Origin of the sequence: Enterococcus sp. DIV0660C (assembly GCF_017316125.1) — a bacterium.
Taxonomy (GTDB): Bacteria; Bacillota; Bacilli; order Lactobacillales; family Enterococcaceae; genus Enterococcus_B.
The window spans coordinates 1-187,249 of sequence record NZ_JAFLWA010000012.1; the positions used below are offsets into that span (position 1 = coordinate 1).

Sequence of the window (187,249 nt, forward strand, 5' to 3'; positions counted from 1 at the left end):
TTTGTCACAGTCCCTCTTTTTCTGTTCATGTCGTTAAAGAAATAGAAACAAAAGTCATTGAAATAGCACAAAAAAACATGAAGGACTTACGGATATTTTTCTTTTTTTCTGTGCATTTTTATAACTCACTAAAGTCATGATTGATTGACTCTAAAAATTGAAATTCCTTATCTGAATAAGAAAAGACAAGAATACAACAATTTGAAAATTGAACCTTCTTTACTTCAGGAAAAGAAAGCCATTTTTGAAGAAACAGATACAAAGAGCCACCATGACTAACGGCTAACACTTCTTGATGGTCAGGTTTTTCCATGATTTCAGTCAGTGTATCGACCATCCTTTCTTGTAACTCTTGACTGCTTTCTCCACCAAAAGGGACAAAAAAGTCACCATATGAAGTTTCTCCTAGTTTATGAGGAGGGTTGAGCGACTCGCTTTCGCCTTCAAAGACACCAAAATTCCATTCTTTTAATCCTTTTACTCGCTGATAAGGAAGCGTGGTAACTTGTTCTACCGTATCAATGGCTCTTTCTGAAGTGGAAGTATAAGCATGATCTAAGGTGATTTGATTGTCAGAAAAATAATTACCAGCTATTTTTGCTTGAGCAATACCTTTCGCCGTTAGTGGTGAATCGCTCCAACCTTGGATTCTTTTTAGTTGGTTGAATAACGTTTCTCCGTGTCGCATTAGATATAATTTTTTTGTCATTTTTCATTCCTTCTTTACTTAAAATTTTGTTAATTGCAGCGTTTCTATCTGTCTTTAATTAAATCATACAGGTTTGAGTGCACTCTAAGTCAACTGTTTATTCTAAAAATTCTGACCTTTATCCAATTTTCCGTTATAATAAATTTGATAGTCTGAAAAGTTCATGGATGAATGACTCTATTCAGCTGTCGACTTTTTACTTTTACTTGAATTTAGACTAAAAGGAGTTAAAAAATGAAAAAAATTGCTTATTTAAGCATTGCTATTGGCACACTTGGATTATTGGCAGGGTGCCAAAGTAATGAGAACCAGAATCAGCCCCAAAATCAATCGAACACACAGACAAGCAAAACACAAACGGTGAGAGATAGTAGTGCTTCCTCGAGTACAACAGGAAAATCGATTAAAGGTGATTTACGTGTTTCAGTTGAAGAGGCAATCAAAGCTTATCAAGATACTTATCCTGATAGTGACATTACCTCTCTTGAACTAGATACATCATTCGGTGCTTATTATTACAAGATTGAAGGAGTCAATGATACTACTGAGTTTGAAATCAAAGTGGATGGTGTCACGAAAAAGGTGGAGAAAGAACGAGAAGAACAACTTGATAGGGATGAGCAGAATGGCGTGAAACGAAGAGAAGATAAAATCGACATTCAAAACTTGTTAAGTATCGAAAAAGCTGCTGAGATTGCTGTCCAGCAAGTCGGTGGTGGAACAGCTACAGATTGGGATCTAGATAAAGATCTTGGAATTACTTTTTGGGAAGTTACTGTTGAAAACAATCAGCAAGAAACAACCGTCAAAATGAATGCTCAGACAGGTGAAATTTTAGAAACAGAAGTAGATGACTAAAATGTTTTTTCGAAAAAAACGCTCTCAAAATAATTGAAATTCTTGTCCATAAGATATAGTATATACCGTGAAGTATATACTATATCTTTTTTTGTAAAAATTCAGTCAAAATTAAAGGAGCTTAGACTATTTTTATGGTGGACAAAGAAACCAAAAACAAATTTACGCAAGTCGCTTCAAAAATCGAACAACGAATTGAAGAGGGGATCTATGTCAGTTCACAAAAATTACCTTCAGAATATGATTTAGCCAAAGAATTTCAATGCAGTCGTTTGACCATTCGAAAGGCAATTGATCTGTTAATTCAAAAAAACGTGTTAGTAAAACGACCAGGTAAAGGCAGTTATGTGATGTCTCAGCAAAAAATCCAAAGTGGCCGTGCAGGTCTCCAAGGATTTACTGAAGCAGCTAAATCATATGGAAAGACGAGCAAAACAGAAGTTATTTCTTTTCGAAAATTACTCAAAGACAACGAAAAAATTCGTCACGCCCTACAGTTAACTCCTGACACAACCATTTACGAATTGATTCGAAGACGTTTACTTGACGGGGAACCGATGACTGTCGAAAAAATTTATTTAGCTGAAAGCTTCGTTGCAGATTTTACGATTGAAGACTTTAGTGGTTCGCTATTTGAGCTATTAGAAAAGCAAGTCGAAATCGCTTATTCTCATCAAGAAGTCGAAGCGATTTTAGTGGAGGAGGAAATGGCCGATTTACTAGATGTTTCTGTTGGTAATCCTTTATTAAGAGTGCAGTCTGTCACCTATGCAATTGATGCAGAACCTATTTTTTATGACACTTCATATTATCGAGCAGACCGTTATACATTTAAAAATACATTAACTCGTTATAGCCAATAGGAGGTCATTATGAATATTCACCAGTTAATTGAAGCAAACAAGGAACAGTTTTATCAAGATCTAAATGAAGTAATACAAATCAAAAGTGTGAAGGGCACACCCGAAAAAAATGCACCATTTGGTCGAGGGCCAAAAGAAGCGCTTGAAAAAGCCCTGTCTTTGTCTGAAAGCTATGGTTTCAAAACAATGAATGTCAAAGATGCGGTTGGGTATGCACAATGGGGAAACGATTCTGAGTATATTGGAATTATCGGACATTTGGATGTTGTTCCAGAAGGTGCTGGTTGGTCATTTCCACCCTATCAGTTGACAAAAAAAGCTGGGCGTTTTTATGCACGTGGTATCTTAGATAACAAAGGTCCTATCATCGCATGTCTGTATGGTATGAAGTTATTAAAAGAGGCTGGATTTGTCCCTAAAAAAACGATTCGAATCCTTTTTGGAACAGATGAAGAAAGTGGTAGTTCTGATATTCCTATGTATTTGAGCCAAGAAAAGCCACCGATAGTTGGTTTCACGCCTGATTGTAAATATCCTGTTGTGTATGGAGAACGCGGAATCGTCAACTACCAAATTTTGACCACTTTTGATACGCAGGAATTAAATCAACTAGGAAATTTTGACGGTGACCAAGCAAAAGATCATGTACCTGACCAACTATCTATCACAATCAATCAAGAAAAAATAACGGTAAGCGGAAAACGTGCACCTTCTAATGCACCAGAGTTAGGTGAAAATGCCATTACTTTAATAGCCGAAAAAATTATAAAAGACCAATTAGTAACGGGAGAATTGCAGAATTATTTTTCTTGGATAGCAAATTCTCTTGCAAATCAACACAATGGGGAAGGATTAGCGTTAAATTTTGAAGACGAAGACAGTGGCAAACTGATTTTGACACCCTATGAATTGCTGAAAACAGAAACTGGGTTGATCTTATCAATTGCTATTCGTTATCCTGTTTCTATAACTGAAGAAGAAGTTACCGAAATGCTCCTTAGTCAGTTACCAAAAAATAGTACAATGAAAGTTGTGCGCCGAATCAAAAGTAGTTTGTTTCCTAAAAATGATCCGTTTGTCCAAAAGTTGACTGCGGTTTATGAAGATGTAACGAAAGAAGATGGAGCGCCTGTAACGACCACTGGTGCAACTTACGCCAGATTCATGCCGAATACCGTTGCATTCGGACCTTCATTTCCAGGACAAAAAGGGATTGCGCATAATCAAGATGAGTATATGGATGAAAGTGATTTATTGTTAAATCTGGAAATTTATATGCGGGCAATCATTGCTTTGACCGAATAAGAAGCCAAAAAGAGTCTAGAACAAAAGTTTCCCAAATAGATAAACCGCCTAAAACTCGTTTCTAAAAAACGGTGATTTTAGGCGGTTTTAAAATTGAAAATAGACTAAGGTGACTGGATTTTTAGTTTTTCTCGTCTTTTTTTCAAATAAACAGTGTTTAAGCAGTAGTTCCTTTCAAGTAAGCCTAAATTCCATAAAAATTTGAGAATCTATTTTTAGAAACGTGTCCTTATTGCTTGAAGTTAAGCGCTTGGAGCTGCGACCTCTTTTCTTACAGAAATGAGAGCTTGATTGTTTTTTTATGAGAAAGTCAACTTTTTGATTCTTTCGGTATATACAAAATAGTATATACTAATTATAATGTTTTTATGAAAGCGCATTAGTTGAAACGAAATGGAAAGGGTGAATAGGATGCGAGGTGCGATTGCTACTTGGCGAATGGCACATGATGGTGTCGTTGAAGCACTACGAATTTTAGAAAAAAATGAACGAGCGGGCGATGCGGTAGAAGCACTGATTAAAACCGTGGAGGATTACCCGTATTATAAATCAGTAGGTTATGGTGGGTTACCAAATGCTCAAGGTATTTTAGAAATGGATGCCGCTTTTATGGATGGTGACTCTTTTAAAATCGGTGCTGTCGCTGGAATAACCGATGTTAAAAATCCAATTACGGTGGCTAGACGTTTAAGTGAGGAAAAATTCAACAGTTTTTTAGTTGGAAACGGTGCAACACAATACTCGATGTTACATGATTTTGAGCGAAAAAATATGTTAACACCTCGTGCGCATAAAATTTGGGAAAAGCGGTTAAAAGAAATCCAAGAAAAACAGCTAAATCCTTATGATGGTCATGATACGGTCGGAGCCATCACTTTAGACAACTACGGGTCGATGGCAGCAGGGACTTCCAGCTCGGGTTTATTCATGAAAAAGCCCGGACGTGTCGGAGATTCACCGCTTTCTGGTTCAGGCTTTTATGTAGACAGTACGATTGGTGGAGCAGCTGCAACTGGATTAGGCGAAGATTTGATGAAAGGTTGTTTGTCTTATGAAATTGTTCGATTGATGGGCAGTGGCGTTAGTCCTCAAGATGCCTGTGACCAGGCAGTCTATTCTTTTGAAACAAAACTCAAAGAACGCTATGGAAAAGCTGGTGCATTTTCACTCATTGCAATGAATACAGCAGGAGAGTGGGGGGTCGCCACCAATGTTGAATTTACCTTTAGTGTTGGTACACAAACACAAGCACCGCAAATTTTCCTTGCCAATCCAGGGAAAGATCAGACAACGCTGATTGAACCTATCACGAAGGAATGGCTGGAAGCCTATGAGAAAAGAATCAAAGCACCAATTGATTAAAAATAAAAAATAAGTTAAGGAGTGAATCAAATGAAGAAAAAAATTTATTTGTTTTGTGATGCTGGCATGTCCACAAGTATTATGGTCAATAAAATGATGGAAGTTGTCCAAGCACATCAGATGCCGTTAGAAATTACTGCATTTCCAGTTGCCAGAGCACAAGAAGTCGTTGATCAAGAAAAACCGATTGCGATTTTATTGGGGCCTCAAGTGCGCTTTTTGCTCGAAAAAGTTCGGACACAGTTTTCACCACAAAATATTCCAGTTGCTGCAATCTCTCCCGAAATCTATGGCATGATGGACGGCGAAGGTGCGTTGAAAGAAGCACTTAAATTGATCAAGAAAAATAAACAATAACGTGGAGGACAACTATGCAAAAATTTTTGAATTGGCTGGAAAAAGTATTAACTCCTTTAGCCAAAGTCATTGGTGAAAATAAATATTTAGTTGCTATTCGTGATGGATTCCTATTGTCAACGCCTTTATTGATTGTCGGCTCTGTCTTTCTTTTGATTGCTAATTTTCCTCTGCCCCAGTGGAACGAATGGATGTCTACCTTGCTTGGTGACAACTGGGAGTCAATGATGTCCGTACCTGCCAGCGCGAGTTTCGATGTTATGACCATTTTAGCTGTAGTCGGAATTGCCTACAGTTTAGGGAAACAATTTCATGTTGACGCAATGCAGTCAGGGATTATCGCATTGGTTTCTTTCTTTATTTTAACGCCGTATCAGACATTGTTTACACCCGAAGGAAGCACCACTGTTTACGAAGTAACTAGCTTACCTCTTAAGTGGATGGGTTCTAGCGGTTTATTCCTTGGAATGATTGTCGCGTTGATCTCTACTCGTTTGTTTGTTGCAATGGTGCGCAAAGGTTGGACAATCAAGATGCCTGATGGTGTACCACCTACTGTAGTGAAATCATTTGAAGCACTTATTCCAAGTTTTGTCGTAGTAACGATGATGTTTTTGGTCAACTGGCTCGTTTCGTTGACTTCTTACGGCAATCTACAAGATGTTATCTTCACGTTTTTACAAACGCCATTATTAAGCTTAGGAAATACGTTAGGGGCTATGGTTATCGCATATCTGTTCTTGCATTTCTTTTGGTTTTTTGGAATCAATGGAAGCAGTGTCGTTGGGGCTGTATTCAACCCAGTCCTCCGAGCGTTATCCGTCGAAAATCTTCAAGCATTCAAAGATGGACATGAAATTCCGAATATCATTACTGGACAATTCCAAGATATGTTCGCAACTTTTGGTGGTGCAGGTTCAACTTTGTCATTAATTGTGGTAATGGTTCTTTTCTGTAAAAGTCAACGAATCAAAAAGTTATCGCAGTTATCTTTAATTCCTGGAATTTTTGGAATTAACGAGCCAGTTATTTTTGGATTACCGATCGTTTTGAATCCCATTTTATTAGTTCCTTTCGCTTTAGTTCCAACAATCAATATCATTATTGCCTACTTTTCAATGAATATCGGATTGGTTCCTTATACAAATGGTATTCAGTTGCCATGGACAACTCCACCAATCATTTCTGGATTTTTAGTTAGTGGATGGCAAGGTGCTGTGTTACAAGGAATTTTATTTGTTTTAGGAATGGCAATTTATTATCCGTTTATCAAAGTAATGGATGTCCAATATCTTCGAGAAGAGATGAAAACCAAAGAAGAAGAACTTGATGAAATCAACTTAGATGATTTTGATTTTGATGACATTTAACTTTTTAACTAAAAAGAACCAGCAAGGCAGTGATGATTTTTGTCTTGTTGGTTTTTATTTATTGGAAAAGAAGCGGTACATAAACAGAAAAACAACAAATTTTAAAGAATTTTAAGATAGCAACCTAGGCAATAGTTGGATATAATAGAAGTGTTTTAATGACTGATGAAGTGAATAGAAGTGATGAAACAAAAATTGGAGGATTCAAATGAAAAGAAGCGACCAGAAAAAACGAAAAAGCTTTATTCCATATATTCTAGGTGCCACAGCTGTTGTAGCAATAGCTGGTGGAGGTTTTTTTTATTATCAACATTCTCAAGAAACCAAAACTGTTAACGAAGCGAAAACAACGATTAAACAATTTGTGAAGGCACTTGATAAAGGCGATTACAAAAAAGCAACGACCTTATTAGTACCAACCACGAAAAAATCGGAATGGACGACTCAAGAAATTTTAGAAAAGTATCAAAATATCTATGATGCTGTCGATATAAAAGGATATACTGTATCGGATTTAACTGTCGAAAAAAAGAAAAAGGATACATATACTTTTTCTTATACAGCTAAAATGAGTACAGCTCTGGGCGAACTAAAAGACCTAAATTTTGAAGGAACGCTAATTCGCGAAAAAGATGGACCCAAAATCAATTGGCAACCCAATTTAATTTTTCCTACTATGGAAAATGGGGACAAAGTTAGTTTGAACACTCAAGAGGCAACTCGTGGTGAGATACTAGATCGAAATGGCGAAGGATTAGCAACTAAGGGTCAGTTGAAGCAACTAGGTGTCGTGCCAAGTAAGTTAGGCGAAGGCGAAGAAAAAAATGCCAATATCAAAACCCTTGCTGAGCGAACACAATTGACAGAAGACACAATCAATCAAGCCATCTCACAGAGCTGGGTTCAACCAGATTATTTTGTTCCACTCAAAATAATTGACGGGGAAACCCCAGAATTACCTGCGGGTGCAACAATTCAAGAAGTAACTGGGCGATACTATCCTTTAAGTGAAGCCGCTGCACAATTAATTGGTTATGTAGGAGATATTACTGCCGAAGATATTGAAAAGAATCCAAAATTAAGTAGCGTAGGAAAAATTGGACGTTCTGGTCTGGAAATGGCTTTTGACAAAGAGTTACGTGGAACTAACGGTGGAAAATTAGTTATCACAGACGAAAATGGCAATGAAAAAAATGTACTTCAAGAACAAAAAGTTAAAAATGGTGAATCAATAAAATTGACAATTGATGCAAAAGCTCAAAAGATTGCTTATGATGAATTAGGTGGAGAAGCTGGCTCAACTGTGGCTACTACACCAAAAACAGGTGATTTACTCGTTTTAGCAAGTTCACCAAGTTACGATCCCAACAAAATGACTAATGGCATCTCTGAAAAGGACTACCAAGCATATGCCGATGATAAAAACCAACCATTTATCAGCCGTTTTGCTACTGGCTATGCACCAGGTTCTACATTTAAAATGATCACTGCAGCAATTGGCTTGGACAATGGCACACTAAATCCTGAAGAAAATCTAACTATTGATGGATTAAAATGGCAAAAAGATTCTTCTTGGGGCTCTTACGAAGTTACGCGGGTAAGTGATGTGGCACAAGTTGATTTACGAAACGCGTTGGTTTACTCTGATAATATTTATATGGCACAGCAAACATTGAAAATGGGGGAAAAAGCATTTCGCTCAGGCTTAGACAAGTTCATTTTTGGCGAAGAGTTGGATTTACCTATTAGTATGAATCCTGCACAGATTTCTAATGAAGATAGCTTTAAATCAGAAATTTTGTTAGCAGATACTGGCTATGGCCAAGGAGAATTATTGATTACACCAATCCAACAAGCGACGATGTATTCCGTTTTTGCTAACAATGGAAAGCTTATCTATCCTAAGCTAGTTGTAGATGCGAAAACAAAAACCAAAGATGATGTGATTAGTGACGCTGCTGTTCAAACAATCTTGCCAGACTTAGAAGCTGTTGTAACTGATCCTAATGGGACTGCACATTCTCTGGCTAGCTTAGGTATTCCTATAGCAGCAAAAACAGGTACAGCGGAAATCAAAGAAAAGCAAGATGAAAAAGGACAAGAGAATAGCTTCTTATTTGCTACAAATCCAACTAATCAAGGCTATCTCATGGTAAGTATGTTAGAGGATAAAAAAGAAGATGATTCTGCAACAAAACGAGCACCAGAATTAGTAAACTATCTAAATGCAACTTATCAATAAAGGTTGTAGCGCAAAATACTTAACTCCGACAATATAACAAGCAGTCACTCATGATAGTCCTTCATATTTTGAAGGGAATGCAAGTTCTATCGAGGAGTTATTTTGGGAACAACGAGGGAAAGGTTGTGGCGCAAGACGTTCAGCTTCAAGCAATAAGATTTTCTTTCTAAAAATAGTTCCTCATGTTTTTATCAAAGAAGAGCTTGTTGCTGAAGTAGTTGCTTTGGGAAGACTGCCTATTCAACGAAAGGAGGTATGACAAAAGTCTTGTCATACCTCCTTTTTGTTGGTGAAACCTACGTTGAATCATCTAGTTAAACGTTATTAAACCTTAATCTTAAGCTTACTGAAACGATAAATGGAAATTGATACCTTTTCCGGACATTCAAAAATCATTAAAAACTTGAAAAGTGTCTCAAAGAAAATGCTTTTTACTTAATAATCATTCTCTCAAATCTATCAATCAGCCAATCAAATGATACTTTTCAAGCGTATCAAGACTTTCTAAAATGGTTTCTTCGTTATTGCTAAGTGGTTGCCAACCTAAGAGATCTTTTGCCTTTTGATTACTAACGTTACGATTGATTTCAAGCATTAGCTTGCCTTCTTGCGCGGAAGCATTGAACAGGGCACCTAACTTAACAAAGGTGTTGGGTAAAAGATGATTGAGTTTCATTTTTTTAGCAAGTTCTGGTCGTTTCTTTTTGATAAGCGCAATGATTTCAGCCATTGAGATTTGGCCATCCTCAGTAGCGATAAACCGTTGATTTTTTGCCTGTGGATGTGTCATTGCTCGAACGTGCAAATCAGCGACATCACGGACATTAACAAGGTTTAAAGGAAGGTTGGGCATCGGTGAACCATTGAACAGGCTGTTTAATAATACGAAACTACCAGAAACATGTTCATTAAGAGAAGCACCCATAATTGCAACTGGATTGATGGTAGTTAATTCTAATGACGTGTTTGAATCTTCAATAAATTTCCATGCTGCTTTTTCAGCCAACAACTTGGATTTTTCATAAGCAGACAAGCCTTTTTCATCGGGATTCGTCCAATTTGCTTCCGTTGTGAGTGAGGATCGGTCTTTGTTACTAAAACCTACTGCTCCAAAATTTGCTGTCATGACAACACGTTTTACTTTTGCTCGCGCGGCAGCTTTTAAAATTCGTAGTGTTCCTTCCTCTGATTGCTGGCTAATAGTCAAATCTTTATTTTTGGCATCGAAAAGAGGTGAAGCAACACTCAAGACATAGGTGATACCAGCCATTGCTTCCTCCCAACCTTCATCTTTAGCCAAATCAGCTTGGATAAAACTTAGTTTTTCACTATTTTCCACCTGATTATTCCTTAACGTTTCCCAAACATCTGCTTGTTTAGTGAGGGATCTTAATGTTGCGCGAACTTCATACCCTTGATTCAAAAGAGCTAAAATAATTTGCATACCTAAATAGCCATTTCCACCTGTAACTAATACTTTATCTGTCATTTTTCTATCTCCTATCAGTTGCTTTTTTTTGATTCATTTGTTTATGCTACTTATACTAGACCCTAGAGCATACTCTAGGGCAAGGAAAAAAGAAAAAAGGTGAAAAAATGAGTTACTCAATCAAAGAAGTCTCTCAAAAAGTCGGGCTATCTATTTACACATTACGATTCTACGACAAGCAAGGACTGCTTCCTTTTGTAGCAAGAAATGACGCAGGTTACCGTGAATTTACAGAGGGTGACTTAAAACTGATTCATACAATTTGCTGTCTAAAAGAAACAGGAATGAAAATAAGTGATATTCGACAGTACATTGAATTTGTCATGGCTGGTCCTGAAACGGTTGATTTACGAAAGAAACTTTTGTTGAGTCACCGACAAGAAGTATTAGAAAGGCAGAAAAAAATCGAAGAAAGTTTACAAGAAATCGACTACAAGATTGGTATGTATAGTTCGGAGGATGCGAAAAAACAAGTTGCTTTAGAAGTAAGCTATGCAATTGCTGAAAAAGAAAAGAATGGTTTAATGAATCCTTATGTGGAATGAAACTAAAAAAGTGTAATAAACTTCGTCGTTTGGCGAGGTTTATTTTTTTGCAAAAAAAATTAGTTGGAAAAGAAAATAATTTTGTAAGACAAGCTAGTTGATTTTTACATTAAATAATTAATAAAAAATAGTTGACAAATAGTTCGGTGCCGAACTATAATGAGTGACGAAATAAAGTTCGGTACCGAACTAAAAGAAAGGGATTTTGAAAATGAGTGAATTATCTGAACGTTTGATGAAACAACTACGTTTTATTAGTGAAGCAAGTAATGCTTTTATGAGTCAAAAAAAGCAAAAGTTTACTGGACAGCAACGAGTATTGTCAATTTTACGACTAGAGGATGGATTAGTCCAAAGCTACCTTGCTGAAGTTTTAGATTTACGACCAAGCTCGTTGGCGGAACTAATGAAGAAAATGGAAAAAAGTGGAGATATTACTCGCGAAGAAGATGAAAATGATAAACGAACAAAACGTGTTTATCTAACAGAACAAGGAAGAGAAAAAGCGGAGAAAAATGCGTCCTTCAAGCAAGAAAACCAAAGCGAAATCTTTTTTGCTGGTTTAACAGAAGAAGAACAAACAACTTTCAGTAACTTGTTAGAAAAAATTTCTAGTGGTTGGAGTGGCGAATTTCATCGTCAATCCGAAAAATTTATTGATCCATTAGATCGTTTCCAAGCAATGCAAGAAATGCGTGAAGCTCTATTTGAAGAATACGGTGGAGATTGGCAAAATTTATCACCAGAGGATTTACGAAAAATGCGTCGCGAAATGAAACGAATGATGCGAAAATCGCCATTTGGTGAACGTGGTGGTCGTCCAGATTTCCCACAAGATTTTCCAAACCGATTTGGTCGTGATTTTCGACGTGATTTCTGGCGAAGTGGCCCAAACAGAGGAAAACAACCATTTAACAACGATGATTCTCATAGAAACAATGAGGATGAATGGGAAGATTTTTAAACTATCAAAAATTTTAGAATGAGTTTTAGGTATTAGGAGGAAAAGAAAATGGCACGAGGTGGCGGCGGACAACCCGCAAGATTTGCTGAAGAACTACCAGCATCTACTGGAGCATTTAAATTCAAAGATTTTATGAAATTGATTAACAGTGTAAGCTCAAAGAAAGGTTTATTTTTATTTGGGATCTTACTTAGTTTAGTGACAAGTGGCGCAAGTTTGGTAGTACCTCAGTTAACAAAGGGGCTGGTTGATACCAGTGAATTATCAAAAATTGACGGGAAAATGGTCGCAGTGCTACTTGTTGCATTTGCTGTTTATCTTGGTTTTGGAACGATTGGTGGTTTTTTACTTCGTTATGTTGGTGAAGATTCTGTTAAATCTCTAAGAGAAAAGTTATGGGCACATTTGCTTCACTTACCTGTAAGTTATTATGATGAACATAAATCAGGTGAAAGCAGCTCTCGTTTAGTAAATGACACAACAGTGATCAAAGATTTAGTAACGACGCAATTTCCAAACTTTATTACCGGAGCAATCCAATTAGTTGGCTCAGTTATTATTTTGGTCATTATGGATTGGAAGATGGCAATGTTGATGTTTGTTGCAGTACCAATCGTCATGATTATCATGATTCCAATTGGTAAGATGATGTCTAAAATTGGGCGCCAACTACAAGGAGCAACTGCTGATTTTAATGCGGATGCTACAGAAAAACTTGCTGAAATCCGTTTAATCAAATCAAGTAACGGGGAAGAAGCAGAAAAAAATAGTGGTCGTACGTTTATCGAAAAGATTTTTGTATTAGGTGTCAAAGATGCCAAAATCGAAGCTGTTCTACAACCAATTATGATGACAGCAATGCTTGGATTGTTTGTTGGGATTCTTGGATATGGCGCAGTTCGTGTTCAAGCAGGTACGTTAACAAGTGGTGAACTGGTAGCATTCCTTTTGTATCTATTTAATATCATCACACCTGTGACAAGCTTTGCGATGTTTTTCTCTCAAGCGCAAAAAGCAATGGGGGCAACTGAACGTATCCAACAAATTTTGGAAACGAAGATTGAAAAAAACGGTGAAGTTGCTGTCAATGTTGCAGGAAAAACAATCCAAGCAGAAAATATTTCTTTCAGCTATGAAGAAAATCATCCAATTCTAAAGGATATTTCATTTTATGCAAAACCTAATACAGTGGTCGCTTTTGCTGGACCAAGTGGTGGCGGGAAGTCAACGATTTTCTCATTACTTGAACGTTTTTACCAACCAACAGCAGGTAAAATGACTGTTGGCAATCAAGATATTCAGTCGTTTGATTTGAATGAATGGCGTTCACAAATTGGCTATGTATCACAAGATAGTGCAGTTTTTGCTGGAAGTATCCGAGATAATTTGCAATATGGTTTGGGTAGAACATTAAACGATGACGAGCTTTGGCATGGGTTAAGTTTAGCGTATGCTGATCAGTTTGTTCGTGATTTCCCTGAACAATTGGATACCGAAATTGGAGAACGTGGTGTGAAATTATCGGGTGGTCAAAAACAACGAATTGCGATTGCCCGTGCATTTTTACGAAACCCACAAATTTTGATGTTAGATGAAGCAACTGCAAGCTTGGATTCACAATCAGAAGAAAAAGTCCAACGTGCATTAGATCATTTGATGAAAGGTCGAACAACCTTAGTCATTGCCCATCGTTTATCAACAATTGTCGATGCAGATCAGATTTATTTCATTGAAAAAGGAACGGTTACTGGACATGGGACTCACAGCGAGTTGATTCATTCCCATAGTTTGTATGCTGAGTATGTCAATGAACAGATCGTTAATTAAATTTTGTCATAAATAATAGTAAAGAAACAAGGTAGAACAAAATATATTGTTCTACCTTGTTTGCTTTTAATTTAAATCTAATTGGCTTTAACAGTATAAATCTTTCTCGTAAAATATTTTAAAATCAATGGAGAAACTAAAGTCGTTAGTAAAATGATAATCACTAGTGGGGAATAATATTGTGCTTCAATCAACTTACTTTGTTGCCCAATTTGTAAAATAATCAAAGCCATTTCGCCACGCGAAATCATTCCCGCACCGACCATCAATGAACTATTCCCAGAAAAACCAGCCACTTTTGCACCAAGATAGCCACCGACCAGTTTAGTCAAGATTGCAATAATCGTGAAGGCTAGAATGAAGAACAATTGACTTCCAAAATTAGTAAAATCAACCTCTAAACCAACACTGACAAAGAAAACAGGGATAAAAATAGAATAACCCAGCGCTTCGACATTATGATAGACTTCTTGTTTAACTTTTGTTTGACTGACCGCGATTCCTGCAAAAAATGCGCCAATTACTGAACTAAGACCAACTAAGTCTGCCACAAAAGACATACCTAAACAGATGACTAAGGAAACAATGATCACAGCAGAATTCGCATAAATTTTTCCTGCAAAAGACATCAATAAAGGGGCAATCCATTTAACTAACAAGAAAATAAATACGAAATAAATCACTTGTTCCAATAAAATCAATGGGAGAGGTGTTTGGTTGGATGTATCACCAGTTAAGAATGAAAGACTTAAACTTAGCACTAAGACGACTAAAATATCATCCACTACAGAAGCCCCTAGAATCGTCGATCCTTCTTTGGTGTTGACCACATTTAATTCCTTCAATACCTCAACTGAAATACTTACTGAAGTTGCTGCAAGGATGATTCCAAAAAACAAGGCTTCATTTAACGGAACGTGAAAAGCCTCGCCTGTGAGCCAACCAAAAATTACTGGAAATAGGATTCCCAATAAAGCTACAAACATACCTGGCTTAAAATACTTTTTAAGTAAAGATAAATCACTTTCTAAGCCTGCAAGAAACATTAACAAAATCACACCAATTTCTGAAAAATCATGCACTAAGATGTTGGGATGTACCCAATTTAAACCTGCCTGTCCTAAAATCACGCCGACTAATAACTGTCCAATTACAGCAGGAATCCCAATACGGCGTGAAAGATGTGAACCAAGAGTTGTTGCAATCAAAATCAGACATAGGGTTCCAATAAATTCCATTTGATCATTTCCTTTCATTTGAATAAAAAAAAACAGAACGCCTGCTAGACAAAAAAATCAGGCGAACCATTTCTTTTCAATACGATTAATACTTAGATTAGTTGATCGTTATTTTTTTTAATTTGAAAAAACTGATTGCTTCTGACACGCCCATAATGATCAAAATCACACCAAAAATCTGGAATAACACTAACAAACTAGCAAATGGGTTGAATAGCAGAACGATTCCGCCAATCAATATTAATACACTGTAGATAAGCCACGGTGTTGACTTCATATTCAATCCCATTATCAATTGGAAAACGCCATTACAAATAATGGCCAAGCCTAACAGAACCGGTAAAATCGAAGCAATAGCTGGTGCAAAAAACAACACAACCAATGCCAAAATGAGAAAGACGATTCCACTAAACAGGCCAAAGCCCCAACTTCCGACTTGTTTTTTACGTTTATAATCTTCAAATAAATTAAACAGTCCTAACAAGCAAAAATAAGCAGTAATTAGATAACCAATGAGATTAAAAACAGCTCTTGGATTAATAACAATCAGCACGCCTAAAATGATATAAATAATAGCTCTGACTAAAGCATAAGTTTTAAAATTTCTTTTTAATCCTTCCATCATATGAAAACCTCCTTTTCTTTTATTCTATAACATAAGTCGTTAGTTTGCCAAGAAAACCGATTAGTATTCGCCAAGAAAAAAATAAGATACCTTATTTTAGAAATAACAAAGTGATTAAAAATTTAATAGCGCTAACAATTCATTTTCATTTGAAAATAAGATAGCATCATTTATCAAAACACTTGGAACGTCAGTTTGCGGAATAGGCTGATTGGTAATGATCAAATCAAATACGCTTAAATCATAGTCAACGATTTCTTCCTCTGTGATAGCTAACATATCTGAACGAATTTTGTGTAAAGAAAGCGTTGCATGGATATAATTACCGATATATTGGCTATGATTGATTCCCATATCACTGACGACTAAGATTTTTTTAGATGATGAAATACTTTGATTGATTCCTGGATAACCATTCAATAGCCAAAAAATGTAAGAAGAAGAATGGTTGAGTAAATTGGTTTCCAATAGGGCGGAAAAGAAGTGTAATTCTGCTTGAAGTCTTGCATATAAATGGAGTTGAGTAAAGTGAATATGTCTTGCAAATAAGGTTGCTCGTTGTGTTAATTCCGTCGTATCAAATGGGACTAATTGAGAGAATAAATAAAGACAAGTCAAGAGATGCACAATAAAATCGACGGCATCTTCTGTGAGCTTCTCTGTTTGTGAAAAAGAATTAAATTTTAGATTGATTCGTATTTTTTCGCTGATATCCCTTTTTTCTTCATAAGAAAACTGCTGGAAAGGCCCTTTTTGAAAATAATAAAGAACTTCTTGATACGTAGCAATGTCTAATCCGGAAAAATACTGACATAAATAGTCATGATCTTCATGGTTGATTTTCATATGCTCAGGAGATTGTTGCTCTGGATAAAGTAGAAATCCCTGCTTCTCTCGCTCCAAGCTAACCATGAAATACATAATAAAAAAAGTGTGTTCGTAACTATTGTCACCACTAATGATATTCAGTTGGCAGTGATTACGACGCATTAATTGTTTCATTTCTTGCTTGTCGGCTTGATACGGCAGTGCGTAGTGACCATAATAAATCAAAAAGAAAAAGGTGACGAAAATCCGTAATGATAATTCACTTTCTGTGCTTGTCAATTGATAGCCTTGATCAACGACGATTTTCAGTGAATATTTCTCTAATACTTGATTACACTGTTTTATCTTTCGGGCAAAGGAGGAGCGACTGATACTGATGGCCTCACAATAATATTCAATTGTATTTCCTGGATTTTGAATAAATTCATTCAAAAGTTGGGTATTCGTTGAAGTTTGTGCCATATCCGTTAGCATCTGTAGATAAACCGAGACATTGAATCTCTCCAACCGATAGCCAAGTTTATGGGAGGTTTGAATCGTTAATGCTTTTCCCCAACGCTGTTTTATCTCTTCAACATAACGAATAAACGTAGACTCAGAACTTCCAATATATTTTGCAAGTTCTTTTTTAGTCATCCACTCGTCAGAAATGGATAATATTCTAATAATTTCTTCCATTTTCCTATAATTTTCTTCCAGTAGCCTAATCATACTTTTTCCTCCCCAACCCTTTACTTTAATGAAACAACCATCGAAAGAATGAAGCAATCTCATAAATGAAACCGCTCGGTATAAAAACTGGTGTGATTTAATTACCGGCTTCTTCGTATAATAATTATTAGATTAGAATAATGAAAAATTATGTCGTTAGCTATTCTAATTGAATTACTGACCCACAAAGGAAAGGAGAGAATAGAAATTAAATTATTGAAGAAACTTGGGATTATTGGTGCTGCACTACTACTTGTTTCATCTTATTTAATGCCAATTGCTGTGAATGCAGAAACTGTTGATACTGTTGAAATCACGTCAGCGCAGATAACGACAGATGAGAATAACCAGACCACTTTACAAGTGGATCTGAAGCTTATCAATCAGACAGATACAGCATTAAAAAAGGAAATCAAGTTGACAAATGCCCGCTTGATCGATACAAAAGAACTTCAAAAAGATGGCTACTCTTACCAAGTAGAAGATCATATTCTCAGTTTAGCAATTGCGAGTGGAACAAATCAGCAAATTCAACTTTCGTTAGCTGTTGATTCTCAATCCTTAGATGTTACCCAAACACCTAAGTTATTGTACGAAAAAAATGAATTTGAAGTATCTTTCATGCCTGATAAAACTGTGAGTGAAACAACTCCAAAAGAAACGGAAATAGATAGCACAACAGATAACACTATAGCAGAAGATAATGCTGTTAAGCCAACTGATGAAGAAACCGTTCGTCCTTTCGCCGAAGCAAAAATGGCTGCATCTGCTGATCTTTCTCAAAAAGCGCAAGAGTCGATCATGCCAGAGTACACGACAGACAGCTCGGGAACTTACCCAACAGCTAGTTGGCAACCAACTAGTAATCAGCAAGTTATCAATCACCAAGGAAATAAACAAGGAAGCAGCACCGAATGGGACGGAGTAACTTCGTGGAATGGTGATCCTTTAAACAAAACGAACTCATATATTGAATACGGGGGTACTGGCGACCAAGCCGATTACGCCATTCGTAAATATGCAAAAGAAACTTCGACGCCGGGACTTTTTGACGTCTACTTAAATGTTCGGGGAAACGTTCAAAAGGAGATCACACCGCTAGATTTAGTTTTGGTCGTTGACTGGTCAGGAAGTATGAACGATAACAATCGAATCGGAGAGGTCCAAAAAGGGGTCGATCGTTTCGTCGATACTTTAGCAGATAGCGGAATTACTGACAGTATTAGTATGGGCTACGTTGGATATTCAAGTGATGGCTACAGAAATGGCACAGTTCCGATAGGTTCGTTTGACTCTGTAAAAGACCCAATCAAAAATATCACACCAAGTAGTACAACTGGAGGAACGTTTACACAAAGAGCATTACGTGATGCCGGAGATATGTTAGCAACACCTAATGGACATAAAAAAGTCATTGTTTTATTAACGGACGGTGTACCGACATTTTCATATAAAGTCAGCCGTGTTCAAGCCGAAGCAGATGGTAGCTACTATGGTACGGAATTTACGAATCAACAAGATACACCAAGCAATACTTCCTATATTTCAAATAGCTACAACGCGCGTGATCAAAATAATACGAACCGTCGAATCGACAGTACGTTTGTCGCGACAATTGGCGAAGCACTAGCATTAAAACAACGGGGTATTGAAATTCATGGATTAGGTATTCAATTGCAAAGTGATCCTCGTGCTAATTTATCGAAACAAGAAGTTGAAAATAAAATGCGACAAATGGTTTCTGAAGATGAGAATGGCGATTTGTACTATGAATCTGCTGATTATGCGCCAGATATCTCTGATTACTTAGCAAAGAAAGCCGTTCAAATTGCTGGAACTGTTGTTAACGGTAACGTTACTGATCCAATTGCTGAACCTTTTATTTATGAACCAGATACTTTAAGTATTAAAAGTGTTGGCTCAGTTCAAGTTCCATCTATGCCAAGCATCACAATGGACGGAACAACGGTAAAAAGTGATGGTATTTATTTAGGTAAGCAGCAAGAAATTCAAATTCATTATCAAATTAGGCTACAAACTGAATCAGACTCATTCAAACCAGATTTCTGGTACCAAATGAATGGGCGAACAACTTTTCAACCAGTGGCAACTTCAAATGAACTTGCAGATTTCGGCGTTCCTTCTGGTAAGGCGCCTGGAGTCAAATTGAATTTCAAAAAACTTTGGGAAGAATTTGATCAAGACACAAGCAGTCGACCAGAAAATGTTACTTATGAAGTTACGCGTAAACAAGTAACAAATTCAGCGAATTGGCAGACTGGTTACATCAAAATTTTGAAACCTGAAAATGACACTAGTAACACGTGGGAAAGAACCAATATCACACAGTTATCCAAAACAGCTGATGATTCTTATGATGAAACCCTTAGTCTTCCTCAATACAACAACCAAGGGGAAAATTTCAGCTATCAGATGACCAATGAAGTTGCAGTGCCGGGTTATGACCAAGAAAAAGTAGATGAAACAACTTGGAAAAACACGAAGCAGTTCAAGCCATTAGATTTGAAAGTAATCAAAAACTCTTCAACTGGTGAAAAAAATCTTGAAGGAGCAATTTTTGAATTAACCGGAAATGGCGTGAAAACAAATTTGATTGACAACCAAGATGGTAGTTATTCGTTGCCTAAAGAAATTCGTTTACAAAAGGGGCAGACCTATACACTGACAGAGCTCCAAGCTCCGAAAGGTCATGAATTAGGTGAAAAGACAACTTGGAACATTGAGATCACGAACCAAGGTACAGTGAATGTCGATGGAAAAGAAGTTACTACGAGTAACCAAGTAATTTCATTAGAAATTGAAAATCAATTTTCCGAGTTGCCAGTCAATATCAGAAAATACACGCTGCAAAACGGCGAACAAGTCAATCTAGCAGATGCAACATTTGAATTGCAAAGAAAAGATGAGCAAGGTATCTATCAAAAAGTAGGTACTGAAAAAACAGGCCAATCGGGGATCGCTCATTTTGTGATTGACCAATCGGGAATGTATCGAATGGTCGAAACTTCTGGTCCGCTCGGATATGACACGCTTGCTGGAAATTATGAATTCGAAGTTGATAAATACGGACAGATTCATTATGAAGGTAAGAATGTCGACGAAGAAGCAAAAGAATGGACAATATCTCACGAAAATCATTTAAAAGCTTTTGATTTGACTGTTCACAAAAAAGCAGATGATCAAACAGCACTAAAAGGAGCTAGATTCCGCTTAACTGGTCCAGATACAGATATTGAATTACCAAAAGATGGCAAAGAAACAGATACCTTCCTCTTTGAAAGCTTGCAACCTGGTAAATACACATTGACGGAAACATTTACTCCTGAAGGTTATCAAGGCTTAAAAGAACCTATTCAACTCGTGATTAGTGAAGAAGGGACAGTAACCATTGACGGAAAAGAAATCGATGATGTACTCATTACTGGTGAACAAAACAACCAAATCGACTTAGATGTAACGAACCAAGCAAAAATCCCTCTACCAGAAACTGGTGGGATTGGTCGTGTTTGGCTCTACTTGATTGCTGCAATTAGTTTAGCAACAGTCGGTGGTTATTTATTCATCAAGCAACGACCAGAAGGAGGGGTGTAACGAATGAAAAACACGCGATTATTGAAAGTGTGTGTGTTCGTTCTTGTACTTTTTGGCTTTTCACAACAAGCGTTAGCAGAAAGCAAGCAAGCAAACGTTCAGATTACTTTACACAAATTACTATTTCCTGAAGGTCAATTGCCTACAGAACAAGAAAATTCTGGTGAAGAAGGTACCTTACTACAAAATTATCGTGGGCTCAATGATGTGGATTATCAAGTATTTGACGTAACGGATTCCTTTTATCAGTTACGTAGTGGGGGAGATTCTATTCAATCGGCTCAAACTAAATTAGCTCAAACTGGTGCTTCAGCCGGGGAGCTGGTTGCTGAAGGAACAACAAGCCGTGTGAACGGTGAAGATGGAATTTTATCTTTCACTTTACCAAGTAAAGATGAAAAGCAACGTGATAAAGCTTATCTATTTATTGAAGCTAACGCGCCAGAAGTTGTTAAAGAAAAAGCAAGTAATCTGGTCGTGATTTTACCAGTGCAAGATGCAAACGGCACTGATTTGTCGACAATCCATCTTTATCCTAAAAATGAAGAAAATACGTACGACCTACCACCACTAGAAAAAACTGTGTTGGAGGGAGAATCTGGATTTACTGTAGGTGATGCTATTCATTATCAATTGAAGACAACCATCCCAACAAACATCTTAGATTATCAACAGTTTCGTATTTCAGATACTGCTGATCCAACGCTGACACCTTTACCAAATACACTGAAGGTATCCGTGGATGGACAAGAGTTAACTAATGGCTACACGACGAAGACGAACGCTCATGGATTTACGTTAGATTTTTCAATTCAAGAGCTCCAGAAGTTTGCGAAAAAACAACTAGCAATTTCTTACCAGATGACACTAGGAAAAGATGCGAAACCTGATACAGCTATTCTGAATGAAGGTCGTTTAGACAGCGACAAACATTCCATCACAAAGAAAACAGCTGTGCGAACAGGTGGCAAACGATTTGTTAAAGTCTCTAGTGAAAATCAATCAGAAAAACTGTCTGGGGCAGTCTTTCTCGTAAAAGACCAAGTAGGTAACTACTTACATGAATCAGCTAGTGGGTACACTTGGAACAAAGAGAAGCAAACAGCACAACAATTTTCATCTGATCGTTCTGGAAATTTTACAGTCAAAGGACTAAAAGATGGACGTTATTTCTTAGAAGAAATCAAAGCGCCTGATAATTACGTTTTAAGTCAGGAAACCATTCCATTTACGATTACAGAACATTCTTATTTATCTAATGGGCAAGAGACGATGCCTTTAAAAATCGTCAATAAAAAGATAAAAAATTCAGGATTATTACCAAAAACAAATGACCAACAAACCGTTTGGTGGGGAGTAGTTGGAATAGTATTAATTGGTGTAGTGATTGGTTGGATCTTTTATCAAAAGCGAGGAGCAAAAAAATGAAACAGTTTAAAAAAGTTTGGTATTTATTAAGCACATTGTTACTGACCTTGCCACTTTTTACAGGTCTATTAAGTACAGTTCAAGCTTTCGCAGCAGAAAATAATGACACAGCAAAAGTGATTTTACACAAGAAAAAAATGACTGATTTTCCTGACCCATTGATTCAAAATAGTGGGAAAGAGATGAGTGAGTTCGACCAGTATCAAGGACTAGCTGGCGTCACATTTAGTGTTTACGACGTGACAGCAGAATTTTATGCACAACGCGAAGCAGGTGCAACAGTCGATGCTGCTAAACAAGCTGTTCAAGGGTTAACAACAGGCACACCATTTGCACAAGGTACAACCGATGCGAACGGAAATGTTCGTTTAGATTTGCCAAAGAAACAACAAAGTAAAGACGCAGTTTATACTATCAAAGAAGAAGCAAAAGACGGCGTAACTGCTGCTGCAAATATGGTCGTTGCTTTTCCTGTTTATGAACTAATCAAACAAGCAGATGGTTCTTACAAATACGGAACAGAAGAATTGACAACCATTCATCTTTATCCAAAAAATATTGTAGCCAACGATGGCGCATTACACGTCAAAAAAGTTGGTACTGCTGAAAATGAATCTTTAAATGGCGCAGAATTTGTTATCTCAAAGACAGAAGGAACTCCAAGCGTCGTAAAATATATCCAAGGTGTGAAAGATGGTCTTTACACTTGGACAGCTGATAAAACCCAAGCGAAGCACTTCATCACTGGGAAAGATTATGCAATTGGTGAAAATGATTTTACAGAAACAGATGCTGCAACTGGTGAATTGACAATCAAAAATCTTGAAGTCGGTTCTTATGTACTAGAGGAAGTTAAAGCACCTGATAATGCAGAATTAATTGAAAGTCAAACAAAAACAGATTTTACAATTGAAGCGGATAACCAAACAGCTGTAGAAAAAACAATTAAAAATGACACGTCAAAAGTAGAAAAAACAACACCTAATTTAGATGGAAACGACGTTGCAATCGGCGAAAAAATCCAATATGAGATTTCTGTTAATATTCCTTTAGGTATTGCAGATAAAGAAGGCGATGCAAATAAATATGTTAAATTCAATCTGATTGATACTCATGACGAAGCCTTGACTTTTGACAACATTGCTTCAGGTAACAATGCCTACGCACTTTATGATGGCGATACATTAATCACGCCAGCAAATTATCAAGTAACAGAACAAGAAAATGGCTTCACTGTAGCAGTTGATCCTGCATTTATTCCTTCATTGACGCCAGGCGGTACTTTGAAATTTGTTTATTACATGCACTTAAATGAAAAAGCAGATCCAACTAAAGGATTTAAAAACGAAGCCAACGTCGATAACGGACACACAGATGATAAAACACCGCCAACTGTTGAAGTTGTTACTGGTGGGAAAAGATTTATCAAAGTGGATGGCGATGTCTCATCAACACAAGCATTAGCAGGCGCTTCATTTGTCGTACGTGATCAAGATAGTGACACAGCTAATTACTTGAACATCGATGAAGCAACAAAAGCAGTCACTTGGGTAAAAAACAAAGCAGGTGCAACTACTTTCACAACATCAGCAGATGGACTAGTAGATGTAACTGGGTTAGACTACGGAACGTATTACTTGGAAGAAACAGTTGCTCCTAACGATTACGTTTTATTAACAAATCGAATTGAATTTGAAGTTGATGAACACTCATACGGAACAACTGAAAACTTAGTTGCTCCAGAAAAAGTTCCAAATAAACACAAAGGAACTTTACCTTCAACTGGTGGTAGCGGAATCTACTTGTACATTGGCACAGGTGCTTTATTACTGGTTGTTGTAGGGCTATACTTTGCTAAACGCCGCAAAGAAAATGTATAGAAGCTAAGCTTGCATTAAAAAGTGAAGCAAGACTTTCGATTTGAAAAATAATCGAAGGATTCTATCTACCAAAACAATAAAAGAGCCTGAGACATTGTGCTGTCCTGGGCTCTTTTATTTATTGATCTTCATCTAGGGAGGTATCCATGAAACGTAAAAACAGACGACGAGTGATCGACAGCATAATGATTCTTTTGTTGTTCATTGGCATAGGTGCTTTAGCTTATCCTTTTGTCAGTGATGCTTTGAATAACTACCTCGATCAACAGATCATTTCTCACTATCAAACAAAAGCCAATCAAGAAAATGCGGATGCAATGGCGAAATTACAAGAAAAAATGGAAAAGAGAAATAAACAATTAGCTAAGGAAGGTGGAAATCCAGGATTAGATCCTTTTTCTGAACAAAAAAAGCCAGAAAAAAAACCAGATAAAACTTATTTTGAAAGTCATACGATTGGTGTCCTGACAATCCCAAAAATCAATGTTCGGTTACCTATTTTTGATAAAACAAATGCATTATTATTAGAAAAGGGGAGTTCATTACTAGAAGGTACTTCTTATCCTACAGGCGGAACAAGCACTCATGCAGTAATTTCTGGCCATCGAGGGTTACCACAAGCAAAACTTTTCACCGACTTACCTGAATTAACGGAAGGGGATGAATTTTATTTAGAAGTAAATGGCAAAACTCTTGCTTATCAAGTAGATCAAATCAAGACGGTTGAACCTACGGATACGCAATATCTGCATATCGAAGAAGGAAAAGATTTAGTAACGTTATTAACCTGTACACCTTACATGATCAATAGTCATCGCTTATTAGTGAGAGGGCACCGTATACCTTACACACCAGAAAAAGTTTCGGAAGGAATCAAAAAAGTTACTCAGCGCCACCAACTTTTACTGTGGGGCATTTTTCTAAGTACATTGCTCCTGATTAGTCTGTTATTGCTCCTCTTTTATAGACGACACCAACGAAAAAAAGTGCGTAGGTAATAAACGTAGCGAACGAAATGGCGCTAAATAAAATCATTTGCCCCTAATTTTTTTGGTAGAGGATTCCACTAAGCTTGTGCTTATTCGTTTTTCAGCTATTAGTTGACGATAATTCATTGAATCATTAGAATGTAAAATGAAATGATTCCCAAGATGAAAGCAAGTGAACTTGCAAGATTAGGAGGAAATCCATGATTGTCAACCAAGAACATGCAAAAAAAGCCAGTACAACACCTGAAACTACACATAGAAACAAGGAACTTTTTTTAGATAGCGCTGACCAATTTACCTTTTTCAATCGTCACTTTATCAATCCCAATGAAGTAAGTCTTTCAGGAATTGAAAACAATCGTCACTTAGACACAACAGTCTTTAAAAAATATAAAAAAACTTTTTTTGAAGATTGGATTGTACCCGAACAAGTATAAAGAACTACTAATAAAGAATTTATTTCAGTTTTTTAAAAAATAAAAGAACGGAGTGGAGAATTTCATGAAAGAATTTTATTATTGGCTAGACGAGTGGGGACGTAATGATAAAATGCGGTATATTTTTCTTATTGCATTTCTTTCTGGATACTCGGTCAATAAAGTAGATTCCTTTTTTCACATCCCTGAATTTTTCCACTTCTTATTTATTTGCGGAGCCTTTTTATTAGGTGCGAGTATTCGCGCAACTTTTTATTACAAAAAACACCCGCGTAAAAATTCTCAGCAAAAAAATTGACTATTCACCCTTGCATAAAACACCTGAAACGAATCATTGGTTTCAGGTGTTTTATTCTTCACTGTAATAAATCGTTGTTCGGATGTTTTGTTCATGATTCCCAAAGGTATCTCCAAATAAAGTAACACCTCCTTGATTAACCGCTCCTTCATCCACAGCAATTTTAAACCGATAAAACGGTTGATCTTCGATACCTAGATCAACTAATCGGACCTCTGAAATTTTGATTCCATCAATTCCAGTATCAGAATTAGTGATGCGTAAATGCTTTAAAAGTCCATACTGACTAAAACGATTCTTCCACCAAGCAGGTGTTAATTTCCCCCTGACATCTGAAAAATTTCCAGGACAAGTCCAAGTACCCAGCTTGATTCCATTAATGTAGAAACTAATGTCACTTGGCCAGTTATTATTTGATTCTGGAAATTCTGAGGAGATTTCAAAGGAGATCTCCAATAGTTGGAGCATCGAAGCAATTGGTGCTTTATTAGGAATAATGTATTCTACATACCCGCGAGAAAACCATAAAAGAGCAGCTTCTGATCGATGTTCATCAACAAAAGACTGTGGCTCATCTAACAAACCAATAATCGTTTCCGTATTTGCTAGTCCACAAGTGGGCATGACCATAAAGTCGGAGAATAAGCCTAGTCGAGTTTCGGCAGTTGCTTTTTGAAAAGGTAAAAAAAGTTTTTGAGGAAAAACAATTTCTACTCGGTCAAGCGCCAACGAAAATAAGCGCTTGTGCTGCCCATCATCATTTAGACAAGAATCATCAAGTCGAATCAACTGACAATCTTCTAGTAGACGAACATGTCTTGAGATAATTGCCTTACTTAAATTAAGTTCCTTTGCAAGTTCGGTGACAGTCAAACCTCTTTCTGCTAGTAATTGCAAAATTGCTAACCGCGTTTCTGATGCCAATGCTTTATAAGTTGGTAAAGAATGTTGATCTAAATATAATTCCATCTTAATAATTCCTTTCATAAATAATTTAGTTATGTATGTAAGTAAACTATATCTCCGCTAAAGAATTCAATTACCTAATCGAATTGTTAACTGTAGGGTTAACAGACCCTATAGAAAATAAAATGCACTCGTTAACTTCTCAGTTGAAAGTGGCTCGAACCTTGCTAAACTTATTGACGCCTCCCTTTGTTCAAGCTAATATTTTCACTTGTAAGCGCTTAATACTATCGATAGGAAACCAACTCAAAAGGAGAGTGTCCAAAGTGTACTACAAAAGAATCATCAAATTCGTGGGGATTGCCATTTTAAGTTTTAGTTTGGTTGCTTGTGGCAAAAGTTCAGAAGGTTCAGCCAAAACCGAAGAAATTCGAATCAGCTGGTGGGGTGGTGATGCGCGGAATAAGGTCATGCAAGAAGCCATCACAGATTTTGAAAAAGAAAATCCCACAATCAAAGTCAAGGCAGAGTTTAGTGGGTACGGAGGTTATCAAGAAAAAATGACGACACAACTATCTGGTGGCACAGCACCTGACGTCATTCGTTTAGATTCGATGTGGCTAAATCAATACAAAAACCAACTTGTTGATTTAGAGACTCTCTCAAAAGAGTTAGCCATTTCTACCAATTTTTCTGAAGAGTCCTTGGTTTCACTAAAATATGACAATCATTTGTTAGGGTTACCATTATCAACCAACTATCGTCCTTTGTTGTACAACAAAACAGTCACAGATAAATTCAATATCGAGGCACCTCAGTCTTGGGAAGATTTAATTGCCATGCGGGAAAAATTACCAGATGATTATTATCCGGCTGCGAATTTTTTTGGTGCTAAGTATGGTTCCCCAATTGTTCTCTTTCAACTTGTTGCGCAACAAACTGGATTACCCATTTCAGATGAGAATGGCAAGTTAAATTACACAGAAAAGGATTTCCTTACACTGATCGATTTTTATCATCAACTCGTTGAACAAAGAATCATTCCTTCTAAAAAAGATGTAGACAATGCAGGAACTATTGAAGGCGCGCCAGCACCAGCGTTACTTGAAGGAAAGTGGGTAACCCTCTTTGAATTTATTGCCAACGTGAATACCATCAAGAGTCAGTTGGAAGAACAAGGATTTGAATTAGCACTAGCAGGTTACCCTTCAATGAACAATGAAAAATCAACTGGAGTCTGGACGAAACCATCAATGGTTTATTCTATTCCAACCTCTAGTAAACACCAAAAAGCTGCTGCAAAGCTAATCAATTACTTAATGAATAATTCAGAAGCAAATAAAATTCAAAAATTAGAAAATGGCGTACCTGATAGTGAGAGTGGTAAGCAAGCTTTAGAAGAAAGTGGATTGATTACGCCATTAGCAACAGAAATTTTAGCGGAAGGCGAGAAGAAGGTCGATACGAATCTATCTACCATGTATCGTTGGGATACTGCCAAGTTAAATGATGCCACTTTAGATATCATTACTCGCTTGGATTATGGGAAAATCGACACTAAGCAAGCTGCAAAAGAATTTTACCAAGCATTCAAAGAAGAGGAAGACTCCGTGAACTAAGCGAGCTATGTTTTAAAGCACAGTAAATTATGTATCTGGTTCCTTAACTTTTATAGGAGGAAAAAAATGATCAAAAAAAAATACATTGGTCTTTTATATTTAACACCTTGGATGATCGGGATTCTCTTTTTCGTTGTTTATCCCTTTGCAATGTCGCTTTTTTATAGCTTCACGGATTATTCGATGTTAACTGAGCCAAAATTTATTGGCTTTGACAATTACATCAAAATGTTTACTGATGATCCTATTTTTTGGTCGTCAGTCAAAGCAACAATCAAATTCGTTTTCTTAACTGTTCCTTTCAAGCTGATTTTCGCACTCTTTGTTGCCTATGTGATGAATGCTAAGTTAAAGGGAATTGGCTTTTTCAGAACAGCTTATTATATCCCTTCTATTTTGGGGGCAAATGTCGCAATTGCTGTGTTGTGGCAGTTCTTATTCAAAAACGATGGTTTAGTCAACATGGTGTTAAACAGTATTGGCATTGCAAATGTTGCTTGGTTTTCTAGTGGGACGGGTGCCATGTTGACTATCGTGTTACTACGTGTTTGGCAGTTTGGTTCAGCTATGGTAATTTTCTTAAACGCGTTGACTGAGATGCCTCAAGATTTGTATGAAGCAGCAGCAATTGATGGCGCTTCAAAATTCCGACAATTTTTTTCTGTTACTTTGCCACAGTTGACACCAATTATTTTTTTCAATTTGATTTTGCAATTGGTTCAAGCATTTCAAGAATTTGATGGTCCATTTTTAATCACAGGTGGGGGACCAATGCGTAGTACTTACTTATTACCTATGTATATTTATGACAATGCGTTTAAAATTTTTAATATGGGCTATTCAAGTGCATTGTCGTGGGTATTATTTGTAATGATCATGATCTTTACCGCAATTTTATTTAAGACTTCTAAAAATTGGGTCTTTTATGCCGATGGGAGGGACTAACCATGCAGCAAACATTGCCACACAAAACTGAAACAGAAAAAGTTAATCGACGAGTAAAACGAAAAAAACGATTGGTTTCGTCGGTCAAATATCTTATTTTGATTGCAGGTGCTCTCACCATGCTTTATCCAATTTTATGGTTGTTTGGTGCTTCCTTCAAAACAAATAGTGAAATTTTTCAATCCATTTGGTTTATGCCAAAAACGTTTGATTTTACGCCCTACATTGAAGGTTGGCAAACATCAAGTCAGTACACCTTCGCTACTTATTTTTTGAATTCTTTTCTGATTGTTATACCTAAAGTTCTCTTGACTTTGGTTTCCTGTACCTTGGCAGCATATGGTTTTGCTCGATTTGATTTTCCTTTTAAAAAAATTTTATTTCCAATAATGATTGCTACTTTATTTTTGCCAGGAATCGTTACTCGAATTCCGATGTATATTTTTTGGCGAAATGTAAATTTGCTTGATACGTATCTACCTTTGATTACGAATTCAGCCTTTGCCTGCGATACATTTTTCGTATACATGCTGGTTCAATTTTTCCGAACAGTACCGAAAGAACTAGACGAAGCTGCAACGATTGATGGTTGTAATTCTTTCACAATCTTAATAAGAATACTTGTACCAATTCTTAAACCGTCGTTAATTACGGCTGCTTTATTTCAATTTATCTGGACCTTTACCGACTTTCAAGGCCCGTTAATTTACATCTCTTCTGTAGAAAAATATCCGGTATCGATTGCCTTGCGGATGGCAATGGACACTACCTCAGCAGATTTCAGTTGGAATCGAACAATCGCGATGTCGATTATTGGTTTGATTCCTTCCTTAGTTGTTTATTTCTCTGCCCAAAAACAGTTCATCGGTGGTTCAACTGCTGGTGGTGTGAAAGGATAAAAGGAAAAAAGAAAGGAAGAAAAAAATGACCGTAATAATTAGCGCATTCGCAGATGAAATCAATCCCAGTATGCAACAACAAATTGTTGGGCTACGCGAACAAAAAATTAAACACATTGAGTTGCGAACACTTGATGGCAAAAATGTCAGTGAATTAACTATTGAAGAGGCTCACCGCTATAAACAACAATTAGATACAGCAGGAATCACTGTATCCAGTATTGGTTCACCTATTGGTAAAATCAACATCAATGACTCGTTTTCTGGACACTTAGAACTTTTTAGACACGTGTTACACCTAGCTAAAATTTTTCAGAGTCCCTATGTTCGTATGTTTAGTTTCTTTATTGATCCTGCAGAAAATCCAGATGATTATCAAGAAGAAGTAGTTAGTCGATGGAAAGCCTTTGTGGCTGCTGCAAAAGCATATCCTGAAATCACATTACTTCATGAGAATGAAAAAGAAATCTTTGGTGATACCCCCGAACGATGTGTCTATTTGCTCAATGAATTAAATAGTCCGCAAGTCAAGGCAGTTTTTGACCCAGCAAACTTTGTTCAATGCAACGTGGAAGCTTTTCCTGATGCGTATGAATTATTGAAGCCTTACATTGCTTACATCCACATTAAGGACGCTCGGTTCAGTGATCACGAAGTCAGACCAGCTGGTTTTGGTGACGGAAAACTTGAAGAAATCCTAAAAGATTTAACTAACAACGGTTATACCGGTTTTGTTTCGCTTGAGCCACATCTGACTTTCTTTGAAGGCTTTGAACATCTAGAACCAACTAATCACCAAATAACAAAAAAAGCTGACAATGAAAGAATGTTTATTCTTGCATCAGAATCCTTTAAAAAACTATTAACGAAACTTGATGTGGGGTGGCAATAATGAAACCAATTCGAATCGCGATTATTGGTGTGGGAAATATTGGAACTGCTCACGTAAATAACTTATTAGGTAATGAATTAAAAAATGTCGTATTGACTGGTCTTTGTGATAACCAGCCAGACAAGTTAGCCAAAATCCGTGAAAAACTTGGAGAAAATTATCTGTATTTTACAAGCGCTGCCAGCGTATTTTCTTCTTCTAAAATTGATGCAGTTATTATTGCTACGCCACATTATGATCATCCCATTTTAGCCATTGAAGCCCTAAAAGCGAATAAACATGTCTTAATTGAAAAGCCTGTGGGTGTATATACAAAAAAAGTGCAAGAAATGTTAACTGAAGCAAAAAAACATCCTGAATTAACCCTCGCACTGATGTACAATCAACGGATGAATCCACTTTATCAAAAAGCAAAAGAACTTGTTGGTTCAGGAGAAATCGGCGAGCTTCGACGGACAAATTGGATCATCACTGATTGGTATCGTTCGCAAAGTTATTACGACTCTAGCAATTGGCGTGCGACTTGGAAAGGAGAGGGTGGAGGCGTTTTACTGAATCAAGATCCGCATCAGCTTGATTTATGGCAGTGGATCTGTGGTATGCCTCAGCGAATTTTCGCTTTTACTTATAATGGAAAACGCCGAGAGGTTGAAGTCGAAACAGAAGTTACCGCCTACGTGGAGTATCAAAACGGAGCCACTGGTGTTTTTGTTACAACGACCACTGAAACTCCAGGAACAAATCGTTTTGAAATTGTGGGTTCTAAAGGAAAAATCGTCATCGAAGATCAACAATTAAAATTTTGGCAAACTCGAATGGATGAAACCACTTGGAATCAAACCTATACAAAAGGATTTGGCGAACCAGAAGTTTGGTCTATTACGATTCCTATCACTTTTGATAGTGAATCTGGTCATAAAAAAATCACTCAAAATTTTATTAATCACATCTTATTTCAGGAAGAACTGATTTCTCCTGCAGAAGAGGGAATTAAAGGCCTAAGTATTTCAAACGCCATCCATCTTTCTTCATGGCTTGAAGAATGGGTACCATTACCAATTAATGAAGATTTATTTTTAGAAGAATTAACTAAAAAAATTGAGATATCAACTGAAAAACAACGAGTAGAAGTAATTTTAGACACAGAAAATACGTATTAGAAAGAAGGAAAAATAAAGTGGTCGGTGTCGGAATAATAGGCTGTGGTGCAATTGCCCAAACACATGCTAAAGTAGTTCAAACATTGGATGGCGCCCAGTTAGTCGCTTGCTGTGATATAGACCAGACAAATGGCATCACTTTCGCAGAACGATTCTCTTGTATTTTTCATCAAGATTTTAACCAGCTTTTAGCAATGAAAGAAATCGAATTGGTAATCATTTGTACTCCTCATGATCTACATCAGTCAATGAGTATCGCTGCACTGGAGGCACAAAAACATGTTCTCTGTGAAAAACCAATGGCAATAACGCTTCAAACAATACAAGACTTGATTTCTACCATAGAGAAACAATCCAAGCTTTACCATGTTTGCTATCAAAATCGATTGAACCCAACTTATTTACTACTAAAAAAACAACTAGTAGACAACATCTATGGTAAAATCACTGGCATCAAATGCGAATTGGCTTGGGAAAGAACGCCAGATTACTATCAATCGGATTGGAAGGGAACATGGCAACGAGAAGGGGGAGGTGTGTTGATTAATCAGGCAATTCATATGATTGATGCTGTTACTTGGCTAGTTGGCACACCAGAGAAAATGAAAGGAAAAATCATGACTGCTTGTTTGGATCATGTAATCGAAGTTGAAGATACAGCGATGGCAATTGCCCTATACCATGACGACACGCCTTTAGTGATCCAAGCAACAAATAACTATACAGGCAATCCATCGCCGAAACTTACCTTTGAATGTGAAAAAGGGCAGATTGAACTAACAGCAGAGCAATTGCTGTTCAACCAAGAAGTAATCCTAGAAGATCTACCACAACACTCAACTCGTATTTCAAAAAGATATTGGGGGCGTGGACATCAAGCAGTTCTTTCTGCTTTTATCAATGAAATCAATGGACAAGCGGACGAGCGTATAACAAGTCTTGCCGGAATGGATGCTCTTCAATCACTCAAAATTGTTTTAGGTATCTATGCTTCTAGTCGGGAAAACAACTGGATTTCACTAAATAATTAATTTAAAAGCCCTCAAGTTGTAAAAGTTCAATACAACTTGAGGGCTTTCGTTGTCTGCCTTTATTGTATAGGCTCACTTCTCAAAATCTTTTCCATTTTTTTACCTTTGGCTAACTCATCGATCAATTTATCAAGGTAGCGAATTTCTTTCATTAACGAATCTTCCATTTCTTCCACGCGAATACCACAAATCATCCCAGTCACCAGTGAACGTTTGGGATTCAATAAGGGAGCTTCTTCAAAAAAAGTTTCAAAAGTTGCTTCTTTAGCTAATTGCTGCTCTAATTCATCCTGTGTGTAACCAGTTAACCATGAGATAATTTGATCCACTTCTGCTTTTGTTCGCTCTTTCTTCGTTGCTTTTGTGACATAGTGGGGGTAGACACTGGCAAAACTAGTTGTGTAAATTCGATGTTTGGGCATCTTTTTTCCTCCTGATTGAGACTAACTAATCACACATAATCTTGAACAGTCGTTTTACTTTCTACTGCTTGTGAAAAATCCGTAAAAATTCGTTGTGTGATATCAATCCCCTTACTTCTAGATATAAACCAGCATAACACTTGAAAAGGTAAAATCAAAAGTAAAGGGCATTTGTTTTCATCAGAAATCTCTGGAAGTAGTAAATGACGATGGGGCTCAGCTAAAGTAGGAGTCTGTTTATTTTTAATTGAGATAACAAAAATGTGTGAAGTCACCTTTTCTTCGTATGTACGCAGTAGCTGTGCTTTTTTTTGAATAATAGGTTTAGCTGGCGTATCTAAAAAGAAAAGACGGTAAGTATCATTCATTTCTAAATAGGGTCCGTGCATAAATGCTTCCAAATCAAGTCCTTGTGATGGTACTCGAATCGTCTCTGAAAACTTTGTTTCCATTTCTTTAGCTGTCCCAAGCGCTGGACCGTATGCAATAGACATGAATCGTTGGCTTTCACGCAAACTTTGCTCATTTTTTTCGAAAAATGATTGACTTAATTTAATCGTTAACTCAATTTGCTCAAGCAATTGTTTAAATTCAGCTAACTCTTGTTTCTCTTGTTCTTCACTTACAATTTCTAATCGTACGCCCAAACGAAGTCCTAAAAGCATTAATGCTAAAACTGAAGCAGTGAAGCCGAGAGAAACATATCCCACACGTTCTTTACCCGATAAAATGTCCAAAGTAGTATCAGTTACTTCCGTTATTTCACTATCGGGAATACTTGTCACACCAATTTTAAAAGATTGATTGTTCAAATGATTCAATGCATCAATCGTTGAGGTGCTCTGACCACTTTGAGAAATACCCAAAACCAATTGTGGATGATTATTCTTATGTGCGTAATGTTGAAAATTAAATGGTTCTTGAATCGTAACAGCTTTCTTGGTCATCTTTTCAAGATAGCAACGGGCACTCATTGCTGCATTGATACTGGATCCTGTTCCTAAAATCAAGATATCATCAAAATCCTGTAATTGAAAAAGAGCAGCATCTATATTTTTTGGATATGCTGCTAAAGCTTCAAGTAAAATAGGCTGTTCTTGGTTGATGTAACTCCACATGGTCAGTTCCTTCATGATTATTCTCCTTTAGATTAAAATAGTTTGACAGGAAGTAGCCAATTCCTGATTGTTTGTTTGTCAATGTTTGATGTGTTGCATGTTTTTTCACTTCTTCGGATGCATTAGCCATTGCAACGCTAATGCCAGAAGCTGAAAACATTTCTAAATCGTTTTTACCGTCTCCGAATGAAATGGTTCTTTCTTTTGGAATTTGATAACGTTTTTGTAAATCCTGAATTGCACTGGCTTTACTGATTCCAGACGGCGTAACTTCAATATTATTTTCGTGAGAAGAAGAAAGGGTTAACTGTTCAATTGTAGCAAGCTGCTTTTTCAAAGGTTCTAAGATCGAATAATCGTTTTCTGCAATCACGATTGCGTTGACTAACTCATCTGCAACCTCTATTAGTTCGGTTTTCGAATCGATTCCAAACAATTGAGAATCTTGTCCAGAACTTAGCCTAGCTTGATCTTCTTTTTTAAAATATTCTGGTAGTTGATTCGTATAAAAAGTTTTCCTTTTACCAAAGAAAAAAAGTGCCGCCTGTGAATTATGAGTTAAGTCAACAAGCTGAGCTGCTGCTTGTGGATTGATTTGTTCACAAAATAAACGATCTTCATACTCATAAACACAACCATTAGAAGCCACAACTTGGACATCTGGACTTAGGAATTGAGCAATTTCTTTCGCAGCATAATGTTTTCTTCCAGTAGCAACATAAATAATATGTCCCATAGTGAGTAGCTGATTGATTACACTTTTATTTTTTTCAGAAATTTTTAAATCTGAATCAACTAAAGTACCATCAATATCCATAAATATAAGGTGCTTTTTCATTTTATTCTCCTTTTGTTTGTATACCACATGATTCTCTGATAATTAATTCAGGTGTATGTTTGTGTAAAGTTATAAGTGGTTTGTCATTGATTAAAGCTAATAGTGATTCCATTGCAGAAACTGCTAGTGTCGCATTTTTTTGATCAACGGTTGTCAAACGAGGAACAGTATATTCACCATCTGGGAAAGCATCACAGCTAACAATTTTTAGGTCTTTTGGACAATTCAATCCGTGATCAGTTAATGCTCGGATGGCACCAATAGCAACTTTATCATTAATGGTGATAACAGCACTTGGTTGTTTTTCAGCCGAGAGTAAAGACTCCATACTTTCATAACCATCTTTCGTGTAAAAATCACTTAGATAGACAAAATCTGGATCAAACTCCCCATAGAGGCTCATAGTTTTTTTAAAGGTTGCAAGACGTTCTGAAGTAATTTTGATGCCTGATTCTCCACCAAGAAAACCGATCTTTTTATGACCTAAAGCTAATAGGTGTTGAACTGCAGCTTTTGTTCCAGCAACTAAATCTCGTTCAATAAATGTTAGTGGAAAGGTCGGATCTTTTTGACCAATAACTACAACGGGTATTTGCTGATTTAAATTTGTTAGCGCCTGAATGTAAGTGTCAGAGGGATAATCCTTGTCGATTTCGCCACCAAGAATAAAGACACCATCAATTCGTTTTTCAAGGATAGTATGAAAAACAGATTGTTCTTGTTGCGTAGTGGGTAATGCTTTCTGTTTACCTGCAGCCATGGTGTTGAACAATAAAAGAGAATACCCAGCTTCATAACTTGCTGTCTCCAAATGAGAAACCAACGCAGTGAAATAGGGATTATTGATATCTGGTACAACAACAGCTAAATTTCGAGTTACACTTGATACCATGCCACGAGCGAGCATACTTGGTTGAAATTCTTGCTCATCAATTATTTTTTGAACAAGTTTTCTTTTTTCTTCTTTAACAGAAGGATGGTTGTTAATTACTCGTGAAACAGTTGTCACCGAAACACCTGCTTGTTGAGCAATTTCTTTGATTGTAATTTTCTTCTTCAAGAGAAAACCTCCTTTACAAAACAACTATAAAGGATATACAACTAAAATACAACATTTTTTGATAACGTTACCAATTTGTATTTTTTAGTATTGACAGCGTTTTATAGTTCGGTTAACATAATCGTTGTAAGCGGTTCAATAGTTATTCTTTTTGGTAACGTTATCATTTTTTAGGAGTGTGAAAAATGCAAGAAACAGTATTAGCTGTAGATCTCGGTGGAACAAAACTACTTGTTGGAGAAATCAATCAACAAGGACACATCTTTGCCACAAACTATTATGCCTCAGATGTATCATCTCAACGGGCTGCTATAACACAAATTAAATTTGCTATTCAAGATTTCTTAACTAATACAAAACTAGTTGGTAAGATAATCGGGATTAGTTTAGCTATTGTCGGGCGCGTAGATGAGGATAGTGGTATCTGGTTCGAGCTTTCTCCAGGAAACTCAGATTCAATTGAGTTAGCAAAGGAATTAGAAAATTTTTTTACTTTACCATGCATCATCAACAATGATGTAACTAGTGCAACCTATGCAGAAAGTTATTTGGGGATAGGTAAGCAAACAAAAAACTTTGTGTATTTAAATGTCGGAACAGGAATTGCTGCCAGAATCGTAACAAACGGAAGTCTTATTCATGGTAACAGCTTTAATGCGGGGGAGGTCGGGCATATGGTAGTTGATATGAACATGAAGCGAAAATGTGCCTGTGGTCGAGTAGGTTGTGTCGAAACGTTTGCTTCAGGGCTAGGGATGAGCCATCAAATCGAGGAGTGGTTGCCCGATTTCCCTGAATCTTTATTGGCTAGAGCAGAAATGCCAAAACGTTACTATACCCAAGAGATATTTGAAGCAGCAGAAAAAGGTGATGATTTAGCAGAAAAAGTTCTTAAAAGAGCTGTTCAGGGAATTAGCGAACTTATCATGAATCTCGTGCGCGTTTCTGATACAGAAGCAGTTATTTTAGGTGGTGGAGTGATGAATAATCAGTTTTTTTTCCACCAAATTGTCACTCGTTTAAATAAAAAAACAATTCGTTTTGTAAAAAAAGGAATCCATCAAACCTCTTTGGATATCAATCAAATTACTTTAATTGGTGCTGGAATTCGAGGATTTGATAAACTACAGCAGGAGGAGAAAAAACGTGCAAAATTACGTGCTTAAAAGTCAAATAATCCACCGACCATTATCGCTAGACACACTTGATACTTTTGAAGAGAATCAACAAAAAAAAGTCAAAATAACCAAGCAAATTCCAATTTATGGTACTTGGCACAAATCAGGTAGAGGAATAGTCTCGCAAACTGAGAAAGGTATACGTTTAACAGCTGAACCTAGTTATGATTCTTGGCCCGAGAATTACCCACAAGATGGTGATTACGTGAACTATGGATATACAAGAGCAAGTTTATCAGTCAATGCTGACTGGCAAGATTATTCACAGTTAAAAATGACAATCACTAATAATTGTGAAAATATCAGCAATCCCACACTAACAATCCATTTTGTTAACGATGGAAAGATAAAAATCCCTGATCGTTACGATCGTGAAGGTTACCATGTAATTAACCTCTTCTCTGGAACGAAAGAATATGTTTTAGATTTTAGCAGTTTGCCAAGAGATGTCATTAAAGAGATTTCTTTTACGATTGGTTCCAATGGTTCATATATGAATCTTCCCGGCACATTGGACGTATCAATTGATGAACTCATCTTGGAAAAAAGTAATTACTCTCTCTCAACTAAAGGATGGCATGCCGATAAGGATAAAATTATTTTTTCGCACATCGGTTATCAAACAAATGGTCAAAAGGAAGCAATCATCTCTTCACTATACGCTGGTAAGACTTTTTACTTAGTTGAGGAAAATACGAGCACCGTCGTTTTCAGTCAGACTGTATCACTGATAACTAATGACCAAGGGCAATTTGGGATTCTTGATTTTACAGATTGGCAAGTTCCTGGAACCTATCATTTAAAAGTAGAGCAGCTGAGTACAAAGACCTTCGCAATTAAAAATCAGTTCATTTCATTGTTACAAAACTCGCTTTGGAAAAGTTTGAACTTTATTTTTTGTGAACGGTGTGGATGTCCAATCAGTGGGATACATGGCACATGCCATCAAGATGTACTGGCTACTCATGAAGGCAAAAAAATTATTTTTAATGGTGGCTGGCATGATGCAGGTGACCTCTCTCAACAATTAGTTCAAACGACAGAAGTTACTTTAGCCCTTTTTTTAGCAGCCGCGAGTCAAGATTCACGAGATACTTTGCTAGCAGAACGTCTAAGAGAAGAAGGGGCTTGGGGAATAGATTTTATTTTAAAAACTCGACTCGGCCAAGGATTTCGCGCTACCAGTGCGGGGGTGACACGTTGGACAAATAATCAATTGGGAGACATGGATGACGTAGTTGCGCGAGTACATAACAGCCCTTATGATAATTTTTTAATTGTTGGTTGTTTAGCGAAAATTTTGGTAACGTTACCAAAAGAACATGAATTACATTCTGTTCTTTCTTCTATTCTAGAAGAAGACTATCAGGATGCAAAAATTGGTTTTGAACAAGCGCCGTTTCATCATGAGCCAATTTTTTGGGAACATACGTATAACACCTCAAAAAGTTTATATTTAGCTACGCTAATCTGGACCAATAGTTTGATGTATCAAGCGACCGGTAAATCCTTTTTTATTATTGAGACAGAGAAGCTACTTCCAAAATTACTAATGTGTCAGGAACAAACAGGTATTTCATTGGACGATGGAACACTTTTACAAGGATTTTTCTATCGTGATGAACAAAAAAAAATCATCCAACACTTTAATCATCAAGCAAGAGAGCATCTTTATGCCTACGCTTTCTCAGAGGCAATCAAAGTTGTGAATAAAAATCTACAAAGTGAGATTCGTATAGCCGCTAGACATTACGGTGACTATCTAACCTATTTAGCGAGTGCTACAGCCCCTTATCCAATGATTGCCAGCGGGATTTATAAAATGAGTGAGAAAGACGACGATGCATCATTTCATCGTCAACACCTATTGGTCGATGAAAAGGCGCGCGTCGAATTTAAAGAGCAGCTATTAGCTGGTCAAAAGATTGCACCAGGTCTTTATCTAAAAAAATTTCCTGTGTGGTTTTCCTTCCGTGGAAATAATGCTGTGCTTCTATCAATGGGTGAAAGTGCAACGATAATAGGAAATTTATTAACAGATGATAAGTTAAAGAATATTGGATTCAAACAGCTTCAATGGCTCATTGGAAAAAATCCGTTCGGACAATCAATGATGTATGGAGAAGGGTACAACTATCCGCAGATGTATACTGTTTCTTCAGGTGAAATGATTGGTGAACTACCAGTTGGGATTCAGACTTTTGAAAATCAAGATATTCCCTATTGGCCACAATTTAACAATGCCACATATAAAGAAGTTTGGGTTGGACTTGCAGGAAAGTGGTTGTCCGTCGTTCATGCATTGAGTATATAAAAAAGGAGAATGACTATGTTGAAAAATCCCGGAATAACTAAAGAAACAATCGGCGAAATAATTGCACTTTATGCAAATAAAATTTCAACCAATCGATACATTGCTGCTATTCGAGATGCTTTTGCCAGTACGATTCCAATTACAATTGCCTCCGCATTTTTTGTTTTGATTAATAATGTTTTGCTTGCTGAAGAAACTGGTCTACTACGAGAAATCCCTGGAAGAACGTTCCTTTCAGAGCTCTGTGTCCAAGGTTACAACGGAACGATCGGGATGTTGGGAATTATGGTCACATTCTTGATTGGCTATCGTTTAGCACGTTCTTACGGAAATGACGGAGCGCTTGAAGGAATCATTGCCTTAGCTTGTTATATCACCTTAATTCCCAATACATTGACTATTGTAGGAAACAATGGAGAATCAATTCAAGCCAATGGTATTTTGACACAAACTTATACTAGCGCCTCAACCATGTTGCTAGGTATTTTAGCTGCGTTGTTTGGCATTACTCTTTTATGTAAATTATCTACTAACGAAAAATTGAAAATAAAAATGCCTGATAGTGTGCCCCCTGCAATCGCAAAGTCATTTAATTTACTTATTCCTGCATTATTGACGATCACTGTTTTTGCACTGTTGGAAACAGGTATCAGAACTTTAACTGGAGTAACTGTTCCTGAATTAGTCATTGAAGTGCTACAAGCACCACTAGTTGGCGGATTCCAATCATTGTCTGGTATTTTATTGTATGTTTTTCTTTCAACAGTTGTCTTCATTTTTGGTATTCACGGTTCATTCGTTTTTGGTGCAATTTCAGGTCCTATTTTATTAACTTCTTTGCAACAAAATATTGATGCCATCAATAGTGGAAATGTAGTCCCTAATATTGTTACTCAGTCGTTTCTTGATGCCTATGTGTATATGGGCGGAGGGGGCACAATGATTTGTTTAGTAATCACTGTGTTAATTGCATCTAAACGAAAAGATGAAAGAATGATTGCAAAATTAGGTGGCATTTCTAGTATTTTTAATATTAGCGAACCAATGATGTTTGGTTTACCAATCGTATTTAATCCAATTTATGCTGTCCCATTTTGTCTGACACCAATAGTAGCGACAGTTTCAGCTTATTTAGCAACAAGTTGGGAATGGGTCAAACCAACATATATTTCTATCCCATGGGTAACTCCGCCAATTCTTTCCGGTTACTTAGCAACAGCAGGTGATATCCGTGCTTCGCTTTTACAAGCTGTGATTATTTTATTAGGAATTCTTGTCTATTTACCATTCGTACTTTTATCAAATAAAATGATTAAAGAGGATTTATAATTCAAGAGAATTACCAGCTATCAAGAATATAAAAAGATTTTTAAACAGGTAAGTGTAGACAAAACTATTAGAAAAAGAGCCAATGATTTATAATTTTTTGGCTCTTTTTCCTACTTATGCAAAATATTCTGGATATCTTTCTACAACTGACTCTTGCTCATTCAGCATCATATGCAAATGTAAAATCGTCAAAAAACGAACTTCTTCAGGATTTTTAGCCACCAGTGCATCAAATAATTGCTGGTGCTGGTTCGTGATAGTTTCCCAAGGCAACCCAGAAATCGTTACCCGCAACCAACGAAATCGCTCTAAATGTGTATTATGATTGTCTAACCAATTCCAAACTTCTTTGCGTTCGGCAATATCAAAACAAGTCTCATGGAACAAATTATCCGCATAGAAAAATCCACGTGCATCTTGTTCTTCAATTTTTTTTTGTTGTAAATTTAATATTTCTTGTAATCGTTGTTGTGTTTCAGGCGTTAGTTTTGTACAACATTCAACCATGATTTGCTGTTCGAGTTGCTCGCGGACAAAGCGCGCATTTTGTGCAGAAGACAGATCAATTTTTGAAATATAGGTGCCACTTTGAGGAATCGTATAAACAAGTTCTTGTTGACGTAGCTGTATCAAAGATTCACGAATAGGGGTACGACCAATATCAAGTAAGTCTTCTAAACTTTTTTCAGAAATTTTGCGTCCTGGTTCTAAATCTGAAAAAATAATTCGTTTTCTAATTTCCTGGTATGCTTGATTTTGTAAGCTATCCATCATGTTCATTCCTCCAAATCCACCATCAATATCTGTTTTATTATAGCAGAAAACCATTGAAAAGTATGTTATGTAATCAGTAGCCATTTGCTCTTACTTTTATAGAAAAGACATGTAACATGTTACGCAAAATGTAACATGTTCTTTTTGTTTTCCATTCTTTTCTTAAACTAGAAAAGCCCTTACAACTCATAAGAAAAACTAGTATGCTCAAAATGTCAAAAGAATTACTCGAGTATAAACGACAAACAATAAATAACTGAAGGAGAATGCAAGATGCAAAAACGTGACTTTATCGATACAAATGATTATTCAAGAGAAGAAGTAGAATACTTGATTAAATTGGGATTAAAATTAAAAGAATCAATTGCGAATGGGTACTATCCTCCATTATTGAAAAACAAAACGTTAGGAATGATTTTTGAGCAATCTTCTACACGTACACGTGTATCCTTTGAAACAGCTATGACACAACTAGGCGGGCACGCACAATACCTTGCACCTGGACAAATTCAATTAGGCGGACACGAAAGTCTAGGAGATACGTCTCGTGTTTTATCTCGTTTGGTAGATATTTTGATGGCTCGGGTAGAACGTCATGACTCAGTAGTTGAATTAGCCAAGACAGCAACAATTCCTGTAATCAATGGTATGAGTGATTACAATCATCCAACTCAAGAATTAGGTGACATTATCACTATGACAGAACATCTGCCAGTTGGCAAAAAATTGAGTGACTGTAAAGTTGTTTTTGTCGGAGATGCAACACAGGTTTGTGTTTCTTTAATGTTTATTGCAACAAAAATGGGTATGAACTTTGTTCAATTCGGCCCAAAAGGATTTCAAATCAAACCAGAAACATTGGCTATCGGTGAAGCAAATGCAAAAATATCTGGAGGAAGCGTATTAATTACTGACGATGCTGATCTTGCGATGAAAGATGCGGACTTTGTTTATACGGATGTTTGGTATGGCTTGTATGAAGCGGAATTATCCGAAGAAGAACGAATGAATGTTTTCTATCCAAAATATCAAGTCAATGCAGACTTAATGAAAAAAGCTGCGCCACACGCTAAATTTATGCATTGTCTACCAGCTACTCGTGGTGAAGAGGTAACTGATGAAGTATTGGATGCGCCTTGCTCAGTTGTGCTAGACGAAGCCGAAAACAGATTAACAGCGATGCGGGCTTTATTGGTTTACTTCTTAAATCCGTACTTAAACTATGCGAGTGAAGCAGTAGCAACAACATACGATAGTGAGTTTGAGCGTCTATTACGTCAAACGAAACAATACGAACGCAAAAATTAAAGTTAGAAAGGAGCAAGGATAATGGAAAAAAAGAAGTTCCGATTATTTGACGCTGTACTCATGGCAGTTGTGGTTATCTTGGTAGTAGAGTCTGCTGCCCCCGCCGCAGCAATTGGCTCCTCACAATTTTTTTGGTGGGGGCTACTACTAATTCTATTCTTTTTACCTTATGGATTAATTTCCGCAGAGTTAGGTACCACTTATGAAGGTGATGGTGGAATTTACGATTGGGTAAAAAAAGCTTTCGGTCGCCGATGGGGTGGAAGAGTTGCATGGCTTTATTGGATCAATTTTCCTATTTGGATGGCAAGTCTAGCTGTTCTTTTTCAAGAAGTCTTCTCACAAATTTTTCAAATCCAGCTTAATTTGTTCATAGCTATTGGCATCCAATTGCTCTTCATTTGGATTGTTACTTTTATTAGTTGTTATCCAGTAAGTGACAGTAAATGGATCTTAAATTTTGCTGCTTTTGCGAAAGTTGCCATTATGATTTGTCTAGGCGTTCTAGGGATTTATCATGCAGTAACGAAAGGTGTAGCAAATGATTTTTCAGGAGCAGCCTTACTTCCAAAAATGGATATTAAGAGTCTAAGTTTTCTTTCTGTCATTCTATTTAACTTTTTAGGATTTGAAGTAGTAACCACTATGGCAAGCGACATGGATAATCCGAAAAAGCAGATCCCACAATCAATTATTTACGGCGGAATACTTATTGCATTCTTTTATCTATTCGCAGCTTTTGGTATGGGAGCAGCGGTTCCTGCCGAAGAATTGTCTGCGTCAGGCGGATTAATCGATAGCTTTATCTTATTAGTCGGTGGTTTGAATCCATTTGTAGTGATTATTGGGTTATTATTTATGTATACTTTAGCTGCTAATTTGATTTCGTGGTCTTTAGGAGTAAATTATGTTGCTCTATATGCAGCAAAGAACAAAGATATGCCAGCAATTTTTGCACGTGTAAATCCTAAAAATGAAATGCCTGTCGGTGCTTCTTTACTTAACGGAATCATTGCAACCTTGCTTGTTGTCGTAGCACCAATGATTCCCAACGAAAACATTTTTTGGGCATTCTTTTCATTAAATGTTGTTGCATTATTACTGTCATATATCATGATGTTCCCGTCATTTTTAAAACTACGCAAAATAGATCCCGATACACCACGACCATTCAAGGTGCCTGGTCCAACATGGTTTCTTCGAATCATGACCTATGTTCCATTCACTTTACTAGTCTTAACTTTAATTTTCTCAGTCGTACCACTTGATAATAGTCCCGAAGAGTTTTCCGGAAAAATTCCGGTATTAATAGGTACAATTCTTGTAGCATTGATTGGTGAAATAATGATAAAACACGCAGGAAAAACGTTAGAAAAAGGAGTTCATTCTCATGAAAACAATTGATAGTACCCCGAAACAAGATGGGTTTTGGATGCCTGGCGAATTTGAAAACCATGAAGGCGTTTATATTTTATGGCCCCAACGTTCTGATAATTGGCGCAATGGTGGAAAGCCAGCGCAACAAACATTTGTTGAAGTAGCCAAAGCAATTGCTGCCTTCGAACCTGTAACCGTCGGAGCAAATCCTGACCAATATAATAATGCACGTCATTTACTACCAGAAGAAATTAGGGTAGTTGAAATTGCTAGTGATGATGCTTGGGTGCGCGACTGCGGCCCAACATTCGTCAAAAATAGTAGCGGCGAAGTCCGTGGCGTTGATTGGTCATTCAACGCATGGGGCGGATTAGAAGATGGTCTTTATTTCCCATGGGATAAAGATGATCAAGTTGCTCAAAAAATTTGTGAAATTGAACGTAAAGATCGTTATCGGCTAGATAGCTTCGTCTTGGAAGGTGGGTCAATTCACGTCGATGGGGAGGGTACCTTATTAACAACAGAAGAGTGTCTACTTTCAAACGGGCGCAATCCTCAATTGTCTAAGGAACAAATTGAACATGTTTTAAAAGAGCAATTAGCTGTTGAAAAAATTATTTGGTTGAAACGTGGAATCTATCTAGACGAAACAAATGGTCACGTCGACAATATTGCTAATTTTGTTAAACCAGGTGAAGTGGTTCTTGCTTGGACAGATGATACCACTGATTCACAGTACGAAATTTCTCAAGAATGCTTGAATATTTTAGAAAATGAAACAGATGCAAAAGGGCGGAAGTTGATCGTTCATAAAATGTATGTACCAAAACCTATTACGATTACTAAAGAAGAAAGCTTAGGTGTTGATGCGGTAGCAGGCACTTTGCCGAGAGAAGAGGGTGACCGTTTAGCTGCTAGTTATGTTAATTATTATACAGCTAATGGTGGAATCGTCTTTCCATTGTTTGGTGACTCGATGGATCATGAAGCAGAAAAACTTTTAGAAAAGTTATATCCAGATCGTACAATCAGTGGAGTTCCCGCAAGAGAAATTCTTCTAGGCGGTGGTAATATTCACTGCATCACTCAACAAATACCTAGTAGCCACTGACTAAAAAACGGATAATTAATTAAATGGTTTTCAATCAAAGATTTGAGGGTTCGCGAACATTTTTGTTTCGAATCCTCGTTTTTTGCTATACTAACAGAAGAAGAGGAGTTGTCCAAATGAAAATAGAACACAGTACCCCTAAACAAGATGGCTTTCATTTGCCGGCAGAAACAGTTCCTCATGAGGAATGCTTTATGATCTGGCCAGAAAGAACTGATAATTGGCGGAATGGTGCAAAGCCCGCTCAGCTTACTTATGCAGAAGTTGCACAAACTATTGCAAAATTCGAACCAGTAACAATGCTTGTGTCAAAGAGACAATACAAAAATGCTCGCCACTTACTTAATGAAAATATCCGTGTCTTAGAAATGAGTTCCGATGATGCATGGATCAAAGATACAGGACCAGTCTATGTCATGGATACTTTAAAAAATCTTCGTGGTGTAGACTTTCGATTCAATGCGTGGGGCGGGCTGTTAGATGGTTTGTTTTTTCCATGGGATCAAGATGATTTATTGGCAGAAAAAATATGTAATTGGCAACGATTAGATTATTATTCCCTCGCAAATTTTGTACTAGAAGGTTGCTCCATTCATAGTGACGGAGAAGGAACAATTTTTACTACTGAAGAATGTCTATTATCTGAAGGAAGAAATCCACAATTTACGAAAACACAAATCGAGGAAATTCTTTTGGAATATTGTGGAGCTCAAAAAATCATCTGGCTTCCACATGGCTTCTTTTTAGACGAAACAAATGGCGATATCGATAACTTATTGAATGTCGTTCGTCCCGGCGAGATTGTTCTTAATTGGTGTGACGATCCAGAAGACCCAATGTATGAGATTGTAAGAGAAGCTTTTATGTACTTATCGAAAGCAACAGATGCCAAAGGACGGACATTAAAAATCCATAAAATGCCTTTACCGCAAGCACTGTACATTACTGAAGAGGAAAGTCTAGGAGTTGATCCAGTAAATGGTATGCTTCCACGCTTTCCCGGAGATCGTTTAACAGCTAGCTACGTTAGTTATTACACGGCAAATCAAGGCATAATCTATCCTATATTTAACGACAATAACGATCAAAAAGCTCATAGAATACTGCAGGACTTGTATCCTGGATATGAAGTCATTGGCGTTCCTGCACGAGAGATCCTTTTAGGTGGCGGAAATATCCATTGCATTGCTCAGGCACTACCAAAACATAGAAAGTAGGATGATTATGGATTTCTATGAAATTGTTAATTCCCATCTAGCAGAACTTACGAAAAATGAACGAGTTTTGTTTGATTATGTTATTTCAAACTTAAATGTAATTAAAAATAAAAGCATTAGAGAAGTTTCTGAAGAATGTTTTGTTTCAACCACAACTTTTTTACGTTTTGTTAGAAAAATAGGCTTTAGTGGTTATAGTGAATTTTCAACAGTTATCAAATATACCTTATTAACCAAAAATGACGTTCCTCAACAAACTCCATTTGTAGTTTCTCAAAAAGATTATCGGGAAGAATACTTGAAAAATTTAATTGAATCCGTTCGTGTAATGGATAGTGACAAGATTAAAAAAATTGTTTTGACTATGCAGGAAAAACCAAAGATTTTTTTGTTTGCTAAGGGAATGAGTAAAGAAATTATGGGTTATATCAAATATCTCTATACTACAGCGGGATTTTTTGTCATCTTTCCAGAGGATCAGCAAACAAGAACAATTGCTTTGCAGCAAGCTGAATCAAAAGACCTGGTCTTTGTTTTTAGTTATCGTGGTGAGGACAACGAGTTGATTACTCTGATTAGAAAATTAAAAGAACAGTCACATCCTTTTATCGTATCGATCACTGGTGCCGATAATAACCTGATGCAAAATACAAGTGATATCAATCTCTACTTATTCACGGACGAACTGTACCTGAATCAACTAAATCTTACTTCTCATATCTCAATGATTGCCTTGATGGAACTGTTGCTTTATCAATATATCGAAGGCTGCGACCCACAGGACTATCATCTGGTGTTTCGTTGAATCAACTACCTTTAGAGCTTAGAACAATGTGTTCTTTGTGTCTATAGGTAGTTTCTTTTTTGGCAAAAAGTTTCAGTTTTTTTTGATAAAAAGACCTTTTCTTGGTACAAACTACCAATTTTCAGTCGTTCGCTTACCAAAGAATCATTTTCATGGTTGAATGGAGTCACAACAGTTCAAGGAAAGGGAATTTTAAACAAAAGGGTGAACAATATGAAGTTAGCAATAATTGGTTCAGGAAAAATTGTACAAGACTTTTTAACAATTACAAAAGACTTACCACAAATCGAATTAGAAGCAATCGTCGGAACAACAAGAAGTAAAGAGACATTAGGAGAACTTAAAAAAATATATGGAATCAAGAACTATTTTACCGATTACGAACAATGTTTACGAGAGGATACGATCGATGCCGTTTATATTGCGGTTCCTAATCATTTACATTTCTCTTTTACAAAAAAAGCACTATTAGCTGGCAAGCACGTCATTTGTGAAAAACCATTTACTACTGATTACCAACAATTTTTAGAACTAAAACAGTTGGCAGAAAGCAAACAAAAAATGCTGCTTGAAGCAATTACAAACCAATACTTGGAAAATTACTTGGAAATCAAGAAGAAACTATCTTCATTAGGAGATATCAAGCTAATTGAATGCAATTATTCTCAATATTCTTCACGATATGATGCTTTTAAAAACGGAGAGATTGCTCCAGTTTTTGATGCTCAAAAAGGAGGGGGAGCATTGATGGATCTTAATATTTACAATATCCATTTTGTTGTGGGACTATTAGGAAAGCCACTGGGAGTCCATTACTTCCCTCATATGGAAAACCAAATTGATACTTCTGGAATTTTAGTCTTGCAATATAAGGAATATCAAGCAGTTTGTATTGCAGCTAAGAATTCTGATGCACCTGTCCGCTCAGTTATTCAAGGTGAAACTAGGTCGATCATAGTTGACAGCCCTACAAATGTTCTAACTTCTTTCGGTATCTATCAAAATAACCAACTTTTAGAAACGATCTCTGAGAATAGTCACCCGCACAGAATGTATCAAGAATTTGTTACGTTTGAGCAACTAATTCAAAACAAAGATTTTGTTTCCATGCAAAAAAGATTAAAGCATAGTGAATCTGTGATGTGGATCATTGATCAGGCAAAAACATCAACGCAATCCTAAAATTTGATCATCTAATTAAATTTTTTCACTGCAAATAAAAACTATCCATATCAAAAAGAAAATTTCCGAATGCTAAACTTTTAGTCGTGGCTCTTAATCCTAATACTGAAAGAATCAAAGGGAACTATAAGGAGAAGCTTTCTGTCTGGCTGGATATTTTAAAAGCAAATGCACCTGATCAAGTTCATTATTCCAGGAGAAGTAACAGATTCAATTAACTTAGATAAAACAGAATTTTCCATTTTTGTTGGCAGCGATGTTAAGAAACAAACGCTTTACAATAAAGAAGATGATCTACTTTTAGGGGACATTCTTGTTTCTACAGGTAGTCATTTATTTATGGTAGACATAAAAAAGAGAAAAAAAAACCATCCAAACTTGGATGGTTTTTTTTTACTCTTTTTTGATTACTTCACGCTGTTCTTTTTTTAGATGCAGTGGAATTTCTTTTACTTTTAGAATATCTAAGAAGAAAGTAAATATCGGAATACCGACAATTAATCCCCAGACTCCAAACAGGCGTTCACTTACTAATAATACGATGAAGGTATAAAAAATCGGTAACTCTGTTTTACTAGACATCAATTTAGGATTCAACACATAAGACTCAATCAAGTGGACAATCAAGATCGTGACCAAAATATAAACCACATCTTTGATTCCCCCTTGTGAATAGGCAATAAACGATAATGGAATACAAGAGATGATCACACCTGCTACCGGAATCAAACTCAAAATAAAAATCATGATTGCTAAGCTTGGTAATTGAGTGAATCCAAATGCAGCTAAAGCAATAGTCGTAATGACAGTATTTAAGATAGCAATCACAAATTGCGCCTCTAAAACTAAACCAAACGTATTAACAAATTTATCTGCGAAATAATAAATGTCTTGAAAAAACCAAGCAAATTCACTTTTTAAAAAGAGTCGAGAAAAAAGAACCGTTTTTTTCTTTTCAATCATAAAAAAGAAACTCAAAATAAAGGACATTGCAAATGCTACAGCCAGTTTCCCAACGTCTTGCAGATAGCCAATAGCAATTGATGCACCATTTTGTAATTGTTCAAAAAAATCATTGCGTTCAATATAATTCTGAACATACGTTAATAGTGGATTATCGTCTTTTGGCTGCTGCTCATAGAAGTGAATGACTGAACCAACCATATCAAAAGTCTGATGGATCAAAACAGGAATATACTTCGTTAGTGCCAGATAAATCAGATAAACTACTATTGAATAAATGACTACTGTTAATGCAGCAGTAGGAATCTTAATAAAACGTTGGATAATCTGAACAAGGTGAATCATTAAATAAGTAAAGATAAATGTGAGCAAAACCGTCGTAATCATTGCTCTGGATAAAAAAAGTAGTAAGATAACTGAAAGTAAAACAGTCAACCTACGAATTTTTTCGTTTGCCAAAAACCGTTGGTAAAAAGACAATCACACAACCTCCTAAAAAAAATACTCGTAACAAATTCATTATAGAATGAACAAACTTAAAAAGAAAACTGTTAAAAGTAAGATTAGGTACTTTCTTATCAATTCCTTAGTAACATCCAAAAAAGAAAGGGTTTACATATTTAAGAGTTGTGTCATACTACTAAAGAGATATAAATATATGAATCAGAGGTGCAAATAAAATGGCAAAATTAACAGATTCCTTATCAATTTCTCCAGAAAGAGGAGTATCAATTGATATTGGACGCAAATTTTATTCATCAAGCTTTTTGAAAAACTTACTTAATTACATGTCATCGCTCAAAATGAATGCATTACAGCTTCATTTTTCGGACAACGAAGGATTTCGAATTGAATGTGAAACTGTGCCAGAACTAACTTCAACTCACTTTTTGACAAAAGTAGAAATCAAAGAATTAATTGCTTATGCTAAAAAAATTGGGATTGAAATTATTCCGGAGTTCGATAGCCCCGGACACTTGAAACGTTTACTTAGCATCTATCCAGAATGGCAGATAGAACGTTTAGGGGAAGATTCAGATGTATTTCCTGCAAATCGAGCCATAGATATTACAAACCAACAAGCAATCAACAAAGTCAAAGAAATTATCACAGAATATTTAGAACTATTTCCTGATTCTCGTTATTTCCACTTAGGAGCAGACGAGTATATTAGTTTTGATGAATTGGCCCGTTATCCTCAATTAACAAGAAAAGCAGAAGAAATTTATCAAGATGCCAGCAGAGCTTATGACTTATTTATTGATTATATCAACGATCTAGCTGACTTGATTGAGTCAGCTGGCAAAACTGCCCGTATTTGGAATGATGGTGTTTACAAAAAGAACCAAAGAATGAAGAGCACACTGAAAAAAACGATCCAAATCACTTATTGGACAAATTACAGTGAGCAAATGGCAGATGTCCAAACTTTTTTCAATGAAGGTCATCAAGTATTGAATTTCAATGATAATTATTTTTATTTTGTGTTAGGAGAAGGGGCTGGCTACCGTTATCCTACTGAAGATAAAATAAAAAACGAGTGGAATCCAATGATTTTTTCTGGCAACCAACACATTACACGAGAACAACTAACTAAAGTGACTGGAACTTATTTTGCCATCTGGTGTGACTATCCAAATGCTCTGACGGAAGAAGAGGTTATGGAGAAAATCAAAGAACCTTTGAAGGCTCAACAAGCCGTTCTTGAGAATTACTCTTTGAGGTAATTTATTTGCCATCAAAATAACACAGGACAAACAGATTCTGCAATTCCATTTATAACTTTTTTTTATAGAAACTATAAAAAATATCATCTTAACAAATGTAAAATATCATCATATAATTTTCATGAAAAGAAAATAAAATATGAAAAGGGACGATTATATATGATGAAAACAAGTAGAAAAGTTGTGATTGTAGGTACTGGATTTGTTGGAACAAGTATAGCCTATGCCATGATCAATCAAGGTATCACCAACGAATTAGTGTTGATTGATGTTAACCAAGAAAAAGCTGAAGGAGAAGCGCTTGATTTACTTGATGGTATGGCATGGGGAGAAGAAAATATTGCAGTTAAATCTGGTGACTATACAGAATGTGCAGATGCTAATCTAGTAGTAATCACTGCGGGAATCAACCAAAAACCAGGGCAATCTCGTTTAGATTTAGTTCAAACAAATGCAAGTATCATGCGTGACATTGTGAGACAAATTATGGAGTCTGGATTTGATGGTGTTCTTGTAATTGCTTCAAATCCTGTTGACATTTTGACTTATATTGCTTGGCAAGCCTCAGGATTACCACATAACCGCGTGGTTGGTACTGGAACAACATTAGATACAACACGTTTTAGAAAAGAAATTGCATTAAAATTGGAGATTGATCCAAGAAGTGTTCATGGTTATGTCATGGGAGAACATGGGGATTCAGAAGTTGCTGCTTGGTCACATACAACGGTAGGCGGGAAACCCATTCTTGAAATCGTTGAAGTGGATCACAGATTAACTAAAGATGATCTAACGATTATTGCCGAAAAAGTTAAGAATGCTGCTTATGAAATCATTGATCGCAAAAAAGCGACCTACTATGGAATCGGGATGAGCACTACACGAATTGTAAAAGCAATTTTGAATAATGAACAAGCAGTATTACCAATTTCGGCTTATTTGGCAGGACAATATGGACAAAAAAATATTTTTACTGGAGTACCAGCTATCGTAGATGAAAATGGAGTTCGTGAAATTGTTGAGTTGGCTATCACTGACGAAGAACAACGATTGTTTAATCAGTCTGTATCCGAATTAAAAGAAGTATTAAGTACTGTGGAATAATTGTAAAAAACGGCATGAAGGAAGAGCAATCGCTCTTCCTTTTTTTAATTATGGTATTCTTTCAAGAGCCCTTTTTGTAGAAGCTCTTGTTTATCTTTAAGATTCATTACATTTTTTTGAAAGTCCTGTGCGTACATAACTGAATATAGGGTATTCAATACATAATCAAATGCAATCTGCGAGGAAAAAGTAGCAACCTTTGCAAAATCATATTCATCTTGAGAAACGACTAAACTCATTGAGGCTTTTTTAGCCATTTCAGAATGTTCGTTTCCTGTAATAAGTAAAGAAGGGGTGCCAACATGATTCAAGTAAGTGAGAATCCGTACGTAATGATGAATTCGACCGCTATAGCTGATAAAGATTGCACAATCGTTTTTCATCAGGTTAGCAGCATTCCATGAAGAATCACTGTACTCCTCAGCAAGGATCAAAAATTTATTGAGCTTGACTAACTTATTTTGAAATTTCCTTGCAGTAATCTGTGAGTCACCTTTTGCAAATAAAAAAATTCTATTTGCTTGATTAAGCATTGTAGCTATCCCATCCAATTCTTGTCCCTCGATTTGCAATTGTGCTTTTTTTATCGTTTGAACAGTAAGATCTGCCATTTTCTTCGCAATCAATTGCGCATTATCTTCATGTGAAAATGGAAAATTTGGATCAATCACATGATTGAACTGAGCAACTAATTGATGGACTTCACGTCCTAATTCAAATCGAAATTCTTTAAATCCAGTGTAACCCATTTTTTTACATAAACGAATGATCGCTGAGTGAGATGTATATGTAGCTTTTGCCAATTCCTCAATTGTTAAATAGACAGCCTCTTCAAAATTTAATCGGATATAATCTGCAATCCGTTTTTCTGTAGTAGTAAATGTCTCTTGTTTGGTTAATTTATCTTCAATCAACATGCTTCCAACCTCCTAACGTCTCTATCATCTTACTAACAAACGGCAATGTTGGCTACTGATTATCATAAATTGGTACTTTTTTTCAAAAAAAGGTTAATTTTTAGCTGAAATTAGGACATTTTTACCAAAATGCGTGTGTACTGAGACTTTAAACACAGTTTTCAGTATACTTGGCGTATCAACTATATAGGAGGATTATTTATGTTAACAATTGCTTATCTAGGAAATGGGAAGAGTACAAATCGTTATCATTTACCTTTTTCTAGAAAACTATCAGACAAAATCAGAATCAAAAAAATCTACTCGCCAAGTGAACCCGTTTGGGAAACTTTTGATGATATCGAATACACTGCAGAGCTAGATGAATTATGGAACGATTCTGAGATTCAGTTAGTCGTTATCACTACGCCTAGTCAATTTCATTATGAATATGGAAAACTCGCATTAGAGCATGGAAAAAATGTTTTAGTTGAAAAACCTTTTGCAGAAACTTCAAAAGAGGCAAAAGAGCTCTTTTCTTTGGCTAAAGAAAAAGGTCTATTTATTCAGTGCTATCAGAATAGACGTTTTGATTCAGATTTTTTGACTGTACAAAAGGTAATTGAAAGTGGCAAGTTAGGAGATATTTTAGAAATTGAAATGCATTATGACTATTTCCGACCAGAAATCCCCGAAAACGCTACTACTTTTTCTACAGCAAACAGCTATCTTTATGGGCATGCTTGCCACACGGTCGATCAGGTTCTTTCTTACTTTGGTGAACCCGATGATATTCATTATGATGTTCGCCAACTGTTAGGAAAAGGTCGGATGAATGATTATTTTGATCTGGATTTTTTCTACGGATCAATGAAAATCTCAGTAAAATCAAGTTATTTCAGAATCAAAGAACGTCCCAGCTTTACTGTCTATGGGAAAAAAGGAATGTTTGTCAAACAAACGAAGGATCGTCAAGAAGAACATTTGAAAATGTTCTATATGCCAGACAACGCTGATTTTGGGATAGATTTGCCGGAACATTATGGTGTTTTAACCTACATGGATGACAATAATGTTTATCATGAAGAAAAGGTTATTTCAGAGATAGGCGATTATAGCCGTGTATATGCAGGTATTTACGAGACATTAATCAACGGTGAAGAAAAAATCGTTAAAGATGAAGAAACTATTTTACAAATGCAGATTTTAGAAGAAGGTATCCGTTCTATCCAAGAAAACGAAGAGAAAGTATAACAGCTTTATCCCAAAATCAAAATGAAAGTAATCCTTTTTGACAGTCCTTTTATTCTTAGGTAAGATAAATAAGAAAACATGAGAACTTTCTGGAGGGACAAATCTATGACTAATTATGATGGCGAAAAAGGAAAACGACTAAGAGGTTCAATGGCACCAAAAACAGATGATGAAGTAGCTTTAGCTGGTACTAATTCTGGCGAAACAGAAAATAAACAAGAAGCATTATCTGGCACTAACTCTGGAGAAGAAAAAAACGTTGCGTTATCCGGATCAAATGCTGTTGAAGATGACACAAAAGAGAAACCAAACAAACTCGAAGAAGCAGTTGAAGAGGTCATAGCCGACGTAAAAGAAAAATTTGAAGAATTGACATCCAAAGATAATCATTCTAAATAAACGAAAAAAGACAAGGACTAAAATCGAGCGCCTTGTCTTTTTTCTTCGTTTCTTACGCTAATAATTAAATTTGATTTCTCTCGCGTTTTGCTAAATAGGGCATAACGAACCCTAAACCAATCAAAACAACAATCCCAACAATGTTGATGATTAATTCATGCCAAAAAAGTGATGAACCAAAAGCGGCATCCTGTGGTAAAACACCAAAAAGAGTGGCAATCATGGTGACAGCAAAACACCAGACACCAACAGTAACAGCAAATCGATCATTTTTGATAAACACGTAATCTGATTGGTATTTTTGACTATTTAAACGGATTTTGATAAAGGCAAAGAAAATCCAACAAGTCACACCTGGAGAGATGATTCCGTTCAAATTTAACAACCAATTAAAAATATCATTCATTTCCGGTAAGAAAACACCTAGTAGTAGAATAAAGGCACTTAATGAAGTCGTCAAAATATAGCCATTAATTGGTAGCCCGTCTTCATTTAATTTCGTTAATTTTTTAGGCATGAATTCTTTTCCTGTATCTGAGATAAGCATCCTTGTCATAGCATCAAGCAAAACAGCAAGAAGAGCACACATATAAATGATTTGTGTCACCGCAAAAATATACATCAGACTATTTCCCAAGTGGAAAAATTCACCCAAACGTTGAAAAGCATAATAAGAACCATTCATCTTCAGATTATTAGGTAGGTGGTGCGCATCAAAGAATACACCCAACGAAAAGGAACCGAAAACGGTCAAGAAAATGGTCATAACAGTTAACATAATCATTGCTTTAGGAAATTCTTTCTTCGGTTTACGCATTCGAGTAACAAAAGGTGCAACTAATTCTGCTCCATTAATTGCATAAATCAGTAACCCGATTGTTGTTAAATAATGTAAATCGAATTTTGGTAAAATTGTTTTAATATTCATTGGTTGTGTTTCAATATGTCCATTTGGCATAAAAAGGGAAGTGAAAGTCATAATAACGAATAGAATCGTCATCACGAACATAGCACCACCACCAATTGTACTTAGAACTTCTAAAGATTTCTTAAAATGTCTTTGCAAGAAGATAAATGTCAAAAAAATGACGAATGTCAATAAAGCAAATAACGAATTAGACATCTTGTCTTCCATTGAATCATCTCCGTTGATCAACCAACCAAAACCAACTACCACTGCGTTTGCCGTATCAACAACGTAGGGGATTGAAGCAGCCCAGTAAGTCCATGCTGTAAAATAGCCCAACTTATCACCACTTGTACCACGAACCCATGAACTCAAACCGCCACCTTCATGATTAAAGACAGACCCTAACTGACCAACCATCAATGAATAGGGAACAACGTATAGTGCTAACAAAATAACCCATGAAGTAATAACACCCATGCCTTGATTAGCAAAATTATAAATAATGTCATCAAATCCAATAACCGTAACAAAAGACATCAATGCTAACACGGGCCACGAAATAAAATTTTTCTTTTCTTCCATACAAACATAACCTCCAGCAAGTATTATAATCTTATTTTTCTGAAAATAATATGAAAGACAATCGGTGTTTCACTTAAAATATAGCGAAAGAACACAAAGAGAACTAAAAAAACAATCAATTAGTTTAAAACTAACAAACTCTAGTAACTATTGGTAAGAATAATCTCAAAAATATTTATCAAAAATTTAGATGAAACCAAAAGTTTTTTCAGCATTGAGTAAAGTAACAATATACATAACAAGATTAACCCTATAAAATAAAAAGTAATTCTTTTATAGAAACAAGATTACAATACAAAATTATTTTTAGTAGTTGTGTAAATATCAGAAATAATATAAAAATTCATGCAAAATAATTTTTAAATGTTGCATCTGTAATGAATTGCTAAAATTGATACCAAAACAGCAAATATTTGATTAAGAGAGTGGCTCATATTCTCACAATCTACTTTGTATAATATATATTATGTAAACTAAAATAAATTTAAAAATAAGTTCTCTCTATTGTACCTCTCTTCCTTACCAATTAAGTCATTATTCGTATCGATTGATGTTTTTTATCTTTTTATACGCAAAATACAGCAAAAATTATTTTTTTGTAACAATTATTCATCCGTATTCGCTCTACATAGTTCACAAGTAGCTCATAAATAGATTAAAACGCTTTGTATAATAGTGAATTTATTTATATAGCTGTAAAACACATTTAACATATAAATAATATCTAAATTTGAACCTTTATCAATTTTTTTGAGCAATAAACAATCATTTCAGAGGAATCATAGATCAATGATTCCTCTGAAATGTCTAATAAAATTAAATCTTTTTTTAAAAGTAGCTACCAATTGATGAAAAAGCTGCGTGATTACAGGTAAGAAATAAATTACGCCTGCAGCTCCAAGTACTAAAAATAGCTGTTTTTTGCTTTTTATGTTTCAACATACTTGTTGTTTTATGGAAAAAATATAAGATACTTTTTGCTAACGCTGTGACTGTCGATAAAACCAGAGTTGGTGAATAAGCTGTTTGCTTTTCTGGAGTGACAGTTACACTCATTAGATAGTTTAGTAATGAATGAATTTTCCGCAAAAATGGTACCTCTTATCTTTATTGGTTTATAAATATTTTGTTTTTCGATTTTTTCACTTTTCGGAATAAATAAATTTATTTTGATCGTTATTCTTCTTCTGTCCTTACTTTGTTCATCCATGGAAATTCGAATCCGATTGTTAAGTCCTCCTTCAGCACCAGAACTGCATCAAACTTACCTTTTTTACCAGTAAATCCTTTAATTACTTTACTAGTCTTTCTTTTCGACAAAAGTTCACGAAGATTCGTCTTAGTTAGTTTCTTTTTAGCGACTATTGGCCATAATTTGAAGTCACATTCTGGATTGAGACAACTTGCTACCTTAGGGTACAACATCACAAGTCCATTTTGACACTTTGGACAACGACCTAATTGATCATTTTTCTTCTCCATCGCCTTGATTTGACGTGTACCAGTAATTTCCTTTGATAAATCAACTTGCTGAATTTGTTGAGGAACAGATTCTAGCAAATGTAAAATGAATTTTTTGATATTTTCCAAAAATACTTCTGGCGTTCCTTGATTCTCTCCAATTTTTCGTAAATACCCTTCCCAGCGTGCGGTCATCTCGGCGCTAGTCAAAAGAGGTTCACTTGCGACAGCTTTACATAAAGTTACACCTTTTGAAGTAACAAATAGTTCATTTTTCTTCACTTCAATATAATGTCGTTGTTTTAAATTTTCGATAATATTTGCACGTGTTGCCTCAGTTCCAATTCCTTCTACTTCTTTCAATATTTCTTGTGCTTCGTTATCGTCCAACGTTTTCCCCGCTGTTTTCATAGCTGTAATCAGCGTTCCTTCATTGTATGGTTTGGGTGGTTGCGTTTCTTTTTCGAGACACTTCAGCTCTACTTCAACAAGATCGCCTTCTTGAAGCACTGGCAATTTTTGCAGATCTTTTTTCTTTTTCTTTCCAGTGTTTAAAATCGCTTGCCAACCTTGTTGGATAGGGACTTTACCAATACTTTTTAACTTCAATTCATTTACAGCTGTCAAAACAGTTGTTTCTTCATAAATATAGTTACTGGCAAACATGGCAATCGTTGTTTGTAAGACCTGCAAATAGACTGCTTGTTGAAGACGCGAAAGTTTACTAAAACGCTCTTTCGTTGGAATTGTTTTAGTCGGAATAATAGCATGATGTTCCTGCACTTTACTAGCATCAACGTAACGTTTCTTTGGAAATAGTTCAGGTGTGTCAATTGTTTCAACACCAAGAAATCCTTTATATTTTTCCAATTGTTGCACTAGGTAGTGATGCTCATTATCAGTGATATATGGCGAATCCGTTCTGGGGTAGCTTAAAAACTTACTTTCATATAGCCCTTGAACCGCTTCTAGCGTTGCTTTTGCGCTAGCTTTCATCATCTGATTCATTTTTGATTGCAAACTAGATAGCGAAAATAAACGTGGACTACGAAGTTGCTTTTCTTTTTTTATTACTTGGTTGATTTGTCCCTCTTGAACACCTAAATGCGCACCTAATTTTTGTAATTCTGCTGTCAAGGCTTCTGGTGTCTTGAAAGATTTTTTTGGTTCCATTTTTCCGATGAATTGTCCATTTTGATGCCGAATCTCTCCTTCACCTTCGAAATATGGTTCCCTTTTGAAATGATTGATTTCTTCTTGTAATTTAAAAATCATATATAACGTAGGCGTCTGTACTCTTCCTAATGAAAAGCTACCATCGATTCCTTTCTTTTGAAGCAATAGACTGTATAAAGGACTACCATTCATCCCAATTAACCAGTCGGCATTTTGCCTTGCTTTTGCTTCTTTATACTTTGGAAAATAGTATTCACCTGGTCTTAAATTTTTAAAGCCATCATAGATTGCTTCTTTTTCTAATGAATTAATCCATAGGCGAAGATATTTTTTTTCTTTAGAAAATGCTTTTGCTTGGCGAATGATTGACCAGGCGATTGCTTCTCCCTCCCGATCTCCATCAGTAGCGACAATAATAGTATCTGCAGATTGTAATTCCTTTTTGACAATTGCAAACTGCACTCTTTTATCCATAGGAACTTCATACTGGAAAGTCTCAGGAAAAATCGGTAAATTTTCTAATGACCATCTCGCCCAACGTTGCTCATATGCACCCGGTGGAACCATATCAACTAAATGACCAAATCCATAAGTAATCGTTACTTCACCTGTAAATAACGGATCTTTGATTTCATAATAACCATCCTGTTTTTTTCGTTGTTGAAAGGCTTCAGCATACGCTTTTGCTTGGGATGGCTTTTCTGCTAAAATAACTGTTTTCATGACTTCTCCTCCGTTATTCAAGCTAATTGCGACTTACCTATTATGGAACAAATTTTTGAATCTGACAACAAAAAAAACCTTATCTTATCAAGAGTCTGATAAGGCAAGGCGAAAGTATGTTTGTAATTGAATAAAAAAGAAAATCTATACATTTAGGACATAAACTCAACCAGTCTTTGATTCCAACTTTTTCATCAAAAAGCAATTATCTCTTACTCACACATAAATGGATTATCGTAAATCGTTGTTAAAGAAGGTAGCAACTTTACTTGATCGCTTGATGATATGTAACTTTGATTGCTGTATCGATACAATATTCTGTTTGTATACCACAGTCTAGTAACGTTGGTTTTTGTTAGCAATCCTACTCTAAAGGTTTCAGTTTGATCGTAACATACACCATGTAAATCGATAACTACTAATGGTTTCCATATCCCCCCTCCCCTTTGTTTTTTCTATAAACGATTTAGCCCAATGTCTGCAGCTGGTAATACGTATTCATACAAAGAGAAATCTTGATTATTATGCACGAGAATTTCCAACGGATTTAATTGTAACAAAGGCGCCAGTTGCCGTTCGAGCATGATTGGTGAATGAGTACTAGTGCTTCCAATATTCAATAAATCAATACACACATCAGGTGACAAATTAGAAGCAAGCTTAGGTATGTCTCGATTCAAGAAATAATCGACTAAAACGATGTCTCCTTGAACTGCATGAATCATGTCTTGATTTTTCGCTAGTTCTACATAAACAAACTTCAGCTTGTTCTTCAAACTACTTGTCTGAATGTTCCGATAAAGTTGCTTGGCAATATACTTTCCAGGTGATTGCTTATGGGTCACCAAAAAGATTGTTTTTTTATTTGACATAGGCTATCTCCTCTCTTTTTCAACACTATAAATCCATTTTCAGAAAAATTACATTTATTTTCACTAAGAAAGATCTGTTTTTACTTATTATTAATAATTGCAACAATTCTCTCCTGATCAGCTCCACAAAATTGCTTTAAGCTAATTTTAGGATAACTGTGTTAAAATTAATCAGAATGAAAAATGAGGTGAATCAATGATAAAGTTACTCATTGTTGAGGATGAAAAAGTTTTGTCTGACAACATCAAAGAAATTATTAACGATCTTGGAGAAGTCGTCCAAGTTTACGATGGTAGTGAAGGTCTCTTTGAATTGGAAAGTGGTATTTATGATTTAGTTATTCTTGATCTGATGATGCCTGAGATGAATGGATACGAAGTTTTAGCACAAGCAAGAAAAGCAAATATTCATACACCTGTCTTAATTTTAACCGCAAAAGATGGCTTAGAGGATAAAGTCGAAGGATTTGAAAAAGGCGCCGATGACTACTTAACTAAGCCTTTCTATCGCGAAGAGTTGATTATGCGTGTCAAAGCATTGTTAAAGCGTTCGTTGGGGCTTTTCAATGAACATTCATTAGAGTACAAAGGTGTCATTTGTGATTTAAATCGTAACGAGGTCACTTTTGAAGGCAAAATTTTATCCATTCAAGGAAAAGAATTTGAACTCTTAACTTACTTTTTACAAAACAAGGGAATTATTTTAACAAAAGAACAGATTTTTGATCGAATTTGGGGATTTGATTCCGATACGACGCTAACTGTCGTTGAAGTTTATATGAGTAATCTGCGAAAACATTTGCGTGAAACGACTCTTGCAAAAGATATCAAGACACTCCGAAACGTTGGCTATATTTTACAGGAAGTGTAACAAAATGAAAAAAATAAAAGACAGATTTCCTAACAAGCAAAAAATTCGTTTCTTTTTAACTAACGTTACAGCTTTTGCTAGTATTTTTATTTTATTAGGTTTCATCACGCTTCAGTTACTTAACCAATCTGCCTATAGAGAAACTGATCTAAGTCTAAAACAAATCGATACAACGTCTCGTGCCGTTCAATTAGAAGTTTCTCGTTACGAACAAGGAAATCCCTTTTTGGAAAATTTCCCCGGCGGACAGCCCTTAAACGAACCAGATAACAATCGTTTCAATACCCAAGTGATTCTATGGTCTGCTTCTGGTGAAATTTTGAATAAAGCCGCTATTGGTGGTCGTTTAAATCAAATTCAAGGCTTGAAGTTAGATACAAAAAACCTTGATGTTATTCAAAGTATCGACTTATCTGAATCAGAAAAAGATCATTCTTTGGCATTTCGCTCTATTACACGCAAGGCTGAAGCAAATCAAAACGAAATTGCTTATATTCAAGTATTAGCAAATACCAATCAGATTAAAGATTCTCTAGCTACCTTTCAAACTGTTATGATTATTTGTATGATTGTCTTCTGGCTGATTTCAATTGGCATTAGTTATTATCTCTCTAACTTAAGTATGCGCCCTATTCTAGCTTCGTGGAAACAGCAAAAAGAGTTTGTTGAGAATGCGTCGCATGAGTTTCGCACACCCTTGTCTATTATCCAGAATAGTTTAGAACATTTATTTACAAAACCAAATCACACTGTTATCGAAGAGTCAGAAAGCATTGCTCAAGCTTTGGCAGAAACACGGCGACTTACCGGACTGACAACCGATTTATTAACGATTGCGCGAAATGATTCGAATCAAAGACTTTTATCAAAAACAGCTGTAAATATCCAGCCGTTCATCGCCCAATTAGTCAAGCCATTTCAAGAAATGGCTGAAATGGATGGCAAACATTTCCAGATTGCGAATGAGTCCACAGCTACTGTCATCATGGATGAAAAGAAAATCCATCAAGTACTAGTTATCCTGCTTGATAATGCGTTAAAATATACCAGTTCAGGTGACTCTATTTTGATTGAATCACAAATAACCAGCAAAGAATGGCAAATTGACGTTACGAATACTGGACCAAGTATTTCCTCTGATGAAAAAGCAAGAATCTTTGAACGTTTTTATCGTGAAGATCGTTCTCGCTCAAAAGAAACTGGTGGCTATGGGTTGGGTTTGGCAATCGCCAAACAAATCATTGACCAACATAAAGGAAAGATTTCTGTTAAGGATTATGAACCACAAGGTGTCATTTTTACTGTTGAATTACCTCTAAAATAATCTAAAATAAAAAATCCCGACAGAATCAATCGATTGATTCTATCGGGATTTTTATTTAGGTATTTTTGTCAGAATCACTCTCCCTCCACTAACGCTTTCTTATTTTTGATTTTTGTTTTAGGATAAGAGAAAGAATCAGTTATGATCCTTGATTTATCAGTCTCATTAGTGACACTTGAATCCATGATCATTTTATCTAGAGCTGAAAGGAGTACAATTATGGATAGTAAAACTAGAAAACAGGTACAAGAAAAGTTGAAACAACGATTACAATTATTACCACCTATTTTCGAGCAATTCTTACTTGAAAATCGAGGACATTTGTCTTTAAGTAGTCGTTACGAATATGCAAAAGATTTCCATTTATTTACGGACTTCCTCCAAAAATCTTATCCAGATCAGGAAATGAATGATGAATTTATCTTGCAATTAGAAAAACGAGATTACCTGAACTTTTTAGCTAGTATTTATCGTCATACACGCTCTTTCCAGACGGCAGCTGAGCAGCCTATCGAGCAGACATTCAGGAATAATTATCACGGTGTTTCAAGAAAGCAATACGCACTTAATCATTTTTTGAAGTTTTTATTTCAAAATGGGCAGTTAAAAAAAGAAATTTCATTATTAGGAACCAGTACTCCGGAAACTACTATACCTGCACCACGCTATGTTCCAGCAGAGTTGTTACTTGATTTTGAAACACTATTCATTCCATCTGCAGGATTTGATACAAGTCGAGAAGCTAGCTTTGAGAAGAAAAACCGACCACGCAATCTTGCAATCCTTGCACTATTGCTTTATTGTGGGCTCAAAATCCATGAAATTGTGGAATTGAAGAGAAAAGATCTCCTACTAGAAAAACAGTTGATTCAACTTCATCGAAAAGAAAATCGCTTGAATCAAGTGCCACTTCCTAATGAAGCATTCAGCTTTCTAAAAGCATATCTCACCCTACATGAATTAACTGCGGAAGATTTTGTATTTCAATCGTCACATGACCAACAAATCTCTCCCCGGACGATTCGACAAATTTTAAGTAAAGTAACCGTTTACCAGAATCTTTCACCAGAATTGTGTCGAAAAACTTTTCGTTATTATACTGAACAGTATTTAGATGATCTTGACACAGTAAACTATTTATGTGGCAATCGCTACCTTAATCCACATGACTTTCACGAAGTCTACCAAAATATGTTAGGATTTTCCTATCATCAATTTGACTAATATACGTTTTTAAAATTGTTTTCTGGGAAAGAAAAAAATAGTAAAGCTTTTCTGTCACTTTGATCATCTTTTATAGAAAGAAATATTTTGCGCTCTTTTTCACAAAATAATCTGTTATTTTCAAAACGTTTGTGCTACGATTATAGCGGAATTTGTTCCCCTTTTAACAAAAAAATGATGGAGTGTGACCTATGGAAACAATCGAGTATTCCCCACTTAATTTATTTACTAATTACCAAGAGGCAGCAAAAAAAACACCAGATGTTTCAATCATCATCGATGAACCATTAGCTGCTTTTCCTGAGCTTGGATTTAAAAGCACTTACAAAGAAAGCTATGAAACAATCTTAACGCGCGCCTATCAGTTGGCAGCAATGGGTGTTGGACTAGGCGACAAAATCATGCTGTATAAAAGTTCAGCATTCGACACTTATCTAATGGCAGTTGCTGCTTCTTATCTTGGTGCTGTACCTGTGATGACTTCTTATCATTTGCCGACAGCAACAATGGAAGTGTTTGTGGAACGCCTAGAAGATCCTTTTATCTTGTTTGACGAAGTTACTGCGGAACGCGTAGCGGGAATCTCAAATGGTTCAAAAGAAAAACAATTATCAGTAAAAGAGTTATTGAACCAATCAGCAACACCAGTTTCTCAACAAGAATTACCAAAAGATCAAATTGCCTATATGACACATACTTCTGGAACAACTGGTATTCCAAAATTAATTTGTCATTCAGCAAACTCTATGGGGTGGCGAACAAAATGGCAAAAAATGATTTTTACAAAGATTGCAGCAAAGGAATTAGTGGCTTTTCATATTTCTCCCGTCCACTCTCGCTTCAATATCGGAATTTCTTCCTTAATGGCTATGGGATTCCCAATGATGCCATTGGCTAACGCACAAGGAGAACATGTAGTGAAAATGCTAACTCAAAATCCACCGATTGCACTAGAAACGCATCCAAATAACTTCGTTCAATGGAGTTTCGTTGCAAAAGAAGTACCAGAAGCGTTTGCTGGTATTCGTTACTATCACTCAACTTTCGATGCAATCAATAACCAGACAATGGCAACTTTCCTTGACACCTCAAAGACAAAAGATGCCATCTTTTTACAAGTTTACGGACAAAGTGAATGTGGTCCAATGATTCTCAAAGCACATACTTTGGAATCCTTAAAGACAAATGATGCACGTGATATGGGTGTTGGGCTTGGTGACTTGACCAAAGCTCGAATCACGGATGATCAAGGGAACCTCTTACCTACTGGCACAGATGGCCACATTCAATTCTTATCAAAAGGTCGTGCATTGACTTACTATAAAGAAGATGCACGCTTCCAAGAAAATGTTTATGGCGACTGGTGGGACAGTGGTGATTACGGTGTGATGAATGAAGACGGACATCTTTTCTTGAAAGATCGTCAAGTCGACTTGATTGAAACAATCAATAGTACCTTAGCAATCGAAGATTATTTACTTGATTCGCTTGAGTTCCTAGCTGAAGTCGTAATCGTACGTGACAAAAATGATTCGCCACAACCAATCATTGCTTTAGCCCCTGGAAAAGAAATGGATTGGGACGCTTATTGGACACAAGTTCACGAACTGCCACGTTTGAATACACCGATTATTCGTGCCTTCGAAGACATTCCACGAACTGCAACAATGAAAGTCCAACGCCTTCAAATCGAACAAGAATTAAAAAACCAATAAAATAATTTTAAACAAACAAATACTTTTGATAACGATGCTTTTTCGTTGTCGAAAGTATTTTTATTTCCCTACGTTTTTCAAAATTGGCTGAGTTCCGAATCTGCCAATTGGCTGTTTTCATTTTATTTTACTTTCGCTATACTTGCTTTTATGGAGGAAATAAGATGAAAAGAGTATTAACAATTGGCGGATCTGACCCTTTCGCAGGCGGCGGAATTCAATCCGATTTAAAAACTTTTGAAAATTATCAACTTTTTGGTTTAAGTGCCCTAACCTGTGTAGGTTTTTTGGACGAACAAGGTACATTCCAATTAGAAAATTTATCGCCGAGACTACTAAAACAACAATTAGCTTCATTAACAAAAATGACAACACTTGATGGAATTAAGATTGGCTTACTTCACTCAGAAGAAGCTATCACGATTGTCCATGATTTTTTGATACAAAATTCAGAACTTCCAGTTGTCCTAGATCCTGTCCTTGCGTTTAAAGAAACTAAAACGACTGAAAATAAACGTTATATGGATAAAATGATTGCTGAACTCTTTCCTTTAGCAACTATTGTTACACCTAATTTAAAGGAAGCGGCTTTGTTGGCAAACCAAGATGAGTTACGATCATTGGATGACCTTCGCCGCGCGGCTAAAGTCATCCACGCTCTTGGAGCAAAACAAATCGTGATTAAAGGCGGGCAAGGTATTCAAGGTGACTTTGCGATCGATTTATTTTTTGATGGCGAAAATGAGCAATTATTCACTCGTAAAAAATTAACAAAACCAACTGTTAATGGTGCAGGTTGTACGTTTTCTTCTGCTATTTTAGCAAATTTGTGCCGAGGTGACGCTTTACCTACAGCAATTGCAACTAGTAAAGACTATGTCTATCACTGCATTGCCCATGGCGTTTTAATGAACGATGGTTCCGGTAGTGTTTGGTCCGGAGGAAAACGAGAGGAGGAATAACGATAAATGAACATCAGGCAAATAACAACCTATGCTATGCTGATTGCGCTAACTGTTGTGCTTTCTCTGACGATTCTCATTCCCGTTCCAGCAACGAATGGATTTATTACTCTATGTGAAGTTGGTATTTATACAGCAGCATCGTTATTTGGACCAATTGGTGGCTTAGTTGTTGGTGGTTCCAGCGGATTATTGATCGATTTGATTTCGGGCTACCCACAATGGGCGATCTTTTCCCTGCTCATTCATGGGTTACAAGGATTGATTGTGGGCTTGGTTGGTCGACAAACAACGTTTCGCTGGTTTCTTGGCCTATTCACTGGTAGTATGATCATGATCATTGGTTACTTGCTAGCGGGTTGGTTCTTGTATGGCTGGCCAGCAGGAGTCGCGTCAATTCCAGGAAATATGATCCAGAACTTATTTGGAATTGCACTGACTTACCCATTGGTCTCTGCCTTGAAACGATTTCAATTACGAAAACAACGTTAATCATAGCGAAAGAAGGATAAATGAAAATGGAATTAACAAAAGAAATGTTGGCAAAACAATTAACCGAAATGGTTACTGATATCTTGAATGAAGCAAACCTCAAAGCTGGGGATTTATTTGTATTAGGATGTAGCACTAGCGAAGTTGTTGGTGGGCACATTGGAAAAAACTCTAGTGCTGAAGTTGGTCAATGGATTGTCCAAACACTAAAAGAAATCCTTGATTCTAAAGAAATCTCACTAGCTGTCCAAGGTTGCGAACACTTAAATCGAGCACTAGTCGTGGAACGTAGCGTAGCCGAAAAGAAAGATTTTGAAATTGTGACCGTTGTTCCAGCTTTACACGCTGGTGGTGCTTGCTCCGTTGCTGCCTTCGAGCAATTTACTGATCCAGTTGAAGTCGAACATATTATTGCACAAGCAGGAATCGATATTGGTGATACCTCTATTGGGATGCACGTCAAACATGTTCAAGTTCCTGTCCGCCCTCGTTCGAATACCTTAGGTGGTGCACACGTTACTGCTTTACGTTCTCGTCCTAAATATATTGGTGGTCCACGTGCACAATATAATACAAATGAACGCTAAGTAAAGGAATCTTGTTTATTCCCACTTTTAGTTAAAATGATTTATAATCAAAAAAAGAGGTATGACAAAATATTGTCATACCTCTTTTTTTTGATCATTAGTTGGATTACTAGAGGGAATTTCGTTGATACATTCTAGCTTCATAAGGTCCAAATTCGCCCATAAGATCAAATCGATGTTCATCCATATGTTCATCCAACTGATTGGTTAATATGACTGACCAATCTTCTGTTAATTTTTCAGTTGTTAGATCAAAAACTGCATTTTTCGCTGTCAAGTTTACCATAATTAAAAATTGTTCACTGGCTTCCACACGCTCGTAAATAAATAATTGTTTGTGTTCAGGTAAATACTCTTTGAAACGGCCCGTAACCAATGCAGTATGCTGTTTTCGTAGTTGAATCATTTGTTTATAAAACGATAAGAGTGAATTTGGTTCTTTTGTTTGTGCTTCGACATTGATCACATCTTTATTTGGATTAACAACTAGCCAAGGCTCCTGTGAAGAGAAACCAGCAAATTTTTCATCCGTCCATTGCATTGGTGTCCGACTATTATCTCTTGTTGTGCTACGAATGATTGCCAATGATTCTTCCGACGTGCAACCTTCTTGAAGCAATCGTTGATAAAGTTTTCTTGAATCAAGTGCATCTACTTGTTCAATTGACGCAAAAGCCATATTGGTCATCCCAATTTCTTGTCCTTGATAGATAAAAGGTGTCCCTTGTAAGAAAAAGTACATCATTCCTAGCCCTTTTGCAGACTCCAACCAATAATTCTGGTCATCACCAAAAGCAGAAACGCTTCGAGGTACGTCGTGGTTTTCCATATAGAGTGCATTCCACCCTTTTCCTGCTAAAGAATTCTGCCACTCAGTAAGTGCTTGCTTCAGTTTAACGACATCTAGTACACCTTGTTCTTCGTGGTTCCATAAAGAAATATGATCAAATTCAAAAATCATATCAAAATACCCAGATTTGCCAACCCATTGTGGGCCTTCCGCAGCAGATACGCCACTTGCCTCACCGACAGTCATGATGTCATATTCATCAAAAATCGTTTTTAGTTCAGTCAAATATTCCCCGATTCCTGCTACATTTTGAAAAGGTGAAAATGGATTAGCTGTTGCGGGAATAGCATAGTCTTCTTTTTTGATATGTGAAATAGCATCTAATCGAAAACCATCAATCCCTTTGTCTAACCACCAACGAATCATGGTAAATAGCTCTTCTCTCACTTTTGGATTTTCCCAATTCAAATCAGGTTGTTCCTTGGCAAAAACATGTAAATAAGATTGCTCAGTTTCCTCATCACGTGTCCAAGCAGAACCACCAAAAATAGACTGCCATTCATTCGGCGCTGACTCTGCGGTACTATCTGCCCATAAATAATAATCACGAAAAGGATTGTCTACTGATTTTTTTGATTCAATAAACCATTTATGTTGGTCAGATGTATGGTTGATAACCAAGTCCATAATCACTCGAATGCCCATTTGATGAGCTTCAGCCAATAGCAAATCAAATTCTGCCATTGTTCCAAATTTTGCTAAGATTTCTTGATAATTACTGATGTCGTAGCCATTGTCAACAAATGGAGAAGAGTAAATGGGATTGATCCAAATGAAGCCAATCCCTAACTCTTTTAAATAACTTAATTTTTCACGAATTCCATTAATATCACCAATCCCGTCTTGATTGCTGTCTTTGAAACTCGCGGGATAAATTTGATAGCCCACTTCTTGTTGCCACCACTGTACATTTTTTGTCATGCGGATACCCTCCTTTGCCATTTCATCAATTATAAACGAAATTGCTCCCTATAAGTCTTTGTTACCGTTAACAAAAAAGAATTAAGTACTTTTCCTTCAAAAAAAAAAAAAACGAAGTAACAAACATACGTTCATTACTTCGAGTGTTTTAATGATAATTTATGTTCCTATAGATAACGAGTAATCAATTGGATCATCTGCTTAGGAAATTCCTGGAGATCTGTAATGTCAAGAAAACGACTTTCCCCATAAATTTCTTTGATTTCTTCTTTGTCTTGACCAATCGCTGCAGCAATGAAAATAATTCCTTGTCGATCATATTCTTTGATTACTTCTTGGATATCTTCTTTTGCTTTTTTTCCAGTATAATCTGGAAGTGCTTTTGGTTGCCCATCACTAATATTCAATAACAATTTGGTAGTTGCCGTTTGTTGGTTCAGTTTATCAGCAACTACTCTTAAAACTGCTCCGTCACGGTTGTTTTGGCGTGGTTTCATCGTTACCAATTTGTCATCTAACCATTGAAAACTATCAGTGAATTCTTTATAAGAAAAAATGGATGTTTTTTCACGTGCAGAAACATCTGCTGTATCACCATTGATCATCAGTGGAATATTGACACGTTTAGCAAATTCTGCAATCGCAATTGCGGCCTTTTTTGCTGCTTCTATTCGATCTTCTCGAATCATCGAACCTGACTCATCTAATCGGATAGCAACGGCTAGAGATGGTTGTTCATGGGGTGGATTTTTTTTGTCAAAATTACGCAAATCACCATATGCGATGCGACTAGCGTTAAAGCGTTGCCCTTCGTATTTACCTTTTTGATAACTTGTGCTTTCTTCGTTATCTAAAAGTTCTAATACTTGTCGACTCAACGAATCAACGACTGGAAAGACTTGGGCTCTGATTGCTCGCGCATCATCGCTATTTATTTGGTACTTTGGTCGGTGAACAAGTAGTCCCTCTTTTTCATGCATTGTATCTTTCATGATTTGGCGTGCTTCTTTGTTCAATTCTTTCTTCATTTCCTTGTCATGGGCATCCATGTCAGCAGCAGACATTTCTGCAGACTCATCTTTCACACTTTTTTCTGTCTGATGTTTTCCTTCGACATCACTACTTCGTTCTTCTTCAATGTTAGCTAGATTATCAGATTCATTTGTCTCTTCTGGACTTTCCATATCAGCCATTTCTTCAACTTTTTCCAGTGCAGGTGTTTCTCGTTCTGCCAAAGTCAACTCTTCTGGGGCAAGTGCTTCAATCTGACGCTCTTTTGCTTCTGAACCACTGATTTTTCGCCCACGAACTGTTGGTTCAGCAGTCGTTTCGCCCCACTTTTTTGCTCGAAGCAAATCCCTTAGTTCAATTAATAATCCTGTATCGTCTAAAGCTTGGGATAAAATCGTTAATTCATCAGGATCAGTGGTCAATTTATATAAGACTTTTGGGTAGATTGATTGTAATACATCTTGACCTTGCTTCATCGTATTCACCCAGTAAAAGTACGAACGCATTCCGGCAACACCTTTGATTGCATTTGCTTTCGCTGTTTCATCTAACAATCGAATGATTTCTGCCATTTTAAGTAAAATGGGCGATTCTTGAATGCCTGTCTTCCCAACAGCACGTTCAACCATTACCTCAAGACTAGGGAGATCCATTTTTTCTGCATGTTGCATTCGATCCCGCAAGGATTCATTCAATGGTCGGTTTCCTTGATAATTTCGGTTAGTCGTAATCACAACTATACAGTCTGGATGTCGCCGGACAATACCTGTTGGTAGATTCAGCATTCCGTTTGATTCCAAAGCTGAGTTTAATGCTACTAGGACAGACGCATCCCGGATCACTGTTGGTTCTTGGATTTCAAGTAAGTAACCTTTTTCCATCGCACGAACGATTTCTGAAGGATAATACTTATAATGAATAGGTGTTGTTTCAGCCTTTGCTTCAATTTGTTGCACAAATTCAGCTAGTTTTTCCCGTGCAGAAAGTACATCTAATTGATAATGCGATTGGATTAAACGCAAAACAGCGTCAAAACTTTCAGTTTGAGAAATAGCTTCTAATAGCTCTTGGCTATCTGCATCAACAGATTCCACTACTGGTAATAACGCACCAAAAACATCAGATTTATCCATATCTGCAAAACATGTCACCTTTGTGTAAGGTAATTGCAAATCAGCAGATAACGCTTTGGCTAATTGTGTCTTACCGGAACCGGCATCACCTTCCAATAAAATATTCATGATTTTCATCTCAGGATCAAACCAGTTTTCGTTGATTTCTGTTGCAATTCTGATTTCTTCTGCACTCGTTCGGTGACTTTTTGGTTTTTGCCAAATCATCTGTTTTTCTAGACGTGAAAATACTCGATCTTGTGTAAGCGAGAACTCACTCATTGTTCAACCTCCTTTAACGAGTCGGTGATTTTAATAACCTAAATCATCTAACAAACGTTTTAAGATACGGAAACGTTCGCCAATTAGTTCACCATCTTTTTGTAAAGTATCATAGTAAAGAATAATGTCTTCATCAATCTTAGGATTTTTGGTATCGACTTCGACAGTCATTCGATTTCCTTGCAAGCCAATGATATCGACTACGGGATTTTCAGGATCATAGAATTTTTTATAACGATATGCATCTTGGAAATACAAGCTTCCTTGTGCTGCTAAAATCGCTAAATCTAAAATACGAGTAATTGGTAATTCTTCGGATTGACGTGACCATTTTTCGCCTGTATGACGCCAAACTTTTCCAGAAATATCGACTTTTCCGCGATCATTCCATTGTGCTAAACCAAGAGACAAGCCTTTTGCATCTGTATCTAAGGCATTACGGCCATCAACTTTATCATAATCTTCGACGACAAGAACAGGTTTATGCTTTAAATTTGTTGGGATTTCCATCAAAAACACTCCTTTATTATTAATGTTAGTAATTTACTAAATTACTAACGTAGTAAATTACTAACGGTCAAAGCGATTATAATCCAATAAACAAAAAAATGCCAGCAAACAAATTTGTTTGCTGGCAAAAATGAATAAAATAAGAATTATTGCGCCGAAATTGCAAGTCCTACTGCTTTTTCTCCAAGATGCGTTCCAATTACTGGGCCAAAGTGACCAATCTCAATTTCTGCATCTGGGTATTTCTTTTGTAATTTTTCTTTTTCACTGATTGCAACATCTAAGTTATTTGCATGAATCACGTATAACTTAACTGGTCCTGTAATTTCAGCTTTTCGTTGACCAATGATATCTTCTGCACGGGCAAATGCTTTTTTGCTTGAACGGATTTTTTCAAACAAAACGATTTTTCCATCTGTAAATGTCAAGATCGGTTTTATTTTTAATAGCCCACCAATCAATGCTGCACCATTTGTTAAACGACCTCCGCGCACTAAATTGTTCAAATCATCAACTATCAAATAAGCATAGGTATTATCGCGAATATGATCGATATGTGATAAAATTTCTTCAAGTGACGTTCCCTGATCATTTAAATCTAAGGCAGATTCAACCATGTGTCCCATAGGCATGCTTGTAATTTTCGAATCGTACGGAATCACCGTTAATCCTTTCACATCTTCTTTCATTGCAAACAACGTGTTAACAAAGCCAGAAATACCAGAAGAAAGGTGAATGCTGATTACCGTGTCATACCCTTTCGCCTTTAATTCGTCATATAATGCCAAAACTTCTCCAACGACTGGCTGAGATGTCGTAGGGAAATCCTTACTGTTTTTTAAAAGACCGTAATATTCATCAGCCTCAATATCGATACCTTCATTATAAATCTTCCCATCTAAAATGACTGGGATCGGGATTACATATAAGTCGGGATGGTTCTTGATACGTTCCGGCAAATACGCCGTACTATCAGTAACAACTGCAAGTTTCATTTATCTATTTCCTCGTTTCAAAGAATTTTTCCAGACCCTATAACTATAGCATATTTTTGCTTGTAGATAAATCTAAAATCCAGTTCTATTAAAAAGACTGCCACAAAAAGCGAACTTTTTGTAGCAGCACATAGTTCAAGATAAAACGTAACTCTTCCTTCAGGCGTTACGTCGATGCAACAATGATTGGATACCACTTTTGCCAAACTGAGCTAAGATAAAGGTCAATCCGCCGATTCCTGTAATCAACACACAATAAATCACAGCGTTCGTCTTGCTTTCTAATGAGAGCTGCGTGTGTAATAAAAAGAAAACAGTCACACATACAAGCAACATTAGCGCTGTCGAACGAACCGTTTTAAAGAAGAAGTCTTTGATTTTGTATAACGGCGCAATTTGATATTCATGACACATGTACCAATAACCTCGGATAAATACGTATCCAAATGCCATTCCATTTGACAAACTCATTCCATAACCACCAAATAAAGCTAAGAAAATGACTTGGAAAAAAACTTTTAAAACAATTGCCTGTACTGTTAGCCGAATAGCAAACAAATGGTGATTTAATGATTGCAACATCGTTGATAAAATCGTAAATAATGAAAAGAACAGCGAAGCGAGTAATGCTAATTGGAAATACCCCACGCTTTCAGGATCGTAACCAAAGAAAAGTGTATACAGCGGTCCTGCTAATAAAGACATTCCCGCAAGTGACGGCAGTAAAATCAAAATAGCGATTGAAAAACTGTCTCCAACTGTTTTTTCAATTTGTTTTCGATTTTCTTTTTTCAAAGTGCTTAATAATGGCAAACTACTGATTGCTACAGTTCCCACCATTGAAATCAAAATCAATGTCAACTTGTTTGGATTGACCGACGCACGACTAAATAAAAACTCCAGTTGTTGATCCGCAATATCTGGCCGGAAAAAATGTAACAATGGTTTCATCGTTACTTGATCAATCATCTGTACGATCGTAATAACTGAGCCGACAAAAATAAATGGGAGTGTCTCACGAATAATCGCGACCGACGCACGACGATTATCCTTTTTAAAATAGCGAGTAGATACCAAGAAATCCTTCAACCTAAAGTAATCTTTCTTTCGTCCCACTACATACATATGGAAAATTGCAGCTAGACCGCCGAAAAACGACGCAACAGTGCTGACTAAGACTGCTTCTAAAATCGTTCCATTCGTTAAAACACGCAAATAATACGTCCCAGCCAAAATAACCAAAACTCGAATTGCTTGTTCAATGATCAATGAAGTTCCATATGGACGCAAGTCATTCTTTCCTTGGAAATAGCCACGCATTGCACTTAACACTGGAATAGCAACTAGGGAAGGACATAAACTGCGAATCGCTAAGATTCCATTGTTCACATTGGCGATTGGACTGATTCCTGCCAGCGCTGGTGCAAATAAATACATCAAAACAGCCGAGGCAATCCCAATGACAAACATGATATTAATCGTACTACGAAAAATCACTCGACTTTCTTGCGCATCTCCTTCTTTTGTTGCGATAGCCACTTTTTTGGCGATTGCGTTAGGAAAACCGACTGTTCCCAGCATCAAGAATAATCCATAAGGTAAATAACCAACATTATAGAGGGTCGTTGCTAACATCCCGTCTTGATTATCTCCCATCATCATTAACCAAGGAATTAAGTACACAACACCTAAAACCTTACACAACAAATTGGCAAACGTTAACCAAAATGTGCCCTGCATCAATTTTTTATTCATCAAATCTTCCTCAACTATATATATTAGGATCTAAACATCTTTTACATTATAGCAAAAAAATAAGAACAAGTAATCCTAGCATTGCTTTTTTATCTCGCGTGCCTATTCTTATGCATAGACAAATTTTGAAAATGCCAAATAACTGTCCACTAAATGATTTTCTAGCTAGACTGATCCAACTATTATGCTATACTTTTCTCATAACGGATTTCATTCGTTATTTAGACAAATCAGTTGGCGGAAAACAGACTGTTTGTCTAGTTCAATATTCTTTGGAGACAGCCAGTGGTCGGTTGTCTCTTTTTTTTAACCTTTTATCTTTCAAATCGAATCTATCAAAGCCAACTCTCTTTCATTCGATTACTGAATTAAATGGTATCATTCATTCCGCAACTATCAAGTATGTTAAAGGAACTTTAACACTTTCTCTGCCTGTCACAATCCCAGATGAGAACCGTTAGTCAATATAAATTTATTCAACGCTTTTTGCATCACACATTCGATTGGTTTATTTCACAAAAAAGTGTCTGAAACATCAATCAAAAAGATGATGTTCCAGACACTTTTTAAACTACATGGTGTTTCCAAAAGCAATTCTCTTAGAAATAAGCCAAGTCATTCCAAAAATAGTTGAAGCGATTTTCGAATGATTCTTCTTAATTCTCAGAGCTGATTGCTTTTATCTCAACCACTTTTTAAGAAAGTTATTTTTATTCTAAGATAAGTCTTCACCATTTGTTTCAATTACTTTTTGATACCAATAGAATGATTTTTTGCGACTGCGGTCTAACGTACCATTTCCTTCATCATCACGATCAACATAAATAAAACCGTAACGTTTACTCATCTCACCTGTTCCTGCACTAATCAAGTCAATACAGCCCCAAGGTGTATAACCAATCAAATCTACCCCATCGTCAATCGCTTTATCCATTTCATCGATATGTTGTTTGAAATAGTCAATGCGATAGTCATCATTGATTACACCATCCTCTTCTACTTGGTCAAATGCACCCAAGCCATTTTCTACAACCATAAGTGGAACTTCGTAACGAGAATAGATTTGATTCAAAGTGAATCGCAAGCCAACGGGATCAACTTGCCATCCCCAATCGCTCGCTTCCAAATATTCATTTGCGACACCACCAAACAAGTTTCCACCCGTAGTATCTTCACGGTCCTCAAGATTAGCAGCAATACAAGTACTCATGTAATAACTAAATGTATAGTAATCAACAGTCCCTTCTTTTAACAATGCTTGCTCTTCTTCAGTTATCTCTAATTGGATATTATTTTTTTCAAAATAGCGTTTCATATAATAAGGATACGCGCCTTTAACTTGGACATCACCACAGAAATAATTCAAACGATCATTCAACTGTTGCGTTCTTAGTACATCTTCTGGGCGGCATGTCTTAGGATACATTGTAATATACGCCAACATACACCCAATTCTAAACTCTGGATTGATTTTATGTCCGGCAATCACTGCTCTAGCAGATGCTAGAAAAACGTTGTGTAGTGCTTGATATTGTTCTGTTTCTGTATACTCACGGTTAAACAAGCCATTGATTTGCTTACCATGTTCTAATGTCCCAAAATTAATTTCATTGAATGTCAGCCAATACTTCACTTTGTCTTGGTAGCGTTCAAATAAAGTCATTGCGTAGCGTTCATAAAATGCAATTGTTCGTTTATCTAAAAAACCATCATAGCGTTTGCCTAATTGGAACGGTAATTCAAAATGAGAAATCGTCACTAAAGGTTCGATCCCATACTTGTGTAATTCATCAAATAAATCATCGTAAAATTGTAATCCTTCTTCATTTGGCGTTTCTTCATCACCATTTGGAAAAATTCGTGACCAAGCAATCGACAAACGATACACTTTAAAACCCATTTCTGCAAACAAGGCAATATCTTCTTGATAGCGATGATAGTGATCAATACCTGTATGACTTGGATAATAATACTTTTCCTCGTCAATGACTAAGTCGAATGTTCGACGTGTCCCTGCTGTTCGACTACCTGCTCGATTATGATCACTGATTGAATCTTCTTTACCAGCAACATTCCAAGCACCTTCACATTGATTGGCAGCTGTCGCGCCACCCCATAAAAAATTTTTTGGAAAACTCATCGATTTTTCTCCCTCATTTTTGGTTTAATTAGCAAGAATAGCGGTAGAAACCAATGTTCCTTGCTGTACTTCATTTTCATCCGTCATGATAATATCCGCATAATCAGGAGTATTCGTTACAATTATTGGAACTTGTGTACTATAGCCTTCCTCTTCAATCGCCTGAATATCGAAACGAACTAGCTTATCTCCTTTTTTAACCGTGTCACCTTGTTTCACAAATACTTCAAAATGTTTTCCTTCTAATTGGATCGTATCGATACCAATATGAATCAGTAATTCCATGCCATCTTCAGAAATAATTCCAATTGCATGTTTTGTTGGGAACAAAGTCATAATCGTTCCGTCAAAAGGTGCGACAACTTCACCAACAGTCGGCTCAATCACTACACCTTTTCCCATAATTCCTTCTGAAAAAGCAGCATCCTTTGCTTGGCTCAACGGTAAAATATTTCCTGTGATTGGTGAAAAGATTTCTTGTTTTGCTACTTTTTTCTTTTGTACTGCAAATGAACCTTTTGCTTCTTCTTTACTCATCGCAATTGTTGGCTCATCATCTTTAAAGCCAATCGCCCAAGCTAAACCAAAGCCAGCAACTAATGCCACTGCATCTAAAATCATGCTATAAATCGCAAATTTAATATCGCCATCAGGAGAAATAGCACCCGTGTAACGGAAAATTCCTAATCCACCCATTTGATATGCTTGTAGCCCTAAAGCCATAGCCGTCCCACCTGTAAATGCACCAACGACACAAGATGCCCAGAATGGTTTCTTTTTAGGTAAAGTAATCCCATAGATTGCTGGCTCTGTTACATCAAAAATCCCCGAAATGAATGCAGGAACAGATAATTCTTTCAATTTGGCATTTTTTGTTTTTAACAAAACAGCTAAAACTGCTCCAGTTTGAGCAAAGGAAACACTACCACTTGGTGTCAATAAAGCTGTTGGTTGTCCTTGAGACAAAGCAATGATTGCAAATGGAATTAGCGCCCAATGAAGCCCAAACATGACCAGAATTTGCCAAGTAAAACCTAAAATCGCACCAAAGATAATCGGGTTAAAGGTTTGAATTGCAAGTAACCCATTTCCTAATGCTTCTGAAGCTGTGTTCATGATTGGACCAATCACAATAAACATTAAGGGAACGGTAATCAACGCAGTGAAAAACGGTACTAGAAATAGCTTAACAACATCAGGGATGATTTTTCGTAATTGTTTTTCAAGAAATGCGGCAAATGCCGTTGATGCAATGATTGGCATCACACTTGAACCATAACCAGCCGCTGGAAGTGAAAATGGGATACCAAAGAAATTCAAACCACCACTTTCAGCAAATTGACTGGTCAATGAACCATCAATAAATCCGGTGTATACCATACTTGCTGCAATCATCATTCCTAAAAACGGTGATCCACCAAAACGCTTCATTGCCGTGAAACCAATAAAAATCGGTAAAAGTAAAAATAATCCATCTCCCATGGCATTGACTACAGCATAAGTCGGTGTTGCTGCAAACTCTGCACCTAGAGCAAATGACAAGATTGCGGCAACCCCTTTTAACATACCGGCTGCAGATAATGGTGCTAGAATCGGTTGGAAAATACTTGAAATAATATCTACAAATTGATCGAATAAATTCCCTTTTGGCCCTGAATCTGTTTTCTCCTCTAATAATCCTAAAACCGCATCCACATCTTTGCGTACATCAGGAACATGATTGCCAATCACCACTTGGTATTGACCACCTGATTGCATAACCGTTACGACGCCATCCATTTTTTTCAACACATCTGTATTTGCTTTACCTTCATCTTTTAACTTAAATCGTAAACGCGTAATACAGTTCGTTAATGAATTAACGTTTTCTTTTCCACCAACTTCTTTGACAATATCTTGTGCTAGTTGCTCATATTTTCCCATGATTTTTTCCTCCAAATTTAAATATATTTTTTAATCCAGAGGTCTCGCCAACTAAATGTAACGATCCAATTCTTTTTGCTGTAAGCCAAATTTACTCCTTTCATTTTATTTTAAGAGAAACTCTCTTACTTCGTTTTTTCGATGATTCTTGCAATATGAATAGTGATATACACTTGTTCATCTTTAGAGACTTGATATTTCCAACGCGTTGCCAACAATTCAACTACCTTTTTAGTTGCTTCAAAAGCCTCACGATACTTTTGGCTGACGAGCATAAATAGTTCATTTTCGACTCGTTCTTCGGTTGCTTCCCTTCCTCTTGCATTCAACACTCTCTCCGCAAAAAATCGTAGATGGGTAATGAAACGCTGAAAGTAAATATCGTTTTCCGTAAAGTTGATCTTCAATGTATATTTGATAACCGTTAGAATTTCTTCAATCATTTGTGTAAGGCTGACGGCTGACTCATTCGTGATGTCCAACTCAGCATTTACGATATGTAACGTTAAAAAACCAGACTCGTCATCGGATAGCTCGATACCCATTTTTTCATTGATGAATTGGATACCTCTTCGTGCAATAGCTAATTCCTCTGGGAAAAAGTGTTTGATATCCCATAGTAGAAAATTCTTCATTTGAATCCCTTTGCCTTCACGCTGGATCGCCGTGTATAAATGATCCGCAAAAGAAATAAAGCTTGTTTCATTAAATTCTTTGTTCAGCTTTTTCTTTGCGTAGTTCAAGATATCAAAAGCAATTATGATCACCTCTTCAGGAATTTCTGAAAGCATTTGTTCCACTCGTAACGACTCACTTTGATTCTTTATTTCAAATACTTTTTCAATACTCCCTGGATCAACCTTAAAACCAGGCTTTTTTTGAAATCCTAAACCATTGCCCATCAAAACGATTTCTTGTCCTTCATCGTTTAAAGCAACTACGACGTTGTTATTCAAAATCCGCAGAATTTTCAATTGACTCCCCCATCTCTTTCAGCCTCACCAATGCATAAAAAAAGACCCAAACGACACCACAAATAAATGTCGTTTAGGTTTAGCTTAACTGAATAATAACTATCCTAAAATAAAATTACCATTTTTAGTAAGCGCTGTCAATCCGATTTTCACAATTTTTTTACACTTCCGTACGAAAAAACTGACACACTATTTCTTCTGCTACCATTGATAAACCAGAGAGATATTTTTTCATTTTGACAACAAAAAAAGGGCTTGGACGCATTGATGTCCCACCCTTAACTTCGTTGTTTAAATCATTGATAATAAAAAAACGGCTGCTAAACCAGTTACTACAGATAACGCCATAGATCGCGTTTTATACGCTACACCTGCTACTAAGATCATAGCTAAGATCTTGATATTCCAAGCAAAATCTAAATGCTCATGTGTGATAAAAACATCTTTAAATGCCAACGCAGAGAACAACGCTACTGGAACGTACTTCATCCAATCACTAAACCAGGCAGGAACCTTTCTTTGTGTAAAGTAAAGCATCGGTACCACTCTGGGAATGTAAGCTGCTAGAAATAAACAAGCAACTAATAAAATCAAATAACCTTTACTCATGGTTTTGCGCCTCCTGATCTGGGAAGTTAAACAACGGCTCGTTTACTTGTTCCGCACGATGTCGTAATTTTTTCTCTTTTTCTTTTTGGAAAGCTTTTTCCAAAAGTAATCCAGCGAAAGAAGCAATCACAGTTGCTACGATCAAGCCAAATGTATTTTGGAATAAAATCATAAAAGCAACCCCTAAGACACCGGAAAAAATACCAGTCAAAATCAATAAACCATTCTTCATTTGCATGATAAACATAAAAATAAACATCGCAGTTAACGCGAAATGAACTAAGTCAGCATCTACTCGAATCACTGAACCAAAAACATTTCCGATCACATTACTTCCTGCCCAAGCGGCCATAGAAAACCAATTGACATACATGGCTTTTTGCTTGTTCCAAGTTGGATCTGTTGAATATTTCAAGTAATTAACTGCATAGTTTTCATCATTTAGTGATTGAGAAAAGACAGCTAAAAATGGACGGCTTTCTTTCTTCATAAACACCGAAAGACTTGAGCCTAACAATGTATAACGTAATTCTAAGAAAAATACCATCAAGATGGTTGTTGCAAATGATGCGTGTGTTGCTAACATTGAGGCAACTAAGAATTGCGCACCGCCGGAAAAAACCAAAATTGATAATAAACCGGTCAATAATGGATCAAATCCAACCTTCTGTAACAGAACACCACAGGCTAACCCAACCGGGATATAGCTAAAACAAAGCGGCATCACTGCATGAAAAGACTGAAGCCATGGCGCAGTTTTCTTTCTACTCATTAAAATGTCTCCTTTGATTACAACAAATAAACAGCGGACTCATTGTAACATAATTTCAATAAATTGTAGCCGTTTTATCTAAAAACAATATTAAATTTTTCTCATTTCAGCTTCAATTTATCTTTTTTCTTCATCCAAGCTTATTCACGGTGGTAATTAGGATCATACTTATCAGTTTCAATATAAATATAAATCTTCTTGTCAGGTAAACTTTTTCGGATCATTCGTTCAATATCGTTGACAATTGCATAAGCAAACTCTTCCTTGATGTCCAAAATGTCCACTTTCGCCGCAACCAAAATTTCAGTTGGTCCCATGTGAATTGTTTTAATATCAATTAACCGTTCTATTTCTGGCCGATCAAATGCTTTTTTGATTAACACTAAATCATGCGCAGTCACACTTTCACCAATAATCAGACTATAAAATTCCTTCGCAAGGAAAATAGCGGCACCCATCAATAGGAAACCAATTAACAGACCACTGATTGCGTCAAAAGCAGCAATGCCAGTCACCATAGTTAAAATTGTTCCCGCCATAGCTAACACCAAACCAATTACTGCGCAAAAATCCTCTGTGAAAATAATCAAAATTTCGCTATGACGACTTTCACGTAAAAAGGCTAATAGTGATAGATTTTCTGTATTCAATTCTTTGATTTCTTTAAATGCAATCCGTAAAGAACTTCCTTCGATAATAATTCCGAATAACAAGATAACTAAAATAATCATCGGGTTTTCCACTTCGTGTGCAGGATGCAATAGTTTTTCAAAAGCTTCCATGACACCTAGTGCGCCCCCACCAAAAAAGAGCATCATTGCAACAATTGTACTGAAAAAATATTTTGCTCGACCTTCTCCAAACTGATGAAGGTCACTTTGACCAGCTGCAGCACGTTTATTACCAAATAATAGTAGTATTTGGTTACTACAATCAACGATACTATGGATACTTTCATTCAACATTGCAGCACTTCCACTAATCGCATAACCAATAAATTTACTGATCGCAACTAAAATATTGGCACCCAATGCTGCTAAGACAGAAAACATGCCACTTTTTTTTAAATTTTCCACCTATGTTCCTCTTTTCTATAGATTCATTTTCCTTTGAGTCTACTCTTAGATTTTTGCTAAATTAAAGACAATTTTTTGTCCCGGTTTCAATTCGATTTCAGCGGCACCTTTAGTAGCAGATTCGCCATCGATCGTAAACAACCAATACTTCTGTTGCGTTTGATCCTGTTTGTATCCTTCAATTTCGGTAATAAATCCTTTTTCTTCTTCAACTTTAAAAGTTTTTTGTAAAACTTCTAAAAGATTTTCGCCTGTTTCAAAAGTAACTTTCTGATTAGCGAATTCTTTCCCATCTTCTTGAAGAAGGATTGTTGCTTCTTGCCGTTGCACACTGGCACTCAGTTGACTACTAGTTGTTTTTTCTATAGTGTTGCATCCACCTAATATTCCCAGACCTACAAGAACGACAACCAAACTATAAATAATCTTTTTCATTTTTTCCCCCAAATCGTTTTACTAGTCGCTGTACGATAGGAAAGAAAAGGACATAAAAAACGAAATTTCCTATTGCATGCGACGCATCAAATGAAATACCTTGTAGATAATAAACGAAAGGCTGAGGTAACTGATACAATACCGTATCAAAAATCGCCATTAGTCCTCCATAAATAAAACCTGCTAAAAAAAAGTAAACACCCTTCAACCAACCACTTGTTCTGAAATAACTCGACTGTCTACATAAAGTAAACAACAAGAAAATTCCCCCATAGCTAAGCCATTGACCTATTACCCACGGGCCCATGCCAAAATAAAAACTGCTGATTACTAGCGACAAACTCATGACAATCAATCCATCAACCATTCCCAAGTAAAAAACGACCATTAACAAGATTGCCGTCATAGGTTGGAAATTGGGAATAAATTGAAAAGCTACTCTACCTGCTACGCAAGCAGCGCTGAGCATACTCAACTGTGCAAGTTTTCTGGTACTCATTTTTTCTCCTCTTCAATCTTAAAAATCAACACTTGAAACTGGCACAAACCGCGTGTTCCAGTTTGTGCCAGTTTCATTATTAACAACGTTCCAGTATTCAAACTTTTCGTACCATTAATGGAATTAGAAACTCATAGTTGATAAAGAAATCAATAACCGAACGATGATATTCACCAGAAGAAACAAACAATGCGGTTTGCTCTCCTTCTTTGGATACCGTCAATGATTGGCCTTTATCAAGTAAGACCTCATAAGCATCTTCACCTAATTTTTCCATATCATATTGTGGGTGCTCCATTGCAACGATAAAGATATCATCAAGAACCTGCTCCGTTAATTCGAACTCACTTTGTAAATTCAAACGTAAAACTTTGGTATTATCTAAAAGTGTCTCATTGACAGTGAACCCAAGCTGCCGAGCATGTTCCAATAATTGATTCAATTTATGATTAAAAATCGTCATTTGTCCGACTGAAAAGACACGCTCAACTGACCAATAACGAATAAGTGCTAAAACTTGGTCATCTTTCACGTCAATCGTCATTGTTTCTGGAGAAACTTTCAAGAGGTTGATCGCATCCACTTGATAACGTTCATCAATCGTTGGCAGTGCAAAAGAAAAAATCAAGTTGTCTGAATCATCTAACGCGTAATTAATTGAAAAATGACGTGTTTCCCATGTATCATAGGTTGTTCTTGACAATTCTAGACCAATGTCATTTAAAGGTTTCAAAAGCTCATAGGCAAAGTATTCAACCAAACTCGTTCGAGCAATCGGCGAAATTGGCTCATCAGCTAAAATATATTGTTGATACGCACCTAGCAACTCCGAAAATCCAGATTCAATGAATGCTTTACGCATTCTTAAATCAGCAAGCTGTACTTCAGCTTCATGAATCATTTGGACGATTTCTTGGCGGTCTTGTTCTTTTCCACTTAAGTAAGACTGATTATCAGCTAACGCTTGTTCTTTTTTTGCAAGCGTTGTGTCAGCGGTCATTTGAGGAACGATTTTTTCTTTTTCATGAATTTTTGTTCCTTCAACTGTGCTTTGCTCCTCTTCAGAATCTGATTCTGTTAAAAGCTCAGTCGTTGTTTCAGCAAGGACTGTTTCTTCCGTTGGATCACCTGTTACTTCTTCGTTCTCGATTTCTGAAGGTTCGACTACCTTTTCTGCTTCTTCTTTTTCGTACTCACTCATTCTTCCAAACCTCCTTCATCAAGGATTGTTGTTTCAGGGTTTTCACTACCAAGATAATTCATTAAAAACTGATGAATAGCTGGACCAAAGTTTTCTTTCCCACCAAAGTAACGCGTAATTTGGCGCTGTTCTTTTTGTACGATGGCAGCTTTTAGTTGATCTGCTTTTGCTTGTTGCATCATATCTTCTTTTTGTTTTTGAATTTTAGCTGGTTCGTCAATATAAGGTAGCCAACCTAGCTTTTCATTTTCATAAACTTGTTTTTCTTTTACCAATGCTTCAATTTCTTCATCAACTTTTTTTCGGTTTAAGAAACCTTTTGACTCTTCTAAAGCAGCTATCTTTTTATTGTATGCGCCAATTTCTTCATCCAGACGCTCAATTTCTGTTTGTGCAGTAATTACTTTTGCATCCAACTCATTTAGTTCATGGCTATAATCTACTACTTCACCTTGCGCATACTGCTCCCACTCAGCATCAATTTGCGGTAAAACAAAAATTTCCGGCAAACTAGCGTCAATTGCAATCGTTGGACGTTCATGGTAGTAGGTGCCAATTTTGTAATAACTTAAAGTTGGCGATAGTTCATCTACCAATTCCATAAAAGGAAATTGTTGCAAGAAACGATCTTGGATTTTTCTCATAAGTAATTGATCAATTTCATGGTTTTCATTTGAGCTTCGTTTTAACTCATCATTTAAATGACTATTGTATAGTCGATAAATTTCAGGAATATTTTCTTCACGTACAGCTTGTTCAAATGCCTGCAAGTCTCCTAGCAATTGAGATAAGTTTGTACTTGCTTTTTGTTTGATATCATCAAAAGATGACTCATCAGTATGTTTATCCATCTCTACCGTCTCAGGTTCATGATGTTCTTCTGTTAAAGAATCTTTCATATTTTTTACCTCCTTGCTTTCAATTGATAACTTAATAGTACCATTTTCTTCGAAAAATTGTTACAAAATGGGACACGGAAATAACGAGTCGCTCGCTCATTTAGATAAAATCTTAAAAAACAAAAAAACTGTAACAAAGGCGAGAGACCCATGTCACAGCTCTTAAAACAGCGTAAGAGAATGCACATTTGCGGCAACTCTTCTTATCTGCTTTCATCAATCAATGATTGTTTTATTTGTTAGGCAGTTCGCGGGTTGTGAAATGAATGCGTTGTTGTTCGTCGCGAGTTAGTAATGTTTCTTCATTTAAATATGAAAGTCTAAGTTCGCCTAATTCAGGATTTTCTAGCATCTTTTCATACCCAGTAAAAATCGAACGGATATAATTTTTATAAGCATTTTTCTTTTTTTGTCTTTTTTTCATAGGACACCTTCCTTATCAAAAGTATCATACCAATGAATAGCTTCGTAGACAAGATAGAATCAAAAAATTGACGGAAACTTTTCTGTTTTTTTAATCTAACTATTTCTAGTTAAAATCACTGATTATTTAAAATCAACATGATTCTTTTCTTCAAATTTTCTCACGAAGGTTGACGAATCAGTAAAAAAATGAAAAAATGCTTTAGTACTTAAGGAGGGAATCTAGTGAAAAAAATCGGTTTTGACTCAGAAAAATATATTGAAGAACAATCTACTTATATTTTGGAGCGAGTAAATCACTATGACAAATTATATTTGGAATTTGGTGGAAAATTAGTTGACGACAAGCATGCAAAACGTGTCCTACCTGGTTTTGAAGAGGATGCTAAGATCAAATTGCTGCAAAAATTGAAAGATCAAGCAGAAATTTTGATTTGTGTCTACGCAGGCGATATTGAGCGCAACAAAATCCGTGGTGATTACGGAATCACTTACGATATGGATATTTTGCGTTTGATCGACGAATTACGCGGCTATGGTTTAATGATCAATAGTGTCGTTATCACTCGTTATAACGGCCAACCAGCAACGAAAGTTTTCATCAATAAACTTGAACGTCGTGATATCAAAGTTTACACACATTCAGAAATTGAAGATTACCCTGTTAACGTGGATAAAATTGTATCTGAAGAAGGTTTTGGTAAAAATGCTTATATTGAAACAACAAAACCAATCGTTGTGGTCACAGCACCCGGTCCCGGTAGTGGAAAATTAGCAACTTGTTTGAACCAACTTTACCATGAAAGTCAACAAGGACATGCTGCTGGTTATTCAAAATTTGAAACTTTCCCAGTTTGGAATGTACCACTAAAACATCCATTGAATATTGCTTATGAAGCTGCAACTGTTGACTTAAAAGATGTCAATATGATTGATTCCTTCCATTTTGATGCCTACAACAAAGTAGCGGTAAACTATAATCGTGATGTGGAGACCTTCCCTGTCATCAAACGTATCATTGAAAAAATCACCGGTAAAGAATCTGTTTATTTATCGCCTACTGATATGGGCGTGAATCGTGTCGGTTTTGGCATCACCGATGACGCAGTTGTTCAGGAAGCCTCTAAGCAAGAAATCATTCGTCGCTATTTCCAAACAAAATGTGACTTTAAAAAAGGACAAATTGATGAAGAAGCAGTAAACCGCATTAAATTAATCATGGAAGAAGTTGGACTACGACCTGAAGATCGTAAAGTGGTTACTCCTGCCCATGAATATGCCAAAACAATTCAAAACCCTTCAAAAGATCCAACTGCTGTAATTGCAATTGAACTGCCAGATAATGTAATTATTACTGGACGTACAGGGAAGTTGATGGATGCTTCCGCAGCTGTCATTTTGAATGCTGTAAAACATCTTGCACATATTGCGGATGATATTCCTTTACTTTCACCATTGATCTTAGAAACGATCCAAGGAATGAAGTCACAAGCTTTGCATTCTTCCATTGATAAATTAACGATCAACGAAGTCTTGATTGCTTTATCTATTAGCGCAGTGACAAATCCAATTGCACAAGTTGCTTATGAACAGCTTAGTGAATTAGATGGTGCCCAAGCGCATTCGACAGTTATGATGAACAAAAACGATGAGCAGACGCTGAAACAGTTAGGAATCGATTTAACTTGCGCGCCGGTTTATCCCTCTGAAAATCTTTATTATCAGTAATCAATTTTTGAATAAAACGTGTCAAAACCATATTGAACTTTTTTGTTCAATATGGTTTTTTATGCTTGAAGTCCCGCCCCTTTTTAAAAACTTTTTTTAGAATCACATGGTTTTTATGTTGTATCCGCTTCACTCTAAAAAAACAATGAAATTTTAATTGAAAGGTTAGTATTTCGTTATGAAAACAGGTAAAATTAGACGGAATTTTGTTAGGAGTGATTTTTTGAGTTATGTATTAGGAATTGTCGGTTTAATACTAGTTTTAGCGATTGCGTTTTTCATTAGCAATAATAAAAAAGCAATCAAGTTGAAGCCTTTACTTGTTATGTTTGTGCTTCAATTAGTTTTTGGTTTTGTGCTTTTGCGAACTTCTGTGGGTCACGCAGTTGTTTCTGTTGCAGCAAAATTATTTGACCATTTATTAGCCTTCGCCGGTGAAGGTGTCAACTTTGTTTTTGCTGGTGTCGCAAATAAAGGAAGCTTTCCCTTCTTCTTAAATGTTTTGATGCCAATCGTCTTTATTTCAGCAATTATTGGAATTTTACGTTATATCAAAATCTTGCCTTTATTTATGAAAGCAGTTGGTCTTGGGTTAAGCAAAATCAATGGTATGGGGAAATTGGAATCGTATAACGGAGTTGCCTCTGCTATTTTAGGTCAATCTGAAGTATTTATTTCTATAAAAAAAGAACTACCTTTCTTATCTGAAAAACGTTTGTTTACAATGAGCGTTTCCGCAATGTCAACAGTTTCCATGTCGATCGTCGGTTCTTATATGGCCTTGATTGATTCTAAATATGTGATTACTGCGCTTGTTTTAAATTTGCTTGGCGGCTTCATCATGGCTTCGATCGTTAATCCTTATGAACTCGATCCTAAAGAAGACGAGTTGATTATTGAAGAAGATAAAAATCAAACATTTTTCCAAATGCTTGGTGAATATATTTTAGATGGGTTTCACGTTGCAGTGACTGTTGCAGCAATGCTGATTGGTTTTGTTGCTTTGATTGCAATGATCAATGCAATTTTTAACGGATTATTCGGCATTACGTTCCAAGAAATCCTTGGATACGTCTTTGCCCCACTTGCTTTTATCAGTGGGATTCCTTGGAATGAAGCAGTTGATGCTGGAAGTATCATGGCAACAAAATTAGTGACTAATGAATTTGTCGCCATGACTGAACTTTCAACTGGAAACTTTCATTTCACAGAAAGAACCACAGCTATTTTATCTGTTTTCTTAGTTTCATTTGCAAACTTTTCTTCTATTGGAATTATTTCTGGCGCGATGAAAGGATTGAATGAAGAAAAAGGAAACTTGGTCGCAAAGCATGGCTTGAAAATCTTGCTTACTGCAACATTAGTCAGCTTCCTTAGTGCGATTGTAACAGGTTTGTTAATTTAAAAAACAGACAAACAAGATGTATCAAACCAATTTAATTTATCTCATCGTGAAATTAAATTGACTCAAAAGAAAGAGACTGGGAGCAAAACTTTTCCCAGCCTCTTCTTTTCATTTTAAGCATCATTAGGTTATATTAATAACTAATAAGGAGGTAAAATATGACCCATTGTTATGTGATTATTGGTCCATCTGGTTCAGGGAAAACTTCATTAGCTGCTTCCGTTTTTCGTCCAGATCAAAAAATCATTACGCATACCAGCCGCCCAAAGCGCCCTGGCGAACTAAACGAAAAAGATTATTACTTTGTCTCTAAAAAAAAATTCCAAGAAATGATTTCAGATGGTGCATTTGCTGAATGGGATGAATATGCGGGAAATTATTATGGTTCTAGTAAAATGGAAATTGCGAATCGACTAAAAAAAGCTGATTGTTACGCCGTTCTAACAGCCTCGGGATTTTGGCGACTTCATGAACTATTTGGTGACCGTATTCGTCCCATCTTCATTTCAATTTCAAAAGAAACATTACAAAAACGTTTAAAAGAGCGAGGGGATTCACAAACTGAGCGTTCAAAAAGACTGGCACTTTTTGAACGTGACCAAGAAGAACTCCATCACCTAGCTAGTATCCCTACCCTTGCAATTATTTCAAATGACAAAACTTTTGAATCAGCTCAGCAGCAACTCGAAAAAATTTTAGAAGAAAATACTTTAAGATAAGTTTTCTCAATCATTTTTTTGTTATTTACTACACAAAAAAGGAATCAGACACACACTCTGATTCCTTTTTTTACTTTTCTTCAAATGACAACATATGAATTCCTTTTAATTAATGATTTCCCCATTAAATCACCAACTGATAAGCCAGCCTCTCCCCATTTTTAAATGGAAATTCAATCATCCCTCGATAATGGAAGCCTGCTGCTAAAATTGTTTTTTTCATTGGCTCATTGGTCGGATACGTGTCGATTCGGATATCCTTGACTCCTTGGATGGCCGAAATTGTTACTAAATGCTTGAGCAAATTTTTTCCTAAGCCTTTTCCTCTAACTGCTGGATCAACTGCCACGCGATGAATAGACAAATAGACGGATGAGACTTCTTCCCACGAACCATCGATTGCTGTATAAACAGGATCAACACCAGAAACTAAAGCTGCTGTACCTACGATTTGTTCGTCATCAATCAACACAAAGCTTTCTTCTTTTTCACGATCCATCACAATCATGTCTTTGGTTGGCCCGTGGCCGTTTTGCCATTGTGGCAAGCCTTGTGCTGCCAAAAATTGTGTCGCTGCTTGAATGATCTCCATCACTTTATCGATGTCTTCAGGTCTTGTTTTTCTAAGGTACATTTTAATTGCCTCCCGTAACTTCCTTTTTTATTGATCTAATTCTTGTAAGCGATTGGTTTGTGTCACTTCTTTCAACCAGTTTGTTGGATGCTCTACTAGCCGACTCATTAGCTCTAAGTGATGTAGTAAGGTCCACTTTTTTAATACCCCTAATCCTGGAAATTTTTGCTTTTTTTCTAGTAACAAAAGCTCGATCATCCCTGAAGTAATCAGTAGTTGGTCTTGATTTCGCCAAACCCAACTTTTCATTTTCGCCGCTGCTTCAAAGAATTTGAGCGCTTGATCTTTTGCAGACTCATTACTATCAGAAATAAAATGTTTCACTCGGATATTCCCGTAAGCATCCACATAGGTTAAATGGATGGCTAATGCACGACTAGGATACCCTTTGTCAAAATAACGACTACCTTCAATTGTAAAATCAGCAAAGCCAACATAACCATCTTCTCGATGAAACAAGTAGTCATCGCTAAAAAAATCATCTGGCTTTTCGGCATAGTGTTCAACATATTTTTTCGTTTGAAAAGAGTCTCGTAAAATAATTTTATTTTCTGGTAACCAAATACGTAAGCGACTCTTATCAGGGATAATGAATTTCGTTTCGCTCTTTGCCAATTTTTTCCAGCTTGCTGGCTCTCTTAAATAGTATTGCCCATCGAAAATCAACCATTCAGGCGGCTTGCTCACAATCTCTTGAAAATTTTGTGGTGTCAAAATCACCCCATGTTGAATGGCACTTTTCTGTGTTTCCGTCCATGAATGTAGATGTTCTTGAAACAGTTTAAATTGGCCTACTTGTGGATTATCGATCAAGATGAACGGGTGGTTTTTCTTTTGGAAAAGTTCAACAACGTTTTTAAGTGTCGCCGAATCTCTGACTGGTTCAATAATTGGCTGAACTTTAGCAGATAAAACATTACGATTTATCGCTTCTTTCAGGGCTAACAGATCAAATTGTTTTCCACGCAAATAAGGATAATACATAAGATCACTCCAATGGCTCAGTTGGCAAACGCCGAATTTGTTGTTGTTGTCGTAGATACTCATAATCTTGTTGCAGAGCAAGAACCTCTTCTTGTAATTCAGCCACAGCTTGATTGTTCAAGTCTTCCATGAAACGTTCATAATAACGTTCAGTTGAAAATGGATTTTGTTCATCTGAACGGTTTTTTAGTTCTTTATACAATTGTTCAGTCGGAAAATATCTCACTCCACGCTCCATTTGTTTCGCTTTTCGAACTTCTCTGAATAGTGAGGCCATAAAACGGTTAGTCAGTGCCGTTTCTGGTACTGTCAATTCTTTTTTCGTTGCTTTTTTGGCAATTGCAAAGGTTCCTGGTGCAGGCATCTCTTCCGTTGAAACGTAGGGTCGGTAAACAAAAACACCAATTTCTGCTGGAATCTCTGCCTTGACAGCCTCATAGAGTTCTTGAGGTAAAACAAAATAATTATAGTGCCCAACAAATGAAAGCTTTGCTGCCGAACGGAAATCTGCTTTTGTTACTTTTAATTCATAACAGCGCCATTCACGCGTCCCGTCTGCTTTTGTTAAACAGCATAATGTATCGACAATTCCTTGTTCTTCTGGCATCGTTACCTCTTCTACCACGATTCCTCCTTGCTCAAGACAATACTGGTAGAGTGATTGCTCCATATCAATTGTTAAGGATGTTTTCATCTTTCCACCTCCAATGGGAACGTATTTTCGCCTAATCATCTTGTTTATTTTACACAACGCTGATGAAAAATGCCAGTTATTTCTTATCAACTGGCAAATCAAAAAAAGAGTGCGACAGCAACTGCCACACTCCCCATGAGCTTTTCATTTACCATACCTGATTATCGAACAGCTACTGCCATCTTAGTGACATTAAAGGCATTTTCATAGGTACTCGCATTGATCCACTTTGCCCCAAATACTGGATCGACTACGTGGTACGCACCATCTTTAAATCCATCAACTAATACCACATGCCCATTCCAGACAGCTCTTCCCCAAGGCATTTGTTTAAACTGTGGTAACGCATAATTATAAGTGATCCAAGTCACAACAGGATTGCCATTTCTGATTTCATTTTTCATTCCATTTGTTCCTTGACCAGTAATATTCACCGCATTTCCACCAACTTTTTTTGCCCATTGAACAACTGGATCAGCCATCATTCCTTGATACGTGCCAGAAACATTGTGGCGCCATTCACCTGAATAACCATGATAGGGGTTATTGTCGTTTGCGCGTGGCATTGAATTAACAAATGTCAGCAACTCTTGATTCGTTACGCCTTTGTAACGCAACGCTTGTAGCAATGAAGCCCCTTCGCACAGCATGGTGTTTCCTTGCCAAACAACTGGCACATTCAATACTTTTTCATTGCTTGGAGCTGGTGCTGGTGCACTACCGGGGCTCGCATACCAACCTGTTCCCTCGATTTTCCAACCTTGTCTACTAATAATGCTCGTTTCATTTTGATCTAAGGTGTAATGGTGCCAGTTCACTTTTTTACTATATAAACGAGTCACAGGAACACCGCCACTGCCTTTATAGGAATAGAAAGCAATCCCTTCATACGTCCAACCAGTATGGGAAATCTTATCTCTTTCGCCTGCGTCAATCGTGTAGAAGTGTTCCCCATTATAGCGATTGTATAAGCGATAAACTGGTGAACCACTTGTTGGTGCTTGCCACGCAACACCTTCATAATTCCAACCAACACGTTTTAAATTATCTCTTTCGCCTGTACTGCGTGTATATAAATGCTCTCCACTATATTTGTTGAACAAGCGATACATGGGAATGCTACCTACACTAGTTGTTGCTATTTCTTCTGCTTGTGTGCATTCTGTTTGTAACCCGATTACTAAAAATAAGCCCAATCCTAACAATGTGACTCCTCTTTTTTTCACGTTTATCCCTCAGTTCATTCAATTATTTGTACAAAAAATTGTAGCATGAAATATTGCATGACAAAATTTCATTCAAAAAAACTCTTTTTTTCTCATTCTTGCATAATACTTGTACTAAAGATGACTCCTATCAATAAAATTATCTAATAGGAAGAATGAAATAGCAATTAAAAAAAAGCTAGGATTATTTTCTATCCTAACTTTCTTTATTATCTATTCACTTTCATTGGATTAAACGATTCGCATAATGCTTTTCCAATAGTTGCTGGACTTTCTCGATCCCAATACAAATCAACCAATAAACCAAAGCAACTAAAATATACAACGAAAAATAGTCAAATGTCCGACCACCAATGATTTTTGCTTTTTGAAAAATTTCTGGAACGGTAATCGTCGCTGCCAAAGAAGTACCTTTTACCAAATCCATTGCCACGTTACTTAGTGCAGGGATAGAAATGCGAAAAGCTTGTGGCAGTATGATGTAGCGTAAAACCCCTAAAAAAGAAAAACCACCCGCCAAACCAGCATCCCATTGTCCTTGAGGCACGCCAGCTAACGAGCCACGATAAATTTCTCCAAGAAAAGCACTACTTGTAATCGTAAAACAAATGATTGATGCTGCCACTGCACTCAGTTGATAAGGTAAGCCGAAATACAATAAAAAGAGTAACACTAACGCAGGAACTCCTCGAAAAAAAGAAAGATAAAAACGAACGAACCAGCGAATAGGTCGCCAGCGAACGAGCCCAAGTATTGTTAATACAATCCCAATGACATTTCCTAATAAGAAAGAAAGAACCCCGATACCTAACGTATATGTTAGCCCTTGTAAAACAAAGGGAATGGACTGCCACATTAGAAGAAAATCAATTGTGGGAAAATACATTAGTCACTCACCGTCTCAGCGATTTCTTCTTTTGGTTTCACTGATACATCTGTTTGGAAATAGCCTTCCGAAATTTTTTTCAATGTACCATCATCTTTCATTTCTTTAAGTGTTTTGTTCACTTTTTCTTCTAAAGCATCATGCCCTTTTTTAAACAAAAAACCACTACTGTTTGCATTGAAATACACATTCTCCAAAATCTTAACTGGAATATCCGGCAAAGCAGCTACAGACATCTTTTGTAAATAGTAATCATTTAAGATCACATCAGTGCGTCCATTTGCAACATCTGTTAGATATTGATCATTTGTCGCATTATCATAGGTAACTAATTCTGCGCCATACTTTTCCGCTAATTTCATATAACTAGTGTTAGGTTCGCCAGCAGCTTTCTTGCCTTTTAAATCTTCTAAAGAAGCAATCCCAGAATCATCTTTTTGACGCACAATCATGCTGTCAAAAGAGTATTTGATTGGATCAGATAAAGAGAATTTTTTTTCACGTTCTTTTGTGATACCAAAATCATTCGCCGCAAAGTCAACTGATTGCTTAGATACAGCAGTGATTTGACCATCAACATTATACTCTTTAAATGAAATATCAACGCCTAAACGTTTAGCTACTTCTTTTGCTACATCAACATCATAACCAACTAATTGATTATCATCGTTATAATAAGATGCTGGAAACAATGTTCCTGAAGTTGCAACAACCATCTCTTTCTTGTCTTCTACTTGTTTTAAGCTATTATCTTCTACTGTTTTAGAACTTCCTTGCCCACAAGCTGTTAAAGCGAATAAACCACTAACTACAATAATTGCAAAAACTGACTTTTTCATTTTTTCCTCCTACTAATCACACACTATTGAACATTTTTCGGCAAATAAAATTTTTGATTTTCTTCAAATAACTTTCCTATAGTAAATAAAAGATCTTCACGACCTCTAGCTGCCATAAACTGAATTCCTAACGGCAATCCTTCAACCGTTAGATGTGTTGGCAAACTAATAGCTGGCTGTCCGGTCAAATTCGCTAGCTGAGTATACGGAGTAATTTGCAAACTTTCCTCAAACATTTCCGTAACAATCTCAAAAGCTTGTTTCTCTGACAGTTCAGAGACTTGACTCATTTTCTCGCGAATCACGTCACTTTGTAAATCTCTGGCTATTTCTGGAGCTGAGAAGGCGGTCGTTGGTGAAAGAAACAGATCATAGTTTTGGAATAGTTCTTCCATTGTTACCGCTGCGCGATCCCAAACATGCAACGATTCGATGTAAGTAGCTGCAGCAATTTTTTTCCCATACTCTAATAGCGTCCACGAAATTGGTTCCAATTCTTCCTGTCTGACAGAACGCTTCAGATTTTCCTCAATCGAAGTAATCATTGCCGCAGTTTCAGCAGCATTCATTTGATAATACGAACTGATCAAGTGGCGACCATCCAAAGGATAAGTAATTTCTACTACGTCATGACCTTTCTCAACTAAAAAATCAACCGCATTTTTTACCGCTTGTTTTGCTTCTTCACTAATTTTTGAACCAATCGGTGAAGCAGAACAGACCGCTATTCGTAATGTTTTTTTATCTGGATGGGTTTGCCATTCTGCTGGTGATGCTTGATAAGGCGCACCTGAAGCTGTTCCACGTAATCCATAAAACAAGGCTTCTGTATCTCGCATCGAAATCGTTAAGCCAAAGTCAATTGCAGCACCTTGCCAGCCACGCCATGCGTAGGGTCCCACAGGCATCGTTCCCCTTGAAGGTTTCAAACCAATCAGACCACAAAACGAAGCTGGGATTCGAATAGACCCTCCACCATCACTTGCTCCCGCCATAGGAACAATACCAGCTGCGACAGCCGCCGCTGCACCACCACTTGAACCACCAGGTGAATGAGCAACATTCCACGGATTTTTTGCTGGACCATAAAGTACAGGATCTGTAATATTTTTGAATCCAAATTCGGGTGAATTTGTTTGTCCAAGTGGCAACAAACCAAGCGATTCAATTTGTCGAACATAGTTTGAATTCATTGAAGCACGATGATCTTTGAACAAAATAGAACCTGATGTTGCTAACCAACCTTTTTTCTCCTGCCCTAACATTTTTAACGGAAAAGGCACTCCCGCCAACAACGAATCAGTTTTTTTTGAAGGCAAATCAGTAGTGGCAAATGTCACAAAAGCATTCAATTCAGGATTTAATTTTTTGGCCTTTTTCGCTGTTTCCTCAAGAAACTCTTGTTGACTGAATTGCTTCTCTTTCAATGCCTGAGATAGATAGACCGCATCTTTCATTTTAGACCCTCCTTTTTTTCCAAATCATTCTCCCATAAGTTTCTATACAAAACAATGAATACGCTTGCACATTTATACACAAACTTTTAAACAATAAAAAAGTTGGACGTCACTTTTATCTGCGACTAAGCCCAACTTTTATTCGTAACTATTTTGACTTATTTTACTCTTCTCATATTTATTTCTTTCACTTTAGCTAGATCAACTTTTGGTTTTCGGTCTGTTGTCAATAAACCATTCACCTCTTGCTCAACATCAGTCAACTGCGTATAACAGTAACCTGTAATAAATGGTAAGTCCTGAATCGCCTGATGGATCGCATCAAAGCGTGTCAGAAATTGTTCTTCATCTCTTACTTGATGTCCATAACCCCAATCCTCTGCCTTTTCAGTTGTAAAAGCAATACCGCCAAATTCAGAAATAATAATCGGCTGATCTTGGTAATGATATCCATCAGCGAAGGCATAAAAATCTTGATTAAACTGGTATTCATTGGTTACAAAATCCTTTTTATTTTCATAACGCATTTTGAAACGTTCCCCATATTCTTCATAATCGTGTAATGTCAAAATATCAGAGATCGTATGAACCCAGCCATCATTTGTGATTACTGGTCGTTGCTTATCAAATGATTTCGTCAAATAATAGATGCTTTCAGTAAAGTGCTGCTGTCGTTGATCGTGTTCGATTCCTTTGATTCCCCAAGACTCGTTAAACGGTACCCAAGTAATAATTGATGGATGATTATAATTTTGACGGATGATCGCTTGCCACTCATCGACAAAGCGCTCCATGGCTTGATCATTAAACAGATAAGTGGATGCCATCTCAGACCAAACTAACAAACCTTTTTCATCACATAGATATAAAAATCGTTCATCTTCGATCTTTTGGTGTTTTCTTAACCCGTTGTAACCCATTTCTATAATCCAATCAAGATCTACTTCCAGCGCTTCAAGCGAAGGTGGTGTGATTCCTGATTCTTTCCAATAGCCCTGATCCAAAATCAATCGTTGATAAAGCTGATGATGATTCAACAAAACTTGTCCTTTTTTAATAGAAATATCACGCATCCCAAAGTAGCTAGATACTTCATCCAATAATTCACCTGATTCAGTGAAAAGACGGAAAGTAACATCGTATAAATGTGGTGATTCTGGTGACCAGACTTTCGTCCCCCAGCAACCATCTTCTTTGAGCTTTGTTTGCAATGAAATCGGATTGAGTGAATGAGTCAGTAATCCTCGATATGAACTAACGGATTGTCCAGCAAATGAAACGTCCGCTTCAAATAAGTAACTTTGTTTTGGATAAGTCGCCCCTTCTTTAACAAGTGGCTCAAAAATTATCTGATCATTTATTAAATCAGGCGTCATTTTAACTGACGCCAATCGGATGTCTGACTGCTGTTCCTCTAACCAAACTGATTTCCAAATTCCCGTTGTTTGTACATACCAGCAACCAAAGTTATCTGTTAACCATCGTTGCTTTCCTCGTGGCTGGTCTTCCGCAAGTGAATCTTCCACACGAATCACCAAATGATTTTCACCGGGCAAAGCTTCCGTTAAATCAAATTCAAAACGTTCATACGCTCCTTGATGTGTCCCGATTTGTTTGCCATTCAACCAAATTTGGCTAAAATAATCAACACCCTCAAATAATAAGGTGTATTTTTTCTGTTCCTCCAAAACGATTTTCTTCTCATACCATACAACGGAATGATGGGAAGGATCATTGATTCCACTCAATTCTGTTTCATAAGTAAAAGGAACTGTAATTGGAACTGTATTGGGGACCCCTTGATACCATTGTTGTTTTATCCCTTGATTCTCGTCATCAAATTGAAATGCCCAAGTGCCATCGAGTAAAGTCCAATTTTTTCGAATGAATTGCGGACGTGGATGCTCTCGTCGAAGATTATTCATATTCTGCCTCTTTTCTCCATTGATTTTTGATAAAAACCCGTTCTGGATGATACTGATTGTTGATTTCCTTGATTTGTTCTAAAGGAACTTTTGCTTGTCGGTCATAGGTAAGCAAGCCGTTTATTTCTTGTTCTACATCTGTTAACTGCGTATAACAATAACCCCACAATGCTTTAGACTCATAAACTGCTCGCATTATCCGACCATAATCAGCAAGAAATTGTGTGCCATCATTTACTGAGGTATAGCCCCACCCTTTTTGACTTTGGACTTGATAGCCGATTCCTCCGAATTCAGTTAACAAAATCGGTTGATTCTGATACGTAAATCCTTGAGCAAAAATTGCCCATTTTCCTGGTGGATGATTAATTAGTCCCTCAACACTTGCTAAACTTCGTTTGAAGTGATTGTACTTTTCCGTTTCATTTTCCTCACCATGATTATAATTGTGAATCGCACAAATATCCGTTTCGGTCATTTCCCAACCATCGTTAGAAATAACTAATCGAGTTGTATCTAACGCATGTAAAAAGTTGTAGATACTTTTAGAAAAGCTTTGTTGCTGTGTGTTCAGATGAATCTCGGGAACACCCCAGCTTTCATTTAACGGAACCCATGTTACGATTGATGGATGATTATAATCGCGCTCAATAATTTCTATCCACTCTTTTGTCAGCCTAGAAACTGCATCTGAAGTATAAACAGGTGCAGACGCACATTCTCCCCAAACAATGAACCCTAACTGATCCGCCCAATATAGAAACCGTGGATCTTCCACTTTTTGATGCTTCCGACAACCGTTGAATCCCATTGCCTTCGCCAATTCGATATCCTTGATGAAGGCTTCATCATTGGGAGCTGTTAGTAATCCCATAGGCCAATAACCTTGATCCAATACTAGCTTTTGATAATAGGGTTGATTATTTAAGAAAATCATTCCATTTTCAACATGAATCTTACGCATACCAAAATAACTTGTTACTCGGTCTAATACTTCTTCGCCTTCAACTAATTCAAAACGAATACCAAATAGATTTGGGTTTTCAGGTGACCAAGTCCATCCTTGGTCATGAAAGTTGGTCCGAAAAATATTTTGATTATAAATATCGATCCAACGTTTGGTAAAAGTTGAAAAGAGGGTCAGCTGATCTTCGCAAATCACGACACCTTTAAATGTAATTTGGTAGCGCAAGGTTTGACCTACAGCCGCAGCAGACACGGTTAGTGCAAAACAGACATTTCCTTGGTCAATATCTGGTGTTAATTCAACTTTTTCAAGATGTTTTTCTGATACCTCTTCTAACCAGACTGTTTGCCAGATCCCTGTACTATTTGTATACCAGATTCCCCTAGATTCGGGTTCCCAAAATTGTTTTCCTCTAGGAATCGTTTCATCCTCATGAGGATCCCAAGCGCGAACAACTAAGTTTTGCTCTCCTGTTATTAAAAAGTCAGTAATATCAAATGAAAAGGATGTTTGTCCACCAATATGATTTCCTACATAACAACCATTGACGTAAACATCTGCTCGATAATCCACTGCGCCAAAATGTAAGAAATATTTTTTTAATTCCTGTTTTTCCCAGGAAAATGTTCGCTGATACCAAACAACATCATGAACCTGACGTTGTTTGATTCCACTCAACTCTGATTGATAAACAAATGGTACTTTAATTTTTTGATTCAGTTTTTCAGGTTTACAATACCACCTTTCTTTTATTCCAACATTTTCATCATCAAAAGCAAATGACCAGACCCCGTTCAAATTGACAAACTGTTCACGGACAAATTGCGGACGAGGATACTCTTCACGCATCATATTTTTAACTCCCAACTAAGATTTTTGAAGGTTCAATTTAATTCCCTTATTTCTAGCAAGTAAAATAATTCCTGCTGTCATTCCTAACGCTAGACTAATGATGTCTAAAATCAAATAAGAAAATAATCCTTGAACTAATAAATACACACCTATTTTTATATTCACCTGATTGTCTTTTACATATCGTTGGCTAATGACCAAATTTGCCAAACCTAAACCTATCAATAACGTACCAAATGTGCAGACAAACAAGAAAACATTTCCAAACAATGCATCAATTGCATGCAATTGTGCTAAATTACTTTCGACCATACCAGAAAAGATTTGCTGCTGATAGAAGCCATAGATTCCAATTGTTAACACGCCGTCAAGGATTTGCCAGATTCCCATGATTCGAATCAATTGTCGTTCTCTTTTTCGTTCCATTTTTTCCTATCCTTTCACACCAGCTGATAAAGACATCGACTGTAAAAAATATTTTTGAGCAAATAGGTACAAAACAAAAGTCGGAATAATTGCCACTAACGCGCCAGCCATCAACAAAGTCGGTTGTGCTTGATACATACCTTGTAAAAGTTGTAACCCTGAAGTAATCGGCATTTTTTCGATATCATTAAATACGATGGATGGCCATAAAAAGTCATTCCAAGAACCCGTGAAGGCAAATAACGCTACTACTAATAACACTGGCTTGATCAAAGGTAAAATAATTCTACGGAAAATCGTCCACTCGCTCGCACCATCAATCTGTGCAGCTTCATCAAAATCTTTTGGAATATTATCCATGAACTGTTTCACTAAAAAAATATTGAATACACCAGCTGCTCCAGGCACAATCATCGCAAGTGGCGTATTGACCCAGCCTAAAATATCAACGATCTTGTATAACGGAATCAAATTCACCACACTTGGAAACATCATCGTTGCTAACAAAAAGGAAAAAAGTCCATTTTTCCCTCTAAAACTTAAACGGCTGTAGGCAAATGCCGAAAATGAGACGACTACTAAAACTAATAGAGTATGTGACACAGAGATGAATAATGAATTAAAGAACCACTTAACCAATGGTGTGCTTGAATTGTTCACTAAAAGTTCTGTGTAGTTCGTCAATACCCATTCAATTGGTAATAACTTAAACCCTGCTGTCATTAGTTCCATTTCTGATTTAAACGATGTTAACACGCCGTACAGTAATGGAATCATCCAGATAACTCCCATCACGAGTAAAAAGCAACATGCGATTACTTTAGACATTGACTTTTTCTTCATCTTGTCTCCCCCTACTCTTTTCGCAACAATTTAAATTGGATAGCAGAAACTACCATGATACAAAGACCTAAGATGACTGCCATAGCAGATGCCATCCCAGCAATTGATTGCCCTGAACCAAAAGCATTTTGTTGGATGTACATCAATAAGACCCGCGTTGAATTATTGGGGCCTCCCCCCGTCAACATCAATGGTTGTCCATAAACATTAAACTGTGCAATCGTTGTCATTACTACGGTATATAAAATCTGTCCTCTAATTGCTGGCAAAGTAATCTTAAAAAATTTTTGTAATGTCGTAGCGCCATCAATATCGGCTGCTTCATAAAAATCCTTTGAAATGCCATTTAATGCTGCTTGATAGATAATCATATTCCCCCCGATCGTCCACCAAACCGTTATAACCACTAACGCGATCCAAGCATAGGGCTGTGTTCCGGTCCAAGGAATGTCCGATTGTAAAATCGTATTGATTGGGCCATAATTGACATTAAAAATTAATGTCCAGATGATCACTACGGCAGAAATAGCAAAAAGTGAAGGTAAATAAAACAGTGATTGAAATATTTTTGCTAATTTGGGTTTCGTATTTAATGCTGCTGCTAAAATCAACGGAACAAGAATACAGCAGGGCACCGAAAATAGCACAAATAGAAATGTATTTTTTAATCCAATCCGTAACTGTTCATAAAAAGTAGACTGTTCATTAAACAAGAGATCTTGGTAATTAGCTAAACCTACAAAAGTTGGTGAGTTGAACAAATCCCAATCTGTCAAAGAAATGTACAAACCAAAAATCACTGGTAACAAGAAAAAAATTGTAAAAATCGTCAAATGTGGGGCCAAAAATACCCAAGGCAACCATCTCTTTTTCTTGGTCACCTTGTCTGTAGCTGACATCGTTTCTGTAGAAGTCATCATACCTGCACAATCCTTTCCTAAATCAAGATACGTTGTGATTAAAAGTTATTTATTGGAACTATCTTTGGCAATTTTATCGACAACTTCCTTTTGCATTCCTTTTGTGAAATCAGCTACTGACTGTTTCCCAAAGACTGTATCAAAACCATGCGCATCAATATATTCTGAAACGTAACCATTGTATTTGTAATCAAAGATCGAAAGTGTTGCTTGTTGTTCAGGTGTTTCAATAAAGAATGATTGTGGCATTTTTTGATATTCTTCATTCTCTAAAATTGCTAATGTCGCTGGGTTTTGGCCAGCTTTCGCCCATTCAAGGGAATTCGTCCGTAACCAATTGATGAATTCCATGATTCCTTTGGTCTTCTCAGCAGAACGATCTTTATTCTTGAACATAACAAATTGATGTGAAGATGCCCAATTCACTATTTTGCTTGCATCATCTGTTAGTTGTGGTGAATTAGTCAATCCCCAGTCAAATTTTGCATCTTTGATATTATTTTGTAGCCAAATGCCTTCTGGGAAAAAGAGGAGTTTCCCAGCTAAGTATAATTGTGTTGGATCTTCCCCATCTTTTGTTGTCACCCCAGCTTGATATAAATCTGCCCATGCATTCATTGCTTCCTTCGCAGCTGGTGTATCTAAGGTAGGAGCAGTTCCATCTTCCGTTAATTCGCCACCTGCTTGTTTGAATGTTGATAAATAATTGGGTTTCATCCAAGTAACAGCTACACCTCGAATATCATCAGCCTTTGCTTTTTCACCTGCCTCTTTGATTTCATCAAAGGTTAGGATATTGTCATCCAGCGCACTAGGCGCATATTTTTCAAGCAACTCTTTATTGTAATAAGTTCCCCAGTTATGAATATCAAGTGGCAAGCTATAACGAGTCCCATCCAGTTCACCTAAGTTCCATGCCTCAGTTACATAATTTTCAGCTTTGATTTCAGGAAAATCAGCCAAAATATCATCATAATTTTCTAACATGTCATTGTCTTTATATTGTTTGATCCGTTCTGCGTGAACAATGTTTAGATCTGGGATATTTTTGCCTGAGTTAACAACAGTTGGAATTTTGGTATACATATCTGTTTCTTTTAATGAGACATTTTTGATTTTATATTCAGGATCAGTTTTGTTGTACTCATCAATCATTGCCTTAACATTTGAACTATCTGCTCCTGTAAATGGATTCCAAAAAACGATTTCTTTTTCACTGGTTGACCCTGTACTTTCAGTGTTGCCACATGCTGTTAATGTCATCAAACAAGCACCCGTTACCAATGCCATACCTAATAATTTTTTCATTTTCCTGTCCCTCTCTCAATTTTACTAAATAGTTAATTTCCAACGATAATCATTTTTCAAGTAATTAACTTTTTAGTATTTTTTTATTTTGAACAAATAGTACATTGTTAAATTAGCATCGTATGTAAGCGCAGTCAACATTATTTTGTCAACGTTTATCAAAAACAACTATACAGTTAAACGGATGTTAGGATATAATCATATTGAGAGTCAGGCTGTTAACTTTTTAGTTAAATAGGAGATGAAAAATTATGGAACTTTCTTTAGATAAACGTTCTTTACCTGTTTTTGAATGTCTCGCTAGTGCTACTCGCTTAGAAATTTTAACATTTATCGGAAGCGAGAAAAAAAGCGTTGGAGAAATTGCAAAACATTTGGAAATTAGTAATGCAATCACCACTAGACATATTCAAAAAATGGAAGATGCTGGTTTGATCCATTCTGAGCGTGGCGTCGGTGCCAATCGAAACAAAAAAATGGTCTACCTAAAAGTTGACGATATCAATATTCGTTTCCCAGAAAAAATTTACCAGGAATTTCAACGTTATTCTACTAACCTGAAACTGGGACATTTTACTGATTTTTCCGTCAAACCAACTTGTGGATTAGCTACTACTGAAGATGTTGTGGGTAAAGCGGATGATCCAAAATATTTTATGGATACAAAACGTGTAGATGCCGCATTATTATGGTTCAGCAGCGGATTTGTTGAGTATAAGATCCCAAATTTATTACAAGAAAACGAAACACCAGAAATGCTTGAAATCAGTTTTGAAATTGCTTCAGAATTCCCATTGTCAAATAACGTTTGGCCAAGTGATATCTCCATCTATGTTAATGATGTCAAAGTTGCCATCTACACTGTTCCTGGAAATTTTTCAGATATTCGTGGACGTTATACACCAGAATGGTGGAATGATAGCTTTAGTCAATATGGTCTTTTGAAGCATCTTCGTATCAATAAATTAGATACGGGAATCGATGGCGAGGCTTATTCAGATATCACAATCGGGGATTTGAAACTGCATGAGCTACCTTTTATCAAATTACGTTTTTCCGTTGAAGACGATGCTAAGCATCAAGGAGGATTGACCCTGTTCGGCACTGGTTTTGGCAATCATAAGCAAGATATTTTGATTACTACTTATTATTTGAAAAAATAGATGAAGAAATTAAGTTTGAAGGCCAAGATAAACTCAAAAATGTCCTTTTTCTTCTTTAACAAAAGAAGCGGATCAATATAGAAATGAATATTCAGCAAGTTCAAACTTAAAATAAGATTCACTTACTTTCTCAAATGATTTTCATTCGTCTTTTCTTTTAAAACTAGATCAAAAACACAAAAAAGACTGGAATTTATTTTGTTCCAGTCTCCTTTTGATTTTTATTCGTTGATTATATTCATTGTGAAGAAAAAAACATTTTGACCAACAGAAAATACTCTTTGCTTTTTTTGAATTGATGCTATAATTGTCTATACTATCTCTGCCAAATGTATTGTTATTTTCAGATTTTATAATGCGCTTATAAATGAAGTATTTCTCTTTTAAAATTGTGTAAAGCAGGTGTTGATTTTGAATCTTTTGAATTTATTGGATAAAAATAGTCGTATTCAAATCTCAATGGTCCACTTTTTAATGGACTATAACACAAAAACAAATATCACAGCAATGATAGAAGAACTATCATTAACTCGCTTTCTTTTTGAAACAAATATCAAAGAAGTCAGCAACATCCTTGATCAACTAGATATCGGATTATCCCTTAAATACGACAAAACGCAAGATCATATCACCCTGCAAAAAGACAATCACACTAGCTTAGACAAATTTTATTATTATTATCTGGAAGATTCTGTTGGATACCAAATCTTGATTTACCTTTATCGTCATCCTAATTATTCAATTGTTGAATTAAGTCGCAGTGTTTCTTTAAGCGAAGCAGCTATCTATCGACAGTTAAAAAAATTAAACAATGAAATCAAAGAATTTGATATCCAGATACGTAAAGGAACGATCATTGGTGACGAGTTACAAATTTGTTATTTCTTTTTCCAGTTATTTTGGGTAGCTGTGCCACTAGACCAATTAGAAAAGAGAACAAACGACCATAGTAGTCTACGATTTGTTGATTATTTAGAAATGAAGTTAGAACAGAATTTCACAAGTGAAGCGAAGCTAAAACTATATCTTTGGATTCGTATTCTTAAAACGCGAATTGTGAAACAGCCGACTATCGATTCCAATCCAACAATACAGATGCTATTTGATTTTCAAAAAGAGGATTCGATTTACGAAATCATCAGAGATGCCTACTTTCTTTCCCTTAGCCATTCTGCTGTTTTTGGTTCAGCACATAACGCAATTTATCTCTATTTATTTATTTCGTCTATGTCGATTTTGCCCCCTAATTCAAAAACACTGAGTGACGATCACTATTGGCCGACAAACAATCCACAAATCATTTTGTTGAATGAATTGGTCGTGGATAAGGTTCGTACTGCTTATAAAATCGATTCCAAAAATATCGATGAAACGTTCATTATCAATTGGAAATATTATTTAACCCAAGTGCATGGATCACTTTTATATTTTAAAGGAAATATTAGCTTTCTCGATGAAAAAATTCTTTCTGAAAGACTGATAAAAGCAACGGTATTTATCCCTAATTTTGAACTTACACAACAAATTCTTGATGAAGCTGAACAGTTAGTAAATCAACCATTGCTCTATGAAACAAAGGAATTAGTCACACGTATTTATCTCTATTTTATCAATCAAATGAAACGCTTTTCGACAAGTCAAATTACCATTGGCGTTCACTCTAGCGATGATTATCTTCACAGTAATATCATGGTCGAAACTGTTAAAACAGAATTTGACAATCATTTTTTTATTACCTGTGAAATCGCTGAACACGGGAAAAATTACGATATTTTGATTACTAATTCGACTCTCTCTCTTTGCGACTTCCATTACAAAGACCTTTATATTACAAATGATTTCAAAACGAATATGGACGTTGATGCGTTACGTGTGTTGCTAATGAAACATTCTCCACAAAAAAAATTAACAAAAAAAAGCGATTAAAACAACAAAAAGCGTGACACAGCTACTGTCTCACGCTTTTTGTTGTTTTTAAGAAATGGTCCGTAATTTCCCTTGAAATTCGCTAATTGATTGATACCCTTTTGTTTCCATAATTTCTGCCAATTCTTTGATGATTCTAGTAAAGATTTCTGGTCCTTCCTTGTGCAACTGCGTTCCAATTTGGAGCATGCTTGCACCACATAATAAGTGCTCAAAGGCATCTTGACCGTTACAAATCCCACCAGTTCCAATAATTTGGATTTCAGGTTTTAATCGTGTATAAAAAGCACGTACATTTGCTAAAGCTGTCGGCTTGATATACTCGCCCCCAATTCCACCAAAACCATCCTTCGGTTTGATTACTACTGTATCACTTTGAGGATCAATATATAATCCGTTTCCTACACTATTGACGGCATTCACATAAGTCAACGGAAATTGATTCAAGATATCTGCCATCGCATCGAAATGAGCAAAATCAAAATATGGTGGTAATTTCACGCCCAAAGGTTTAGTAAAAATGGCAAATGCTTGTTTAAGTGTTTCAAAAGTTGCATCAAAATCATAAGCAAGTTGTGGTTTTCCTGGAACATTAGGACAAGAAAGGTTTAATTCTGTAATTCCACGAAAATCACTTTTTTCGATCATTTCTAACATTTCTAAGTTCTCTGCTACACTCATTCCTGCAATTGAGAAAAATAACGGAGCAGCAGCCGGATTTTCTTTTTCATATTGAAGTGCGTAATCTAAATAATAAGCAAAACCTAAGTTAGGTAACCCCATCGAATTGATACTTCCTAACGCTACATCATAGTAACGTGGTTCGGGATTTCCTGCACGCTCTGGAATCGTACAACTCTTAGTAATCATCGCACCAGCATCTGAGCTTGCTAGTTCATGCATTTCTTGCACCGTTATACAATGAACACCAGACGCATTCATAAACGGATTAGCAAAAGTATGGTTGGCAAAGGTCATTTCTAAATTCAAGATAATCGCTCCTTCAAAGGCATTTTATCTAGTTTAGCATTTTCAACTAGAAAATCAATAAAAAAACTTAGTTTTTTTCAAACTAACTAAGTAATGTTCGCCTTTTAAAAGAATAAAGTTTATTTTGACAAGGATATTGTTAATCCCACTAATGATGAGCGCTCGTCTTCACGCAACCAACCTTATTTGTTTCAATACGTATCAATATGTAACAGATGAAGAAAAAGAGTCTCCATAGATAAAAATATTCTATCCACATTTTAGACGTTTTCACTTACCATAAAACCTATCTTTTTACACAAAAAAGACTGGAACACTGTCCAGTCTCTTTTCTACATTCAATCACTCAACTACTTTTCTTAACTAATTTTTTTAAGAATGATTTCTTTTTTTCTTTCAAAAAAATATCTTTTTCTAACATTTTATATAAAATAACGGCGCATGCTTCAGAAATAAAGATCAATACAGCTAAAGGTAAATAAGTATTGCTTCCCATGATTCCTACTAACGGCGTAAAAACCATTCCGATTGCATACATTCCTAATCCAAGTACGGAAGAGGCAATCCCAGCATGCTCGCCTTGTCTTTCCATAGCCATTGTTGTTACCACTGCATTTACTAAGCCCAGTGTCGATACAACTAGCAACAAACCAAGCAAAGCAAGCCACAAATGATTGGTATGGATACCACTAATAATAACCAAAATACTACCTAGAAAACCAAGACCCACGCCCCAACCTAACTGACGGAAGCTACTCATTTTCTTCGACAACACACCAGCAAGTTCTGCTGCAACCACGATCCCGATTCCATTGATTCCATAAATCAAACTAAATATTTTATCTGACAAACCAAAAACATTTTGTAACATAAAGGAAGAGCCAGAGATATAACAGAACATCGCCGCATAAACAAACCCTTGGATCAGCACGAACATCATAAATGGTCGATCACTAAATACTGCTTGCCATCCTGCTTTCTGTTCGACTTTTTCAGTTACCACTTGAACTTCATGTGTTTCCTTAAACCCGATTAGAATGCCTAAAAATAATAACAAACCAACTACTGCAAGAAAAATAAAAATACCGCGCCAAGAAAAATAACTCAAGAAAAAACTCCCCAGTAAAGGAGAAACAATCGGAAAGATACCATTGATCGCCATCAACATGGCAATGAAACGAGTCAATTGAGTACCAGAAAATAAGTCTTTCGCAATTGCTCGTGTTAAAACCACCCCAGTGGAGCTAGCAATTCCTTGAATCAATCGTAATCCTAGAAATAACCAAATATTTGTTACAGATACTGATAATAAACAGGCAATAACAGAAATACCAATACCCCACAACAGTGGTTTCTTCCGCCCAATGCGGTCACTAATTGCACCAATAAATAATGGTCCAAATGCGAGTCCGGCTAAACACATGGTCAAACTTAACTGAACCATTGATGTCGGGATCCCGAAATCTGTTTCTAGCACTGGTAAAGCTGGTAAATAAGTATCAAGTAGCAAGGGACCATATGCGCTTAATGTACCAAGCAAGATAGATAACCACCATATTTTCTTTTTATTTTCAATCATTTCCTTTCACCTCAAAAAGAAAATAGCATGGAAAAATGGAAATATCAATAAAAAACCTAGTAAGTTTTCACTTTTTTCAATAAAATGAGAACAATACTCATTTTTGATGTTTTGCCTTAAATAAAAAACGTCGAGATCTGATTGACCTCGTACGTTTTTCTTCATTAATATGACAACAATTACTTAGTTTGTTCATTTTTTTATGAAATAAACTTTTTTAATTATTTTTCATTAGTCATCCTAAAATTTGATTATCCAAGATAATTGTTTGCTTTTCAGATGGCAGGTTTTCTGTTGCCCCCTTGATTCGTTCAAGGATGATCGTTGCCGCTGTCTCCCCAATTTTTTCTGTGGGTGGATTAATCGTGACTTGTGGTAAAATACTTTGCTCGCCTTCAGATAAATAGTCATAATGACCAAACAAAATATCTTTACCTACAGAAATACCTTGTTCATTAAAGCATTCTAAGGAACCAAGAGACATATTGTAATTGCTGACAAAAAGTGCCGTTACCTTTTTCGCCAATAATTCTTTTGTTCCTTGATAACCACTCCTTCTAGTATAATCTCCTTCATATATCTCTAGTTCTACTGTAGGTTGATTTTCGATTGCATCTTTCGCGCCTAACAGCCGTTCTTTTGCTGTGTAATCTGTTTGTGGAGCAGTGATATAACCAATCTTTTGATGTCCCTTAGCCATATAATCAGAGATCACTTTTGAGACACTTTCACGATCATTTAATAAAATGACATCTGCATTATTCAATGGATCTGGATAATTCAAAGAGACGATTGGAACATTGACTTGCGCTAATTTTTCCATGTCGATCCATTCTTCACTTGATAAAAAGACAATCAATCCATCAATGGAGTGTTTCAACAAATAATCAATTTTCTCATCCATTTGTTTTTCACTTTTCGAAAAACCACTAAGCAGTATACTATAGCCATTTGCTTCAGCAACTTTTTCAATGCCAGAAACAACTTCAGAGCCAAATCGGCTGGAAATACTATTCATCAGTAAGCCAATGGAAAAACTTCGATTATTTTTAAGACCTTTGGCAATAATATTTTCTTTATAGTCTAAAGCTTTAATCGCTGAAGTGATTTTTTCAACATTTGACTGCCTTAATTGTTGACCATTCAAATACCGCGACACTGTTCCTACTGAAACACCAGCAAGTTGAGCAACGTCTCTAATTGATGCCATTTTTTCCACTCCTACCAATCACAATTGACTTCTGCCTCTTGATCATCAATCATGATTTTTGCTTTTTTGGCGAAATGCCAGCAGTTGTCTGCACCTAAATATTGGAAATCTTCTGGAAACAACTCAAACATCACCGTTTTTTCTTCCTGCGCTTTTAATTCGTGTTTGCTGAAAGCTTTAAGCATCTTTTTACGCTGAATAACGGAACCTCCAAGAAGTTTGACAAATATAAGTGAACTGACTTTGCCAGCAATCGATCCTTTATTTTTAACTTTAACGGATACCGTTATTTTGTCAATATTTGTTTTGCATTGAAGCGCTGAATAAACAAATGGAGTATAGCTTAACCCTTCCCCAAAATCATGTAGTGGACTGCCACTTAGGTCATAATAATCCTCTTGTTTTGAGGCATCTCTCTGATAATAATAGACCGGCAACTGCTGACTATTTCTAGGATAAGTAATACTTAAACGACCACTCGGATTTGATTGTCCAAGTAATGTCTTCGCGATTGCTTTTCCTCCTTCTTGCCCTGGAAACCAACCAATCAAAACAGCATCAGACACTGCTTCAACTAAAGACAAGTCAGAAGGACGACCTTGGATCATTACTGAAACAAGCGGTTTTTCAAGTTTCGCAAGTTCAGTCAAGAGAACTTCTTGCTTGCCTCCTAAAGATAACGAGGCGACATCTACGTTTTCTCCAGAATCCATATTCACCCCTTTGGATGAGACCGCACCATTTTGTAAAAATTCCATGTCAAAGTTTCGCGCACTTGATCCACCTAAAACAGTGATAATTATATCAGCCTCTCTCGCTAGTTGAAGTGCTTCTTTGATTTTTGCTTCTTGTGACACTTCATTTCGGATCTCGCAACCTTCGGCATATGTGACAGTTGCTGAAGAAAACAACTTTTTGATTTCGCGATAAATCGTTTTTTCTAATTGCATTCCTGTTTGTGGGGCTGAATAGTCACCTAACAAGTGATATAAATTGTCTGCATTTGGTCCGATTACTGCAATTTTTTTGCCGTTTGGATTTAACGGAAGGACACCATTGTTTTTAGTAAGAACTAAGCTTTCTTCCGCCAATTGTTGATTTAGTTCTCTTGATTCTGTCCATAATTTTTTCCATTGGCTCTTTGGATCTTTGATAAAAGGATCTTCAAATAACCCTAATAAAAATTTAATTGACAAAATGCGTCGTACAGCACGATCAAGCATTGCTTCGTCAATCACATTTTCTAAAATACCTTCTTCAATTCTAGTGTAAGTTTCATCCCATAAACTCAAATCAATCCCAGCAGTTAACGCATGACCTGCCGCTTCTGTTTGACTTTCATACACATCATTCAGACGATCTAGAGCAATCCCATCTGCCATGACTAATCCTTGAAAACCCATTTTTCCTCGTAGGTTTTGTTCAAACAATTCATGGTTCACATGACAAGGCACACCATCAATATCATTGTACGCAGCCATTACCCCAACAGCATTACGTGTACTTTTCAATAGCGGTGTATAAACATCTGCAAATTCTCGTCTGCCAATTGGAACAGTTCCAGAATTATGTCCCCCAAGAGCCTCTCCTTGTGCAATACAATGCTTTAAAACTACGCCAATTTGTTCTTTCGACCGATCAATGTCCATCACCCGTTGATCTAAGAAAGTTGTTTTATCAGAAATCAACGACCCTTGAAACCCTTCAACGATTGCTTCGCTCATTCGCGCACTAAGAATCGGATCTTCCCCAAAACATTCTTCTGACCTTCCCCAGCGTGGATCTTTTAATAAATCCAAAGTTGAAACCAAAGCTAAATGCACACCTTTTGCTGCTAATTCTTTTGCCATCAAGTGACTCGTCTGTTTAACAAGTTCTAAATTGAAACTGCTACCACGACCGATATTCGTAGGATAAGAAATGCTTTCAAGTCCTTGGTGTCCATGAGGACATTCTTCGACAATCAAAGCAGGAATCCCCCATCTAGAATGATCAATCACATATGCTTGAACCTGATTTGCTACTTTCCAGCTATCTTTTGCAGCAATGCCGTTTTTGTGATCGACTTTTGACCAAGGATCTGCACGAAATAACCCATAGAGCGCTCCGATTCCTCCACCCCATTGGACATGATTCTTAAATTTTTCGGTTAATTCAATTGTTTCTTGCTTTTTTTCATAACATTCCCATCCATAAAGATGTTGATTGACTTGCCCAACTTTTTCGCTAAGGTTCATTCGTGCTACTAAATCTTCTACACGTTCGCGAATAGTTAACTGTGCATTTTGATATGGATAATTAACCAAGTTCTCCCGCTCCTTCTTGTCTTGCTTTATTTGCAGCTAATACAAATGGTACAAATAAAAAGACGTCTAAAATAATCAATAAAACTGTCAAAATGGCTGCCTTAACATCGCCACCTGTTGCAATAAATGATTGGATAACTGGTGGTGTGATCCATGGGGCTGCAGCAACTGTTTTTTCAATCAAGCCAACACTTGTTGCAACATAAGCAATAACTAAATTGATAGATGGAATAAGTGCACAAGGAATCATGTAGATTGGATTCATTACGACTGGTAATCCAAACATCACAGGTTCAGTAATGTTGAACAAACACGTTGTCAAACCAAACTTAGCGATTTGTCGCTGTTCTTGTCGTTTTGAAACCCACAAAATCGCAATTACCAATGGTAAGATACAACCTCCACCACCAATCAATCCAAATGCATTCGTAAAAGGTTCGGTGATAATATTAGGAATTTCTTTTCCAGCAGAAAAAGCATCCATGTTTTCTTGAATCGATTGTAATAGTGGTGCTTGGCGAATTGGTGCCAAAATACTTGAGCCATGCATCCCAAAAACCCAGAGGAAATCAGAGAAAAATTGTAAAAATAAAATACCAGGAACAGACAAGACAAAGGCTTTTAAAGGTGTTTGAATGGCTAATTCAATCAAACTTGGAAAATCAAGACCAGTAAACTTATCCAGTAGAAAAACAAAAATAGCAAATAAAAGAATAACTGCTGTTTCAGGAACTAACGAATTGAATGAAGTGGCAACTGCCGGTGGAACACCATCAGGCATTTTGATTTTTAACTTCTTGATTTTTGCTAGCTTCATAAATAATTCTGTCCCCACAATTGAAGCAATCATCGCTGTTGCTAAGCCAGAAGATGAAGTCAAACTTTGTAAAAATACACCAGTTGCTTCCGCTGTACTACCGTCCACCAAAGTAACATTGCTTTTCAACGGCATCAAAATAAACATAACAGCAACACTTAACACACCCGCGTGAACTGCGCTAAATGCTGGATCATTCATTTCACCAGATCGAATATAATGATTCGCTAAATTCCAGCCGATGTTGTAACACACAACAATCGCTAGAATGCTCATCGTACCATTATTGACGATTGAAGCTAGGTTGGCTAGAAAACTTAAGTCGATCCATTGTTGGACAAAAGCATTAGAAAAAATCAATGCATTCAATAAAACCATGACAGAGGCTGCCATCACGAGTGGCATCGTAATAATAAAACTGTCCCGAATTGCAAGTAAGTGACGCTGGCTGTTCATCTTAGAAACGATTGGTAATAACTTTTCAGATAACTTGTCTACAAAACTCATTAGTAAATCTCCCCCATTTAAATAAGTTGAACCGGTTCAACTTCACTATATCATGACTTTTCTTTTTTGCAATAGTTTTTTTGAAGGCGGATTCATTTTTTTGTTAAATAACTGTTTGCTCAGGCAATAAATCGTACAAAAAAAACAGTCAAAAGAATTAAAAAACTCTTGACCGTTTTATTTGCGATAATTGATTTTTAATTTCTATTATCAATCAACATAACCTTTTGTTCATTTCACGATTCAAATTTTCAAGCCAATCTTCTCATTTTTGTTCTTTTCAAAAATTCATCGCAAAAAGCAGCCACATTTGTCCTTATCACTTCAAGAAAATTTTTCCTGTTGACTATGCCTTCTTCAAGTAGATCAATCAATTCATATTGAACTTCCATCATGTCATAGACCAGTTACAAATTTCCACATATGGCTTTGGATTTTTTGAAAACAAATTGATAATCCGTTCTTATCAACAATCGCAATGCGTTCATTTTGAGAAATCGTTAATTCATCAATAGTTAAGATGCTTTTAGCAACATAATTTTTCAATATTTTTTAACTCAACAGCTAAGTTTTCCATTTTTTCCGTTCCCTTTATGAGGAAAAAGTGTATACAAAAAGAGGTAGCCATAAACCACCCCCCTTGATTTCAATCAAAATGACCGAAGGAAAAAAGGATACATTCATCCTCGAAATCACATGTGCTTAAGACTTTTTTATTAACTAAGTGTTGTTAAAAAGTGCACTGCGCAATTTCATGGAAGCAGTTATCCTATTCTCCTTTACTTTTTTACTAAACTATTTCAATGATGACCTTCAAGCCTCAACTACTTGCTGATCATCCTTGAATCCAGTTTTTGCAAAAATCCATAATAGTAACAAAACAGCTACAGTTGATTGGATTCCCAACATTAAAATCAAATCAAAATGTAAAAAACCAACTATCGCAGCAAGAATCGATCCTACACCCAAGACATTCAGCATCAGATTCGCACTTTCTTTAAATGTTTGGATAGAAGAAAACCGGCTTTTTCGGGTCATCCATAAAAAGAGAGAAGCACCAAACAAAATCATGATCGTCATGACTAGTAAGATAAACCCTAAACTTAGACTGTAAGACAAGATAATCACTGGCCGATTGCTGAGATAAAATTGTTCTTCTATAAATCGTTCAAATTCTTGTGGTGTTTGACTCGTCGCTGGCGTAAAAGACGGCCCATAGTTCATCGTATAACTTCTTGTTTGCCCGTTATCTATTTGTTGAATATGCCACTGTGTTTTTTCAAAATTAATAAACGTACCCTTTTGTTGGACACTTTTTGGCAAATTCACACCCACGATTAATTCTTGGTTTTCAAAAATGACAGCTTCTTTCCCCTTTAATTCACCATTGACAACTTGTAAGTGAGAAAACTGTTCCGCACCTGCTTGATCTATCATCTGATTGACCGCTAAAAATTGTTGGCTTGGTATTGCGGTAATCTGATTTGCGTAATAAAGAGTGACTGGAATCGTCATAAAAGAGACTAAAAAGACTAATACTAAGAAAAATTTGGGCCATGAAAGTTCCTTTCGACCAGCAAACAAGCGTTTTGGTCCAGCTAGGCTAGCGAAATAATTAAATGGGAAAGTTTGCATTTCTGATACCTCCTATCCTTTGGTTCCTCCTGAAGTTAATCCTGTAACAAAGTTCTTTTGTAAGAAGAAGAATAACAAACAGATTGGTAAAGCAATCAAGATTGCTCCGGCCGCAAATAACGATACTCTTTGATTCGTTACATCAGAAATAAAGGTTTGTAACCCGACTGCTACTGTTTGGTTCTCAGGTGTACGTAATAAGAATTTTGATAGCATGAAATCACCAAATGGTCCCATGAATGCCCACAAGGCTTGAACGGCGATCATTGGTTTAACTAATGGCAAAACGATTTGAGCGAAAATTCGAAAATGCCCTGCGCCATCTAACTTCGCAGATTCATCAAGGTCAATGGGCACAGTATCAAAATAACCTTTCATCAGCCAAGTATTCATCGGAATCCCCCCACCAATGTAAATCATCGTTAAGAACCAATACTTGTCTAACGCATCTAGTAAGAATGCCATAACATAAAAAGCAGTCAAAGCGGCCATCGTTGGCACCATTTGAATAACTAAGAAAAACATCAAACTTGATTTACGACCAATAAAGCGATACCGACTATACGTATAACCTGCTAATGTTACCACCGTTACTTGTATCACCATTGTTAACACAGAAATAACCAGAGTATTTTTATACCAAGTGCCGTACAATGTTTCATTAAATAAACGTGAAAAATTATTCAACGTCCATTCACCAGATAAGTCCAAACTAAATGCAGCAATGTTCCCTGGTTTAAATGCTGTACTAGCAGTAATCAATAGTGGGTATAAAATAATGATTGAGAGCAAAATCAAGAAAGCATACGTAAAAAAGTGTGATACTCTTCGTTGAAATCTCGCACTAGAATTTATTTTTTTCATCTGCTAATCCCCCATATTGAACGCATTTGTTTTCTTAAAGACAAGCAAAGAAACACAAATTACCACAGCAGAAATAATCAAAGTGATTGCGGAAGCCATTGAATACTGTGGTGATGTCCCTGTTGTCAATTTATAGATCCAAGAGATCAAAATATCGGTTGAACCTGCGCCTCCACCGACACTACCCGGCCCACCATTATTAAATAGATAGATCATCGAGAAGTTATTGAAGTTTCCTGTATATTGAGTGATGAATGTTGGTGCTGCCACTAAGAAAATTGCAGGTAACGTTATATTTGAGAAACGTTTCCAAGCATTTGCCCCATCGATTTTTGCTGCTTCGTACAGATCCTCAGAGATTGATTGCAAAATTCCAGTTACCATAACATAGATGTATGGGAATCCTAACCAGCCTTGAACAAGGATAATTGCTACTTTTGTCCAATTTGGATCTGTTTTCCAAGAAATTGCACCAATATCAACAAAAGGTAGATTATTCAAAAATGGAATGACTTGCGTGTTGATCGCGCCAACACTGTCATTGAAAATGTTAGAGAAACTCATAATTGTAATAAAAGCAGGAACAGCCCATGGTAATAAGAAAATAATACCAAATACACGTTTAAATTTAATAAATTTTTGATGCGCAACTACAGCAGTCAGAACACCTAAGCTAATTTGCAGAGTCGTTGCACACAAAGTCCAGATGATAGTCCAACTGAAAACTGATAAAAAAGTATTTCGATAAGAACTTAAAAAGAAGATACTAAAGAAGTTTTTGAATCCCACCCAATCAATTAGACTTGCAGGAGGAATATGATTAAAATCGTAGTTTGTAAATGCGGTGAATAAAGTAACTAATACTGGAAAAATAATGGTGAAAATCATTAAAAGATACGCTGGTAAAGTCAACAAGTAAGGAAATCCCTCATCACCAATTGTCAGCAATGTTTCTTTCATCGTTCTATTGATTTTCTGCCCATTTTTTCGCATAGTTGCAACACGGTGTGCATCATAAAGATTTAACGCATAAAAGAGAAAGAAAATGATCGTGATGATCAATTGTAATGTTCCTTCAATCAAAATAAATAACGAATGATCTTCTATAGGGATACTTCCCAGTGTTACTAATCCAACTAATGATTGAAAACCACCAAGGATCATTTGAATCACAAAAATAAGAAAAATACTGAAGAAGGTGACTCCCTTCGCTTTTTGTCCATTTGCTAGCTGACCTAAGCCAGGTATTAGTGAAAAAAGTGTCACTTTATTGACTTGAACTTCATTTTTCGTTCCAGACTGCTTCATCTAAAACGCCCCCTAATCATTTGATTCTAATTAGTTAAAGGGGACGTGACCTGAGCCACTGTTCCCCTTCTCCTTTTTTGTCTAGCTTTGTGGAACTGTTAATATTTTTGTTCAATTGCCTCAGTAATTGTTTTCACTGCACTGTTCGCAGATTCTTTTGGTGTTTTAGCACCAGAAGCTGCATCAAACATTAAGTTTTCTGCCCCTGTCCAAACTTCAGCCATTTCTGGGATGTTTGGCATTGCTTGTGCTGTTTCATATTGTTCAATTACCGCAGTTGTCAATTCATCATTTTTGGCTTTAGCAGTTTCGCGTGCACTTTGGTTTGCAGGAATTTCATTGACCATTTCAAAGAATGTTTCTTGGTTTTCTTGATTCGTTACATAATCAAGCCATTTTTGAGCCACATCTTTATTTTTTGCGTAGTTGCTAACAACCCAGCCTTTACCTCCACCAAATGGTTGGTAAGATTCCCCGTTATCTAATGTTGGAATTTTTGCTACGCCGTAGTTAACTTTACTTTCTTTATACGATTGTGCTTGCCAAGGTCCATCGATAATTGCTGCCGCTTTGTTTGAAGTAAACTGTTGTGTCACAAAGTCGCCAGCACTAGTCACATCTTGCATGCCTTTTGGCCAAACATTTTGGAACCAGTCCGTTGCATAAGTAATTCCTTCGACTGCACCAGCATTATTCAACCCGATATCTGAAGCATCCGTTCCATCTTCACCAAAAACATAACCACCATAACCTGCAAGTAGTCCATATGAATAATAGAAATCAGTCCATTTTGCTAAGAAACCGGTATTTTTTCCTGCTTCTGAATCAAAAGCAAACCGTTCATCTTTCGCAAGATCTTCGACTTCTTTAAATGTTGTTGGTGCTGCATCAATCAAGTCTTTGTTGTAATACAAAACAAGTGTTTCAATTACGGCTGGTTCTCCGTAAATTTTGCCGTCATAAGTTACTTGTGCCTTATCTGTTTCATCATAATCTGCTTCATTTCCCAATTTCACTTCCGCCAAGTGACCTTGTTGCCCCAAAGCACCGATTCGGTCATAAGCAGCCATCATCACGTCTGGTCCTTTTCCTGCAGGACCATCGAGAGCTAACGCTTCTAGTTGATCAAACATGTCTTTTTCAACTAATTTTATTTTGACATCATTCTCTTTTTCAAACTTTCCTTTGATCTCATTCATGTAATCGGTATAACCTGAGTCAACAGAAATCGTTAGTGTTTTTTCATCATCTGCTGCTTTACTACTTGATTTCCCGCCACTGCCACAAGCAGCAAGTCCACCAATCACTCCGACTGAAAGCAAACCTAAACCTAACGTCTTCATCATTTTACTTTTCATTTTTTATTCCCCCTGTATTTTATTTTTCAGTTTTCTTACTAAAATCATTATACTGTTATAAAAAATAATCATGCAACCGCTTTCTGTTTGTTACCGGTAACAAAATATCAGCAGCTCAGAATAAAACCATGTGGCTGAATCTCAATCTTTTCATCCTTCAAAGTATGAACACCTTGTGAAAAAAGTACATCACTTGGTTGTTCTAAGACATACACTTCTTCTGTTTCATTAAAAACAGCTTGGACTTTTTGTTGATCAAGTTGTCGAGCAAATACAATAATCCCTTGTGTTTCAGGTGATATTTCCCATATAGTTTCTCCCTCAGACAAAATCAAATGCAACCGTTTGCGCAAATGGACAAGTTCTTTCATAAAAGCAAAAAGTTCCAAGTCTTGCTTTTCTTCGTCCCAAATCATACATTTCCGACAATCAGGATCATCTTGTCCTGTTAAACCAATTTCTGTTCCATAGTAGATACATGGGGAACCTTTTTGTAAAAACATGAACGTCATGATTGCTTTTAGCAAATCTTTGTTTTCTTCACACATCGTGAGAATTCGTGCTGTGTCATGGGAGTCCAATAAATTGAACGTTCCTTCATTGACTTGATCACGATACAGCATTTGTTGTTGGTTCATTCCGCTGATCATTTGCGAAACACTGATTTTCTTTTTCACAAAATAGTCTTTGATTGAATCTGTAAATGCATAATTCATTACTGCGTGGAATTCATCGCCTTGCAACCAAGCCTGTGAAGAATGCCAGATTTCGCCTAAAATATAAATATCTGGTTTTACCTCAGTGACTGCTTTATAGAATTTTTTCCAGAAATGATGATCAACTTCATTTGCCACATCTAGTCGCCAGCCATCAATATCAAATTCTTCGATCCAATAAGTTGCGATCTTTAAAAGGTGTGCTTGAACCTCAGGATTTGCCGTATTTAACTTAGGCATATGCGGCGTAAACGCAAACGTATCATAAGAAAGCTGTTCTGCGGTTTCTGGCAACTCAGTTAAACGATAATTATCCACCGGAAAAGAATGGATATGGAACCAATCTTTATAAGTCGATGCTTCACCATTCTTCACTACGTCTTGCCATTGCGGTGAATCATCGCCCATATGATTGAAAACAGCATCCAACATCACACGAATCCCTCGTTGATGTGCCTGTTCAATCAATGTTTTAAATAACTTTTTATCACCAAAATGAGGATCAATTTCTAAATAGTCAATCGTGTCATATTTGTGATTAGAGGTGGCTTTAAAAACTGGACAGAAGTAAATACCATTGATTCCTAAATCAACTAAGTAATCCAGATGATCAATTACTCCTTGTAGATCACCACCAAAGAAATCATCCCGATCAGGTGCTTTGCTTCCCCACGGTAATGTATTTTCTGGATCATTACTCGGATCTCCATTAGCAAAACGTTCTGGAAAAATTTGATACCAAACAGTTTCTTTTACCCATTCTGGCACCTTGAAGCGGTCAATCTCTTGAAAATAAGGCATTCTAAAGTACATGTTTGGTTCTGCTAAAAAGCGAGTTTGATAAGGAAATACTCCTTGATCCCCGTAAAAACATTCCGTTTCATCTTTACCAATCACATGAAAACCGTACTGGATTCTTTTAGTATCACTACGGACTTCAAGTTCCCAATAGTCATGCACATTGGTACTCAGTCCTTTTTTCATTGGCACTTCTTCTAAGTACCACTCTTTTGTTGTGAATGTGTACGGATCTCCTTTTATCACAAATACTTTTTCGATATCATCTTTGCCAGTTCGAAGTCGCAAACGAAGTGCTTCTTTCGTGTACAAATAAGCAAATTCGCTTTCTGGACGATGATAAACTGCTGCAGTGTTCATGTATTTCCTCCTTTTTTTACTTCTGAGATAATTTCACTATAAAAGAATCACTCACGAAAGACAACGCTTTCAAAAATGTTAACGATAACAAGTTCTCTTGGCACAAAAAAAGCACGAAAACAGCTCTTAGTTTTCGTGCTTTTTATTGTTTGATTGAATAATGGAATGAAAACGTTTGTTTCTGTTCACAAACCTCTTCGATTGCACGCCAATCTATCTCAATTCCTAAACCAACGCCTTGAGGAACAGCAATCCTTCCTTTTTCCATTTTTGCTGGTTCCTTAATGATGTCCTTAGCGTAATAACGATTGGCGGCGGAAATATCACCGGGAAAAGTAAAGCTAGTTTGACTAGCAAACTGTAAATTCAATGCTCTGCCAATGCCAGACTCAAACATTCCTCCAAGCCAAACGAGCAATTGATGCGTTTGACAAAAATCAACAATTCGTAAAGCTTCCGTGATGCCTCCCACGCGTGGAATCTTTAAATTAATTGATCGACAACTTCCTAATGCATAAGCGGTTTTTACATCCTCTACTGTCCGAATATTTTCATCTAAACAAATTTTTGTCTGAAGTTGTTGCTGCAATCGGGCATGATCGACAAAATCTCTTTGATGAAAAGGTTGCTCAATCATCGCTAAATTTAATTGATCTAATTGTTTAAACAACTCTAAATCAGCTAATGTATACGCTGAATTTGCGTCTGCCATCAGTGTAACATCTGGGAAATTCTCACGAATAGCACTTAGCGGTACGATGTCATACCCCGGTTTGATTTTTACTTTGATGCGCTGATATCCTTGTTTAAGATAACTTGACACTTGTGCAATCAACTCTTCTGTCGTCGCATGAATCCCAACACTGACACCAACCGGAAGCGTTGACTTGTGACTACCAAAATAACTTTGTAAACTTCGCTGTTCACGTTTTGCAAATAGGTCCCAAACAGCCGTTTCTAATGCTGATTTTGCCATGAAATTTCCTTGAATAGTTTGAAACAAGGACCAAACATCTCCCGCCTTTTGCAAATCAGATTGAAATAGACGTGGCACTAATTGTTCTTCAATAAGCTGTCGATCCGCACCAATCGTTTCTTCGATGTAATCGGGTTGTTCAAAAGAAACCAACTCTCCGTATCCTCGATTGCCTAACTCATCTTCTAAAATCAAAAGGTCTAACGGTTTTGCTTCAAGTACACCGTAACTTGTTTGAAAAGGAGTAATTAAGGGGAGACATAGTTGATATCGCTCGATCTTCGTAATTTTCATCACATGTTCCTCACTAACCTTGCATTTTTCTTTCTTCTAACCACTGAGATAACTTGCTTGCAAAAGCTTGTGGCTGTTCGAGGTGCACGCAGTGACCACTATCTGGAACAACTGCCAATGTCGAATGTGGAAGCTGTTGACATAGCCTATTTCCGATAGCCAGAAATTTTGGATCTTGCTCCCCAACCACATATAGAACTGGCTGCTTCAGAGTCGCCAATTCCGACCAATAATTTTTTTGCACACCTGTCCCCATCAACCACAAACTCATTGCCAAACCAAATTTATTCTGACTCAATCGCTCATTTCGAATCTTTTTTTGTATTTTTTTTGGTAACTTTTTTTGACTAGAAAACAATGGAATATTTTGCCAAAAATCCACAAAATCAACGAGAGACCCGCGCCATAATCGTAACGCTAATTTTTGGTCTGCCTCTTTTCGTTTTTTTCTTTCTCCTTCGTTGATTATTCCCGGAGTCCCCGCTTCTAAAATTACGCCGCAAAGATTATTTGGTTGCTCGATTGCCCAAACTAATGCGACTCTCGCCCCCATAGAATAGCCTAAAACATACCATTGTTTAATCTCTAACTCCTGTATCAACTGATTAAGGTCCTTCACTATTTCAGGCAGTTGATAACGCCACGGATGTACAAAAACACTTGACTCTCCATGCCCAAGCAAATCAATGAACAGAAAATTATATGCCGGATCTCGAAGCAACCGAAACGTTTGCTTTGTTCCAGTGAAACCATGTAAACAAACGACTGTCGCCTTTGAAGGATCATATTTTTGTTGCCAGCTATAAGCATAATTTACTCCACGAATAGTTTTATTCATTTATTTCACCGATTTTTTCTTGGTATTCAGCTATTATTTCTTGCCAAAGGTGCACCGGTTCATCTTGATTTCCAGCGACTTCAATCAATGTCCAACTATCAGTAACCCGGCTTTTCTCAATTGCACATTCAAACTCAGCTAAGGAAGTTGGTTTGACATATTGTCCATCGTACAAGTCAGCTACTTTGTCAAAATCTAATGAAAGTGGTGTTTCAAATAACGGAGTGAAATCTGTTTTATCTAGTTGTTTTTGTGGTAAAAAAGAAAAGATTCCACCACCATTATTATTGAGTAAGACAATCGTGACTGGCAACCGCAGTGAACGGATCATCTGTAATCCATTCATATCATGAAAAAGTGCCAAGTCACCAATCAATAAATAAGTCCGTTGCGTTGTAGCAGCTGAAATTCCGGCTGCCGTTGAAACAATTCCATCAATCCCATTGATTCCACGATTACCAAATACTGAATAAGAAGTTGTGCTACTCATTGCGTAGCGATCGACGAAACGAATAGCATTACTATTGGATAAAAAAAGTTGTTCATTGGATTGAAGTAGTTCACTCAGCTTCAAACTGGCACTGCTTTCATTGAATCCTTGAATCAATTCCTCTTTTTGAAGTACGACTTGGGCTATTTTTTCAGCTTGCTTCCAACCTTTTAGCCAACTGGAATCCTTCTGTTTTTCCAATGAAGTCATAGCTAGAGCCGATTGGCAAAAAGCGGAAATTGTGAAAGGTAAAAAGTAATTAGTCACGTGTAATAGGTCTTGCCACTGTTCTTGCTCATCGACTAAAACGAAAGTCGTCGTCTCAATAGCTAGTTTTTGCAAATATAGCAGGACATTTTTCGTAACTGGTAACCGACCAAAACGAATCACTACTTCTGGCTGTTTCAGCTTGTTGCTAGCAAAAATCAACTCAGCATGCTTCAAGTAGTTCTCGCTTTGTCTACCACAGGTTGCTAAATTAGTTAACGGATCACCAATGATTGGCCAACCTAATCCCTCAGCAAGCTGGATTAACATTTGTGCTTCTTTTACACTCACTTCATTTCCAACAATCAATAATCCATTTTTTTCGACCCATTTTGCAAGTTCAGGTATCGATTGGTCCACTGTTTCAGATTTCGTCAGTTTCTCACTTTTAAAAGATTGTTCTAACTGAAAGTCTAAATCTGGCAACAACGGCTCACGAAAAGGTAAATTAGCATGTACTGGTCCTACTGGTGTTTGCTGTGCAGTATACCCTAGCTGAATACCTTGCCAGTAACTATAACGTTGCATTGATTCCGAACCTTCCGGGACAGCTAACTCCACAAATTTTTTCACATGTGATCGATACAGTTCTTGTTGATTCATCGTCTGAGGTGCCCCCACTTCCCGTAGCTCTGGTGGGCGATCTGCTGTTAAAACAACCAGCGAATGATTGGTCTCTTTAGCTTCACAAATTGCTGGATAATAGTTTGCTGCTGCTGTTCCAGATGTACATAGTAGCCCAACCAATTCTTTTGCCACTCCTTTTGCCAAGCCTAAGGCAAAAAAGCCTGCAGAACGTTCATCAACATCAATGTAGCATGCAATTTCAGGATCGCGAAAAAGTAATAAAGCTAACGGAGTGGAGCGTGAACCCGGACTAATGACTACTTTTGTTAAGCCACCATCTTTCAATCCTTGAATAAAGGCTAACAGATACCCCGTTGTTTCTTGTTTACTCGTCATTGCCCTTCACTCCTCTAATCATTGGTTGGAACTTCAACATCGTTTCTAATCGTTCTGCTTCTGGATCGGAATCATCAACAATTCCACATCCGGCATATAATAACCCCTGATTTCCGCTAAAAACTCCCGAACGAATCCCCACTGCAAACTCACCGATATCTTCGGTTAAGTCAAGCCAGCCAATTGGTGCGCCATAAAGTCCTCGTCCGGCAGTTTCTTTTTCAGCCAACCAATGTAAAGCATCTACCTTGGGTTCTCCACCTAAAGCTGGCGTTGGATGCAATTCTCGAACAACATCTAATAAACTAACTTGTTCTTTTCTAGCGCCTGTAACAGCCACAAATAAATGCTGAATATCTCGGTTTTTTAAAAGACTTTTATTAGAAACGAATAGCTCTCCTTGCGTAAAATTTTCTAGCTGTTTCTTAATTCGTTCTACTACCACTTGATGTTCATACGAATTCTTAGAGTCTTTTAAAAGTTTTTCGCTATTTTTTTGATCTTCTAACTGATTCTCCCCTCGTGGAATCGACCCTGCGATGCCAGCTGTTGCAAACATCGTTTTACTTGCTTCAACGAGTCGTTCAGGCGTTGCACCGACAAAAGTTTGCTGTTTCGCTTCCAATGCAAAAACATAAGTGTTGGGTTGTTGACGCAACAAATTCGCAACAATAGTTTCGAGTGCGATATGCTTTCCCTCAACTTCCATTTGGCGTGCCAAAACAACTTTTCTAAGCGTTGAATTCTTTTTTTTGATTTCCTCGACACTTTCAGAAACCAAGGAAACAAACGCGTCAACATTCCGTTCTTTCGTATTTAAACTCATGCTTGAAGATTCTCTAGGAAGATGTCTGAGTAATTCTACAACTTGATTTTCCAACGAATCAAAGCGTTTTTTTAGTTTTTTAAAAAACTTTTTTTTACATTCACCTTTTTCTTGATAACAAGTCAACGTGACTACGCAGAGATTTTTTCTTTGAGTAAACAAAATTTCAGGTAATACAAAATAACCTTTTTCGAGCTTTCCCCAAAATAATTCTTTTGCACCTTTCCGATCAAACGGAAATGCACCGAATAAAATAGGCGATTCTTTTCGTTCACTTACCAAACAAAACTTTTTTAAAAACTCTTTTTTAAATCGTTCAATCATTCCAAAGTCTGTTTCTTCTTCAAAAAACTGCTTCACAGCGCCCAATCCAATATAGCCTAAGCTATGGTCTGGTGTTTGCCAAAAAAAGCGCGCACCCTGATAGTGATCTGTTTTAGCAAATAACTGCCCAAATGCTTGTAAGGGCAATTCATAACTATAGCTAAAGTAGCTTTTATCAGTTGAAGAAATTTCATCTTGCCAATTACTTAAGTTGATTTTCAATATAATTCACTCTTTCTTCTGTCAGAAATAGTCGTTTCAACGGTTTGCCACTCGCCGTTTTTGGAATACGCGACACACTAAAAATTTCACTAGGATGTTTGAACCTTGCGAGTGGTTGTAAAAGACTTGTCAATTCCTCAGTTGTTAAAGTAACCTCTTCTTTCACTACTAAATAGGCTACTGGTCTTTGTCCCCAGCGGTCGTCTTTACGCCCTACCACCACTGCTTCTTGTATCCACTCACTCTGAAGCAATGCAGCTTCGATTTCTGTTGGGTATATGTTTTCGCCACCTGAGATAATCAATTCACTCATTCGACTGTCCACATACAGAAAACCTTCTTCGTCCAGATGGCCTAAATCCCCCGTTCGGAACCAACCATCTTTCGTCCATGATACTTCCTCACGATAGTTTAAATAGTGACTAGCAATTGTCGGTCCCTTTAATAAAATTTCTCCAGTTGGTTGTTGGTCATATTTCATTTCAATTTTCAATTTGGTACCCATCAACGGCACACCAGCAGAACCTAATTTTTCTGATGCTTTTTCCGGTGATAAAGCAATCACTTGTGAACAAGTTTCCGTCATGCCATAAGACTGGATGACCAATAATTTTTTGGCTACACATTGACTTAGCGTGTCCCGATCAATTGGTCCACCACCCAACAACAATTTGGGAGCAGTAAGATATCCTTTTTCCGGAACAAGCGGTAAAAGGTCTTTTAGCATTATTGTCACAACTGAAAGACAGATTTTTCGTCCTTCTAGTAACTCTTCATGGATTCTTTTTGGAGAAAAATTCGTATGTAAACGAACACTAATGCCTAACACTAATGAACGCAATAAGATTGCTAAACCACTAATATGATACAATGGCAAGCAACAAATCCAGCTGTCAGACTCAGTAAGTTTCATGTTCATCTTGGTTGCTAAAGCACTCGCACGATGGTTTGCAAATGTTTGTGGAACACCTTTTGGTTTTCCTGTCGTTCCAGACGTATACATAATAGAAGCAATTTTTTCCTCATCATAACCAGAATCATGATAGTCAATTTCGTCCACCGCGGGCAATTGTCCTGGACTTGGAAATTCAAGTAAAAAACCAGTGACAGAAATAGGGACATGTTCTGCGATTAGCCACGAGGTTTTAGCATCAGCTAATTGAAATGTGATTTCCTCCGACGTTAAATGTACATTTAGGAACTGAACTTCAAGACCTAACTCCCACAAAGCCAAAATCGTCAAATAGCATTGCACTGAATTTTGACTATAAAGAGCTACTCTTTTTACGTTTTCAGGTATTTTTTCTGCAAAATAAGTTGCGTATCTTTGGACAGATTGGTTTAATGCAGCAAAAGACCAACTTTTATTTTCAAAATAAAAAGCTGGTCTAGTTGGATGAAGCTGTGCTTGTTGCTGCAACCAACTCCTCGGATGCGGTTTATGGGAATTTAGGGAATTGATCAAAATCTGGTTCTCGTTTTTCTTTAAAGGCATCGCGGCCTTCTTGTGCTTCATCCATAGTGTAATAAAGTAACGTTGCGTCACCAGCAAGTTGTTGAATCCCAGCAAGGCCATCCGTATCAGCATTCATAGCAGCTTTAATCATGCGTAGTGCCAACGGACTTTTTTGTAACATTTCTTCTGCCCACTCAATTGTGACATCTTCCACATCAGCTAATGGAACCACGGTATTGATCCAATTCATTGCTAAGGCTTCTTCAGCTGTGTATTGTTTGGTCATGAACCAGACTTCTTTTGCTTTTTTATGCCCAACAACCCGCGCTAAATAGCCAGCGCCATAGCCTCCGTCAAAACTACCAACATTCGGACCAGTTTGCCCGAATTTAGCATTATCAGCAGCAATCGTTAGATCACAAACCAGCTGCAACACATTTCCTCCACCAATCGACCAACCTTTAACCATTGCAATTACCGGTTTAGGAATCACGCGAATTAAGCGTTGTAAGTCAAGAACATTTAAACGTGGAACTTGATCATCACCGACGTAGCCACCGTTTCCTCGAACTTTTTGGTCACCACCTGAACAAAATGCCTGATCTCCAGCTCCAGTTAAAATAATGACGCCAATGTCTTGACGTTCACGACTAATTGTAAAAGCATCCATCATTTCAAAAACAGTTTTCGGGGTGAACGCGTTATGAACCTCTGGACGATTGATTGTAATCTTCGCGATTTTTCCATATTGTTCAAATAAAATTTCACTATATTCTTTAATTGTTTGCCATGTTCTCATGATTTTCCTCCTTTAATTCATCTTTTTTATTATACACAAGAACGAAAGAAAACGGTTAAAAACCCACGGAATTTTTAGTAATCTGTTATACTATGAAAAGAATGGAGTGATGCTTTTATGAATTTATTGGAACATTTACAAATAAAAACGCTAGAACTTTCTCCAGAAAAAGTTGTCTTAGCTTTAGACATCCACGCCATTCATTTGCAACCTTATGGCTATCTGCATGGCGGAATCAATGGTGTCCTGATTGAAACTGCTTGTAGCCTTGGCGCAAATCAACACTTAGAGGAACCTCATTTTGCTGTTGGTGTGGATCTGCAAGTAAATCATCTCAATAAAGCACAGACGGGTACTTTAACTGTCATTGCTGCGCCAGATAAAGTTGGACGTTCTTTACAAGTTTGGCAGGCAGAAATTTTTTTAGATCAACAAATAAAAACCGCAGTCGGACGTTGTACCTTAGCTGTCCAATAAAACAGGTGAAGCTTTCAAGTTATTTTTTGAAGAGCTTCACCTGTTTTTGTTTAGCAGAATGATTAATGGTTAACTATTACTGTTTGAACAGTTTGGTACATCACTAAAATGGCACAGAAAATCAATAAAATCCCCATAATTGCTGGTGCTGAATGTCCCAGTGAAACATATAGCTGTCCACCAATCAGCGGGCCGATAACTCTTGCTAACGATTGAATTGCTTGACTTCCACCCTGCACGCGTCCTTGCTCCTGTTGTGTCACTGCTTTAGATAATAAACCATTGAATGACGGTCCAAAAATTGAATCGCCAAAACCAAAAAGAAACATCCCGATAATGAATAGACTTGGTTGACGAAAGATTGCCGAACCGGCAATCAATAGATAACCAATGATTTCAGCCCCCATTCCTAAGATCACGATTTGATGGTCCGTGAGCCATTTTAATAGTCGAGGCATGATTACGCTTTGAGAAAAAATATCTTGGATACCAATTATTGAAAAAACTAAACCAATAACGGTTGGTTGCCAATGAAAAGCATCAATCGTAAATTGAGAGAATACCGCTTGAAATGCACCGTTTGGAATCCAAAGTAAAAAACCCGCGAACAATAGACGACTGACTTGTTTGATAGAAAGAATATTTTTTAACTGGATAAATGGATTTAGTCGACTAACAGGAATTGTTGTTAAGCGATTTTCTTTTGCTAAACTTTCTGGCATAAAGAAGTACCCAAATAAAAAATTAAGAAATGTCACAAAAGCACCAGCAAACATCGGGATTGCATAACCAAAATGAGCAAGTAGGCCACCAATCGTTGGTCCGAATACCACACCAACACCAGTAGCGGCACTAATCCAACCAAAATATTTTGTTCGTTCCTCAGTTGGAGTAATGTCAGAAAAGTAGGCAAAAATCGTACCGATCGTTCCGCCTGTGAACCCTTCAATTATCCGACCAAGAAATAAAATCCAAAGTGCACCACCTAAACCAAATACTGTGTACCCGATTGATGAACCTAACAAACAAATCAGCAACACAACTCGTCGACCAAACCGGTCACTTAATGCACCTAATCCGGGAGCTGCTAGAAAAACACAGATAGCATAAACAGAAGTCAATGCTGTCACTACCAATGCCTGATGAGCTGGATTACTGATATAAGGTTGAACTAAAAATGGAATCACGGGTGAAACAATCGTAAAACCCACACCTGAAAGAAAAACTGAGATCAAGCCAAAAAGAAAAGCCTTTTGGTCGATTTGTTTACGTGTATCATTTGTATTTTGTTGATTAGAAAACATAAAAACTCCTTTGTTAAAATATTATATTGTGTCCTAGGCAACAAAATATTATTCTTTTTTTGTGTCCTTGTCAACAATTTTTGCAAAAAAAAATAAAGCGAATGATTCGCTCTATTTTTTAAATCACGATCTTCACTCCTAAATTTACTTCTTATAAATCTAATTTTTCGATTTCCTGATTCAGGTGTTGGTCATATTTGACTAAAAACCGTGCTAATTCTTCATACTGTTGTTCCGTCACTTGATCAAAAATTGCTTGATCTCGTTTTTGAAATTCTTCATGTGTTCGCTCGTGCACATCAAAAACTGCTCGTCCCTTTTCTGTTAATTTGAAGTAAATTTCTTTCTTATTATCAGGTTTTTGGTAGCTTTCGATATACCCTTTTGTCACTAATTTTTTAGTTATTTTACTAATCGCACTTCTTGTCATAAACAATGAACTAGCAAGCTTAGTTACATTTGAATCCTGATTTTTTCCAATGAACTCGATACAGTGGACTTCCGATGGTTGGTAGCCTTCTAAACGTTTCTCCATTGTTAATTTATTCAACCATGCCATTTTACTGAAAACATTTCTTGCTTTATCCATAACGGCTGCACTTGTTTCCTCTTTACCCATTTTTTGTCCTCCCGTATGCTTCTTCCTATTTAGTATAGTGATTTTTTGAAGTTGATTCAACTACCCCCACTGCTTTTCAAAGCGAAAGAATTATTCGCCATACCTAACAAAAAATATAAACGGTAGTTAACATTACACAAAAATTAGGTTATAATGAATTACTTAGAAGAACGATTAAAACAAACTGTGTTTAGGATGTGAATAGATGAAACAAACAAAAAAGTTTATTTGGACTTACATAAAAATTCTTTTTGCTTTATTCATTTTAGGCGTAAGTATCAACTTATTTTTAGGTCCGCACCACGTAGCGGCTGGCGGTGTTAGCGGACTAGGAATTTTATTTGAATCAGCTTTCGGCATGAACCGCGCTTTAGTTATTCTGGCTTTGAATAGTCTCATGTTAGTGCTTGCCATTCTCTTTTTAGGTAAAAAATTATTTTTAAAAGTTCTTTTTGGTAGCATCGTCTTCCCACTTGTCATTGCCATCGTCCCAGAAACAATGGTGACTTCTGATCGCCTACTATCAGTTATTTTTGGTAGTGCTATTTTTGCCTTAGGTGTAGCAATTTTATACAACAACAATTCTTCTAGCGGCGGAACGACCATCCCTCCTTTGATTTTCAAAAAATATTTCCACTTGAATACGTCTATTGGTTTGCTGTTAACCGATGCTGTGGTAGTTTCTTTAAACTTACTTGTTTTTGGATTTGAAGAATTTCTTTATGCCATCCTTTCCATTGTTATTACTTCAATTGTTATGACTTATATCGAAACTGGTTTAAATCGTAAGAAATCAATTATGATCATGAGTGAGGATTCATTAGAAGAAATACGTGTTCGCTTAAGTGCAGAGATTGGACGTGGTTTGACTTTACTAGAAGCAAAAGGTGGCTATAACCGCAAGTCTAAAGAAGTCTTACTGATTGTCACAACGGATCAGGAATTCACTCGAATCAAACCATTGATCAAAGACATTGATCCCACTGCCTTCGTTATTGCAAGTAATGTCGCTGAAGTTACAGGTAGCGGGTTTACCTACCACCCGATTGAATGATCCCTTTTTATGCTTTTTTTAAGGTTTATTTCTTATTCTTAGGACATCCCAAAACTCCTAATTTTTTCCTTTCTTTTCTCAAAAAATAAGCAGAACTTATCTTTGGACTCAAAGTAAGTTCTGCTTATTTTGATTTCTGTTTAGCTAAATGATTTTCCATTGATAAATGTCGTATAAATATGTTCGTCTTCCGTAGATTCACCTTGGATCAATTGGATGATTTTTTCTGCTGCCAGCATTCCCCAACGATGTTTAGAATAAGAAATTGTTGCTAATGTTGGTGTCAAAAACTCTCCAATTTCGATATGGTCAAATCCAATTAGGCGGACATCTTTTCCTATTTCATACTGCGTTTCTTTGAAAAATTTATACACACCAACTGCCATTTCATCATTGAAAGCAAAAATATCAATTGGAAAATTTGGTTGGCTAGCTAAGATTTTCTTGGCTGCTTGATAACCAGAAGGCTCAGTAAAATCACCTTCAATTGTTTGATAATCAATACCAAATCGTTGTAGTTCTTTTGTGCTAGCGGCTAAACGCTGCTGACTATCATACGCTTTTGTTGAACCTGTAATCAAGTGAACAAATTTCGTCTGTTTCGCAACCATTTCACCGACTGCCAACGTTGCGCCACCTTTATTATCTAACAAGACTTTCCGAACGTGTTCATGAGAAAGTTTACGATCTAACACAACGATTGAATGCCCTCGCTGTGCAAACTGTAAAATTTCCTGTGAATCAAATGTCCAATCTAAAATAATCGCACCGTCAACCATTCGCTCTGGAATAAACAAATGAGATTTCTCTCCACTGCAAACAATCATCTCATAGTCATAAAAAGCTAGGCCTTTTTTGATACCATCTAATAATTCACCATAAAAACTGCCACCATAATCTGCTAAATAAACGCCGATAATATTCGTTTGTTGTCTTTTTAATGTACGAGCAGCCATATTAGGAACGTAGTTTAATTCATCCGCAATTGCTTTGATTCTTTCTCTCGTTTCTTCCGTCACCTTTTGGCTACCATTCAAAGCGTACGAAACAGTAGAGATGGACACTCCTGCTTTTTTTGCGATATCTTTAATTCCTACCATGTTGCTCATCTCCTAACAATAGATATCAATTCGATTTGTTGCTTGTAAATGTGCTAGAATCGCTTGGTTAGCTACTTTTAGTCCCCCGATTCGATAGGGATTCTCTTCATACTCGATTGGTAATTCTTGCTGGTTCAGTATCACTTTTGATTCATCTGAACCTAAATGGTAATGAATAGTAACTGGTTTTCCTAGTAATCGATAATGAAGGCTCAATTGGTCCAACTCAGTTGGCAATACTGGATCGAAGGTAACACTCTGACTTGTTTCTCGAATGCCCAAAACACTTGAAATCAATTGACCTAAATAAATTCCTGGGCCACTTGAATAAATACGCCAACCACCTTTTACTGGCACACTTCCATCTTTCAGTTTACCAAAATTTGATTCCGCTTCATACCTTGTTTTGAAATCTCCGTCAGAACTACTGAAATAGACATTCGCTTGTCGTAATTTTGCATGCTTTACTTGATTCGTTAAGCCAATAGGATTAATAATGTTAAGCCCATGCCAAGTTTCTTCTGCCTTGCCTAATTTCGCCATGGCTTCTGTAAAACGAATGTGTGCATGTACATATTGCAATCCAATTTCTCTCCCAAAATTAGCAGATTGCTCCGCTCGTTTGAAGTTGGTACTTACGCCACCTTGATAAGCCGCTGGACGATTCATCAGACGAACACCATCAGGAAACTGTAAATGTTTTTTGATAATGGCTAAATGATGTTCCGCTTGTTCTGGTGTCAACAATTCAGCAATCATTCCCCTAGTCATTGGCAACAAACGATAATGGATGCCCGTCTTTTGGTCGTTTGGATGAATCATCAATTCTACCTCGTTCTGCGAATTCATTCGAACAAAGCCTGGCAACGTGTCTGTTGTAAACATATATGTTTCATAATCCTGTTTTATTTTAGCAACTAATTTACTCAAATGCTGACTATAAGGCTGATCAACCTCTCTCAGTAACAAACTCAGCTTGTTAAGTACTTGATAAGTCAGTGCCACTGTCCAGCTGCTTGCCATTGATTTTTTTAATTGATTATCAAACGGTTGTAGCGTATCATCCCAATCACCATCACCGTAACAAGACAAAGCTGTCCCTGGCAAAAAGTGGGATTCAATGTAGTCAATTTCTTTCTTGATGTGCTCCAATAATGTTGCTGTTTCGTTTGTTTTCAAAAAAGTTTTACGATCAGTATAAGGAATATTTTCAGTTAGAATATCCCAGTCACTCGTTTTATCCAAGTAATCTGCGACAACTTTCATTGGCCAAACAATAACATCCCCATGACTCTCATCTGCTTTTTGTGTTTCATAACGATCAAACATAAACCATTGAGGCCAGTTTCCATCATCAGAGAATTGGTTAGCATAAACTTTTTTGATAATGGATGCCACAACTTCTGGTCGATTCACAGCAAAGAAAAATTCAGTTGGTCCTTGCGAAACATCTCTGGTGCCCCATGCGGCTCCGCCATATTGTTCCAAACCATGTGGAGATAAATAATGGACTAACATATTATGAGTGTACCAGCGTGCGAGGATATTCATTTGATCTACCGCTTGCGTTTCGTGCGTCAATTCAAAGTGATTCAGCAACGATTCAATTGCTTCTGTATATTGTTGGTCTTGCGCTGAAAGAGTTGTTACTTTAGCTGGCTCAAATTCACCTGTCAAACTTGCCTCGATTTTAACTGTCACAGTTGCTTGATTTTCAATCAGAAAAATAGTTAGTTTCTGTTCCTCTTTTGGAATGGCACAGAACAGTGATTCATCTGTCAACTGAAACGGTTGATCCAAAGTGAAGCGATAAGCGAGATCAGGGTAAGTTTGTTGTGTATCTGATTGTTCATTTCCTGTTACCGTCACCACTTGCTTATTCTGCTCCAGCTGGTAAGTTGGTCGTGCTTCATCGGCTCCCATTACCAGTTGGTTAGTAATCGCAAATGTATATTTTTTTCCTTTTTGACTATGGATCTCTGTTCGAATTTCACGGCCGTCAACTATGGTATAGGTCGTAATAGTCAAGAGATCATCATTTAATTTATAGTACCAAGTAGCTGAATTCAACCCCATCTCAAATAAAGAAGGCATTGTCAGAATTTGCCACTCATCTCCCTGTTTCAAATAAATTCTTTGACCAGATTCCTTGATAACATTTAAAGCATTTCGGCTGTTGCTCATCAATTTATTCATTGTCGTATTCCCCAGTACCACTTGGGAATTAAAAATTCCTGGCATATATACAGTTGTGCTTAATAATGGTCGATCAACATCTAAGTCAGTACCACTTAATAAGATATGCCCATGTGTCCGCTCCATTGCTCGCTCTTTTGCTTTGGTAACGACATGATGATAATTGGTTGTAAAGAAAGACAACAATTGCTGGTTTTCTTGTTCAACTTGTTTTTTTACAGGAAAATAGGTCAAGATTTCTTCTTCGGTCATTGTTTCACCAACAATCGGGTCACCGAGATGTTTCGTTACTTCTTTTCCGTCAGATGCGGGAAATGTGTTGTCAAAGTTTAACGAATGGTAAGCGGTGATAACTTCATCTATTGAAAAAACTGGTTTTGTTACAGCCGTCACTTGATTTTCCAGTGTCCCACCGTAAAAAACAATCCTTTGACTTTCCTGATCCACGATTAAGCGCTCTGACTGTAACGCAACATAAGCAAATTCATATTGATAAACTTCATTTGCTAAAAATGGTTGAGTCAATGCTTCTGGCTGGTTTGTTTCTTTATAACTCTGTCCAAAAAATTGATAACCGTCTGTTGAAAAAGCAATAGCATTCGTTAAACTTCCAATTTCAACTAAAGGATAATCTGCTCCTTGGATTTGATTTTGGCGCGAAGAAATCGTGATTTTATCATCAATTTTGGTAATGTGGTGATCTAAGTATTGAGACATATATGCCTCGTTCGAACGAACTGCTCCCGGTAATGCATTCCCTAAATCTTGTCCATAAATCACATCTGCTTGTTGTCCTGTTCCTTGCAAAGTGACTTGCCAAAACCACAAACCAGTGTTTGCTAATTGAAAGTCCACTTGATAATTAACTCCTGCAAATTGACCTTTCCATGTCAATTGCTTCTCTTTTTGGAAAAACTGACTATTCGCATTCGAACCAATCATTGGCGTAAATAAAATGGTTTCTTCTTGGTAAACTCTTAAATAAAGTTGAGTCAAACTACCATCCAAATAATTCCCCATTAGTTGGTTGATCATCATCTCATGACTTTTGATTTCTGCTAAATCACCTGTTGGCAGAAAAGAAAAACGGATATTTTTTTCTGTCAAATCAATCATTTTTTGTGTCATCATTTATTCTTCCTATCTATTTTTTTAAGTTGAAACGCACTGATGAAACTTCTCGGCTGTTTGGGCCAACCATTGCTTCAAACTCACCCGCATCACTGCTCGTTTCTTGGTTACTGTGTACATATCGTAAAAGCGACTCATCAATCGAAAAAGTTACTGTTTTCTCTTCAAAAGGTGCCAATCGTACTTTTTTGAACCCTTTCAACTCTTTGACTGGTCGAACAACTTCACCAACTAAATCACGAATATAGAGCTGAACCGTTTCTTCTCCCGCATAAGCCGATTGGTTTTTGATTGCAACAGAAACCGTGAGCTCTGTTGTCGGTGTCAACTCATCACTAGTTAAAGAAATTTCTGAATAACGAAAATCGCTATAACTTAAGCCAAATCCAAAAGGATATTTTGCCTCATTTGAAACATCTAAATATTTTGAAACATATTTTTCATCAGGTGTGGTCTCAAATGGACGACCGGTGTTATCACAGTTATAATAAATCGGTACTTGACCAACTGTTTCAGGAAAAGACATGCTCAATCGCCCACTTGGATTATATTTTCCCCAAAGAATTTCTGCTAAAGCTCGTCCTCCTTCTGTCCCAGGGAACCAGGCTTCAATGATTCCTTTTGCTGCATCAATTCCTCGTAAATCCAAGGGACGACCATTATATAAAGTGACAACAACTTGGTCATTTACTTGCAAAACTTGTTGGAAAAAGGCTAATTGCGCTCTCGGTAAACGAATATCACTACGACTCGCTGCTTCGCCACTCATTTCTTCTAGTTCGCCTAATGCGATAACAACTTTATCTGCTTGTTTTGCTAACAATAAAGCCTCTTGAATCGCCACAGTCGTCGGTTCTAAATAGTCAAATACTTCGTTTCCAATTAACAATCTATTGCTTAAACTTCTGGCACCTTCGACTAGTGAAATGGCTTCTTCCGATTTTCCTTGCCAAGACCACGCGCCTAAAATTTTCTTAGAAGCAGCAGCTGGACCAACAACAGCGATGGTTTCCTCTTTTTTAAAAGGTAAGATGTCATCATTTTTCAATAACACCATTGATTTTTTAGCAATCTCACATGCGATTGCTCGATGTTCATTTGATAGAACGATTTCTTTTTCTTTTACTGGATCTGCACCACGAAATGGTTGTTCAAATAAACCTAACTCATTTTTCAATTCTAAAATTCGAACGACAGCTTCATCTAATAATTCGACCGGAACTTGACCTTCTTCAATCAACTCGCTTAAATAATTGCTATAGCAAGTCGTCATCATCTCAATGTCTACTCCAGCTATTAATGCTTGCTTGGCTGCTTCTTTCTCGTCTTTTGCTACACCGTGCGGAATCAGTTCCTTGACCGCTCCCCAATCAGAAATCACAACACCTTGAAAATCAAATTCCTTCCTGAGAATTTCTCTAAACAACCACTTATTCCCTGTCGCTGGAATACCATCCACGGTGTTAAAAGAAGTCATTACTACCTTAGCCCCCGCTTCTAGTGCAGCTTGATACCCAGGAAGATAACTCTCTCTCAGTTGGCGTTCCGACATGTTCACTGTGTTATAATCACGACCAGCAATTGCTGCTCCATAAGCTGCAAAATGTTTAACACAAGCAGCCACTCGGAAAAAGTCTTCTTTCAAATGCTCTCCTTGGTATCCTTTCACAAAACGTTCGGCAAAACGACTATTTAGAAATGAATCTTCTCCAGTTGATTCCATCACTCTACCCCAGCGAGGATCTCGAACTAAGTCAACCATTGGTGAAAAAGTCACGTGTAACCCAGACACAGCGGCTTCTTTTGCTGAAATCTCTGCCATCTTTTCAGCAGCATCCAGATCCCATGAACTCCCTAAACCTAATGGAATTGGGAAAATCGTTCGAAACCCGTGAATGATATCTGCCATCAAAATAGTAGGGATACCCAACCGATTTTTTTCTAAATATTTTTTTTGGATTCGGATGGCTTCTTCTGCACCCGAAACACCTAGTGTCGTCCCTGCATTGGCAATCGTTGTCTCGGTTAAACCTAAATCAGCCATTGGACCTGTTCGTTCTTCTGCGTTTTCTGAATAAAATTCAGCCGCTAATTGTAACAGTTGATCGATTTTTTCTTCTAACGTCATTTTTTTGAGTAAATCCAGAATCTCTTGTTGCTTCATACGTAAGCTCCTCTATTTATTACCAGACACATTGTACCCATCTAGAATATATTTTTGTAAAAACATAAAGATAATGATGATTGGCACGACCATAAAAGCAGAACCTGCCATTTGTAACGCATAATTGTTTGCATATTGTCCTTTTAATAACTGCAATCCAACTGATAACGTGTAGTATTTTTCATCACTTGCCATAATCAATGGCCATAAGAATGAGTTCCAACCACCAATAAACGTTGCAATTCCTTGAACAGCTAAGACGGGTTTAGAAATTGGTAAAATGATTCTCGTAAAAATAAACCATTCACTTGCTCCATCCAAACGCGCAGCTTCTAATAATTCATTTGAAATTGCCGACATGAACTGTCGGAACAAGAAAATACCATATGCGCCAACTAAACCGGGTAAGACGATCCCTGGCATCGTATTAGTTAAATTCATTGAATTCATAATTAAGTAAACGGGTATCATTGTCACTTGACCAGGAATCATCATCGTGGCTAACACTAGATAAAAAAGTGGTTCTCTGCCCTTAAACTTGTACTTAGCAAAACCAAAACCTGCCATGGCATTAAAAACCATTCCTAAAAAGGAAAAGGCGACAACAATCAGTGTATTTTTCAAATAGGTTGTAAAATCAAACGCATTGAACAATTCAATAAAGTTATCTAAACTAGCTTTTTCTGGAAAGATTTTTGGTGGAAATTGCATGATTTCCATATCCGTTTTCAAGGAAGATAACAACATCCAAATAAACGGCAGCATCCAAACTAGCGCACCAATTGCTAGAACCAGACCCATAACAAATTTTGCTCGTTGATTGCTTTGTAATTCTTTATTCATAACAGTCACACCTTTACAGTTGATTTTCAAAATTGCGTTTTTGCATTCTAAACTGGAATAAAGTAACTAGGATAATCACTGCAAACAAAATAAATGACCCCGCAGCAGCATAACCAAACTTACTGAATTGGAACCCATTACGATAAATGAATAACGCAACTGAAGTCGTGCTATCTAGTGGTCCACCATTCGTCATTACAAATGGTTCTTCAAAAAATTGAAGCCAGCCGATTAAAGTTGTCACCGTTACAAAGAAAGTTGAAAAACGTAATGATGGTATCGTGATATAAAAAATCTGGGCTTTTTTTGAAGCTCCGTCTAATGATGCTGCTTCATATAATTCTTTGGGAATCCCTTGAATTGCTGCCAAAAAGATCAACATGTTCGCTCCAACCGCTCGCCAAACTCCCAAGATGATCAAAGAGATTTTTGCGATTGTTGGATCTGTTAACCAAGGCACAGATGGCAAATGTACTAAAGACAGCAGATAGTTCAAGAAACCAAAACTTGGATTGTAAAGGTAACTAAACACCACTGCAACAGCGACCACGTTGGTAATTGCTGGCGTGTAAAAAATCATTCGAAAAGCTGAAAATATTTTATTTTTTCCAAAGTTAATCATCAATGCTAAACCCAATGACATGACAATGACCAATGGTACACCTAAAACAACATAAAAAATCGTATTTTGAATGCTTTTTAAAAACACTGGATCGCTGATGATTTCTTGATAGTTATCGAATGAAACAAAATTGATTTTTGACCAATCAGCTAATCCTACCAAGCTCATATCAGTAAAACTAATAAAAAAAGCGACAAAAATCGGAATGATTGAAAAAAGCAAAAGTAAAAGAAGTGCAGGTGCAATAAATAAGTAAGGTGCTTTAAGTGTTCGACTTTTTTTCACTTTCAGGACTTCCTTTCTAGAATGGTGAAAGCCAACATGATTGCTAAAATTGAGAAACAACCATTAGATTCTTTCGCCGGTTTAATTGAATAAATCGACCTGAGATCGCGACATGAGCTGCTGATCTCAGGCCAATAAACTATTTATTTAGTAAAGTTTCTGTTTCTTGATTAAATGAATCCATTTCTTTTTGAACATCTTGACCACCTAGGTAGATTTGTTCAAAATGCTTCAAATAGTTTTGTGCGATTTCTTCAAATTGTGTAATCAATGGCATTGGTTCTGAATTAAGTAATTGTTCGTTGAAGACACTGTAAATTGGATCATCTTTCAGTTCAGGATTTTCCCAAGTCTTTTTAGCTGTTGGAAGTGCATCTGTCAAATGCATCCACTCTAACTGATTATCTGGCTGTGCCATAAAGTTAATAAATTTCGCCGCGTCATCTTTTTTCTCTGAGTATTCAAAAATAGTTAAGTTTGAACCGCCCATAGATGAGATATTGTTTTCTTTACTAGGTAATGGTGCAATTGCCCATTTTCCATCAATATCTGGAACAGTATCTTTCACTGTTTTTGCCATCCATGGCCCACTAATGAACATTGGAACCATTGCATCACCAGAAAATGTTTGACTGACATCTAAACCAAGATCTTGTTTAGGTGCATAGCCTTTTTGGATAAAATTGTTCAAGTATGCAACACTCTCAACAAATGGTGCTTGATCAAATTCCGGTTGGTCATCTTTAATCAAAGGTGAGCCATTTTGCCGTGCAAACATGAATCCTAGCGTTTGTTCCTTGGAATCAATGTTGATTCCATATTTATCTTCTCCACGTGCTGCTAATTTTTTCGCAGCATCCGTTAATTCTTCCCAAGTTTTCGGTGGCTCTTTATACCCCACTGACTCTAAGATATCTGTTCGATAAAATAAAACACGTGTTTCTGCTGCCCAAGGAATGCCATAAGACTTTCCATCAAATTGTGTCGTTTCTACAGAACCTTCATAAAAATTATCTGGATTCATTGCATCATACTTATCAATGTAACTTGACATATCAGCTAATGCACCAGCTTCTTGAAATTCAGGCATCCAAGTTGTTCCCATTTGTAAAACATCTGGACCACTCTTTGAAGCTACAGCCGTTAATAATTTGTCATGCGCATTTGACCATGGGATAGACTGAATTTTCACTTCAATCCCCGTTTCATCTGTAAATTTATCCGTCATTTTTGATAACTGCTTTACTTCATCCCCCATTCCCCAAATATTTAAAACTTCGCTATCTTTTGCTGAATTATTGCTTGAACCACATGCCGCCAATCCACCGAGTGCCATTACAGCTGTCAATCCTAATAAGCCAATTTTCTTTGATAGTTTCATTTTTTACTCCTCCATTTTTAGTGAAACGTTTCTATAGGGAGAAGTATACTAGCTTGTTTTTGATTTGTAAAGCGCTTTCTAAAATATTTTTTCCAGAAAAAAAGGATTGAATGCTCAATTTTTTTGATTATAATAAAAGCTGAATCATAAAATAGTATAAACTTTATTGATCAGCATCTAGAAACGTTTCACTAGAAAGGAGCTTTTTATGCATAAAAACAATAAAGATAACGTACCTTGGTGGCAATCAGCAGTTTTTTATCAAATCTACCCAAAGAGTTTTCAAGACAGCAATCATGACGGAATTGGTGATATCAAAGGAATCATCTCTCGTCTCCCCTACTTACATCAACTAGGAATTGATGCTATTTGGTTATCACCTATTTATTCCTCTCCTAATGTTGATAATGGTTATGATATTGATAACTATTATGAAATTTTAGCTGAATTCGGAACAATGAAGGACGTTGAACAATTAATTGCTAAAGCGAAAACTTTTGGGATACAAATCATTATGGATTTAGTTGTTAATCATACGTCTGATCAGCATCCCTGGTTTTTAGAAGCAGAAAAAGGAAATAAAAAGTATCAAGATTATTATGTTTGGCAGAAAGAACCACCTAATGATCTTCAGTCTTTTTTTGGTGGGACAGCTTGGGCATTCAACGAAAAGCAAAATCGTTATTACTTACATCTATTTTCAAAAAATCAGCCAGATTTAAATTGGGAAAATCCTAATATGCGAGAAGATATTTGGAAAATGATGCGTTTTTGGATCGACAAAGGAATTGGTGGTTTTCGATTAGATGTCATTGATTTAATTGGAAAACAACCTGAAAAAGAAATCTTAGGTGACGGACCAAACTTACACATCTATCTCCAAGAAATGTATCATGAGGCCTTAAAAGAAAAAGATTTAGTCACTATTGGCGAGACAGGAAGTGTGACTCCTGAAACGGCACCATTATATACGGCACCAGAAAGAAACGAACTTTCCATGGTCTTTCAATTCCAACACATGGCATTAGATGAGCAGACCGGACGCTCAAAGTGGGCACTCAAAAAGTTAAGTATTCCTGAACTAAAAAAGGTACTTTCAAAATGGCAAACAGCTCTGCCTGAAAATGCTTGGAATAGTTTATTTTGGAGCAATCACGACCAGCCTCGGATTTTGTCTCGTTGGGGCGATGAAAACTATTCTTTAGAGAGCGGGAAAATGTTAGCAATCCTGCTCCACCTGATGCGCGGGACGCCATTTATTTATCAAGGCGAAGAAATCGGTATGACGAATTTCCCGATTCATTCCGCCAAACAAATTCAAGATATCGAAAGTCAAAATTTTTATCAAGATCAACAAAAAGCAGGGATAGCTAAAGAAAAGATTCTTGAATCAATCAATACCAAAGGTCGTGACAATGCGCGTACACCTATGCAGTGGGACGATACGATCTTTGGAGGATTCTCACCTGTTTCTCCTTGGTATCCAATCAATCCTAATCACAAGCAAATCAATGTTGCAGCAAATTTAAAAAATCCTGATTCACTTTTCTATACGTATCAAAAACTGATTCTTTTGCGTAAAAAAAATCCGATTATTATTTGGGGAAGCTATGAGTTATTAAATACTGCTCCTACAATTTTTGCCTATAAAAGAAGTTATAAACAAGAGACTTGGTTAGTCTGTGCAAATTTTTCAGATCAAGAGACCTTCTATTCCTTTTCTGGAAAACCAGAAACAACAATTATTAGTAATTACAATGTGACATATTCTTCAATTGACAACCTTAACTTACGTCCATACGAAACTTTTGTTGTAAAACTTAAACCTTGAACACTCTGCTATTTTTCTATTTACGATTTTAGTAACTAGAAAAATAGCCGTTTTTATTTATAGCAAAATACTTTCAAAAGTAACCGCTAACCATCCTTTTTATTTTGTCATTTTAATTTACCAAATAACTGTTTGATTATCAGAGATAATATAGTAAAATTATTTAATAAAAAAGTTATTTTAAGTTCAAATTTAAATAACTTTCACATGACAAAGTGGCGACTATCGCTACCTGCCAATAAGTGGGAGCAAAAATTATTTAGGAGGAAAAAATGAAAAAGAAAAACGGGATAACTTGGTTGTTTTGGGGGATTGGAATGATTTTATTCATTCAATCAGTAATCAATAGGGAGATAACCACTTCGATGACACTTGGTACCTTACTCTTCGCATTAGCTGGTTGGCAATTAAAACAAATGCCAAGAGGTCAGCGAAAAAAATGGTTGCTTCCCATCATCTTTTCTCTTTCACTGATTATTGGTGCATGTGGAACCGGATCGGCTGTAACTACAGAAACTACCAGTAGTTCGACTCACATAACCAAGTCATCAAAAACAAGTGAATCATCAACGAAAGATACCACCGAGATTTCAAAAGAAAAGGCTAAGCAAAAAGAACTAGAAAAATTAACCAAACATGCACAACAAGAAGTTGAAAAAGCGGAAAAAGAACCAACCAGAGAGCAACTAAAAGTTGCGCTAGCAGCGATTGAAAAAATTCCCGGTGGAAGCAGTACATTAACTGAACGAGCAAATAAGGTTGAACAGACTATCGTCACTGCAGAAAAAAAGGGGGAAGAAGAAAAACGCGTTGCTGAGGAAAAAGCCGCAGAAGCTAAACGTGTCGCTGAAGAACAACGAGTTGCCGAAGAAAAAGCTGCCGCTGAAGCCAAACGTGTCGCTGAGGAACAGGCTGCTGCGGAAGCTAAACGTGTTGCCAATGAGCAAGCTGCTGCGGAAGCTAAGCGGATTGCTGAGGAACAAGCAGAACAAGCCAGAATCGCTGAGGAACAAGCTGCCGCTGCTCAAGCTGCTGCTCAACAAAATCAAAATCAGCAAATGGTTTATATTGCGCCTGACTCTGGTCGAAAATATCATTACGATCCAAATTGTCGAGGTCTAAATAATGCAAATTCGGTTGTAAGTATTCCACTGTCTGAAGCACAAGGTTCATATGGGTTATGTGGTTTTGAAGACTAGAAATTAAAATTGAACCACACGTTTTGTGCGTGGTTTTTGCATTCTTTACGAGTAAAACGAGCAAAAGTCTTCACGAATAGAAGCAAAAAAATCCTAGGACTATCTTGTCCTAGGATTTTTCTATTCCTTCCCTATGTGCTTGTCTGATAACAGCGTTCCTATTTTCACCCAAATTACTCATTTAAAAAGGTGGTGATTGCTGCTTGATTCATTTGATTATCAATAACCAAAACACTTCCCGCATACTCACTGTTTCCATAGTCCCATGAACCTTCAACGGGTACACTTAATCGATCAATACCTGTTGCGCCACGACCAATCGAAAGTAAATGAGTTGCTAAAAATGTTGCAGTAACATCTGTTGAAGTATAACCAATTGCCTTCCCAGCCGCATAAGGTGCTCGAAGCAGGTTGATTGGATTTTTTAATTGACTGAAAATCGCATTCATCACCTGTTGCTGACGTCTGACACGACCAAAGTCCCCTTCTTCATCCATTCGAAAACGTGCATACTGCAATAAAACATGCCCGTCCATTTTTTGGACCCCTTTTTTGATATCGACACCATCAAGATTCAGGTCTTTCTCAGCATCTAGTTTCACGCCAAACATAAATAAAGCATCAATTACTTTTTCAAATGATTGGAAATCGACTTTTGCGTAATATTGACACTCGATTCCAAAGTTTTCTGCTAACGTTTGCCGAACTAACTCTGCACCGCCATAGGCATAAGCAGAATTAATTTTGTTTTGGCCTACACCAGGAATGTTAACAAAGCTGTCCCGCATAAATGAAACAAGTTTAGGTTTGTGAGCTGGTCCTCTTAACTGTAAAACCATGATCGTATCTGCGCGTCCAGCATCTTCACCCCTTGTGTCACTTCCCAAAATCAGGATATTTTTCGCACCGTTTTCAGACTGAACACCGTTGAAGGTCTCAACTGGCGCATTGGCTAAACTACTATCATGCTCAGCCATAAATTTTCCAGCAAAAAAAGAAATCCCTGAATAAAGTAGAACAAGAATGAAAAGGCCAAGAAGTATTTTCTTCCATGAACGTTTTTTTCGTCCTTTTGGCAGTTGCTGTGATGATTTCTTTTTCCGGAAAAACTTCTTTTTCCCAGTTGGTTGCTGATTAAGTTGCTCATATTCATTGTATTCATCAAACGGTCGGTTCAACTGATTGTTTGATGGATCAAAATCATTCGAAAATGACGGATTGTTTTGTTTTTGTCCTATAGGTTGATCTGACTCTCGCTGAATATCCTGCTTTCGTTGACGGCGAGCGAAGAGATTGTCTGTGTGGTTCTTTAAGGATTTTCCTTTATTTTTTTTATTGTGACGGTCCATTCGACTCATCGTATTTCCTCCTAATTACCTAGTGATAGCTCAAGGATACGTTACCTGACAATAAAAAGCATGCTACTTAAGTCCAATTTAACAAAAAATAACGATTTTTTCTTTGAAATACTGCTTTTTTCAGTCGATTTCTTAAAAAAAGGGAGAACAAAACAAGTTCTTGTTTTCCTCTACCTTTTTTACTGGATATTATCTGATTATCGATGATCATGCTAAAGTTTCTACTTAACAGTATGTTAAGATCTCCGACACGATTTCTTGTGGTGATTTGTTCGTCGTCTCAATTTGCAGTGTGGCAACTTCTTGATACAATGCTTTTCTAGTCTGATATAGCGCTGAGAATTCAGCAACTGTTTTCTGTCGTGCCAAAGGTCGCACATTTTTTTGGTCATGAATAACTCTTTGATAAAGTTCAACAGTTGATGCTTCCAAAAAAATAACCGTTGCACCATTTTTTAGCAGTGTTCGATTCATTTGATTTAAAATAATCCCACCACCAGTAGAAATCACTTGTGCTTTTGAATCTATCAATTGTTCTTCAAGTAGCAGTGTCTCAGCTTGACGAAAGCGTGCTTCGCCCTGTTTTTCAAAATATTGTGCAATCGTCGTCGCATATTTTTGCTCGAACAGTTCATCTAAGTCCACTAAAGAAATAGAAAGTTTTTCTGCTAAAAGTGTGCCAATCGTGGTTTTCCCCGAGCCCATAAAACCAACTAACACAATTGGATTATTCATCTGTCACACCTTGGACTAACTTGGCTAAATCACTAAAGAACTGAGGATATGAAATGGCCACCGCTTCCGCTTCAGCTAGTTCGATTTCGCCATCTTCAACTAACAAAGCAGCAATTTGGAGCATCATACCAATTCGATGATCTTTATGACTGGAAACTTGTTGATTTTTTTGGGAAATTTGGAGCGGTGTTGGCCCCTCAATGATAAGCCCATCTTCTGTCGGTTGGATTTTTGCACCCAATTTTGTTAATTCTGTTGCCACTGCATCAATTCGATTGGTTTCTTTCACTTTTAATTCTTCGGCATCATAAATTCGGGTTGTTCCTTTTGCTTGTGTAGCAAGTAACGCAATCACAGGTAGTTCATCAATTAGTCGTGGAATGATTGCTCCTCCGATATCGATACCGTGAAGTTCAGAGGTTTTCACCTGAATTGTTGCTGATTGATTAATAGGATCTTCTTCCGTTAGCTTGATTTGGCCATTCATTTGTTTAACTACATCTAAAATGCCTGTTCGAGTTGGGTTGATGCCGACATTTGTTAGTGTAATTTCACTTTCTGGACACAACAAACCTGCAACAATAAAAAACGCAGCCGAAGAAATGTCGCCTGGAATGATTACTTCACAACCTGTTAATTTTTGCGGTCCAACAAGTGTGATCTCTTTGCCTGACTGCTGAATTCGTCCACCAAACTGTTGGATCATTTCTTCTGTATGATTTCTAGAAGGTGTTTTTTCAACAATCTTTGTCGTACCCTTTGCCTGTAAACTCCCAAATAAGATAGCTGATTTCACTTGAGCACTTGCAACGGGCATTTCATATGTGATTGGTATTAGTTGATTGGTAGGTTCAATTTTCAGAGGTAATAGCTCTTTCTCCGTCGTCCCAGTTATTCGAGCGTTCATCTGCACCAGTGGATCAATGATTCGATTCATTGGTCGTTTACTCAATGAGGCATCTCCAATTAACGTTGACGAGAATGCCGCACCAGCTAGAATTCCCGAAACAAGCCGAACCGTTGTTCCTGAATTTCCACAATCAAGCGGACTGGTACTTGGACGCAATCCTTCGATTCCTTTTCCCTTGATATGAATCGTTTGATTTGCTTCCTCAGTTATTTCGACCCCTAAGCTTCGAAATAGCTGCAACGTGGAAAGACAATCTTGTGCTCGCAAAAAATTATGAATAACGGTTTCTCCATAACTGATTGCACCAAACATAATGCTTCGATGAGAAATTGATTTATCTGCAGGTACTTGTAAAGTCCCTCGGAGCTTCGTCTGATTTGTCAGTAACTTCATCTTTTGTTTCACTTCCTAACATAACTAAAATACTTGTTCCCATTAAAACTGAGCAATTCGTTCACGGTACAAGTCAACAGCTTCTTTTAATTCTGTACAAGTATCTGCAGAAAATTTTGTTAAAAATGCTTTCGCTAACTCTGTTGCTACGACGCTTTCGCAAATAACACTAGCTGCGGGAACAGCTGTCGTGTCAGAACGCTCAACACTTGCATGGTACGCTTCTTTTGATTGGATATCGACACTTTGCAATGGACGATACAATGTTGGAATTGGTTTCATTACACCTTGTAGGATAATCGTTTCACCATTAGTCATGCCACCTTCGAAACCACCTAAGTTATCAGACTGGCGAGTAAAGCCCCGCGCTTCATTCCAAGTGATTTCATCCATGACTTTTGATCCGGGCAAGTTTGCCATGTCAAAGCCCAAACCAAACTGAACGCCTTTAAACGCATTGATACTCATCACTGCTTGGGCGATTTTCGCATCTAGTTTTTCATCCCAATGAACGTAGCTCCCTAACCCAGCTGGCACATTTGCGACTAACACTTCAACCACACCGCCCAAAGTATCTCCTGCTTTTTTCGTCTGATCAATTAACTCTTTCATCGCCGTTTCAACTTTTGGATCAGTTACGCGTAATTCCGAATTCTCTGAACGTTCTTTGATTTCTTTTACAGTCAAGTTATTCGGCAACTCGCAGACCAAACCTCCAAGCGCTAACACGTGTCCAGCAACCGAGACGTCTAGCTCCTGAAGCAATTGTTTACAAACGGCACCAATCGCTACTCGCATTGCTGTTTCCCGCGCAGATGAACGTTCCAAAACATTTCGTAAATCACGATGTCCGTACTTCATCCCTCCCACAAGATCTGCATGTCCTGGTCGAGGTCGAGTCACTTGTCGAAGGGTTGCATCCTTTTTGGCAACTTGTTCAGGCGACATCACAGTTTGCCAATTTTTCCAGTCTTTATTCTCAATAACTAATGTCACTGGGGAGCCGAGTGTATACCCATGACGAACTCCTGAAGTAATTTTTACTCGATCCTTTTCTATTTTCATTCTTCCACCGCGACCATAACCGACCTGACGTCTTGCCAATTCCAGATTGATTTCATCAACAGATAAAGAAAGACCTGCTGGCAATCCTTCGATAATCGCGGTTAATTCTAACCCATGCGATTCTCCGGCTGTCAAAAAGCGCATCTCATTTCTCCTCCTTCTTCAAATAATCCAGTAATTCATTTAAGGGTGTCGGTAAAATCGTTGCTTCACCAATTTTATTTAGCACAACTAATTTCACTAGATTCCCTCGTGCTTTTTTATCGTGAGTGATTGCTTCAAATAACGCATGTTCTGACCATTCAGTTGTTTCTTCAGGAAGTTTAAATTTTCGTACCATTTTACGCAAACTTTCAGTTGTTCCTTTTTTTGTTAAGCCTTTTTTTTCCGCGACGCTGGTTAACTGAATCATTCCGATTGCAACAGCTTCTCCATGAGTAATTTTTCCATAACCAGCAGTTTTTTCAACAGCATGACCGATTGTATGACCGAAGTTAAGGAGTAGTCGTTGTCCATTGTCAAATTCATCTGCTTCGACTACCGCTTTTTTAATCGCCAAACAAGCTTCAATTATTTGTTCAGATTGATGAACTATTTCCTCACGCCCATTTATATTCACTAAAGTTTTCCATAAATTTTCGTCCGCAATTGCGGCATATTTGATCACTTCTGCAAGTCCTTCACTCACTCTTCTTGGTGATAACGTCGACAACGTATCCGGATCAATCAATACCCCTTCTGGTTGCCAAAATGCACCAATGATGTTTTTGGCATACGAGGTATTCACTGCTGTCTTGCCACCAATACTACTATCTACTTGAGCAAGTAAAGTCGTCGGGATTTGTAAAAAATGAATCCCCCGCATAAATGTTGCTGCAACAAATCCTGCTAAGTCACCAACTACACCACCGCCTAAAGCAATGATGCCATCACTTCTAGTAAATTGTTTTTCCGTTAATAATTGAAATAGTTTTTCTGCTTGATATAATGTTTTACTTGCTTCACCCGGCTCGATCACAGCTTTGCTCACTGTGTAACCTGCGTTAGATAACTGTTCACTCACTGTCTGAGCATAAAGTGAATCAACGTTTTTATCTGTTATTAAGCAAATTTTTTGCGGTGACCACAAGGCACTCACCCATTGACCAACTTTCGATAGTGATCCTTTTTCAATAACGATTTCATAAGAATGTTCTGGTAGCTCTACTTGGATACTCATGTTCACACCTGCATTTCCTTTGTCATTAGCTCTTTTATTCACGAATGTCTTTCATTGCTTTTTCTAAAATATGCACTTCTTCCATCATCTTCAGGTACGTTTTTTCGTTCAAGGACTGTGGACCATCTGACCACGCATTAACCGGATCAGGGTGGATTTCAACAATCATGCCATCTGCACCTGCAGCAACACCTGCTCGAGCCATTGGAGGAACCAAATCCCAAACACCAGTTCCATGACTTGGATCAACAATGATTGGAAAATGACTAAGTTTTTTGATCAAAGGGACTGCACTTAAATCAAATGTATTCCGCGTTGCCGTTTCATACGTTCGAATACCTCTTTCAATAAAAATAATCTGGTTATTGTTTTGGACAGCAATATATTCTGCTGCATTGAGCCATTCATTAATGGTTCCAGAAATCCCTCGTTTTAATCCAATTGGCATCCCTGTTTTTCCAACAGCCTCAAGTAAACGGAAATTTTGCATATTTCTTGCGCCAATTTGTAAAATATCACTATAGTGTGCCACCATTTCAATATGAGCTTCGTCCATTACTTCAGTGATTACTTGCATATCAAATTCATCGGCCGCTTGGCGAATGTATTTCAACCCTTCTTCTTCTAACCCTTGGAACGCATAAGGAGAGGTCCTTGGTTTGAATGCTCCACCACGCAAAATTTTTGCACCGCCTGCTTTCGCCATCCGAGCTGTTTCACGAATTTGATCTAAGCCTTCGATAGAACATGGACCTGCCATGGTAACAAAAGAACCATCCCCGATTTTTACCCCATTCACATCCACAACTGTATCTTGTGGATGAAATTCACGTGAAGTCAATTTATACGTATTTGTAATGCGAACAATTTCTTCTACTCCATCATATCGCTGAAAAGCCACATCTTGAATTTTTCTAGTGTCACCCACTAACCCAACGATTGGTTGCTCATTCCCACGATTCATTTGAACAGCTAAGCCTTCTTCTTTCACACGATTCACGACTTGTGAAATTTGTTCATCTGTTGCATCTTGTTTCATAATAATAATCATTTCTTTTTCCCCTTTATTCAAATAAATCTTTCATGATATCGAGTGGCATTTCGTGATTCGTCCATAACTGAAAAGCCGTTGCACCTTGATATAATAGCATACCTAAGCCATTAAAGGCAGGTGCACCTCGTTTTTCCGCTTCTTTTAATAATTGAGTTTTTTTTGGTGAATAAATTAAATCAATCACAAATAAGTTTTCATGTAAAAAGCCAGCATTCGCTAAAGGCGATTGTCCTTCTTTTGCACCCATACCAATATCCGTTGCATTCACTAATAATTCACTTGTCTGTAGATCATGTTCGAGTTGTTCCTCATCTGCATAATCAACTACCCGCACGATTGCACTCGTCTGCTCGCCGATTTTTTCAAACTCCTGTTTAACCATTAAAAATCGTTCATTGTTTCTTTTATATAAAACAACCTCTCTAGCACCTTCAAGAGCAGCTTGTACCGTGATTGCTTTAGCCGCACCACCAGCTCCTAGAATAGTTATTTTTTTATCTTTTATCTTAAATTTTGCTGTTTCTTCCATTGCTTTCACAAAGCCAATACCATCTGTGTTATACCCAATCAATTGCCCATTTTGGTTAACGATCGTGTTAATTGCACCAATCAGCTGTGCTTCTTGACTTAATTCATCAACGTAAGCGATAGCTGCCGTTTTGTTAGGCATCGATAAATTCACACCTAACATATCCAAGGTTCGAATACTTTCAATTGCTCGTGCCAGATTTGTTTGATCTACTTTAAAAGCTAAATATACCGCGTCAACTCCGCACGATCGAAAGCCACGATTATGCATCCGCGGTGATAAACTATGTTCTGCTGGATTCGCAAAAAAACCTGCAAGTTTTGTTTTACCAGAAATCACGCTTTATCCTCCTTGCTGTTTCAAATTACTACTAATTTATTCTTCTCTATTATTCGTAGTGAAGCAAAAAAAGCCACTTAGTGTTCTCGTACTAAACAAAAAGTACAGTAAACGACTACGTGGCAAGATGTCTTGAATTATTCACAAAACGAAAAGCATCCCATGAAACTTATTTAATTTTCACTCAAAGTGTAACCTCACGAAACGCCTAAACTGTCTTAGATTGTACTAAGTATAGGACGAATGAAAGGAGCTTGTCAATTCCTTTTTCACTCTGTCTCACTAACTAAAAAGGGGCAAGGATAATTGGAACTCCTAATCTCTTTCTTTTCATTCTATTTCGTTAAACTAGGATCAAAAGTACAAAAGTTTGAACAAGATTCCACAGTTTCCTAGACAATGACGATGTGATTTTTTAATTTCTTGCCCCTTTTCATGCTAACAATTTGATAGAATCTTCTTTTTAATCAAGAACTTCCTCAAAAAATTGTAACAAATCACTCATTGATAAATTTTCTTTTTCTTGCGCATTCAAATCTTGAACTATTCGTCCCTTTTGTAACACAATCAACCGATTTCCGTAATTTAGCGCATCTTCCATTCGATGAGTGATCATCAAACAAGTTAATTTTTGTTCCGTGATTCGACGGTTCGTTAATTCCATTAATGATTTTGCTGTTTTAGGATCTAAAGCTGCTGTGTGTTCATCCAATAATAATAGCTCTGGTACTCGAATCGTCGCCATTAATAAACTTAACGCTTGACGCTGTCCGCCAGAAAGTTCACCTGCTGGCGTATCTAAATGAGTTTCTAGCCCATTGCCAACTTCTTCACATAATTGATAGAAAAATTCTTTTTGTTTCTTTAAATTTCGTAGTTGTAACGGACGTTTTTGTCCACGTTTTTGCGCTAATAATAAATTTTCAGCAACAGTCATTCGTGGTGCTGTTCCCATTTTAGGATCTTGAAACACACGTGCCAGAAATGCTGCACGTTTTTCTTCAGAATCTTTTGTAATCACTCGATCTTTAAACAAAATGCTTCCTTGAGAAAGTTGTAGCGTACCCGCAATCGTATTGAACAGGGTACTTTTTCCTGCTCCATTTCCGCCTAAGACAGTAATAAAATCTCCTTCGTTGATTGAGAGATTGATTTCTTCAAGCAAAACTTTATTTTCATTCAGTCCATTATTTACAACTTTTTTTCCATTTTTGATGGTTAAGATTGCTGCCATTTATTTTGCCTCCTTCTCAAAACCAGTTTTTAGATTCAATGCTTTTTTCACTTGTGGAATCATCAAACAAAACGCAAGGATGATTGCTGAAAATAATTTCAAGTAAGTTGTATCAAAACCTAACTTAATGACAATCAAAATCAATAATTGATAAATAATACTACCAACAACAATTGCAATCAACCGTTCCGCCAATGTTAATTCCTGAAAAATCACTTCACCAATAATGATTGAAGCAAGTCCTATAACAATTACACCAATTCCCTTATTCACATCTGCATATCCATCATTTTGAGCAATCAATGCACCAGAAAGAGCAATCACTCCATTGGATAACGTTAAGCCTAAAATTTTCATCCGATCTGTTTTGATTCCCAAAGAGCGAGCCATCGTTTCGTTATCACCTGTTGCAATATAACCTTGACCTAAATCTGTATTGAAGAAAAACAGTAAAATAGAGATAATCACACCTAACGCAATCAAACCCAACAAAACTGTATCAAAATAATTTGGTAAGTGGAGTTTTTGGAAACTATCTTGTAAAATTGGACGATTCAACAAGGATAGATTAGGGGTCTTCATCACATATAAAATCACTGAATTTAAACCCGACATCACTAGAATTCCAGCAAGAATAACAGGAATCTTTCCTTTTGTATAAAGTAAACCCGTTACCAATCCAGCAATCATTCCCGCTCCCACGCCTAAAAGTGTAGCAAAAATCGGTGCGATTCCATTCGTTATCGCGGTCACACAAACCGCTGCACCTAATGGAAATGACCCTTCCGTTGTCATATCAGGAAAATCAAGAATTCGATAAGTCATAAAAATGCCCAGACCCAAAATTGCCCAAAGCATTCCTTGTGAAATAGATGATACGATCATTTGTTTTCCTCCTTTGAGCTTTCCGTTGATTTCGTTACTTCTTGCGTCACGTTTTTAGCTTTTTCTTTTATTTCTTCAGGAATCGTAACACCTAGGCGATCGGCTTGCTCTTGATTAATGATGATATCGCCTTGATCGAAGGTGTAAACAGGTGTCGTTGCTGCTTCACTTTTCCCTAATGCAAGTTTCGCTGCCATTTTGCCACTTTGAACACCTAATTGATATTGATTGATTCCAATTGTTGCCAAGCCACCTTGCTCAACCATTGTATCAACTGATGGGATAACAGGGATTTGCGCTTTATCTGCTTCCTTGATTACTGTTTGCATCGCGTTAGCAATCGTGTTATCCAAAGGTATATAGATAACATCAACAGATTGACTCATGACTTGAACTGTCTGTGCAATCTCATTGGTTGAAGGCACTGCATATTTTGTCACAGTTAACCCAGCTTTTTTGGCAGCATCTTCGGCTTGTGCAACTTGATACTTAGAATTATCTTCCGATGACGCATAAAGGATCCCGATTCTTTTGGCTTGTGGTAACAAAGTTGTTGCTAGTTGGATTTGAGCACTTACAGGTGGCTGATCAGAAACACCAGTCACATTTTTCCCAGGTTTATCTAATGACTCAACTAATCCTGCCCCAACTGGATCTGTTACAGCACCCAATACTACTGGAATATCGCTTGTAGTATTTGCTAACGCTTGTGCTGCAGGCGTTGCAATTCCAATCAATGCCGCTGGATTTGCTTGAACAAGTTGTTGGCTCATCGTTGCTAATTTACTTTGATCAGCTTGACCATTTTGAAAGTTTATTTTAAGATTCTCTCCTTCCACCAAGCCTTCTTCTTTCAATCCATCTTTGATTCCACGATAAATTTCATCTAATGCTGGATGACTGACATATTGTAAAACACCGATTTCTTTTACTTCCGTTGTTGTGGGCGTTCCATTTTTGGTCTCACCCATTTTTTCGTAGATAAAACTACCGACCAAGTAGATTCCCAGTAGCGCTACGACCGCTATCAATCGTTTATTTTTCATTTTCTCCTCCTGTTAATAACTAGTTATTTTTGCTATGAACGATAACAATGTATCGATAAATTGTCTTATTATTAAGCAAACCCAACAAAAAAAGGACAATTCCTGTTACGGCATTGTCCTTAGTACACAAAAAACCGCATAGAAGTCTCTATGCGGTAGTCAAATTTCTTGTCTAGCATAGATACAAACTTTAGATTGTTCTCTAAAAAGTCGTATCTATGGGAAAGTTCGCCATCAATACAACTCATCTACGCCAGTTACGCCATGCATAATTGTTTCCTAGTAAAGCTTGGTTTGATAAGTTCATTGTGGTTCACCCTTTCGTCAAATATTTGATTTAAGTCTAATTGAAATTTTTTTATTCGTCAATAGAAATATTCACATTGTGTAAATTATTGTGTTGAGTCTGTTGTCATTTCAAGTTCAAGCTTTTTAATATTTGCTAATGGAAGACGATTTAATTCCGGTACTAATTCGTTTGAAACATCTGTGATGCCATCTGCGCCAATCACGACTCGGTTCGTCTCTTTACCTCCATCAAAAAAGATAAATGTTATTTGCTCCCTATTGATTCCATACTCTTTTTCTTCTTTGGCTACGTCATAGACGAGAGGATAAAAATAAATTTGGCGATTCAATTCTTCCATTTTTTTTGAATCATTTAAAATAGTCAAGACTTGTTCATAGTTTTTGCCTTTTGGTACGCAAAACATGACTGATATCGCTTTGCTATCAGTGATTGTTTGCTTGGCATTACTGTAATCAAACCTTTTGACTTTATCAGAGGTAATCGTTGAATAGACCAAACTATCTACTTGATCTGCCTTGATTTTCTCAGGTAAGAAAATCATTGATCCTGCTAACAACACTGCTAAAAAAAGTAGGCCACCAACACGCCAAAAATATTTGACTGGATTTTCCGCAAATGCATCAGCAAATTCTATCCAGCTTTCTTGTATTTTTTCTTTTATTTCTCCCCAGATAACAAACACCTCGTTTCTTCTCCTTCGATGTTACTTATTCATTTTCTTTATTATACCTATAAATAAGTATTTTGACGAAAAAATTCGTATCTTTACTCGAAACTTTTTCTATTTATACAAAATATAAGTTCTTTTTCATAAGTCAATCACTAGAAGTTTTCAATGAAAAAGACGAAATCGTTACTAACGTTACACCGTCATTGGTCTTTCTGATTGTTTTTCGTTATAATGAAACTAATTATGAAAAGAAAAGAGGAAGAACTATGTCCTTTGATGGTGTTTTTACCCACGCAATGGTTAGTGAGTTGCGTGATACCTTATTATCTGGTCGAATTTCTAAAATTCACCAACCTTATGAAAATGAAATCATTTTAGTTATTCGCTCTCGCGGAGCCAATCACCGCTTGCTATTATCTGCTCATCCTAGCTATGCACGAATTCAGATTACGCAAATTGATTATCAGAATCCTGATACGCCTCCTAACTTTGTAATGATGTTAAGAAAACATCTTGACGGTGCTTTGTTGGAAACAATCGAACAGGTTGAAAATGACCGTGTCATTCATTTTCATTTTACAAAACGAGATGAACTAGGTGATCTACAAAATATTGTTTTGATTGTTGAGCTGATGGGTCGGCATAGCACAATTGTGTTAGTCAATCGTGAAACCGGGAAAATTCTAGATGCTATCAAACATATCGGAAGCTCTCAAAATACTTATCGTTCACTGATTCCCGGTGTCACTTATGTTGCACCCCCGAAACAAGAACAATTAAATCCATTTTCAGCAGAAAAAGAAAAAATCTTTCAACGTCTTTCTCAGTTAGAACTAACACCAAAAATTTTACAGCAACATTTTCAAGGACTTGGTTTTGATACAGCGCAAGAATTAGCAAGTCGTTTAACTGAACAACCCAATAAAAAAATGGTTGTTTGGGAAAACTTTTTTCAGCAGTTAGATATTAAACTTTCTCCTACTCTTTATGAAGCAAAAAATAAAGAATTCTTTACACCTATTTCCTATCAATCAATCGAAACAACTGCGGATCAAGTAACAAATTATTCAACCTTGAGTGCTTTGCTTGATGGCTTTTATCACGATAAGGCAGAAAAAGACCGCGCCAAACAGCAAGGTAGCGAATTGATCCGTAAAATGGAAAATGAACGTAAACGAAATCAAAATAAATTAAAAAAACGTGAACAAACATTAAAAGATTCCGAAAACGCGGAAGATTTTCGTCGTAATGGCGAACTACTGACCACTTTTATGACTCAAGTCCCACGTGGTGCAACAGAAGTCACCTTGCCGAATTACTACGAAGCAGATCAACCTTTGACCATTAAGCTTGACCCTGCATTAACACCTAATCAAAACGCACAAAAGTATTTCCATCGTTATCAGAAACTAAAGAATGCTGTTAAACTAATTGGTCAACAAATCCAAGAAGCAAAAGACGAAATTCAATATCTCGATTCCGTTTTAGCCCAACTTGAAATTGCAGGTCCCATGGATATTGAGGCAATCAAAGAAGAATTAACTGATCAAGGATACTTTAAAAAGAAATCTGCTAAAAAACAGAAGAAAAAGAAACCTTCTCAACCAGATGTCTATTTTGCTGAAGATGGTACTCAGATTCTCGTTGGAAAAAATAACTTGCAAAATGATTTATTAACAATGAAAACTGCTAAAAAAACCGATTATTGGCTCCACGCAAAAAATATTCCAGGCTCACATGTGATTATCAAAAGTAACGATCCTTCTGATGAAACGATTACACAAGCTGCAGAATTAGCTGCTTACTTTTCAAAATATCGTTATTCAGCACAAGTTCCTGTAGACTTGGTTCAAGTGAAACATATCCGTAAGCCAAATGGTTCTAAACCCGGATTCGTTATTTATGAAAATCAAAAAACGATTATCGTGACTCCTGTTGAAGAAGCAATAACAAAAATGAAAAAACAATAGTAAAAAGCCGAGACGATGAATGGTCTCGGCTTTTTATTGGCTAAAATATTAACTAAATTATTTTTTGTGTGTTCCTTCATTCATCAACAAATTTGTTAATCTGTGAATAAAATGCTGTGCTTCTACACTTAGCGTACGTTTGCCAGAATGAATAACACAGAGTTGATTTGGTTGACTATCTGCTAATGGAATAAGCTTTATTTGGTCTTTGATGCCACCAATAACAATTCCTGATCCAGAAGCATAAGCATCTGTTTCTAATACCAAGTTCATCAGCGTGCCACGATCACTGGTATAAACAACGGATTCTTGTGCAGGAATCTCAATTAGATCTTCATAAAAATAGGGGAAATTATTACCATCTTGAGTAAAACGAACTTGAGGATATGCTAACAACTCTTTTTTATGGATTTCTGCTTGTTTTGCTAATGGGTGTCCTTGTCTCAAGAAAATATGCGTGGAAAATGTATGAATCGTTCTGGCAACTAGCTCACCTTGCTGTAAATAACGCATGATCCCAGCTTGATTTTTTTCATTCATGTATAGTACGCCTACTTCACTGTGCTGTTCTCTTACTTCTTCAATCACTTTTGCAGTCGTCGTTTCCATGATTCTGAATTGTTTGATTTCTTGATTGAATTCTGTCATCATTTTTGCAATCAATGGTCCCAAAAAGTCATAATGCTGAGAAGCTACTGAAAACATTTCACGTGTTTCACTAGTTTGATAATAACTTTCAAGTGATTCTAATTGAAGTAAAATTTTTTCAGCACGTTGCAGGAAGTCTTGTCCTGCTTCAGTTAAGTATGCTCCTCGATTTGTGCGAGTAAACAAATTGATCCCTAATTCTGTCTCTAATTCTTTGATTCCTGTAGACAAGCTAGGTTGTGAAACAAATAACTTCTTAGCCGCTTCTCGAAAACTACCATTATTCGCAACAGCAATCACATACTTCATTTGTTGAATATTCATGTATTTGACCCCTCAAAATAGTCAATTTTACGATTATTAAGCGCTTGGAGCGGACGATTGTTAGGCTGTGCATACTGCCCTTCAAATGGCGTCAAGAATTCTTGATTTAATTGGCCAACTTGATCCATAACAAACCACTGGATAGGTCCTGCAGTTGGTGGTGTAGTTAATGAACCAACATAATGATAGTGGCTCTTCTTTTCAGGGAAAAACACAACTGGATTCATCCAATGTTCATGTGCAGCTAAATCCCAGCGTTCTTCATGATTGCGATCATAAAACCAACCATCCTCGCTTCGCAACTCATACATGACTCCAACAACCAAGTTTTCTTGACGATGATTCGTGTGGACAAAATGAAATTCAATGTCTTCATGTTTCCCATTTATAATGTGCTCAGAAGGCAGATGGAAATGGATATCTGTCAAATAAAATTTTTCACCTTGATATTCGACATAACTGATTTGGTCAAATGGTACTAAGTGGATCGTGTTTTTAAATTCTTTATCTGTGAATTTTTGACATTGATAGTGAAAAGAAATCGTTTCTTTCACATCACTTACTTCTTGACAAGTAACAAGCGGGATGGGTGATTGCAAGGAAAACTCTGCTCCTTTTGCAAACCAATCACATAAACTTGCCCAATTCTCTGGTCCTCGCTCGCCCGAGTAGCCCCATTCAACATCCATATTTTTTTTCAACGCTTACGTCCTCCTGAGTCTTTTCATAAAAGTTAGTTCGTTCGTTTTTTTCTTTGTAAAGCGGCGGAAATATCTGCTAAAAACTCTTCTTTTCCAAAAAATTCTTGGTTCAACAATTCTGGAAAGATAAAATCAAAGAAATAGTTTACGCTTGGTCGATGATCGAATTCTTTAATGGTTAAAATCGATTCAATAAACATTTCGCGATAAACTTTTTCAGGATTATTCTTGCTGATTTCATCAAATGATTCATAAAGCAAATCCACTTTGTCCGCGATTGCGAGCAACTCTCCTTCAATCGTGTCATCTTTTCCTTCAAATAATCGACGACGATAAATTTCTTGAAATTCTGTTGGGATCTCTTGATTGATAAATTCATCAGTCATTTTTTCTTCAACTGTGTGTAACATCCCACGTAGTTCTTTATTTGCATACTTTACAGGTGTTTTGATGTCACCAATAAAGCGTTCTGTATAATCGTGATTCAATGATTTTTCATATAACAGTTTCCAATCAATCGCCTGCCCATTGGCTTCTTCGATATCACCTAAAACTTGTGCGATTGATGCTACTCGAAACGAATGTGCAGCTACCGTGTGTTCAGTGTGCTTGAAGAAGCCAGGCGCACGAATAATTTTTTCTAAATTGTTTAATCCTAAAAGATATTCATTTAAGCCCATGTTGCCATCTCTCCTCCATACTTTTCCAACAATCATAGCATTTACTCTTTATATCATGCAATTACAAAGAACTAAAACTACCAGTTTTTAACTTTTATTTATCACAAGTTTTACAAAATGTATTTGTACCATTATTTTAGAATAAGAGATACCGATTAAAGAATTTGTTTCAATTTTTATTGATTTGTTTCGTTTTGATTTGAGTTGTTTTCACTTTTCGGAATAAATATATTCCTCTCTTTGGATAACACCTTTTTACTGTTTATCATGTGCAGCGATTTTAATTAGTTGATCAAGATTAGGTGTTTTCGTACCCGTTTCTTTTTTGAACGCTTCAAAGGAACAAATAATCAACTCGATTTCTGCATAACTACCTTGAGCAGATGCCATCAATGGTGTGGCAAACATTCGTTTCAAACCAATCTTTGTCAGAAATTTATTTCCCAATAAATTTTTCTGAATCTTTGGTACTATTGGATACCCATTTTCTTCTAAGACAGTAAATGCTTCTTTAAAAGCTAAAGCTGTTATAGAAAATATATGATTCATTTCTTGTTTATTTTTCATTTTTTGTCGATAAATAAGATCTAAGCTATTCAGCACCATAATCAATGCCGCATGACTTTTTAGCCAATCAAATAAGGTAGGATCTGATTGCCATTGATAATTCGTTTGAGCAAAAATTTGCTTTAAAAGTTGGGGCATTAGGGAATCATCGGGATCAAGGTAGACTTTCATTTTGCCTCCATTGAAACGTAAAATCGTAATTAAGTTCCCTTCCCTTGTTCCACCAGTATTTTGAAAACCAAAAAAGACTTGTTTAGCTGGATCTTTTTGAACGATTTTTTCTTTTAAAATTTCTGGATTCATTTGATTACCAACAAAAATCACTCTTTGACTGTGATTCGCAGCAATTGGTTCAATCACAGAATCAAAATCATTGTATTTCATTGTGACAAAAATCAAATCATACTTATCTGTTGGCTCTAGTCTTGAGATTATTTTGATTGTATCTACTGTTCTTTTCTTCTGAATAACGTGTTTTAACTCAAGTCCATTTGTTTCTAGCTGTTCCTTCGTCTTTCCTCTAGCAAGGATCGTTACTTCATTCTCTTTATTTTTAGTAAGAATATGTGCAAGATAACTTCCTTGAATACCTGCACCATAAATTAATAGCTTCATTTTTTCTCCTTTATGAACACCTGTTTATAAATCAACGAACATCCAGTATAATAAACAGACTGGCATCAGCAATCAATCATCAAAAATGATAATCTGTTGATTAACAAACACATCACTTAAAACGACAGGAGAATCACATGGATCGACGAGTACGTAAAACACAAACAGCTATTCAAACAGCCTTTTTTCAATTGCTAAAGAAGCAAGGCATCGAACGAGTAAAAGTTAGCGAGATTTGCGAATTAGCTGACATCAATCGCGGAACATTCTACTTAAATTACTTAGATAAATATGATCTTTTAGAAAAAATGATCCAACAATCCATTCAAGAATTAATTACCTATTGCCAAACAGAAACAACAGAAACAGACGATCTGCTAATAAAAACTTTTCAATTCATTGTAGAGAACCAGGAAACGTATCGAATGTTGATTGCTTCTGATAAACAGGGTCTATTTACTGATTACCTAAAAAAACATATCGTGACTTTTACAGCCATAAACGGTCAGCCACAAACAACGGAAGCAATTTTTATTGCGAATGGAATCGTAGGTGTCTTGAATCATTATTTGTCTTCTCATGAAGCTTCGATTGAATCATTGTATGAAATCAAACCAATTATTGAACGATTTCAGCTACCGACAGACGGAGCAAAACTCTAATATAAAAGACGACAACACTATGAAAATAGTTGTTATCGTCTTTTTATTAAGCATTCCAGTTTTCTGGATCTTTTTTCCAACTTTTTAGCAAATCCAATTCTTCTTCATTGATGTAATTTGCTTCACGTGCTGTTTCAATTAATGTTGAATAATTAGTTAATGTGATCAAAGGTATCTTTGCTTGGGAAAAATTCGTTAATCCTTTGGATAATTCATAAGTAAAAATTGCTGCTACACCTAGCACATTGGCACCTTCACGTGTTGCTGCTTCACAAGCTTCTAACACGCTGCCACCGGTTGAAATCAAATCTTCAATGACAACCATTTTTTGACCTTCGAAAATTCGACCTTCGATTTGATTTCCTTTGCCATGATCTTTTGCTTTGCTGCGAATGTAAACCATTGGTAAATCAAGGATATCTGCAACCCAAGCAGCGTGCGGGATACCTGCTGTTGCTGTTCCAGCAATTACTTCGACTTCTGGAAATTCTGCTTTGATTTTTTTGGCTAAACCATTTGCAATTTCCTGGCGAACCTTAGGATAACTCATCGTGATACGATTATCACAATAAATTGGGCTTTTCAATCCACTTGCCCAAGTAAATGGTTGTGTTGGGTTCAAGAATACTGCTTCAATTTCTAGTAAGTCTTTTGCAATCAATGTTTCAACAGTCATTAGTGTTCGCTCCATTCGTTTTTTATTGTTTGATAAGCTTCGTAAGGATTTTCTGCTTGTGTAATTGGACGCCCAACTACGATAAAGTTTGCACCAATTTCTCGTGCCCGCTTTGGCGTCACCACTCGCGTTTGATCGCCAATATCTGCACCTTGTGGTCGTATACCGGGTGTCAAACAAACAAATTCAGCAGTTGTAGCATCTTTGATTTTAGTTACTTCCAGTGCGGAAGAGACGACACCATCTAACCCTGCTTCCTGTGCGCAAGTCGCGTAATGGATCACGCTTTCTTCTAAGGGTACTTCAATCAGTTGATCATGATGCATTTCTTCTTCACTTGTCGAAGTCAGCTGAGTGATTGCTAATAATAATGGTCGTTGTTTCCCTTCTGGTGTTCCTGATACTAACCCACGCATCGCAGCTTCCATCATTCGGATTCCTCCGGCGGCATGTACACAAGTGATATCAACACCTAGCTTCGCTAAACCACGCATTGCTTTTTCAACTGTATTGGGAATATCATGTAATTTCAAATCTAAAAATACATCGTGTCCTAATTCTTTTAACCAACGGACAATCGCTGGCCCTTCTTGATAAAAGAGTTCCATTCCAATTTTAACAAATAGTTTTTCCTCCTCGGGAAATAATTGTAAAAATTGTTCTACTTCGTTTCGGTTTGAAAAGTCTAAAGCAACAATCGGTCGCTGATTCATTGTTGGCGCTCCTCTCTAACTTCTTGAATAAGTTGTTCCAATGATGAAATACCTAGTTCAGCCATTCGCTGAGGTAAAGCATCAATCAATTTTGGGCAAATATATGGATCTGTAAAATTGGCCGTTCCAACTGCGACTGCACTTGCACCCGCCATAATCATTTCTAATACATCATCAACCGTCTGAACACCACCCATACCAATAATCGGCAGTTTAGAAACACCTGCGACTTGATGAATCAAGCGAATAGCAACTGGTTTAATTGCTGGGCCAGAAAGACCGCCTGTTTGATTCGCTAAAATCGGTTTTCTTGTCTTTAAATCGATACGCATTCCTAAGAGTGTGTTAATCATGGTAAACCCGTCTGCTCCACCTGCTTCAATCGCTAAAGCAATGGGAACGATATCAGTAACGTTGGGCGATAATTTGACATAGATCGGAACCTTTGCAACTTTCTTTACCGCCTGTGTCAGCTGAAAAGCGACATCAGGATCTGTACCAAACGCAATACCTCCGTGCTTTACGTTTGGGCAAGAAATGTTCAATTCGATTGCTTTTACATTAGGTGCGTCACCAATTTTCCCGCAGACTTCCACATAATCTTCTTCGCACGCCCCTGCTACATTGGCAATAATTGGTAGGTCAGGATATTTTTCTAATTCAGGCAATAGCTCATTCATCACAGTTTCTAGTCCGGGATTTTGTAAGCCGATTGCATTCAGCATACCTGATGGGGTTTCAGCAACACGAGGTGTCGGATTACCAAATCTAGCTTTAGGTGTCGTTGCCTTAACCATGATTGAGCCCAGTTGATTCAAATCATAATACTGCCCATATTCTTTTCCAAAACCGAAACAGCCACTGGCAGGCATAATTGGATTTTTCAATTCAAGTCCTGGTATTTTTACTGCTAATGATGGTAATGTCATAGAATCACCTCTCCCGCTTTGAAAATCGGACCTTCATCACAGACTTTCACACTTTTTGTTTCGTCTTCTGCCTTATGACACACACATGCATAACAAGCACCGATTCCACACGCCATGCGTGATTCTAAAGAAAGTTGAACATTAGGATGGGTATGGAAAAAATGCTCAACCGCTTTTAACATTCCGTTTGCACCACAAGCAAACACTGCATCTGGTTTCTTATTTTCTTCCGCTAATAAAAGATTGCCTACATTTCCTTTAACGCCTGCTGAACCATCATCTGTTGCGATTTTTGTTTCTCCCAGTTGCCGGAATTTTTCTTCGTCATACATGACATCCGCTGACGCAAAACCTAAAAAGTGTTTGACCTTGACACCTTTTGCTTTCAGTTGATGGGATAATTCATATAATGGCGGAATTCCGATACCGCCGCCAATGATAAATGCAAAATCCCCAGCTTTTAAGCCCGTTAAGTCAAACCCGTTTCCAAGCGGCCCCATCACATCTAGCGTATCGCCTGCCGTCAACGTTGAAAATGATTTGGTTCCGTCACCTTCTACACGATAAATGATTCGACAAGTATTCGTGCTTGGATCGATTTTATTTAAACTAATTGGTCTGCGTAATAACAAGTCAGCTTTAGGAACACGGATATGAATAAATTGACCCGGACGCTTCATCTCTTGAACTAGTTCACCCTTTAGTGTCAGCTCGAAAATTCGTGGTGCTAACTGATTTTGTTGAATGATTTCCATAACTTCTTGTTTCATATCCACACTCCTATACTTATCGACTCTGTTAAAACTTATTGCTGAACTTTTTTGTACTCAACCTTTTTCACAAAACAGCTCCTCAGAGCAACGCACAACTAGTCAGAAACGATCAAAATGATTCTATTCGTTGTCAATTACTTCTTCGGAGCTAAGTGAATGAGGCGAACCGTTTTTAAATTGCTTTTGTTGAGAACGCCCGTGACTCCATCACTCGGACGATTGCGTCTGCTGTATCAAGTGACGTAAAGAGTGGTACGCCGTGTTCGACTGATTCGCGTCGAATAATAAAGCCATCTTTTGACGCATTCCCGCGGTCTTTATCAATCGTGTTCACAACTACTTGTGCTTTTCCTGTCCGAATGATATCGACTACATTTTCTTCTGTTGTTGTTTCTGAAATTTTTGCTACTGTCGTAACGATTAACCCGTTGTTCCGGAAAAATTCTGCTGTGTGTTTCGTACCTAATAAGCTGTAACCAATCTCTGCAAAGCGTTTAGCTAAGCCTAATGCTTCTTCTTTTGTTTCGTCTGCAATCGTAAAGAGAACTGCACCATAGTCTGGCAGATTTAAACCAGCTGCTCGGAAAGCTTTATACAAAGCTTTATCTAAGTTTCGATCAGATCCCATGACCTCACCAGTTGATTTCATTTCTGGTCCTAAGTATGTGTCGACCTTTTGTAACTTCGTAAATGAGAAGACAGGTGCTTTGACATGGACATCTTCGGTTTCTGGATAAAGGCCTGTTTCATAACCTAATTCCCGCAAACTTTGACCCAAAATAGCTTTGGTTGCTACTTGTGCCATTGGAATCCCAGTTACTTTACTTAAAAATGGTACGGTACGGCTTGCACGGGGATTGACTTCGATCACATAAACTTTTTCTTCATGGATAACAAATTGGATATTCATCATCCCGATACAGTTTAGTCCTAACGCTAATCGTTTCGTGTAATCTTCAATTGTTGCTTTGATTTCTTCTGATAAGGTTTGTGGTGGGTACACTGCCATTGAGTCACCTGAATGGACCCCAGCACGCTCAATATGTTCCATAATTCCGGGAATCAGGACAGTTTCTCCATCACAGATTGCATCAACTTCGCATTCACCGCCTATTAAGTAACGATCAATCAAAACAGGATGCTCAGGTGAGGCTTTCACAGCATGTTCCATATAATCCTCTAAGTCACGCTGATTTTCTACAATCTCCATCGCCCGTCCGCCGAGCACATAACTCGGACGAACTAAAACAGGATAACCAATCATCGTTGCGATTTTTACAGCTTCTTCCTTGCTTGTCGCTGTGTCTCCTAGTGGTTGCGGAATCTTTAGTTCTTGTAACGCTTGTTCAAATAAATCACGATTTTCTGCTCGATCCAAATCTTCAATCGTCGTTCCTAAAATTTTCACACCAGCCTTTGCTAGTGGCTCACCTAAATTGATTGCCGTTTGTCCACCAAACTGAACGATAACGCCAATTGGTTGCTCTAACTCAATTACATTCATCACATCTTCAAAAGTCAGTGGTTCAAAATATAGCTTGTCTGAAACGGAGAAATCTGTGGAAACTGTTTCTGGATTGCTATTCATAATAATGGCTTCATATCCTGCTTGTTGGATTGCTTTTACTGAATGAACCGTTGCATAGTCAAACTCCACCCCTTGACCAATCCGAATGGGACCAGATCCAAGTACTAAAACAGAAGGTTTGCCTGAGCGGCTACTTTCATTTTCAAATTCGTACGAGCTATAAAAATAAGGCGTGTTCGATTCAAATTCAGCTGCACAAGTGTCTACCATTTTGTAGACGGGCAACAATTGGTTTTCTTTTCGAAGTTCACGAATTTTTTCGGGTGTTGTCTGCCATAACTGTGCAATTTTTTTGTCTGTAAAACCGTTTTTCTTTGCTAATTTCAACAGTCTTAAATTAGAAGGTTCTTCTTGTAATTGGGCTTCAATTTCAATGATATGAAGTAGTTTATCTAAGAAAAAGAGATCAATCTTTGTTAACTCAGCGATTTCTTCGATTGGGTAACCCCGGCGTAAAGCCTCAGCAACATAAAACAGACGATCATCTTGTGCTCGAACCATTTTTTCAATTAGCTGATCTTCATTCACGTCTACCAGTTCTGGAAGCTCAAGGTGATGTGTTCCGATTTCAAGAGAACGAACGGCTTTGAGCAGTGACTCTTCGATGTTACGACCAATTGCCATGACTTCACCTGTTGCTTTCATTTGTGTTCCCAATACGCGTTCTCCATTTTCAAATTTATCAAATGGCCAACGTGGGATTTTTGCAACCACATAGTCTAAAGCTGGTTCGAATTCTGCATAAGTTGTTCCAGTTACTGGATTTTTCATTTCATCTAAAGTCAAACCCAATGCAATTTTTGCCGCTAATTTTGCAATAGGATAACCCGTTGCTTTACTTGCTAGTGCAGAAGATCGTGAAACGCGTGGATTGACTTCGATCACATAATAATTGAAGCTATGTGGATCAAGAGCAAGTTGGACGTTACAACCACCTTCAATTTTCAATGCGCGAATAATCGAAAGTGAAGCATCGCGCAATATTTGATATTCATGATCAGATAATGTTTGGCTTGGTGCGAAAACAATGGAATCGCCTGTGTGGATACCCACTGGATCAAAATTTTCCATGTTGCAAACAACAATTGCATTATCAGCTGAATCACGCATGACCTCGTATTCGATTTCTTTGTACCCAGCAATACTGCGTTCGATCAAGCATTGCGTAACTGGTGATAAACTTAAGCCATTTTCTGCAGTCATTCGCAATTCTTCTTCATTTTCACACATTCCACCACCTGTACCTCCAAGGGTAAACGCAGGTCGGACAATGATTGGATAGCCAATTTTATTTGCAAAAGCAACGGCATCCTCAACCGTTGTCACGATTTCTGATTCGGGAATCGGCTGCTTTAAGTCTTCCATTAATTTTTTGAACAAATCTCGGTCTTCTGCTTGGTCGATTGCTGAAAGCTTCGTACCCAGAAGTTCAATATGAAGTTCCTCTAAAATTCCTGATTCAGCTAATTCCATCGCCATGTTCAAACCTGTTTGTCCACCTAGTGTTGGAAGCAGTGCATCTGGACGTTCTTTTCTTAAAATGCGTGAAACAAATTCTAAAGTTATTGGTTCGATGTAGACTTGATCTGCAATTTCTTGATCTGTCATAATCGTTGCAGGATTTGAGTTGACTAAAACAACCTCATAGCCTTCTTCTTTTAGTGCAAGACAAGCTTGCGTTCCAGCATAATCAAATTCGGCTGCTTGACCGATGATGATTGGCCCCGAGCCAATCACCATGATTTTTTTGATATCTGTCCGTTTTGGCATTCTTATTGCTCCCTTCCTGCATCCATCATTTCCATAAATTCATCAAATAAGTGTAGTGCATCGTGTGGTCCTGGTGCTGCATCAGGGTGAAATTGCACACTAAAAGCAGGGTAATCGCGATGGCGAATCCCTTCCACTGTTCCATCGTTCACTTCAATATGAGTGACCATTAGTTTATTCGGATCAATCGTGTTTTCATTAACAGCATAGCCATGGTTCTGTGAAGTAAAATCAATTCTCCCTGTCGCAATTTCTCGTACTGGATGATTTAATCCTCGATGACCAAATTTCATTTTATACGTGTCTGCACCATTAGCTAGTGCAAACAATTGGTGCCCTAAACAAATACCAAAAATTGGTACTTTTCCTTGTATTTCTTGAATCATCTTGATTGCTTCAGGCACATCTTTCGGATCGCCTGGTCCATTTGTCAGCATCACACCATCGGGAGCAAGTTCAAGAATCGTTTTTGCTTCAGTATTATAAGGCATGACTGTTAAATTACAATTTCGTTTACTTAATTCGCGCAAGATACTATGTTTCAACCCAAAATCAATGACAACCACATTTCTCCCCGTTCCAGGACTTGGATAAGGTTTGTTGGTTGACACTTGCTGGACTTGATTCGTTGCTAAAACAGTCGCTTTTAATTGATCAAATGCGTGTTCAAAGCTATCACCTGCATCAACAATACTTGCTTTCATCGTTCCAACTTCACGAATTTTCCGCGTTAAAGCTCTTGTATCGATTCCCGAGATTCCCGGAATCCCTTTTTGTTTCAAAAACGCATCTAACGTCATTTGATTGCGCCAGTTTGAAGCCACTCGCGCATGTTCTTTCACGACAACACCCTTACAAGTCGGCGAAATCGACTCGTAATCATCTCGGTTCACACCATAATTTCCGACCATTGGATAAGTGAAGGTAATGATTTGGCCATTAAAACTTTGGTCTGTAATCGTTTCTTGATACCCAGTCATACTTGTCGTGAAAACAATTTCACCAAAAACATTTGCATCTGCTCCAAAGGCTTGTCCTTCAAATACAGTTCCATCTTCTAAAATCAGTAATCGATCCATACTGCTCCTAGACCTCCTTTTGCCAAGCAATTTTTCCGTCAACGAATGTCAACAATGTTTCCCCTTTGACCGTCCAATCAACGAATGGTGTATTCTCACCTTTTGACAAGAAGTCTTCTTTCGCAATTTTATACTCGTGTTCGATATCAAACACTGCAATATCTGCCGGCGCACCAATGGTTAGTGTACCAGCGTTCAAGTTAAAAATCGCTGCTGGTTTAACCGCTAGCCAGCCAATGACTTGTTCTAGTGTAAAAATACCAGTTTCAACAAAATGAGTATAAATCAACTGAAAGGCTGTTTCGCTTCCAACGATTCCAAATGGCGATTTCAAGAAGCTTTGACTCTTTTCTTCTAGACCATGAGGGGCATGATCTGTCGCGATACAATCAATTGTTCCATCAAGTAATCCTTCAATCAGTGCTTCGCGATCTTCGCGCCCACGTAGCGGCGGATTCATCTTCCAAAAACCAAAATCTTCTGGAATATCCTCATCAATCAGAAGCAAATGGTGTGGCGAAACTTCAGCTGTGACATGAACACCAGCCTTTTTCGCGTCGCGGATGATCCGAACACTTTCTTTGGTTGAGACATGACAGACGTGGTAATGGACACCTGTTTCTTCCGCTAAAATTAAGTCTCTCGCAATTTGTGAAGATTCAGTTGCACTTAAAATTCCCGGCAAATCCAATTCTTCGGCTTTTTCGCCCGCGTGCATGACGCCGCCGAATAATAAGGACTCATCTTCAGTATGAGCAACCAGTGCTTTATTATTTTTTGCAGCTTCTTTCATTGCTAGATACATCGTGCCTGCCGTCTGTACACCAACACCATCATTGGTGAACGCAAAAGCACCTGCGTCAATCAGCGCCTCTTGATCGACTAAAACTTCACTTCGGAGTTTTTCAGTAATTGGTGCATACTGTAAAACTTTCACTACTGCATCTCGCTTGATGATTTCATAGACTTGGCTTAATTTTTCAGCAGTATCAGGTACAGGATCTAGGTTAGGCATTGCACACACTGTAGTAAATCCACCATGTGCTGCTGCTTTTGTTCCTGCTTCAATCGTTTCTTTATACGTAAAACCAGGCTCTCTTAAATGAACATGTACGTCGACAAGTCCTGGTGTGATGAGTTGTCCTTTTGCGTCAAACACTTCATCAAATTCAGTCTCAGAAAATCCCGTACCAATTGCTTTGATTTTTCCTTCTTCAATCCAAATTTCTGCAGGTGTTGTTTCATTTTTTCGTGTAATGATTTGACCGTTTTTAATGAGTGTTTTCATGTCTTCGTCCTCCTACTTTTACGCTTTTCCGTTTAGTACTGCCTCTAGAATTGCCATTCTGACAAATACGCCATTGCTCATTTGTTGAACAATTCGTGACTGTAATCCCTCAACTAGTGAATCGGCTAGTTCAACGTCACGATTGACGGGTGCTGGGTGCATGATAATTGCATGTTTTTGCAATTTCTTCGCCCGTTCAACAGTTAAACCATGTTCTTGGTGATAGCTTTCTTTTGAGAAACTTTCTTTTCCATCATGACGCTCATGCTGTACTCGGAGCATCATCATTACATCTACCTGGTCGAGTAATTCATCCAATGGCAAGTAGTGCCCGTAAACTTCAAATTCATTGTCATACCATTCTTCTGGCCCAGAGAAGAAAACTTGTGCACCTAGGCGTTTCAACATTTGCATGTTTGATTTTGCGACACGTGAATGTGTGATGTCACCAACGATAGCTACTTTCAATCCGTCAAAATGGCCAAATTCTTCGTAAATCGTCATCAAATCTAGTAAGCATTGTGTTGGATGCTGTCCACTTCCATCTCCACCGTTGATAATCGAACATTGAATTGTTTTACTTTGAATCAAGTCTTCATAGTAGTTTTCATCTCCATGACGGATGACTGCAACATCTACTCCTAATGCGGACATTGTCAAAACCGTATCGTAAAGTGTTTCTCCTTTTGAAACTGAGCTTGTGCTTGCTTCAAACTCGATTACTTCTAAGCCTAGCTTTTTCTCAGCTACATCAAAACTTTTATGTGTTCTTGTACTATTTTCAAAAAATAAGTTAGTTGCAAAATATTGGCTCTTTTGTGGTGTCCATTTTGCCCCTTGTTTGAACTCTTGCCCGCGACGAATCAAGCCCATAACTTCTTGGTCTGTTAGTGCTTCAACGGTTAATAAATGTTTTAAACTGATACGTTCTGATTGGATGATCATGAATGTTCCTCCTAGTTTTCTTCGCTACGTGAAGTTTCTGGTAAGATAAGATTTAAAATGATACCAAGGACAGTTGCTAATGCCATTGCTGATAACGTGAATGTTCCTACTTGGAAGACTAAGCCTCCGATACCGACAACCAAGATGACTGCTGCAATCAATAAGTTTTTCTTTTTATCAAAATCTACTTTGTTCTCAATCAAGATTTTCATCCCGCTAGCTGCGATAACTCCGAACAAGATAAAACTGATTCCTGAAATAACAGGTCCAGGGATGCTCAAGATCAAGGCACTCAGTTTCCCGACAAATCCTAAGATAACTGCGAAGAATGCTGCTCCACCAATCACAAAGACGCTGTGCACTCGTGTGATTGCTAACACGCCAATGTTTTCTCCATAACTTGTAACTGGAGGACCACCGACAAATGCTGCAACGATTTGTGCTAAACCGTCACCCATCAATGTTTTATGCAAACCAGGCTCTTCAAAGAAGTTTCTGCGTGTTAATTTGTTCAGTACCATCAAGTGACCGATATGCTCTGTCATCGTAACAAATGCGATTGGCGCCATTGTTGTAATTGCACCTAAGTATAGTTTTGGTTCATATTGAACAAATGGAATTTCAAAGTTTGGTAAAGCAAACCAGGCCGCATCTGCGATTGGTTGCGTATCAACAATCCCAAAGAGTAAGGCAACAATGTAGCCACTTACGATTCCTAACAAAATTGGAATCAATCCAAGAAATCCGCGTAAGAACATGTTGAAGAAAATCGTCAAACCTAACGTGATTAGCGCTACAGCAATGTATTTAAAATCGTAATTGCCATCGTTGTACATTGCATTATTTGCGGCATTTGCTGCCAATCCCAATCCGATAACCATGATTACTGGCCCAACAACGATTGGTGGTAAGATTCGATCAAGCCATGCTGCACCGATTTTTTTGATGATCAACGCGACGATCAAGTAAACTAATCCAGTAGTGATTGCCCCTTGCGCAATCGCTGGGTAACCATCTGTTTTCATCAACATTTGCATCGCTGCAATGAAGGCGAAGCTACTTCCTAAGTAAGCTGGAATTTTTCCCTTCGTTGTAAACAAGTAAACCAGTGTTCCTAGTCCTGAACTGACTAACGCAATCCCTGGGTCGATCCCGACTAAAATCGGTACTAAAACTGTTGCGCCAAACATCGTGAATAAATGCTGTAAACTCAACCCAACCCAATGGCCTAATTTTGGACGGTCATGAATGTCTAATACGACACTATCATTATGAAATTCTTTTTTCTCTGACATATCTCTTCCCCTATTCTTCCTCTTTTAAAATCATGATACGATCTTGTCCATCAAGTTCTTGCATCTCTACCAGAATTTCTTCTGCTTTTGATGTTGGAATGTTTTTGCCAACATAGTCTGCTCGAATCGGTAGTTCGCGATGGCCACGATCGACTAGGACAGCTAATGAAATTTTTCTTGGTCGACCTAAGTCCATGATTGCATCCATTGCTGCTCGAATCGTGCGACCGGTGTAAAGCACGTCATCAATCAAGATAACTTCTTTTCCTTCTAAGGAAACTGGCACATCTGATGAATGTAGTTCAGGTCCTTCTGCCAGTTCTTTTTTGTCATCACGATACAAAGTGATATCCAACTCACCAACTGGAACTTCGATGTCTTCCAACTGTTTCAATCGTTCGGCAATCCGAGCAGCAATATAAATCCCTCGTGTTTTGATTCCCACTAAAACGATATCTTCGATGCTGTGATTTCTTTCAATGATTTCATAAGTAATTCGTGTCAACGCTCGTTTCATTGTTACTTGATCGACTACTTCTTTGGTTTGCATGATGTTTCCCTCCATTTTTTTGCATAAAAAAACTCCTGCCCTAAGAGGACAGGAGGTATGTTTAGACTGATTGTACAATTTGGTACGTTCATAGATAGCTGATACAGTTACACTGTTAGCTATACTTCGTCTTGAGCATCTCTCATATAGCGCACCATATGGTCGATTACTCACACCCTTCTTAGCCTCACGGGACTAAACTTAAAGGATTACTATTTAATTTTCGTTTAAGCTTTTCGTTGTTAATACTATACCGTTGCTAACATAAAAAATCAATGACTTTTTCTTAATTTTTCTAAAGTTTTTTCAAACACTTCAGGAAGTGGTGCTTCAAAGACCATTTCTTGACCTGTGACAGGATGTGTGAACCCTAGCATTTGTGCATGGAGGAACTGACCATTTCCTGGTAAAGTTTTCTTTGGTCCATATACAGGATCACCTGCCAAGGGAAAACCAATATATTGCATGTGTACGCGAATTTGGTGTGTACGTCCTGTTTCTAATTTTAGCTCAACCAAAGTAAATCCTTCAAAACGTTCTAGTACAGTAAAATGCGTAACAGCAGATTTTCCATCTTCACGAACAGCTTGCATCTTACGATTGACTTTTGACCGACCAATCGGTGCATTGATTGTTCCCTTATCGTGTGAAATTTCACCATGAACCAATGCGACATATTTACGTAAAGAAGTCTTGTCTTTTAATTGTTTAGCCAATGATTCATGTGCTTGGTCATTCTTAGCTACCATCAACAAACCAGAAGTATCTTTGTCAATTCGATGGACGATCCCGGGACGAATCACACCATTGATGGAAGACAAATCTTTGACATGATACATCAATGCATTCACCAAAGTTCCATGGCTGTGCCCAGCTGAAGGGTGGACCACCATGCCTTGTGGCTTATTGATAACTGCCACATCTTCATCCTCATAAACAATTGCTAACGGAATGTCTTCCGCAATGACATCTAGCGTTTCCGGTTCAGGAATCGCTACAAAAAGCTCATCCTTTGCTTTCACCTTATAATTTGCCTTAACTGGTTGACCATTTACAGCAACCACGCCTTCTTTTAACCAAAGTTGGATTTGAGAACGACTATAATCAGGAAATAATCCCGTTAAAACTTTGTCAATCCGCCCTGTTTCTTGTTCAATTGTTGCTCTTAATTCTGTCATTTTTTCACTTGATCCTTTTCATCTAAAATAATATATATCAATATGCAAATCACACCACAAACTAATGAAATATCTGCGACATTGAATATTGGGAAATTCATAAAATCTGTTTGGAACATATCTACTACATAACCTAAACGAACACGATCAATAAAGTTTCCAATCGCGCCAGCTAAGATCAATGCCAAACCAGTCATAAACCAGCGGCTACCTGTCTGCCGATTTTTGATCATTAGATACATGATTGCTATAACAGCAACGACTGTCACCACAGTAAAGAACCACATCTTTCCTTCTAGCATACTCCACGCGGCTCCCGTATTCCGAATATGATTCAGCGATAAAACACCAGGAATCATTGATTGTGTTTCTCCTAATGCTAAGTTACTTGTAATCCACCATTTGACCCATTGATCTACTGTAATCAAAGCGCCACTAACTATCCAATATATAATTAACACACGATCAATCCTTTTCTACTTGTTTAAAAATATCTCTTGGTCGAATAATCCCTAATAGATTACCATCAGGGTTTCCATCTTTTGTAATCAATACCGCTTCCAGTGTACCTTGTTCACGAAACATCAACTCAACTTCGTAGATCTTCGTGTTTGCAGAAACAAATTGATAGTTTGTATATTTCCCATCACCAATAATCAAATCTTTGGCTTGCTTTCGCGTTAAGTCAATCACTCCCTGTTGGCTTTCTTTCGCCAACCAAAACCCAATCGCTCGTAAAGTGATCAATGCTTCAAATTTTCCCTTATTATACAGTGGAAATTGTGAATAGCGTTTTTGAGCAATCGTCTCTAACAAATCAAGTAAAGGAATATTTTTATCAAAACCAGTCACTTTCTTCGCAAACTTTGGTAACACCGTAACTGGACGGATCAATGCCTCCTCAATGACTTGAATCTTATCAACTGCCCAGTCATTTGGCTCTGCAATGACAAAGTCTTCAGAAATTCTTTCGTGAACAATTGCGTTTCTTAATTGCGCCATTTGAAATAAATCTTCTTCATATTTACGCACCATCGACCCTTTTTTGCGAGCCAATCGGCGGACTAATTCGGTAAAGCCCATATTACGCGTGTTTCCCATTTCTTCACGCATCCATTTCTCAATACGATTGAAGCTACTTAAAAATACATCAGAGTTACTCATACTCACTAGTGTCCTCCTTGATGACATAAGCTTGGTTTTTAATGAAGAAAAAGAAGCCGATCATGCCAATGACAGCTACCAAGCTATAGAATAGATTACTAAAATAAATGGCACTCAAACTCGTGAAGAAAAAAAGTACCGGATACAATTGCAATAGAAGTAAGTTCATCGTAATAACATACGCATCTTTCGGCAATGCTATTTGATAAACTGCACTTTTTAACCAAAAAAACGAGACTTGCATCGTTAGTGGAGCGGCTACCTCTACTTCCACACTGTCTTGCTGATTTAAGTAAATAGATTTTCCATTAATTTGTAGTCGAATAGAACTTCCCATTCCATAAAAACCAGTTTTTCTGGTGAATTTTATTTTCATAATGCCCCTCCTATTATGCTTTAGTATAACTTAAAACTCAACAATGAAAAAGAAAAAGAAGGCCTGACAAAACTTTTGTCATACCTTCCACTTTTTTGAATCATTCATTGAATATTAAAACAAACCGATGACTTCTCCTTGATTTGTTACGTCCATATTTAACGCTGCAGGTTTTTTTGGCAATCCCGGCATCGTCATCACATCACCCGTGAGCGCTACTAAAAAACCAGCTCCCAATTTCGGAACAAATTCTCGAATCGTAATCGTAAAATCAGTTGGCGCTCCAAGCAACGTTGGATCATCTGAAAATGAATACTGCGTTTTTGCCATACAGACTGGTAAGTCACTCCACCCATTTTTTTCAAACTCCTCGATTTGTTTCTGTGCTTTTTTACTAAATTGAACGCCTCGACCACCATAAATCTTTTTGACGATTGTCTCTGCCTTCTCCATAATCGTCGCAGTTGATTGATACAACGGTTGATAGTCAGCTGTTTGTTCAGCAATTAGTTCTACTACAGCTTTCGCCAAATCCACACCACCAAGTGCTCCTTGTTCCCATACACTGACACGTTTAGCTAAGATACCTTGGTTTTCACATAACTCCTCTAGCAAAGCAAATTCCGCTTTCGTATCCGTAACAAACTCATTGATTGCTACAATCACAGGAATATCGTACAAACGCATATTTTCAATGTGGCGTTTCAAATTAACAAATCCAGCCTTCAAAGCAGATAAATCCTCTTCAAGTAATTCTGACTTTTGTTTGCCTCCATGCATTTTTAACGCACGAATCGTTGCAACAATTACAATTGCATCTGGTGCTTTCTTCAAATTAGGAACTTTGATATCAAGAAACTTCTCCGCACCCAAATCCGCACCAAATCCTGCTTCCGTAACCACATAATCAGCTAATTTCAAAGCTGTTTTAGTCGCTAAAATACTATTACATCCATGGGCAATATTGGCAAACGGTCCCCCATGAATAAACGCAGGTGTTCCATAAATCGTTTGAACTAAATTTGGTTTTAACGCATCTTTTAGCAGTAAAGCTAAAGCTCCCTCTACTTTTAAGTCACCTGCAGTGACAGGTTCTTTGTCAAAAGTATAACCAATAACGATACGCGCTAGTCGCGCCTTTAAGTCATCTAAGTCAGTGGCTAAACACAAAATTGCCATGATTTCACTGGCTACAGTAATATCAAAGCCATCTTCTCTTGGTACACCTTGGATTGGTCCACCTAAACCGACAATCACCTGCCGTAACTCGCGATCATTCAAGTCAACCACTCGTTTCCAAATCACACGTCTGGCATCAATCTGTAATTCATTTCCTTGATGGATATGGTTGTCTAAAAAAGCTGACAGTGCATTATTCGCACTTGTAATAGCGTGCATATCGCCAGTAAAGTGTAGATTGATATCTTCCATTGGTAAAACTTGTGCGTAACCACCGCCAGCTGCCCCACCTTTAATCCCCATGACGGGTCCTAACGAAGGTTCTCTTAAAGCGATTGCTGCCTGCTTATTGATCTGATTTAGTGCATCTCCTAAGCCAACTGTAACAGTTGACTTTCCTTCCCCCGCAGGAGTTGGATTAATTGATGTGACCAAAATCAATTTGCCATCCTGCTTTTCTTTTAGCTCCTCAATTGCCGAAAAATTTATTTTTGCTTTGTAATTTCCATACAGTTCCAAGTCTTCATAGCCAAGATTCACTTTATCTGCTATCTCAACAATCGGTTTTAAGTCAGTTTCCTGTGAAATTTGTAAATCACTCTTCATCAAACTACCCCTTTACACGAACTTTAATTCAATTTAAACACTTTTTGTTAAGTTATTTTTATTATACACGTTTTCAATTGAAATAAAAAGATAGAATAGATATCTCTTTCATTTATTTGACGTACTTATAAATACTCTTTATAATGTGGCTATGGTAGATTTTAAGAAAGGTCGTGAGTGCTTTGACCCAAGGAATCGTGAAATGGTTTGACAATAAAAAAGGATACGGGTTTATCAGTTATGATGAAACGGAGGAAATTTTTGTCCATTTTACCGCAATCGAGGAAGAGGGCTTTAAGAGTCTGGAAGAAAACCAAGCAGTGGAGTTTAAGATTATTGAAGGCAATCGTGGAACACAAGCAGCTCATGTTAAAAAATTAAGCTAGTTGAGACTATTTATAAGTAAATCTACAAAATAAATGAATAAAAAAATCACAGTTGAGACATTTTTTGTCTCAACTTTTTTATTATTTTAGCGAACTAAAAAGGAGTTGTAGACAAAAATCCTCAACTCCTTCTTCTCATTTGTTTATGAGCACTATTTGATCTGCTCTTTCTATTTATCTTTTCGTGACTGTTTCACAAACACTTCTTGTGAAGCCCCTGTAAAATAATTACGAACAGACACTTGATCTTTTGCACGTAATAAATAGATTGTCGGCTCTAACTCATCTGCCAACTTCAACTCTAAACCATGATCATGTGGAGCAACCTTTTCAACTTGCTGTAACGTTATTTTTTTGTCTTTCCAAAAAGCAGCATAGCGAATTTTGATTGAATTTTTTTCTAATACAAATGAACGACGTAACCCTAACAATAAAAACACAGCAAAAATGCCCATGACTACATTGCTTTTCCAATAAGGTCTCGTATTTTCAAGAGACAAAATCAAGCTGAAAAAGAAAATAATCAACGTCAAAGACCAATAGATGATCGACTGTGCCAGTTCTGGTTGCCAGCGAATAATTTTTTTCATTGTCTAACCTCGCATGATAAGTAATAATGCTATAATCATATCATAACACTATTTTATTTTAAAAAGGAGATATTCATGTTACGAGTATACATTGATGCTTCAACAAAAGGCAACCCTGGGCCAAGTGGTGGCGGTATCATAATTCTTGGAGAAAACCGGTATGAACAGTTAGCTGTTCCTCTTTCTGATGGTTCAAATCACGAAGCAGAATTCGAAGTCTTTTTAAAAACTTTAGAGATTTTAAAGGAAAAGACTTTGAATACTGAAACGATTTTTTGTTATTCGGATAGTAAAACCTTAGTTTCCACCATTGATAAAAATTTTACAACGAACGACTTATTTCAACCCTACTTGTCAGCAATCCAAAGACTTCTTCCAGAATTTTCATTGTTTCTTTTACAATGGATTCCTGAAAGTAAAAATAAAGGCGCTGATAACCTAGCACGACAAGCATTGAAAAAACAACTCAAACAGATAAAAAAATAAACCGAAAACCATGAAATCTAACAAGTTTCATCGTTTTCGGTCTTTTAATAAACTTTTCTTGTTTGCCAAAATAACTTCTCAAACTAACTCTTCAGTAATCTATTTTATTTCAAGAAAATAAGTAAACCTATTTTGAACATCTACTCACTAGCTTGTCAGAGCTATACACTTGGGCTACAAACCTTATCTTCGGTGACTCCCCAAGCAACTCCTTCCAAATATGCCTACATTTCGCGAAATTTTATTCTTATTTTTTGGAGTTTAGCACTTCGATCACAATAAATAATTATGATCGAAAGTTATCTCAACCTGATACTTGCCAATTTTTTGCTTGACTTGCTCTCGAATGATTTCTTCCAATTTCTCGTCAGAAAAGTGACATTGTTGAGGAACAACCACATCAAATTGCAAAATTTTCCCTTCTTTTACCACGCGAAAATCATGAATTTTAAGTCCTTCTGCCGTAGTTGCAACGATTTCACGCAATGTTTGCAATATTGCTAAATAACGTTCATTACTCACTGGAACAGGATCTAAATGACAAACCAAATCAACTGCTAAACGTTCTTTGAAATCTTTTTCGATTCGATCAACAATTCGATGTGCCTGATTCAAGTCTAAACTATCATCTACCTCAATATGAACCGATGCAAATCGTTTACTTGGTCCATAATTGTGTACTAACAAATCATGATACCCTAAAATTTGGTCGTAATTATTCAGTGAAGCTTCCATTTCTTCGATTTCCTCTGTTGTAGGTCGACTGCCCATTAATTCATAGACAAAGTCACGGACCATCATTCCACCGCTATACAGAATATAGAGGGCTAACGCAAATCCGATGTAGCCATCAATTCTCCACCCAGTCAACCACTCAACGCCTGCTGAAATCAAAACTGCTAACGTTGTGAATACATCATTGTAACTATCCGTTGAAGTTGCCCGTAAAGCATTCGAATCAATTTTTGTTGCAATTCGACTGTACATTTTTCCTTGAATGAACTTCAAACCAATTGAAAAAATCAAGACTAAAAAGACAACTGGGGTCAAAATAATATTTTCTGGATGAATAATTTTTTGAAAAGAAGATTCTAAAAATGTAAAGCCCACATAAGAAATAATAATTGACACAAATAATCCACTAATATATTCAAATCGTTCATGGCCATATGGATGCTCATTATCTGCTGGTTTAGCTGCAATCTTAAAACCAACCAAAGTCAATACAGAGGACGCAGTATCCGACAAACTGTTGATTGCATCTGCCATGATTGACACACTACCTGATAAGATCCCAATCATAAATTTGGAAACAAATAAAATCAAATTGGAAATCAACCCCATAATACCCGCTAAAATTCCTTGCTTCGTCCGTTCTTTGCTCGTTGCTTTTTCTGCTGTTTGTTTTCTTGTCACATGCTTACTCCCTTATCTAAAAAGATATGCTCTCATTCGTCTTGCTTATTCTGGTTTCAAAGGGGTCGCAGCAAAGAGTGCTTTAGCAATAAGTGGCGTAATAACCCCTGCACCAATCGCTTCAGGAATCCCATTGATCCCCGCAACCCCAATCAAAGTCTTAAACAAAAGTGATGTATCCACACCATATGCATTGGCAGTTGCACTCGTATAAAAGATACCCATGAAGCCTAAAACAAGTAAAGTATTTGTTAAGGAACCAAGTACTCCTGCTGTAGCAGCACCTATCACCACTGATTGTTTTTTTCGATAAATCCAATGAAAGACAACACCTGCTACCAAACCAACAAGCACCCGTGGCACTACTGAAATGATTGGATTTGTAAAGACTAACGTATCAAAAGGCGTTGTTGGCATGGCAAAAGCACGAACTATGGTTGCAATTCCCCAAAACAAACCAATCAGCATGCCATCTTTAGGTCCTAACACAACAGCTGCAACAATAACTGTAATATGGATGATTGTCAAACTGATGAAACCTAATGGAATAAATCCCAGCCAAGGAACCATTGCTTGAACAATAATGATTGCCAATAAGACTGCACGTAATACTAAACGAAATGTTTTATTTCTACTATTCATTTCCAAACCCCACCTTTTTCTTTTCATCGTAAAAAGTTCTTACTCATTCGTCAACTATTTACGTTTATCTTAAAATAGACACAAAAAAACAAGCGGACTTGGAATGACTATTTTCCAATAGCATCCCAAGTCTTGCTCATGTTTAAACGGTAAATTTTAACAAATGATTATTGGTTAAGCAACCAATTTTTTGCTTCAGCTAATGCATCTGGAATACCTGCTGGATTTTTCCCTCCAGCTTGTGCCATGTCCGGACGACCTCCGCCACCACCGCCAACTTTCGGTGCGATTGCTTTGATCAAGTCGCCTGCTTTTAGCCCAGCTTCATTTGCTTCCTTCGACATAGCAACTAACAAACTAACTTTTCCTTCTTGTTCATTTGCCAGAACAAGAATATCAGAGATTGCTTTTTGTTTCCATTGATCTGCTAGTTGACGTAATTGGTTCATATCTTTCACTTTTACTTGTGAAGCAATCAACGTTTTTCCAGCAACTGTTTCTGGGTCTTTGAAAATGTCTCCCGCTTGTTGATTAGCTAATTTACTTGCTAATTTTTCATTTTCTTTTTGTAATTCACGTAATTGTTGTTGTAACTGTTCTGCTTTTGTAACGACTTCTTTTAATTGAGGTGATTTGACAATTGCTGCAACTTCTTTTAATTGTTTTTCTTCACCTTCTAGTAGTTCGTAAGCCTCTTTACTTGTAACAGCTTCGATACGGCGAACGCCTGCACCGATTCCTGATTCAGAAACAATTTTGAAAATACCAATGTCTTCTGTATTTGACACGTGTGTCCCACCACAAAGTTCGATTGACCATTCACCAATATTGATGACACGAACTTCACGACCATATTTTTCACCGAATAAGGCCATTGCACCCATGTTTTTTGCTGTGTCAATATCTGTTTCAATTGTTTGAACTGGAATAGCTTCCCAGATTTTTTCATTAACAATTCGTTCCATTTGAGCTAGTTCATCTGCTGTGATTTGGCCAAAATGAGTGAAGTCAAAACGTAAGTGTCCCGGAGCAACTAATGAACCCGCTTGGTTTGCATGTTCACCTAAAGTTTCTTTTAACGCTTTATGCAATAAGTGAGTCGCCGTATGATTTTTAATGATTCGATTACGCATTGGTTCGTTGATTGCTAAATGATAGATTGCACCTTCTTGCATTGGTGATTTGACTGTTACTGTATGCATAAATTGACCATTTGGTGCCTTTTGAACATCTGTAACCGTTGCAACTACTTCTTTTGCATCATTTAATATCCAACCTTGGTCAGCCACTTGTCCACCCATTTCGGCATAGAAAGGTGTTTCAGCAAAAATCAATTGAGCAACACCTTCTGTTACTTCACTTAGTAATTCTTCGTCTTGAACGATCACTAGCAATTTACTGTCTGCCTCAACTTCTGTATAACCAATAAATTTACTATCCACTTTGATATCTGTTAATAATGCAGATTGGACGCCCATTGATTTTTCCGTGCTTCTTGCAGAGCGGGCACGTTCTCTTTGTGCTTCCATTTCTTTTTCAAAACCAGCATGATCGACTTTTAGCCCCTCGTCTTCTGCTACTTCTTCCGTTAATTCTACTGGGAAACCATAAGTGTCATAAAGTTTGAAGATATCTTTACCAGCTAAAGTTGTTCCTTTTGCTGATTTTACATCTTCAATCACTTGGTTTAAGATATCTAAACCTTCATTGATTGTTTCATTAAAGCGTTCTTCTTCTGTACGAATTACTTTTTCAATAAATTCTTTTTGTTGTAAAACTTCTGGATAGTAGCTAACCATGATTTCACCAACAACTGGAACTAATTTATACAAGAAAGCTTGATTGATTCCCAATTTTTTTCCATGCATAACGGCACGACGTAATAAACGACGTAATACATAACCGCGTCCTTCATTTGAAGGTAGTGCGCCATCTCCAATCGCAAAAGATAACGCACGAATGTGGTCAGCAATTACTTTATAAGAGATATCTGTTGTTGGATTTTCGCCATACTTCACTTGGTTACTTAATTTTTCAACAGCGTGAATGATGGGCATAAATAAATCTGTCTCAAAGTTAGTTGGTGCATCTTGAACGATAGAAACCATCCGTTCTAAGCCCATGCCCGTATCAATGTTTTTATGTGGTAATGGTTCAAATGTGTTATCTGGTTTATGGTTAAATTCAGAAAATACCAAGTTCCAGATTTCTAAATAACGTTCATTTTCGCCACCAGGATAATTTTCTGGATCATCTTCGGCTAAATCGTTATATGATTCACCACGGTCATAAAAGATTTCTGTATCGGGACCACAAGGACCGGCACCAATATCCCAGAAGTTATCTTCTACATCGATAATGTGGTCCATTGGTAAGCCCACTTCTTCATGCCAAATACGTTTTGCTTCAGTATCTTTTGGATAAACGGTAACATATAACTTTTCAGGGTCAAAAGCCATCCATTCAGGGCTTGTCAAAAATTCCCATGCCCAGTGGATTGCTTCTTCTTTGAAATAATCTCCGATAGAAAAGTTTCCTAGCATTTCAAACATCGTATGATGACGCGCAGTTTTTCCGACATTTTCAATATCATTTGTTCGAATTGATTTTTGTGCATTAGTGATTCTTGGATTTTCTGGAACAACTGAACCATCAAAATATTTTTTTAATGTTGCTACTCCTGAATTGATCCATAACAAAGTTGGATCATTAACTGGTACTAATGAGGCACTTGGCTCAATTGTGTGTCCTTTTGATTGGAAAAAATCTAAAAACATTTGGCGAACTTGTGCACTACTTAATTGTTTCATTCCATTACCTTCTCTCATTGTTTTTCAATACAAAAAACACCATTACAGCCAAGGACGAAAACTCGCGGTACCACCTTGGTTGCAATGATGTTTGATCATTACCTCTTAAACTCGATAACGCTGAGTTGCGTTGATATTTCTATCAAAAGAAAAAAGGGAGCAATTTGATTGGCAACTATTCTTTTTTCAGCCTAGAAAGAATTTTCTGTGAGTCCCTAAAAACAAATCATGTCCTTTTTTGTACTCGTTAAGTATACGCACTTCACGGTTGTCTGTCAATAATGCTTTTCTATTTTGCCTCTTTTTGCTTTTCTTCGTTTGTGTTACGCTGAATAAAAAAGTTGATTGAAGGAGAAGCTTTATGAACGTATTTTTTGGCAATGAAACTTGGATTCAAGCAGCAAGCTTTACGCTTCGCTATGAAGTCTTTGTCTTAGAACAGAACATTCCACCTGAATGGGAGTTTGATGTACTCGATACCAGTCAAAGAAATTATTTTTTACTTCTCGATGATCAAATCCCTGTTGCAACCTTACGTTATCAACTGAAAAACGAAACATGTTTTCAACCTGACCGTTTTTGTGTAGCAAAAGCCTATCGCAAACAAGGAATTGGACGTTCACTTTTGTTCAAAGCAGAACAATTTGCCAAAAATAATGGCTGCTGTTTAAGCTATTTAGTCGCTGAACTAACAGCACAATCTTTTTATGAACTTTGTGGATATAATTCCTGTACGTCTCCTTTTGAAGAAGATGGTATTCTTTGTATCGGTATGGAAAAAATTTTATGATTGGTTAACTCAATAACAACATAAAAAAAGTGAACCAAAACAAA

160 protein-coding genes and 1 pseudogene are annotated in these 187,249 nt (G+C 37.0%); 57 read left to right on the forward strand and 104 right to left on the reverse strand.

From position 1 onward, the window contains the following. Positions 1 to 118: 118 nt before the first annotated feature. Positions 119 to 709 (reverse strand): histidine phosphatase family protein, encoded by a 591-nt coding sequence (locus DOK81_RS02915; protein WP_206907861.1) that lies wholly within the window; start codon positions 707 to 709, stop codon positions 119 to 121. A 234-nt stretch (positions 710 to 943) separates the two neighbouring features. Between DOK81_RS02915 and DOK81_RS02920 the strand changes: the two genes are divergently transcribed. The 7 genes from DOK81_RS02920 to DOK81_RS02950 all read left to right on the forward strand — a co-directional run bounded on the left by DOK81_RS02920 (position 944) and on the right by DOK81_RS02950 (position 9,066). Beyond that, on the forward strand, positions 944 to 1,567 hold the full coding sequence (locus DOK81_RS02920) for a PepSY domain-containing protein (RefSeq protein WP_206907863.1): 624 nt from the start codon (positions 944 to 946) through the stop codon (positions 1,565 to 1,567). Between the two features lie 134 nt (positions 1,568 to 1,701). After that, positions 1,702 to 2,430, forward strand: a complete 729-nt coding sequence (locus tag DOK81_RS02925; protein ID WP_206907865.1) for a GntR family transcriptional regulator, LSA1692 subfamily — start codon at positions 1,702 to 1,704, stop codon at positions 2,428 to 2,430. Positions 2,431 to 2,439: 9 nt separating this feature from the next. Further along, the gene (locus DOK81_RS02930) at positions 2,440 to 3,735 is read left to right on the forward strand and encodes a M20 family metallopeptidase (protein WP_206907867.1); all 1,296 of its coding nucleotides are present in this window, start codon (positions 2,440 to 2,442) and stop codon (positions 3,733 to 3,735) included. A 411-nt stretch (positions 3,736 to 4,146) separates the two neighbouring features. Beyond that, the gene (locus tag DOK81_RS02935) at positions 4,147 to 5,097 is read left to right on the forward strand and encodes a N(4)-(beta-N-acetylglucosaminyl)-L-asparaginase (protein WP_206907869.1); all 951 of its coding nucleotides are present in this window, start codon (positions 4,147 to 4,149) and stop codon (positions 5,095 to 5,097) included. 30 nt (positions 5,098 to 5,127) lie between these two features. Next, entirely contained in the window at positions 5,128 to 5,454 is a 327-nt protein-coding gene (locus DOK81_RS02940; RefSeq protein ID WP_206907871.1) for a PTS sugar transporter subunit IIB, read from the forward strand. Positions 5,455 to 5,468: 14 nt separating this feature from the next. Beyond that, the gene (gene celB, locus DOK81_RS02945) at positions 5,469 to 6,824 is read left to right on the forward strand and encodes a PTS cellobiose transporter subunit IIC (protein ID WP_206907873.1); all 1,356 of its coding nucleotides are present in this window, start codon (positions 5,469 to 5,471) and stop codon (positions 6,822 to 6,824) included. 208 nt (positions 6,825 to 7,032) lie between these two features. Beyond that, positions 7,033 to 9,066 (forward strand): penicillin-binding transpeptidase domain-containing protein, encoded by a 2,034-nt coding sequence (locus DOK81_RS02950; protein ID WP_206907875.1) that lies wholly within the window; start codon positions 7,033 to 7,035, stop codon positions 9,064 to 9,066. Positions 9,067 to 9,529: 463 nt separating this feature from the next. Here the strand turns inward: DOK81_RS02950 and DOK81_RS02955 are convergent, their stop codons facing one another. Next, positions 9,530 to 10,555, reverse strand: coding sequence for an aldehyde reductase (locus DOK81_RS02955; RefSeq protein WP_206907877.1), 1,026 nt, complete (start codon positions 10,553 to 10,555; stop codon positions 9,530 to 9,532). A gap of 107 nt (positions 10,556 to 10,662) precedes the next feature. Between DOK81_RS02955 and DOK81_RS02960 the strand changes: the two genes are divergently transcribed. The 3 genes from DOK81_RS02960 (at position 10,663) to DOK81_RS02970 (ending at position 13,891) form a co-directional block, all read left to right on the forward strand. After that, positions 10,663 to 11,100, forward strand: coding sequence for a MerR family transcriptional regulator (locus DOK81_RS02960; protein WP_206907879.1), 438 nt, complete (start codon positions 10,663 to 10,665; stop codon positions 11,098 to 11,100). 211 nt (positions 11,101 to 11,311) lie between these two features. After that, entirely contained in the window at positions 11,312 to 12,064 is a 753-nt protein-coding gene (locus tag DOK81_RS02965) for a MarR family winged helix-turn-helix transcriptional regulator (protein ID WP_206907881.1), read from the forward strand. Positions 12,065 to 12,196: 132 nt separating this feature from the next. Next, a complete protein-coding gene (locus DOK81_RS02970) occupies positions 12,197 to 13,891 on the forward strand; it encodes an ABC transporter ATP-binding protein (RefSeq protein WP_242589878.1) in 1,695 nt (564 codons plus the stop codon). A 77-nt stretch (positions 13,892 to 13,968) separates the two neighbouring features. Here DOK81_RS02970 and DOK81_RS02975 read toward each other — a convergent pair whose 3' ends face one another. From DOK81_RS02975 to DOK81_RS02985, 3 genes are all read right to left on the reverse strand, one after another. Then, a complete protein-coding gene (locus tag DOK81_RS02975) occupies positions 13,969 to 15,129 on the reverse strand; it encodes a monovalent cation:proton antiporter-2 (CPA2) family protein (RefSeq protein WP_206907885.1) in 1,161 nt (386 codons plus the stop codon). A 97-nt stretch (positions 15,130 to 15,226) separates the two neighbouring features. Beyond that, positions 15,227 to 15,754: a DUF308 domain-containing protein gene (locus DOK81_RS02980; RefSeq protein ID WP_206907887.1), complete on the reverse strand. Its 528-nt coding sequence runs from the start codon at positions 15,752 to 15,754 to the stop codon at positions 15,227 to 15,229. 114 nt (positions 15,755 to 15,868) lie between these two features. After that, positions 15,869 to 17,293: a helix-turn-helix domain-containing protein gene (locus DOK81_RS02985; RefSeq protein ID WP_206907889.1), complete on the reverse strand. Its 1,425-nt coding sequence runs from the start codon at positions 17,291 to 17,293 to the stop codon at positions 15,869 to 15,871. 150 nt (positions 17,294 to 17,443) lie between these two features. Here DOK81_RS02985 and DOK81_RS02990 point away from each other — a divergent pair, with 150 nt between their 5' ends. From DOK81_RS02990 to DOK81_RS03015, 6 genes are all read left to right on the forward strand, one after another. Next, a complete protein-coding gene (locus DOK81_RS02990; RefSeq protein ID WP_206907891.1) occupies positions 17,444 to 20,905 on the forward strand; it encodes a vWA domain-containing protein in 3,462 nt (1,153 codons plus the stop codon). A 3-nt stretch (positions 20,906 to 20,908) separates the two neighbouring features. Beyond that, positions 20,909 to 22,333, forward strand: a complete 1,425-nt coding sequence (locus DOK81_RS02995; protein ID WP_206907893.1) for a SpaH/EbpB family LPXTG-anchored major pilin — start codon at positions 20,909 to 20,911, stop codon at positions 22,331 to 22,333. Beyond that, positions 22,330 to 24,213, forward strand: a complete 1,884-nt coding sequence (locus DOK81_RS03000; protein ID WP_206907894.1) for a SpaH/EbpB family LPXTG-anchored major pilin — start codon at positions 22,330 to 22,332, stop codon at positions 24,211 to 24,213. The genes DOK81_RS02995 and DOK81_RS03000 overlap by 4 nt, the downstream gene beginning before the upstream one ends. A gap of 146 nt (positions 24,214 to 24,359) precedes the next feature. Further along, the gene (locus tag DOK81_RS03005; RefSeq protein WP_206907896.1) at positions 24,360 to 25,211 is read left to right on the forward strand and encodes a class C sortase; all 852 of its coding nucleotides are present in this window, start codon (positions 24,360 to 24,362) and stop codon (positions 25,209 to 25,211) included. Between the two features lie 191 nt (positions 25,212 to 25,402). Next, a complete protein-coding gene (locus tag DOK81_RS03010; RefSeq protein ID WP_206907897.1) occupies positions 25,403 to 25,639 on the forward strand; it encodes a hypothetical protein in 237 nt (78 codons plus the stop codon). 64 nt (positions 25,640 to 25,703) lie between these two features. Then, positions 25,704 to 25,937: a hypothetical protein gene (locus tag DOK81_RS03015; protein ID WP_206907899.1), complete on the forward strand. Its 234-nt coding sequence runs from the start codon at positions 25,704 to 25,706 to the stop codon at positions 25,935 to 25,937. A 51-nt stretch (positions 25,938 to 25,988) separates the two neighbouring features. Here DOK81_RS03015 and DOK81_RS03020 read toward each other — a convergent pair whose 3' ends face one another. Then, positions 25,989 to 26,906 carry an ArsR family transcriptional regulator gene (locus DOK81_RS03020; RefSeq protein WP_206907901.1) on the reverse strand — a complete coding sequence of 306 codons (918 nt, stop codon included), beginning with the start codon at positions 26,904 to 26,906 and terminating at the stop codon, positions 25,989 to 25,991. Between the two features lie 263 nt (positions 26,907 to 27,169). Here DOK81_RS03020 and DOK81_RS03025 point away from each other — a divergent pair, with 263 nt between their 5' ends. The 6 genes from DOK81_RS03025 (at position 27,170) to DOK81_RS12430 (ending at position 33,389) form a co-directional block, all read left to right on the forward strand. Then, a complete protein-coding gene (locus DOK81_RS03025; protein WP_206907904.1) occupies positions 27,170 to 28,462 on the forward strand; it encodes an extracellular solute-binding protein in 1,293 nt (430 codons plus the stop codon). Positions 28,463 to 28,531: 69 nt separating this feature from the next. After that, on the forward strand, positions 28,532 to 29,407 hold the full coding sequence (locus tag DOK81_RS03030; RefSeq protein ID WP_206908249.1) for a sugar ABC transporter permease: 876 nt from the start codon (positions 28,532 to 28,534) through the stop codon (positions 29,405 to 29,407). Between the two features lie 2 nt (positions 29,408 to 29,409). Then, the gene (locus DOK81_RS03035) at positions 29,410 to 30,306 is read left to right on the forward strand and encodes a carbohydrate ABC transporter permease (RefSeq protein WP_206907905.1); all 897 of its coding nucleotides are present in this window, start codon (positions 29,410 to 29,412) and stop codon (positions 30,304 to 30,306) included. Positions 30,307 to 30,331: 25 nt separating this feature from the next. Beyond that, positions 30,332 to 31,198, forward strand: coding sequence for a TIM barrel protein (locus DOK81_RS03040; RefSeq protein ID WP_206907907.1), 867 nt, complete (start codon positions 30,332 to 30,334; stop codon positions 31,196 to 31,198). Then, positions 31,198 to 32,358, forward strand: a complete 1,161-nt coding sequence (locus tag DOK81_RS03045; protein WP_206907909.1) for a Gfo/Idh/MocA family oxidoreductase — start codon at positions 31,198 to 31,200, stop codon at positions 32,356 to 32,358. Before DOK81_RS03040 ends, DOK81_RS03045 begins: the two co-directional genes overlap by 1 nt. A gap of 17 nt (positions 32,359 to 32,375) precedes the next feature. Continuing rightward, positions 32,376 to 33,389 (forward strand): Gfo/Idh/MocA family oxidoreductase, encoded by a 1,014-nt coding sequence (locus DOK81_RS12430; RefSeq protein ID WP_206907911.1) that lies wholly within the window; start codon positions 32,376 to 32,378, stop codon positions 33,387 to 33,389. A gap of 59 nt (positions 33,390 to 33,448) precedes the next feature. On the opposite strand, the gene DOK81_RS03055 is transcribed toward DOK81_RS12430, so the two are convergent. Genes DOK81_RS03055 through DOK81_RS03070 form a run of 4 tightly spaced genes read right to left on the reverse strand, consistent with a single transcriptional unit; the run spans position 33,449 to position 36,827 of the window. Next, positions 33,449 to 33,811 (reverse strand): DUF2200 domain-containing protein, encoded by a 363-nt coding sequence (locus DOK81_RS03055; RefSeq protein WP_206907913.1) that lies wholly within the window; start codon positions 33,809 to 33,811, stop codon positions 33,449 to 33,451. Between the two features lie 29 nt (positions 33,812 to 33,840). Beyond that, on the reverse strand, positions 33,841 to 34,944 hold the full coding sequence (locus DOK81_RS03060) for an SIS domain-containing protein (protein ID WP_206907915.1): 1,104 nt from the start codon (positions 34,942 to 34,944) through the stop codon (positions 33,841 to 33,843). Further along, complete coding sequence (locus DOK81_RS03065) at positions 34,889 to 35,767, reverse strand: HAD family hydrolase (RefSeq protein WP_206907920.1); 879 nt, start codon at positions 35,765 to 35,767, stop codon at positions 34,889 to 34,891. Before DOK81_RS03065 ends, DOK81_RS03060 begins: the two co-directional genes overlap by 56 nt. A gap of 1 nt (position 35,768) precedes the next feature. Then, positions 35,769 to 36,827: a LacI family DNA-binding transcriptional regulator gene (locus DOK81_RS03070; RefSeq protein WP_206907922.1), complete on the reverse strand. Its 1,059-nt coding sequence runs from the start codon at positions 36,825 to 36,827 to the stop codon at positions 35,769 to 35,771. 185 nt (positions 36,828 to 37,012) lie between these two features. On the opposite strand from DOK81_RS03070, the gene DOK81_RS03075 reads away from it, so the two are divergent. Genes DOK81_RS03075 through DOK81_RS03085 form a run of 3 tightly spaced genes read left to right on the forward strand, consistent with a single transcriptional unit; the run spans position 37,013 to position 41,648 of the window. Beyond that, positions 37,013 to 37,993, forward strand: a complete 981-nt coding sequence (locus DOK81_RS03075; RefSeq protein WP_206907924.1) for an ROK family protein — start codon at positions 37,013 to 37,015, stop codon at positions 37,991 to 37,993. After that, the gene (locus DOK81_RS03080; RefSeq protein ID WP_206907925.1) at positions 37,974 to 40,319 is read left to right on the forward strand and encodes a glycoside hydrolase family 9 protein; all 2,346 of its coding nucleotides are present in this window, start codon (positions 37,974 to 37,976) and stop codon (positions 40,317 to 40,319) included. Before DOK81_RS03075 ends, DOK81_RS03080 begins: the two co-directional genes overlap by 20 nt. 15 nt (positions 40,320 to 40,334) lie before the next feature. Continuing rightward, entirely contained in the window at positions 40,335 to 41,648 is a 1,314-nt protein-coding gene (locus DOK81_RS03085; RefSeq protein ID WP_206907928.1) for a PTS transporter subunit EIIC, read from the forward strand. Between the two features lie 114 nt (positions 41,649 to 41,762). On the opposite strand, the gene DOK81_RS03090 is transcribed toward DOK81_RS03085, so the two are convergent. Beyond that, positions 41,763 to 42,422, reverse strand: coding sequence for a GntR family transcriptional regulator (locus DOK81_RS03090; protein WP_206907930.1), 660 nt, complete (start codon positions 42,420 to 42,422; stop codon positions 41,763 to 41,765). A gap of 273 nt (positions 42,423 to 42,695) precedes the next feature. Between DOK81_RS03090 and ptcA the strand changes: the two genes are divergently transcribed. The 6 genes from ptcA (at position 42,696) to DOK81_RS03120 (ending at position 49,422) form a co-directional block, all read left to right on the forward strand. Continuing rightward, the gene (gene ptcA / locus DOK81_RS03095) at positions 42,696 to 43,730 is read left to right on the forward strand and encodes a putrescine carbamoyltransferase (protein ID WP_206907932.1); all 1,035 of its coding nucleotides are present in this window, start codon (positions 42,696 to 42,698) and stop codon (positions 43,728 to 43,730) included. 18 nt (positions 43,731 to 43,748) lie between these two features. Next, the gene (locus tag DOK81_RS03100) at positions 43,749 to 45,134 is read left to right on the forward strand and encodes an APC family permease (RefSeq protein WP_206908251.1); all 1,386 of its coding nucleotides are present in this window, start codon (positions 43,749 to 43,751) and stop codon (positions 45,132 to 45,134) included. Further along, positions 45,121 to 46,218 (forward strand): agmatine deiminase, encoded by a 1,098-nt coding sequence (aguA, locus tag DOK81_RS03105; RefSeq protein ID WP_206907933.1) that lies wholly within the window; start codon positions 45,121 to 45,123, stop codon positions 46,216 to 46,218. Before DOK81_RS03100 ends, aguA (DOK81_RS03105) begins: the two co-directional genes overlap by 14 nt. A 116-nt stretch (positions 46,219 to 46,334) precedes the next feature. Beyond that, a complete protein-coding gene (aguA, locus tag DOK81_RS03110; RefSeq protein ID WP_206907934.1) occupies positions 46,335 to 47,435 on the forward strand; it encodes an agmatine deiminase in 1,101 nt (366 codons plus the stop codon). A gap of 7 nt (positions 47,436 to 47,442) precedes the next feature. Beyond that, positions 47,443 to 48,240: a MurR/RpiR family transcriptional regulator gene (locus DOK81_RS03115; protein ID WP_206907936.1), complete on the forward strand. Its 798-nt coding sequence runs from the start codon at positions 47,443 to 47,445 to the stop codon at positions 48,238 to 48,240. Between the two features lie 213 nt (positions 48,241 to 48,453). Then, positions 48,454 to 49,422, forward strand: a complete 969-nt coding sequence (locus tag DOK81_RS03120; protein ID WP_206907938.1) for a Gfo/Idh/MocA family oxidoreductase — start codon at positions 48,454 to 48,456, stop codon at positions 49,420 to 49,422. A 393-nt stretch (positions 49,423 to 49,815) separates the two neighbouring features. On the opposite strand, the gene DOK81_RS03125 is transcribed toward DOK81_RS03120, so the two are convergent. Then, a complete protein-coding gene (locus tag DOK81_RS03125) occupies positions 49,816 to 50,865 on the reverse strand; it encodes an AI-2E family transporter (RefSeq protein ID WP_206907939.1) in 1,050 nt (349 codons plus the stop codon). A gap of 200 nt (positions 50,866 to 51,065) precedes the next feature. On the opposite strand from DOK81_RS03125, the gene DOK81_RS03130 reads away from it, so the two are divergent. Further along, complete coding sequence (locus DOK81_RS03130) at positions 51,066 to 52,112, forward strand: family 20 glycosylhydrolase (protein WP_206907941.1); 1,047 nt, start codon at positions 51,066 to 51,068, stop codon at positions 52,110 to 52,112. A gap of 159 nt (positions 52,113 to 52,271) precedes the next feature. Continuing rightward, positions 52,272 to 53,216 (forward strand): L-lactate dehydrogenase, encoded by a 945-nt coding sequence (locus tag DOK81_RS03135; protein ID WP_206907943.1) that lies wholly within the window; start codon positions 52,272 to 52,274, stop codon positions 53,214 to 53,216. Positions 53,217 to 53,260: 44 nt separating this feature from the next. On the opposite strand, the gene DOK81_RS03140 is transcribed toward DOK81_RS03135, so the two are convergent. Beyond that, positions 53,261 to 54,133 carry a MurR/RpiR family transcriptional regulator gene (locus tag DOK81_RS03140; protein WP_206907945.1) on the reverse strand — a complete coding sequence of 291 codons (873 nt, stop codon included), beginning with the start codon at positions 54,131 to 54,133 and terminating at the stop codon, positions 53,261 to 53,263. Between the two features lie 201 nt (positions 54,134 to 54,334). Between DOK81_RS03140 and DOK81_RS03145 the strand changes: the two genes are divergently transcribed. Next, positions 54,335 to 55,366: a Gfo/Idh/MocA family oxidoreductase gene (locus DOK81_RS03145; protein ID WP_206907947.1), complete on the forward strand. Its 1,032-nt coding sequence runs from the start codon at positions 54,335 to 54,337 to the stop codon at positions 55,364 to 55,366. Positions 55,367 to 55,471: 105 nt separating this feature from the next. Beyond that, entirely contained in the window at positions 55,472 to 55,765 is a 294-nt protein-coding gene (locus DOK81_RS03150; RefSeq protein WP_206907948.1) for an rRNA processing protein, read from the forward strand. A 64-nt stretch (positions 55,766 to 55,829) separates the two neighbouring features. On the opposite strand, the gene DOK81_RS03155 is transcribed toward DOK81_RS03150, so the two are convergent. The 4 genes and pseudogenes from DOK81_RS03155 to DOK81_RS03170 all read right to left on the reverse strand — a co-directional run bounded on the left by DOK81_RS03155 (position 55,830) and on the right by DOK81_RS03170 (position 61,489). After that, the gene (locus DOK81_RS03155; RefSeq protein ID WP_206907950.1) at positions 55,830 to 57,257 is read right to left on the reverse strand and encodes an amino acid permease; all 1,428 of its coding nucleotides are present in this window, start codon (positions 57,255 to 57,257) and stop codon (positions 55,830 to 55,832) included. Between the two features lie 779 nt (positions 57,258 to 58,036). Then, positions 58,037 to 58,346: pseudogene (locus DOK81_RS03160) on the reverse strand (hypothetical protein). Positions 58,347 to 58,433: 87 nt separating this feature from the next. Further along, positions 58,434 to 60,617 carry a type IA DNA topoisomerase gene (topB, locus tag DOK81_RS03165; protein WP_206907951.1) on the reverse strand — a complete coding sequence of 728 codons (2,184 nt, stop codon included), beginning with the start codon at positions 60,615 to 60,617 and terminating at the stop codon, positions 58,434 to 58,436. A 455-nt stretch (positions 60,618 to 61,072) separates the two neighbouring features. After that, entirely contained in the window at positions 61,073 to 61,489 is a 417-nt protein-coding gene (locus DOK81_RS03170) for a hypothetical protein (RefSeq protein ID WP_206907953.1), read from the reverse strand. A 196-nt stretch (positions 61,490 to 61,685) separates the two neighbouring features. On the opposite strand from DOK81_RS03170, the gene DOK81_RS03175 reads away from it, so the two are divergent. The 7 genes from DOK81_RS03175 to DOK81_RS03205 all read left to right on the forward strand — a co-directional run bounded on the left by DOK81_RS03175 (position 61,686) and on the right by DOK81_RS03205 (position 68,664). Next, positions 61,686 to 62,360, forward strand: a complete 675-nt coding sequence (locus DOK81_RS03175; protein ID WP_206907955.1) for a response regulator transcription factor — start codon at positions 61,686 to 61,688, stop codon at positions 62,358 to 62,360. Between the two features lie 4 nt (positions 62,361 to 62,364). Beyond that, entirely contained in the window at positions 62,365 to 63,684 is a 1,320-nt protein-coding gene (locus tag DOK81_RS03180; protein WP_206907957.1) for a HAMP domain-containing sensor histidine kinase, read from the forward strand. Between the two features lie 219 nt (positions 63,685 to 63,903). Then, complete coding sequence (locus DOK81_RS03185; RefSeq protein WP_206907959.1) at positions 63,904 to 64,908, forward strand: tyrosine-type recombinase/integrase; 1,005 nt, start codon at positions 63,904 to 63,906, stop codon at positions 64,906 to 64,908. Positions 64,909 to 65,099: 191 nt separating this feature from the next. Continuing rightward, a complete protein-coding gene (locus DOK81_RS03190) occupies positions 65,100 to 66,623 on the forward strand; it encodes an AMP-binding protein (RefSeq protein WP_206907961.1) in 1,524 nt (507 codons plus the stop codon). A 164-nt stretch (positions 66,624 to 66,787) separates the two neighbouring features. Further along, on the forward strand, positions 66,788 to 67,585 hold the full coding sequence (locus DOK81_RS03195) for a bifunctional hydroxymethylpyrimidine kinase/phosphomethylpyrimidine kinase (RefSeq protein WP_206907962.1): 798 nt from the start codon (positions 66,788 to 66,790) through the stop codon (positions 67,583 to 67,585). Between the two features lie 6 nt (positions 67,586 to 67,591). Beyond that, positions 67,592 to 68,077 carry an ECF transporter S component gene (locus DOK81_RS03200; RefSeq protein WP_206907964.1) on the forward strand — a complete coding sequence of 162 codons (486 nt, stop codon included), beginning with the start codon at positions 67,592 to 67,594 and terminating at the stop codon, positions 68,075 to 68,077. A 26-nt stretch (positions 68,078 to 68,103) separates the two neighbouring features. Then, on the forward strand, positions 68,104 to 68,664 hold the full coding sequence (locus tag DOK81_RS03205) for a TIGR01440 family protein (RefSeq protein WP_206907967.1): 561 nt from the start codon (positions 68,104 to 68,106) through the stop codon (positions 68,662 to 68,664). Positions 68,665 to 68,773: 109 nt separating this feature from the next. Here the strand turns inward: DOK81_RS03205 and DOK81_RS03210 are convergent, their stop codons facing one another. The 5 genes from DOK81_RS03210 to DOK81_RS03230 form a co-directional block, all read right to left on the reverse strand. Next, entirely contained in the window at positions 68,774 to 70,435 is a 1,662-nt protein-coding gene (locus DOK81_RS03210; RefSeq protein WP_206907968.1) for an alpha-glucosidase, read from the reverse strand. A gap of 167 nt (positions 70,436 to 70,602) precedes the next feature. Further along, positions 70,603 to 72,840, reverse strand: a complete 2,238-nt coding sequence (locus tag DOK81_RS03215; RefSeq protein ID WP_206907970.1) for an AAA family ATPase — start codon at positions 72,838 to 72,840, stop codon at positions 70,603 to 70,605. A 30-nt stretch (positions 72,841 to 72,870) separates the two neighbouring features. Then, the gene (locus DOK81_RS03220) at positions 72,871 to 73,350 is read right to left on the reverse strand and encodes a DUF6530 family protein (RefSeq protein WP_206897996.1); all 480 of its coding nucleotides are present in this window, start codon (positions 73,348 to 73,350) and stop codon (positions 72,871 to 72,873) included. A gap of 146 nt (positions 73,351 to 73,496) precedes the next feature. Further along, the gene (locus DOK81_RS03225; protein ID WP_206907971.1) at positions 73,497 to 74,345 is read right to left on the reverse strand and encodes a DegV family protein; all 849 of its coding nucleotides are present in this window, start codon (positions 74,343 to 74,345) and stop codon (positions 73,497 to 73,499) included. Between the two features lie 159 nt (positions 74,346 to 74,504). Continuing rightward, the gene (locus tag DOK81_RS03230; protein WP_206907972.1) at positions 74,505 to 76,100 is read right to left on the reverse strand and encodes a polysaccharide biosynthesis protein; all 1,596 of its coding nucleotides are present in this window, start codon (positions 76,098 to 76,100) and stop codon (positions 74,505 to 74,507) included. Positions 76,101 to 76,210: 110 nt separating this feature from the next. Here DOK81_RS03230 and DOK81_RS03235 point away from each other — a divergent pair, with 110 nt between their 5' ends. Continuing rightward, entirely contained in the window at positions 76,211 to 76,561 is a 351-nt protein-coding gene (locus tag DOK81_RS03235; protein WP_206907974.1) for a hypothetical protein, read from the forward strand. Positions 76,562 to 76,815: 254 nt separating this feature from the next. On the opposite strand, the gene DOK81_RS03240 is transcribed toward DOK81_RS03235, so the two are convergent. The 11 genes from DOK81_RS03240 to DOK81_RS03290 all read right to left on the reverse strand — a co-directional run bounded on the left by DOK81_RS03240 (position 76,816) and on the right by DOK81_RS03290 (position 87,052). After that, a complete protein-coding gene (locus DOK81_RS03240) occupies positions 76,816 to 78,240 on the reverse strand; it encodes a glycoside hydrolase family 1 protein (RefSeq protein ID WP_206907976.1) in 1,425 nt (474 codons plus the stop codon). A gap of 24 nt (positions 78,241 to 78,264) precedes the next feature. Continuing rightward, entirely contained in the window at positions 78,265 to 80,163 is a 1,899-nt protein-coding gene (locus DOK81_RS03245; protein ID WP_206907978.1) for a beta-glucoside-specific PTS transporter subunit IIABC, read from the reverse strand. Positions 80,164 to 80,288: 125 nt separating this feature from the next. Next, entirely contained in the window at positions 80,289 to 81,137 is an 849-nt protein-coding gene (locus DOK81_RS03250; protein ID WP_206907987.1) for a PRD domain-containing protein, read from the reverse strand. A gap of 291 nt (positions 81,138 to 81,428) precedes the next feature. Then, the gene (locus DOK81_RS03255) at positions 81,429 to 81,746 is read right to left on the reverse strand and encodes an AzlD domain-containing protein (protein ID WP_206898002.1); all 318 of its coding nucleotides are present in this window, start codon (positions 81,744 to 81,746) and stop codon (positions 81,429 to 81,431) included. Further along, entirely contained in the window at positions 81,739 to 82,518 is a 780-nt protein-coding gene (locus tag DOK81_RS03260; protein WP_206907989.1) for an AzlC family ABC transporter permease, read from the reverse strand. The genes DOK81_RS03255 and DOK81_RS03260 overlap by 8 nt, the downstream gene beginning before the upstream one ends. Before the next feature lie 140 nt (positions 82,519 to 82,658). Continuing rightward, positions 82,659 to 83,594, reverse strand: a complete 936-nt coding sequence (locus DOK81_RS03265; protein WP_206907991.1) for a cation diffusion facilitator family transporter — start codon at positions 83,592 to 83,594, stop codon at positions 82,659 to 82,661. A 45-nt stretch (positions 83,595 to 83,639) separates the two neighbouring features. Beyond that, positions 83,640 to 84,029 (reverse strand): DUF4430 domain-containing protein, encoded by a 390-nt coding sequence (locus tag DOK81_RS03270; protein ID WP_206907997.1) that lies wholly within the window; start codon positions 84,027 to 84,029, stop codon positions 83,640 to 83,642. Then, positions 84,010 to 84,528 carry a hypothetical protein gene (locus DOK81_RS03275; RefSeq protein ID WP_206907999.1) on the reverse strand — a complete coding sequence of 173 codons (519 nt, stop codon included), beginning with the start codon at positions 84,526 to 84,528 and terminating at the stop codon, positions 84,010 to 84,012. Before DOK81_RS03275 ends, DOK81_RS03270 begins: the two co-directional genes overlap by 20 nt. 97 nt (positions 84,529 to 84,625) lie before the next feature. Continuing rightward, the gene (locus DOK81_RS03280; protein WP_242589875.1) at positions 84,626 to 85,729 is read right to left on the reverse strand and encodes a hypothetical protein; all 1,104 of its coding nucleotides are present in this window, start codon (positions 85,727 to 85,729) and stop codon (positions 84,626 to 84,628) included. After that, a complete protein-coding gene (locus DOK81_RS03285) occupies positions 85,726 to 86,628 on the reverse strand; it encodes a viral A-type inclusion protein (RefSeq protein ID WP_206908001.1) in 903 nt (300 codons plus the stop codon). The genes DOK81_RS03280 and DOK81_RS03285 overlap by 4 nt, the downstream gene beginning before the upstream one ends. 232 nt (positions 86,629 to 86,860) lie before the next feature. Then, complete coding sequence (locus tag DOK81_RS03290) at positions 86,861 to 87,052, reverse strand: hypothetical protein (RefSeq protein WP_067482101.1); 192 nt, start codon at positions 87,050 to 87,052, stop codon at positions 86,861 to 86,863. A 224-nt stretch (positions 87,053 to 87,276) separates the two neighbouring features. On the opposite strand from DOK81_RS03290, the gene DOK81_RS03295 reads away from it, so the two are divergent. The 3 genes from DOK81_RS03295 to DOK81_RS03305 all read left to right on the forward strand — a co-directional run bounded on the left by DOK81_RS03295 (position 87,277) and on the right by DOK81_RS03305 (position 90,903). Beyond that, positions 87,277 to 88,779, forward strand: coding sequence for a DUF1846 domain-containing protein (locus DOK81_RS03295; protein ID WP_206908004.1), 1,503 nt, complete (start codon positions 87,277 to 87,279; stop codon positions 88,777 to 88,779). A gap of 223 nt (positions 88,780 to 89,002) precedes the next feature. Continuing rightward, positions 89,003 to 90,184: a nucleoside transporter C-terminal domain-containing protein gene (locus DOK81_RS03300; RefSeq protein ID WP_206908006.1), complete on the forward strand. Its 1,182-nt coding sequence runs from the start codon at positions 89,003 to 89,005 to the stop codon at positions 90,182 to 90,184. A gap of 158 nt (positions 90,185 to 90,342) precedes the next feature. Beyond that, the gene (locus DOK81_RS03305; RefSeq protein WP_206908009.1) at positions 90,343 to 90,903 is read left to right on the forward strand and encodes a guanylate kinase; all 561 of its coding nucleotides are present in this window, start codon (positions 90,343 to 90,345) and stop codon (positions 90,901 to 90,903) included. Between the two features lie 124 nt (positions 90,904 to 91,027). On the opposite strand, the gene DOK81_RS03310 is transcribed toward DOK81_RS03305, so the two are convergent. The 13 genes from DOK81_RS03310 to DOK81_RS03370 all read right to left on the reverse strand — a co-directional run bounded on the left by DOK81_RS03310 (position 91,028) and on the right by DOK81_RS03370 (position 104,864). After that, positions 91,028 to 91,537: a GNAT family N-acetyltransferase gene (locus tag DOK81_RS03310; RefSeq protein ID WP_206908011.1), complete on the reverse strand. Its 510-nt coding sequence runs from the start codon at positions 91,535 to 91,537 to the stop codon at positions 91,028 to 91,030. 27 nt (positions 91,538 to 91,564) lie between these two features. Beyond that, entirely contained in the window at positions 91,565 to 92,521 is a 957-nt protein-coding gene (locus DOK81_RS03315; protein WP_206908012.1) for a sce7725 family protein, read from the reverse strand. 4 nt (positions 92,522 to 92,525) lie between these two features. Next, the gene (locus tag DOK81_RS03320; protein WP_206908014.1) at positions 92,526 to 93,215 is read right to left on the reverse strand and encodes a hypothetical protein; all 690 of its coding nucleotides are present in this window, start codon (positions 93,213 to 93,215) and stop codon (positions 92,526 to 92,528) included. A gap of 161 nt (positions 93,216 to 93,376) precedes the next feature. Then, positions 93,377 to 94,393, reverse strand: a complete 1,017-nt coding sequence (locus DOK81_RS03325) for a C39 family peptidase (protein WP_347401434.1) — start codon at positions 94,391 to 94,393, stop codon at positions 93,377 to 93,379. Positions 94,394 to 94,664: 271 nt separating this feature from the next. Beyond that, positions 94,665 to 95,327, reverse strand: a complete 663-nt coding sequence (locus DOK81_RS03330; RefSeq protein WP_206908016.1) for an amino acid ABC transporter permease — start codon at positions 95,325 to 95,327, stop codon at positions 94,665 to 94,667. Then, the gene (locus DOK81_RS03335) at positions 95,327 to 96,166 is read right to left on the reverse strand and encodes a transporter substrate-binding domain-containing protein (protein WP_206908018.1); all 840 of its coding nucleotides are present in this window, start codon (positions 96,164 to 96,166) and stop codon (positions 95,327 to 95,329) included. Before DOK81_RS03335 ends, DOK81_RS03330 begins: the two co-directional genes overlap by 1 nt. Before the next feature lie 23 nt (positions 96,167 to 96,189). Next, on the reverse strand, positions 96,190 to 97,623 hold the full coding sequence (locus DOK81_RS03340) for an amidase (RefSeq protein WP_206908020.1): 1,434 nt from the start codon (positions 97,621 to 97,623) through the stop codon (positions 96,190 to 96,192). A gap of 158 nt (positions 97,624 to 97,781) precedes the next feature. Next, positions 97,782 to 99,548 (reverse strand): sugar-binding domain-containing protein, encoded by a 1,767-nt coding sequence (locus DOK81_RS03345; RefSeq protein WP_206908022.1) that lies wholly within the window; start codon positions 99,546 to 99,548, stop codon positions 97,782 to 97,784. Then, a complete protein-coding gene (locus DOK81_RS03350; protein WP_206908023.1) occupies positions 99,541 to 101,367 on the reverse strand; it encodes a sugar-binding domain-containing protein in 1,827 nt (608 codons plus the stop codon). Before DOK81_RS03350 ends, DOK81_RS03345 begins: the two co-directional genes overlap by 8 nt. A gap of 15 nt (positions 101,368 to 101,382) precedes the next feature. Further along, positions 101,383 to 101,793 carry a hypothetical protein gene (locus DOK81_RS03355; protein WP_206908026.1) on the reverse strand — a complete coding sequence of 137 codons (411 nt, stop codon included), beginning with the start codon at positions 101,791 to 101,793 and terminating at the stop codon, positions 101,383 to 101,385. 6 nt (positions 101,794 to 101,799) lie between these two features. Then, a complete protein-coding gene (locus DOK81_RS03360; RefSeq protein WP_206908027.1) occupies positions 101,800 to 102,636 on the reverse strand; it encodes a carbohydrate ABC transporter permease in 837 nt (278 codons plus the stop codon). Between the two features lie 11 nt (positions 102,637 to 102,647). Continuing rightward, positions 102,648 to 103,535, reverse strand: a complete 888-nt coding sequence (locus DOK81_RS03365) for a sugar ABC transporter permease (protein WP_206908261.1) — start codon at positions 103,533 to 103,535, stop codon at positions 102,648 to 102,650. 66 nt (positions 103,536 to 103,601) lie between these two features. Next, positions 103,602 to 104,864, reverse strand: coding sequence for an extracellular solute-binding protein (locus DOK81_RS03370; RefSeq protein ID WP_206908029.1), 1,263 nt, complete (start codon positions 104,862 to 104,864; stop codon positions 103,602 to 103,604). A gap of 251 nt (positions 104,865 to 105,115) precedes the next feature. Here DOK81_RS03370 and DOK81_RS03375 point away from each other — a divergent pair, with 251 nt between their 5' ends. Together DOK81_RS03375 and DOK81_RS03380 are read left to right on the forward strand one after the other, a co-directional pair. Then, complete coding sequence (locus tag DOK81_RS03375; RefSeq protein ID WP_206908031.1) at positions 105,116 to 106,027, forward strand: helix-turn-helix domain-containing protein; 912 nt, start codon at positions 105,116 to 105,118, stop codon at positions 106,025 to 106,027. 411 nt (positions 106,028 to 106,438) lie between these two features. After that, positions 106,439 to 107,953 carry a helix-turn-helix domain-containing protein gene (locus DOK81_RS03380; protein WP_206908033.1) on the forward strand — a complete coding sequence of 505 codons (1,515 nt, stop codon included), beginning with the start codon at positions 106,439 to 106,441 and terminating at the stop codon, positions 107,951 to 107,953. 48 nt (positions 107,954 to 108,001) lie between these two features. On the opposite strand, the gene DOK81_RS03385 is transcribed toward DOK81_RS03380, so the two are convergent. From DOK81_RS03385 to menB, 16 genes are all read right to left on the reverse strand, one after another. Further along, complete coding sequence (locus tag DOK81_RS03385) at positions 108,002 to 108,943, reverse strand: dihydroorotate oxidase (RefSeq protein ID WP_206908040.1); 942 nt, start codon at positions 108,941 to 108,943, stop codon at positions 108,002 to 108,004. 346 nt (positions 108,944 to 109,289) lie between these two features. Next, on the reverse strand, positions 109,290 to 110,522 hold the full coding sequence (locus DOK81_RS03390) for a multidrug effflux MFS transporter (RefSeq protein WP_206908041.1): 1,233 nt from the start codon (positions 110,520 to 110,522) through the stop codon (positions 109,290 to 109,292). A gap of 235 nt (positions 110,523 to 110,757) precedes the next feature. Then, positions 110,758 to 111,732 carry a LacI family DNA-binding transcriptional regulator gene (locus DOK81_RS03395; RefSeq protein WP_206908043.1) on the reverse strand — a complete coding sequence of 325 codons (975 nt, stop codon included), beginning with the start codon at positions 111,730 to 111,732 and terminating at the stop codon, positions 110,758 to 110,760. A gap of 11 nt (positions 111,733 to 111,743) precedes the next feature. Beyond that, positions 111,744 to 114,038, reverse strand: coding sequence for a glycoside hydrolase family 3 N-terminal domain-containing protein (locus DOK81_RS03400; protein ID WP_206908045.1), 2,295 nt, complete (start codon positions 114,036 to 114,038; stop codon positions 111,744 to 111,746). Then, on the reverse strand, positions 114,031 to 115,362 hold the full coding sequence (locus tag DOK81_RS03405; protein ID WP_206898031.1) for a PTS transporter subunit EIIC: 1,332 nt from the start codon (positions 115,360 to 115,362) through the stop codon (positions 114,031 to 114,033). Before DOK81_RS03405 ends, DOK81_RS03400 begins: the two co-directional genes overlap by 8 nt. A gap of 813 nt (positions 115,363 to 116,175) precedes the next feature. Continuing rightward, a complete protein-coding gene (locus tag DOK81_RS03415) occupies positions 116,176 to 116,997 on the reverse strand; it encodes a maltodextrose utilization protein MalA (RefSeq protein WP_206908048.1) in 822 nt (273 codons plus the stop codon). 12 nt (positions 116,998 to 117,009) lie between these two features. Continuing rightward, entirely contained in the window at positions 117,010 to 117,861 is an 852-nt protein-coding gene (locus tag DOK81_RS03420; protein ID WP_206908049.1) for a sugar ABC transporter permease, read from the reverse strand. A 3-nt stretch (positions 117,862 to 117,864) separates the two neighbouring features. After that, positions 117,865 to 119,169, reverse strand: a complete 1,305-nt coding sequence (locus tag DOK81_RS03425; protein WP_206908050.1) for a sugar ABC transporter permease — start codon at positions 119,167 to 119,169, stop codon at positions 117,865 to 117,867. A 98-nt stretch (positions 119,170 to 119,267) separates the two neighbouring features. After that, positions 119,268 to 120,527 carry an extracellular solute-binding protein gene (locus tag DOK81_RS03430; protein WP_206908052.1) on the reverse strand — a complete coding sequence of 420 codons (1,260 nt, stop codon included), beginning with the start codon at positions 120,525 to 120,527 and terminating at the stop codon, positions 119,268 to 119,270. Between the two features lie 107 nt (positions 120,528 to 120,634). After that, positions 120,635 to 122,401: a glycoside hydrolase family 13 protein gene (locus DOK81_RS03435; protein ID WP_206908054.1), complete on the reverse strand. Its 1,767-nt coding sequence runs from the start codon at positions 122,399 to 122,401 to the stop codon at positions 120,635 to 120,637. Between the two features lie 142 nt (positions 122,402 to 122,543). Continuing rightward, positions 122,544 to 123,671 (reverse strand): o-succinylbenzoate synthase, encoded by a 1,128-nt coding sequence (menC, locus tag DOK81_RS03440; RefSeq protein WP_206908055.1) that lies wholly within the window; start codon positions 123,669 to 123,671, stop codon positions 122,544 to 122,546. Between the two features lie 13 nt (positions 123,672 to 123,684). Continuing rightward, positions 123,685 to 124,509, reverse strand: a complete 825-nt coding sequence (gene menH / locus DOK81_RS03445) for a 2-succinyl-6-hydroxy-2,4-cyclohexadiene-1-carboxylate synthase (RefSeq protein ID WP_206908057.1) — start codon at positions 124,507 to 124,509, stop codon at positions 123,685 to 123,687. Beyond that, positions 124,502 to 126,229: a 2-succinyl-5-enolpyruvyl-6-hydroxy-3-cyclohexene-1-carboxylic-acid synthase gene (gene menD / locus DOK81_RS03450; RefSeq protein ID WP_206908058.1), complete on the reverse strand. Its 1,728-nt coding sequence runs from the start codon at positions 126,227 to 126,229 to the stop codon at positions 124,502 to 124,504. Before menD ends, menH begins: the two co-directional genes overlap by 8 nt. Further along, the gene (locus tag DOK81_RS03455; RefSeq protein WP_242589876.1) at positions 126,219 to 127,601 is read right to left on the reverse strand and encodes an isochorismate synthase; all 1,383 of its coding nucleotides are present in this window, start codon (positions 127,599 to 127,601) and stop codon (positions 126,219 to 126,221) included. Before DOK81_RS03455 ends, menD begins: the two co-directional genes overlap by 11 nt. After that, the gene (menE, locus tag DOK81_RS03460) at positions 127,582 to 129,096 is read right to left on the reverse strand and encodes an o-succinylbenzoate--CoA ligase (RefSeq protein WP_206908061.1); all 1,515 of its coding nucleotides are present in this window, start codon (positions 129,094 to 129,096) and stop codon (positions 127,582 to 127,584) included. The genes DOK81_RS03455 and menE overlap by 20 nt, the downstream gene beginning before the upstream one ends. Then, entirely contained in the window at positions 129,041 to 129,856 is an 816-nt protein-coding gene (menB, locus tag DOK81_RS03465; RefSeq protein WP_206908062.1) for a 1,4-dihydroxy-2-naphthoyl-CoA synthase, read from the reverse strand. The genes menE and menB overlap by 56 nt, the downstream gene beginning before the upstream one ends. 117 nt (positions 129,857 to 129,973) lie before the next feature. Here menB and DOK81_RS03470 point away from each other — a divergent pair, with 117 nt between their 5' ends. Then, on the forward strand, positions 129,974 to 130,333 hold the full coding sequence (locus DOK81_RS03470) for a PaaI family thioesterase (protein WP_206908064.1): 360 nt from the start codon (positions 129,974 to 129,976) through the stop codon (positions 130,331 to 130,333). A 62-nt stretch (positions 130,334 to 130,395) separates the two neighbouring features. On the opposite strand, the gene DOK81_RS03475 is transcribed toward DOK81_RS03470, so the two are convergent. Further along, positions 130,396 to 131,637, reverse strand: a complete 1,242-nt coding sequence (locus DOK81_RS03475; protein ID WP_206908066.1) for an MFS transporter — start codon at positions 131,635 to 131,637, stop codon at positions 130,396 to 130,398. Positions 131,638 to 131,788: 151 nt separating this feature from the next. Continuing rightward, positions 131,789 to 132,256: a MarR family transcriptional regulator gene (locus DOK81_RS03480; protein WP_206908075.1), complete on the reverse strand. Its 468-nt coding sequence runs from the start codon at positions 132,254 to 132,256 to the stop codon at positions 131,789 to 131,791. 205 nt (positions 132,257 to 132,461) lie between these two features. Between DOK81_RS03480 and DOK81_RS03485 the strand changes: the two genes are divergently transcribed. Then, positions 132,462 to 133,310 carry a YitT family protein gene (locus DOK81_RS03485; RefSeq protein WP_206908077.1) on the forward strand — a complete coding sequence of 283 codons (849 nt, stop codon included), beginning with the start codon at positions 132,462 to 132,464 and terminating at the stop codon, positions 133,308 to 133,310. 140 nt (positions 133,311 to 133,450) lie between these two features. Here DOK81_RS03485 and DOK81_RS03490 read toward each other — a convergent pair whose 3' ends face one another. The 6 genes from DOK81_RS03490 to DOK81_RS03515 all read right to left on the reverse strand — a co-directional run bounded on the left by DOK81_RS03490 (position 133,451) and on the right by DOK81_RS03515 (position 143,032). Beyond that, positions 133,451 to 134,410: a LacI family DNA-binding transcriptional regulator gene (locus DOK81_RS03490; RefSeq protein WP_206908079.1), complete on the reverse strand. Its 960-nt coding sequence runs from the start codon at positions 134,408 to 134,410 to the stop codon at positions 133,451 to 133,453. 12 nt (positions 134,411 to 134,422) lie between these two features. Further along, complete coding sequence (locus tag DOK81_RS03495) at positions 134,423 to 137,734, reverse strand: cellobiose phosphorylase (protein ID WP_206908266.1); 3,312 nt, start codon at positions 137,732 to 137,734, stop codon at positions 134,423 to 134,425. Positions 137,735 to 137,750: 16 nt separating this feature from the next. Further along, on the reverse strand, positions 137,751 to 139,901 hold the full coding sequence (locus DOK81_RS03500) for a glycoside hydrolase family 3 N-terminal domain-containing protein (RefSeq protein ID WP_206908081.1): 2,151 nt from the start codon (positions 139,899 to 139,901) through the stop codon (positions 137,751 to 137,753). Positions 139,902 to 139,913: 12 nt separating this feature from the next. Continuing rightward, a complete protein-coding gene (locus DOK81_RS03505) occupies positions 139,914 to 140,744 on the reverse strand; it encodes a carbohydrate ABC transporter permease (RefSeq protein WP_206898053.1) in 831 nt (276 codons plus the stop codon). 13 nt (positions 140,745 to 140,757) lie between these two features. Then, positions 140,758 to 141,651: a sugar ABC transporter permease gene (locus tag DOK81_RS03510; RefSeq protein WP_206908083.1), complete on the reverse strand. Its 894-nt coding sequence runs from the start codon at positions 141,649 to 141,651 to the stop codon at positions 140,758 to 140,760. A gap of 139 nt (positions 141,652 to 141,790) precedes the next feature. Then, complete coding sequence (locus DOK81_RS03515; RefSeq protein ID WP_206908084.1) at positions 141,791 to 143,032, reverse strand: sugar ABC transporter substrate-binding protein; 1,242 nt, start codon at positions 143,030 to 143,032, stop codon at positions 141,791 to 141,793. Between the two features lie 208 nt (positions 143,033 to 143,240). Between DOK81_RS03515 and DOK81_RS03520 the strand changes: the two genes are divergently transcribed. Both DOK81_RS03520 and DOK81_RS03525 read left to right on the forward strand, forming a co-directional pair. Next, positions 143,241 to 144,863 (forward strand): alpha-glucosidase, encoded by a 1,623-nt coding sequence (locus DOK81_RS03520; protein ID WP_206908086.1) that lies wholly within the window; start codon positions 143,241 to 143,243, stop codon positions 144,861 to 144,863. A gap of 272 nt (positions 144,864 to 145,135) precedes the next feature. Further along, on the forward strand, positions 145,136 to 146,062 hold the full coding sequence (locus tag DOK81_RS03525; RefSeq protein ID WP_206908087.1) for a hypothetical protein: 927 nt from the start codon (positions 145,136 to 145,138) through the stop codon (positions 146,060 to 146,062). A gap of 173 nt (positions 146,063 to 146,235) precedes the next feature. On the opposite strand, the gene DOK81_RS03530 is transcribed toward DOK81_RS03525, so the two are convergent. From DOK81_RS03530 to DOK81_RS03580, 11 genes are all read right to left on the reverse strand, one after another. After that, positions 146,236 to 147,420, reverse strand: a complete 1,185-nt coding sequence (locus tag DOK81_RS03530; RefSeq protein WP_206908089.1) for an LCP family protein — start codon at positions 147,418 to 147,420, stop codon at positions 146,236 to 146,238. Between the two features lie 225 nt (positions 147,421 to 147,645). Continuing rightward, positions 147,646 to 148,155: a shikimate kinase gene (locus DOK81_RS03535; protein WP_206908091.1), complete on the reverse strand. Its 510-nt coding sequence runs from the start codon at positions 148,153 to 148,155 to the stop codon at positions 147,646 to 147,648. Then, positions 148,148 to 149,458 carry a 3-phosphoshikimate 1-carboxyvinyltransferase gene (gene aroA / locus DOK81_RS03540; protein ID WP_206908092.1) on the reverse strand — a complete coding sequence of 437 codons (1,311 nt, stop codon included), beginning with the start codon at positions 149,456 to 149,458 and terminating at the stop codon, positions 148,148 to 148,150. The genes DOK81_RS03535 and aroA overlap by 8 nt, the downstream gene beginning before the upstream one ends. Before the next feature lie 42 nt (positions 149,459 to 149,500). Then, a complete protein-coding gene (gene aroC / locus DOK81_RS03545; RefSeq protein ID WP_206908102.1) occupies positions 149,501 to 150,667 on the reverse strand; it encodes a chorismate synthase in 1,167 nt (388 codons plus the stop codon). Between the two features lies 1 nt (position 150,668). Beyond that, positions 150,669 to 151,742 carry a 3-dehydroquinate synthase gene (aroB, locus tag DOK81_RS03550; protein ID WP_206908269.1) on the reverse strand — a complete coding sequence of 358 codons (1,074 nt, stop codon included), beginning with the start codon at positions 151,740 to 151,742 and terminating at the stop codon, positions 150,669 to 150,671. Between the two features lie 34 nt (positions 151,743 to 151,776). Continuing rightward, the gene (gene aroF / locus DOK81_RS03555) at positions 151,777 to 152,793 is read right to left on the reverse strand and encodes a 3-deoxy-7-phosphoheptulonate synthase (RefSeq protein WP_206908104.1); all 1,017 of its coding nucleotides are present in this window, start codon (positions 152,791 to 152,793) and stop codon (positions 151,777 to 151,779) included. A 13-nt stretch (positions 152,794 to 152,806) separates the two neighbouring features. Beyond that, entirely contained in the window at positions 152,807 to 153,664 is an 858-nt protein-coding gene (locus DOK81_RS03560) for a shikimate dehydrogenase (protein ID WP_206908106.1), read from the reverse strand. Between the two features lie 463 nt (positions 153,665 to 154,127). Beyond that, complete coding sequence (locus tag DOK81_RS03565; RefSeq protein ID WP_206908118.1) at positions 154,128 to 154,898, reverse strand: ATP-binding cassette domain-containing protein; 771 nt, start codon at positions 154,896 to 154,898, stop codon at positions 154,128 to 154,130. Further along, entirely contained in the window at positions 154,899 to 155,783 is an 885-nt protein-coding gene (locus DOK81_RS03570; protein WP_206899028.1) for an ABC transporter permease, read from the reverse strand. Next, on the reverse strand, positions 155,780 to 156,829 hold the full coding sequence (gene trpX / locus DOK81_RS03575) for a tryptophan ABC transporter substrate-binding protein (protein WP_206908120.1): 1,050 nt from the start codon (positions 156,827 to 156,829) through the stop codon (positions 155,780 to 155,782). The genes DOK81_RS03570 and trpX overlap by 4 nt, the downstream gene beginning before the upstream one ends. Positions 156,830 to 157,221: 392 nt before the next feature. After that, a complete protein-coding gene (locus DOK81_RS03580) occupies positions 157,222 to 157,821 on the reverse strand; it encodes a hypothetical protein (RefSeq protein ID WP_206908123.1) in 600 nt (199 codons plus the stop codon). 254 nt (positions 157,822 to 158,075) lie between these two features. Here DOK81_RS03580 and efbA point away from each other — a divergent pair, with 254 nt between their 5' ends. Further along, positions 158,076 to 159,779: a fibronectin-binding protein EfbA gene (efbA, locus tag DOK81_RS03585; protein ID WP_206908138.1), complete on the forward strand. Its 1,704-nt coding sequence runs from the start codon at positions 158,076 to 158,078 to the stop codon at positions 159,777 to 159,779. Positions 159,780 to 159,836: 57 nt separating this feature from the next. Here the strand turns inward: efbA and DOK81_RS03590 are convergent, their stop codons facing one another. From DOK81_RS03590 to DOK81_RS03605, 4 genes are all read right to left on the reverse strand, one after another. Next, the gene (locus DOK81_RS03590; RefSeq protein WP_206908153.1) at positions 159,837 to 160,751 is read right to left on the reverse strand and encodes a LysR family transcriptional regulator; all 915 of its coding nucleotides are present in this window, start codon (positions 160,749 to 160,751) and stop codon (positions 159,837 to 159,839) included. Continuing rightward, positions 160,748 to 161,452, reverse strand: coding sequence for a carbonic anhydrase family protein (locus DOK81_RS03595; RefSeq protein ID WP_242589877.1), 705 nt, complete (start codon positions 161,450 to 161,452; stop codon positions 160,748 to 160,750). The genes DOK81_RS03590 and DOK81_RS03595 overlap by 4 nt, the downstream gene beginning before the upstream one ends. A gap of 32 nt (positions 161,453 to 161,484) precedes the next feature. Next, on the reverse strand, positions 161,485 to 162,132 hold the full coding sequence (locus DOK81_RS03600; protein WP_206908157.1) for a YfbR-like 5'-deoxynucleotidase: 648 nt from the start codon (positions 162,130 to 162,132) through the stop codon (positions 161,485 to 161,487). Between the two features lie 255 nt (positions 162,133 to 162,387). Further along, entirely contained in the window at positions 162,388 to 163,314 is a 927-nt protein-coding gene (locus DOK81_RS03605) for a 2-dehydropantoate 2-reductase N-terminal domain-containing protein (RefSeq protein ID WP_206908161.1), read from the reverse strand. Between the two features lie 137 nt (positions 163,315 to 163,451). On the opposite strand from DOK81_RS03605, the gene DOK81_RS03610 reads away from it, so the two are divergent. Continuing rightward, positions 163,452 to 163,976, forward strand: a complete 525-nt coding sequence (locus tag DOK81_RS03610; protein ID WP_206908165.1) for a TetR family transcriptional regulator — start codon at positions 163,452 to 163,454, stop codon at positions 163,974 to 163,976. Between the two features lie 46 nt (positions 163,977 to 164,022). Here DOK81_RS03610 and pyrE read toward each other — a convergent pair whose 3' ends face one another. The 15 genes from pyrE to DOK81_RS03685 form a co-directional block, all read right to left on the reverse strand. Beyond that, complete coding sequence (gene pyrE, locus DOK81_RS03615; RefSeq protein ID WP_206908168.1) at positions 164,023 to 164,652, reverse strand: orotate phosphoribosyltransferase; 630 nt, start codon at positions 164,650 to 164,652, stop codon at positions 164,023 to 164,025. Next, on the reverse strand, positions 164,652 to 165,365 hold the full coding sequence (gene pyrF, locus DOK81_RS03620) for an orotidine-5'-phosphate decarboxylase (protein ID WP_206908172.1): 714 nt from the start codon (positions 165,363 to 165,365) through the stop codon (positions 164,652 to 164,654). The genes pyrE and pyrF overlap by 1 nt, the downstream gene beginning before the upstream one ends. Next, positions 165,362 to 166,294 (reverse strand): dihydroorotate dehydrogenase, encoded by a 933-nt coding sequence (locus DOK81_RS03625; RefSeq protein WP_206908188.1) that lies wholly within the window; start codon positions 166,292 to 166,294, stop codon positions 165,362 to 165,364. Before DOK81_RS03625 ends, pyrF begins: the two co-directional genes overlap by 4 nt. Beyond that, positions 166,291 to 167,064, reverse strand: a complete 774-nt coding sequence (locus DOK81_RS03630) for a dihydroorotate dehydrogenase electron transfer subunit (protein ID WP_206908191.1) — start codon at positions 167,062 to 167,064, stop codon at positions 166,291 to 166,293. The genes DOK81_RS03625 and DOK81_RS03630 overlap by 4 nt, the downstream gene beginning before the upstream one ends. Before the next feature lie 175 nt (positions 167,065 to 167,239). Next, positions 167,240 to 170,425 carry a carbamoyl-phosphate synthase large subunit gene (gene carB / locus DOK81_RS03635; protein ID WP_206908203.1) on the reverse strand — a complete coding sequence of 1,062 codons (3,186 nt, stop codon included), beginning with the start codon at positions 170,423 to 170,425 and terminating at the stop codon, positions 167,240 to 167,242. A 2-nt stretch (positions 170,426 to 170,427) separates the two neighbouring features. Continuing rightward, positions 170,428 to 171,504 carry a carbamoyl phosphate synthase small subunit gene (locus DOK81_RS03640; RefSeq protein ID WP_206908206.1) on the reverse strand — a complete coding sequence of 359 codons (1,077 nt, stop codon included), beginning with the start codon at positions 171,502 to 171,504 and terminating at the stop codon, positions 170,428 to 170,430. A gap of 7 nt (positions 171,505 to 171,511) precedes the next feature. Next, positions 171,512 to 172,792 carry a dihydroorotase gene (locus DOK81_RS03645; RefSeq protein WP_206908209.1) on the reverse strand — a complete coding sequence of 427 codons (1,281 nt, stop codon included), beginning with the start codon at positions 172,790 to 172,792 and terminating at the stop codon, positions 171,512 to 171,514. 18 nt (positions 172,793 to 172,810) lie between these two features. After that, the gene (locus DOK81_RS03650; protein ID WP_206908212.1) at positions 172,811 to 173,737 is read right to left on the reverse strand and encodes an aspartate carbamoyltransferase catalytic subunit; all 927 of its coding nucleotides are present in this window, start codon (positions 173,735 to 173,737) and stop codon (positions 172,811 to 172,813) included. 11 nt (positions 173,738 to 173,748) lie between these two features. Continuing rightward, complete coding sequence (locus DOK81_RS03655; protein ID WP_206908215.1) at positions 173,749 to 175,032, reverse strand: solute carrier family 23 protein; 1,284 nt, start codon at positions 175,030 to 175,032, stop codon at positions 173,749 to 173,751. A gap of 10 nt (positions 175,033 to 175,042) precedes the next feature. Next, complete coding sequence (gene pyrR, locus DOK81_RS03660; RefSeq protein WP_067482259.1) at positions 175,043 to 175,582, reverse strand: bifunctional pyr operon transcriptional regulator/uracil phosphoribosyltransferase PyrR; 540 nt, start codon at positions 175,580 to 175,582, stop codon at positions 175,043 to 175,045. A 272-nt stretch (positions 175,583 to 175,854) separates the two neighbouring features. Then, entirely contained in the window at positions 175,855 to 176,760 is a 906-nt protein-coding gene (locus DOK81_RS03665; protein WP_206908218.1) for an RluA family pseudouridine synthase, read from the reverse strand. After that, positions 176,757 to 177,221 carry a signal peptidase II gene (gene lspA, locus DOK81_RS03670; RefSeq protein WP_206908220.1) on the reverse strand — a complete coding sequence of 155 codons (465 nt, stop codon included), beginning with the start codon at positions 177,219 to 177,221 and terminating at the stop codon, positions 176,757 to 176,759. The genes DOK81_RS03665 and lspA overlap by 4 nt, the downstream gene beginning before the upstream one ends. Positions 177,222 to 177,225: 4 nt before the next feature. Then, complete coding sequence (locus tag DOK81_RS03675) at positions 177,226 to 177,924, reverse strand: CBS domain-containing protein (protein WP_206908222.1); 699 nt, start codon at positions 177,922 to 177,924, stop codon at positions 177,226 to 177,228. Then, the gene (locus DOK81_RS03680) at positions 177,917 to 178,300 is read right to left on the reverse strand and encodes a hypothetical protein (protein WP_206908223.1); all 384 of its coding nucleotides are present in this window, start codon (positions 178,298 to 178,300) and stop codon (positions 177,917 to 177,919) included. Before DOK81_RS03680 ends, DOK81_RS03675 begins: the two co-directional genes overlap by 8 nt. 114 nt (positions 178,301 to 178,414) lie before the next feature. Then, positions 178,415 to 180,085 carry a formate--tetrahydrofolate ligase gene (locus DOK81_RS03685; RefSeq protein ID WP_206908227.1) on the reverse strand — a complete coding sequence of 557 codons (1,671 nt, stop codon included), beginning with the start codon at positions 180,083 to 180,085 and terminating at the stop codon, positions 178,415 to 178,417. Between the two features lie 182 nt (positions 180,086 to 180,267). Between DOK81_RS03685 and DOK81_RS03690 the strand changes: the two genes are divergently transcribed. After that, positions 180,268 to 180,471, forward strand: coding sequence for a cold shock domain-containing protein (locus tag DOK81_RS03690; protein ID WP_206899050.1), 204 nt, complete (start codon positions 180,268 to 180,270; stop codon positions 180,469 to 180,471). Between the two features lie 170 nt (positions 180,472 to 180,641). Here the strand turns inward: DOK81_RS03690 and DOK81_RS03695 are convergent, their stop codons facing one another. Further along, positions 180,642 to 181,061, reverse strand: a complete 420-nt coding sequence (locus DOK81_RS03695) for an EbsA family protein (protein ID WP_206908230.1) — start codon at positions 181,059 to 181,061, stop codon at positions 180,642 to 180,644. A 75-nt stretch (positions 181,062 to 181,136) separates the two neighbouring features. On the opposite strand from DOK81_RS03695, the gene DOK81_RS03700 reads away from it, so the two are divergent. Then, positions 181,137 to 181,547: a ribonuclease HI family protein gene (locus DOK81_RS03700; protein ID WP_206908231.1), complete on the forward strand. Its 411-nt coding sequence runs from the start codon at positions 181,137 to 181,139 to the stop codon at positions 181,545 to 181,547. A gap of 273 nt (positions 181,548 to 181,820) precedes the next feature. Here DOK81_RS03700 and DOK81_RS03705 read toward each other — a convergent pair whose 3' ends face one another. The 3 genes from DOK81_RS03705 to alaS form a co-directional block, all read right to left on the reverse strand. Further along, on the reverse strand, positions 181,821 to 182,891 hold the full coding sequence (locus DOK81_RS03705; protein WP_206908275.1) for a cation diffusion facilitator family transporter: 1,071 nt from the start codon (positions 182,889 to 182,891) through the stop codon (positions 181,821 to 181,823). A 117-nt stretch (positions 182,892 to 183,008) separates the two neighbouring features. Then, positions 183,009 to 183,605: an ECF transporter S component gene (locus DOK81_RS03710; protein ID WP_206908240.1), complete on the reverse strand. Its 597-nt coding sequence runs from the start codon at positions 183,603 to 183,605 to the stop codon at positions 183,009 to 183,011. A gap of 167 nt (positions 183,606 to 183,772) precedes the next feature. Beyond that, a complete protein-coding gene (gene alaS, locus DOK81_RS03715) occupies positions 183,773 to 186,415 on the reverse strand; it encodes an alanine--tRNA ligase (protein WP_206908243.1) in 2,643 nt (880 codons plus the stop codon). 361 nt (positions 186,416 to 186,776) lie between these two features. Here alaS and DOK81_RS03720 point away from each other — a divergent pair, with 361 nt between their 5' ends. Beyond that, positions 186,777 to 187,205: a GNAT family N-acetyltransferase gene (locus DOK81_RS03720; RefSeq protein ID WP_206908246.1), complete on the forward strand. Its 429-nt coding sequence runs from the start codon at positions 186,777 to 186,779 to the stop codon at positions 187,203 to 187,205. The last annotated feature ends 44 nt before the right edge of the window (positions 187,206 to 187,249 follow it).

What these genes read in the sequence shown, in the direction of transcription:
- DOK81_RS03515 (WP_206908084.1), bottom strand. Translation starts at nt 143,032, where the DNA reads ATGAAACTATCAAAGAAAATTGGCTTATTAGGATTGACAGCTGTAATG.
- DOK81_RS03005 (WP_206907896.1), top strand. Translation starts at nt 24,360, where the DNA reads ATGAAACGTAAAAACAGACGACGAGTGATCGACAGCATAATGATTCTT.
- DOK81_RS03040 (WP_206907907.1), top strand. Translation starts at nt 30,332, where the DNA reads ATGACCGTAATAATTAGCGCATTCGCAGATGAAATCAATCCCAGTATG.
- DOK81_RS03275 (WP_206907999.1), bottom strand. Translation starts at nt 84,528, where the DNA reads ATGAGTACCAGAAAACTTGCACAGTTGAGTATGCTCAGCGCTGCTTGC.
- DOK81_RS03225 (WP_206907971.1), bottom strand. Translation starts at nt 74,345, where the DNA reads ATGAAACTTGCAGTTGTTACTGATAGTACGGCGTATTTGCCGGAACGT.
- DOK81_RS03710 (WP_206908240.1), bottom strand. Translation starts at nt 183,605, where the DNA reads ATGAATAGTAGAAATAAAACATTTCGTTTAGTATTACGTGCAGTCTTA.
- DOK81_RS02990 (WP_206907891.1), top strand. Translation starts at nt 17,444, where the DNA reads ATGTCGTTAGCTATTCTAATTGAATTACTGACCCACAAAGGAAAGGAG.
- DOK81_RS03215 (WP_206907970.1), bottom strand. Translation starts at nt 72,840, where the DNA reads ATGAGTGAGTTCTCGCTTACACAAGATCGAGTATTTTCACGTCTAGAA.
- DOK81_RS03355 (WP_206908026.1), bottom strand. Translation starts at nt 101,793, where the DNA reads ATGGAACGAAAAAGAGAACGACAATTGATTCGAATCATGGGAATCTGG.
- DOK81_RS03115 (WP_206907936.1), top strand. Translation starts at nt 47,443, where the DNA reads ATGGATTTCTATGAAATTGTTAATTCCCATCTAGCAGAACTTACGAAA.
- DOK81_RS03420 (WP_206908049.1), bottom strand. Translation starts at nt 117,861, where the DNA reads ATGAAAAAAATAAATTCTAGTGCGAGATTTCAACGAAGAGTATCACAC.
- DOK81_RS03060 (WP_206907915.1), bottom strand. Translation starts at nt 34,944, where the DNA reads ATGAAGGAACTGACCATGTGGAGTTACATCAACCAAGAACAGCCTATT.
- DOK81_RS03655 (WP_206908215.1), bottom strand. Translation starts at nt 175,032, where the DNA reads ATGTCAGAGAAAAAAGAATTTCATAATGATAGTGTCGTATTAGACATT.
- DOK81_RS03405 (WP_206898031.1), bottom strand. Translation starts at nt 115,362, where the DNA reads ATGAGTTTTGTAGACAAGTTATCTGAAAAGTTATTACCAATCGTTTCT.
- DOK81_RS02930 (WP_206907867.1), top strand. Translation starts at nt 2,440, where the DNA reads ATGAATATTCACCAGTTAATTGAAGCAAACAAGGAACAGTTTTATCAA.
- DOK81_RS03345 (WP_206908022.1), bottom strand. Translation starts at nt 99,548, where the DNA reads ATGAATAATCTTCGACGAGAGCATCCACGTCCGCAATTCATTCGAAAA.
- DOK81_RS03375 (WP_206908031.1), top strand. Translation starts at nt 105,116, where the DNA reads ATGGAACTTTCTTTAGATAAACGTTCTTTACCTGTTTTTGAATGTCTC.
- celB (WP_206907873.1), top strand. Translation starts at nt 5,469, where the DNA reads ATGCAAAAATTTTTGAATTGGCTGGAAAAAGTATTAACTCCTTTAGCC.
- DOK81_RS03180 (WP_206907957.1), top strand. Translation starts at nt 62,365, where the DNA reads ATGAAAAAAATAAAAGACAGATTTCCTAACAAGCAAAAAATTCGTTTC.
- DOK81_RS03640 (WP_206908206.1), bottom strand. Translation starts at nt 171,504, where the DNA reads ATGGATCGATTACTGATTTTAGAAGATGGAACTGTATTTGAAGGACAA.
- trpX (WP_206908120.1), bottom strand. Translation starts at nt 156,829, where the DNA reads ATGAAAAATAAACGATTGATAGCGGTCGTAGCGCTACTGGGAATCTAC.
- DOK81_RS03170 (WP_206907953.1), bottom strand. Translation starts at nt 61,489, where the DNA reads ATGTCAAATAAAAAAACAATCTTTTTGGTGACCCATAAGCAATCACCT.
- DOK81_RS03230 (WP_206907972.1), bottom strand. Translation starts at nt 76,100, where the DNA reads ATGAATAAAAAATTGATGCAGGGCACATTTTGGTTAACGTTTGCCAAT.
- DOK81_RS03075 (WP_206907924.1), top strand. Translation starts at nt 37,013, where the DNA reads ATGCAAGAAACAGTATTAGCTGTAGATCTCGGTGGAACAAAACTACTT.
- DOK81_RS02965 (WP_206907881.1), top strand. Translation starts at nt 11,312, where the DNA reads ATGAGTGAATTATCTGAACGTTTGATGAAACAACTACGTTTTATTAGT.
- DOK81_RS03130 (WP_206907941.1), top strand. Translation starts at nt 51,066, where the DNA reads ATGGCAAAATTAACAGATTCCTTATCAATTTCTCCAGAAAGAGGAGTA.
- DOK81_RS03370 (WP_206908029.1), bottom strand. Translation starts at nt 104,864, where the DNA reads ATGAAAAAATTATTAGGTATGGCATTGGTAACGGGTGCTTGTTTGATG.
- DOK81_RS03065 (WP_206907920.1), bottom strand. Translation starts at nt 35,767, where the DNA reads ATGAAAAAGCACCTTATATTTATGGATATTGATGGTACTTTAGTTGAT.
- DOK81_RS03350 (WP_206908023.1), bottom strand. Translation starts at nt 101,367, where the DNA reads ATGATGCGTGAAGAGTATCCTCGTCCGCAATTTGTCCGTGAACAGTTT.
- DOK81_RS03280 (WP_242589875.1), bottom strand. Translation starts at nt 85,729, where the DNA reads ATGAGTGAGTACGAAAAAGAAGAAGCAGAAAAGGTAGTCGAACCTTCA.
- DOK81_RS03200 (WP_206907964.1), top strand. Translation starts at nt 67,592, where the DNA reads ATGAACATCAGGCAAATAACAACCTATGCTATGCTGATTGCGCTAACT.
- topB (WP_206907951.1), bottom strand. Translation starts at nt 60,617, where the DNA reads ATGAAAACAGTTATTTTAGCAGAAAAGCCATCCCAAGCAAAAGCGTAT.
- DOK81_RS03365 (WP_206908261.1), bottom strand. Translation starts at nt 103,535, where the DNA reads ATGTCAGCTACAGACAAGGTGACCAAGAAAAAGAGATGGTTGCCTTGG.
- menD (WP_206908058.1), bottom strand. Translation starts at nt 126,229, where the DNA reads ATGACGAGTAAACAAGAAACAACGGGGTATCTGTTAGCCTTTATTCAA.
- pyrF (WP_206908172.1), bottom strand. Translation starts at nt 165,365, where the DNA reads ATGAATCAGCGACCGATTGTTGCTTTAGACTTTTCAAACCGAAACGAA.
- DOK81_RS03600 (WP_206908157.1), bottom strand. Translation starts at nt 162,132, where the DNA reads ATGGGCTTAAATGAATATCTTTTAGGATTAAACAATTTAGAAAAAATT.
- aroB (WP_206908269.1), bottom strand. Translation starts at nt 151,742, where the DNA reads ATGAGTATCCAAGTAGAGCTACCAGAACATTCTTATGAAATCGTTATT.
- DOK81_RS03190 (WP_206907961.1), top strand. Translation starts at nt 65,100, where the DNA reads ATGGAAACAATCGAGTATTCCCCACTTAATTTATTTACTAATTACCAA.
- DOK81_RS03645 (WP_206908209.1), bottom strand. Translation starts at nt 172,792, where the DNA reads ATGAAAACACTCATTAAAAACGGTCAAATCATTACACGAAAAAATGAA.
- menH (WP_206908057.1), bottom strand. Translation starts at nt 124,509, where the DNA reads ATGAATAAAACTATTCGTGGAGTAAATTATGCTTATAGCTGGCAACAA.
- DOK81_RS02940 (WP_206907871.1), top strand. Translation starts at nt 5,128, where the DNA reads ATGAAGAAAAAAATTTATTTGTTTTGTGATGCTGGCATGTCCACAAGT.
- DOK81_RS03435 (WP_206908054.1), bottom strand. Translation starts at nt 122,401, where the DNA reads ATGAACACTGCAGCAGTTTATCATCGTCCAGAAAGCGAATTTGCTTAT.
- DOK81_RS03490 (WP_206908079.1), bottom strand. Translation starts at nt 134,410, where the DNA reads ATGGTAGGAATTAAAGATATCGCAAAAAAAGCAGGAGTGTCCATCTCT.
- menB (WP_206908062.1), bottom strand. Translation starts at nt 129,856, where the DNA reads ATGAGAACATGGCAAACAATTAAAGAATATAGTGAAATTTTATTTGAA.
- DOK81_RS03235 (WP_206907974.1), top strand. Translation starts at nt 76,211, where the DNA reads ATGCATAGACAAATTTTGAAAATGCCAAATAACTGTCCACTAAATGAT.
- DOK81_RS03430 (WP_206908052.1), bottom strand. Translation starts at nt 120,527, where the DNA reads ATGAAAAGTAAAATGATGAAGACGTTAGGTTTAGGTTTGCTTTCAGTC.
- DOK81_RS02995 (WP_206907893.1), top strand. Translation starts at nt 20,909, where the DNA reads ATGAAAAACACGCGATTATTGAAAGTGTGTGTGTTCGTTCTTGTACTT.
- DOK81_RS03020 (WP_206907901.1), bottom strand. Translation starts at nt 26,906, where the DNA reads ATGGAATTATATTTAGATCAACATTCTTTACCAACTTATAAAGCATTG.
- DOK81_RS03390 (WP_206908041.1), bottom strand. Translation starts at nt 110,522, where the DNA reads ATGATTGAAAATAAAAAGAAAATATGGTGGTTATCTATCTTGCTTGGT.
- DOK81_RS03145 (WP_206907947.1), top strand. Translation starts at nt 54,335, where the DNA reads ATGTTAACAATTGCTTATCTAGGAAATGGGAAGAGTACAAATCGTTAT.
- menC (WP_206908055.1), bottom strand. Translation starts at nt 123,671, where the DNA reads ATGAAAATTACGAAGATCGAGCGATATCAACTATGTCTCCCCTTAATT.
- DOK81_RS03205 (WP_206907967.1), top strand. Translation starts at nt 68,104, where the DNA reads ATGGAATTAACAAAAGAAATGTTGGCAAAACAATTAACCGAAATGGTT.
- DOK81_RS03495 (WP_206908266.1), bottom strand. Translation starts at nt 137,734, where the DNA reads ATGACACAAAAAATGATTGATTTGACAGAAAAAAATATCCGTTTTTCT.
- DOK81_RS03195 (WP_206907962.1), top strand. Translation starts at nt 66,788, where the DNA reads ATGAAAAGAGTATTAACAATTGGCGGATCTGACCCTTTCGCAGGCGGC.
- DOK81_RS03505 (WP_206898053.1), bottom strand. Translation starts at nt 140,744, where the DNA reads ATGAATAAAGAATTACAAAGCAATCAACGAGCAAAATTTGTTATGGGT.
- DOK81_RS03335 (WP_206908018.1), bottom strand. Translation starts at nt 96,166, where the DNA reads ATGAAAAAGTCAGTTTTTGCAATTATTGTAGTTAGTGGTTTATTCGCT.
- DOK81_RS03135 (WP_206907943.1), top strand. Translation starts at nt 52,272, where the DNA reads ATGATGAAAACAAGTAGAAAAGTTGTGATTGTAGGTACTGGATTTGTT.
- DOK81_RS03155 (WP_206907950.1), bottom strand. Translation starts at nt 57,257, where the DNA reads ATGGAAGAAAAGAAAAATTTTATTTCGTGGCCCGTGTTAGCATTGATG.
- DOK81_RS03015 (WP_206907899.1), top strand. Translation starts at nt 25,704, where the DNA reads ATGAAAGAATTTTATTATTGGCTAGACGAGTGGGGACGTAATGATAAA.
- DOK81_RS03290 (WP_067482101.1), bottom strand. Translation starts at nt 87,052, where the DNA reads ATGAAAAAAAGACAAAAAAAGAAAAATGCTTATAAAAATTATATCCGT.
- DOK81_RS02920 (WP_206907863.1), top strand. Translation starts at nt 944, where the DNA reads ATGAAAAAAATTGCTTATTTAAGCATTGCTATTGGCACACTTGGATTA.
- DOK81_RS03475 (WP_206908066.1), bottom strand. Translation starts at nt 131,637, where the DNA reads ATGTTTTCTAATCAACAAAATACAAATGATACACGTAAACAAATCGAC.
- DOK81_RS03090 (WP_206907930.1), bottom strand. Translation starts at nt 42,422, where the DNA reads ATGATGGATAGCTTACAAAATCAAGCATACCAGGAAATTAGAAAACGA.
- DOK81_RS03340 (WP_206908020.1), bottom strand. Translation starts at nt 97,623, where the DNA reads ATGAAAGATGCGGTCTATCTATCTCAGGCATTGAAAGAGAAGCAATTC.
- pyrE (WP_206908168.1), bottom strand. Translation starts at nt 164,652, where the DNA reads ATGACTGTTGAAACATTGATTGCAAAAGACTTACTAGAAATTGAAGCA.
- DOK81_RS03665 (WP_206908218.1), bottom strand. Translation starts at nt 176,760, where the DNA reads ATGACAGAATTAAGAGCAACAATTGAACAAGAAACAGGGCGGATTGAC.
- DOK81_RS03240 (WP_206907976.1), bottom strand. Translation starts at nt 78,240, where the DNA reads ATGAGTTTTCCAAAAAATTTTTTATGGGGTGGCGCGACAGCTGCCAAT.
- DOK81_RS03120 (WP_206907938.1), top strand. Translation starts at nt 48,454, where the DNA reads ATGAAGTTAGCAATAATTGGTTCAGGAAAAATTGTACAAGACTTTTTA.
- DOK81_RS03535 (WP_206908091.1), bottom strand. Translation starts at nt 148,155, where the DNA reads ATGAATAATCCAATTGTGTTAGTTGGTTTTATGGGCTCGGGGAAAACC.
- DOK81_RS02915 (WP_206907861.1), bottom strand. Translation starts at nt 709, where the DNA reads ATGACAAAAAAATTATATCTAATGCGACACGGAGAAACGTTATTCAAC.
- DOK81_RS03010 (WP_206907897.1), top strand. Translation starts at nt 25,403, where the DNA reads ATGATTGTCAACCAAGAACATGCAAAAAAAGCCAGTACAACACCTGAA.
- aroA (WP_206908092.1), bottom strand. Translation starts at nt 149,458, where the DNA reads ATGAAGTTACTGACAAATCAGACGAAGCTCCGAGGGACTTTACAAGTA.
- DOK81_RS03035 (WP_206907905.1), top strand. Translation starts at nt 29,410, where the DNA reads ATGCAGCAAACATTGCCACACAAAACTGAAACAGAAAAAGTTAATCGA.
- DOK81_RS03720 (WP_206908246.1), top strand. Translation starts at nt 186,777, where the DNA reads ATGAACGTATTTTTTGGCAATGAAACTTGGATTCAAGCAGCAAGCTTT.
- DOK81_RS03605 (WP_206908161.1), bottom strand. Translation starts at nt 163,314, where the DNA reads ATGAAGCTATTAATTTATGGTGCAGGTATTCAAGGAAGTTATCTTGCA.
- DOK81_RS02935 (WP_206907869.1), top strand. Translation starts at nt 4,147, where the DNA reads ATGCGAGGTGCGATTGCTACTTGGCGAATGGCACATGATGGTGTCGTT.
- DOK81_RS02955 (WP_206907877.1), bottom strand. Translation starts at nt 10,555, where the DNA reads ATGACAGATAAAGTATTAGTTACAGGTGGAAATGGCTATTTAGGTATG.
- DOK81_RS02975 (WP_206907885.1), bottom strand. Translation starts at nt 15,129, where the DNA reads ATGGAATTTATTGGAACCCTATGTCTGATTTTGATTGCAACAACTCTT.
- DOK81_RS03175 (WP_206907955.1), top strand. Translation starts at nt 61,686, where the DNA reads ATGATAAAGTTACTCATTGTTGAGGATGAAAAAGTTTTGTCTGACAAC.
- DOK81_RS03000 (WP_206907894.1), top strand. Translation starts at nt 22,330, where the DNA reads ATGAAACAGTTTAAAAAAGTTTGGTATTTATTAAGCACATTGTTACTG.
- DOK81_RS02985 (WP_206907889.1), bottom strand. Translation starts at nt 17,293, where the DNA reads ATGATTAGGCTACTGGAAGAAAATTATAGGAAAATGGAAGAAATTATT.
- ptcA (WP_206907932.1), top strand. Translation starts at nt 42,696, where the DNA reads ATGCAAAAACGTGACTTTATCGATACAAATGATTATTCAAGAGAAGAA.
- DOK81_RS03525 (WP_206908087.1), top strand. Translation starts at nt 145,136, where the DNA reads ATGAAAAAGAAAAACGGGATAACTTGGTTGTTTTGGGGGATTGGAATG.
- DOK81_RS03395 (WP_206908043.1), bottom strand. Translation starts at nt 111,732, where the DNA reads ATGGCATCAATTAGAGACGTTGCTCAACTTGCTGGTGTTTCAGTAGGA.
- DOK81_RS03150 (WP_206907948.1), top strand. Translation starts at nt 55,472, where the DNA reads ATGACTAATTATGATGGCGAAAAAGGAAAACGACTAAGAGGTTCAATG.
- DOK81_RS03185 (WP_206907959.1), top strand. Translation starts at nt 63,904, where the DNA reads ATGGATAGTAAAACTAGAAAACAGGTACAAGAAAAGTTGAAACAACGA.
- DOK81_RS03320 (WP_206908014.1), bottom strand. Translation starts at nt 93,215, where the DNA reads ATGAAAACATCCTTAACAATTGATATGGAGCAATCACTCTACCAGTAT.
- DOK81_RS03360 (WP_206908027.1), bottom strand. Translation starts at nt 102,636, where the DNA reads ATGAAGAAAAAGTCAATGTCTAAAGTAATCGCATGTTGCTTTTTACTC.
- DOK81_RS03210 (WP_206907968.1), bottom strand. Translation starts at nt 70,435, where the DNA reads ATGACAAAAAATGTACAGTGGTGGCAACAAGAAGTGGGCTATCAAATT.
- DOK81_RS03260 (WP_206907989.1), bottom strand. Translation starts at nt 82,518, where the DNA reads ATGAGTAGAAAGAAAACTGCGCCATGGCTTCAGTCTTTTCATGCAGTG.
- menE (WP_206908061.1), bottom strand. Translation starts at nt 129,096, where the DNA reads ATGCCTTTAAAGAAAAACGAGAACCAGATTTTGATCAATTCCCTAAAT.
- DOK81_RS03610 (WP_206908165.1), top strand. Translation starts at nt 163,452, where the DNA reads ATGGATCGACGAGTACGTAAAACACAAACAGCTATTCAAACAGCCTTT.
- DOK81_RS03085 (WP_206907928.1), top strand. Translation starts at nt 40,335, where the DNA reads ATGTTGAAAAATCCCGGAATAACTAAAGAAACAATCGGCGAAATAATT.
- DOK81_RS03415 (WP_206908048.1), bottom strand. Translation starts at nt 116,997, where the DNA reads ATGCAAACTTTCCCATTTAATTATTTCGCTAGCCTAGCTGGACCAAAA.
- DOK81_RS03055 (WP_206907913.1), bottom strand. Translation starts at nt 33,811, where the DNA reads ATGCCCAAACATCGAATTTACACAACTAGTTTTGCCAGTGTCTACCCC.
- DOK81_RS03140 (WP_206907945.1), bottom strand. Translation starts at nt 54,133, where the DNA reads ATGTTGATTGAAGATAAATTAACCAAACAAGAGACATTTACTACTACA.
- aguA (WP_206907934.1), top strand. Translation starts at nt 46,335, where the DNA reads ATGAAAATAGAACACAGTACCCCTAAACAAGATGGCTTTCATTTGCCG.
- DOK81_RS03530 (WP_206908089.1), bottom strand. Translation starts at nt 147,420, where the DNA reads ATGAGTCGAATGGACCGTCACAATAAAAAAAATAAAGGAAAATCCTTA.
- DOK81_RS03565 (WP_206908118.1), bottom strand. Translation starts at nt 154,898, where the DNA reads ATGGCAGCAATCTTAACCATCAAAAATGGAAAAAAAGTTGTAAATAAT.
- pyrR (WP_067482259.1), bottom strand. Translation starts at nt 175,582, where the DNA reads ATGCAAACCAAAGAAGTAGTCGATCAAGTAACAATGAAACGAGCGTTG.
- DOK81_RS03270 (WP_206907997.1), bottom strand. Translation starts at nt 84,029, where the DNA reads ATGAAAAAGATTATTTATAGTTTGGTTGTCGTTCTTGTAGGTCTGGGA.
- DOK81_RS03630 (WP_206908191.1), bottom strand. Translation starts at nt 167,064, where the DNA reads ATGAAACAAGAAGTTATGGAAATCATTCAACAAAATCAGTTAGCACCA.
- DOK81_RS03700 (WP_206908231.1), top strand. Translation starts at nt 181,137, where the DNA reads ATGTTACGAGTATACATTGATGCTTCAACAAAAGGCAACCCTGGGCCA.
- DOK81_RS03220 (WP_206897996.1), bottom strand. Translation starts at nt 73,350, where the DNA reads ATGGAAATCCCAACAAATTTAAAGCATAAACCTGTTCTTGTCGTCGAA.
- aroC (WP_206908102.1), bottom strand. Translation starts at nt 150,667, where the DNA reads ATGCGCTTTTTGACAGCCGGAGAATCGCATGGGTTAGAATTAACCGCG.
- efbA (WP_206908138.1), top strand. Translation starts at nt 158,076, where the DNA reads ATGTCCTTTGATGGTGTTTTTACCCACGCAATGGTTAGTGAGTTGCGT.
- DOK81_RS02925 (WP_206907865.1), top strand. Translation starts at nt 1,702, where the DNA reads ATGGTGGACAAAGAAACCAAAAACAAATTTACGCAAGTCGCTTCAAAA.
- DOK81_RS03285 (WP_206908001.1), bottom strand. Translation starts at nt 86,628, where the DNA reads ATGAAAGATTCTTTAACAGAAGAACATCATGAACCTGAGACGGTAGAG.
- DOK81_RS03570 (WP_206899028.1), bottom strand. Translation starts at nt 155,783, where the DNA reads ATGATCGTATCATCTATTTCACAAGGAATGCTTTGGGCAATTTTGGGT.
- aguA (WP_206907933.1), top strand. Translation starts at nt 45,121, where the DNA reads ATGAAAACAATTGATAGTACCCCGAAACAAGATGGGTTTTGGATGCCT.
- DOK81_RS03470 (WP_206908064.1), top strand. Translation starts at nt 129,974, where the DNA reads ATGAATTTATTGGAACATTTACAAATAAAAACGCTAGAACTTTCTCCA.
- DOK81_RS03675 (WP_206908222.1), bottom strand. Translation starts at nt 177,924, where the DNA reads ATGAGTAACTCTGATGTATTTTTAAGTAGCTTCAATCGTATTGAGAAA.
- DOK81_RS03485 (WP_206908077.1), top strand. Translation starts at nt 132,462, where the DNA reads ATGAAACAAACAAAAAAGTTTATTTGGACTTACATAAAAATTCTTTTT.
- DOK81_RS03695 (WP_206908230.1), bottom strand. Translation starts at nt 181,061, where the DNA reads ATGAAAAAAATTATTCGCTGGCAACCAGAACTGGCACAGTCGATCATC.
- DOK81_RS03245 (WP_206907978.1), bottom strand. Translation starts at nt 80,163, where the DNA reads ATGGGAAAATATGAGCAACTAGCACAAGATATTGTCAAAGAAGTTGGT.
- DOK81_RS03685 (WP_206908227.1), bottom strand. Translation starts at nt 180,085, where the DNA reads ATGAAGAGTGATTTACAAATTTCACAGGAAACTGACTTAAAACCGATT.
- DOK81_RS03480 (WP_206908075.1), bottom strand. Translation starts at nt 132,256, where the DNA reads ATGGGTAAAGAGGAAACAAGTGCAGCCGTTATGGATAAAGCAAGAAAT.
- DOK81_RS03650 (WP_206908212.1), bottom strand. Translation starts at nt 173,737, where the DNA reads ATGATCATCCAATCAGAACGTATCAGTTTAAAACATTTATTAACCGTT.
- DOK81_RS03705 (WP_206908275.1), bottom strand. Translation starts at nt 182,891, where the DNA reads ATGGGGTTGATTTCCAATTTGATTTTATTTGTTTCCAAATTTATGATT.
- DOK81_RS03500 (WP_206908081.1), bottom strand. Translation starts at nt 139,901, where the DNA reads ATGAAGCAACAAGAGATTCTGGATTTACTCAAAAAAATGACGTTAGAA.
- DOK81_RS03680 (WP_206908223.1), bottom strand. Translation starts at nt 178,300, where the DNA reads ATGAAAATAAAATTCACCAGAAAAACTGGTTTTTATGGAATGGGAAGT.
- DOK81_RS03330 (WP_206908016.1), bottom strand. Translation starts at nt 95,327, where the DNA reads ATGTATTTTCCCACAATTGATTTTCTTCTAATGTGGCAGTCCATTCCC.
- DOK81_RS03045 (WP_206907909.1), top strand. Translation starts at nt 31,198, where the DNA reads ATGAAACCAATTCGAATCGCGATTATTGGTGTGGGAAATATTGGAACT.
- DOK81_RS03310 (WP_206908011.1), bottom strand. Translation starts at nt 91,537, where the DNA reads ATGTACCTTAGAAAAACAAGACCTGAAGACATCGATAAAGTGATGGAG.
- DOK81_RS03425 (WP_206908050.1), bottom strand. Translation starts at nt 119,169, where the DNA reads ATGAAGCAGTCTGGAACGAAAAATGAAGTTCAAGTCAATAAAGTGACA.
- DOK81_RS03305 (WP_206908009.1), top strand. Translation starts at nt 90,343, where the DNA reads ATGACCCATTGTTATGTGATTATTGGTCCATCTGGTTCAGGGAAAACT.
- carB (WP_206908203.1), bottom strand. Translation starts at nt 170,425, where the DNA reads ATGCCAAAACGGACAGATATCAAAAAAATCATGGTGATTGGCTCGGGG.
- DOK81_RS02960 (WP_206907879.1), top strand. Translation starts at nt 10,663, where the DNA reads ATGAGTTACTCAATCAAAGAAGTCTCTCAAAAAGTCGGGCTATCTATT.
- alaS (WP_206908243.1), bottom strand. Translation starts at nt 186,415, where the DNA reads ATGAAACAATTAAGTAGTGCACAAGTTCGCCAAATGTTTTTAGATTTT.
- DOK81_RS03255 (WP_206898002.1), bottom strand. Translation starts at nt 81,746, where the DNA reads ATGAGTAAAGGTTATTTGATTTTATTAGTTGCTTGTTTATTTCTAGCA.
- DOK81_RS02980 (WP_206907887.1), bottom strand. Translation starts at nt 15,754, where the DNA reads ATGATGGAAGGATTAAAAAGAAATTTTAAAACTTATGCTTTAGTCAGA.
- DOK81_RS03625 (WP_206908188.1), bottom strand. Translation starts at nt 166,294, where the DNA reads ATGACATTACCATCATTAGCAGTAAAAATACCAGGACTTGAATTGAAA.
- DOK81_RS03590 (WP_206908153.1), bottom strand. Translation starts at nt 160,751, where the DNA reads ATGAATATTCAACAAATGAAGTATGTGATTGCTGTTGCGAATAATGGT.
- DOK81_RS02970 (WP_242589878.1), top strand. Translation starts at nt 12,197, where the DNA reads ATGAAATTGATTAACAGTGTAAGCTCAAAGAAAGGTTTATTTTTATTT.
- DOK81_RS02950 (WP_206907875.1), top strand. Translation starts at nt 7,033, where the DNA reads ATGAAAAGAAGCGACCAGAAAAAACGAAAAAGCTTTATTCCATATATT.
- DOK81_RS03315 (WP_206908012.1), bottom strand. Translation starts at nt 92,521, where the DNA reads ATGTATTATCCTTATTTGCGTGGAAAACAATTTGATCTGTTAGCCCTG.
- aroF (WP_206908104.1), bottom strand. Translation starts at nt 152,793, where the DNA reads ATGATTATTATTATGAAACAAGATGCAACAGATGAACAAATTTCACAA.
- DOK81_RS03520 (WP_206908086.1), top strand. Translation starts at nt 143,241, where the DNA reads ATGCATAAAAACAATAAAGATAACGTACCTTGGTGGCAATCAGCAGTT.